The sequence below is a fragment of the Serratia sp. G204Y genome, from assembly GCF_051172435.1.
In the GTDB taxonomy this organism is placed as follows: Bacteria; Pseudomonadota; Gammaproteobacteria; order Enterobacterales; family Enterobacteriaceae; genus Serratia; species Serratia sarumanii.
The window spans coordinates 787,980-1,011,920 of sequence record NZ_JBPIZA010000001.1 but is presented as its reverse complement, the minus strand read 5'-3'; the positions used below and the strand labels follow the sequence as shown (position 1 = coordinate 1,011,920).

The window sequence follows — 223,941 nt, the reverse complement described above, 5'->3', positions numbered from 1 at the left end:
GAAGAACGGCGGATGACGAATATAGGTAGAATCCTCCTGCCACTGATAAGTCGCCGAGCCGGTCACCTGGATCGCCTGCCAGTTAGCGTCGCCGTCGAACACTTCGCCATATTCCTTGTGGAACATCTCGGTGCGCACTTCTTCCACCGCCTGAGCGATGTCCTGGCTGCTCGGCCAGATGTCCTTCAAATAGACCGGTTGACCGTCGTTGCCCTCGCCCAGCGGCTCTTTGGTCAGGTCAATCTTCATGCTGCCCGCCAGCGCATAAGCCACCACCAGCGGCGGTGAGGCCAGCCAGTTGGTTTTCACCAGCGGGTGGATGCGCCCTTCGAAGTTGCGGTTGCCCGACAGCACCGCGCCCACGGTCAGATCGCCCTCTTTTATCGCCTGCTCGATCGGATCCGGCAGCGGGCCGGAGTTACCGATGCAGGTGGTACAGCCATAGCCCACCAGATTGAACCCCAGCTCTTCCAGATAGGCGGTAAGTTTGGCGCTATCGAAGTAGTCGGTCACCACTTTGGAACCCGGCGCCAGCGAGGTTTTTACCCAGGGCTTGCTGCGCAGCCCTTTCTTGACGGCATTTTTCGCCAGCAGGCCGGCCGCCATCATCACGCTCGGGTTGGAGGTGTTGGTGCAGGAGGTGATCGCCGCGATCACCACCGCGCCGTCGCGCAGTTCGTGCTGCTGCCCGTCCAGCGTAAAGGTTTTGCTGTCGGCTTTGGCCTTTTGACCGCCGATATCCAGCTCGGTGGCGGCCTTGAACGCCTGCGGCACATTTGGCAGCGCAACGCGATCCTGCGGGCGTTTCGGCCCGGCGAGGCTGGCTTCCACCGTCGACATGTCCAGCGCCAGCGAGCTGGTGAAGACCGGTTCATCACCGGGGTTGCGCCACATGCCCTGCGCCTTGGCGTAAGCTTCCACCAGCGCGATTTGTTCTGCGCTGCGGCCGCTGAGCTTCATATAGCCGAGCGTAACGTCATCTACCGGGAAGAAGCCGCAGGTGGCGCCAAATTCCGGCGACATGTTGGCGATAGTTGCCCGGTCCGCCAGCGGCAGATCGGCCAGGCCATCGCCGTAAAACTCGACGAACTTGCCGACAACGCCGTGCTTGCGCAGCATTTGGGTGACGGTCAGCACCAGGTCGGTGGCGGTAATGCCCTCGCGGAGCTTGCCGGTCAGCTTGAAGCCGACCACGTCGGGGATCAACATCGACACCGGCTGGCCCAGCATAGCCGCTTCCGCTTCGATGCCGCCGACGCCCCAGCCGAGGATGCCGAGGCCGTTGATCATGGTGGTGTGGGAGTCGGTGCCCACCAGCGTATCGGGATAAGCCACGCGGCGGCCGCTTTCGTCGCTGTGCCAGACCGTTTGGCCGAGGTATTCGAGGTTGACCTGGTGACAGATGCCGGTGCCCGGCGGCACCACGCGGAAGCGGTTGAAGGCTTTCTGCCCCCAGCGCAGGAAGGTGTAGCGCTCGTGGTTGCGCTGCATTTCGATACGCACGTTGTCTTCAAAGGCGTTGTCATCGCCAAATTCATCGACGGTGACCGAGTGGTCAATCACCAGATCCACCGGCGACAGCGGGTTCACCTGATCGACGTTGCCCCCCAACCGCCGCACCGCTTCGCGCATCGCGGCCAGATCCACCACCGCCGGAACGCCGGTAAAATCCTGCATCAGCACGCGCGCCGGGCGGTAGGCTATCTCACGGTCGGCATGGCCGGTTTGCAGCCAGGCGACGATGGCCTTGAGGTCGTCAACCTGCACGGTATCGCCATCCACATGGCGCAGCAGGTTCTCCAACAGCACTTTCATTGATTTCGGCAACCGGTCGATATCACCCAGCTGCTTCGCCGCCAGCGGCAGACTGTAATAGTAATATTCGCTATTCAGCGCAACCAGCTTATCCATACTTGTTTCACGAAGATCGGACGACATAGCTCCTCCATTTCTTATTGTGATAAAACAGGGTAATCACTGAGGTCTTGTTTAAAGATACCACAAAGATAAGTTAACGTTTTGATAACAACACGATTTGATCACAACGATAGGCGGGAACAATCAGCGCAAAGGAAGTCCGAACGCCGCCAAGGGGTTAGGCGGTGCGCCAACGAAAACGCTGCAACGAGGCGGCGCTTTGGCGAGGAAGACCTCGCGGCTTTAGCGGGGGTTAGCTACGCCTTAGCAGCACATCCCGAAGGATATGAAAGTCAGATGCCTGATAGAGAGTGTTCCTGGAGGACGGCGACTTTTCAGGATGATCAACAAGCAAGGTGCGGATTTCCGGGCTAAAAAAACCCGGTTTGGCAGGCGCCTCTCCGGGTTTGATTTGATATCGTCAACGATTACTTAATCGGCAGCTTGATGTCCTTGAACATCGCCTCGATCTCTTCGTTGGAACGTAGCGCCACCGCGCTGTCGACCACGTCACGCGTCAGGTGCGGCGCGAATCGCTGAATGAAGTCGTACATGTAGCTGCGCAGGAAGGTGCTGCGGCGGAAGCCGATTTTAGTGGTGCTGTAGGTGAAGATATCACTTGCATCCACCGTCACCAGATCCGGATCCTGCACCGGATCCACCGCCATGCTGGCGATCACCCCCACCCCCAATCCCAGACGCACATAGGTTTTGATCACGTCGGCGTCGGTGGCGGTAAAGACGATGCGCGGCGTCAGGCCGGCGCGGTTGAAAGCGGTATCCAGCTCCGAACGCCCGGTAAAGCCGAAGGTGTAAGTGACGATCGGGTAAGCCGCCAGCTCTTCAATGCTGATGCTGCTTTTGCCCGCCAAAGGATGATCGGGCTTCACCACCACCGCGCGGTTCCAGTGGTAGCACGGCAGCATGATGAGATCGTCGTACAGGTGCAGCGCTTCGGTGGCGATGGCGAAATCGGCGGTGCCTTTGGAGACCGCTTCGGCGATCTGCGTCGGCGAGCCCTGGTGCATGTGCAGCGAGACACGCGGGTAACGCTCGATAAAGCCCTTGATGACGTTGGGCAAGGCGTAGCGAGCCTGGGTATGCGTGGTGGCGACGTACAGCGAGCCTTTGTCCGGGTAAGTATGTTCACCGGCGACGGCTTTGATGGCATCCACCTTGGACAGCACTTCACGCGCGATGCGAATGATTTCCTGGCCGGCCGGGGTGACCTGGGTCAGGTGTTTGCCGCTGCGGGCGAAGATCTGGATGCCCAGCTCATCTTCGAGCATGCGCACCTGCTTACTGATGCCGGGTTGCGAGGTATAGAGCCCTTCTGCCGTCGAGGAGACATTCAGGTTGTGGTTAACCACTTCCACAATGTAACGAAGCTGCTGCAATTTCATATCTTATACCATCCTAGGTTAAACACTGCGGCTTACCCGCAGCCAGGTATATCGGTGTCGCCCCGGTATGCTGAAACTCACAAGCCATAAACACCGTGTTTTACCCTGATGGTGAAGAAAACGCCGTTGTTAATAAGCTTTAATAATAAAAAAACTTTTTATATAACCACTATACCACGTTGCAGCTTCAAGTATAGATCCGCGTCACACTATGATAACGATTATTTTGCATTGTTATCAACGTGAAACGGCGGTGACGGAGGGGTAAAAACAGCAAAGGATAGATCCGTTTCCCCCTTTTCACCAATAAAAAACCAGCCGCCAGGGCTGGTTTTTCATCTTGCGGGCGGGACATTGGCCTTACTTCTTGCCTTCGACCCACTTGCCGTCCACGTAGAACGCGGACCAACCGGTCGCCTTGCCGTCTTTTTCAGAAGAGACGTACTGCTGTTTGGTTTTACGGCTGAAACGCACCAGCGTTTTATTGCCTTCGGCGTCCGCCACCGGCGCATCGGCCAGATAGCGCAGCTTCTCCGGCAGGCGATCCTTGAAGCGAGCCAGCTCTTCCACCAGCGGCGCGCGGGTCTCGCGCGATTTAGGGAAGGTGTTGGCCGCCAGGAACACGCCGGCAGCGCCGTCACGCAGCACGAAATAGGCGTCGGACTTCTCGCACGGTAGCTCCGGCAACGGCACCGGATCTTCCTTCGGCGGCGCGACGTCGCCGTTACGCAGGATCTTGCGGGTGTTTTTGCAGTTCTCGTTGGTGCAGCCCATGTACTTGCCGAAACGCCCCATTTTCAGGTGCATTTCCGAGCCGCACTTGTCGCACTCCACCACCGGGCCGTCGTAGCCTTTCAGACGGAACTCGCCCTCTTCGATCTCGTAACCGTCGCACGCCGGGTTGTTACCGCAGACATGCAGCTTGCGCTGGTTGTCGATCAGATAGCTGTCCATCGCCGTACCGCATTTCTTGCAGCGGCGGCGGGCGCGCAGCGCGTTGGTTTCCGCCTCGTCGCCTTCGAGGATGTTGAGCACTTCCGCTTCCGGCACCAGGTTGATGGTGGTTTTGCAGCGCTCCTTCGGCGGCAGCGCGTAGCCGGAACAGCCGAGGAACACGCCGGTGCTGGCAGTACGGATGCCCATCTTGCGGCCGCAGGTCGGGCAGTCGATGCTGGTCATCACCATCTGGTTAGGCCGCATGCCGCCTTCTTCCGGATCCTTCTCCGCCGTTTCCAGCTGTTCGCTGAAGTCGACGAAGAACTCGTCCAGCACCGCTTTCCACTCGGCCTGGTTGTTGGCGACCTCATCGAGGCCATCTTCCATGCGCGCGGTGAAGTCATAGTTCATCAGCTCGCGGAAGTTTTCTTCCAGGCGATCGGTGACGATCTCGCCCATTTTCTCAGCATAAAAGCGGCGGCTTTCCACCCGCACATAACCGCGATCCTGAATGGTCGAAATGATGGAGGCGTAGGTGGACGGGCGGCCGATGCCGCGTTTTTCCAGCTCTTTCACCAGCGAGGCTTCGCTGTAGCGCGCCGGCGGCTTGGTGAAGTGCTGGCTTGGGATCAGTTTCTGCAGATCCAGTTCGCTGCCGATTTCGACGTATGGCAGGGTGCGATCTTCATCGCCCTTGCGCAGCGCCGGCATGACCTTGGTCCAGCCATCAAAGCGCAGCGTACGGCCCTTGGCGCGCAGCTGATAATCGCCGGCTTTCACCGTCAGTGTGGTGGAATCGTATTGCGCCGGCGTCATCTGGCAGGCAACGAACTGGCGCCAGATCAGCTGATACAGCTTCTGCGCGTCCGCTTCCATGTCTTTCAACTGTTCGGCGAGCACGTTCACGTCCGAAGGACGGATCGCTTCGTGCGCTTCCTGCGAATTCTCTTTGCTGCTGTACTGATTCGGCGCCTTCGGCAGGTATTTGTCGCCGAAGTTGTCGCCGATGTAACCACGCACCATGTTGAGCGCATCCTGGCTCAGGTTGGTGGAATCGGTACGCATATAGGTGATGTGGCCGGCTTCATACAGCCGTTGCGCCATCATCATGGTTTTTTTCACGCCGAAGCTCAGGCGGGTACTGGCGGCCTGTTGCAGCGTGGAGGTAATGAAAGGCGCGCCCGGTTTGCTGCTGGTCGGTTTGTCTTCGCGATCGAGCACCGTGTAGCGGGCTTTTTCCAACAGCTTGACCGCGGCGTGAGTCTGCTCGCGGTTGACCGGTTTGAACGGCTTGTCGTGCGCGTGGGTCACTTCCATCTGCAGCGCGGTTTCACCCTTCGCCAGCAGATCGGCATGCAGCTCCCAATACTCTTCCGGCACGAAGGCCTTGATGTCGCGCTCGCGCTCAACCACCAGGCGCACCGCCACCGACTGCACGCGGCCGGCGGACAGGCCGCGGGCGATTTTCTTCCACAGCAGCGGCGAGACCATATAGCCCACCACGCGGTCCATGAACCGGCGCGCCTGCTGCGCGTTGACGCGGTCAATGTTCAGCTCGCCCGGCTGTTTGAACGCCTGCTGGATCGCGTTTTTGGTGATTTCGTTAAACACCACGCGGCTAAAGCGTTTGTCATCCCCACCGATCACTTCCCGCAGGTGCCAGGCGATGGCTTCCCCTTCGCGGTCAAGGTCGGTTGCGAGATAAATGTGGTCGGCGTTTTCCGCCAGCGATTTTAACTCGGCGACCACTTTTTCTTTACCCGGCAGGATTTCATAATGCGCTTTCCAGCCGTGGTAAGGGTCGACGCCCATGCGATTTACCAGCGCCGCCTTCTCATCTTTTTTAACTTTTTTCTTGGCTTTGTCTTCGGTTGAGTCAGCGCTCTTTTTGCTGGCTGAGCCACTGGTCGGCAAATCACGGATATGACCGACGCTGGACTTCACCACGTAGTCACTTCCTAAATATTTATTAATAGTTTTGGCTTTTGCCGGGGACTCAACTATTACGAGAGCTTTACCCATATTTACCTTTACCTAATTTATTTCTTCTAAAAAGAAGTCTTTTATCTCGCCGTGCCGCGGCAATTCGTGTCTCTTTTTTTATATTGCGGCAGTCTGGCAAGAGATCAACAGATTTTTTTCTTTTGGTTGCCCAACCGCTCAACCTGAACGCAAGTTGTTGATCCTGCCTGCTATTCACCCATGCCCCAGAAGTATGGCTGTGTGAGTTTTATTCATGGCGTAAACAAAACCTTCCACCCGACGCCGCAAAATCCCACACTGTACCTGATAAAAAGCGTCACGCAACCTAATTAGCACGGAAAGACCGATTTCGCCAACCGGCGGCCGCGCATGGCCATCCAGACGGCAAATAAACCTTAGTCGGTTTGCGGATAAAAGCGAACCGGCGTTAGAATATGCGCAGAGCTTTTAGTTTGGAGTCTAATAAATGCGCACAAATACTGCCCCTATCGGCCGCGAGGCCCTGCTGGCGGAAGCAAATAACATCATCCGCCAACACGAAGATTATCTGCACGGCATGATCGCCACCGACGTTGAACAAAAAAACGGCGTTTTAGTTTTCCGCGGCGAATACTTTTTGGATGCCGACGGATTGCCCACCGCCAAAACCACCGCGGTATTTAATATGTTTAAACATTTGGCCCATCTGCTTTCGGAAAAATACCACCTGGTCGATTGAGAAAAGAAAACGGGGGCGCCCGGCCCCCGCTGATTCACGCTATCGCCGCCGTTACAGCAGCGGCTTTTCCCCACGCTGCCACCAGCGCAACAGCAAGCGATCGACGCTTTCCGCCGCGCTGCCGGTAAAGCGATCCATCAGGCGTTTGCGGCGCGAATAGCGCACGGCGATCACTTCGTGGTTATCCAGCTCGGCGATCAGCAAGTCATCGCTGGTGCCGATAGCGTCAATCAGGCCCTTCTCTTTCGCCTGTGAACCGAACCAGTGCTCACCGGTGGCGACGCTGTCGATGTCGAGCGACGGGCGCTGCTCATGCACGAAGCGTTTGAACAGCTCGTGGGTTTCGTTCAGATCTTCGCGGAACTTCTCGCGCCCCTGTTCGGTGTTTTCACCGAACAGCGTCAGCGTGCGCTTGAACTGCCCGGCGGTGTGCAACTCCACGTCGATGTCGTTCTTCTTCAGCAGGCGGTGGAAGTTCGGGATCTGCGCCACCACGCCGATCGAGCCGATGATGGCGAACGGCGCCGCCACGATGCGATCCGCGACGCAGGCCATCATGTAGCCGCCGCTGGCCGCCACTTTATCCACCGCCACCGTCAGGCGAATGCCGCCTTTACGCAGGCGCTCCAGCTGCGAGGCCGCCAAGCCGTAGCCGTGCACCACTCCGCCAGGGCTTTCCAGCCGCAGCAGGACTTCATCCTGCGCCGACGCCACCGCCAACACCGCCGAGATCTCTTCGCGCAGCGAGGTCACCTCGTGCGCGTCCATGCTGCCCTTGAAATCCAGCACATACAGGCACGGCTTGGCCACCTCGACCGCGCCGGACTTGGCGCGCTGCTTTTTCAGCTTATCGTCGGCCTTGGTCTGTTTCTTGAACTGTTTCAGCCAAACCTTTTGCTCGGCGGCATCCATGCGCGCCAGGCGCATGTCACGCTGCATCTCGCGATACTGTTCACCGAGATCGGTCAGCTGCAGCTCCCCTTTCTGGCGGCTCTTGCGTTGCCCCAAACTGACAGCCAGGATGGCCAACGCGGCGATGGCGAGCACCACCGTGGCAACCTTGGCCAGAAACAGGCCATAAACAGATATAAACTCCACAGATTCCGCCTTTATTTACAGGTTGTTAGTATGATTCTTCCCATTTTAGCCAACCGCAGCGGCTGCTGTCGCGGCTAAATGAAAATTCATTGCGCACGGAGCATCACTATGGGGACGATTTGCGGCCGAACCAAGCCGTCGCCGCCGCGCTTTTGTTACAAAAGAATGCCATTTCAGCCTGCTACGCATTGAAAATGCCGGCGGATTAAGGCATATAACACCCATTATTCATCAATATGATGAGACGCATTCGCTGCGCGGCCCGCAGACGGTCGAGCCTTCGCTCCCGCCCCGGCCGCGCGTTTCACTCTTGCTCCCCGATATCTGCGGGAGAACGGCCACCCAGGCGAGGATTTATCGTGCATTACCAACCCAAACAAGATCTGCTCGAACAACGTATCATTCTGGTCACCGGCGCCGGCGACGGCATCGGCCGCGAAGCGGCGCTGACCTACGCGCGCTTCGGTGCCCGGCTGGTGCTGCTGGGGCGCACCGAGAGCAAGCTGCTGGCGGTACAACAAGAGATCGCGGCCCAGGGCGGCGCCCCGGCGTTGGTGGTGACGCTGGACTTGCTGCACGCCACGCCGGAGCAATGCCGGCAGATAGCCGACGATCTGGCGCGCCAGATCCCCCGCCTTGACGGCGTGCTGCACAACGCCGGCCTGCTCGGCGACATCGCGCCGATGGCCGACCTGTCGATGACCATGTGGCAAGAGGTGATGCAGGTTAACGTCAACGCCACCTTTATGCTGACTCAGGCGCTGCTGCCGCTGCTGCTGAAATCCCACGCCGGTTCGCTGGTGTTCACCAGTTCCAGCGTCGGGCGCACCGGCCGCGCAGACTGGGGCGCCTATGCGGTGTCGAAGTTCGCCACCGAGGGCATGATGCAGGTGTTGGCCGACGAGTATAAAAACCGCAATCTGCGGGTGAACTGCATCAATCCGGGCGGCACCCGCACCAAAATGCGCGCATCTGCCTTCCCACACGAAGACAAGAACAAGCTGAAAACCCCGGCCGATATCATGCCGCTGTATCTGTATCTGATGGGCGAAGACAGCCGCCGCAAAACCGGCATGAGCTTCGACGCCCAGCCGAACCGTAAACCCGGCGCGGCCGAATAAGGAGCGTTTTCATGGCGGAAGATCGTCATCAACAGCGCCAGCAGCGCCTGAAAGAACAGGTCGATGCGCGCATCGCGGCGGCGCAGGACACGCGCGGCCTGCTGCTGGTGTTTACCGGCAACGGCAAGGGTAAGACCACCGCCGCCTTCGGCACCGTCACCCGGGCGGTCGGCCACGGCATGCGCGCCGGGGTGATCCAGTTCATCAAGGGCGAATGGCCCAATGGCGAAAAGAATCTGCTGCAGCAACACGGCGTTGAATTTCAGGTGATGGCCACCGGCTTCACCTGGGAGACGCAGAACAAAGCCGGCGATACCGCCGCCTGCCAGGCGGTGTGGCAACACGGCAAACGCATGCTGGCCGACAGCAGCCTGGATCTGGTGCTGCTGGACGAAGTGACCTACATGCTGACCTACGGCTATCTGGAACTGGAAGAGCTGAAGGCCGCGTTGCTGGAGCGCCCTGCGCACCAAACGGTGATCCTGACCGGGCGCGGTTGCCATCGCGATCTGCTGGAACTGGCGGATACGGTCACGGAGATGCGGCCGGTGAAGCACGCGTTTGATGCGGGCGTGAAGGCGCAACAGGGGATCGATTGGTAACAAAAGTTCTGGCCCCGAACGGGGCCAGAATGAGAGATTAGCCGCGTTTGCTCGGCTTGCCCGGTTTACCCGGCTTGCTGCCTGGCGCACTGCGGCGGCCGCTGCCGGCCACCTGCGAATGGCGCTTGACCGCGCGGCGGATCTGGTTGGCCTTCACGCGGCGGCGCTCACGCTCCACCGGCATCTTGCTGACCGTTTCCGGCTTCAATTCCACCAGCTCGCGCAGGTAGTTGATCGCCGGCAGATCCAGCTCGGCCCAGCCGCCGCGCGGCAGGCCTTTCGGCAGATCGATGTCGCCATAACGCACGCGGATCAGGCGGCTCACCTGCACGCCCACCGCTTCCCACAGGCGACGCACTTCACGGTTGCGGCCTTCGGTCAGGGTCACATTGTACCACTGGTTGAGGCCTTCACCGCCCTGGAAGCTGATGGTGCGGAAGGCGGCCGGGCCGTCTTCCAACTGCACACCCTTGCTCAGCTGCTTCACTTTCGCATCGTCGACCTGGCCGAACACGCGTACCGCGTACTCGCGCTCCACTTCACGGCTCGGGTGCATCAGACGGTTGGCCAGTTCGCCATCGGTGGTGAACAGCAGCAGACCGGAGGTGTTGACGTCCAGGCGCCCTACCGCCACCCAGCGCGAACCGCGCAGCTTAGGCAGACGATCGAACACCGTCGGGCGGCCTTCAGGATCGCTGCGGGTACACAGCTCGCCTTCCGGTTTGTAGTAGGCCAGCACCCGGCAGACCACGTCTTCAGACTCTTTGATCGACAGGACATGACCGTCCAGGCGAATTTTCATCGCCGGCGTCACTTCAACGCGATCGCCCAGCTTGGCGACCTTGCCGTCGACGCTGACGCGCCCGGCTTCAATCATGGTTTCGATTTCACGACGCGAGCCATGCCCGGCGCGCGCTAAAACTTTCTGTAACTTTTCGCTCATTGAGCAACCTCTAATGTCGCCTTCACAGGCGTCGGGGGGATAACCGTCGCGGCCAACCGCCACAACGGTAACAATACATTTATCAGGATCGAACCGCGCATTATACAGGCTTTCTAAGGTGTTGAAACCCACTTTATCGGCGGCGACCTCCCTCGGGCGGCGTTTACGGCGCCAAAAAATCCTCCACCGCCCACAGCACCGCGTCGGGCCGTTCCAGAATGCCGAGGTGAGTGCGAGCCTCCCCCAAACGCACCACGGAGAAAAACGGCTGCTCGGCGGCAAATGCCTGCTGGCGCCGCAGATAGTCGTCGCGGCGATCCAGCGAGTAGATGTGGCGACACGGCGGCGGCGCGCTCATTCCCGCCAGACGTTGCAGCGGCGAGCCGAATTGCCGGTAGGCCTGTTCGATGGCCACGCCGGCGGCACGCCAGAGCCGGTAATCTTCTTGTGCCATCTCGACCTCCAGATGGCGTTTGACCCGTTCGTGGCGGATGCCGCCCTGCCAGAAGGCGAACAAGGCGTCGCGCGCCGCCAGCCACTGCTGCGGCTGCTGCATGCGGCTCACCGCCGTAAAGAACGCCGGTTCCGGCTGCGTCATGATCCAATCGAGAAACACCATGCCCCGCACCCGCTGCGGCAACGCTTCGGCCAACGCCACCGCCAGCCAGCTGGCGTGCGCCACCGACAGAGTCACCACGTTGTCCAAACGCAGCGCCGTCAGTAGCTGACGCACATCTTCCAGCAAATCGTCCGCCGCGAGCGACATCTCCGCCGTTTTTGACGACAGGCCGTGGCCGCGCCAGTCGATGCTGATCACCCGATAACGTTCTGCCGCCAGGGCGATGAAGGGATCGAACACGGTTTTCGGCTCGCACCAGCCGGGCAGCAGCACCAGCGTGAGCGGCCCTGAGCCGATATCCTGATAATCGAGAGCGATGTTGGCGCTGTGAAATGTGGTCATATAACCTCCTGCGCGTCTCTCCCCGACCCGTTCGGGGGATGCCGACGATGCTAAGGTGACAGCGCCGCGGAGATTGATCTATTGAAGTTCGTGCGGAAAGTATGAGAGCGCACCTTATGAAAAAATGCGCACTAAATGGAATGCAAATTTAATGGCGCACGCAGGGATAGGCGGCGCTTAACGCCAGCATGATCACCGAAGGCGCAGAGTAATGCAACTGCTCGGGATGCTCGTTCAAATAGCGCATCACCGCATCGGCGGCCGTGCCGATACTCATCCCGGCTTCCGGGCAAATATTGCGGTTGCCCTGCATCGAATAAGTATCGAATACGCCGGCGACGTATCCCATAAACATGCCGCCGTTAAGCGCTTCGGCAACGGTGGCCTCACCGTTTTTATTTTTTACGTAACCGCCGGATTCCGCCAGCAAGGAACTGCCCGAATAAAAACCCGCATTTGCCATCGAGGAAAATAATAAGGCCGCTAAAAAAGAAACCCGTTTAATCATTGGTGCGCATCCTGCCCATTATCAATTCTGAAGTAGCAAGAATAGCTGCTTTCACCCGAAATAGCGTCGCTTCAGCCGATTTTCAGACAATGGGCAAGTCGGCGACGGTTTACATCAGCGGAAAGGCGCCGCGTCGCCCGCCCCTTCACGCACCACTTCCGGCGAGGATTCGGTCAGATCGATAACCGTAGTCGGCTGTTGACCGAGGAAACCGCCGTGGATCACCAGATCGACCACCTTGCCCAGGTGATCGCTGATCTCTTCCGGATCCGATTCGGCAAAATCATTGCCCGGCAGCATCAGGGTGGTGGACATCATCGGTTCGTTCAGCGCCTCCAGCAGCGCCAGCGCGATCGGGTTCGACGGCACGCGCAGGCCGATGGTTTTACGCTTTTCATTCATCAGGCGGCGCGGCACTTCCTTGGTCGCTTTCAGAATGAAGGTGTAGTTACCCGGCGTATTGTTTTTAATCAGGCGAAACGCCGTATTATCGACGTGCGCATAGGTCGACAACTCGGACAAATCGCGGCACATCAGGGTAAAGTTGTGGTTGCCGTCCAGCTGACGGATGCGGCAAATGCGCTCCATCGCCGCCTTCTCTTCCAGCATGCAACCCAGCGCATAGCCGGAATCGGTGGGATAAACGATCACCCCGCCCTTGCGCAACACCTCGACCGCCTGGTTAATCAAACGCGGCTGCGGGTTGTCCGGGTGAATATAAAAAAGCTGACTCATGACTTGCTCCTAAAATGATGCCCGCGCGCGTTGCCACGCGCGTAAAATCAGACCGCCTCGCCAGGCTGCGGCCAATCGCGCCACACCGGCTCGACGCCGCCCGGCAGCCACAGTTTGCGGCCCAGTTCGATCCACGAACAAGGCTGATGAAAATCAGAGCCTTGCGAGGCCAACAGGCGGTAGTCCTGGGCGTATTTCGCCAATTGCGAGCGCTCATGCGGCGCCTGCTGACACTGCGCCACTTCCATGGCGTCGCCGCCGTGTTCGGCGAAATGCGCCAGCAAACGTTTCAACCACTTCGCGGTCAGATCGTAACGGCCGGGATGCGCCATCACCGCCTGGCCGCCCGATTGATGAATCGCATCAATGGCTTGTTCTATTGTACACCACTGCGGCGGCACGTAGCCGGTTTTGCCCTTGGCCAGGTATTTCTTGAACACCTGCGCCATGTTGCCCGCCACGCCAATCTCCACCAGATAACGGGCGAAATGACCGCGGGTCACCGCGCCGTCGCCCGCCAGCCGCTGGGCACCGGCATAGGCGTCGGGAATGCGCGCCTTACCCAGACGCACGCCGATCTCCTGCGCACGCCGATTGCGCCGTTCGGTTTGTTCCGCCAACAGCGCCACCAGCGCCGGGTGCGCGACGTCCATGCCCAATCCAACGATATGGATCTCATGATTTTCCCACAGCGTCGAGATTTCCACCCCGTTGACCAGCCACAGTGGTAACGCCTGCTCCGCAATGGCGGCGGCGGCCTCGGCCAGGCCTGCGGTGGTGTCGTGATCGGTGATCGCCAGCACGCCCACGCGCATCTCGACCGCCCGCTGCACCAGCTGCGTCGGCGTCAGGTAGCCATCGGAGGCGGTTGTGTGGCTGTGGAGGTCGTACAGAGTAAAGGCGGTGGATGGGGGGTTACTGTCTGTCAAAACGGCTATCCGGCAATGGCTTGGTTTTCTATCATACCCGCGATCGGCGGCCGGACGGAAATCTATTCTGCCCCGGCCGCGGACGCCAGGCGGAATGATGAATATAATTCACGCTGACCGCTAAAACATTGTGCAAAAAGAGGGTTGACTTTGCCCTCTCGAACCAGTTAACTAGTACACAAGTTCACGGCAATGGCCGTGTCGGATGAGCGTTAACAGAGAGAGTCTACAAATGAACAACTACATTTCTCTTCACGGTTGGTGGCGTACCTCCCTCTTGCGGGCGGTGTAATCGCGCATAGCTGTCATCTGACAATGCAGATTTCCTGAGCCCGCACCTGATGCGGGCTTTTTTATGGACAGAATTCACTGGAACCACCGATGATGAACATCAAACCACAAATGACATTGCTGAAGGCGCAAGCCAGCTACCGGGGCGACCCCACCACCATTTTCCACCAGCTGTGCGGCGCCCGTCCGGCCACCCTGCTGCTGGAATCGGCGGAAATCAACAGCAAACAGAATCTGCAGAGCCTGCTGGTGATCGACAGCGCGCTGCGCATTACCGCACTGGGCCACACCGTCAGCGTGCAGGCGCTGAGCGCCAACGGCGCGGCGCTGCTGCCGCTGCTGGACGAAGCGCTGCCGCCCGAGGTGCGCAATCAGGCGCGCCCCAACGGCCGCGAGCTGAGCTTCCCGGCGATCGACGCGGTGCAGGACGAAGACGCCCGCCTGCGTTCACTGTCGGTGTTCGACGCGCTGCGCACGCTGCTGACCCTGGTGGACTCCCCGGCGGACGAGCGCGAAGCCGTGATGCTGGGCGGCCTGTTCGCCTACGATTTGGTCGCCGGTTTCGAAGACCTGCCGGCGCTGCGCCAGGATCAGCGCTGCCCGGACTTCTGCTTCTATCTGGCGGAAACCCTGCTGGTGCTGGATCACCAACGAGGCTCGGCCCGTCTGCAGGCCAGCGTCTTCAGTGAGCAGGCGAGTGAAGCGCAGCGTTTGCAGCAACGCCTGGAACAGCTGCAGGCCGAATTGCAACAAACCCCGCAGCCGATCCCGCACCAAACGCTGGAAAACATGCAGCTGAGCTGTAACCAGAGCGACGAAGAGTACGGCGCGGTGGTCAGCGGGCTGCAGGAAGCGATCCGCCAGGGCGAGATTTTCCAGGTGGTGCCGTCGCGCCGCTTCTCCCTGCCGTGCCCGGCGCCGCTGGCAGCCTACCAGACCTTGAAAGACAACAACCCCAGCCCGTACATGTTCTTCATGCAGGATGATGACTTCACCCTGTTCGGCGCTTCGCCGGAGAGCGCGCTGAAATACGACGCGAGCAATCGGCAAATCGAAATCTACCCGATCGCCGGCACCCGCCCGCGCGGCCGGAGTAAGGACGGTTCGCTGGATCTGGATCTCGACAGCCGCATCGAGCTGGAAATGCGCACCGACCACAAAGAGTTGGCCGAGCACCTGATGCTGGTCGATCTGGCGCGCAACGATCTGGCGCGCATCTGCCAGGCCGGCAGCCGCTACGTCGCCGATCTGACCAAGGTGGACCGCTATTCGTTCGTCATGCACTTGGTTTCCCGGGTGGTGGGCACCCTGCGCGCCGATCTCGACGTGCTGCACGCCTACCAGGCTTGCATGAACATGGGCACCCTGAGCGGCGCGCCGAAGGTGCGGGCAATGCAGCTGATCGCCGCCTCCGAAGGCACGCGCCGCGGCAGCTACGGCGGCGCGGTAGGCTACTTCACCGCCACCGGCGATCTGGATACCTGCATCGTCATTCGTTCCGCCTACGTTGAAGACGGCATCGCCACCGTGCAGGCCGGCGCCGGCGTGGTGCTGGATTCCGTCCCGCAGGCGGAAGCCGACGAGACCCGCAACAAAGCCCGTGCCGTGCTGCGTGCCATCGCCACTGCGCACCATGCCAAGGAGGTGTTCTGATGGCCGATATTCTGCTGCTCGACAACGTCGATTCCTTTACCTACAACCTGGTCGATCAGCTGCGCGCCAGCGGCCACCAAGTGGTGATTTACCGTAACCAGATCGCCGCCGAGGTGATCATCGAACGCCTGGAGCACATGACCCAGCCGGTGCTGATGCTGTCGCCCGGCCCCGGCACCCCGTCCGAAGCGGGCTGCCTGCCGGAACTGCTGCAGCGCCTGCGCGGCCGGCTGCCGATCATCGGCATCTGCCTCGGCCACCAGGCGATCGTCGAAGCCTACGGCGGCCAGGTCGGCCAGGCGGGCGAGATCCTGCACGGCAAGGCCTCGGCGATCGTTCACGATGGCGAAGGTATGTTCGCCGGCATGGCCAACCCGCTGCCGGTAGCGCGCTACCACTCGCTGGTCGGCAGCAATATCCCGGCCGATCTCACCGTCAACGCCCTGTTCGGCGAGATGGTGATGGCGGTGCGCGACGATCATCGCCGCGTGTGCGGCTTCCAGTTCCACCCGGAATCGATTCTGACCACCCATGGCGCGCGTCTGCTTGAGCAGACCCTAGCCTGGGCGCTGGCGAAGTAATATAAGGAACACGACGATGCAACCTATTCTTGAGAAACTGTACCGCGCCGAGTCGATGAGCCAGCAGGAAAGCCAACAGCTGTTCAGCGCCATCGTGCGCGGCGAATTGGAGCCGAGCCAACTGGCGGCGGCGTTGATCAGCATGAAAGTCCGCGGCGAGCGCCCGGAAGAGATCGCCGGCGCCGCCAAAGCGCTGCTGGACGACGCTCAGCCGTTCCCGCGCCCTGACTACCCGTTCGCCGATATCGTCGGCACCGGCGGCGACGGCACCAACAGCATCAATATTTCCACCGCCAGCGCCTTCGTCGCGGCGGCGTGCGGCGCGAAGATCGCCAAACACGGCAACCGCAGCGTCTCCAGCCGCTCCGGCTCTTCGGATCTGCTGGCGGCGTTCGGCATCCGCCTGGATCTGCCGACGGAAGAAGCGCGCAAGGCGCTGGACGATCTCGGCGTGTGTTTCCTGTTCGCGCCGCAGTACCACACCGGTTTTCGTCACGCCATGCCGGTACGCCAGCAGCTGAAAACCCGCACGCTGTTCAACGTGCTGGGCCCGCTGATCAACCCGGCGCGTCCGCCGCTGGCGCTGATCGGCGTTTACAGCCCGGAACTGGTGCTGCCGATCGCCGAAACCCTGCGCGTGCTGGGTTATCAGCGTGCGGCGGTGGTTCACGGCGGCGGCATGGACGAGGTAGCGATCCACGCCACGACGCACGTAGCGGAATTGAACAACGGCGAAATCAGCAGCTACCAGCTCACGCCGCAGTCCTTCGGATTGGAAACCTATCCGCTGGAAGCCTTGCTGGGCGGCACGCCGGAAGAAAACCGTGACATTTTGGCGCGGCTGTTACAAGGTAAAGGCGAGCCGGCGCACGCCGCGGCCGTCGCGGCCAACGTCGCGTTGCTTCTGAAGTTATTCGGACATGAAGACCTGCGCCAAAATGCGCGGCAGGCACTGGATATGATCAACAGCGGGCAGGCCTATGAGCGTGTCATCGCACTGGCGGCAAGAGGATAAATGATGCAGGAAACCGTGCTACACAAGATTGTCCGCGACAAAGCGCAATGGATCGCGGCGCGACAACAGCAACAGCCCCTGGCCGGCTTTCAGAACGACATCGTACCGAGCGAACGCAGCTTCTATCACGCGCTGCAGGGCACCCGGACGGCTTTCATTCTCGAATGCAAGAAGGCCTCGCCTTCCAAGGGACTGATTCGCGAGAACTTTGATCCGGTAGAGATCGCCACGGTGTATAAAGATTTCGCCTCGGCGATCTCGGTGCTGACCGACGAGAAATACTTCCAGGGCAGCTTCGATTTCCTGCCGCTGGTCAGTAAAACCGTCAGCCAGCCGGTGTTGTGCAAAGACTTTATCATCGATCCGTATCAGATTTACCTGGCGCGCTACTATCAGGCCGACGCCATCCTGCTGATGCTGTCGGTGTTGACCGACGAGCAGTATCGCCAGCTGGCGGCGGTGGCCCACAGCCTGAATATGGGCGTGCTGACCGAAGTGATCAGCGAAGAAGAGCTGCAGCGCGCGATCGCGCTGGAAGCGCGCGTGGTCGGCATCAACAACCGCGATCTGCGCGATCTGAGCATCGATCTGAACCGCACCCGTCAGCTGGCGCCGCGCGTGCCGCACGGCGTGACGGTGATCAGCGAATCGGGCATCAACAACTACGGGCAGATCCGCGAGCTGAGCCATTACGCCAACGGCTTCCTGATCGGCAGCGCGCTGATGTCGGAACCCGATCTGCGCGCCGCCGTGCGCCGCGTGATCCTGGGCGACAACAAAGTGTGCGGCCTGACCCGTCCGCAGGACGCCGCCGCCGCCTATCAGGCCGGCGCCATCTACGGCGGGCTGATTTTCGTCGGCCGCTCGCCGCGCTATGTGGACATCACCCGCGCTCGCGAAGTGATCTCCGGCGCGCCGCTGAAGTACGTCGGCGTGTTCTGCGACGCCCAGGTCGATACCGTGGCGTTGACCGTTGAGCGCCTCGGTCTGCACGCGGTGCAATTGCACGGCGCGGAAGACCAGGCCTATATCAACGCCCTGCGCGCCCGCTTGCCGGCCGATTGCCGCATCTGGAAAGCGCTGAGCGTGAAAGATCGGGTGCCGGCGCGCGATCTGCAGCATGTCGATCGCTATCTGCTCGACAACGGCGCCGGCGGCACCGGCCAACGCTTCGACTGGTCGGTGTTGCAAGGCGAAGATCTGACTAACGTGATGCTGGCGGGCGGCCTGCGCGCCGACAACTGCGTCGAGGCGGCCAAGCTCGGCTGCGCCGGGCTGGATTTCAACTCCGGCGTGGAAAGCGAACCGGGCATCAAAGATCCCGCGCGCCTGGCCTCGGTCTTCCAGACCCTGCGCGCCTACTGAATACGGCTCAACATTAATAACGGATAATAACGGGAACTCTCATGACGCTGCTTAACCCCTACTTCGGCGAATTTGGTGGCCAATACGTGCCGCAAATTCTGATGCCGGCTCTGAAACAACTGGAAGAAGCCTTTGTCAGCGCCCAGCGCGATCCGGCATTCCAGGCGGAATTTATCGATCTGCTGAAGAACTACGCGGGCCGCCCGACGGCGCTGACGCTGTGTAAAAACCTCACCGCCGGCAGCAACACCAAGCTGTACCTGAAGCGTGAAGACCTGCTGCACGGCGGCGCGCACAAGACCAACCAGGTGCTGGGCCAGGCGTTGCTGGCCAAGCGCATGGGCAAAACCGAGATCATCGCGGAAACCGGCGCCGGCCAACACGGCGTCGCTTCGGCGTTGGCCTGCGCGCTGCTCGGCCTGAAATGCCGCATCTATATGGGCGCCAAAGACGTCGAGCGCCAGTCGCCTAACGTGTTCCGCATGCGGCTGATGGGCGCGGAAGTGATCCCGGTGCACAGCGGCTCCGCCACCCTAAAAGACGCCTGCAACGAAGCGCTGCGCGACTGGTCCGGCAGCTATGAAACCGCGCACTATATGCTCGGCACCGCCGCCGGTCCGCATCCGTACCCTACCATCGTGCGTGAATTCCAGCGCATGATCGGCGAAGAAACCAAAGCGCAGGTGCTGGAGCGCGAAGGCCGCCTGCCGGATGCGGTCATCGCCTGCGTCGGCGGCGGCTCCAACGCCATCGGCATGTTCGCCGATTTTATCGATGACGCCGACGTTGGGCTGATCGGCGTGGAACCTGCCGGCCTGGGCATCGAAACCGGCCAGCACGGCGCGCCGCTGAAGCACGGCCACGTCGGCATCTACTTCGGCATGAAGGCGCCGATGATGCAGACCGCCGAAGGCCAGATTGAAGAATCCTATTCAATTTCCGCCGGGCTGGACTTCCCGTCCGTCGGGCCGCAGCACGCCTACCTGAACAGCACCGGCCGCGCCGAATACGTGTCGATCACCGACGACGAAGCGCTGGAAGCGTTCAAGGCGCTGTCGCGCCATGAAGGCATCATCCCGGCGCTGGAATCCTCGCACGCCCTGGCGCACGCGCTGAAAATGATCCGTGAAACGCCGCAGAAAGAGCAGATCCTGGTGGTCAACCTGTCCGGCCGCGGCGACAAAGACATATTTACCGTTCACGACATTTTGAAAGCACGGGGAGAAATCTGATGGAACGTTATCAGCAACTGTTCACGCGTCTGGAAAGCAGCAAGGAAAGCGCCTTCGTCCCGTTCGTGACGCTGGGCGATCCTAATCCGGCGCTGTCGCTGCAGATTATCGACACCCTAATCGAAGCCGGCGCGGACGCGCTGGAGCTGGGCATCCCCTTCTCCGATCCGCTGGCGGATGGCCCCACCATCCAGAGCGCGACGCTGCGCGCCTTCGCCGCCGGCGTCACGCCGACCCAGTGCTTCGAGATGCTGGCGGCCATCCGCCAGAAGCACCCGACCATTCCCATCGGCCTGCTGATGTACGCCAACCTGGTGTTCCATAAAGGCATCGATGCGTTTTACCAACGCTGCGCCGAAGTGGGCGTGGACTCGGTACTGGTCGCCGACGTGCCGTTTGAAGAGTCTGCGCCGTTCCGCGCCGCCGCCGCGCGCCACGGCATCGCGCCGATCTTCATCTGCCCGCCGAACGCCGATGACGATCTGCTGCGGGAAATCGCGTCGCACGGCCGCGGCTACACCTATCTGCTGTCGCGTGCCGGCGTCACCGGTACCGAAAGCCGGGCGCAGCTGCCGTTGCATCACCTGGTGAACAAGCTGCGCGAGTACCACGCCGCGCCGCCGCTGCAAGGCTTCGGCATCTCCGAACCCGAGCAGGTGAAGGCCGCGCTGCAGGCCGGGGCCGCCGGCGCGATCTCCGGCTCGGCAATCGTCAAAATCATCGAACAGCACCATGCCAACCCGGCGGAGATGCTGACCAAGCTGGCGGCCTTCGTCAGCAATATGAAGCGCGCCACCCGGGCGTGATCCTCTTCAGCGAGCGCCCTGCCGGCGCTCGCTTTAACAGCTTGTTTCACCTCAAAGTTTGTTCCATTTATTTACAGCAAAAATTTGAACAAACCCAGGTCTTGTCTCACAATGAACTTTGTTCGCTATGCATTTCTTCGTTTGATTTGGGGAATGCGCCCGCTGCGGCGAAAAACCGTAGCGAATTTCAACCATAACATTGCATGGAGAGTAATTTATGAAGCTTTTTAAAACCCTTTCGGCCTTGTGCATGGCAGCCGTTGTGGCGGTCGCGGTGAGCGCTTGCGCGCCGACGGCAAAATCTGAGGGAACGGGTGGTTATATTGATGACACGGTGATCACCACCAAAGTGAAATCGGCACTGCTGGCGGATAAAAACATCAAGTCACGCGAAATCAGCGTGGAAACCTTTAAGGGACGCGTGCAGCTGAGCGGCTTCGTGACGTCCAGCGATGACGCCAACCGTGCGGTGCAGGTCACACGCGGCGTGGCCGGCGTGAAATCGGTTGAAAACGTAATGCAGATTAAATAATACCGACACAGGGAGGCGCAACGCCTCCCTGCTTGGAGCCTTCATCAGAAGCGGTACCCCGCCCCGAACATGAACACCCACGGATCCAAACGCGTATCGAAGCTGTGGTGCCCGCCATTCGCATCGTTGAAGCGAGTTTTGGTTTCGATATTCATCCACCACACCGACATGTTCAGCATCCAGTGCTCATCCAGGTTGTAATCCAGGCCGGCCTGCGCCGCCACACCCCAGGAATCTTTCAGATCGAGATTGCTCAACCCGGCGCTTTTGCCGTAGTCGTTGAACTTCTCATCGAAGAAAGTGGTGTAGTTAACGCCGACGCCCAGGTAAGGACGCAGTTTGTCCTGCTTATCGCCGAAGTAGTATTGCGCCATCAGCGTAGGCGGCAACTGGTGAACGGTCGCCAGATCGGTGCCGCCCAGCGTCACCTTGTGGCGGAATGGCGTTGCGGCCAACAACTCAACGCCGATGTTGTCCGTCACCATATAACCGAAGGTCAGACCGAGCTGGGTGTTGTTTTTCGCATCCAGCGAACCCAACCCCAGCACGTTGTCCGAACCCGCATTTGGACGCACCGTCGCGGTGCCCGCGCGGAACAGGAAATCACCGGCCTGATGCGCACTTGCCAACATAGGCGCCATCATCGTCGCCAATACCATCAGAGTTGTCTTTTTCATTATCCATTCCATTTGTGTGGTTAATCGCTCGAGGGGGAATATACCTACTTTCGGGTATTTGTGATCCCATCGAGATCACATCTTATGTGTAAAAATTTAAAATCCTACTAAAAACAAGGTTACCTAACCGCCTAATAAATCAAGGATTGATCTGCATCAAAAAATCGATTTTGTTGCAAATTATCTACATGTTCAAATTTCGGTTGCGGAGAAAATTGCGGCTGAGGTAATTTCATTTTCCGTGTTGGTTTTGGTTGGTGCCGTGAGGAGTCGGCGGGCAATCAAGATGAGCGAAATCCTTAATCCCTGTGTCAGCTGCGGCGCATGCTGCGGTTATTTTCGAGTGTCATTCTATTGGGCCGAAGCCGAAGACGGCGGCGGCACAGTCCCTCTTTCCCTGACGGAGCCTTTGACCCCGTTCCTGCGCTGCATGCAGGGGACCAACAGCAAGTCCCCCCGCTGCAACGCGCTGGACGGCGAGATCGGCAAAGCCGTGTCCTGCTCGATCTACCTCAATCGGCCCAGCCCGTGCAGAGAGTTCGATCAGTCCGGTGAAAACGGCCTGCGCAACGAAGCCTGCGATCGCGCCCGGGAACGTTACGGCCTGCCGCCCTTGCCGGTGCCCCTGCCGCTGTCGCTGCCTGAGACGACGATCGTTGAAGAAATAGGCGTAGTGCAATTCGCGGGGTGCCACAGCGGCGTGGAACAGGGTACAATCACCCACTGATTTATCTCTGTTTTCCCGACGCCAAGGAGTCTGCATGTCTATCACGGCCAACGCTTTGTACCGTGACAGTTTTAACTTTTTACGTAACCAACTGGCCAGCATCCTGATGCTGGCTTTGTTGACGGCGTTTATCTCCGTGCTGCTGAATCAGGCCTTCAGCCCCGATGCCGAACAGTTGGCGACGCTCGCTGCCACCACCAGCGATTTCGCTTCGTCTACCGGTATGGGCATTCAGGAAGTGATCCAGCAGATGACGCCGGAACAGCAGATGGTGTTGCTGAAAGTGTCGGCGGCCGCCACCTTCTCCGCGCTGGTCGGCAACGTGCTGCTGGTCGGCGGGATGTTGACGCTGATTCGTCTGGTGTCGCAAGGGCAACGCACCAGCGCCCTGCGCGCGCTCGGCGCCTCGGCGCCCGACTTGCCGCGCCTGCTGCTGCTGCTGTTTATCTGCACCCTGCTGATCCAGCTTGGCCTGACGCTGTTTGTGGTGCCGGGCGTGCTGATGGCGATCGCCTTCGCACTGGCGCCGGTGATCGCCTCGGTCGACAAGAAAGGCGTGTTCGCTTCGCTCAAGCTGAGCAGCAAACTGGCCTTCGCCAATGCGCGCGTGATCGTGCCGGCGATGATGCTGTGGCTGGCGGCCAAACTGCTGGTGCTGTTTTTGGTGAGCCATCTGTCGGTGCTGACGCCGAACGTCGCCAGCGTGGTGTTGACCGCGTTGAGCAACCTGGTGTCTGCCCTGCTGCTGATCTACCTGTTCCGCCTGTATATGCTGCTGCGCGGCTAACGCCGGCGTCAGCGAAAATCAAGGGGCACGCTTCGGCGCGCCCCTTTTTTGTTTACCCCATCACGGCGGCTTCCGCCTGCTCCTTACTCTGAATCAGCTTCAGCGCCAGATACAGATCCGGCACCAAAATCAGCTCTTTGTCGCGCCCTAAGCGGTTGATGCGGAACCAACGCGTCAGTTCGGTGCGACGCCCCGCCAGCACCAGCCTAACGTTACGCTGTAACAGATCGCGTTTCAGTTCGTCGATGGCCGCCAGCACGCTGATATCGGCATGGGTAAAACTGGCCACCGCGTCCACCACCACCCAACGCGGCTGGAACGGCGTGCCGTCGACCAAATTGAGAATACGGCGTTTGAAGTACGCCACGTTGAAATAGGTCAGCGGCGAATTGAAACGATACATCATGACGCCGGGCACCGCCTTCACCCCATTGTTGTTGCCCATGGAATGGATCATGCCTTCGTCGTTGACGCCCAGCAGCTGTTCCGTCGGCCGGAAGACAGTGCGCAGAAACTGCATCAGCCCCAGTAACACCGCCAGCCCGATGCCGCTGATCACCCCTACCAGCAGCACGCTGAGAAAGGTAAACAGCGCCAGGCGGAACGCCTGCGCGTTGCGGCGGCGCAAGATCCAGATGCCACGGATGTCCAGCAGCGACCAGGCCGCATACATCAGCACCACGCCCAATCCCGCCACCGGAATAAACTGCAGCGGCGCCATCAGGAACAGCAAGACGAAGGCGATGACCGCGGCGGCGATGATCGACACCAGCTGGCTCTTGCCGCCGTTGGCGTCATTCACTGCGGTGCGCGAGTCTGCGCCGCTGATGGCGAAACCTTGCGACAGCGCAGAGACGATATTCACCAGCCCCAGCGCGCGAAACTCGGCGTCGGCGTTCACCTCATAACCGTTTTTGGCGGCAAAGCTGCGGGCGGTGAGCATCATGCTGACAAAACTCACCACCGCCAGGTTAAGCGCCGGGATCACCATGTCGCGCAGCAAGCCGGGCTGGAAGTCCGGCCACTGGACGATCGGCAACACGCCGCTGAAACCGCCCACCGTCACCACGCCATGCTGCTGCAGGCCGCCGGCCCAAGTGACGAACGCCGCCAGCACGATGGCAAACAGCGGCGCCGGCCAGTTAGGCCGCCATTTTTTAAATCCGAGCAGCGTCACCAGCGTCAACAACGACACCGCCATCGTCAGCCAGTCGCTGTGCAGCAGGTTACCGGGCAGCGCGTAGATGCGCTCGATCAGCTGCGCCGGGCGCACCGTGAACCCCAACACCTTGCCGATCTGATCGACCATAATGGTGATCGCCACCCCGTTCAGCAACCCGCTGAGGATCGGCCGCGACAGCAGATCCGCCAGCGCCCCCAGCTTGAACCGGCTGGCCAGCAGGCACCAGCCGCCCATCATGGCGGTCATCATGATGGTCAGTTGCCAATGGCGCTCCATATTACCCGCCGCCAGCGGCGTCACCACCGCGGCGATCACCGCACAGGTGGCGGCGTCGGGCCCGACGATCAGCTGGCGCGACGAGCCGAACAGCGCATAGGCCACCATCGGCAAAATACAGGAATAGAGCCCCACCACCGGGCTGACCCCGGCCAGCTCGGCATAGGCGATGGCCACCGGCAAGGCGACGGCGGCGACGGAAAGGCCGGCGCGAATATCCGGCTTGAGCCAACTGCGTTGATAGCCCAATAAATGCGTCAAACCAGGCGTCAGGGCCTGGAGAGATTTCCACTGCATGCTGTTTTCCGCGGTAAATTATCTGGTTATTATGCTACTTACTATGCGGCCTGTGGCGCGCGCTGGCAATGCGCCCGCGCTTTCTCACGTAAGTTTATGCAAATTCCTGCTTTCGCGGCAGAAATCCGCCGGCCAAACGCCGATAATCGGCAGCGCCCGGCGGTACACAGAGCTCGCCGAATCCGGTATAGTCGGCCGATGAACAGATGATGGATTGATTTATGAAGCAGTTTCTTGATTTCCTCCCGTTAATTGTCTTTTTCGCTTTTTACAAGCTGTACGACATTTACGTCGCTTCCGGCGCGTTGATCGTCGCTACCGCACTGGCGCTGGTGTTCACCTGGGTTAAATACCGCAAGGTCGAGAAGATGACGCTGATCACCTTCCTGATGGTGCTGGTGTTCGGCACCCTGACGCTGGTGTTCCACAACGATTTGTTCATCAAATGGAAGGTCACGGTGATTTACGCGCTGTTCGCGCTGGCGCTGCTGATCAGCCAATGGGTGCTCAAAAAACCGCTGGTTCAGCGCATGCTGGGCAAAGAGTTGACGCTGCCGGACAAAGTGTGGAGCAACCTCAACCTGGCCTGGGCGGTCTTCTTCCTGGCCTGCGGCCTGGCGAACATCTATGTCGCCTTCTGGCTACCGCAAAACGTCTGGGTCAATTTCAAAGTCTTTGGCCTGACGGTGCTGACGCTGGTCTTCACCCTCCTCAGCGGTATCTATATTTACCGGCACATGCCGGAAGAACAGAAAAAATAGTTACAAAATTGTTAATGCCTGCGGCGCTTGCCGCGGGCAGTATGATGTTATTCCCTCCCTTTAAAAGCAGACTGCTATGACACAACAACGACCTTTACCCAGCGGCGAGCTGGTGCTGCGCACGCTGGCGATGCCGGCCGATACCAATGCCAACGGCGATATCTTCGGCGGCTGGCTGATGTCGCAAATGGATATCGGCGGCGCCATCCAGGCAAAAGAGATCGCCGAAGGGCGCGTGGTGACCGTGCGCGTGGACGGCATGACCTTCCTGAAACCGGTGGCGGTAGGCGACGTGGTTTGCTGCTATGCGCACTGCATCCGTACCGGGCGCAGCTCGATCACCATCAATATCGAAGTGTGGGTCAAGAAAGTCTCCTCCGCCCCGATCGGCCAGCGCTACCGGGCGACCGAAGCGGTGTTCACCTATGTGGCGGTCGATGCGGAAGGCAACTCGCGCGCGCTGCCTGAAGGCAAAATGAATTTCCGCGTCGGCTTCGAAGAATAAACTGACGCTACGCCGCAAATGCAAAAAGGGTCGCCGAGGCGACCCTTTCTTTTTGTGTTGACCGAACTCAGTTCAATTCAGTCGTGCCGTTCAGCTTGAAGCGGATAGTGACGGTGCGATCTTTCGCTTCTTTGGCTTCATAGCGCCACTTGCGCATCGCCTGCTTCACTTCACGCTCAAACATGTTGCGCGGCTCGGCCGACAAGATACGCACGTTGCTCACGCGCCCGTCGCTGTCGATATCGAACTGTACCCGCACGTTGCCTTCGATCTGCAAAGCCTGGGCCCGCGGCGGATAGAGCGGATTGGCGCGGCTGATCGGCCTTGGCCCGACCTCGCGCGAGTTGCCCTGCACCGGCGCAGCAGGCGCCTGTTTCACCGGCGCTTTATCGATCGGCTTGGCCGGCGAATCGTTGTTGAACGGCGACGGCTCGCGCGGCTCGACTTTCTTCGGCTCCGGTTTGACCTGTTTTTCGACCTTCGGCTTAGGCTTAGGCTTCGGTTTCGGCTTGACCGGCTCCGGCTTCACGATCGCCTTCGGCGGCGGCTCCACGATAGGTTCCGGCTCTGGCTCCGGCTCAGGTTCGACCTGCGGCGGCTCCGGCTCGGCCGGCGCCGGCGGTGGCGGTTCGGCCATCGCGGCGGTGTTGACCATCATGACGCTGATCGGCGCGTCCTCTGGCTTCGGCAGCTCCACCACTTCTTTTACCGAAGCGTAAAGCAATCCCGCCACCAGGGCGCTGTGCAGGCCTACGGACAAGACGAAAGGCACGGATATACGGCGATTAAGGAACATCTTTTTTAGCGGCATAATGATTCTGTTTCCTCTGGTTCGCCAAGTTTAAATGCAAATAGCAATCATATTCAATAACGAAAGGCAAACTATCGCTTTAATCGTCAGTATGCGCGGCTAAAACCAGCAAACTCATAAGGATATTAACCTGGCCGTTGCTTTTTTATCGCCGGAACACCACGCTTGATTAACGTTTCGCCTGGCGTCAAAAAGTAAAAAACCCGCCGTAGCGGGTTGATTGCGGTGATTAAGCGTTATTCTTCATCGCCATAGTAAAGCACGCCCAGCTTGATCAGCGGCCGCCCTTGCGCCTTGCGGTGCAGGTTGGTGTCGCGCAGCGAATAGACGCAGCCGCAGTATTCCTGCTGATAGAAGCGTTCGCGCTTGCTGATCTCTATCATGCGCGACGAACCGCCCTTCTTGCGCCAGTTGTAATCCCAGTACACCAGGTCAGGATACTTTTCCGCCGCGCGAATGCCGCAGTCGGTGATCTGCTGCATGTTCTTCCAGCGCGAAATGCCGAGCGAGCTGGAGATGGTGTCGTAACCGTGCTCATGCGCATACAGCGCCGTGCGCTCGAAACGCATGTCGAAACACATGGTGCAACGAATGCCGCGCTCCGGCTCATTCTCCATCCCCTTGGCGCGGGCGAACCAATTGTCGGTATCGTAATCGGCATCGATGATCGGCACCCCGTGCTTTTCGGCGAAGCGGATGTTCTCTTCCTTGCGCAACAAATACTCTTTTTGCGGATGAATATTGGGGTTATAGAAGAAAATGGCGTACTCGATCCCGGAGGCTTGGATCGCTTCCATTACCTCGCCGGAACAGGGCGCGCAGCACGAATGCAGCAGCAGTTTGCTTTTGCCCGCCGGCAAATCGAGTTTTTCCCTTACCAGTTCCGTCATGTCCTCACCTCAATGGCATATCAGTTTAAGCGCGCCGCACTATACGAATAAAAAGTAGCGGCTTCAAGGCATAAGCGCCAATCCGCCGGGAAATTCGCCCTACGCCGTTCCCCTGTCGCGCCTTTTGCGCTACCTTGGTAGCACCGTTTTATAGCCATGATTTTAAAGGTGAAACATGCTTTATCTGATCTACGCGCAAGACGTCCCCAACTCGCTGGAAAATCGTCTGGCGGTGCGTCCAGCACACCTGGCGCGCCTGCAGGCGCTGCGCGACGCCGGTCGCCTGGTGGTCGCCGGCCCTAACCCGGCCATCGACAGCAACGATCCCGGCGCCGCCGGCTTTACCGGTTCGACGGTGATCGCCGAATTCGAGTCGCTGGCGCAAGCCCAGGCCTGGGCGCAACAGGATCCCTATATCGCCGCCGGTGTCTATGCCGACGTGACGGTGAAACCGTTCAAGCAGGTGTTCTGATCTCCAGCCCCCCAATACCGGGAACGCCCGTTCGCGCGCCGTTCCCGGATCAATGCGTGCTCTCACCCTAACCCGTCGGTAGAAAAAATGCTCTCCCTTCAGGAGGCGTCGCGTCGCCTGCCTATACTCTCCTGAACCCGCGGCATCGCCGCGAACTCCGGAGATCGACCGATGCGACTCGACGTACACGCTCACCTGTGGAGCACAGAGTATCTGGATCTTTTGCAAGCGCATGGCGTGCACGACGTCGCCGCCTATCGGCAACTGGGCGCCGGCCGCACCGAGCGCGAACTCGACGCGCGCTTCGCCCTGCTGGACAGCGCCGGCATCGACATGCAAATCCTGTCGGCGACGCCGCTGTCGCCGCATCTGGAAGACGAACAGGCGGCCGTTGATGCCGCACGCCGGATCAATGATGAATATGCGGAACTGGTAGCGCGTTATCCCACCCGCTTTCGGGCTATCGCTTCTTTGCCGCTGCCGCATATCGACGCGGCGTTACGCGAGCTTGAAAGGGCCTTTACCCAGCTCAATATGCTGGGCGCCTGCATCACCACCTCGGTGCTCGGGCTGTCTATTGCCAACCCGCTGTTCGAGCCGCTCTATCAGGAACTCAATCGCCGCCAAAGCGTGCTGGCCATTCATCCCGCCGGCCGCGGCGCGCATTCGCCGCTGATCGCCGATTACGCTTTGACCTGGTCGATTGGCGCGCCGATCGAAGATACGGTCGCCGCCATGCACTTTATTCTCCACGGCATCCCCCAACGCTTTCCGGAGATGAAAATCATTGTGCCGCACCTGGGCGGCCTGCTGCCGATGACGCTGGAGCGTCTCGACCAAACCGTCGCGTGGGAAGCGCCGCATACGCCGGAACCGCCAAGCCGCGCCGCCCTGCGCATGTGGTACGACACGGTAGGCCACGATCAGGTGCCCGCATTGCAAGCGGCGGCGGCGACCTTCGGCGCAGAGCGGCTGCTGTTCGGCACCGATTTCCCGTTCCAGCCGGGCGACCTGTTTCAAACCACGGTGGACTACATCCGCCGTGCGGGATTGCCGGAGGCAGACGTGAACGCCATTTTGGATCGCAATGCGGCGGCGGTGTTTGGGCTATAGGATGTGAGGCGGCTCTCCCAGGTTTGGCCGCGCTTACTGCGCGATGCGTTCACCGGCCTGAAAATACTCGCCGATGACTTTCTCCAGCATCGTCGTCGCAGGCTCGCCGTCGGCGGCGAAAGAGCGCAGCAGCTGCACCTCATACGGCGCGACCGGTGGCAACTCTTCGAGTATCCGCATCGCGCCAGAGAGCCGCGCCCGATCGAGCAACGTGACGGCCAGCCCCGCCTCTACGCACGAGGCCACCACGCTGGCCGAGGGACTGCTTAAAATGACCCGCCATGGCCGCCCCGCGGCCGTCAACGCCTCGAGCATCGCTTCGCGATAAGGGCAGTCGGCGGCATGCAACGCCAGCGGCAACGGCCGGTTAGCCTGCAGCGCCAGCGAACGGCCTCCGGCCCACACCGGCGCAGTCACCGCAAGCGGTGTCTGGCACTGTCTCCCCGAGGGTTGAACCACCAGCGCAAGATGCAGCCGATTACGGCCAATTTGTTCCGCCAGCGCCTGGCTGGCGGCGGTAGAGACCTCCAGCTCCACTGCGGGAAAACTGTCGGCAAACCGCGGCAAAATATGGCGTATCACATGAGAAGCGTACTCATCGGGCAATCCCAATTTGATATGGCCGCTCAGCGGCGCGCCCTGCAGCTCCCGCAGAATATCGTCATGGGCGTTCAGCAGCACGAGCGTCGAGGCCAGCAGCCTGTTTCCCAGCGGCGTCAGCGCCACGGACTGATTGTCACGCTCCAGCAGGCGCCCGCCCGCCATCTGTTCCAGGCGCTGGATATGCACGCTCACGGCGGCGGGGCTGCGATTGACAAATGCCGCCGCTGCGCGAAATTGCCCCAAACGCGCAATGGCGTGAAAAGTGCGCAAGAGATCGATATCCAATGTCGGCCGCATGATTTAACTCCGTTAAACGACTAAACAAAAATTATTCGATTTATTAAATTATAGCCACTCACTACCATCGGGCGGAAAAGGAGGTGACCACCATGTCCCTGCCACAATTCCGCCCCTCTTCCCACTGCGGCAAAGCCGCCCTCTGGCTGGCTGCGGCCGAGGTGCTGCTGATCGTGGCCTGGAGCTCCGGTTTCGTCGGCATCCGCTTCGCCGCCGATTACGCGCCGGTGTTGCTGGTGGCGTTCTGGCGCAGCGTGGTGGTCGCGTTCGCGCTGCTGCCGTTTAGCCTGAGCGCCATAAGGCGCGCATCTCCGCTGACGGTAGCTGTTCACGCCGGGATCGGGTTGCTCGCCATGACCGGTTACCTGACCGGCGTCAGCAAAGGCATTGAATATGGCGTGCCGGCCGGGCTGGCCGCGCTCATCGCCGATTTGCTCCCTCTCGGCACGGCGCTGCTGAGCATGCTGTTGCAACGTCGCCTGCCCGATGGCCGCGTCGGGTTCGGGTTAACATTGGGGGTTAGCGGGGTAACGCTGGCGACCGGCAGCGCCATCTCATGGGGAAACGCCCCAATGTGGAGCTACTTGTTGCCGCTGGCGGGGATGCTGTCGCTGGCGCTGGCGACGCTGTGGCAGCAAAGGCTGCCGCAGACGCAGGCAATGAGTTTGCCGGCCGCGCTGGGGATACAAAGCGCGGTTTCAGCACTGGCTTTCGCCGCGATGGCAGGCGCTGAAGGCCCGTTGCTGCCAACCATGACGACGGGTTTTGTGATCGGCGTGCTTTGGACCGCGCTGCTGGCGACGCTGGGCGGCTACGGGCTGTACTGGTTTTGTCTAAGGCTCACCTCTGCGCTGCGCGTGACGAGCCTGCTGCTTCTCAGTCCCTTCGTCACTTTCTGCTGGGCATGGTTAATGTTCGATGAGCCCCTTTCCTGGCCGATGCTGCTGGGCGCGGCGGCCGCAGGAAGCGGTTTGTGGTTGCTAATCCGTCCCGCCGGGGGGATGAGCCGTAAACGGCGCAACGCGCTGAAAAATGACGGGTAAAGCGAACGGCGCCGCCGCTACGCGATGAGTTTTCCCCGCACCACCACCTTGCCCGGCTTGATATCGGGGTCAGCAATGCGCCGGATCGCCAGATTCAACGCTTGCCAGGCGATCTCTTGCAAATCATGCGACACGCAGGGGAAATGAAAACCGTAGATCTCAGCATGTGAAACCTCATCGATGCTGAACAGCGACACGTCCTGCATCAACGGCAGCCGGTGTTCAATGCAGGCCTTGATAATACCCAGGGAGATCTGGTTATTGCAGCCGACGAAAAAGTCCGGCGCGCGGTTATTGGCCAGCCATCGGCTCGTCTCTTGCCAGGCGACATCCATAAAGAAATCGGCATACAGCACTTCAAGCGACGCCACCTTGCCTTGTAATGCCGCTTGCAAGCCAGTGACCCTGTCACGCGCCACGTTGGAGTTTTCCGGCCCGGAGACCACCACCACCCGCTGCGCCTTCTGTTCCAGCAGCCAGCGCCCCGCCTGGAGGCCGCAGTCCAGGTTATCGATATACACCCCGCTGCAGTGGCGATTATCCAGCTCCCGGTCGATCAAAACCACCGGAATATTCAAGGTTTCCAACCGTTTTAGGTAGGAAGGCTGGTACAGATGATCGTTGGAAATGACCGAGAGAATGATCGCATCGACGTTGTAGCCAATCAGTTTGTCGATGATTCTGTCTTCGCTTTCCTGAGACTCATAGGAGTCGAACACCAGGGTGTCATACCCCATTTTTTGCGCTTCAAGCGTCATCAGCCGCGTCAGACCGCCAAAGAACGGGTTGGCCATATCAGGGTTGACGATACCGATGGTTCTGCTGCTTTTCGCCCGCAGGTTGCGCGCTGCGGCATTGACCACATAACCGAGTTCGGCAGCGGTCTCCCGAATGCGACGCAGCGTTTCCGGATGAACCTTGTCCGGCTGTGAAAATGCCCGCGACGCGGTGATTTTACTGACGTTTGCCTGTGCGGCCACGCTAGCCAGCGTCGCTTTCCGTCCTCGACCCACTGCCAAATGCAGCTCCTTAGCTTTGAGTATCATTTTGTACCATTAACAACATCATGACAGAACTTTCATCGTGGCGCTAATGGTTTACGCCCGCCAGGCGGTTAATCCGGGGATCGGTAAAGATATCCAGTTCGTCACGGCTCTCGGAAGAGAACTCGGACACCACCGCCCCCCGCTTTCCAGCCTGAAACCAGTGCCGGGTATTGGGCGCGATGGTGTATTGCTCGCCCGGCCGCAAGAGGATATAGCGATTGCAGGTATACCAAGGCTCCGCGCCCTCTGGCACCCGGCATACCGGTTCGCCGCCGGCGTCATTAAGCGTCAGGTTTTCATCATCGACAAACAGAAACACCTCGCCCCAACGGCAGCGAAACGTCTCTTGCTTACCCGGCGTGCCGGCGAAAGGAGGATGCAAATGTTCCGGGCAAGTCTGCTCTGGAAACAGCACCAACTCTTTCGCACAATAGCGAGGCGAGTTGACATAGGTCAGCAGTTGCAGCCCTGACACGGGATAGTCGGCCAGGCCAAATGTCGCAATTTCAATACGTTGCTGTTCTTCTTCGGTCAGAATAATGTCCGCCTTGCGCAAATATTCCAGCGTAGCGGCCATGGCGGTTTGTCGTTTGTTCATCATTTCCCCTGCAAAGTAACGGTATCGATATCAACACGCTGATATTAAAACCGTCATTGCATCGCCGATTTTGTGATCGTTATCCCCATATTGAATAACAACCCACCAGCAAAATTAACTCTCGTCGAGTAATTCCAACATCGATCACAGTTTACCCCCTCGCTTTGGCCCAATATCGCCGCATTGAAATGATACCGTTACCATAAAAATGATTCACCAGGAGGCAATATGAAAGCATTAGTGTTGGCCAAAGCGGGGGAAATCGCTATCGAGGACGTCCAGCTTGCCGAAACGCTGGGCCCCGATGATGTGCAGATAAAAATTCATTCCGTGGGCATCTGCGGCAGTGATGTGCACTATTACCAACATGGCCGCATTGGCCCGTTCGTGGTTAACGCCCCGATGGTGCTCGGCCATGAAGCCTCCGGCGTGGTACTCGCGACAGGTAAAAACGTCACTCACCTCAGCATCGGCGATCGCGTTTGCATGGAGCCCGGCATTCCCGGTCTCAACTCGGCGCAGACGCGCGCCGGCATTTACAACCTTGACCCGGCCGTTCGCTTCTGGGCGACGCCGCCGGTACACGGTTGCCTGCGCGAAACCGTCATCCACCCTGCCGCCTTCACGTTCAAATTGCCGGACAACGTCAGTTTCGCTGAAGGCGCCATGGTGGAACCCTTAGCCATCGGCATGCAAGCGGCCACCAAAGCCGGGATCAAACCCGGCGATATCGCGCTGGTGATCGGCGCCGGGCCGATCGGCGTGGTCACCGCCCTCGCGGCGCTGGCGGGCGGCTGCTCGGACGTCATTATTTGCGATCTGTTCGACGAAAAACTCGCCGTTGCGGCCAGTTACGAGGGGCTGCACGCCGTCAATATCAAAACCGGCGACCTGGCGGGGAAAGTAGCCGCCCTCACCAGCGGCAATGGCGCCGATGTCGTGTTTGAATGCAGCGGCGCGAAACCGGCTATCGCTACGCTGGCCGAACATGCGGCGCCCGGGGCGACCGCCGTGCTGGTCGGCATGCCGATCGATGCCGCGCCGCTGGATATCGTCGCCGCGCAGGCCAAGGAAATTACCTTCAAGACCATTTTCCGCTACGCCAACATGTACCCGCGCACGCTGCGGCTGTTGAGCAGCGGCAAGCTGCGCGTCCAGCCGTTGATAAGCCAAACCTACAAGTTCTCCGACAGCGTGGCGGCCTTCGAGCGCGCGGCGGCGGGACATGCCTCAGACATCAAAATCATGCTGGAGATGGAGTGATCCTATGGCGCTCTATGCTGGCATAGACTGCGGTACGCAAGGCACGAAAGTCGTGATTGTCGACAGCACACAGGGCGTGATCCTCGGTGAGGGCAATGCCCCTCACCGCCTCATCAGCCAAGCCAATGGCCGGCGCGAACAGGAGGCCGACTGGTGGATTGAGGCGCTAGTCATCGCTTTTCGCCAAGCCGTGACTCACGCCGGCGTTGATGCACGGGAGATTCACGCTCTGGGGGTCTCGGGCCAACAACATGGGTTTGTGCCGCTGGACGCAGATGGCAACGTGCTGCACAGCGTCAAGCTGTGGTGCGATACCGAAACCGCAGAGGAAAACGAACGGCTCCTGCAACAGCTCGGCGGAGCCAACGGCTCGCTGGAAACGCTTGGCCTGAGGATCGCCACCGGCTATACCGCGTCAAAAATCCTTTGGTTCAAGACGCACCATCCGGCGTTGTGGGCACAACTGCATACCGTGTTATTGCCCCATGACTACTTGAACTTCTGGCTGACCGGGGAGCGCGTAGCGGAATATGGCGACGCTTCCGGCACCGGGTTGTTCGATGTGCGCACCCGTCGCTGGAGCAAAACCGCCGTCGATCTCATCGACGACAGCGGCCGCCTGTGGCAAGCCCTGCCGCCGCTCAAAAGCGCGGAGTGCTGCATCGGCACGGTGCGCCCCGCCGCGGCGGAAAAACTCGGCCTCGGCCCGGCAGTGCGGGTCTCGACCGGCGGCGGCGACAACATGATGGCGGCCATCGGTTCCGGCAACATCGAGGCCGGCACCCTCACCCTGAGCCTGGGCACCTCCGGCACGCTGTTCGCCTGGTCCGGCGCCCCCGTCACGGCGGAATCGGACATGATTGCCGGCTTCTGCTCCAGCACCAACGGGTGGCTGCCATTGATTTGCACCATGAACGTCACCTCGGCCACCACCGCGGTACAAACGCTGCTGGACCAAGATCTTGCCGGCTTTAACGCTTTGCTGGCGCAGGCTTCGCCCGGCGCAGGCGGTGTCGAGATGCTGCCGTTCTTCAATGGCGAACGCGTTCCGCCATTGCCCCACGCGCGCGCCAGCCTGCATAACCTCGATAGCGACAACTTTACCCGCGCCAATCTCTGCCTGGCGGTGGTCGAAAGCGCCACGTATGGGTTGCGCTATGGCATCGAGCTATTTCGCCGTCAGGGCATCGAAGCGCGCGAAATCCGCCTCACCGGCGGCGGCGCCCGCAGCGCCGCCTGGCGACAAATCGTCGCGGACGTAATGGGATGCCCGGTGGTCTGTCTGAAAGCCAAAGAGACCGCGGCGCTGGGCGGCGCCATTCAGGCGATGTGGGCGACGATGTTGGCCGACGATCCGCGCCGGAACGCCGCCGCATTGCTGGCCGAACTGTGCCAACGCTTCGTTGCGCTGGATGAGGCCACGCGCACGCCGCCAAACGCCGGCAGGCAGGCGCAATACGAGACGCTTTATCAACGCTACCTGCAACGCTTGCAGCAGAACTACCCGGAGGTGCAACTGTGACGCGAGATCCCCATACGCCAGCGCCCGCCTACCTGCTGGAGGTCAGCGGCGTCAGGAAAGCCTTCGGCCCGGTCGTGGCGCTCAAGAATGCGGAGTTTTGCCTGCGGCGCGGATCCATCCATGCCCTGTGCGGCGGCAACGGCGCGGGTAAATCCACCTTTCTCAGCATTCTGATGGGCTTTATTCAACCCGATGGCGGCGACATTTTTATCAATGGCCAACGCTGCGAATTTCATCATCCTCGGGAAGCCCTCAATGCCGGCATCGCCATCGTGCAGCAGGAATTGAGCGCGATCCCGGATCTGACGGTGGCCGAAAACATTTGGCTGGGCCGCGAGCCGAGACGCCTGGGGTTCGTCGATTTCGCAACGCTCAACCAGCGCACGACCAGCCTGCTCAAAGAACTCGATTTCAAGATCGACGCCCGAGAAAAAATGCGCAACCTGAGCGTCGCCGAACAGCAGCTGGTCGAGATCGCCAAGGCGCTGTCGCATGCCAATGCCGACATCATCATCATGGATGAACCCACTTCGGCGATTGGCGAAGAGGATGCGCAGAAAATCTTTCAGACGCTTCAGCAACTGGCGGCAAAAGGTAAAGGCATTATTTACGTCTCTCACCGTTTGTCAGAGATATTCCAAATCGCGGACAGCTACACCATTTTCCGCGACGGCGCCTATATCCATGAAGGCTATATCGCCGACATTACCCGTGAACAGCTGATCGAACACATTATTGGCGGCGAGTACGACAGCGAGTTCGCCAAATTCAATCAGCCCGGCGAACAGGTCTTGCTGGCGGTCAATAACCTGTGTTGGCGCAGCAAGATAAAAGATATCAGCCTGCAGCTGAAGCACGGTGAGATCCTGGGCATCTATGGGCTGGTGGGATCGGGCCGCAGTGAATTTCTCGATCTTATCTTCGGCATTCAGCATGCCGACAGCGGCACGATTCGCCTGGGCGACAAGACGCTGAACCGCCACTCTCCGCGCGAGGCCATCGACAGCGGTATTGCCTACGTGACAGAAGATCGCAAGGAAACCGGCCTGGTGCTGTGCCGTTCCGTCAGTGAAAACATCAATATCGCCTCTTTTGCCGCCATCAGCCGGATGGGGTTTGTCAGCGAGAAACGGGAGCAGGCGCGAACCCGCGACATGATCCAGCGCTTCAACGTTAAAACCCACGACGGCGAACAGCCGGTGGGCAACCTGAGCGGCGGCAACCAGCAAAAAGTGGTGCTGGGCCGTTGGGCGCTGCTGGATCCGGAGGTTTTGCTGCTCGACGAGCCGACGCGCGGTATCGACGTCGGGGCCAAGAAAGAGATCTATCGATTTATGTCGGAGTTCGCCTTGCAAAACAAAGGAATCATTATGGTTTCCTCCGAGCTTTCGGAAATTATCGGCATGAGCGATCGCATATTGGTGTTTCGTGACGGGCAGTTGGCCGGCGAGCTTTCGGCAGCCGATGCGACCCAGGCAGCACTGATGAAACTTGCGGTTTAACAGAGAGAGAAAAAAAATGAGCAGCGCCCACTCCTTATCACCAGGAATTTCATTTTTCACCCGCAATAAGCGCCGTATGCACAAATACGGCATTATCATCGCCTTTTTCGCCCTGTGCCTGATCGTGGCGCTGATTGGCGAATATCAGGTCGCTCAGGGGGCCTGGAGCAGCAACTATTTTCTCAGCAATGAAAACACCCTGATCGTCCTGCGCCAGGTCTCGATCAACGGCATTCTGGCGATCGGCATGACCTTCGTCATTATCACGGCAGGCGTCGATCTCTCCGTGGGCTCGGTGCTGGCGTTAAGCGGGATCGTCGCCGCTCGCTTCGCCACCAACAACAGCGGATTGGCTATCGGCGACACCGCGACCGCCGTCATGGCGCCGCTGATTGTGGCGCTGGGCATCGGCATCGTCTGCGGCCTGATGAACGGCACCGTGTTAGCCCGTTATCGGCTGCAGCCGTTTATCGTCACCATGGGCATGCTCTCCGCGGCGCGCGGTTTAACCATGCTGACCACCAACGGCAATCCGGTATCGCAATTGAACAGCGATTTCCGCTGGTTAGGCAATGGCTATGTCGGCGGCGTTCCGGTGCCCGTCATCATCTTCATCGTGCTGTTCGCCCTCGCCTGGCTCGTGCTGAATAAAACCCTCTTCGGGCGTTACATCTACGCCGTCGGCGGCAACCCGAAGAGCGCGCGCACCTCGGGGATTAACGTGACCCGCATCAAAATACTGGTGTATACGCTGTGCGGCGCGCTGGCCGGCATCGCCGGCCTGATCCTCACGGCGCGCACCGGTTCGGCGCAGACCAATGCCGGCGCAGGGTATGAGCTGGACGCCATCGCGGCGGTGGTGATCGGCGGCACCAGCATGGCCGGCGGCGTCGGTACGCTGGTCGGCACCTTCTTCGGCGTGCTGATTATCGGGGTGATGAATAACGGCCTCGATCTGCTCGGCGTGCAGTCGTATTACCAACAAATTATCAAAGGCGCATTGATTGTCCTTGCCGTCTTGCTCGACCCCTCGCGTAAGCAACAGCGCGATTAATAACACCAGACCCAACTCTACCAGGAGAAAACCATGAATAAGACCAAGATAGCGTTGTTTGCCTCTGCCCTGATGCTGGGCAGCCTGTCGGCAGCCCAGGCCGCCCCGGTTAAAATCGCGGTATTGATGTACGGCAACAAAGCCGAGTTCGTGCAATTGATGGAAAGGTTCGGGAAGGAACACCCGGCGGTGAAAAGCGGCGAAGCCGTGCTGACCTTCTACGATGGGCGTTATGATGCATCGGTGCAAAACGATCAGGCCGCCACCGCTATCCAGACGCGCGCCGATGCCATTATCGTCAACCCTATGGATTTTGAGGCCAATATCGATATCGTCACCAATGCCAACGAGGCCAAAATCCCGGTGGTGGTCACCAATGCGCGCCTGAACACGGACGCGATGACGTCTGAAGTGGTGTCTAACGACGAGTTGGGGGGATATCTGGAAGCCAAAGCCGTACTGGACAAACTCGACTGCAAGAACCATAAGGTGAACGTGGTGATTATCGAAGGCCCGAAAGGCGGCAGCGGTGAGATCCAGCGCGGCAAGGGCAATGATAAAGCGATAGCCGAGTGCGGCGCCGGCCAGGTCACCGTGCTTGAACGCAAAACGGCCAACTGGTCACGCGCGGAAGCGCAGCCGCTGATGGAAAACTGGCTGCAGAAACATCGGGGCAAAATCAACGGCGTGATTGGCCAAAACGACGAGATGGCGCTGGGCGCTATCGAGGCGATTAAAGGCGCCGGCCTGAATGTGAAGGACTTCGCGATTGCCGGCGTTGACGGCGTTTCCGACGCGATTCATGCGGTGCAGGCCGGTGAAATGGTCTCTATCCTGCAAGATGCCAAAGGCCAGATGCAGGGGTCCATCGACGTCGCGCTGCGCGCCGTGAAAGGTGAAAGCTATCAGCCACAGTCGGATATCTGGAAACAGTACGCCAAGGATCTGAAATGGGAAGGCGGCACGCAGAAGCATTATTACATTCCGTGGACCGTCGTCACCGCAGAGAACGCCCAATCGCTGTTGGACGCCCGTAAATAATCCCCCCGCCCCCTGCCTCCAGGGGGCACCGCTTGGGCGCTTGCCTACAAACAAAAAAAAGCCAGCACGGAGTGGCTGGCTTAAAAGTTCTTCGAGGGAATATCTTGTTCGATAACCATACGCCCTTCACTGCGGGCTTTACTAGCTATCAGTGCGATAGGCATCCTCAGTTAAAATCAACGCCTGCATATCGGTGAACATCGTTTCCCATTCCGCCTGGTCGATATCCATCAAACCAAAATAACGCAGCATAAAGGCGCCTTCTGTGGCGAGAAACGCCAGGCGCGCGCGCTTGCCCTCTTCGGTGGTCAAATCGAGCCCGGCGATGCGGCTGCGATACCATTCGCGCGTGCTCGCCAGATGCTCCGGCGTTTGAATCAGCGTCGCCATCAGCCCGGCGGCCTTGGCGCTGGCGGTCTGATCCGAACTGTGGGTGGCCAGCATATGCGCCCGCACAGCGGTCTGCGGTGAAGGATCGTCGCCGGCGATAGCCGTGAACAGCGTTTCATAGGCACTGCCCCAGCGATCGAACATGGCATCAATCAGGGCGTCTTTGCTGCCAAAGCAATACTGCACCCCGCCCTTGGAGATCCCCATCGCTTTGGCGACGGCGTCGATGGTCAAGCCGGCGGCGCCCTGGGTGGCGACGATTTCTTCGGCGATGTCCAAAACCTTGTCGCGATCGATGCTGCGTTGACGTCCCATTAAGAAACCCCTCTTTTCAATACGAACGTATGGATATATATTATCACCAGTATACCACCCGGCATCGCCGGTGGGTTATCCGAATGGCGGCGCCTCCGCGCGGCCCACTTTAACTGGATTATGACTTATGTACGCCAAGAACCGCTGGTTGATCCTGACAATGGTCGCCAGCGCCCTGTTCCTGATCGTCATCGATATGACGGTGTTATATACCGCCCTGCCGCGCTTAACCCAGGCGCTGGACGCCAGCGCCTCGCAAAAACTCTGGATCGTCAACGCCTATCCGCTGGTGGTGGCCGGCCTGTTGCCCGGCGCCGGCATGCTGAGCGATCGCATCGGCCATAAACGGCTGTTTCTCGCCGGACTGCCGGTGTTTGCCGTCGCGTCACTGTGCGCCGCGTTCTCGCCCACCGCCGAGTGGCTGATCGCCGCCCGGGTGTTCCTCGCCGTTGGCGCGGCGATGATGATGCCCGCCACGCTGTCCATCGTGCGCCACGTCTTTACCGACGAACGCGAACGCGCGCTGGCGATCGGCATCTGGGCCTCGGTGGCCTCCGGCGGCGCGGCCATCGGCCCGGTGGTCGGCGGCCTGCTGCTGGAGTATTTCTGGTGGGGTTCGGTGTTCCTGATCAATGTGCCGGTCGTGCTGCTGGTCTGGCCGCTGGCGTGGAAACTGATCCCGCGCTGCGGTGGCGATAACCCGCGCCCTTCGGACATCGTCGGCTCGGTGCAGATTATGATTGGTCTGGTCGGCGCTATCTATGCGCTGAAGGAGCTGAGCAAGCCGACGCCTGATGTGAGTGCCTTGCTTGTGGCAGCCCTGATCGGCGTGTTGTTCCTGGCCCTGTTCGTGCGTCGTCAGCAGCGCAGCGCCCACCCGATGATCGATTTCTCTCTGTTCCGCAACCGGCTGTTCGCCGGCGGCATCGGCGTGGCGCTGTTGTCGATGGTAGCGCTGATCGGCATCGAACTGGTGCTCAGCCAACGCCTACAGCTGGTGCTCGGCCTCAGCCCGCTGCAGGCGGCGCTGTTTATTTTGCCGATCCCGCTGGCCTCGGCGCTGGCGGGGCCCGTAGCCGGCCTGCTGTTGCCGCGCTACGGCGAACGCAGCATCATCCTCGGCGGTTTTGTCCTGACCACTCTCGGCATCGCCGGTCTTGCCGCGTCATACCAGAGCGGCATGGCATTGCAATTGGTCAGCCTGGCGCTGGTGGGCTTTGGCCTCGGCGGCGTGATCACCGCCGCTTCCACCGCCATCATGCTGAACGCGCCGGAGGAAAAATCCGGCATGGCGGCGTCGATCGAGGACGTCTCCTACGAACTGGGCGGCGTGCTGGGCGTGACGCTGCTCGGCGGGTTGATGACGGCGGTTTACAGCCATAGCCTGGCGCTGCCGGCGGAGCTGCCGGTCAACCCGCTGGCATACGACAGCATCGACGAAGCCCTGCGCCTGGCGGCCGGGATGGCGGCCGATCGCGCGCAGCAGCTGACGCAGCTGGCGCGTCTGGCCTTTGATCGCGCGTTTATTACGGTACTGATCGCCGCCGCGCTGTTAATGGCGCTGGGCGCCGGGGCGGTAAAACTGGCGCTGCGCAAGTAACCGATAAAAGCGGCTTTTTTCGCCGGCGGAACCTGCGTAAACTGATTCGGCAATTTGCTCGACGGATTTGTCGTCATCGGTTTGAACGATGGCAATAATGCCTGTTATCGTGTTTAACCCTGCGATAAATCCGGTTACTGTATCCCCTATGGAAATTGATTCTGTCTACTATCGGAACAGATAATCAGGAGAAGATTATTATGGCAACGGCAAAGAAAGCAGCGAAAACCCATATCGGCCTCGACAGTAAACAATCGGCAAAACTCGCCGAAGCGCTGAACGCGCTGTTGGCGAACTATCAGGTGCTGTATATGAACGTGCGCGGCTATCATTGGAACATTACCGGCCCGCAGTTCTTTGAACTGCACGCGAAGTTCGAAGAGACATATAACGATCTGCTGACCAAGGTGGACGAGCTGGCGGAACGTATTCTGACGCTGGGCTCGCAGCCGCGTCACGCTTTCAGCGACTATCTGAAAACCGCCGACATCAAGGAACACACCAACGTGACCGATGATAAGGGCACGCTGCGCGGCCTGTTGGAAGGGTATTCAATCTTGCTGCAACAGCAGCGTGAACTGCTGACGGTGGCGGCGGACGCCGGTGACGAAGGCACCGCGTCGCTGATGAGCGATTACATCAAAGAGCAGGAAAAACAGGTCTGGATGCTCAACGCCTATCTGGGCAAATAACCCTGGCGCCATAACAAAACAGTCCCTTACGGGACTGTTTTCGTTTTACCACTCGCAGGATACCGCAAACAGCAGCGCGCGCCGATGCTGATCGTCCAGGCGGCGCCGCACCCGGATGATATGGCGATTGCTGCACGACTGGCGCTCCAGCCAGCGATGCCGGCGGCGTTGGCTCTGCCGCAACATGCGCCAGCGGCCCACTTCATTTCTACTGCGTCTCATAATTCCGTCACTCGTTCGTCTAATGCCAACCGCGGGCATTATAGCCCTTTCCGCCCGTGATCCAAGCCGCCGTTATCGGCGGCACAGCGGACGCCGCGCGGGCAAAAGCCGCCCTTTCATTTTCAGCAAGTGCCTTAACTTCATCATATTTATGTAACATAAGCGCCGATAAAAGGTTTCGCCTTGCCCGATCTGTGCGTACACTCATCATTGGTGGTTTGCGAACGGGATTTTTCGCCTTTATGACAACATTTTATACCGTAATCAGTTGGCTCATGGTGTTAGGCTACTGGCTGCTGATCGCCGGCGTGACGATGCGCATTTTGATGAAACGCCGTGCGGTTCCCTCTGCCATGGCCTGGCTGCTGGTTATCTATATTCTGCCGCTGTTCGGCATCGTGGCCTATTTATCGTTCGGCGAGCTGCATCTAGGCAAACGCCGGGCCGAGCGCGCCAAGGCCATGTGGCCGTCGACCGCCCGTTGGCTGAAGGAGCTGAAAGAGAGCCGCCGCATCTTCGCCACCGAATACAGCGAAGTCGCCGAACCGCTGTTCCAGCTGTGCAACCGCCGCCAGGGCATCGACGGCGTCAAGGGCAACCAGCTGCAGCTGCTCACCACCACCGACGACACGCTGAAAGCGCTGATCCGCGACATCGAGCTGGCGCGCCACAACATCGAAATGGTGTTCTATATCTGGCAGCCCGGCGGCCTGGTCGATCAGGTGGCCGAATCGTTGATGGCCGCCGCGCGGCGCGGCGTACACTGCCGCCTGATGCTCGACTCCGCCGGCAGCCTGCAATTTTTCCGCAGCCCCTACCCGGCGATGATGCGCAATGCCGGCATCGAAGTGGTGGAAGCGCTGAAGGTCAACCTGCTGCGCGTGTTCCTGCGCCGCATGGATCTGCGTCAGCACCGCAAGGTGGTGCTGATCGACAACTACATCGCCTATACCGGCAGCATGAACATGGTCGATCCGCGCTACTTCAAGCAGGATGCGGGCGTCGGCCAGTGGATCGACCTGATGGCGCGCATGGAAGGCCCGGTGGCCACCACCATGGGCATCGTCTATGCCTGTGACTGGGAGATTGAAACCGGCAAGCGCATTCTGCCGCCGCCGCCGGACGTCAACATCATGCCGTTCGAACAGGAGAGCGGCCACACCATTCAGGTGATCGCCTCCGGCCCCGGCTTCCCCGAGGAGATGATCCACCAGGCGCTGCTGACCGCGGTCTATTCTGCGCGCGAACAGCTGATCATGACCACGCCGTACTTCGTGCCGAGCGACGATCTGCTGCACGCCATCTGCACCGCCGCCCTGCGCGGCGTCGAGGTCAGCATCATCGTACCGCGCGACAACGATTCGATGATGGTGCGCTGGGCCAGCCGCGCGTTCTTCTCCGAGCTGCTGGAGGCCGGAGTAAAAATCTATCAGTTCGAAGGCGGCCTGCTGCATACCAAGAGCGTGCTGGTGGACGGGCAACTCAGCCTGGTCGGCACCGTCAATCTGGATATGCGCAGCCTGTGGCTGAATTTCGAGATCACGCTGGTGATCGATGATGACGGCTTCGGCAGCGATTTGGCCTGCGTGCAGGAAGATTACATCGCCCGTTCCAAACTGCTGAACGCCAAAGAGTGGCTGAAGCGGCCGTTCTGGCATCGCCTGGTCGAGCGCCTGTTCTACTTTTTCAGCCCGCTGCTGTAAAAGCCGCGACGAGCGTGCTTTAATAGCGCCAAATCATTTGTTATCAGGATTTTTTTATGGATTTGAATAACCGCCTTACCGAAGACGAAACGCTGGAACAGGCCTACGACATCTTCCTCGAATTGGCCGGCGACAATCTGGATCCGGCGGATATTCTGCTGTTCAACCTGCAGTTTGAAGAGCGCGGCGGCGCCGAACTGTACGACCCCTCCGAAGACTGGAGCGAGCACGTGGATTACGATCTGAACCCGGACTTCTTCGCCGAGGTGGTGATCGGTCTGGCGGACAGCGACGGCGAGCCGATCAACGACGTGTTCGCCCGCGTGCTGATCTGCCGCGAGAAAGACCACAAGCTGTGCCACATTCTGTGGAAAGAGTGATTCGCCGATAGCATATCGGATAAAAAAAGCCCCGCTCATTCAGCGGGGCTTTTTGTTGCCGGCTAGCGGCGCATTACAGCGGATCGACCTTCAGGCACGAAACCGCATGGCGGAAACTGCCCTCCAGCAGCGGGCGCGTCTTGGCGCACTCCGGCCCGGCGATCGGGCAGCGGGTGCGGAACACGCAGCCGGTCGGCGGGTTGATCGGCGAAGGCAGCTCCCCTTCCAACAGCTGGATCTGCTTTTCCTTCTCCTTGTCCGGATCCGGGATCGGCACCGCCGACATCAGCGCCTTGGTGTAAGGGTGCTGCGGATTGTGGTACACCTCGTCATAGGTGCCCAGCTCCACCGCATGGCCCAGATACATCACCAGCACGCGATCCGAAATGTGCTTCACCACCGCCAAGTCGTGGGCGATAAAGATCAGTGACAGCCCCATCTCGCGCTGCAGCTGCTGCAGCAGGTTCACCACCTGCGCCTGAATCGACACGTCCAGCGCGGAGACCGGCTCGTCGCATATCACCAGCTTCGGCTCGAGGATCAGCGCGCGCGCGATGCCGATACGCTGGCACTGGCCGCCGGAAAACTCGTGCGGGTAGCGGTTGATCAGGTTAGGCAGCAGGCCGACCTTCAGCATCATCGCCTTGACCTTGTCCTTCACTTCCTGACGCGGCATTTTCGGGTAGTAGGTGCGCAGCGGCTCGGCGATGATCTCGCCGATGGTCATGCGCGGGTTGAGCGAAGCCAGCGGATCCTGGAAGATCATCTGGATATCGCTGCGGGTTTTGCGCCAGTCGGCGTCGCTCATGCCCAGCAGATCTTTGCCCAGCCAGGCGACGCGCCCGCTGGTGGCTTTCACCAGGCCGATGATGGCGCGCGCGAAGGTGGACTTGCCGCAGCCGGACTCGCCGACCACGCCCAGGGTTTCCCCCTCGAACAGCCGCAGCGTGACGCCATCGACCGCTTTCAGGGTTTTCGGCGGCTGCCAGAACCACTGTTTGTCGTCATGAATGTCGAAGTGCACTTTCAAATCGGCCACTTCGAGCAGCACTTTCTTGTCGGTTACCGCTGTCATACCAACGCCTCCACCGGTTTAAAGCAGGCGCGCAGGCGCCCTTCCCCAAATTGCTCCAACGGCGGAGCGCTCGCACACTGTTCCATGGCGTACGGGCAGCGCGGCTGGAACGGGCAGCCTTTCGGCAACCGCAGCAGGTTCGGCGGGTTGCCGGGAATGGTCAGCAGCGCTTCGCCTTCGGCGTCGAGGCGCGGCACCGCGTTCAACAGGCCGATGGAGTACGGATGGCTCGGCTGGTAGAACACCTCGCGCGCGCTGCCGTATTCCATGGTGCGGCCGGCGTACATCACCAGCACCTTGTTGCAGATGCCGGCCACCACGCCCAGGTCGTGGGTGATCATGATGATCGCGGTGTTGAATTCGCGCTTCAGCTCGTTGAGCAGCGTCATGATCTGCGCCTGAACGGTCACGTCCAGCGCGGTGGTCGGTTCGTCGGCGATCAGCAGCTTCGGCCGGCACAGCAGCGCCATGGCGATCATCACGCGCTGGCGCATGCCGCCGGAAAACTCGTGCGGATACATGCGCATGCGCTTGCGCGCTTCCGGCATTTTCACCGCGTCGAGCATGCGTACCGACTCTTCGAAGGCTTCGCTTTTGCTCATTTTCTTATGCAGCATCAGCACTTCCATCAGCTGTTCGCCAACGCGCATATAAGGGTTGAGCGAGGTCATCGGGTCCTGGAAGATCATCGAGATCTCTTCGGCCCGCAGCTTGTTGAGCTGATTTTCCGGCAGGTTGAGAATTTCACGGCCGTTGAATTTGGCCGAACCGCCGATGCGGCCATTGCTGGCCAGCAACCCCATCAGGGCGAACGCGGTCTGCGATTTGCCGGAACCGGATTCACCGACGATGCCCAGCGTTTCGCCGGCGCGCAGGTCGAAGTTCAGATCGTTCACCGCCGTCACGTCGCCGTCCGGGGTGGAGAACGTGACGCGCAGGTCTTTCACGTCCAGCAGCGGCGACGTTTTGACCCCGGCGCCGGTTTGCAGTTGAGGATGTTCAATGGTGCTCATGATTGCACTCCTTAACGATCTTTCGGGTCGAGGGCGTCACGCAGGCCATCGCCGATAAAGTTGAAACAGAACAGAGTGACAACCAGGAAACCCGCCGGGAACAGCAGCAACCACGGTGAAACTTCCATTGAGTTGGCGCCGTCGCTGAGCAATGCGCCCCAGCTGCTGAGCGGCTCCTGCGTGCCCAGCCCCAGGAAGCTGAGGAAGGATTCGAACAGGATCATGCTCGGCACCAGCAGCGAGGCATACACCACCACCACGCCGAGCACGTTCGGCACGATATGCCGCAGCACGATATTGCGCGTGGAGACGCCGCACACCAGCGCCGCTTCGATGAACTCCTTGCGCTTCAGGCCGAGGGTTTGGCCGCGCACGATACGCGCCATATCCAGCCACGACACCATGCCGATCGCCACGAAGATAAGCAGGATGTTCTGGCCGAAAAAGGTCACCAGCAGGATCACGAAGAACATGAACGGGAAGGAGTTGAGGATCTCCAGCAGGCGCATCATCACCGAGTCGACCTTGCCGCCCAGATAGCCGGACATCGCGCCGTACAGGGTGCCGACGATCACTGCCACCAGCGCCGCCGCCACGCCGACCATCAGCGAGATGCGCCCGCCGATCGCCACGCGCACCAGCAGATCGCGCCCGGAGGAGTCGGTGCCGAAATAGTGCCCCGATTCCACGCTTGGCGCGGCGGACATCATCGCCCAATCGGTATCGTCGTAGGCAAATTGCGACAGCATCGGCGCCAGCACCACAAACAGCGTGATCAACACCAGAATGAACAGGCTGCTGACCGCCGCGCGGTTGTGCATAAAGCGCCGGCGCGCGTCTTGCCACAGGCTGCGTCCTTCCACTTCCAGCTTCTCGCTGAAGTGTTCCAGAGCTTCGCTGTTCTTTTTAGTCAACATCATTCGCGTGCTCCAGATTAATAACGGATTTTCGGATCGATGACCGCATACAGCACATCGACGATCGCGTTGAACAGAATGGTCAGTGCGCCCACCAGAATGGTCAGGCTCAATACCAGGGAGTAGTCGCGGTTCAGCGCGCCGTTAACGAACAGCTGGCCGATCCCCGGCAGACCGTAGATGGTTTCGATCACCATCGAACCGGTGATGATGCCGACGAACGCCGGCCCCATGTAGGACAGCACCGGCAGCAGCGCCGGCTTCAGCGCGTGGCGGAAAATGATGCGACGCATCGGCAAGCCTTTGGCGCGCGCGGTGCGGATGAAGTTGGAGTGCAGCACTTCAATCATCGAGCCGCGCGTGATACGGGCGATGCTGGCGATATAGGCAAGCGACAGCGCCACCATCGGCAGGATGATGAATTTAGGCGCGCCGCCGTTCCAGCCGCCGCCCGGCAGCCATTTCAGCGTGATGGCGAAGATCAGCACCAGCAGCGGCGCCACCACGAAACTGGGTATCACCACCCCGGTCATGGCGAACCCCATCACCGTGTAGTCCCATTTGGTGTTCTGATTCAGCGCGGCGACAACGCCGGCGCTCACCCCCAGCACCACCGCCAGCAGAAACGCGGCCAGGCCGAGTTTGGCGGACACCGGGAAAGAGCCGGCGACCAGATCGTTGACCGAATAGTCCTTGTATTTAAAGGACGGGCCGAAGTCTCCCTGCGCAAGCTGCGCCAGATAATGACCGTACTGTTTCCAGATCGGGTCGTTCAAATGATATTTGGCCTCGATATTCGCCATAACTTCTGGCGGCAATGCGCGCTCACCGGTAAATGGACTGCCGGGCGCCAGGCGCATCATGAAGAATGAGATGGTGATAAGGATAAATAGTGTCGGGATCGCTTCCAGCAAGCGACGAAGTATAAATTTAAGCATTGCCCTAACCCTGTGCGACAGCCTGATGACGGCTTATTATTCTCAACATGGGCCGGCGGCCTGCGCCGCCGGCTCTTACCGTATCAATGCTTGATGATGTACAGGTTTTTGTCGTACACGTTATCAAGCGGGTCTTTGCCGGTGTAGCCACCGACGTAAGGTTTCACCAAACGGGCGTTCACGTAGTAATACAGCGGAACGATGGCGGAATCCTTATCCAGCTGAACTTCCGCTTTCTGATACAGATCGGCGCGCTCGTCTTTGGTCTTCGCGGTCAGCACGTTGGCCATCAGCTTGTCGAACTCGGCGCTCTTGTAGTGCGGGGTGTTACTGCTGCTGTCGGACAACATCATGTTCAGGAACGAACTCGGTTCGTTGTAGTCGGCGCACCAGCCGGCGCGCGCCACGTCATAGGTGCCCTGATGGCGGGTATCCAGGAAGGTTTTCCACTCCTGGTTCACCAGCTTCACGTCCACGCCCAGGTTTTTCTTCCAGATGGAGGCGGCGGCGATCGCCAGCTTCTTGTGCAGGTCTGAAGTGTTGTACAGCAGGGAGAAGGTCAGCGGTTTGCCCGGGCCGTAGCCGGCTTCCGCCAGCAGTTTCTTCGCCGCTTCGTTGCGTTTTTCCTGCGTCCAGCCGAACCACTCCGGCGGGGTCAGCTTGGCGCCGTCGGTGTATGGCGGCGTAAAGCTGTAGGCCGGCAGATCGCCCTGGTTTTTCACCTTGTTGACGATGATGTCGCGATCCATGCCCAGCTTCAGCGCTTCACGTACGCGCGCATCGGTGAACGGCGCCTTCTGGTTGTTGATTTCGTAGTAATAGGTGCACAGGTAAGGATCGACATGCACCTCTTTCGGGATCTCTTTTTTCAGCTTCTGGAACAGTTCGATCGGCATGTTGTTGTAAGTCATGTCGATTTCGCCGGTGCGGTAGCGGTTAACGTCGGTCACTTCCGACGAAATAGGCAGGAACGTCACTTTATTGATGATGGTTTTGGCGTTATCCCAATATTCCGGGTTGCGTTCCAGTACGATGCGTTCGTTGACAATCCAGTCTTTCAGTTTGTAGGCGCCGTTGCTGACGTAGTTGGCCGGCAGCGTCCACTTCTCGCCAAACTTCTCCACCGCGTCTTTGTAAACCGGCTTCATGGCGTAGTGCGGGGTCATTTCAACCAGATAAGGCACCGGCTCGCTCAGGGTCACCTGGAAGGTGTGGTCGTCGATGGCCTTCACGCCCAGCGTCGACTTGTCTTTTTTACCGGCGATGATGTCATCGACGTTTTCCACGTGGGCGTATTGCAGGTAGCTGGCGTAAGGCGACGCGGTTTTCGGATCCACCACGCGCTGCCAGCTATAGACGAAATCTTGCGCCGTTACCGGCTTGCCGTTGGACCATTTGGCGTCTTTACGCAGGTGGAAGGTCCAGACTTTGAAATCCTTGTTATCCCAGCTTTCCGCGACGCCCGGCACGATGGAACCGTCCGGGCTGTTGTTCGCCAGGCCTTCCATCAGATCGCGGGTGACGTTGTTTTCCGGCACGCCCTCGATTTTGTGCGGATCCAGCGACTGCACTTCGGAACCGTTGTTTTTGACGATTTCTTGCTTGTCGGCCAGTTGCACGCCTGCAGGAACCTCGGCGGCAAAGGCGGAGGTGGTTGCTGTGATGCCCAGCGCGGCGATGACGCCGGCGGCAATGAGCGTTTTCTTCGTGATGTTGGTCATACTTATCGACTCCAGTTTTTTATTATCACAGGCTCTTCGTGGAGCCTGCGTTGCCCGTAAGCGGACTCTGTTTTCCCGCCGCCGCGGAACGAATGCGGCGGCCGGCCTTCCCTATATTCCTCCGCGAACTAGCGCCAGGAATACCCCTTTTACTGCTTGATAATGTACAGATTTTTAACGTCGGTATAGTCCAGCGGATCTTTGCCGGTGAACCCGCCCACCGTCGGCTTGATCAACCGCGCGCTGACGCGGTAATAAACCGGGACCAACGCGGAGTCTTTGTCCAGCTGCGCTTCCGCCTGCTGATAGAGCGCGGCGCGCGCGGCCTCATCCGGCGCCTTCAGCGTGGCGGCCATGATGGCGTCGAACGCCGGGCTTTTATAGAACACGGTATTGATGCTGCTGTTGGACAGCACCAGGTTCAGGAACGCGCTGGGCTCGTTGTAATCCCCGCACCAGGTGGCGCGCGCCACGTCGTATTGCCCCTGATGGCGGCTCTCCAGCGACGTTTTCCATTCCTGGTTGCGCAGCGTGACCTCGGCGCCCAGGTTCTTCTTCCACATCGACGCAGCGGCGATCGCCTGCTGTTTGTTTTGATCGGAGGTGTTGTACAGCAGCGAGAATTTCAGCGGCTTGGCGTCGCTGTAGCCCGCTTCCGCCAGCAGTTTCCTGGCTTCGGCGTTGCGCTGTTCCTGGCTCCAGCCGGCCCACGCGGGCGGCGTGAAGTTGGCGCCTTCCGTGAAGGTCGGCGTGAAGCTGTAGGCCGGGATCTGCCCCTGGCCCATAATCTTGTTGGCGATGATGTCACGATCCAGCGTCATCTTCACCGCCGTACGCACGCGCGCATCGGTGAACGGCGCCTGCTTGTTATTGAGCTCGTAATAGAAGGTGCACAGATAAGGGTTAACGTGCAGCTGTTCAGGCATTTCGCGCTTCATCTTGACGTACAGGTACGGCGGAATGGCGCTGTTGGTGATATCGATCTCGCCGCTGCGGAAGCGGTTAACGTCGCTGACTTCCGAGGTAATCGGCAGGAAGGTCGCCTGATTGATCACCGTCTGCTTGTTGTTCCAGTAGCTCGGGCTGCGCTCCAGCACGATGCGCTCGTTCACCACCCACTCTTTCAGGCGGTAAGCGCCATTACCGACGTAGTTGGCAGGCAGCGTCCATTTATCGCCGAATTTCTCTACCACCGCCCGTTTGACCGGTTTGAGCGACGTGTGGCTCAGCATGCTGATGAAATACGGCACCGGCTCGCTCAGCGTCACCTGCAGCGTCTGGTCGTCCAGCGCCTTGACGCCGAGGGTCTGCGGGCTCTTCTTACCGGTCAGGATGTCGTCGATATTCTCGACTTTGGTGTATTGCAGGTAGCTGGCGTAGGGCGAGGCGATTTTCGGATCGGCCAGACGCTGCCAGCTGTAGACGAAATCTTGCGCGGTCACCGGGCTGCCGTCGCTCCACACCGCGCCGGGACGCAGGTGGAAAGTCCATTGCTGATAATTCTGGTTTTCCCAGCTCGCCGCCGCCGCCGGCACCACATGCCCGTTGGCGTCGGTGCTCACCAGCCCTTCCAGCAGGTTAAGAATGATATTGCTTTCCGGTACGCCCTCGACCTTATGCGGATCCAATGAAGCCACTTCGCTGCCGTTGTTGATCACAATATTCTGCTGCTGCGCCAACTGAACGCCGGCCGGCACCTGCGCCGCCCAACCGCTATTTACGGCGCCGACGCTCAGCGCGCCGCTAATCAACAAGGTCAAAGAAGTACGCTTCAGGGTTTGCTGCATAATTGAGGCTCCTTTTCACCGACAAGCATCGCTTATCGAAGTTTGTGAAGTGTTTATAAGAATTCTAAATAAACGGATACCAGCAAAAATCATTCCCGTTTTTATGGCGCATTTCAGTTAATTGACCACGGGAAAGTTGCTCGGAAATTAGCAGAAGCCAAATTCCATAGCCAATAAATTTTACGAAAATGTTAAGCAATTCTCTTTTATCGCACGAAGCCCGATCCGTCCTCTGTGTTCAAGACCAAGAAAAACCAATGTTATTGATATGATTTTAAAGGTAAAAAAACCGAATTCATTTCAATTGAAACCGTCAGCACGATCTCATCGCCGCGAAAAGAAACATTCAGTTAACAATCCAATCATTCAAAGAACAAACACCTGTCTACGGGCGGTTAATCACTAATAACACCTGGATGAAAGTGAGACAAGCCCCACAGAATGATGTGATTAATTTAACAACAGCTTTACCGTTGAACGGGGGCAAAATGCGCGAAAAGGGGGGAGGAAAAGTGGTTGAAATAGCGCTCAGCGCTTTTTTTGAGCAGCAACATGAGATTTATGCAACATAAGAGTGCAACGGCATAATTTTTATTCACTCTGTGCACTATAATAATGCGAACCAATAAATAATTTAAACTTTAAAATTAATTTTAGCCACGCCGACGCGAAAGGTACGCGGCTAAACAAAGGGTATTACAACAGGCCGGGGAATATCGCCTTAATGCCGGTAACGATAAACTCGATGCCGAGCGCCATCAGCAGCAGACCCATGATACGGGTGATCACGTTGATGCCGGTCTGCCCCAGCAAACGCACCAACAGCGGCGCGGCGCGGAACAACAGCCAGCAACAAAAGGCGAACAAGGCGATCGCCACCGTAAAGCCGAGCAGGCTTTGCCAGTTGTGATAACGGGAACTCCACACGATGGTGGAACTGATCGCCCCCGGCCCCGCCATCAGCGGCAGCGCTAACGGCACCACGCCGATGCTTTCGCGGATCGCGCTCTCCGATTTCTCCTGTTTGTTTTGCTTGTCTTCCCCCAGCTTGCCGCTGATCATCGACATGGCGATGGTCACCACCAGAATACCGCCGGCGATGCGGAACGAATCGATAGAGATGCCGAACATCCGCAGGATCCCTTCGCCCAGGAAAAGCGACGTCCACAAAATGATGGCGACCGACAGGTTGGCGGTCAGGTTGGTTTTATTGCGCCCCGCTTCCGCCTGGTAGCTGGTCATGCTGATAAACACCGGCAAGATGCCCACCGGGTTGACCAGCGCAAACAGACCGACAAAGAACTTGATAAAGCCGGAAAGATCCAACAGAGATTGGCCCACAGATGCTCCGCATTAATCGCTATAAAAAAGGTGTGCTGCCTATGCGCGCTAATGTAATGGAATTGGCGCGGGTAATCCATCCGGCCCAAGCAGCATTTTTGACTGTCAGCAAGTTATGCAACGAAACAAATGCCCTTTGTTAAAGTGATGTTTGGCCTTTTGATTTTTTATGTTGAAAAAAGAGTCATCGCTCACAGTTATCAAGAATGATTCCCAACACCGGCAAGCTGAAAGGTGTCAGCTTGCACTTTTCATGATTTAGATCACAAATCGACTACCCAACAGTGGGTAAGCTCTTAGTCGTAGTCAGGGAGTAGAACAAAGTCGGCGGCAGCCCAGCCGGTTCCCTTCTCCTCACTGCCTGCCCCTCCGGTTGGCGTAGGGTGAAGCTCTTTAAGCAAATCAGCAGCATGCGAAGAAATAACGCGGGAAAGCCCCGGTATTCAAATCACCGTTTATTCCCGTTATGACTATACTAGTGGCTCGCACGGCTTATTTACTGAAAGAGTTTAACATTATCAGGAGAGCATTATGGCTGTAACGAATGTCGCTGAACTGAACGAGCTTGTCGCACGTGTCAAAAAAGCCCAGCGCGAATATGCCAACTTCACTCAAGAGCAAGTGGATAAAATTTTCCGCGCTGCCGCCCTCGCCGCTGCTGATGCCCGTATCCCGTTGGCCAAAATGGCCGTGGAAGAATCCGGAATGGGTATCGTCGAAGACAAAGTGATCAAAAACCACTTCGCTTCCGAGTACATCTACAACGCCTATAAAGATGAAAAAACCTGTGGCATCCTGTCTGAAGATGACACCTTCGGTACCATCACCATCGCCGAGCCTATCGGCCTGATTTGCGGTATCGTCCCTACCACCAACCCAACTTCTACCGCGATCTTCAAAGCGCTGATCAGCCTGAAAACCCGTAACGGCATCATCTTCTCGCCGCACCCGCGTGCGAAAAATGCCACCAACAAAGCCGCCGATATCGTGCTGCAAGCCGCTATCGCCGCCGGCGCGCCGAAAGACATCATCGGTTGGATCGACCAACCGACCGTCGAGCTGTCCAACCAGCTGATGCACCACCCGGACATCAACCTGATCCTGGCCACCGGTGGCCCGGGCATGGTGAAAGCCGCCTACAGCTCCGGCAAACCGGCCATCGGCGTCGGCGCCGGTAATACGCCGGTGGTGGTAGACGAAACCGCAGACATCAAGCGCGTGGTCGCGTCTATCCTGATGTCCAAAACCTTCGACAGCGGCGTTATCTGCGCTTCCGAACAGTCGGTCATCGTCGTCGACTCTATTTATGATGCGGTACGCGAACGCTTCGCTTCCCACGGCGGCTATCTGCTGCAGGGTAAAGAACTGAAAGCGGTGCAGGACATCATCCTGAAAAACGGCGGTCTGAACGCGGCCATCGTCGGGCAATCCGCACCGAAAATCGCCGAGATGGCAGGCATCAAAGTGCCGGCCAACACCAAAGTGCTGATCGGCGAAGTGAAGCTGGTCGACGAGTCCGAACCTTTCGCCCATGAAAAACTGTCGCCGACGCTGGCGATGTACCGGGCCAAAGACTTCGAAGACGCCGTCGCCAAAGCCGAAAAACTGGTCGCCATGGGCGGTATCGGCCACACTTCCTGCCTGTACACCGACCAGGATAACCAAACGGCTCGCATTGCCTACTTCGGCGATAAAATGAAAACGGCTCGCATCCTGATCAACACCCCGGCTTCTCAGGGCGGTATCGGCGACCTGTATAACTTCAAACTCGCGCCTTCGCTGACGCTGGGTTGCGGCTCCTGGGGTGGTAACTCCATCTCTGAAAACGTCGGACCTAAACACCTGATCAACAAGAAAACTGTAGCGAAGCGAGCAGAAAACATGTTGTGGCATAAACTTCCGAAATCGATCTACTTCCGCCGTGGCTCGCTGCCTATCGCGCTGGAAGAAGTGGCGACCGACGGGGCAAAACGCGCCTTCATCGTGACCGACCGTTTCCTGTTCAACAACGGCTATGCCGACCAGATCACCAAGGTTCTGAAGTCTCACGGCATCGAAACCGAAGTGTTCTTCGAAGTGGAAGCCGACCCGACACTGAGCATCGTGCGTAAAGGCGCCGAGCAGATGAACTCCTTCAAACCGGACGTCATCATCGCGCTGGGCGGCGGTTCGCCGATGGACGCTGCGAAAATCATGTGGGTGCTGTACGAACATCCTGAAACCCACTTCGAGGATCTGGCGCTGCGCTTCATGGACATTCGCAAGCGTATCTACAAGTTCCCGAAAATGGGCGTGAAAGCGAAGATGATCGCTATCACCACCACCTCAGGCACCGGTTCGGAAGTCACGCCATTCGCCGTCGTGACCGACGACACCACCGGGCAGAAATACCCGCTGGCCGACTATGCGCTGACCCCGGACATGGCGATTGTCGACGCCAACCTGGTGATGAACATGCCGAAATCCCTGTGTGCCTTCGGCGGTCTGGATGCGGTCACCCACGCGCTGGAAGCCTACGTCTCGGTGCTGGCGAACGAATACTCCGACGGCCAGGCGCTGCAGGCGCTGAAACTGTTGAAAGAGTATCTGCCGGCCAGCTATAAAGAAGGCGCGAAAAACCCGGTTGCTCGTGAACGCGTGCACAACGCCGCCACCATCGCCGGTATCGCTTTCGCCAACGCCTTCCTTGGGGTTTGTCACTCCATGGCGCACAAGCTGGGTTCGGAGTTCCACATTCCGCACGGCCTGGCCAACGCGATGCTGATTTCCAACGTTATTCGCTACAATGCGAACGACAACCCGACCAAGCAGACGGCCTTCAGCCAGTACGACCGCCCTCAGGCGCGCCGCCGCTACGCTGAAATCGCCGACCACCTCGGCCTGAGCGCCCCGGGCGACCGCACCGCGCAGAAGATTGAGAAACTGCTGGCCTGGCTGGACGAGCTGAAAACCGAGTTGGGCATCCCAACCTCCATCCGCGAAGCGGGTGTGCAGGAGGCGGACTTCCTGGCGAAAGTCGACAAGCTGTCGGAAGACGCGTTCGACGACCAATGCACCGGCGCCAACCCGCGCTATCCGCTGATTGCCGAACTGAAGCAAATCATGCTGGATACCTTCTACGGCCGCGAATTCAGCGAAGCGGTAGAAGAGGAAGCTGCCGCTCCGGCTGCCGCCAAAGCCGCGGTAAAGAAGCCCAAGAAATAACGGTTCCGTGAACCGATAAAAAAACCCGCCACACGGCGGGTTTTTTATTGCGCCCGAGGCGCTGCATTTCGACTCAGGTCACCAAAACGCTTCAGCGGGCTTTGGCGGCGTTTTCTCCCCTACTCCAGGGAGTGAATCGCTTCTTTATAATGCTTGCGGCAGACGGAGACATAGCTCTCGTTACCGCCAATCACCACCTGCTCACCGGCGTGCATCGCCTGGCCGTTTTCATCCAACCGCAACACCATATTGGCTTTGCGCCCGCAGTGGCAGATGGTTTTCAATTCCACCAGCTTATCAGCCCAGGCCAGCAAATATTGGCTGCCGATAAACAGCTCACCGAGAAAATCGGTACGCAGGCCGTAGCACAATACGGGAATGTCCAGTTGGTCCACCACATCGCACAATTGCTCAACCTGGGCCTTGGTCAGGAACTGGCTTTCATCCAGCAGCACGCAATGCACCGGCTGCTGTTGATGCTCCTGCTGAATCATGGCGTACAGCATCGAGTCGTTGTTATAGAGCTGGGCCTGCGAGGATAAACCGATGCGCGAGCTGACTTTGCCTACCCCAAAGCGGTGATCGATCTCCGCAGTGAACACCAGCGTGCGCATACCACGTTCTTGATAGTTATATGAAGACTGTAGCAGCGCGGTGGACTTGCCGGCATTCATCGCAGAGTAATAAAAATAAAGTTGAGCCATGGCCCCGCAACTCCGATGGTATAAGAAATATTCAAATGTTGATTAGGACGGTGAGTGTACCATAACCCGCCCCCCGGCTCAGCCCAAAGCGAGCGAATATTGCGTTCGCCGTAATAATGCGCTTTCAAGCGAAACATATCCTTCTGTCGGCCCGTTCTTTTTACCGCTATTTACAGGATAATGTATGCCTGTCATCACTATTAATTCTTGCTAATGGTTAAGCCGGTCATTTGCCGATTAATGCATAATCCCCCCTTTCACCTCGGCAGGCGCCGCGACCGCGGCGGAGTGCTTGCCTATTATACGTGAGGCCAATACAGGGCATTTAATCACCTTCGTTCTCCCCCGACGTTTCCTGACGCAATCTTTACCCAGATACCCCTATTGTTTACAATGTCTGCCTCGTCATGACGTGATTAAGCCCACAGAACCCATTGTAATATTGATATAAATTACAGCGATAACTTATCGATGAAAGCCTTGTGCCACGCGCATTTTAAAGCATGCCTGCTGAAATTTTGACTTAAGTGCGGTGAGGGTAATAGTTAACAGCCCTTCCTATATTAGTCGGACAGATCCGATTAACGGTTTTTTAAAAGGTAAATTTGAGTATTCAAGTCAATTTGGCTATTGCAGAAAGGAAAATAGCACTCTATTATTATCGAGACGCCCCCCACCAATATAATTTGAGACTAGGACAATGAGCGAAGCATTAAAGATTTTGAACAACATCCGCACTCTGCGCGCCCAGGCAAGAGAATGCACACTGGAAACGCTGGAAGAAATGCTCGAGAAACTGGAAGTTGTTGTGAACGAACGTCGCGAAGAAGACAGCCAGGCTCAAGCAGAAATCGAAGAACGCACCCGTAAACTGCAGCAATACCGCGAAATGCTGATTGCTGACGGTATCGATCCGAATGAACTGCTGCAAACCATGGCTGCCAACAAGGCTGCCGGCAAAGCAAAACGTGCAGCACGTCCTGCTAAATACCAATATAAAGACGAAAACGGCGAACTGAAAACCTGGACCGGCCAAGGCCGTACCCCTGCGGTGATTAAGAAAGCTATCGAAGAGCAAGGTAAATCTCTGGATGATTTCCTGCTGTAATAGCGATTCAGTCCGTATCTGAAAGGCTCCCTGCGGGGGGCCTTTTCATTTTAAAGCTTATAGCCGTGATCCCGCCTCATCCCTTTTCTTTTAGTAAATATCCTAATTCGCATTTTCCTCCTTGCACGAAATCCCAGTGAAAAAAAAGGGCCCTAAGGCCCCTTTATCGCATTTACCCTCGTTCAATTATTGAACCTGGTAGAATGCCTTATACCAATCAACAAAGCGCTTCACACCCTCTTCAACGCTGGTTTCCGGCTTAAAACCAATGTCACGATAAAGCTCTGCGGTATCCGCGCTGGTATCCATCACGTCGCCAGGTTGCATCGGCAGCATATTCTTGCGGGCCGTTACCCCCAAAGCCTGCTCCAATGCCGTGATATATTCCATCAGTTTAACGGGGGAGTTATTGCCGATATTATAAACATGATACGGCGCGGAACTGGTCGCCGGCGATCCCTGTTCAACGGTCCATGACGGATCTGCCTGCGGAATAACCGCCTGCAGCCTCACAATCGCCTCGGTGATATCATCAATGTAAGTAAAGTCACGGTGCATTTCACCGTGGTTATATACATCGATGCTCTCCCCCGCCAATATGGCCTTGGTAAACTTGAACAGCGCCATATCCGGACGCCCCCAGGGACCATATACGGTAAAGAAGCGCAGCCCCGTCGTCGGAAGACCGTATAAATGAGAGTAGCTGTGTGACATCAGCTCATTGGCTTTTTTGGTTGCCGCATACAGTGACACAGGGTGATCGACAGAATCTTCGGTAGCAAACGGCAGCTTGCGATTGAGGCCATAAACAGAGCTGGAGGACGCGTAAAGTAAATGCTCGACCTTATTATGCCGGCAGCCTTCCAGCACGTTCAAATGGCCGATCAGGTTGGCGTCCGCATAAGCCAACGGGTTGACCAGCGAATAACGCACGCCGGCTTGCGCGCCCAAATGAATGACGCGCTGAAACTGATGTTCGGCGAACAATGCCGCCATGCCTTCGCGATCGGCCAAATCCAGCTTGATAAAGCGGAATCCCGGCTTATCCGCCAGTCTGTCCAGACGGGCCGTTTTCAGGCCCACGTCATAATAGTCATTCAGGTTATCGATGCCGACAACCTGATGCCCGGCGGTCAACAAACGCTCTGCAACGTGATAACCAATAAACCCTGCGGCGCCTGTAACCAGGAATTTCATGGTCACTCCTTAAATAACCGGTTTAATCGATGCGCCGCGGCCAATCGCATAGTAGGTAAAGCCACGATTCGCCAAACGCTCCGGATCGTACAGGTTACGTCCATCGAAGATCACCGGCTGTTTCAACGCCCCCTTGATCACGTCGAAGTCCGGCGCGCGGAAATTCTGCCATTCGGTGCAAATCACCAGCGCATCGGCGCCGTGCAACGCAGCCTCTTTGGTGCCCATCAGTTTCAGATCGTCACGCTGGCCATAGATGCGCTGAACTTCGTTCATCGCTTCCGGATCGTAGGCTTGAACGGTGGCGCCGGCAGCCCACAGTTGCTCCATCAGCACGCGGCTGGAGGCTTCACGCATGTCATCGGTATTCGGCTTGAACGCCAGGCCCCACAGTGCGAAGGTTTTGCCCTTCAAATCGCTGCCGAAATAGTCTTTGATAAAGCTGCTCAGCTTGTCTTTCTGTTGGTAGTTGACCTGCTCTACCGCCTGCAACAGCTTCGGTTGGTAACCGATCTGCTCCGCCGTGCGGATCAAGGCCTGCACATCTTTCGGGAAGCAAGAGCCACCGTAGCCACAGCCAGGGTAGATGAAGTGATAGCCGATGCGTGAATCGGAACCGATGCCCTGACGCACTTTCTCGATGTCCGCGCCCAGCATTTCCGCCAGGTTGGACATTTCGTTCATAAAGCTGATTTTGGTCGCCAACATGCAGTTGGCGGCGTATTTGGTCAGCTCCGCGCTGCGGATATCCATCATGATCATACGATCGTGATTGCGGTTAAACGGCTCGTACAGCTCGCGAATAGGTTCGATCACCTCTTTATTATCGGTACCGATCACGATGCGCTCAGGGCGCATGCAGTCAGCCACCGCAGCGCCTTCCTTCAGGAATTCAGGGTTGGACACCACGTCGAACGGCACGTTGCTGCCGCGCTTAGCCAGCGTTTCCGCCATCACCTGACGCACCTTGTCCGCCGTGCCGACCGGCACAGTGGATTTGTCGATCACCACTTTGCGATCGGTCATGTGCTCGGCGATGGTGCGTGCCACCGCGGTGACATATTTCAGATCGGCGGAGCCGTCCTCATCCGGCGGCGTGCCGACGGCGATAAACTGGATATTCCCGTGCGCCACGCCCGCTTTGGCATCGGTGGTGAAATGCAGGCGCCCGGCCTCATAGTTTTGCTGCACCAGCGGCGCCAGGCCCGGCTCAAAAATCGGGATATTCCCTTTTTTCAGGTTTTCGACTTTTCGCTCATCAACATCGATGCACATAACGTCATGGCCAACTTCAGCCAGCACCGCGGCCTGTACCAGCCCCACATAACCAATACCAAAAACTGTTACTTTCATGTGAAAATCCTAGTTTTTCAAATTAAGACGAAAGATAAAATCACTTCTTGTCAGCGGCAACAACCTGTTGCAGCCACTGAGAAAATTCTTTGCCCAGGCTGGCATGACGCATGCTGTACTCTACAAAAGCCTGCATGTAACCCAGTTTATTACCGCAGTCATGGCTCACGCCTTTCAGGTGATACGCTTCCACCGTTTCCTGCTGCATCAGCATTTCGATGCTGTCAGTCAGCTGAATTTCATCGCCGGCGCCTGGAGGCGTTTTCGCCAACAGCGGCCAAATATCGGCGGACAACACGTAACGCCCGACAATCGCCAGGTTGGAAGGCGCTTTATCCGGCGACGGCTTCTCGACCACGCTGACCATCGGCGCGCTTTCGCCCGGTTGCAGATCGACGCCCTTGCAGTCGGCTACGCCGTAGTTTCCGACATCCTTATGCGGCACGGGTTCAACCATGATTTGGCTGACGCCGGTGGTTTCGAAGCGCTGCAGCATTTCGTGCAGGTTGTCTTTTTTCGGATCGGCGCTGTATTCATCGAGGATCACGTCAGGAAGCACCACCGCGACCGGCTCATCGCCCACCATCGGGTAGGCACACATAATTGCGTGCCCCAGGCCTTTGGCATTGCCCTGACGAACCTGCATCACGGTAACGCCTTTCGGGCAGATCGACTGCACTTCATCCAGCAATTGGCGCTTGACGCGTTTTTCCAGCATCGCTTCGAGTTCGAAACTGGTATCAAAATGGTTTTCGATCGAGTTCTTGGAGGAGTGGGTGACCAGCACAATCTCGTTAATCCCCGCCGCAATGCACTCATTGACGACGTATTGGATCAGCGGTTTATCAACCAGAGGCAGCATTTCTTTCGGAATGGCTTTGGTGGCCGGCAACATCCGCGTACCCAAGCCTGCAACCGGGATCACGGCTTTTCTGACTTTGCGATTTACAGCAGGCATTATTTCCTCTCTTAAAGCTAAGACGCTCATTTTATGAGCTTGGCTCGATATAAAAAAACCTTCGGAGTATACCAGCTTATACGCGCCGAGCATTAGCCGGAACACAAATAGAAAACATTTAGGACTATTACCCGTTCGGATAATCGGGAGAATAAATAAACGGTTTAATTACCGATAAGTGAATAGCTTAAGATCTCGCCGATCGCTGCCTGTTATTCAGCGCTGAGCATCAGCCGCAATCGGCCACCGCTGCCCCATACCTGACACTGCCAGGCGGCACAGCGCTGACTGATCTGATTCATGTAGGTAGCTCCCAGCGTCCCCAGCGGCACGCCGTTGTTCAGCTGGATTTGATTGTCACCGGTATTGACGTTGGCATGCAGCCCGGCGGAAACCAGGATCAGGTTTTTATTTTCGGCGTGATAATATCCCAACAACAGAGGGAATTGACCGTCTAATTTCCCCTGCCGCAATAATTGATTAACCTGCTTTAACAATGCCGACATTTGCGGCAGACGATGCTGTTGATTAGCCAGATGATCTTGCAGCAGCCCATTAAATAACGCGCGCAACAGCAAAGCCGCCAATACGCCATTATCGCCGGCGCGCGTGACGTCCAGACAATAGAATGCCAGATCCTTTTCTGACAAGGCGGCGATATCCAGCACCAGGCCGGGATTTTCGCCGGTGGTTAACTGCCGATAGTTGATCCGGCAATGCGCAATGGTCTGCTGTACCGGCGGCTGCAATTGTTTAAGCAGTTTGACGGCTTCGGAAGGATTCTTGCTCAGCGCGTCCCAATCCTGAAACAGTTCAACCTCTTCAATCGCCTGAGAGGTGAACATATTGGGGTATAAGCACGCCAGCACCGCTTCACGCAGGCGGTTGAGATCGGTCAGCGGCTTGAGCAGCACATCCTGCACGCCCAACCGCAGCACCTTGGCGATGTCAGCCATCTTGTCGGTGGCCGAGATCACCAGCACCGGGATCTGTACCCCCTGCAAACGCAGGTGTTCAACGAATTCGATACCGCCCATTTCCGGCATCGCGAGATCGCACAGAATCAGATCCGGCTTGAAGTCATCGACGGCACTCAACGCCTGTAAACCGTTGGTCGCCTCGCCGGTTTCAGCGCCCAGCGAGGCCAAATAACCGACCAGCACCGAACGAAAAACCTGTTCGTCCTCAACGATCAAGATGCGCTTGTGAGTAAGTGGTAATGCCATCAGCCGAGCCTCGTCCCTTTCCATAGTGTAATAGTGGCTCAAAAAGGTCACTTATGCTCGTCTGAAACAGACTGACCGCGCAATGCCAACCGAGAACCGAGAATTATCTATTTTTTATCAACGGCAACAACCGATCCAGTTGTTTTTCCACCGCCAGCAATCCCGCTTCGATCGCTTCATCGGCGCGGTGGAAATCCAGCGTCGAGATTTGCGGGCAAAAAGGTTGAATCAGCACATCCGGTGGATCGCTCGCCATCCGGTTGCGCTTCAGGCGATTTTCCAACATTTGAATCGAGGTGCCCATGACCTCCATCGCCGTGGGCGCCGTCGCCGGTTTGCGCTGCCGCATTCTGCCGATGCGCTCCCGCAGACGCCCGCGCCAGGTGGCCGCTGGCGCATCGTCCGGGCTTTCTTCCTCGATACGTATCGAGAACAGATCCTGCTGCATCAGGTGCGCGTCATGCTGCAGATCGACCGCGATGACGATATCGGCGCCCATGGCGCGGCAAAGCGACACCGGCACCGGATTGACCACCGCGCCATCCACCAGCCAATAGCCGTCGGCCCACACCGGTGCCAACAGGCCAGGCATGCTGCAGGAGGCGCGTATCGCCTGATGAATATCGCCTTCAGTCAGCCACAGCTCACGCCCGGTGCTGAGATTGGTCGTCACGGCGCCGAACTTCAGCGCACATTCGGCGATATCATTGATCTTCAACAACTGTCCGACGGCGTTAAACACCCGCTCGCCGCGCAACAGGCCGCCACGGTGCCAGGAAAAATCCATCAGGCGAATCACGTCCCAATAGCTGAACGATCGCACCCACTGCTCCATCGCCGGCAAACGGTGGCTGGCGAACGCCGCCCCCACCAACGCGCCGACGGAGCAACCGGCCACGATATCAACCTCAATCCCCAGTTTCTTTATCGCATTAATCACGCCGATGTGCGCCCAGCCTTTGGCCGAGCCCGCCCCCAGCGCCAGTCCGATCTTGATTTGCCGCATAGCGCCATCCTCGCGGTGAAAGGTGTTCTCTGCTTTCAGGGTAGATTGTCACTGACGAATATTGTTAGGTAACATATGCGCTAAATTCATTTTCTGCCTCGTGTTCTCAGGAGTTATTTTGCCCGAATCATGCCCATGCGGCAGCGGACAGGCGTATAACGCGTGCTGCGCCCCTTTTATCAGCGGTAATCAGCCGGCGCCCACGCCCGGTCAGCTGATGCGTTCACGCTTCACCGCCTACGTGAGTCATAACGTCGACTATCTGATCGCCACCTGGCACCCCGACTGCGGCGCCGAAGCGTGGCGCAATGCAATCGTCGACAGCTTTAAAAATACCGAATGGTTAGGCCTGACGATCGTGGAAGAGAAAGCCGGTCATGAGCCGGAAGAAGGCTTCGTCGAATTCATCGCCCGCTTTATCGATGGCGAAAGCGGCGAACCGCAGGCGATGCATGAGCGCTCGCGCTTCCTTCGTCGCGATCAACGTTGGTATTATATCGACGGCACCAAACCCCAGCCCGGCAGAAATGCGATGTGTCCCTGTGGCTCAGGGAAAAAATACAAGAAGTGCTGCGGGCGCTAGCCGGCCGGCGCTTCACGTTTACGCCTGCGCAGACAGGCCGTTCAGTATCAGACAGGATCCTCAAACCCATGCCACACCAAAATGTACAACGGAAAGTGTTACGCACCATCTGCCCGGACGCCAAAGGGCTGATCGCCAAGATCACCAACATCTGTTACAAGCACGAACTCAATATCGTGCAGAATAATGAGTTCGTCGATCACCGCACCGGGCGTTTCTTCATGCGCACCGAGCTGGAAGGCATTTTCAACGACAACACGCTGCTGGCCGATCTGGACAGCGCGCTGCCGGAAGGTTCGCTGCGTGAGCTGCACAGCACCGGGCGCCGGCGCATCGTGGTGCTGGTCACCAAAGAGGCCCACTGCCTGGGCGATCTGTTGATGAAAAGCGCCTATGGCGGCCTCGACGTTGAAATCGCCGCCGTGATCGGCAACCACGACACGCTGCAATCGCTGGTGGAGCGTTTCGATATTCCTTTCCATCTGGTGAGCCACGAAGGCCTGACGCGTGAACAGCATGACCGCGAAATGACGGCCAAGATCGATCAATATCAGCCGGATTACGTGGTGCTGGCCAAATATATGCGCGTGCTGACCCCGGCCTTCGTGCAACATTACCCGAATCAGGTGATCAACATTCACCATTCGTTCCTGCCGGCGTTTATCGGCGCGCGCCCTTATCACCAGGCCTATGAGCGCGGGGTAAAAATCATCGGCGCCACCGCCCACTACGTTAACGACAATCTCGACGAAGGCCCGATCATCATGCAGGACGTGATCCACGTCGATCACACCTATTCCACCGAGGATATGATGCGCGCCGGCCGCGACGTGGAGAAAAACGTGCTTAGCCGCGCGCTGTATCAGGTGCTGGCGCAGCGCGTCTTCGTCTACGGCAACCGCACCGTTATTCTTTAATCGCTCAATAAATCGGTGCATTTCGTTCAGGGATGCACCGCCAAGAATAAAAAAACGGCAAACGATTCATTTTCTGCATTTCAATGCTTTACACATCCGCTTCATTTGATATGATGCGCCCCGCTTACCGAGACAGCGCTCTCGCAAGCAAGGCCAGTTAAATAGCCATGTATATGGTGGGGTTCCCGAGCGGCCAAAGGGAGCAGACTGTAAATCTGCCGTCACTGACTTCGAAGGTTCGAATCCTTCCCCCACCACCATCTTCTCTCCGCCAGGAGCGAGGACGCAGTAAAGAAACCGGCCAGGTTTCTTCCGGATAAAACTGGAACGACAATTTGTAAATCCATGAATACCATGGTGGGGTTCCCGAGCGGCCAAAGGGAGCAGACTGTAAATCTGCCGTCACAGACTTCGAAGGTTCGAATCCTTCCCCCACCACCATCTCTTTATAGAAAACCCCAAATAAACTTAAAGCACATCGCACCCACAATGCTCCGCACTGGGGAAGGATGAGAAGCTTCGATAAGGTTCGAGTCTCACGCAGTGAGACAACGCGCTTCAGCGCGGCCCGCAGGGTGAGTCGCGCAGCGACGAATCATCCTTCCCCCACCACCATCTCTTTATAGAAAACCCCAAATAAACTTAAAGCACATCGCCCCCATAATGCTCCGCACTGGGGAAGGATGAGAAGCTTCGACAAGGTTCGAGTCTCACGCAGTGAGACAACGCGCTTCAGCGCGGCCCGCAGGGTGAGTCGCGCAGCGACGAATTATCCTTCCCCCACCACCATCTCTTGCAGAACATTTCCAAATCGACTCATTATCCTCGCACCAATAAAACTCAAGCTATCTTCCCTTATTCACCGCTTTCACCCAGCCGTTTTGTTTGCTCTCATCCAACCGTAACTTGAACTAAGACCGACAATTCGCTATACCACTGGCTTCTTTAGTGCAGTAAGGAACAGGTGGATGCGAAACAATATTTGCGTTTTTTGTGGCGCCAGCGAAGGCGTCAATCCCGCTTATGCCGAGCAGGCTCGTCAACTGGGGCAGCTGCTGGCCGCACAGGGGCGCCGTTTAATCTACGGCGGCGGCAAAAAAGGATTGATGGGGATCGTGGCGGACGCGGTGTTGGCGGCGGGCGGTGAAGCTGTCGGCATTATCCCCGAGCGCCTGGTTGAAGCGGAAACCGCGCATCGCGGCCTGACTGAATTGGAAGTGGTGCCGGATATGCACACGCGCAAAGCCCGTATGGCGGCGCTGGCGGACAGTTTTATCGCCCTGCCCGGCGGCATCGGCACGCTGGAAGAGCTGTTTGAAATCTGGACCTGGGGGCAAATCGGCTATCACAACAAACCGGTCGGCCTGCTCAACGTCAACGGGTTCTACCGCCCGCTGAGCCAGTTCCTCGAGCACGTCGCCGATCAGGGCTTTATGCGCCACGACTACCTCGGCACCCTGCACATCAGTGAATCGGCGCAAACGCTGCTGCAACAGTTTGACGACTATCAACCCAAAAATTACGACCGCTGGGCGAAATAAAGCCGCTGCGCAGCCAGCGGTCCCGCCGCTGTCTGCGTTACATTTCCCGCCAAACTCTGCTACTATCACAGCACATTTTTCTCGTGAAAACGGCACCGCTCATGAAGTTTGTCTCTTTTAATATCAATGGACTGCGCGCGCGTCCGCATCAGCTGGCGGCAATTATCGAACAGCACCAGCCCGACGTGATCGGCCTGCAAGAAACGAAAGTTCACGACGACATGTTCCCGCTGGAAGAAGTCAGCCAGCACGGCTATCACGTGTTCTATCACGGGCAAAAAGGCCATTACGGCGTAGCGCTGCTGACCAAAGCGGAGCCTCTGGCCGTGCGCCGCGGTTTCCCGACCGATGAAGAAGATGCGCAGCGTCGCATCATCATGGCCGATCTGGCTACGCCGCAGGGCACGCTGACGGTGATCAACGGCTACTTCCCGCAAGGTGAAAGCCGCGACCACCCGATCAAATTCCCGGCTAAAACACGCTTTTATCAGGATCTGCAAAACTACCTGGAGCAGCAGCTGTCGGCGGAATCCCCAGTGTTGATTATGGGTGACATGAACATCAGCCCAAGCGATTATGACATTGGCATCGGCGAAGACAGCCGCAAACGCTGGCTGCGCACCGGCAAGTGTTCCTTCCTGCCGGAAGAGCGCGAATGGATGGAGCGCCTGCTGAACTGGGGGCTGGTGGACACCTACCGCCACGCCAACCCGGGGCGCAGCGACGAATTCTCGTGGTTCGACTACCGCTCCAAAGGGTTCGACGACAACCGCGGCCTGCGTATCGATCTGCTGCTGGCCAGCACCCCGCTGGCTTCGCGCTGCATCGCCACCGGCATCGATTACCAAACCCGTGGGATGGAGAAACCTTCCGACCATGCGCCGGTGTGGGCGGAATTCACGCTGTAAACCCATCACCCCGGCGCTCGCCGGGGTTTTACTCTGTGAAGCCAATGAAAATTATCGACGTGGTAGCCGCCATTCTGGAACAGAACGGCCGCATTTTGCTGGCCCAGCGCGGCGCAGGCAGCGATCAGGCCGGTCTGTGGGAGTTTCCCGGCGGCAAGGTTGAAGCCGGCGAAAGCCAGCCAGAGGCGCTGGCGCGCGAGCTGGATGAAGAGTTGGGGATTTGCGCCCGTATCGGCGAGCATGTGGGCAGCAATCAGTGGCAGCAAGGCGAACGCCTCATCCGGCTGCATGCCTGGCGAGTCGCGGCGTTCTCCGGTGAATTGCAGCTGCATTGCCACTCGGCGCTGGTCTGGGTCACGCCGCAACAGGCGCAGGAATACGCCCTGGCGCCCGCCGACGTTCCACTGCTGGCGGACTATATCGCCGCGCAAGGCGATGCGCGCTGAGCGCGGCGATGGGTTACATCGTCACTTCTTCAATCGCACCCAAATCAAGGGGTTGGTGCCGATGGTGTTAGGCTCACGCACGCACTGCAGCACTTCCCCTTCGACTTTGAGCACCGCCCCTTCGGAATAATTCTGGTTCTGGTAGACGCAACAGCGGTTGCAGGGCTGCGCCGGCGGCGGGTTGACGCCGTTTTTGGCCGTGCCCCAAATCTCCGGCGAAACCGGCAACACCACGTCCACATCGCCGCGATTGGCGGCGGCCAGGCCGGAAAACGCCAAGACTGCGGCGACTAAAACCCCACTGAGTCCATGCTTCATTCACTCTTCTCCTGCGCCTTGCCGGCGCTTTTCCTGCGTTTTTTGCCCCCGCTGGAAGGCGGCGGCGGCAACCCACGAAACGCCATGCTCGCCCGGCTCTGCTTGGCCTGATAAATCAGCTCTTGCAGCGTGCCGACCAACGGCTGCATAAAGTCCTGATAGCGGCAGGATTTCTCGCTGATTTGCGTCAGCGTGGCTTCCCAGTTGGCCGTCATATCAGGACGCGCAGCAAGATCCGGCAGCGAGTGAATCAACGCGCGCCCGGTTTCGCTGGAGTGAATATAGCGCCCCTTCTTGTACAGAAACGCCCGTTTGAACAGCAATTCGATGATCCCCGCTCGCGTCGCTTCCGTACCTAAACCATCGGTCGCCCGCAGGATTTTCTTTAACGCTTTATCTTGTACGAACCGCGCGATGCCGGTCATGGCCGACAACAGGCTGGCGTCGGTAAACGGCCGCGGCGGCTGCGTCTGGCGCTCCACCACTTCACCGCGCTCGCACAGCAGCTCATCGTCCTTGGCCACCACCGGCAGCGGCGCGCCTTCGTTTTCCTCGTCGCGCTCCTTGCTGCCCAGCAGCGTACGCCAACCGGCCTCCGCCAGGAAACGCGCCTTGGCGATGAATTTGCCGCCGGCGATATCCAGCTCGATCACGCATTTGCGGAACACCGCATCCGGACAGAATTGCATCAAGTACTGGCGCGCCACCAGCCCATACACATTCCGTTCATCCTGCGTCAGATTCACCTTGCCGGCGCGGGCGGTGGGAATAATGGCGTGGTGCGCATCGACCTTTTTATCGTCCCAGCAGCGGTTGCGGCGATCGCTGTCGATCACCGGCTGCGGATACAACTCAGGCTGGTGCACGCTGATGGCGTTCAGCACCGCGTGGCGGCCGGCGAAATGTTCTTCCGGCAGATAGCGGCAGTCGGAACGCGGATAGGTGATCAATTTGTGGGTTTCGTACAGCCGCTGGCAAACGTCCAGCACCTGTTGCGCGCTGAGGTTATAGCGCCGGGCCGCCTCGATTTGCAGCGTAGAGAGCGAGAACGGCAGCGGCGCGGTATCTGATTCCCGTTTATCATTATAGGACGTGACCAGGGCAGGCTGCCCCTCGATGCGCTTGACCACGTGCTCCGCCAACGGCCGGTGCAGCAAACGCCCCTCTTCATCCTGATAAGGTTCACAGGAGTCGCTGGGTTGCCACAGCGCCACGAAGCGCTCTTCTTTCGGCGTGACGATGTGCGCCTTGACCTCAAAGAAGTCTTTTGGCACGAAGTTTTCGATCTCTTCATCGCGGCGCACCACCAATCCGAGCACCGGGGTCTGCACCCTGCCCACCGACAGCACGCCGTCGTAACCGGCGTTGCGGCCCAGCAGCGTATAGGCGCGGGTCATATTGATGCCGTACAGCCAGTCGGCGCGCGAACGCGCCAGCGCAGACACGCACAACGGAATGAAATCACGGTTGTCGCGCAGACGCTCGACAGCACGCTCCACCGCCTGCGGATTGAGATCGTTGATCAGACAGCGGCGCACGTTCTGGCGCTTCTCCGCCGTCAAATCCAGGTAGTCCAGCACCTCATCCACCAGCAGTTGCCCCTCGCGATCCGGGTCACCGGCGTGAACCACTTCATCGGCTTCGTGCAGCAGCTTTTTAATGGCGTTGAGCTGTTTGCTGACCGAAGGGCGTGGCTGCAAGCGCCATTTTTCGGGGATGATTGGCAGATCCGCCAACGACCAGCGCGCATAGCGGCTGTCATAGGCGTCAGGCTGGGCCTGCTCCAACAGATGGCCGACGCACCAGGTCACCACGTCGTTGTTGCCACAGGCGATATAGCCGTCGCCGCGGCGATGCGGCTTGGGCAAGACGTCGGCAATGGCGCGCGCCAAACTCGGTTTCTCGGCTATGAACAGTCGCATTAATCACCGTTTTTCTGGCTGAACGTCATCAAGAATTCTCTTACTTCTGCATAGTTCCCGCGGAAGACGATCCGCTGGGCTTTCTTTTCCAGCTGATAGCAATACATCGGATCGTAGTACTGCTGCAACAGAGGCGCCAACCACTCGCGGTGCGCGTCGCCCTCGCCGCTGAGGCGCTGCGCCCGCAGCGCCGCCTCCAGCCGCTGCGTCAACTGCTGGAAGCGCTCCAGGCCCAAACGGCGGCGAATGGCGAACAGGCCATGATGCAAATAGTCGTCGTACTGCCGCCAGCCCTCTTCCATGCCATAGGCCTGTTCGAACTGTTCGCGCATACCGTCGATATATTCGGCCTGCAGACGCGCCAGACGAATATCGAACGGATCGTCGATCACCGCCACCGGCGCCTGCTGCATGCCGTTGAACAACGGCAACGGCAGATTGTTGCTGCCGATGATCCGCCCTTCGTCTTCCAGCACCCAACGGCGGCTGCCACCATGCTGTTTTTTCAGCAATAACACAGCCAGACGATTCTCAAAATCTATCTGCGAGCTCTGCCCCGCCAGCGTTCGGCCAAAAGATGAACCGCGATGGCGCGCCGCGCCTTCCAGATCGACGCCGTCGGCCAGTTCGTTGACCAGCAGCGTCTTGCCGCTGCCGGTATTGCCGCCCACCAGGGCCATCGGCAATTGCGCGCTTTGCGTCAGTACACCGAGCAGATAATTGCGCAGCGCCTTATAACCGCCAGTGATACGCGGATAATCCACGCCGGCCTCGTGCAGCCATTGCTGCACCAGCTGCGAGCGCAGCCCGCCGCGGAAGCAGTAAATATAGCCTGCGGGCCGCGCTGCGCAGGCCGCCAGCAAGGCGGCGGTGCGCTGTTCGCGCAGTTTGCCGTTCACCAGGCTGTGGCCGAGCGCGATCGCCGCCTGCTGCCCATGCTGCTTATAGCAGGTGCCGACCGCCTGGCGTTCGCTGTCGATCATCAGCGGTAAATTCACCGCCTGTGCGAAGGCGCCCTGCTGAAATTCGATCGGTGCGCGCACGTCAATCAGCGGCACGTCCTGCAGGAAAATGCGTGGGTAATCGTCGCTGTCCGGCCTTCCTTGCATGTGGGACACTACACGACCTCGATCAGTGGCTGCCCGGTCTGTGCGGCATGCAATTCACCGATAGCGTTGAGGGTGATACCGTGCTGCCCGGCAATCGCCAGCACCTGCGCTTCCGCCTCTGGCAATACCGCCAACAGCAAGCCGCCGGAGGTTTGTGGATCGCACAGCAGCTGGCGCTGCAAATCGCTCATCTCGCCCACCAGATGGCCATAGCTGTCGAAGTTGCGCCCGGTGCCGCCCGGCACGCACCCTTCGGCGATATACGCCTCGACGTCCGGCAGCTTCGGCACCCGATCGAACCAGACCGTCGCCTGCAGACCGGAGCCCTGGCACACCTCGCTCAGGTGGCCCAGCAGGCCAAAACCGGTGATATCGGTCATCGCCGTGACGCCCGCCACCTCGGCAAAATCGGCGCCCGGCTTGTTCAGGCGGCACATCACTTCGGTCGCCAGGCCCTGATGCTCAGTGCGCAGTTTGCTTTGTTTCTCGGCGGTCGTGAGCACGCCGATGCCCAGCGGCTTGGTCAGATAGAGTTTCGCCCCGGCCTGTGCCGCGCTGTTTTTCTTCACCCGCTCGATATTGACCACGCCGGTGACCGCCAGGCCGAAAATAGGTTCCGGCGCATCGATGGAATGGCCGCCGGCCAGCGCGATCCCCGCCTGCTGGCAGGCGAAACGGCCGCCGTCGATCACCTGCTGCGCCACCTCCGGCGGCAGCTTGGCGATCGGCCAGCCGAGAATGGCGATCGCCATGATCGGTTTGCCGCCCATCGCATACACGTCGCTGATGGCGTTGGCTGCCGCAATGCGGCCGAAATCGAACGGATCGTCGACGATCGGCATGAAAAAGTCAGTGGTGCTGATGATGCCGACGCCGTTGCCGATGTCGTACACCGCCGCGTCGTCGCGGGTTTCATTGCCGACCAACAGGCGCGGATCGACAAACTTTTCTCGCTCGCTGTGCAAGATGGTTTCGAGAACTTTCGGTGAGATTTTGCAGCCGCAGCCAGCGCCATGGCTGTACTGGGTTAAACGGATCGCTGGCGATGTCATAGTCCACTCCCTTCGGTAACGGCACTCAAGATAACATAGGGTAGCGCTTGCCGAAGGGATTGATAAGAGCAGGTCGCCTATAAGCGAACGGCCTGCTCAGAAACCATGCGATTTTGCGGGGTTTGGCGCATTTTCGCCGCGCCCCGCGGGAGAAAACTCAGAAATAGCTGACGAAAGGCGTGCTGTCCGGCGGCGTCACCTTGGTGGCGGCCTTCAGCTGCGGCGTGCCCAGATAGAGGAAACCGACGATCTCGTCCTGCTCGCGGCAGCCGAAGGCTTCGCGCACCAGCGCATGCTCGGTCCAGGCGCCGGTGCGCCAGATGCCGTTAAAGCCCTGCGCCAGCGCCGCCATCTGCATCGCCTGCACCGCGCAACCGGCGGAAACCACCTGTTCCCAGCGCGGCACCTTGGTCTCTTCAGTGCAGTGCGCAATGACGGTGATGATCAGCGGCGCGCGGAACGGCGCCTTGGTGGCCTTTTCGATCGCCGCTTCGTCCAGCTGATCCTGTTTCGCCGCCGCCTGCAGCAGCTGGCTGAAGCGCTCCAGACCCTGATTTTCGATCATCACGAAACGCCACGGCTGCAGCGCGCCGTGATCGGGCGCACGCAGGCCCGCGTTGATGATATTTTGGCGCACTTCCCCCGCCGGCGCCGGTTCCGCCAGGCGCGAAGCCGAGCGGCGATTCAATAAAAGATCCAGAGCATCCATCGTAAACTCCTGATAACAATTTTCATTCCGGCCACGTTAACATAGCTAAACGACGAGTTACAGCCTCGGCGATAGCGTCTGTGTGCCACGATTTAAAGCTGACATTTCCCCGGCCGCTCATTAGGATAGCGGAACATTCTCGACTCTTGTTGGAGAGCACATGCGCACATTGTGGCAAATTATTGCCGGCATTTTCCGGTGGACATGGCGTCTGCTGAATTTTATCAGGGAACTGATCCTTAACCTGTTCCTGGTCTTGCTGATCCTGGTTGGGGTTGGCATCTATCTGTCCTTCCAAAGTTCCTCCACCACGACGGCCCCGGCGCGCGGCGCGCTGCTGGTCGATTTAAGCGGCGTGGTGGTCGATCAGCCCTCGGTAAACAACCGGGTGCGGCAATGGGGCCGCGAGCTGTTGGGCGCCTCCAGCAGCCGTCTGCAGGAAAACTCGCTGTTCGACGTGGTCGATAGCATCCGCAAGGCCAAAGACGATAAAAACATTACCGGCATGGTGTTGCAGCTGAATGACTTCGTCGGCGCCGATCAGCCGTCGCTGCGCTATATCGGCAAGGCGCTGCGCGAGTTCCGCGACAGCGGCAAACCGATCTTCGCCATCGGCGACAGCTACAACCAGACGCAATACTTCCTGGCCAGCTACGCCAACAAGGTCTATCTGTCGCCGCAGGGCGCGGTCGATCTGCACGGTTTCGCCACCAACAACCTGTATTACAAGTCGTTGCTGGACATGCTCAAGGTCACCACCAATATCTTCCGCGTCGGCACCTATAAATCGGCGGTCGAACCACTGATCCGCGACGATATGTCTCCGGCGGCGCGCGAAGCGGACAGCCGCTGGATTGGCGGCCTGTGGCAGAACTATCTGGAAACCGTCGCGGCCAACCGCCAGCTGACGCCACAGCAGCTGTTCCCGGGCGCCGCCGGCGTGCTGAGCGGCCTGCAGGCAGCCGGTGGCGACACCGCTCGCTATGCGCTGGACAATAAGCTGGTGGACGAGCTGGCCTCGCGCACCGCGATCGAAAATCAGCTGGTCAAGACCTTCGGCTGGGATAAACAGGCGAACGATTTCAACGCCATCAGCATCTACGACTATCAGCCGAAGCCGGACGCCAATCAGGGCGGCAAGATCGCCGTGGTCTTCGCCAATGGCGCCATCATGGACGGCCCGCAGACGCCGGGTAACGTCGGGGGTGATACCACCGCCGCCGAACTGCGTCAAGCCCGTCTGGATCCGGCCATCAAGGCCGTGGTGTTCCGCGTCAACAGCCCGGGCGGCAGCGTCAGCGCATCCGAAGTGATCCGTTCCGAACTGGCCGCCGTGCGCGCCGCCGGCAAACCGGTGGTGGTTTCGATGGGCGGCATGGCCGCGTCGGGCGGCTACTGGGTTTCGACGCCGGCCGACTACATCATCGCCAGCCCGAGCACCCTGACCGGTTCCATCGGCATTTTCGGCATCATCAACACCTACGAGAAAACCCTGGATACGCTGGGCGTGCACACCGATGGCGTGGCGACCTCGCCGCTGGCCGACATTGCGGTCACCAAGGCGCTGCCGCAGGAGTTCTCGCAGATGATGCAGCTGAACATCGAAAACGGGTATAAGAACTTCCTCGATTTGGTCGCCAAATCGCGCAAGATGACCCCGCAGCAGGTTGACCAAATCGCCCAGGGCCACGTCTGGCTCGGCAGCGACGCCAAGGCCAACGGCCTGGTCGATCAATTGGGCGATTTCGACGACGCGGTGAAAAAAGCCGCCGAGTTGGCGAAGCTGCAGCAGTGGCAGCTCAACTGGTTCGTCGATACCCCAAGCCTGAGCGATATGGTGCTCAGCCAGTTCGGCGTTTCCGTTCACGCCATGCTGCCGGCGGCGATTCAGGCCATGCTGCCCGCTCCGCTGGCCTCGGTCGCCAACGCGGTGAAAGAACAGCCGGGTTTGTTCAATAACCTGAACGATCCGCAAAACCGTTATGCGATCTGTCTCACCTGCGGAGAAGTCCGCTAACAAATAATTCTGCAGCCCGGCCATCGCCGGGCTTTTTTTCTGCCGCCATGCCCCTATAATTCAGCCCATCTTATCTTTGTTAAAATCATGACCATGCAAAAGAAATCCATTTACGTCGCCTACACCGGCGGCACCATCGGCATGCAGCGTTCCGATCACGGCTATATCCCGGTTTCCGGCCACCTGCAGCGCCAGCTGGCGCTGATGCCCGAATTCCATCGCCCGGAAATGCCGGATTTCACCATTCATGAATATGCGCCATTGATTGACTCTTCGGATATGACACCGGAAGACTGGCAGCACATCGCCGACGACATCAAGCAGAACTACGATCGCTACGACGGCTTCGTGATCCTGCACGGCACCGACACCATGGCGTTCACCGCGTCGGCACTCTCCTTCATGCTGGAAAACCTGGCTAAACCGGTGATCGTCACCGGCTCGCAGATTCCGCTGGCGGAGCTGCGCTCCGATGGCCAGACCAACCTGCTCAACGCGCTGTATCTGGCGGCCAACCATCCGGTGAATGAAGTCAGCCTGTTCTTCAACAACAAGCTGTTCCGCGGCAACCGCACCACCAAAGCGCACGCCGACGGCTTCGACGCCTTCGCCTCCCCGAATCTGCCGCCGCTGCTGGAAGCCGGTATTCACATTCGCCGCCAGCAAGGCATCGACAGCCCGCCATGCAACGGCGCGCTGCGGGTGCACGACATTACGCCGCAGCCGATCGGCGTGGTCACTATCTATCCGGGCATTTCCGGCGCGGTGGTGCGCAACTTCCTGCTGCAGCCGGTCAAAGCGCTGATCCTGCGTTCCTACGGCGTCGGCAACGCGCCGCAGAAGGCCGAGCTGATCGACGAGTTGCGCGCGGCCTCAGAACGCGGCATCGTGGTGGTGAACCTGACGCAGTGCATCTCCGGGCGCGTCAATATGGAAGGCTACGCCACCGGCAACGCGCTGGCGCACGCCGGGGTGATCAGCGGTTTCGACATGACGGTGGAAGCCGCCCTGACCAAGCTGCACTACCTGCTGAGCCAGCCGCTGACGCCGGAACAAATCCGCGCCCTGATGCAGCAAGACCTGCGCGGCGAGCTGAGCATCAACGGTTAACCTACTGAACTCTGGAGCGGAGATGAAAACGGCCCTGTTGTTGATCGATCTGCAAAACGATTTCTGCCCCGGCGGCGCGCTGGCGGTCACGGCGGGCGACGCCGTCATCCCGGTGGCCAATCAGGCGATCGCCGCCTGTCTGGCGCGTGGCGAACCGGTGGTAGCCAGCCAGGACTGGCATCCCGCCAATCACCGCAGTTTTGCGGTGAACTCCCATGCGCAGGTCGGCACCCTCGGCGAGCTGGAAGGCCTGCCGCAGGTGTGGTGGCCGGTGCACTGCGTGCAAGGGAGCCACGGCGCCGATTTTCACCCCCAGTTACAGCGGCAACATATCAATGCCGTTTTTCGCAAAGGGCAGGATACGGATATCGACAGCTACAGCGCATTCTTCGATAACGGCCACCGAGCGCAGACCGAACTGCACGGCTGGCTGCAATCGCAGGGCGTCCAGCGGCTGGCAATCATGGGCCTGGCGACCGACTACTGCGTCAAGTTCAGCGTGCTGGATGCGCTGGCCGCCGGCTATCCAACGCAGGTGATCGTCGACGGCTGCCGCGGCGTGAATCTGCAGCCGGACGACAGCGAGCGGGCGCTGCAGGACATGGCGTGCGCCGGTGCGCAACTGGTTACCCTGTCACAATTCCTCGCCAACTAAATCCTCCAGGGCGCCATCAGCGCCCTCTCTGCGCGGTGGCGAAAATTTCGACGCCGCTCACAATATCGCCCTTCTTCTTCCCCAACGGCTTGTGAGCAGCAGGCGCTTTTGCTGTTATGGCTGCGACGCTTTTGGCGTCAATCGGTTATACGCATCCGAGGCCCATTGAGCCCGGCTTTATTGTGACCGCCTCTGGCGGTACGGTCGGCCTTGCCGACCCAAGGAGAAAGACATGAAAATAACCCGAAAACTGCTGCCTTTGCTGGCGGCGGTGCAGTTGGCTATGGCCGGCGCAGGCACGGCCCAGGCGGCTTATCTCTCCGTCGGCTACTTCAACGGCGGCGGCGACGTCACCGCCGGCCCCGGTGGCGACATCGACAAGCTGGACGTCACGCAAATCACCCACCTCAACTATTCGTTCGGACTGATCTACAACGGCGAGAAAGACGAAACCAATGCGGTGTTGAAAGACCCCGCTCGCCGCCACCAGATCTACCTGTCGCCGAAGGTGATGGCCGATCTGCAACGGCTACCGACGCTGCGCAAGCAGAACCCCGAGCTGAAAGTGCTGCTGTCGGTCGGCGGCTGGGGCGCACGGGGTTTCTCCGCCGCCGCGGCAACTGCGGAAAACCGGGCGATATTCATCCGTTCCGCGCTGCAGGTGATCGCCCAGTATCAGCTGGATGGTATCGATCTGGACTGGGAATATCCGGTGAACGGCGCCTGGGGGCTGGTGGAAAGCCAACCGGCGGATCGCGACAACTTCACCCTGCTGCTGAAAGAGCTTCATCAGGCGCTGGGTAAAGGCAAGCTGTTAACCATCGCCGTCGGGGCCAACGTCAAAAGCCCGCAGGAATGGGTTGATGTGAAAAGCATTTCCCCTTACCTCGACTACATCAATCTGATGACCTACGACATGGCTTACGGCACGCAGTACTTCAATGCCAACCTGTACGATTCAAAGCGTTGGCCAACCGTGGCGGCCGCCGATCGCTACAGCGCCGATTTCGTGGTCAAGAATTATCTGGCTGCCGGCCTGAAACCGGCGCAGATGAACCTGGGCATCGGTTTCTACGGCCGGGTTCCGAAACGGGCGACCGAGGCGGGTATCGACTGGGACAAGCCGGACGCCGCCAAACATCCGGTGACGCAACCTTACTTCAGCGCGCGAGAAACCGCCCTGTTCAACGCGCTGGGGCTGGATCTCAGCAAAGACACTTACTTTAAATACCACGATATCGTCAGCAAATTGCTCAACGATCCGCAGCATCGTTTTCGCGAGCACTGGGATGACGACGCCAAAGTGCCTTACCTGACGCTGCAATCCGCCGAAGGCAAGCCGCTGTTCGCAATCTCCTACGAGAATCCGCGTTCGGTGGCCATCAAGGCCGAATACATCAAAAGTCAGGGATTGGGCGGTGCGATGTTCTGGGAATACGGCGCGGATGACAACAATCGGCTGGCGCAGCAGCTGGCGGAATCGCTGGGAATTAAGGGCGAAAAACGGTGAATCGACGGGGCGATGGCGACATCGCCCCGCTTTCATTAGGGAAGCCTTACTGCGGTTTGAGTTTGGCCAACGGCTCGGCAACGAACTGCTGTTTCAGCTCTTGCTTGCTCTTCATCACGATCTGCCCGTCGGTGCCGATGCTCATGTGCTGCGGATCGACGTTGTTCATCGACTGCCACAGCATCACCGCCTGCAGGCTGTTTTCTTTTTGCTCCGGCGTCAGCGCCACGCCGTCCGGCCATTTGCCCAGCTCAACCGCCTGTACCAGGCGCTGGTATATCTCGGGCGTCATCGCCGCAATCAGATCTTTCACGTCCATCAGAGCCCTTCTCGCTTACGGATGAATAATTAGCTGAATCGATTTTGTTGGTTAAATTACCACTTAACCAGCCGTTTGGTCGCCATTTTCGCCATCGGTAAAGCTCAGTGAAGCGGAATTGACGCAGTAGCGATCGCCGGTCGGCTGCGGGCCATCGGGGAAAACGTGCCCCAGGTGCGCGTCGCAATGGCCGCAGCGGATTTCAACACGATGCATATTATGTGAATTATCATCAAGATAACGGATAGCATCGGCGGAAACCGGCTCATAAAAGCTCGGCCAGCCGCAGCCGGAATCGTATTTGGTTTCGGAATAGAACAGCGGCTGGTTACAACACAGGCAATGGTACACGCCCTCGCGCTTGTTGTGCAGCAATTTGCCGCTGAACGGCGCTTCGGTGCCGCGCTGTTGCGTCACATAACGTTGGATTTCATTCAGTTCCGTGACCGGATGACCGGGGGTTGTCTCTTTAGCCATTTGTGCTTATCTCTGAATGTGGATAATGTCAACGAAAACAATGATTAATAATAACAAAAAATTAACACCGCTGCAGGGGTTTTTGGCCTAAACTGTAGCCCATAAAGGCCACGTCACGATGATATGTGATAGCGATCACACATCTTGCGTATGCTGACTTTATACTTGGCGGCTTGTCCCCATATAACGGATGAGGCCGAGCGCAAATGGACTGTGCAATAAGCGTGCAAAACCACCCTTCCGGTTTGACTTGCCGCAAGAATTGACACGATTCCGCTTGACGCTGGGTAAGGTTTTTGTAATTTTACAACCAACCTTTTATTCACTAACAAATAGCTGGTGGAATATATGACTATCAAAGTAGGTATCAACGGTTTTGGCCGTATCGGTCGCATTGTTTTCCGTGCTGCTCAAGAGCGTTCTGACATCGAGATCGTTGCAATCAACGACCTGTTGGACGCAGAGTACATGGCTTACATGCTGAAGTATGACTCTACTCACGGCCGTTTCAACGGTACGGTAGAAGTTAAAGACGGCCACCTGGTTGTTAACGGCAAAACCATCCGTGTTACCGCAGAGAAAGACCCGGCTAACCTGAAGTGGAACGAAGTGGGTGTTGACGTGGTTGCTGAAGCGACCGGTATCTTCCTGACCGACGAAACCGCACGTAAGCACATCACCGCCGGCGCCAAAAAAGTGGTTCTGACTGGCCCATCCAAAGATGCGACCCCAATGTTCGTGCGCGGCGCCAACTTTGATAAATATGCCGGCCAGGACATCGTGTCCAACGCCTCTTGCACCACCAACTGCCTGGCGCCACTGGCTAAAGTCATCAACGACAACTTCGGTATCGTTGAAGGCCTGATGACCACCGTTCACGCGACCACCGCCACTCAGAAAACCGTTGATGGCCCGTCCCACAAAGACTGGCGCGGCGGCCGCGGCGCATCCCAGAACATCATCCCTTCTTCTACCGGCGCAGCGAAAGCGGTTGGCGTTGTTCTGCCAGAGCTGAAAGGCAAACTGACCGGTATGGCGTTCCGCGTACCGACGCCAAACGTATCCGTTGTTGACCTGACCGTGCGTCTGGAAAAAGCGGCTACCTACGAAGAAATCAAGAAAGCCATCAAAGACGCCGCTGAAGGTTCTATGAAAGGCGTTCTGGGCTACGTTGAAGACGACGTGGTTTCCACCGATTTCAACGGCGAAGTGCTGACTTCCGTGTTCGATGCCAAAGCCGGTATCGCACTGAACGACAACTTCGTGAAACTGGTTTCCTGGTACGACAACGAAACCGGTTATTCCAACAAGGTTCTGGATCTGATCGCTCACATCTCCAAGTAATGGCATGATGTTAAGCTGATAATGAGGGCGACATTTTTGTCGCCCTTTTTTTACCCGTCATCTTTCGAGTCACCGCGTTGTTGGCTGCACACACTCATCCCAGTCACTTACTTAAGTAAGCTTCTGGGAGTTCCTGCGCTTGCCGCCTAGCTGTGACCCGAAAGCTATAGGGTTCATGTGTATCTCCGGCAAACAATAGGTCATGAAATGAACGAGAAAATTTTCACCCTGCCCGTTTCCGAACAGATTTCGCCATACATCAGCCAGCGGCAACTCGATGAGCTGGGCGTGGTTGTGGTGTCGCATCCGAAAGTGCGCGCGGCCGTCGCGCTGCAAGGCGCCCATTTGCTGGCCTGGCAGCCCAGCGGTGAGCAGCCGGTGATTTGGCTCAGCAACAATACCCCCTTCGCCAAAGGCAAGGCCATCCGCGGCGGCGTGCCGATCTGCTGGCCGTGGTTCGGCCCGGTGGCGCAACCCTCCCACGGTTTTGCCCGCAACCAGCCCTGGAGCCTGACGGCGCACGATGAAGATGACAACGGCGTCATCCTGACCTTTACGCTGAAGGACAATGAGCAGACCCGCAAACTGTGGCCGCACGCCTTCACGCTGATTGCCCGCTTCAAGCTGGGTGCGGAGTGCGAAATCGAACTGGAATCGCACGGCGATTATCAGGCCACGGCGGCGCTGCACAGTTACTTCCAGGTCGGCGACATCGATCGGGTCAGCGTGGCGGGTCTGGGCGAGCCTTATATCGACAAGGTGGCGGGCGGCGCAGAGGCGCTTCAGGAAGGCGAAGTGACCTTCGTCGGCCAAACCGACCGCGTCTATACCCGCCCGGAGGCCTTCAGCCAGATCCGCGATCCGGCGCTCGCGCGCACCATAGAGGTTCACCACCATCATATGAGCGACGTCATCGCCTGGAACCCCGGCGTGGAGCTCTCCTGCAGCATGGGGGATATGCCGAACGACGGTTACAAGACCATGGTCTGCATCGAGACCGGGCGCGTCAGCAAACCGCTGGTCGCCGCCGGCGAGCAGCCCGCCCGTTTGGGCGTGACCTTCCGCAGCCGTAAGAAGGCTTGAGGCGCCGCGCGCGACAGCGCACTGCAGATGTGCAAAAGGGGCGCCTGCGCCCCTTTTTGATGCACGCCACGCACGATAATCGTGCAATGCGTGATTAGAAGGTGTAGCTCACACCCGTCATCAACAAACCGGTGTAGGATTTATCCACCATCGGGCTGTCTTTCACTTCATCCGACAACTTCACATAGCGGCCGAGGAAGAAGGCGTTCCAGCTTTTATTGATCTGGTAATTGGCGCTCAGCTCAAGGTACGGCGCCCAGCTATCGCCTGGGGTATAGCTGTCCAGGCCGCTGCGGCGCGATTCATTGGCGCTGACGCCGTAGTAATATTTGTTCTGGTTTTTGCTGTTCCACATCACGCCTACGCCCGGGACCAGCGTCAGCGCGTCCAGATCAAACTTGTACAGATAAGCCACATCGCCCACCAGCCCGTTGCTGTAGTTCAACGTGTCGCCGGTGAAGGTGGTGCGGAGGGTGCCCCACTCCGCGTGGTGCGAATAAGCCAGGCCGGCCATCAGCGTGCCGCGGCGTTTGTCGAGACGCTTCATGCGATCGTCATCGCTGTCGCCAGGGCGGTAGCCCCATGGCGTGTAGTAACCCATGATGCTCAGCTGGTTTTCTTGATCTTTCCACAGGTAGTAACCGGCGGTCAGAGTACGGAAGTAGAAGTCGTCACCTTCATAGTCGATGACGGGCACCGGATATACGCGATCCTGATAACCGCGATACGCGTCCGGGCTAACCAGCGCGCCGGCGCCGAGTGACCAGGTTCCCGCCTGAGCACTTTGCGCACAAACCATTGCGGAAGCGATAATTGCTAGCGTTTTGAGTTTTGAAATCTTCACTGGTTCTTTTTCCATAAATTACAGGGTTAATAGCCGCAATAGTTTATGTGAAAATTTAGTTGCGCGCCTAATCTTTACAATAGAAAACGACCAAGATCGAATAACTTATAGCGGAATTATGAATTAATCATGGCGGAACGATGACGTTTCATCCTGCAGGCCGCGCCAGACAAGGCATTTGGCTTCCACTGTAATAACTGAGTCATTGATATGACTTAAAAAAAGCTTTTTCTGCGGCAGGAAATTTTCCGGCAAGCAAACTAAGCTTAAATCAGAAGGTGAATTTATCCTGAGCCCAGTGGCAAACAGCGCAACTCGCGATAATAAGCGCACCAAGTTGGCATACGGGTTGCTGTACTCAGGCGTATTCTCATCTTCCGGGGGCCAGAACACTATCACACGCTCTCTTTAACCTGTGCTAATAACGAAAGGACGGGCATCATGAACATATTTGACCACTATCGCCAGCGCTACGAAGCTGCCAAGGACGAAGAGTTCACACTGCAGGAATTTCTTACCATTTGCCGGCAAGATCGCAGTGCCTATGCCAACGCGGCCGAACGTCTGCTGATGGCTATCGGTGAACCTGTGATGGTCGACACTGCGCTAGAATCACGCCTGTCGCGCCTGTTCTCCAACCGCGTGATCGCACGCTATCCGGCCTTTGAAGAATTCTACGGCATGGAAGAGGCCATCGAACAGATCGTCTCTTACCTGAAACACGCCGCGCAGGGCCTGGAAGAGAAGAAACAGATCCTTTACCTGCTGGGCCCGGTGGGCGGCGGTAAATCCTCGCTGGCGGAGCGTCTTAAGGCGTTGATGCAGCGCGTGCCCATCTACACCCTCAGCGCCAACGGCGAACGCAGCCCGGTCAACGATCATCCGCTGTGCCTGTTCAACCCGCAGGAAGATGCCTCGATCCTGGAAAAAGAGTTCAACATCCCGAGTCGCTATCTCGGCACCATCATGTCGCCGTGGGCGGCGAAGCGCCTGCATGAGTTCGGCGGCGACATCACCAAGTTTAAAGTCGTGAAAGTGCGCCCTTCCATCCTGGAGCAGATCGCCATCGCCAAAACCGAACCGGGCGATGAGAACAACCAGGACATCTCGGCGCTGGTCGGTAAAGTGGACATCCGTAAGCTGGAGAACCATGCGCAGAACGATCCGGACGCCTACGGCTACTCCGGCGCCCTGTGCCGCGCCAACCAGGGGATTATGGAGTTCGTCGAGATGTTCAAAGCGCCGATCAAGGTGCTGCACCCGCTGCTGACGGCGACCCAGGAAGGCAACTACAACGGCACCGAGGGCATCTCCGCCCTGCCGTTCAACGGCATCATTCTGGCGCACTCCAACGAATCCGAGTGGGTGACCTTCCGTAACAACAAGAACAACGAAGCGTTCCTCGACCGCGTGTACATCGTCAAGGTGCCTTACTGCCTGCGCGTGTCGGAAGAGATCAAAATTTACGACAAGCTGCTGGATCACAGCGAGCTGACCCACGCGCCCTGCGCGCCGGGCACCCTGGAGACGCTGGCGCGCTTTAGCGTGCTGTCGCGGTTGAAAGAGCCGGAAAACTCGAGCATTTACTCGAAAATGCGCGTGTATGACGGCGAAAGCCTCAAGGATACCGATCCGAAAGCCAAGTCCTATCAGGAGTACCGCGACTACGCTGGGGTTGACGAAGGCATGAACGGCCTCTCCACCCGTTTCGCCTTTAAAATCCTCTCGCGGGTATTCAACTTCGATCACGCCGAGGTGGCGGCCAACCCGGTACACCTGTTCTATGTGCTGGAGCAGCAGATCGAACGCGAACAGTTCCCGCAGGATTTGGCCGAGAAATACCTGGAGCACCTGAAAGGCTATCTGATCCCGAAATACGCCGAGTTTATCGGCAAAGAGATCCAGACCGCCTATCTGGAATCCTACTCGGAATACGGGCAGAACATTTTTGACCGTTACGTGACCTACGCGGACTTCTGGATCCAGGATCAGGAGTATCGCGATCCCGACACCGGTCAGCTGTTCGACCGCGAGTCGTTGAACGCCGAACTGGAGAAAATCGAGAAGCCGGCCGGCATCAGCAACCCGAAAGATTTCCGTAACGAAATCGTGAACTTCGTGCTGCGCGCCCGCGCCAACAACAACGGCCGTAATCCGAACTGGACCAGCTACGAGAAGCTGCGCACCGTGATCGAGAAGAAAATGTTCTCCAATACCGAAGAGCTGTTGCCGGTCATTTCGTTTAACGCCAAAACATCGACGGACGAGCAGAAGAAACACGACGACTTCGTCGACCGCATGATGGAGAAAGGCTATACCCGCAAGCAGGTGCGCCTGCTGTGTGAATGGTATCTGCGGGTCAGAAAATCCTCATAACGCCTCAGGTAAGCGGCATTATCAGGGCCATGTCCACAGTCATGGACGTTGCAGCGCAGCCCAGGGAGGGGCTGGCATATTGCGCTGTCGCGGCCGGGACATGAAGAGTTGGCAACGTCGTTTGGGGGAAGTATGGCCTATTTCATTGACCGGCGGCTGAACGGCAAAAACAAGAGCATGGTGAACCGCCAGCGCTTCTTGCGCCGTTACAAGTCGCAAATCAAACAGTCGATTGCCGAAGCCATCAACAAGCGTTCGGTCACCGACGTAGACAGCGGGGAGTCTGTCTCCATCCCCACTGACGATATCAACGAACCGATGTTTCATCAGGGGCGCGGCGGCACTCGCCATCGCGTTCACCCGGGCAATGACCACTTCGTGCAGAACGATCGCGTTGAGCGGCCTCAGGGTGGCGCAGGCGGTGGCGGCGGCCAGGGCAACGCCAGCCAGGACGGTGAAGGCCAGGATGAATTCGTCTTCCAGATCTCCAAAGACGAGTACCTCGATCTGCTGTTCGAGGATCTCGCCCTGCCCAACCTGAAAAAGAATCAGTACAAGCAACTGACCGAGTTCAAAACCCATCGCGCCGGCTATACCGCCAACGGCGTGCCGGCCAACATCAGCGTCGTGCGTTCGCTGCAGAACTCGTTGGCGCGACGTACCGCCATGACCGCCGGTAAAAGACGCGCGTTGCACGAGCTGGAAGACGCGCTGACCCAGCTGGAAAACACCGAACCGGTGCAATTGCTGGAAGAGGAGCGGCTGCGCAAGGAAATTGCCGAACTGCGCAAGAAAATCGAAAGCGTACCGTTTATCGATACCTTCGACCTGCGCTACAAAAACTATGAGCGCCGGCCGGAGCCTTCCAGCCAGGCGGTGATGTTCTGCCTGATGGACGTGTCCGGTTCGATGGATCAGGCGACCAAAGACATGGCCAAGCGCTTTTACATTCTGCTTTATCTGTTCCTGAGCCGAACCTACAAGAACGTCGAGGTGGTCTATATTCGCCATCACACCCAGGCGAAAGAGGTGGACGAACAGGAGTTCTTCTATTCGCAGGAAACCGGCGGCACCATCGTCTCCAGCGCGCTGAAGTTGATGAACGACGTGGTCGAAGAGCGTTATGACCCGGCGCAATGGAATATTTACGCCGCGCAAGCGTCGGACGGCGACAACTGGGCCGACGATTCACCGTTGTGCCATGAGCTGTTGGCGAAGAAGATCCTGCCGATGGTGCGTTATTACAGCTACATAGAAATCACTCGCCGCGCTCATCAAACGCTGTGGCGCGAATATGAGGATCTGCAGGCGAGATTCGATAACTTCGCCATGCAGCATATCCGCGAACCAGACGATATCTATCCGGTATTCCGCGAACTGTTTCGCAAACAGACCGTGTGAATAACGTCGCGTGAATGTCACCACAGCCGGAAAACGCCGTTTTCCGGCTGTTTCTTTTTCGCATTATATATTTACATCATCTATGTTTGATTTTTAGGCAATGGCAATATCAATAATAAGTCAGATTCCCCAGAACGGCCGTCTCTATTATTTGTTCTTCTGAGGTTATTCCTAAACATTCGCCTCTGTGCCCACACGGCTTGATAGGAATATTCCCATTCAGTTATCGTTACCCCGTCGCTTAAGTCTCTTCCTAAGCGAAATTTGCCTCATTTTATTTTTCTATGGCTTCTCAGCCCGCTGCGGCGGGCATTTACCTGTCAGCAGGTTAGACATCATGATCGATTACACCCTCTATGGCCTCAACAAGCACGATGTTGATGAATACCATAAGCAAATATGCTGCCTGCTTGGCAAAAACGTGCTGCTGGTGCTGACCGCCAACAAGCCGATAACCAAACAGAACCTGCTAGCCAGCCTTATCCAGGAGATAGAAAAACAGCCCGATGATTATTTTCAGCGGTTGCATCGTGCAGCCATAGAAATGATCGGCGTTAACGGACGCTAAGGCGATATACGTAAGGCAGGCATCTACGCCATTATTGCCGCCGCCGTCGTGTCGATGATGCTGTTGATTATTAATATCGATAGCGATATCAGCGAAGGGATAGCCTGCCGCAGAATGTCATCTTTTAGTCCGAAAACCCTTTCTGCCCTTGCTGTATTTCGCGCCGGCCGCCTCATCAATCAAACCCGCCACCTCATCGGCGTGGAAACCAGCGAGGTCAACGCATTTCCACCGAATGAATCGTCGAATATCCCCTGCGCGACGCCGTCCCAGAATCAGCGTACCAGCACGATAATGGGTTGCGTGCTCATTGCCGACTCCTTCATCTCATAGACTGCGCCGTAGACAGATGAATGGCTCCCCTTAAGGGAGGCGCGTGGCTGCCTTCGGCGCCACGCAGTCCCCATTTTCTATAGTCAGCCTCAGGCGTTCAGCAATGGCAACGACGAGTTAGCGTTCCCGGTTTTCCGGCGTCGCCACGGCCTTATCGAAACGGCTTACGCCGCAAGGGTGGAGAAAAAAACGATTAAAACTAGGATTTTTACCCATGTCGATCTAAAATTTCGCGCAAAAACAAAGAGAAGTAAATTTAGCCCAACGGGAAAAGGAATGAAGTTGTGAAGGAAATGATCTCCATTGTTTTTATGGCATGCCTGCTGGCGCTGCTGTTTTCGTGGCTGTTCGTCTACGGTCTTAACATTCATTAAACCCGCAACGTCCACAATCCCCCTCCCTGGCCGGCTGGCGGCGCATCGTGACAGATGCGCTAAAACCGGCGCCTGAAGGGTTCACGTACCGCCAAACCCACGCCAGCTCACCTTAGCCGTCCGTCCGCCAATACATCATTAATTTTTATGAGTCATAACCCCCATCGCGTTCCCCCCTTCACCGGCTCTTTTACTACTTAGGGGAGTCACCTCCAGAAAGAGGGTTTGCCTGACGCGAAATGTTACCGGTAACTATACTGTTGATTTCTTTTGGTAATAAACGTAAGACCGTTAATAACCCTACGTTCTTTATAGAAATAAATTATGCATTCTTATGGATAAAGGTTTGAATAAACGGCCTTTGGTCATTGATTATCACCCGCCAAGCTCCTAGAATTCGCGCGTAAAAATACAACTGGGATCGGGTTTCATGTCGTCGCTGTGGGTTGCAACGCAATACTGTTATTTTATCGGCCTGTTAGTTTCTATGATTTTCACCTACCTGGTTAGCCGGGACACCGTCAAAATTCGCTGTATCAGCGCACTGACCATCGGGTTAACCTGGCCGTTAAGCCTGCCGGTGGTGTTGCTGTTTTCGCTGTTCTGACGCCCCCAATACCTCGCGTGGGTTTTTAAACAGGCATGCTAATGAAAAGAGGCCGACCACCGGCGCAGTGGATTTTTGGCACGGGATAAAAAAACGCCAGCGCAAGGCTGGCATGAAAATTGGAAGCAATGTGAGCAATGTCGTGCCGGATCGGGGGGCACAGAAGGAGACAACCCTTTTCCCCTCACCGGCGATTCAAATGATAATACGTCTCATTATTGAATGTAAAGTCATTTCCCTGCGTAACTCTTCCCCCCTGGAAAAATATCAGCCGCGCGGCGCACGCCAGCGTTGATACAGCCGCCCTGCGCTCCACACCAGCAGCCAGAGAAAAATATTCAACCCCAACCATAACATCAGCAAGTAGAAGAACGTCTGATAACCGGGTATGCCCCGATCGGCTGAAAACGGGTTAAAGTGGAAAAATTTAACGATCGCAAACGGGTTAAGATTGAAACGGTCAAACACGGCCGCCGTCAACAACGGCGGCAACAACGTATAAAACGCCAGGCTGAACAGCAGCAGGATTTTTGTGCCCGAGGTGTTTTTATAATCTTTCATATCAATGTATTACGTCTTCCATTGTGGTGCGAACACCGCCAGGCGTTCACACGCCAATCGACCCCGCAAGCGCAAAAGAGTTCCAGGCAAACGCGGAAATAAAGCCGATCCGGCGTTTAATTGTCATTTAGCGCTCGGGTGATATATACCCTGTGGATTTTAAATTACGATGTCGCCGCGCCGCCTTCAACCGCAGCGTTCGCATGGCATCATCAGGAGGCATTAATGAAACCGGACGCACTCTCTCTGCCGCCGAACCCGAAAAAGCTCAAGGTCATCTACGGCTGGTATATTTACGTGATCTATAGCCTGCTGGTTTTCAACATTTACATGGCGGTCTACAACGTCTGCGTTCGGCATCCGATCGAGGCCCCGCTGCTGTCGCTGTTTCACAGCCTGTTCCTCGCGCTGATGCTGCAGCAGGTGCTCAAGAAGAACGTCGTTTTCGCCTGGGTCTTGCTCAGCTATTTTATTCTGATGCGCCTGTATTACGCCAATGTGCTGCATGTTGAGTTCACGCTGGTGAGCCGTGGCCTGGTGCTGCTGATTCTGACGCTGCTGCTTACCGGCGGCGTGGCCGTCGGGCAACTGGCCACGCCGCCGCAGCGGCATGACTGGCTGGCGCGGCTGGGCTGGCGGCAATGGGGAGCGCTCACGGCGCTGGCGGCCATCCTGACGCCGCTGATTACCACCGACTATCTGGGATAAACAGGGGGCTATTAGGGGATGTGCGGTTCGGAAATGTCTACGATACGGCAGATTTTAGTGTAGTTACCCGCCTTCTCACAGATCTTGTCCGTGACGAACATGCCAAGGTAGCCCAGCAGCAGCAAGTAGCCGACCATGCACAGAATAAAGATAAGCGTTCTCACCGATAGCGACCAACCTGACAAGAGTATCCCGAATATCATAACCTGAACGCGGCGCTTTAAAAGGATTTCATGCGTACACAGCCCTCATCGGCGCACGTTCTGTAGTAACATTAAGCCACCACGCAACCGCCGGATACGCCGATGCACCATCTGATGTTAGACATTGAAACCCTGGATATAAAACCCAGCGCCGTCATTCTGGTGGTGGCGGCGGTGTTTTTCGATCCCCGAACCGGGGAGCTGGGCGCCGAATTCGAAGCCGCCGTCAGCAGCCAGAAAGACCAGCCGGGCCGTACCATTAGCCTGGATACGGTCGCCTGGTGGGCGAAACAGTCCGATGAGGCCCGCAAACAGGCCTTCAGCGGCACCGAGAGCCTGAAACGCGTGCTGAGCAGCCTCAGCCGCTTTATCCATATGAACAGCACCGACACGGTGAAAGTCTGGGGCAACGGCAAAGAGTTCGACTGCGCGATCCTCGAACACGCCTTCCAGCAATTTGAAATGCCCTGCCCGTGGAAATTCTGGGATACCCAGGACGTGCGCACGGTGATCACGCTGGCGGAACTGCACGGCTTTAACCCGAAAAAAGCCCGCCCGTTCGAAGGTATGCCGCATCGCGCGCTGGATGATGCTCGCCACCAGGCCCGTTATGTGGCCGATACCGTCTCGGCGCTCTATTACCGCCAAGGGGCGCAGCGCTGACCCGCTTTGCCCCTTTTCATTTGCCGCCAGAGTCTCTACTCTAGCCCTCTTTGTCACTTGGACGTGCCTTTCCTGTTATGCAAAAGTTTCTGTTTATGCTTCTCAGCCTGGTGCTGCTCGGCCCATTAGGCATCGATCTTTACCTGCCGACCATTCCCGCCATTGCCGTCGGCCTGGGCAGCAGCGAAGCGCTGATCCAATCCACCATTTCACTGTTTATTCTGGTGCTTGGCCTCGGCCAGGTCATCGCCGGGCCGCTGGTGGATAACTATGGCCGCAAGCCGGTGGCGCTGGCCGGCATTATCCTCTACATGATCGGCGCCGCGATGGCGGCGCTGGCCACCAGCCCGACGATTTTCATCGCTTCGCGTCTGCTGCAAGGGGTGGCGGTTTGCTGCACCGCTGTCGTCGCCTTCAGCGGCGTGCGCGATCGCCTGAATGGCGACGATGCCGCCCGCGCTTTCGGCTTTCTCAACGGCACGCTGAACATCATCCCTGCGCTGGCGCCGCTGCTCGGCGGCCTGCTCGCCGAAGCCTTCGGCTGGCGCGCCCCCTTCTGGTTCCTGGTCGGCTACGCGCTGCTGGTGTTGGTGCTGATCGCGCTGCGCCTGCCGGAAACTCGCCCTGCCGACACCGTGCCGGTCAAAGGGTTGCCGGTGCGCCAATACGCGCGCATCCTCAGCGATCGCCGTTTCCTCTCCTTTGCGGTGGTGAACTCCGGGGCGATGGGCATGGCGCTGACCTACGTTTCTCTGGCGCCGAACGTGCTGATGGGCACCGCCGGCCTGACCCCGCTGCAATTCTCGCTGGTGTTCGGCGCCAACGGTTTCTGGATCATGCTGGTCAGCTTCTTCGCCAACCGCATCATCCACAAGGTCGGCCGCCCGGTTTGTCTGGCGACCGGCGGCATGTTGATGGGGCTGGGCTGCCTGGGCCTGCTGCTGGGCGTCATGCTACTGCCCGCGACGGCGCAAGCGCACTGGCTGGCGTATATGTTGCCGGTCGCCAGCGCCTGCGCCGGGTTGGCATTCGTGATGGGCCCGGCCACCAGCTACGCGCTGGAGCCGTATTCCAATGAGGCCGGCGTCGCGTCCGCGCTGGTCGGTTTCGTGCAGATGGCGGGCGGTGCCGCGCTGGGTCTGGTGGCGATGGCGTTGCCGCTGCAACCGAAGCTGTCGCTGGCGCTGGTGATGCTGGCGGGCTGCCTGCTGGCGCTGCACGCGCGGCGGCTCAGCAAGCAGATTAAAGGGCAGATCAGAAAAGTCGCCTGAGCCGCGGCTCAGGCTTCAATGGCGACCGGCACCCGCGCCGCTAACGCCGACAGCAGCTCATAGCCCAACGTCCCTGCCGCCGTGGCCACCTCGTCCACCGGCAGGCGTTTCCCCCACAGCTCCACTTCGGCGCCCAGCTCGACTTGCGGACAGGGCGTCAGATCCACCGCCAGCATATCCATCGATACCGTTCCCAGGGTGCGCGTCAGCACGCCGTCAACCCATACCGGCGTGCCGGTCGGCGCATGACGCGGATAGCCGTCGGCGTAACCGCAGGCCACCACGCCAATACGCTGCGCGCCGGCGGCGCTGTAACGGCCGCCGTAACCCACGCGATCGCCAGACTTCAGCTGCTGAATGCCGATGATCTCGCTGCTCAGCGTCATCGCCGGCTGTAACCCCGTCGCCGCAACGTCATTCCAGCACCCACTCGGCGAAGCGCCATACAGAATGATCCCAGGGCGTACCCAACTGCCGTGGGTCGAAGAATGCCACAGCGTGGCGGCCGAGTTGGCCAGGCAGCGCGGCAGCGGGATATCGGCAGCGGCCGCCTCGATGGTAGCCATCTGCTGGGTCACGCCTTCCGGGCCGTCGGCGGTGGCGAAATGGCTCATCAGCGTAAGCTCGCCGATGTTGGCAATCGCCTGCGCCCTGCGCCACACCTCGTGCAGCCGCTCGGGTGCGAACCCCAGCCGATTCATGCCGCTGTTCACTTTCAGATAGACATTGAGCGGCGCGCTCAGCGTGGCATCGGCGATCGCCGCCAGCTGCCAGTCGCTGTGCACCGCCGTCGTCAGGCGATAACGATCGAGCAACGCCAAATCCTGCGGCTGGAAGAAACCTTCCAGCAGAAGAATCGGCCCTTGCCAACCCGACTCACGCAGCAGCACCGCTTCGGCCAGATCCAGCATGGCGAAGCCGTCGGTTTGCGCCATGCTGCGCCAAACGTGTTTGATGCCGTGGCCATAGGCGTTGGCCTTGACCACCGCCCAGACTTTGGCGCCGGGGGCGAAACGGCGCACCACCTGCAGGTTATTTTCAATTGCGCCAAGATGCATCGTGGCGGTTATCGGACGGGGCATCGCTTCTCCTTGGGGCAGCGTACAGCGGCCACGCGCGCCTGCGCGTGGCCGGGAAAGTCTATGACAGCGTCGACGATTAACGCGCGGGATGCACGTCGTTCAGCGGAACCGCGTGTTGCTGGCGAAACCCGGCGCTGTAACGCGCCACCGCCAGATCATCGGAAGGGATCGCCGGCGTAATGCCGGACATCAGATCGGACAACAACTGCCCGGAACCGCAGGCCATCGTCCAGCCCAACGTACCATGCCCGGTATTGAGATACAGGTTCTTCAGCGAAGTGCGGCCGACAATGGGCGTACCGTCCGGCGTCATCGGCCGCAGGCCGGTCCAGAACGTCGCGTCTTCCACTCTACCGCCGTTCGGGTAGAGATCGCGCACCACCATCTCCAGCGTTTCGCGCCGTTTTTGCTCCAGCTGCGTATTGAAACCGACGATCTCCGCCATGCCGCCGACGCGGATGCGCTGATCGAAACGGGTGATGGCGATTTTGTACGTCTCGTCCAACACCGTGGAGAACGGCGCCGCCGCTTCATCGGTGATAGGAATGGTCAGCGAATAGCCCTTCAGCGGATAAACCGGGATAGAAACCAGGCCGCGCAGGAGCGCCGTGGAATACGAACCGAACGCCACCACGTAGCTGTCGGCTTTAAACACGTCCTCGCCGCACTGCACGCCGGCGATCTTGTCGCCCTCCACCAGCAGGCGGTCAACGCTGCGGTTGAACAGGAAGGTTACGCCCGCCTGCTGCGCCATTTTCGCCAGCTGCTGCGTAAACAGCTGGCAATCGCCGGTTTCGTCGTTCGGCAGCTGCAGGCCGCCGGTCAGCTTGTGCGCCACCTGCGCCAGCGCTGGCTCGACGCTGCCGAGTTGGCCGGCTTCCAGCAATCTGTAAGGCACACCGGCATCTTCCAATACCGCAATGTCTTTCGCTGCGTTTTCGAACTGTTGTTGGGTGCGGAACAGCTGCAGCGTGCCGCCCTGGCGACCTTCGTACTGGATGCCGGTCTCCTGACGCAGCGCCTTGATACAGTCGCGGCTGTATTCCGCCAGGCGCACCATGCGGCCTTTGTTGGTCATGTAGTGTTCGGTGTTGCAGTTTTTCAACATCTGCCACATCCAGCTCAGCTGGAAGCTGCTGCCGTCGAGGCGGATCGCCAACGGCGCATGGCGCTGGAACATCCACTTGATGGCCTTCAGCGGCACGCCCGGTGCCGCCCAGGGTGCGGCATAACCCGGTGAAATCTGCCCGGCGTTCGCCGCGCTGGTTTCCAGTGCCGGACCTGGCTGACGATCGATCACCGTCACCTCATGCCCCGCCTTCGCCAAATACCAGGCACTGGCTACGCCCACCACTCCACTACCTAAAATTACCACTCGCATCGCTGACTCCAGCCCAAGGCCTCACAAAGCATAATCTTCTGCTCACAGGAAATTAACTCAGTGAAAAAATCCGTCCAACAACTTCGTCATCAAACGTGACAATATTCACAATTAATTTATCGTCGATGAGCCGAGCATTTGCAATAGCCGCTCGTAAATAGCGATAAGATGCGGTTTAGAAGGGATTATAGCGTCAGACCGCTGCTGAATCGATAGCAATGCTATCAATGACAGCAGTCAAAAAAGGCGTAATAAGCAACATTGATTTAACAGAATATAAAAACATCAGCCAACACATAGACAGAATAAAAAACCGATAAAATAAAAAATACCAACATAACAGACAAAATGAATCCCCTCTCCCCGCAGCAGAAAAAACGCGTAAAATTTCGGCAAAAAATTAACCTTGTTTTCACTACTGGATTAAAACAGCCGAGCCCTTAGCCCCGCCCGTTTAGGTTGAACGCGGCAGCACGATATGAACGTTGAAGCCAGAAGCAGATCCTAAAGTTCACATTGTCGCTTTTCTGGAGAACCCCTTATGTTCATCGCCATCTACCGGTTCTCAGTCAAAACCGGGCACGAACACGCCTTTCGCCTTGCCTGGCTTGAGTTGACCCAAGGGATCTATCTGCAGCGCGGCAGCCTCGGCTCGCGCCTGCATCGAGATATGAGCGGGAAGTTTATCGGCTATGCGCAATGGCCAAGCCGAGCTGCATGGGAAAACGCCGGTGATATTCAGTTGGATGAACGCTACCGGCAAGCCCGGGAGCGAATGCGGGCGACCCTGTTGGCGGATGAAACATTATTTGAAATGGCAGTGACGGACGATTACCTGCAAATCAGACCGTTTGACTGAGCACAAGCCCACATAAGCGGGCTTGTGGTGACGGGAGCGAGTGGCATCAATGATGCAGCATCTCGTCCACGACTTCTTTAGTCTGCAGTTGGAATGGGTAATAAGTCGGCCAGTTGTCCATTTCTTTCAGCAACGCTTCCTGCGACGTGTTGCCCATAAAGATATGGAAATGTGCCGATTTGCGCGGGCCGATAATATGATCGCTGAACTGCACGAATTTCGGCGCCAGGCTGCCGGCATCCTGGCATTCGAACAGATAACGCACGCCCTTCTTACCAGAGACATACGTCAGGATCTTATGCCCGGCGTACTTATACTGACAGGCGCTGGATTGGTCGCCGCGATGAAACTCCATGACGCCGTTTTCAATGCCGATGGTATCCACATCGGTAGCATACCCTTTTCGGTAATACGCTTTTACTTCCGCGAAGGTCTTGCTCTTATCCTTTGCCGCTTTCTTCTTGAACACCGGGTCAAGATCCCCATTGAGCAGATAAGGATACACGGATTGCCAGACGCCCTCCCAATCCGCCAGATTGCGATCTTTGACGTCCTTATCGTCGAACACGCCCGCCTCCGCTTTTTTTTCCACCTCCGTCAGCGGCTTGCCATGTGAATGATGCCCGTGGGCAAACGCCTGCCCGCTGATAAACAGTGCGGCCAGCGCCACCGCCAGTTTGCCAAAATGCCTCGCCAAAATGCGCTCCTTGTCCGTTATTGAGAAAAATTAAAAGTTACAATATAACATAACATTTTTCAATCCCTGTCGCGCAGCAGGCAGTGTGTTGCGCGCCCTTGCCGCAAGGCTATACTCGGAGAGGGAGCCAGGTGCTGAGGCGCTTTCTGCCGGGACGGGCGTCAAATTGACCGCCGCTCGCTCCCTTGCGTACCGGCATTTTTATTTCACTGATTTGCAATGGTTAATTATGACTTGAACTATGCTTGATACAGGGTCTGCCGTTTGAGCAAGACCCGTGAATAATGAGGGTGCGCTGATGACTACTTCAACACATGAAAAGGTCAAGGATGACAAACGTCTGAGCGATGGACCGGACTGGACGTTCGAACTGCTGCAGGTGTATTTGGAGCAGATTGACCGCGTCGCCAAGCATTACCGGCTCGACACCTACCCCCATCAGATCGAGGTGATCACCTCCGAGCAGATGATGGACGCCTATTCGAGCGTCGGCATGCCGATCAACTATACCCATTGGTCCTTCGGCAAGAAATTCATCGAAACCGAACAGCGCTACAAACAGGGCCAGCAAGGGCTGGCGTATGAAATCGTCATCAACTCCAATCCCTGCATCGCCTACCTGATGGAGGAGAACACCATCACCATGCAGGCGCTGGTGATGGCGCACGCCTGCTATGGCCACAACTCGTTCTTCAAGAATAACTATCTGTTCCGCAGTTGGACCGACGCCAGCTCCATCGTCGATTATCTGCTGTTCGCCCGCCACTACATCAGCCAGTGCGAAGAACGCTACGGCGTCGATGAAGTGGAGCGGCTGCTGGACTCCTGCCACGCGCTGATGAACTACGGGGTCGACAGGTACAAACGCCCGCAGAAAATCTCACTGGTGGAAGAGAAAGCACGCCAGAAAAGCCGCGAAGAGTATCTGCAAAGCCAGGTGAACACGCTGTGGAAGACCCTGCCACGCGTCGAACGTGAAGAGTCGCCGGAGCAGGCGCGCCGCTATCCGAGCGAGCCGCAGGAAAACATCCTCTATTTTATCGAGAAAAATGCGCCGCTGCTGGAACCCTGGCAGCGTGAGGTGCTGCGCATCGTGCGCAAAGTCAGCCAGTATTTTTATCCGCAAAAACAGACTCAGGTGATGAACGAGGGCTGGGCCACTTTCTGGCACTACACCATCCTCAACCATTTGTACGACGAGGGCCGTGTGACCGAGCGGTTTATGCTGGAGTTTTTGCACAGCCACACCAACGTGGTGTATCAGCCGCCGTACAACAGCCCGTACTATAACGGCATCAACCCTTATGCGCTGGGCTTCGCCATGTTCCAGGACATCAAGCGAATCTGCCAGTCGCCAACCGAAGAAGACCGCTACTGGTTCCCGGACATCGCCGGCAAAGACTGGCTGGACACCTTGCACTTCGCCATGCGCGACTTCAAGGACGAGAGCTTTATCAGCCAGTTCCTGTCGCCCAAAGTGATGCGCGATTTCCGGTTGTTCACCGTGCTGGACGACGATCGCAACAACTATCTGGAAATTGCCGCGATCCACAACGAGGCCGGTTACCGGGCGATCCGCCAGGAGCTGTCGGCGCAATACAACCTGAGCAATCACGAGCCGAACATTCAGATCTGGAACGTGGATCTGCGCGGCGACCGCTCGCTGACGCTGCGCTACATCCCACAGGAACGCGCACCGCTGGATAAGAGCCGCCGCGACGTGTTGAAGCACCTGCATCGCCTGTGGGGCTTCGACGTGATCCTCGAACAGCAAAACGAAGACGGCAGCGTGGAGTTGCTCGATCGCTGCCCGCCGCGGCCGACGCCGCTGTAACCGCCACAACGACGAAGGGCGCCGCATGGCGCCCTTCGTTATTTCATCGACACGCGATTAGCGACGCGCTTCGGTCAGATCGCTCGGCATGGTGCCCTGCATGCTCTGCCAAATCGCCCCGCTGTCTTTACCGTAGTTGCGCACGGTATCCATCACCTGGTCGTACAGCTTCTCATGGCACAGCGTGGACAGCTTGCTGTAGAAGGCCAGCGCCAGCTTGCGCGCTTCCGGGTTGGAGAAGTAGTAACGGCCCACGCGGGTATACAGCCCTTTCAGGCCGTTGAAAATCAGGCCGTAGATCGGGTTGCCGGAAGCGAACGCCAAACCGCGGAAGATCTCGTAATCGAGCAGATTGAAAGCGTCCGCCTGATCTTCCACCTCGGCGGCTTTCGCCAGCACTTCCTGCGCCTGCTCAGGATGATTGCGCACCGCGGCGCGAATAAAGATCGACGCGATATTGGTGCGCACGGACAGCAGGTTATCGATCAGCTGCGGGACGCTTTTGTGATCGAGACGGGCTACGGTCTCAAGGATATTGAGGCCGGACGTTTCCCAGAAATTGTTCACTTTGGTCGGTTTGCCATGCTGAATGGTCAACCAGCCATCGCGGGCCAGACGTTGCAACACTTCACGTAACGTGGTGCGCGTGACGCCAATCAACTCCGAAAGCTCACGCTCCGCGGGCAAAATAGAGCCAGGGGGGAAGCGATTATTCCAAATACTCTCAATAATGTACTCTTCCGCGAAACCGGCAGGACTCTGCGCCTTTATGACCATGTGTTTGACGTTCCGTTGCGACGATAAAATCAGTAAAAGTAATCAGCTCATCATACCAGATCGCGCTGACATGACATAGCGTGAGCGAAAAACAATAAACGAAAGTGTGCATAACGTGGCAAAAAACGAGCAAAAACACCGGCCGGCAGAAATTTGCCGCCGTAAAACAAGCTCCGGTTGCGCCCGCCCCCGCCGCATTGTTAGGGTACGTGCTACGACTGATTTAAGGATGCATAAAGGACAATGGAAACAACCTTGCGCAGCGCCCTGCTCAAAAATTTTCTGGGGCAATCTCCCGACTGGTACAAACTGACCATTCTCATTTTTCTGGCGATCAACCCCCTAGTGTTCTTTTTCGCCAGCCCGTTTATCGCGGGCTGGCTGCTGGTGGTCGAGTTCATCTTTACCCTGGCGATGGCGCTGAAATGCTATCCGCTGCTGCCGGGCGGCCTGCTGGCGCTGGAGGCGGTGGCCATCGGCATGACCAGCCCGGCGCAGGTTTCGCAGGAAATCGAACATAACCTGGAAGTGCTGCTGCTGCTGATCTTTATGGTGGCCGGCATCTACTTTATGAAGCAGCTGCTGCTGTTCGTGTTCACCAAGCTGCTGCTCAATATCCGTTCGAAAACGCTGCTGTCGCTGGCGTTCTGCCTGGCCGCCGCCTTACTTTCCGCCTTCCTCGACGCGCTGACGGTCGTGGCGGTAGTGATCAGCGTGGCCACCGGCTTTTATTCCATCTATCACAACGTGACCTCGAATCGCCCCGATGGCGACATCGGCGATGACAGCGATTTCGCCGGTGAAGAGCGTAAACAGACGCTGGAGCAATTCCGCGCCTTTCTGCGCAGCCTGCTGATGCACGCCGGCGTCGGCACCGCGCTCGGCGGGGTCATGACCATGGTGGGCGAGCCGCAGAACCTGATCATCGCCAAAAACGCGGGCTGGGGCTTTATCGATTTCTTCCTGCGTATGGCGCCGGTCACGCTGCCGGTGTTGGTGTGCGGCCTGCTGGTTTGTTGGCTGGTAGAACGTTTTCGCCTGTTTGGCTACGGCGCGCAGTTGCCGGAGGCGGTGCGCGACGTGCTGAAAGAGTATGACCGCAAGGCCACCGCGGGCCGCAGCAAGCAAGAACGGCTCAAACTGGTGATGCAGGCGCTGATCGGCGTTTGGCTGGTGCTGGCGCTGGCCTTCCACCTGGCGGAAGTGGGGCTGATCGGCCTGTCGGTGATCGTGCTCGCCACCTCCCTGTGCGGCGTGAACGATGAGCACGCCATCGGCAAAGCGTTCCAGGAAGCGCTGCCGTTCACCGCTCTGCTGACGGTGTTTTTCACCGTGGTCGCGGTGATCATCGAACAGCACCTGTTCAGCCCGGTGATCCAGTTCGTGCTGCGCGCCGAGCCCGCCTCTCAGCTTTCGCTGTTCTATCTGTTCAACGGCCTGCTGTCGTCGGTTTCCGACAACGTGTTCGTCGGCACGGTTTACATCAACGAGGCGCGCACCGCGCTGGAAACCGGCGCTATCGGGCTGAAGCAGTTCGAGCTGCTGGCGGTCGCCATCAATACCGGCACCAACCTGCCATCGGTTGCCACCCCTAACGGGCAGGCGGCGTTTCTGTTCCTGCTGACGTCGGCATTGGCGCCGCTGGTGCGTCTGTCGTATGGCCGCATGGTGTGGATGGCCCTGCCTTATACGGTGGTGCTTACGGTGGTTGGCTTGCTGTGCGTCCAGTTCACGCTGGAACCGGCGACCGAGCTGTTGACCCAGTGGCATTGGCTGACGCTGCCGCCCATCGACGCCGTCGGCCACTGAGACGGTGCCGGCAGGGTGAACCGACTATTTTTACGCTGAATCCAGCCCAGGAGGCTGGCAGCGAGGAGGAATTGGTTTACACTGCCGGTTCAATTGCTTACTGCATGGAAGAATCTAGATATGTTGCAATTCTTTAACCGCTGTTCACAAGGACGCGGCGCCTGGCTGCTAATGGCCCTGACAGCGTTGGTGTTGGAACTGGTCGCGCTCTATTTTCAGCACGTTATGCTGCTGCAGCCGTGCGTGATGTGCATTTATGAGCGTTGTGCGCTGTTCGGCATTCTCGGTGCATCTCTGGTGGGCGCCATCGCGCCGAAAACCCCGCTGCGCTACGCGGCGATCTTGCTGTGGATCTACAGCGCCTGGGAAGGCCTCCAGCTGGCGTGGAAGCACACCATGATCCAGTTGCACCCTTCGCCGTTCAATACCTGCGACTTCTTCGTGAGCTTCCCTTCGTGGCTGCCGCTGGACAAATGGCTGCCGGCGGTGTTCCACGCTTCCGGCGACTGCTCCGTGCGCCAATGGCAATTCCTGACGCTGGAAATGCCACAGTGGCTGGTCGGCATCTTCGGCGCCTATCTGCTGGTGGCGCTGATTGTGCTGATCGCACAATTTGTTCGCCCACGTCGCCGCGATCTGTTCGGCCGCTGATCGGCTGACAAACAACAACGGCGCCGAAAGGCGCCGTTTTTTTAGGTATTGCTGTCACATTCCGAGATAAAACCCTCTCAGGTATGTGTAAGGAAGTAAACGAGCACGATCAGCGCTCCAGCCACGGCAAACAGACGGACCATTTTCATTGTTATACTCTCGAACTTGCGGGAGAGCGGCCAAATTACCCAACTTATCGTTTGAAAAGAAGCATCCTGGCGCGGTTAAGCGCGTAATTTACATAACATTAAACTTCTGCGACGCCGGCGGGTAAAAACAGGCTGCGCCAGCGCGGCCCTCCCTACCTTCAGGCATCAATAAATTACCGTTACTTATGAACGACTGCACCTTTGTCACATTCAGAGCACAATATTTTGGTGAAGTTTACCCATAAAATCCTTATAGTATCGGCAAAGTGAGTACTACCGATTTCCCTGGTGTTGTTGTGTGTCTTGCCCCTCATCTTTGCAGGGGCTTTTTTCCCCCTACCTCCTATTACGCAAGCCCCTATCATCCTTGAATCAAATGTTGAAATTTCCCTCTGTCCGGCCTCGAGCGTCAACGCCATTCGCACGCCAATGATTAAAATCGTTAGCTCAATAATGCAAGAGGGCGGCATGTCTGAACACGCCGCCCTCTTGCATGAAGCCCCATTTTGCCCTGCAGGCGCCCGCCTTTATCTGGCCCAGTCCGGCTTGTTGAGGATATGGTCCTGCCAGTCCACCACTTCGCTCTCGCGCACCGCGATATGCCGCACCGTGATGCGCTCGCCGTGCATCGCCGCCTTGGAGCCGCTCAGCAGCGGATGCCAGGGGAACAGCGGCTTGCCTTCGCCGATCAGGCGATAGGCGCAGGTCGGCGGCAACCAATCGAAGGTGGTGAGGTTCTCGCGCGTCAGTTTGATGCAGTCTTCTTCCAGCTCGAAGCGCCGCTCGTAGTTGCGGCATTGGCAGGATTTGATGTTGAGCTGGTTGCAGGCTACGTTGGTAAAATAAATCTCGTCGGTATCTTCGTCGATCAGCTTATTCAAACAGCATTGCCCGCACCCGTCGCACAGCGATTCCCACTCTTGTTCTGACATTTCCGCCAGCGTTTTCTGTTGCCAAAAAGCGAGTTGTGACATGTTAGCGTCCGGTTTCGGTAAATGGATAAGTCACCTGCGCACAGGTTCGAGGGGGGACTATATAGACATTTTAGCCGCAAGATGCAAGCTTTGCCGCCGACGGCGCCGGCGGCGAGAGATCAGATCACGCGGGTACTGAGCATTTTGCCGTTCAGGCTGATTTTCAGCATGTCGCCGGAGGCCATCGGGCCTACGCCCTGCGGTGTGCCGGTCAGGATGATGTCGCCGGCGCGCAGCGTGAAGAAACGGCTCATGTAACTGATAAGCGGCAGGATCGGCGTGATCATGTCACGCGTATTGCCCTGCTGGCGCAGTTGATCGTTGACGGTCAATGACAGCTCGGCGTTTTGCGGATCGCCAAATTCCGCCACCGGGATAAACCCCGACATCGGGCAGGAACCGTCGAAAGCCTTGGCCTTCTCCCACGGCTGACCGGCCTTTTTAAAACCCGCCTGCAGATCGCGCAGCGTCAGATCGAGCGCCACGCCGTAGCCGGCGATCGCCCGCGCAACGCGGTCTTCGTTGGCCTGTTTCAACGGCGTGCCGATCAATACCGCCAGCTCCACCTCATGGTGCACCGCACCGAACTCTTTGGGGATAGCCACCGGCTGACGAATATCGCACAGCGCCGTTTCCGGTTTGATGAACACCACCGGCTCGACGGAAACCGCACTGCCCATTTCCTTGATGTGATCGGCGTAGTTGCTGCCGACACAAACCACCTTGTTCACCGGAAAATCGAGCAGCGAACCCTGCCAGTCTCTATGTTGATACATACCGCTTCTCCCAAACTGTGGAGGCTTGGCGCGCCAAGCCGATTATTGGTGTGCCGGATCAATGCCCGATCGCGTCCGCCATCATACCCACGGCGATGGCGAAATAGTAAGAGCGATTCCAGTGCATGAGGGTGCGGAAATTATCATAGACCAGGAACGTCCGCCCCTGGAGATCATCCGGCGCGATGATCCAACCGCGCTGGACGGCATGCGGCAATGCACTGCCATCCGCACGACGCACCCCGCGCTGTTGCCAGGCGTTGACGCTGCGCGCCTGCGCGTCTTTCAACCCCAGCTCGGATCGCTTGAAACCGGCGGGCAGTTTAACCTCGCGCCCCCAGCCGATACCGGGCTGCCAGCCCTCTTTGGACAAATAACTGGCCGTAGACGCAAAGACGTCATCAATGTTATTCCAGATATCGATGCGCCCGTCACCGTCGCCGTCCGCCGCGTAGCGCAAGAAAGAGCTCGGCATAAACTGGCATTGCCCCATCGCGCCGGCCCAGGAGCCTTTCAGCGGCGTATCGCCGACGTGCCCCTGCTCGACTATCTGCAACGCCGCCATCAGCTCCTGGCTGAAAAAGGCCTCGCGGCGCCCTTCAAACGCCAGCGTCGCCAGCGCGGACACCACGTCTTCCCGCCCCTGAATCTTGCCGTAGGCGCTCTCCATGCCCCACAGCGCAATGATATAGCGCCCCGGCACCCGGTAGCGCTCGCTGGCGCGCGCCCATTGCGCCTGGCGCTGCCGATACAGTTCGCGCCCTTGACGCATCTTGACGGGCGACATCACCCGCCGCAGGTAGTCGTCCAGGGTAATTTTCTGCTCCGGCTGATTGCGATCGGCCTTGATCACCCGATCGACGAAATGGATTTGCGCAAAAGCGCGGTCAAGGGTGCCCTGGCTGATGCCCTGTTCCCGCGCCCGGCGCTTGAGCTGCTCGACATACGCCGGGAACTGCGCCGGATCGCGGCCGCTCGCCGCCAGCGTCGTCTCCTGAGCCGCCTGCGGCGCGCCGGGCATCAGCACACCGCCCAGCGCCAGCCAAGCGGCCAATACGGTTCTTCTCGCCGAACGTGTCATCGCGCCTCCCTTGGCCGTGGCGACTGTTTCAGGCCTTGTCGCCCGCCAGATGCTGATTGAGCAGGTTTTCAACCGGCGGCGGGAACTGCAGGTAATAGCCTTCGTCTTTCAACGCCTGCTTCACCTTTTCGATATCCGCCGAGGCCAATTTCTTGCGCTCATCGAGCGAAAGCATCATGGCGAATTGCGGCACGCCGAAACTTTTCATCAGATCCTCTGGCACACGAGAGAAATCGTCTTTTTTTTCGACATAAAGATAAGTTTGATCGCGTTTCGGGCTTCTATAGATCACACAAAGCATTTTTTTAACTCTATTTAATTGAGGGAGCGTCTTGCCTGGATATAACTCTGACTATAACATGCTTATAGTACATCGGAATATCGCACCCCGAGTGGTATTCCGGGGATTTAAAGTTGCTGAGACTGAGTCAGGATAGATGTCACAATCGCCAATTGAGCTAAAAGGCAGCAGTTTTACCCTATCGGTTGTTCATTTGCATAATTCGCAGCCCGAGGTAATACGTCAGGCGTTACAGGAAAAAGTTGAGCAAGCGCCCGCTTTTCTGAAAAACGCCCCTGTTGTTATCAACGTCGCAACGCTGGAAGGCGATGCGAACTGGAAAGAACTTCAACAGGCTGTCGCGGCAGCAGGTCTGCGCGTTGTGGGTATCAGCGGTTGCAGAGATGAGCGTCAAAAGCGCGCGATAGCCCGCGCCGGGCTGCCGCTGCTGAGCGAAGGCAAAGGCCAGAAAATGGCGGCGCCGGAGCCTGCACCTGCGCCCGTGGTGGCGGATAACGCCCCCGCCAAAACGCGCATCATCAGCACGCCTGTCCGTTCCGGCCAACAGATTTACGCCCGCAACTGCGATCTTATCGTGACCAGCAGCGTCAGCGCCGGCGCCGAACTGATTGCCGACGGCAACATTCATGTCTACGGCATGATGCGCGGTCGCGCACTGGCAGGCGCGTCAGGCGACACGCAATGTCAGATTTTTTGCACCCACCTGGCGGCTGAGCTAGTCTCTATCGCAGGGCAGTACTGGTTGAGCGACCAAATCCCGTCCGATTACGTCGGGCAGGCCGTACGACTCAGCCTGTTGGATAACGCTTTAACCATACAACCTTTAAATTAAGCCCTTTTGACAAGGAATCCATTTCATGGCACGCATTATTGTTGTTACATCGGGTAAAGGGGGCGTTGGCAAGACCACTTCGAGCGCGGCCATCGCTACCGGCCTGGCCCAGAAAGGCAAGAAAACCGTCGTGATCGATTTCGATATCGGCCTGCGTAATCTTGACCTGATCATGGGCTGCGAACGTCGGGTAGTGTATGATTTCGTGAACGTGATTCAGGGCGATGCCACGCTGAATCAGGCGTTAATCAAAGACAAACGCACTGAAAACCTCTATATCCTGCCTGCTTCGCAGACACGCGACAAAGACGCGTTGACCCGCGAAGGCGTTGAAAAAATTCTCAACGATCTCGGCGAGATGGATTTTGACTTCGTGGTGTGCGATTCACCGGCCGGTATCGAAACCGGTGCGCTGATGGCGCTGTATTTCGCCGACGAAGCTATCATCACCACCAACCCGGAAGTATCTTCGGTACGCGACTCCGACCGTATCCTGGGCATCCTCTCCTCCAAGTCACGCCGCGCCGAGAAAGGCGAGTCACCCATCAAGGAACACCTGCTGCTGACCCGTTACAACCCGGGCCGCGTCAGCCGTGGCGACATGCTGAGCATGGAAGACGTGCTGGAAATCCTGCGCATTCCACTGGTGGGTGTAATCCCGGAAGACCAGTCCGTGCTGCGCGCTTCCAACCAGGGTGAGCCTGTCATTCTGGATGCCGAGTCAGACGCCGGTAAGGCGTACGACGATACCGTTTGCCGCTTGTTGGGGGAAGAACGCCCATTCCGCTTCATTGAAGAAGAGAAGAAGGGTTTCCTGAAACGCCTTTTTGGGGGATAAACCATGGCCTTATTAGACTTCTTTCTGTCCCGCAAAAAACAGACAGCCAATATAGCCAAGGAACGGCTGCAGATTATCGTCGCAGAGCGTCGTCGCGGGGACAGTGAGCCCCCGTATCTGCCTGATCTGAAACGCGATATTCTGGCGGTTATTTGCAAATACATTCAGATCGATCCTGAAATGCTGCACGTGCAGTTCGAGCAGAAAGGGGACGATATTTCGGTACTTGAACTTAACGTGACATTACCGGAATCGGAAGAAGCAGCTAAATGATTGCGACGCATTAATTACCCCCTGTATATTTTATGCAGGGGGTAACTGTATGTGCATCCAGTTATTAAGCTTTATCGGCAGCAAAAAAGCGATTTTTCCCTTTGGGACTATTCCCAATTAACTTTGCCGCCGCCTCGTTTAAAGTAAATTCTGGCCAGATTTACATTCAACGCATTATTTCCTGCCTATATTCACCCGAGCAGAGTTTCCCTACCCTGCCCTAGTGATAATCAGCGATTAATAATCTTTCAGGATGTCCTGCAGCGGTGCCATTAATAGATCGCCGCGCCAGCCGCTGATTAATTCAGGGCGACTTTCGCCGTCTTTCAGTTGCCAATGCCAGTTCAGCAATTGGTTAATTTGGCGACGGGATGCCAGCAGTTCGCTGCTCAACCCGCTTTGCTCGCTGACGGTAGCGATCGCCGCCTTGATGTCTTTGAACACCTTCTTGTAGCCCGGCTGATCGATCAGGTTTGCCAACGGCGCCGGCAGCTCGGATTCGTCCAGCGCTTCGGCCTCCGCCACCAGCGCCAGCAGCGTTTTACCGTGATAACGGATCTCCGGCCCGCTCAGGCCCAGCGAATCCAGTTCTCCCAGCGAAGACGGCATATAGCGCGCCACCTGCCACAGGTTTTCCTCACGCACCACGAAGTTCACCGCCAGATCGCGCTCGCGCGCCTGGCGCAGCCGCCATTCTGCCAACTTCTGCAAACAACCGAGCTGACGCGGGCGCAGCTGCCAGGCATTGCTGATTTCGCGATAGGCCAATTCCGGCGCCAGCGCCTCGCTGCGGCGCTGGCACAGCAGCAGGCACTCGTTGTTAGCCGCCGCGGTCCAACCGGCCTCTTCGGTCTCCTGCACCAGCTGTTTGGCCATCGGCAGCAGATAGAACACGTCGGCGGCTGCGTACACGCACTGCCTTTCGGTCAACGGACGCGCCAGCCAGTCGGTGCGCGACTCGCTCTTGTCCAGCTCAACCTTCATATACTCCGCCACCAGCGTCGCGAAACCGCAGGAGAGCGGCCGGCCGGTAAACGCCGCCAGGATCTGGGTATCGACCATTGGCGTCGGCAGCGTTTTAAAGGCGTTGAGAAACACTTCAAGATCTTCACTGCCGGCATGCAGGAACTTCACCACGGCGGTATCGGCCAGCAGGTCGACAAACGGCTGCCATTGCTTGATCGGCAGAGGATCGATAAGGGAGAGTTGTTCACCGTCGTAGAGCTGGATCAGGCCCAGCTGCGGATAGTAGGTGCGCGTTCTGACAAACTCGGTGTCCAGCGCAATCTGGGCATGCTTTCTCGCCTGCTCGCAGACCTGCTGCAATCCGGCATCGGTAGTGATCAACTGATAATTCAAAACATCATTCTCTTGTAGGATTCAAACACAACAACGCCGGCATTCACCGGCGTTGTCGATAGTCAGGCGCAAGAGCGAAACCTAGGCGGCATCGGCCGGTTTCGGCGTTTTTAGCTCATCGCGCAGTTCTCGCCGCAAAATCTTGCCGACGTTCGACTTCGGCAATTCATCGCGGAACTCAACAATTTTAGGCACTTTATACCCGGTCAGGTGCCGACGGCAATGGGTCAACAGCTCTTCCTTGGTCAGCGAGGCGTCTTTCTTCACCACGCAGATCTTCACCGTCTCGCCGGAGACCTCGCTGGGTACCCCGATCGCCGCACATTCCAGCACCTTCGGATGCTGGCTGACCACGTCCTCGATCTCGTTCGGGTAAACGTTGAAACCAGAGACCAGGATCATGTCTTTCTTACGGTCGACGATGCGCACAAACCCCTGCTCGTCCACGGTCACCACATCACCGGTCGCCAACCAGCCATCTTTCAGCACTTCGTCGGTAGCTTCCGGGCGTTGCCAATAGCCTAACATAACTTGCGGGCCTTTGACCCACAGTTCGCCCGGTTCTCCCGGCGGCACATCCTGGCCATTGTCGTCCAACAGCCGAATATCCGTCGACGGCACCGGCAAACCGATGCTGCCGCTGTAGTGTTTCAGATCGTAAGGGTTGCCGGCCACCAGCGGCGCGCACTCCGTCAGGCCATAGCCTTCCAGCAGGTGTTTGCCGGTGGTTTTCTCCCACTTCTCGGCCACCGCTTTTTGCACCGACATGCCGCCGCCGACCGAGAAACGCAGCGTGGAGAAGTCGAGTTTGTGGAACTCTTCGTTGTTCAGCAACGCGTTGAACAAGGTATTCACCCCGCTCATGGCGGTGAACGGGTATTTGCCCAGCTCCTTCACCAGCCCCGGAATATCGCGCGGGTTGGTGATCAGCAAATTGCGCCCGCCCAGATCGATAAACAGCAGGCAGTTCACCGTCAGCGCGAAAATGTGGTACAGCGGCAACGCCGTCACCACCAGTTCCTGCCCTTCACGGAACAGCGGCGAGTAGGCGGCTTTGGCCTGTTCGAGGTTGGCCTGCATGTTGCGGTGCGTCAGCATCGCGCCTTTCGCTACGCCGGTGGTGCCGCCGGTGTATTGCAGGAAGGCCAAATCGGTATTAATGATGTCCGGCTTTATATATTGCAGACGGCGTCCGCGCTGCAGCGCGCTGCGGAATGAAATGGCGTCCGGCAGGTTATATTTAGGCACCAGGCGCTTGATGTACTTGACCACAAAGTTGACCAGCGTGCCTTTGGCGGCCGAAAGCTGATCGCCCATGCGCGTGAGGATCACGTGCTTGACCTGAGTGTTGAACACCACTTTTTCCAACGTATGGGCAAAGTTGGAGACGATGACGATGGCGCTGGCGCCGCTGTCGTTCAACTGGTGTTCCAGCTCGCGCGGGGTATACAGCGGGTTGACGTTAACCACCACCATACCGGCGCGCAGAATGCCGAACAGGGCGATGGGGTATTGCAACAGGTTAGGCATCATCAGCGCGACGCGGTCGCCCTTCTTCAGGCCCAGTTCATTTTGCAGGTAAGCCGCGAAAGCCCGGCTGCGCTCTTCCAGTTTGCGGAAGGTCATCACCTCGCCCATGTTGATAAAGGCGGGCTGATCGGCATAGCGCTGCACGGCATGCTCAAACATTTCGATCAACGACGAATAGCGATCGGCATCAATCTCTGCGGGCACATCTGCCGGATACCGTTTTAACCAGACCTTATCCAAGGTATTACTCCTGAAATCATTACTAATTATCATCGCAGCCTCAAACTCGCAGCCTAACCATAACAATATTTTAACTCAGCAGACCAGTGCAGGTTTTAAACATTATTCAGGTTGCGATGTACGTCACTAATTGTCGGATATTCCTTATCCCAAAAAGCAAAAGGGCGGCCTGAGCCGCCCTGTCAAATGTGTTCACATCAAGCGTATGCTACTCGGTTACGATGGTTTGCACCTGTGCCGGGCCAGGATTGTACCAACCATAGCCTGCGCCCCAACCGGGTCCCCACGGGCCACCGCGCCAGCCCCAGGGGCCCATTGGCGCAGGCGGCATCACCACCTGCTGCACCAGGTGCCAGCGTTTGAAACCGGTCACGTTCATCGTCACGAAGCGATACGGCGTCATACCGATACGCCCCTCTTTCAGGCCGGTAATGGGGCCGACGACGGTCACCAACTGGCCTTTGAAATCAACAGGTTCGAGGAAGCCGTTTACCGTGGCCAGCAAGCGGCCGCGCGACGGTTCACCCAAAATCGGCCGCGCACCGCTGTCGAGCGGCACCGCCGCGATCTCCAGCACCGTGCGCCCTTGCTCGTTGGCGACGTTTACTACGGTGCCGCCGAAGCGGGCTTCCGCGCCGGTAAACAGATTAGGTGCATTTTGTACCGAGGAAAGCTGAGTCACCGGCGAAGGGGTGGAACCTTTGATCGCATCCGGTACGGTGACGCACCCGGACAGAACCAGCGCGCCGCAGGCGACGGCCAGCAGCGACAGCTTTTTACTTGCAGTGCGGATTAACATGGTCGCAATCTCCTGAAATGGCTGTAACTTTGACCGCGTTTCATCGTTCAAGTTGCAGGCTTTCATCGCCCGGCCTCAACAACAGCACAATAGGCCGCGCTTACTCGCGGCCCGGCAGTTTTTTCCAGGTGACTTCATTGCGCAGATAGGTCGGCTCGGCGTTTTCCACCGCCACCGCCAGCCCCTGTTGCCAGGCGTGCAGCGCCAGCGGCAGCATGTCTTGCGCCTGCGGCAACAGCATCTGCCCGTCACGCACGCTCAGCGTAGACCCCTTGACCAGATCGGGATAGGTTTGCCAGCCGGTGCCGACATGGGCCCATTCGCCCTGCAGGCGCTGCGCACGCTCCAGCGCCTGCGCCGGCGACAACACCGCCTCGCCTTCGCTTTCCAACCAGCTACCGTCCGCTTGGCGTTCGAACTGCCCCCAGTAGACTTCGCCCATGCGCGCATCTATCGCCGCCAGCACCCTCTCCGCGCCGCAGACGCGCCAGGCGCCCTGCGCCATGGTTTGCAGCGTGGAAATACCGAGCATCGGCAGATCGGCGCCCAGCGCCAGGCCCTGAGCGATACCAATGCCGATGCGCACCCCGGTAAAGCTGCCGGGGCCGCGGCCAAAGGCCAGCGCATCGAGCTGGTTGAGCGCCAGGCCGGATTCCGCCAGCACCTGCTGCACCATAGGTAAAATACGTTGCGTATGCTCGCGTGGGCACAGCTCAAACAGGGCGTGGATTTCGCCTTGATTCCAGACGGCGACGGAACAGGCTTCCGTCGCGGTATCGATCGCTAAAATTCGCGTGGACATGCCAACCTCTGGCGGGAATAAAACTGGGTTTTTCATACAGGGCGCGCATTGTAGCACAGCCCCGTAAGCCCTTCATCTTTCACGTGGCCGACGTGTCGGCGGCCTGCAGGAAGGCGATCGCCTGCTTCAAATCGCGGGTGCGCGGCGTAGGCGGCAGGCTATTGAGGAACACCTCGCCGTAGGGCCGCATGACCAGACGGTTATCGCAAATCACCAGCACGCCGCGATCGTCGGTGTCGCGGATCAAACGGCCGACGCCCTGTTTCAGGGTGATGACCGCATCCGGCAGCTGCACGTCATTGAACGGATCGCCGCCGCGCAGGCGGCAATCTTCAATGCGCGCCTTCAGCAGCGGATCGTCAGGTGAGGTAAACGGCAGTTTATCGATGATGACGCAGGACAGCGCATCGCCGCGCACGTCCACCCCCTCCCAGAAGCTGCTGGTCGCCACCAGCAGCGCGTTACCGGCGGCGACGAACTGCGCCAGCAGCTGCCCTTTGCTGGTTTCCCCTTGCAACAGCACCGGCAACGTCATCGTGGCGCGGAACTCTTCCGCCAGCTCGCGCATCATCTGGTGCGAGGTGCATAAAAAGAAGCAGCGGCCGTTGTTGGCTTCAATTAATGGCCGCAGCATGCGCGCCAGCTGGCGCGCCCCGCCGCGCTGATTCGGCGACGGCAAAAAGCGCGGCACGCACAGCAGCGCCTGCTTGGCATAGTCGAACGGGCTCGGCAACAGCAGCGTTTTGGCCTTGGTCAGCCCCAGCCGTTCGGTGAAGTGGCCCAACCGATCGTTGACCGACAGCGTGGCCGAGGTAAAGATCCAACTGCCCGGCTTCTCGTCCAGCATTTCGCGGAACCGATCGGCTACCGTCAGCGGCGTCAGCGCCAGCACGAAATGGCGCGAGTTGCATTCATACCAATAGCTGTAGCCAGGCTCCGTCACCGCCTTCAGCCGCTTGAGGCGCGCGCGGTACAGCGTGGCGCGCTCAAAGGCGGCGTCCAGCAGCGCCGAACGCCCCAGCGACAGTTTCATCACGTCATAACACAGCTCCAACGCGTCATCGAGCAGCAACAGAGCGCGCTGCACGTTCGGTTCGCCGAGCACGTCACGCAGATTGCCGCGAAAACCCGGCTCGCCCAGATTCAGACGGAAATCTTGCGTGCTCAGGCTGAGACGGTCGGCGCTTTTTTGCAGTTGAGCGGCGTCGCGCACCTCGGTGCGGTAGGCGATGGTGATGTCCTTCGCCAGATCCAACAGTTGGCGGCTGGTGAGCTGTTGGCCGAAATACTGGCTGGCGATGTCGGGGATTTGGTGCGCTTCGTCGAAAATCATCACCTCGGCTTCCGGGATCAGCTCGGCGAAACCGCCCTCTTTCACCACCATATCCGCCAGGAACAGGTGATGGTTTACCACCACCACATCCGCATCCATCGCGCGGCGGCGTGCCTTGACCACGAAGCAATCCTGATACAGCGGGCAATCGCTGCCCAGGCAGTTGTCATTGGTGCTGGTCACCAATGGCCAGACGAAGCTGTCTTCCGCCACTTCGCTGCAGGTGCTGATGTCGCCCTCTTTGGTCTGCGACGACCACTTGCGCAGCTGCACCAGATCGATCAGCGTCTGCCCCGCCAGCTCGCCGCCAGCCATCGACTGCTGCTCCAACCGCTCGAGACACAGATAATTGGAGCGCCCCTTCAGCAGCGCCAGCTTGCCTTTGTACTTCAACGCCTTGGCGACGGTGGGCAGATCGCGCGCATACAGCTGATCCTGCAACGCTTTCGAACCGGTAGAGATGATCACTTTGCGATCGGCGCGCAGCGCCGGCGCCAGATAAGCGAAGGTTTTGCCGGTGCCGGTGCCGGCTTCCACCACCAGCTCCTGCTTGAAATTGATTGCCTCGGTGACGGCTTGCGCCATCTGCCGCTGCGGCTCACGCGGTTTGAATCCCTTGATAGCCTGCGCCAATGCGCCGTCTGTTGCAAAATCGTCTGTCACGCTGTCTCTCTGCCGGTGTCATTCAGCGGTGATTATGCCAAGCCTGCCGCCCGGCTACCACCCACTTTATCGCCGCGCTTTTTCATTACCGGCTGTGCTACCCTTAGCGGGACTATGATATGGAGATAAGCAAATGAATATCGAAAGAATTGATCCCGATCAGCGCTGGTCCGAAGCCGTGGTGCACAACGAGACCGTTTACTACACCAGCGTGCCGGAGAACCTGGACGACGACGCGACCGCGCAGACCGCCAACGCCCTCGCCGCCATCGACGTGCTGCTGGCGCGCGTAGGTTCGGACAAAAGCCGCATTCTGGACGCCACCATCTTCCTGGCCAACAGCGCCGACTTCGCCGCGATGAACGCTGCCTGGGACGCCTGGGTGGTCGCCGGCAGCGCGCCGGTGCGCTGCACCGTGCAGGCGCAGCTGATGAATCCGAAGTACAAGGTGGAAATCAAAATCATCGCCGCGCTGTAAGCCTGAGCGCAGACGAAAAAAAACCGCAGACGGCAACGCCTGCGGTTTTTTATTGCCCGTTATCAGGACAGTTTAAGGATCACCATCCCCATCAGCAGCAGCGCCAGGCCAATCCAGCCTTTGGCGTTCAACCGCTGGCCGAACATGATCCAGCCTGCGGCGATGGTGGCGGCGATACCGAAACCGCCCCACAGCGCATAAGCGATCGACAGATCGATGCCCTTCACCGCCTGCGCCAGGGCGCTGAACGCGCCGAGCACCGACAGCAGCGACAACAGCCCCAGCCAAATTTTACGGAAGCCGTCCGACATCTTCAGGAAGATGTTGGCGATGATTTCCAGCACGATCGCCAGCCCCAGGAACCCAATGTGGTACAACTCAAACTGTTGCATGGTTGTTACCTCGCGGGCTGACCTGTTTTCGCTCTTTGCGGGTACCGGATTTCACCAGCATGATGCCGGCGATCAGCGTAGCCAGGCCCAGCACCTTCAGCGCCGAGATTGGCTCGTCGAACCACAGCACGCTGAACAGGGTAATGAACAGAATACCGATGCCTTCCCACAGCGCATAGGCCACGCCCAGCGCCACGCGTTTTACCGCTACGGACAGCAACACATAAGACGCGGTGATCATCACGTACATCACGATGTGCCCGATCATGCCGCCATTGACGCTGGCGTATTTCATCGACAAGGTGCCGATGATTTCGGTCATGATGGCCAAACCTAAAAAGATCCAATAAATCATAATTTTTCTCCCAAACGGCGAATAACGCGCGCCAAGGCATATTTATCCCGATTTATCTCGTCAAACGGCGCATTGCGGCGCGCAAGACGCAGAGATCCCTGGGGATAAACTGACCCAAACGCAAAAAAGAATGTTTGCCCGGCTGAACGGTAGAGCGAAGGCGAAAGCCCGCTACCGGCACCGGTTAAGGGAGAAAGACGCTATAGCTCGCTGCACCAGTGATGCTCACTGGCAAGGATCGCAGACAGGAAGAGTTGGCACGTAGAGGTTCTGAGGGTAATTCCGTTAATAGTCATCATAATCGTTCTCTATTATCAGCCGCACACCGTGCGATTTGCCCAATATCCTCATGAAAGTAAAATTTTCGACTGAGATATTTTTACCACAGCCAAAATAAGAAAGCAAACTGCCGTTTTCATAAAAATCGAAAAAAAACGGGTTAAAAATAAGAACGTTAATCACGATAAAAATTAAAAAAGGCTCAACGGAGCGTTGAGCCTTGCGATATTCGCGGGCGCGCAAATAAGCGCCAATCCCAGGCGCGGCGCGGGTTACAACGCGGCCCCGCTGACGGCGCTGCGCGCCAGTTCAGTGATGCGCGCGTAGTCGCCGCTTTCGAGCGCGTCCGCCGGCACCAGCCAGGAACCACCGATGCAAAGTACGCTGTTCAGCGCCAGATAATCGCGGTAGTTGTTCGGCGTAATGCCGCCGGTCGGGCAAAAACGCACCTGCGGGAACGGGCCGCCGATCGCCTGCAGTGCCTTCACGCCGCCGTTGGCTTCCGCCGGGAAGAATTTGAACTCGCGCAGGCCGTGATCCATGCCCTGCATCAGCTCGGAAACGGTGCTGATGCCCGGGATGAGCGGGATTGGCCCCGCCGTCGCCGCCTGCAGCAAGGCTTCGGTCAGCCCCGGGCTGATGGCGAACTGCGCTCCCGCCTCGGTCACCTCCCGCAGCTGCTGCGGATTGATCACCGTACCGGCGCCGATGATGGCCTCCGGCACCTCTTTGGCGATAGCGCGGATCGCCTCCAGCCCGCAGGCGGTGCGCAGCGTCACCTCCAATACCCGCACGCCGCCGGCAACCAGCGCTTTCGCCAGCGGCACCGCCTGCTCCAGCTTGTTGATCACGATAACAGGCACCACCGGCCCTGCCGTCAGGATCTGCTCGGCGCTGGTTTTCCAGTTTTTCATCGTTATTTCTCCATTACTCGCGGTTAACAATGGCACGCCCCTGCCACAGGGCTCCGCGCAAATGCGCGGACGTCCGGCCGTACCGTAAGTGATGTGGCCCACGCGCAGATCGCAGGCAAAAAAAAGCCGGCAGACAGGCTGCCGGCATTGCGCATTACTCGAACTCGTTCCAGGAACGGCCGTCGCGGGTGATCATCGCCACCGAGGCCACCGGCCCCCAGGTGCCCGCCTGATAAGGCTTCGGCGCCTCGTTGTCGGCTTTCCATGCGTCCATGATGGAGTCGACCCACTTCCAGGCCTCTTCCACTTCATCGCGGCGCACAAACAGCGCCTGAATGCCGCGCATGGTCTCCAGCAGCAGGCGCTCGTAGGCGTCCGCCACGTGCTCCTGGTTGAAGGTTTCCGAGAAGCTCAGATCCAGCTTGGTGGTCTGCAGACGGTGCTTGTGATCCAGCCCCGGCACCTTGTTCAGCACCTGAATTTCGATGCCTTCGTCCGGCTGCAGGCGGATGGTCAGCTTGTTCTGCGGCAGCTGTTGGTAAGAGTCGCTGAACAGGTTAAGCGGTGGGTTTTTGAAGTACACCACCACTTCCGAGCATTTGGTCGGCAGACGTTTACCGGTACGCAGGTAGAACGGCACCCCGGCCCACTGCCAGTTGTCGATATCCACGCGGATGGAGACGAAAGTTTCGGTGCTGCTGCTCTTGTTCGCCCCTTCCTCTTCCAGATAACCCGGCACTTTCTTGCCCTGGACGAAACCGGCGGTGTACTGACCGCGCACGGTGGTTTCCCGTACATTGGTCTGATCGATACGGCGCAGCGAACGCAGTACCTTCACCTTCTCGTCGCGGATACGGTCAGTGGTCAGATCCGCCGGCGGCGACATGGCGATCATGGTCAGGATCTGCAGCAGGTGGTTCTGGATCATGTCGCGCATCTGGCCGGCCTGGTCGAAGTAACCCCAACGCCCTTCGATGCCCACCTCTTCCGCCACGGTGATCTGCACCGAATCGATGGTGCGGTTATCCCAGTTGGATGCGAACAGCGAGTTGGCGAAACGCAGCGCCAACAGGTTCAGCACCGTCTCTTTACCGAGATAGTGGTCGATACGGTAAACCTGGGATTCGTTGAAGTACTCCGCCACCTGGTCGTTGATCACGCGGGAAGACGCCAGATCGGTGCCCAGCGGCTTCTCCATCACCACGCGCGCCGGCTCATGGTTCAGTTTGGCTTCGCCCAACCCTTTGCAGATGGCGCCGAAGGTGCTTGGCGGCATGGCGAAGTAGTTGATGGTGGTGCGGTGTTTCTGATCCAGCATTTTACCCAATTTGGTAAAGTTCTTGCTGTCGTTGACGTCCAGATTGCAGAAGTCCAGGCGTGCGCTCAGCGTGGCCCAGAGTTCATCATCCAGTTTTTCCTTCATGAAGGTGCCAAGCGCTTCCTTGACCACTTCGGTATAGGCTTTTTTATCCCACTCCGCGCGGCCGACGCCGATGATCCGCGTTTCCGGGTGGATGTGTCCGGCTTTCTCTAACTGGTACAGGGAAGGCAGCAGCTTACGGCGCGCCAAATCACCTTTCGCGCCGAAAATAACCAGGTCACACGCCTGGGCTGTAGAGGTTACCGCCATGTTCATCTCCTCGTTGCAGGATATTTGTAATTTTCTTACATTACTAATGTACTCTGTTTGACTACGGCCAGCAAACCCAGCGCAGAAGCAGAAAAAAAGACCTCAATATTCCAGTGGAAAGCGCCAATGTGCGCCAGCGCCCCAGTCCCGGGCAAAACTGTAATTTTTCGTCTTTTTTGACGCTCTGTTACCATTATGAAAGTTAGACACAGGTCATATTCTGGTGAAAAAAGCCTGCATACGCCCTGTCGAGACTGCCAACGGTTACCAGCACGTAGTATATTTTCACTAAACCGGCATTGATTTCTCCTTTGTTTGAAATCGTCATACCCTATCGATTCCAGGTTACAGCCGCTCGTTTGGCGTCTGCTTGCACGGCAAACACGGGCGAGATTCGACGCTGTTGCTTGAAAGCCACAGGGATAAAACCATGAGTGACTCTCGTTATATGAATACGCTGGACAAAATCCAGAGCCATCTGGAACTCCTGAGCAAATCTGAAAGGAAAGTCGCCGAGGTGATCCTGGCCTCCCCGCAGACCGCCATTCACTCCAGCATCGCCACGCTGGCGCGCATGGCCGACGTCAGCGAACCCACCGTCAACCGTTTTTGCCGCCGCCTTGATACCAAAGGCTTTCCCGACTTCAAACTGCATCTCGCCCAAAGCCTGGCTAACGGCACGCCCTACGTAAACCGTAATGTCGAGGAAGACGACAGCGTCGATGCCTATACCAGCAAGATCTTCGAATCGGTCATGGCCAGCCTGGATACAGTAAAGGCAAATTTGGATATTGCCGCAATCAATCGTGCGGTTGACCTACTCACCCAGGCAAAAAAGATCTCTTTCTTCGGCCTGGGCGCCTCCGCGGCGGTAGCGCACGATGCGATGAACAAATTTTTCCGCTTCAACATTCCGGTGGTCTACTTCGATGACATCGTCATGCAGCGCATGAGCTGCATGAACTCCGGCGAAGGCGACGTGGTGGTGCTGATCTCACACACCGGCCGCACCAAGAATCTGGTGGAGATGGCCCACCTGGCGCGAGAAAACGACGCCACGGTATTGGCTATCACCTCGCGCGACACCCCGCTCGCCCAGGCAGCGACCCTCGCTCTGCTGCTCGACGTGCCCGAAGACACCGACGTTTACATGCCGATGGTGTCACGGATCGCGCAATTAACGCTCATTGACGTGCTAGCCACCGGATTTACCTTGCGCCGAGGGGCTAAATTCAGAGATAACTTGAAGCGGGTCAAAGAAGCGCTCAAAGAATCGCGCTTTGATAAAGGCGTGGTCATTCCCAACAGTTTTGATTCGTGACCCGACGAAGAAAAAATCGCCGTTCAACAGACATTTGAATGACGGCATCAGAGGCGGTACCCTGTTAACATGCTCATGCGGGTAACCCGGGTGAAATATCAGTGTTGTAAAATTACATTTCACGCCTGGTTTCGTTATCCGACGTTATCGCAACACCAATATTTGCTTCACCAGTCAACGGAGTAATACATGTCCAGACGGCTCAGAAGAACCAAAATCGTTACCACCCTGGGTCCGGCTACTGACCGCGACAATAATCTGGAAAAGATCATTGCCGCCGGCGCCAACGTAGTTCGGCTTAACTTCTCCCACGGCAGCCCGGAAGATCACCAGGCTCGCGCTGACAAAGTGCGCGAAATCGCCGCAAAACTGGGACGTCACGTCGCTATACTCGGCGATCTGCAAGGGCCGAAAATCCGCGTCTCCACCTTCAAGGAAGGCAAAATCTTCCTCAACGTGGGCGATAAATTCCTGCTGGACGCCAACCTGTCAAAAGGCGAAGGCGATAAAGAAAAAGTCGGTATCGACTATAAAGGCCTGCCTGCCGACGTGGTGCCGGGCGATGTCCTGCTGCTCGACGACGGCCGCGTTCAGTTGAAAGTGCTCGAAGTTCAGGGCATGAAAGTGTTTACCGAAGTGACGGTCGGCGGCCCGCTGTCCAACAACAAGGGCATCAATAAGCTCGGCGGTGGCCTGTCGGCCGAAGCGCTGACCGAAAAAGACAAGGCGGACATCGTGACCGCCGCCAAGATTGGCGTCGACTATCTGGCGGTTTCCTTCCCGCGCACCGGTGAAGACCTGAACTATGCCCGCCGCCTGGCGCGCGACGCCGGCTGCAACGCCAAGATCGTGTCCAAGGTTGAGCGCGCCGAAGCGGTCTGCAGCGACGAAGCGATGGACGACATTATTCTGGCCTCCGACGTGGTGATGGTTGCCCGTGGCGATCTCGGCGTCGAAATCGGCGATCCGGAACTGGTCGGCATTCAGAAGAAACTGATCCGCCGCGCCCGTACCCTGAACCGCGCGGTGATCACCGCAACTCAGATGATGGAGTCGATGATCACCAACCCGATGCCGACCCGCGCCGAAGTCATGGACGTGGCCAACGCCGTGCTGGACGGCACCGACGCCGTTATGCTGTCGGCGGAAACCGCCGCCGGCCAATACCCGGCGGAAACCGTGGCGGCGATGGCGCGCGTTTGTCTGGGCGCCGAGAAGATCCCGAGCATCAATGTTTCCAAACACCGCCTGGACGTGCAGTTCGACAACATCGAAGAAGCGATTGCCATGTCTTCGATGTATGCTGCCAACCACCTGAAAGGCGTTACCGCGCTGATCGCCATGACCGAGTCCGGCCGCACCGCGCTGATGATGTCACGCATCAGCTCCGGCCTGCCGATCTTCGCCATGTCGCGTCATGAGCATACGCTGAACCTGACCGCGCTGTATCGCGGCGTGACGCCGGTGTATTTCGACAGCCACAAAGACGGCGTGATCGCCGCCAATGAAGCCGTCAATCGCCTGCGCGACAAGGGCTTCCTGGTCTCCGGCGATCTGGTGATCGTTACCCAGGGCGACGTGATGGAAACCGTCGGCACCACCAATACCAGCCGTATCCTGCGCGTCGAGTAATCCACGCCGCAGACGAAATGCCGGCCGGCTCACGTTGGCCGGCATTTTTTTTGCCCTGACACCGCCATAAAAGACGGAGAACGCCATGCTCCACCAACACACTCCCGCAGCGAGCGGTGATGAGCTCGATCTCGACGGCCACGGCCTGACGCAGCTCGACGAGTCGCCGTTAGCCGGCCACGCGCTGCGCAAGATTAGCCTGTACGACAATCAGCTGACGGCCCTCCCTGTCGCCCTCTTCCGGCACCGAAATCTGCGGGTGCTGAATATCTCCTGCAATCAGCTCGACCGCCTGCCGCCGGAGATTGGCCAGTTGCAACAGCTCGAGATGTTCGACTTTGGCCACAATCGCGCAAACGAACTCCCCGAAGAACTGGGGCAGCTGCATCGGTTGAAATACCTCTATCTGAGCGATAACGGCTTTAGCGATCTGCCGCGCTCGCTGGCGCAGCTGCAGCAGTTGGTTTACCTCAACGCGACCGACAACCATTTAACCGTTTTGCCACAGGCGATACCGAGGCTGGCGGCATTGCAGGAGCTGCGTTTATACAACAACCGCATCGGCAACCTGCCCGCCGAAATCGGGCAACTGCACGCGCTGCGCGAACTGCATATCATGAAAAATGCCCTGACCTCGCTGCCGGCGGAAATGGCTCAGCTCGGTGAGCTGGAGATACTCGACGCGGCTAACAATGCCATCGCCGAGCTGCCGCAGGCCTTCTGCCGGCTGCCGCGGCTGAGCGAGCTGAGCCTGCGTTTCAATCAGCTGACGCGTCTGCCGGATAATATCGGTGAGCTGACGGCGCTGAGAAGTCTGGATCTGCGCGCCAACCGCCTGAGTGACCTGCCGGAAAGCCTCGGCGAACTGAGCCGCCTGCGCAAGCTGGACCTGCGCTGGAATGATTTCACCCGCACGCCTAAAGTCGTCGACATCCTGCGGGCTCGCGGCTGTAGGGTGCATATATGAAGAGACGCCGGCCGGATTGCGGCCCGGCCGGCGTTAGCGGCAGAAAGGATTAACGATACAGATCGTCGCGCGAGTAAGGTTCAATCTCCCCTTCCTTGCGCGTCTTCAGCAGTTTGAGGATCCAGGTATACTGTTCCGGATTCGGGCCCACCAGATTTTCCACTTCTTCATTCATGCGGCGGGCAATGCGCGGATCGTCGGCTTCGGCCAGATCGTCCATCGGCTCGCGAATATAAATATCCAGCATGCTGGTTTTGCCGTCGTACACCGGGAACAAAGGCACGATCGCCGCGCGACACACCTTCATCAGCCGCCCCACCGCCGGCAGCGTCGCCTTATAGGTGGCGAAGAAATCGACGAACTCGCTGTGCTCGGCGCCGTGATCCTGATCGGGCAGATAGTAACCCCAATACCCCTGCCGCACCGAACTGATAAACGGTTTGATGCCGTCGTTGCGCGCGTGCATGCGGCCGCCGAATTTACGCCGCACGGCGTTCCACAGGTAGTCGATCAGCTGATTGCGCTGGTTGTGGAACATCGCCGCCATCGGTTGGCCGCGCGCGGCCATCAGCATCGCCGGCACATCCACCGCCCAGCCGTGAGGCACCAGGAAAATCACGTTGCGCCCTTCCGCCCGGATCTTGTCCAGCACCTCTTCACCGTGCCAACGCACGCGCTTGAGCACTTTCTCGGGCTTGGTGCAGGCCAGCTCAGCCATCAGCACCATCGACTGCGGCGCACAGGCGAACATCTGGTCGATAATGTGCTCGCGGTCGCTTTCCGGCAGCCCCGGCAAGCAATACAGCAGGTTGATGCGGGCACGGCGGCGCGCGCCCTTCGCCAGCTTGCCGGCCAGTTTGCCGACCGCACCCAGCACCGGATCGCGCAGGCGCGCGGGCACCAGCGAAATGCCGGCCATCAGGCCAGTTCCCAACCACACGCCCCAGTAGCGCGGATATAAAAAGGCTTTTTGAAACTGCGGGATGAACTCTACGTTCGATTTCTTCTCGTTTTGCATGCACATGCTCTTAGCTTAGCGATTCGGCTAATCATAATTGCCATCACCGATTTTGCAATTAACAACCGCGAACCGCCCAGATAAAACAGCATCGGCCCGCAATCAGGCCGATGAAATTAGCGGCGCCGAAGCGCCGGAAAAAGGGCGGGCGTTAATCCAACTGCAGTTGAGGAACCACTTCCTTCACCTGCGCCAGATAATCGCTGCGATCTTTGCCGCTCAGCCCTTCGGAACGCGGCAGCTTGGCCGTCAGCGGGTTCACCGCCTGTTGGCCGGTCCACAGTTCAAAGTGCAGGTGCGGCCCGGTGGAGCGGCCGGTGTTGCCGGAGAGCGCAATGCGATCGCCGCGTTTCACCTTCTGGCCCGGTTTCACCAGCAGCTTTTTCAGGTGCATATAACGCGTGGTGTACTGACGACCGTGGCGGATCGCCACATAGTTGCCCGCTGCGCCACTGCGTTTGGCGATCACCACTTCACCGTCGCCGACCGCCAGCACCGGCGTGCCGACCGGCATGGCAAAATCGACGCCTTTGTGCGGCGCCACGCGGCCGGTCACCGGGTTCACGCGGCGCGGGTTGAAGTTGGAGGAGATGCGGAACTGTTTCATGGTCGGGAAACGCATGAAGCCGCGCGCCAGGCCTGAGCCCTGGCGATCGTAGAATTTGCCGTCTTCGGCGCGGATCGCGTAGTAATCCTTGCCGCCGGTGCGCAAACGCACGCCCAGCAGCTGGCTTTGCGATTTCTTGCCGTCGAAATGCTCGCGCGACATCAGCACGGAGAACTGGTCGCCTTTGCGTAGCTTGCGGAAATCGAGCTGCCACTGCAGCGCCTTAATCACCGAGTTGATTTCGTTACGGCTCAGCCCGGCGTCGCCGGCGCTGCTGACAAAGCTGCCGTTGACCCGGCCGCTGATCACGTTGTTGCGCCATTCGCCCTGCTGTGCCTCTTTCGACTCTTTGAAGCTGTTGCCGACGCGGTCATAGGTGCGGGTTTCGCGGCGGGAAACTTCCCAGGTCAACTGCTGCAGATCGCCCGCATCGTTCACGGTCCACGACAGCTGTTGGCCAATCTTCAGATTACGCAGATCGCGGTTTTGCGAGGCCAGCAGCGTGACATCCGACATATCGATGCCATATTGCGTCAGAATGCTGCCGAGGGTGTCGCCGGTGGAAACCACATATTCATGCACGCCATCGTCGCCGGCGTCTTTCTGATCCAGCTCATCCTGCGGGATTTCGTCATCGGGGGTGGGTTGGTCGGCATCAATCGGCTCACTGGCTTCAGGGAGCAATGACCGCATCTGGCTGGATTCTAATTCGACGCTCTTGGCGATGGGATTGTGTTCTGGGTGGTAAACAAAAGGCCGCCAAACAGCGACGGCCAATGTGACGACTGTCAGCGACCCCAGCATGACGCGGTGGGGCCGTGGCAGGTTGTTATACGCCAGAGCGATAGTTCGGACTATCTGCTGCACTCGATATTATCCTCATAAGCTTTACTTCAGGCAGCTCACGTACTGGTTTGACAGCTGAGTCAGGAATTTCCCGTAGCTGTCCTTCCCCAGCGCGATGCCGATGCCCAGCGGGTCCAGCGTTCCGGAACGCACTTTGGTACCCTTGGCGACGGCATTGATTACGGCCGGCCTGAATTGTGGCTCAGCAAAAACGCATACCGCTTTCTGCTCAACCAACTGTGTTCGAATTTGGTGTAGGCGCTGTGCTCCAGGCTGAATTTCGGGATTGACGGTGAAATGGCCCAGCGGACTCAAACCGTAGTGTTTCTCAAAGTAGCCGTAAGCATCATGAAAAACAAAATAACCCTTACCTTGCACAGGCGTAAGCATGTTACCAACATTTTTGTCAGTTTGCGTCAGCAGATTCTCGAACTGGCGCAGGTTTGCGTCTAATTTGTCCTTATTTTGCGGCATAAGTTCCAACAATCTGTCGTGAATCGCGATCGCGGTCACTTTTGCTATCTCCGGCGACAGCCAAACGTGCATATTGTACTCGCCGTGATGATGCCCATGATCGTCATCGGCATGGTTATGCGCTTCGCCTGCATGATCATGATCGTCGTCCTCTTCGCCTTTCATCAGCAGCGGCTTCACCGCCGGCAGTTCGCTGATGGCCAGCTTTCGGGTCGCCGAGATCGGCACCAGCGCCTTGTTCAGGAACGCTTCCATGTCCGGCCCAACCCACAGCACCAGGTCCGCGGAACGCAAGCGCTGGATATCGGAAGGACGCAACGCAAAATCGTGCGGTGAAGCGCCATCCGGCAGCAACACTTCGGTCGGCGTCACGCCGTCGGCGATGGCCGAAGCGATAAAGCCCAACGGACGAATCGAGGTCACCACCGCCGCGGAAGCGCTGCTCAGCGGGCCGGCCATCAACAGTGCGCTGGCCAGCAGCGTGCGCTGCAGCCATTTATTTTTCTTTGCCATCATCAGTAATCCCATCGTTTTCATCAACAAGGCGTGATATTATAACATTCGCTTCGTTCTGCAACCTGTAATCTCGAGATGTCTACACTGATAACGCTAAAAAATATCTCCGTCGCCTTCGGCAGCCGCAAGGTGCTGTCGAACATTTCCCTCAGCCTGCAACCCGGCCGTATTCTCACGCTTCTGGGCCCGAACGGCGCAGGCAAGTCTACGTTGGTGCGCGTGGTGCTGGGATTGGTCAAACCGACCGACGGCACGCTGGAGCGTGAGCCCGATCTGCGCATCGGCTACGTGCCGCAAAAGTTGCACCTCGACGCCACCCTGCCGCTGACCGTCAGCCGCTTTATGCGCCTCAAGCCCGGCGTCAAGAAAGCCGACATTCTGCCGGCGCTCAAGCGCGTGCACGCCGCCCACCTGCTCGACCAGCCGATGCAAAAGCTCTCCGGCGGTGAAAACCAACGCGTGCTGCTGGCGCGAGCGCTGCTGAACAAACCGCAGCTGCTGGTGCTGGACGAACCCACGCAGGGAGTGGACGTCAACGGCCAGCTGGCGCTGTACGATCTGATCGATCAACTGCGTAAAGAGCTCGGCTGCGCCGTGCTGATGGTGTCGCACGATCTGCATCTGGTGATGGCGAAAACCGACGAGGTCTTGTGCCTCAATCAGCACATCTGCTGCTCAGGGGCGCCGGAAGTGGTGTCGATGCATCCCGAATTCATCGCCATGTTCGGCAACCGCGGCGCAGAGCAGCTGGCGGTATATCGCCACCATCACAATCACCGCCACGACCTGCAGGGAAGAATTGTCTTGAAGAAAACCGGGAGCCGCGAAGCATGATCGAACTGTTACTTCCCGGCTGGTTGGCCGGCGTGTTGTTGGCCGGCGCCGCCGGGCCGCTGGGCTCCTTCGTGGTCTGGCGCCGCATGTCCTACTTTGGCGATACCCTGGCGCACGCCTCGCTGCTCGGCGTCGCCTTTGGTCTGCTGCTCGACATCAATCCTTTCTATGCGGTGATCGCCATTACGCTGCTGCTGGCTCTGGCCCTGGTGTGGCTGGAACGCCGCCCGCAGCTTTCGGTGGATACCCTGCTCGGCATTCTGGCCCACAGCGCCCTGTCGCTGGGCCTGGTAGTGGTGGCGCTGATGTCCAACGTACGGGTCGATCTGATGGCCTATCTGTTCGGCGATCTGCTGTCGGTCACGCTGAGCGATATCATGATGATCGCCGGCGGCGTCGCCGTGGTGCTGTTGGTGCTGTGGTGGCAGTGGCGCGATCTGCTGTCGATGACCATCAGCCCGGAGCTGGCGCACGTCGACGGCGTCAATCTGGCGCGGGCGCGCACCGTGCTGATGCTGGTGACCGCGTTGACCATCGGCCTGGCGATGAAATTCGTCGGCGCGCTGATCATCACTTCGCTGCTGATCATTCCTGCAGCCACCGCTCGCCGCTTCGCGCGCACGCCTGAACAGATGGCCGGCGTCGCGGTACTGCTCGGCATGGTGGCCGTCACCGGCGGCCTGACTTTCTCGGCGTGTTACGATACGCCGGCCGGCCCTTCGGTAGTGCTCTGCGCCGCCGTGCTGTTCACGCTGAGCCTGTTCAAAAAACAGCAGGCTTGATTGAAGCCAGAACCAGAATATGACGAGGGCCGCAGATGCGGCCCTTTTGTATGGAGGATGGCAAACTTATGCTTCGCGTTCCAGCCCGAAATGCCGGTAGGCATGCTGGGTCGCCAAACGGCCGCGCGGCGTGCGCTGGATAAAGCCCTGCTGGATCAGGAACGGCTCGATCACGTCCTCGATGGTTTCGCGCTCTTCGCCGATCGCCGCCGCCAGGTTGTCCAGCCCGACCGGGCCGCCGGTAAACTTGTCGATAATCGCTAACAGCAGCTTGCGATCCATATAGTCGAAACCTTCGGCGTCAACGTTGAGCATATCGAGCGCCTGCGCCGCCACCGCGCCGCTGATCACGCCGTTGGCGCGCACCTCGGCAAAGTCGCGCACCCGGCGCAACAGGCGGTTGGCGATACGCGGCGTACCGCGCGCACGGCGGGCCACTTCATGGGCGCCCTCGTCGGACAGCTCCAGCCCCAGGCAGCCTGCGCTGCGCGAGACGATGTGCTGCAGATCCGCCACCTGATAAAACTCCAGCCGCTGGACAATGCCGAAGCGATCGCGCAGCGGCGAGGTCAGCGAGCCAGCGCGGGTGGTAGCGCCCACCAAGGTAAACGGCGGCAGATCGAGCTTAATCGAACGCGCCGCCGGCCCTTCGCCGATCATGATATCCAGCTGATAGTCTTCCATCGCCGGATACAGCACCTCTTCCACCACCGGAGATAAACGGTGGATTTCGTCGATGAACAACACGTCGTGCGGTTCGAGGTTGGTCAGCATCGCCGCCAAATCGCCCGCCTTCTCCAGCACCGGGCCGGAGGTGGTGCGCAGATTCACGCCCATTTCGTTGGCCACGATGTTGGCCAGGGTGGTTTTCCCCAGGCCCGGCGGGCCGAAGATCAGCAGATGGTCGAGCGCGTCGCCGCGCTGCTTGGCCGCCTGGATGAAGATCTCCATCTGCTCGCGCACGTGCGGCTGGCCAACGTATTCGGTCAACAGCTTGGGACGAATGGCGCGATCGAGGACTTCTTCCTCGTTGATCGGTTCGGCGGAGATCAGGCGATCGGCTTCAATCATTATCTACCTCTTAGCGGCCTTACAAAGCCGCGCGCAGCGCGTCGCGGATCAGGGTCTCGCAGTCGGCGCCCGGTTTGGCAATTTTGCTGATCATGCGGCTGGCTTCCTGCGGCTTATAGCCCAGTGCCACCAACGCCGAGACAGCTTCGGCTTCTGCGTCCGCTTCCGGCGCGTTGGCGGCGGCGGACGGCAGGCTGATCTCGCTGCTGCTGTTGAACAGATCGCCGTTCAGCCCTTTGAAACGGTCTTTCATCTCTACCACCAGGCGCTCGGCGGTTTTCTTGCCTACGCCCGGCAGCTTGACCAGCGCGGTGATCTCTTCTCGCTCCACCGCGCTGACAAACTGCTGCGCGGACATGCCCGACAGGATCGCCAACGCCAGTTTCGGCCCGACGCCGTTGACCTTGATCAGCTCGCGGAACAGCGCGCGTTCCTGCTTGTCGTTGAAACCATACAGCAGCTGCGCGTCTTCACGCACCACGAAGTGGGTAAACACGATGGCCTCTTGCCCCAGTTCCGGCAGCTCGTAAAAGCAGGTCATCGGCATGTGTACCTCATAGCCCACGCCGTTCGCCTCCAGTAACACCAGCGGCGGCTGCTTTTCCAGAATATTTCCTCTGAGACGACCTATCATTTACCCTCCTGCAGAATGACCGGGCATGGCGCCCTGCCATGCCGTTGCTGGTAAAGCTTATAACATAAAAAAGGCTGGATGAATATCCAGCCTGAGCAATCATCGCTTTGCGTCAGCGCAAACGCCCGCGCGCCAGGTTCAACCGCCCTTCGCTCATCCGCAGTACGTTCTGGCTGAGGTGGCAGTGGGTAATGGCGATGGCCAGGGCATCGGCGGCGTCCGCCTGCGGGTTGGCCGAAAGTTTGAGCAGCGAGCGCACCATGTGCTGTACCTGCGCCTTTTCGGCCGCGCCGGTGCCGACCACGGTCTGTTTGACCTGCCGCGCCGCATACTCGAACACTTCCAGATTCTGATTCACCGCCGCGACGATCGCGACGCCGCGCGCCTGGCCGAGCTTGAGCGCCGAGTCCGGGTTCTTGGCCATAAACACCTGTTCGACGGCGAAGAAGTCGGGCTGAAACTGGGTGATGATCTCGCTGACGCCGGCGTAAATCAGCTTCAGCCGCGTCGGCATGTCGTCCACCACCGTGCGGATGCAGCCGCTGGCAATATAGCTCAACTGACGCCCCTGCTGGCGGATAAGGCCATAGCCGGTGACGCGTGAGCCGGGATCGATACCGAGTATGATCGCCATATCTACATCCACCTTGCATGCACGGCGCCGCCGAACGGCGGCGCCCGTTTTACCGGATTACAGCGTCGCCGCCACTTCGTCGGAGATTTCACCGTTATGGTAAACTTCCTGCACGTCGTCGCAGTCTTCCAGCATGTCGATCAGGCGCAGCAGCTTAGGCGCGGTTTCCGCGTCCATGTCGGCCTTGGTCGATGGGATCATCGACACTTCCGCCGCTTCGGCTTCGAAGCCCGCCGCGGTCAGCGCGTCTTTCACCGCGCCCAGGCTTTCCCAGGCGGTGAACACATCGATGGCGCCGTCGTCATAGGTCACGATGTCTTCCGCACCGGCTTCCAGCGCCGCTTCCATCACGGTGTCTTCATCCAGGCCCGGTGCGTAGGTGATCACGCCCTTCTTGGTGAACAGGTAAGCCACGGAACCGTCGGTGCCGAGGTTGCCGCCGCATTTGGTGAAGGCGTGGCGCACTTCCGCCACGGTGCGGTTACGGTTGTCGCTCAGGCATTCGATCATCACGGCGGTGCCGCCAGGGCCGTAACCTTCATAGACGATGGTTTCCATATTGGTATCATCATCGCCGCCCACGCCGCGCGCGATTGCACGGTTCATGGTGTCGCGCGTCATGTTGTTCGACAGCGCCTTGTCCATCGCCGCGCGCAGACGCGGGTTGGAATCCGGATCGCCGCCGCCCAGCTTGGCGGCCGTGACCAGCTCACGAATAATCTTGGTGAAAATTTTACCGCGCTTGGCGTCCTGCGCCGCTTTACGGTGCTTTGTGTTGGCCCACTTACTATGACCTGCCATAAAAAATCTCCGAAAAAAACTACTGGACTGAATTGATCACGAACTCTTCAATCGCCTGCTGATTGCTCCACGACTTGGTCAACTTGACGGCCTCGGCCGCCTCAAGCCATTGGTAAGCGTGATGCTCGGTAATCACCGGATCGCGCTCCTCGGGCAACGCCAGGCAGAACCAGTGCTCTTTATTGCGCGTGGTTCCCGGCGCATAGCGATGCCGCAAATGGACAAAGAGTTCAAACTCCACGCAGCGCTGGCAATCGAACAACGGCAGATGCTCTGCTTCGATATCGATGCCGACCTCTTCCATGACTTCACGCCGCGCGGCATGCGGCGGCGACTCATCCTGTTCCAGGCTGCCGGTGACCGACTGCCAGAACTCGGTATCGTCGCGCCGCTGTAACATCAGCACCCGACCACTGGATTTCGCGTAAATCACTACCAGGATAGATTCAGGGCGCTTGTAACTCATCACTCGCTCTCTTGTTCCGCACCGGCTTTCTTTACCACGCTGATCGCCAGCTCCTGCAGCGCAGCCGGGTTGGCGAAGCTCGGCGCGTCGGTCATCAGACAGGCCGCCGCGGTGGTTTTCGGGAAGGCGATGACGTCGCGGATGTTGTCGGTGCCGGTCAACAGCATCACCAGACGATCCAGGCCGAAGGCCAGGCCGGCGTGCGGCGGCGTACCGTACTTCAGCGCGTCCAGCAGGAAGCCGAACTTCTCGCGCTGTTCGTGTTCGTTAATGCCCAGAATGCTGAACACCGTCTGCTGCATTTCGCTACGGTGGATACGCACCGAACCGCCGCCCACTTCGTAACCGTTGATCACCATGTCATAGGCGTTGGCGATGGCGTTGACCGGCGCTGCCGCCAGCTCTTCCGGGCTCATGTCGCGTGGCGAGGTGAACGGGTGGTGCATGGCCGCCAGGCCGCCCTCGTCGTCTTCTTCGAACATCGGGAAGTCAACCACCCACAGCGGTGCCCAGCTGTCGAGTTGGGTCAGCGCCAGATCGCGCCCCAGCTTCAGGCGCAGCGCGCCCATCGCATCGGTGACAATCTTGACGCTGTCGGCGCCGAAGAACAGGATATCGCCGGTCTGCGCATCGGTGCGCGCCAGGATGCCTTCCAGCACGTCTGCGCTGAGGAATTTGGCGATCGGGCTCTGCACGCCTTCCATGCCGGCGGCGCGGTCGTTGACCTTCAGCCACGCCAGGCCTTTGGCGCCGTAGATATTGACGAAAGCGCCGTACTCGTCGATCTGCTTGCGGGTCAGCTGCGCGCCGCCCGGTACGCGGATCGCCGCCACGCGGCCTTTGGCGTCGTTGGCTGGGCCGGAGAAGACTTTAAACTCGACGTCTTTGACCAGGTCGGCCACGTCCACCAGCTCCAGCGGGTTACGCAGGTCCGGCTTGTCGGAGCCAAAGCGACGCATCGCTTCGGCGAAGGTCATGACCGGGAAATCGCCCAGATCCACGCCCTTCACGTCCAGCCACAGTTCGCGCGCCAGTTTCTCCATCACTTCACGCACCTGATCGGCGGTCATGAAAGAGGTTTCGACGTCGATCTGGGTGAATTCAGGCTGACGGTCCGCACGCAGGTCTTCGTCGCGGAAGCATTTGACGATCTGGTAGTAACGATCGAAGCCGGACATCATCAGCAGCTGTTTGAACAGCTGCGGGGACTGCGGCAGCGCGTAGAATTTGCCCTTGTGTACGCGGCTCGGCACCAGGTAATCGCGGGCGCCTTCCGGCGTCGCCTTGGTCAGCATCGGCGTTTCGATATCGAGGAAGCCGTGGCTGTCCATGAAGCGGCGCACGAAGCTGGTGATTTTGGCGCGGGTCTTCAGACGCTCGGCCATTTCCGGGCGGCGCAGATCCAGGTAGCGGTATTTCAGGCGCGCTTCTTCGCTGTTGACCTGATTGGAGTCCAGCGGCAGCGGCTCGGAGCGGTTGATGATCTCCAGCGCGTGGGCGAACACTTCCACTTCGCCGGTAGCCATATCTTTATTGATCTGGCTGTCCGGACGCGCACGCACGGTGCCGACGATCTGGATGCAGAACTCATTGCGCAGGTCGTAGGCCTTATCGAACGCCACTTTCTGGTCCGGATCGAAGAACACCTGCACGATGCCTTCGCGGTCGCGCATATCAATAAAGATCAGGCCGCCGAGATCGCGACGACGATTGACCCAACCACACAGAGTGACTTCCTGGCCCACGTGGGACAGATTCAACTGCCCGCAATATTCAGTACGCATACGCTATCCTTTTACACAGCCGATGCCGCGCCGGGCTACTGCGCCCCTGTCGCGCGGCTGTTATCTGATAAATTCTACTTGTTACCCGGTTTAAAATCCGTCGCATACCAGCCGGTGCCCTTAAGCTGGAAACCGGAGGAAGAAATCAACTTGGTCAACGCGGGCTGCCCACACGCCGGGCAGTCTGCCAGCGGCGCATCGGAAAATTTTTGCAATTTCTCTAACCGATGGTTGCAAGCACCACATGCATATTCATAAATCGGCATAGGTCGTTGGATTAAAGAGTGTTGAAAAAAGGGAGTCATTATAAAGGAAATTCATCCGCCCGATAAGTGCGAACACAGCATTGTTACTGCACTAAATGGCGCGTTTTTGCTCGAATCAACACATCAGTTAACAAATTTCCCATTAACCTGCGACAGTTTTTTCACGTAGCCTGATTCTCCCCCGGTTTTGCGCCGAACGCAGCTCGCCCGGCGCGCCGAACAGTTTTTATCCACTTCGCAACGAGATGAAATCCATGCTGAAACTTGACGCCCAAACCACCGCTCTGGTGCTGATCGATTTGCAAAACGGCATTCTGCCCTACGCCGGCGGCCCGCACAGCGCCGACCAGGTGGTGGCGAACGCCGCCCTGCTGGCCGCTCGTTTTCGTCTGCTGGGCGCGCCGGTGCTGCTGGTGCGCGTCGGCTGGTCAGACTCCTTCGCCGAAGCGCTGAAACAGCCGGTGGACAAGCCGGCTCCCGCGCCCGCCGGCGGCTTGCCGGCCAGTTGGTGGGAATTCCCCGCGCCGCTGGCGGTCTGCGACAGCGATATTCTGGTCACCAAGCGCCAATGGGGCGCCTTCTACGGCACCGATCTGGATTTGCAGCTGCGCCGTCGCGGCATCAAATCCGTGGTATTGGGCGGCATATCCACCAATATCGGCGTGGAATCCACCGCCCGCGCCGCCTGGGAGCATGGCTATGAGCTGGTGATCGCCGAAGATGTCTGCAGCGCGCAGAACGCGGAAATGCACCGTTTCGCGTTCGAACACATCTTCCCGCGTTTGGCGCGGGTGCGCGACACCGGCGAAATTCTTGCCGCGCTCGAGCGGTAACGTTAAGTTGTAGCCTGATAAGCCAAGGACAAGTAAAGGAAGACGACGCCGTGATCTACATCGGACTGCCGCAATGGCAACATGCAGCCTGGAATCGCATCGGGCTGCGTGATTTGGCGGATTACAGCCGCTATTTCAACTGCGTGGAAGGCAACACTACCTTCTACGCGCTGCCGAAGCTGGAAATCGTGCAGCGCTGGCGCGACATGACCGGTGACGATTTTCGCTTCTGCTTCAAATTCCCGTCGGACATCAGCCACAAGGCCGCCCTGCGCAACTGCGCCGCCGAGCTGCAGGCGTTTTACCACTGCCTGAGCCCGGTGCATCAACGCATCGGCCAACTGTGGCTGCAGTTGCCCGCCGCCTTCGGCCCTGACGAGCTGCCGCGCATGTGGCAGTTCTTCGAAAACCTGCCGAAGGAATTCACCTACGGCGTAGAAGTGCGTCATCCGGCATTTTTCGCCAAGGGCGAGGAAGAGCGTGCGCTGAATCAGGGATTGCACCAGCGCGGCATCAATCGGGTGATCCTCGACAGCCGCCCGGTGCATCACGCCGCCCCCAACACCGCCGCCGTGCGCGATGCCCAGCAGAAAAAACCAAAGCTGCCGGTGCACGCTCTGGTCACCGCCGACCAACCGCTGGTACGCTTTATCGGCGGTGACCAATTGGCCGACAACCTGCGCTGGTTCGAGGCCTGGCAGCAAAAACTGCCGCTGTGGCAGCAACAGCATCAGCCCTATCTGTTTATTCATACGCCGGACAACGGCGATTCGCCCCAGCAGGCGCAAAAAATTTGGCAGCAGCTACGCCTGGCGATCCCCGATTTGCCTGCGCCGCCGGACTGGCCAGAACAAGATGCACTGTTTTGACCTATTAATCTGACCAATAACATCAAATATTTCCCCGCGACAGTGAATACAATGACGGCTATGATGCTGGCTGCCAGTTTTGGTTAGGGAACGGAGTTAAAAATGGTAAGCGCGCTTTATGTGGTGCTCGGCGCATTGTTGTTGATCAAACTCTCTTATGACGTAGTCAGATTAAGGATGCAGTACCGCGTAGCCTATGGCGACGGCGGTTTCTACGAATTGCAGACCGCCATCCGCGTGCATGGCAACGCCGTTGAATACATTCCGATTGCTGCCGTCTTGCTGGTGATTATGGAAATGAACGGCGCGGAAATCTGGATGATTCACCTTTGCGGCCTGATGCTGATGGCCGGGCGACTGGTGCATTACTACGGTTTACGCAACCGCGAGGTTCGCTGGCGCCGTTCGGGCATGGCCGCGACCTATATCTCTTTGTTGTTGATGGTTCTGGCAAATATCTTCTATCTGCCCTGGGATCTGATTTTCAGCCTGCACTGATCTCGTTTTATCATCAGGCGGCCGCGCCGCCTGCTTCCGCTCCGCTTTTTTGCGCTTTTCTGTTAGACTACGCAGCTTCGAATTCTGAACTGATTTGCCGCTATGCCAAACCGCGATACCCTTTTTTCCGCCCCCATCGCCAAACTGGGCGACTGGACCTTTGACGAACGCGTCGCCGAAGTGTTCCCCGACATGATCCAACGCTCCGTTCCCGGCTATTCCAACATCATCTCGATGATCGGCATGCTGGCCGAGCGCTTTGTGCAACCCGACAGCCGGGTGTATGACCTGGGCTGCTCGCTGGGTGCGGCGACGCTGTCGATGCGGCGGAATATCAAGGTGCCCGGCTGCAATATCGTCGCCGTCGACAATTCGCCGGCGATGGTGGAACGTTGCCGCCGCCATATCGACGCCTTCCGCGCCGACACGCCGGTCGATGTCATCGAAGCCGACATTCGCGACATCGAGATCGAGAACGCCTCGATGGTGGTACTGAACTTTACGCTGCAGTTCCTCGAACCGGCCGATCGCCTGCGTCTGCTGGAGAAAATCTATCGTGGCCTGCGCCCGGGCGGCGCACTGGTGCTGTCGGAGAAGTTCAGCTTTGAGGACGCTGAAGTCGGCGAGCTGCTGTTCAACATGCACCACGATTTCAAACGCGCCAACGGGTACAGCGAGCTGGAGATCAGCCAAAAACGCAGCATGCTGGAAAACGTGATGCTCACCGACTCGGTGGAAGCGCACAAGGCGCGCCTGCAACAGGCCGGGTTCGAGCATGCCGAAGTGTGGTTCCAATGCTTCAACTTCGGTTCGCTGATCGCCCTGAAAGCGGGGGATGCGCAATGATCGAGTTCGGTGATTTCTATCAACGCATCGCCAAAAGCCCCCTCAGCCATTGGCTGGACACGCTGCCTGCGCAGCTGAGCGCCTGGCAACGCGAATCGCTGCACGGCAAATTCAAACAGTGGTTCAACTCGGTCGAGCATTTGCCGACGCTGACCCCGACCCGTCTCGATCTGCTGCACGGCGTGCGCGCCGAGATGGAGCCGGGCCTGTCGCCGGGCCAGCTTGAAGGCATCGAGAAAATGCTGCGCACCCTGATGCCATGGCGTAAAGGGCCCTTCTCGCTGTATGGCATCGATATCGATACCGAATGGCATTCCGACTGGAAGTGGGATCGCGTGCTGCCGCACATTTCTCCACTGGCCGGCCGCACCATTCTCGACGTCGGCTGCGGCAGCGGTTATCACCTGTGGCGCATGATTGGCGCCGGCGCACACCTCGCCGTCGGCATCGATCCGATGCAGCTGTTCCTGTGTCAGTTCGAAGCGGTGCGCAAGCTATTAGGCGGCGATCAGCGCGCCCACCTGCTGCCGCTCGGCATCGAGCAATTGCCGGAATTGGCGGCATTCGACACCGTGTTCTCGATGGGGGTGCTGTATCACCGCCGCTCGCCGCTCGATCATCTGTATCAGCTGAAAAACCAGCTGGTGGCTGAAGGTGAACTGGTGCTGGAAACGCTGGTGGTGGAAGGCGATCGCCACCAGGTGCTGGTGCCGGGCGATCGTTATGCTCAGATGCGTAACGTGTATTTCATCCCTTCCGCCGAGGCGCTGAAATGCTGGTTGGAGAAGTGCGGCTTCGTCGACGTGAAGATCGCCGATATGTGCGTCACCAGCCTCGAAGAGCAGCGCCGCACCGGCTGGATGACCAGCGAATCACTGGCTGAATTCCTCGATCCGAACGATCGCAGCAAAACGATCGAAGGCTATCCGGCGCCTCTGCGCGCCGTGCTGACCGCCAAAAAGCCCTAGCGCTCGCTAATCGGGCCGGCCTGGGCCGGCCCGACGTTACCCGTTGTTGACATCGACAATCCGCAGCTCATACACCATGGTCGCGTTCGGCGGGATCTGCGGCGCATAGCCCGTTTCACCGTACGCCAACGCCGGCGGCACCACCATCGTCAGCGAACCATGATTTTTCAGATGGCCGATCGCCTCGCGGAACAACGGCGGATAGGCAGAGAGCGGCTGTGACATCACCTTCCCACTGCGATCCATATCCTGAATCACGCTGCCGTCGGTTAAACTTTCCTTCACCACGATGTCCACCCGCGCGTTTTCCTTAATGGCTTCATCACCCGCATAATCGATGCGATACCAGAAACCGGAAGGCGACTTCTGCGTGCCCTTTTTCTTTTTAAACTCGGTGACGAACGCCTCGCCCTTGCTGGTTTGCACCTTCGCAGCCTGGTTCCGGGCGTCGTTCACCGCTTTTTCCGACTCCGCCAGCGCACGGGTCAACTGCGCATCGCTTAGCTGGTAATGGCCGTTGAAGGTATCGATCACGCCCGCCAGCAGCACGGTTTTATCGGGATTGATGCCCCAATTTTTACGCTCCGCAAGCATCGTTTGAATATCGCGCCCCAAAGCGACACCGGCAGCATAGCTCTGTTGCGCCGGCTTTTTCTCGAGCGCCTGCGCATCCGGCAGCCATTTGGCGCGAGAGCGCAGCCCATCCAGCTCCTCACGCAATGCCTGCTGCGTTTGGTTGGCGTCCGCTAGCGCCAATGCGTTTTTTTTCGCCTGCTCCGTCGTTCTCGCCAGTTGCAGCGTTGATTTTTCGCTTTCCGCCACCGCCGTTGCCAGCCGCTGCGCCAATGCCTTCGCCTGCTCGGTTTGCGTCTTGTTTTTTTCCTGTAGCTGCGCCAGCTGTTGCTGAAGTTCGCCCGTCGCCCTGGCGGCTTCGGCCTTTTGCTGTTCCAGCGCCGTTTTCAGGCTTTTCTCTTGCCGCTCGGCCTGTTGGCGTTGTTCATCCAGCTCTTTCTGCCGCAGTGCCAGCTGCTGCTGAAGTTCTCCCGTCGCCTTGGCGGCTTCCGCCTTCTGTTGCGCCAGCTCAGCGGCGGCCGCTTGTTTGTCCTGCTCATAACGCTGGCGCGCTTTATCGTTGGCGGTCTGCGCCGCCGTCAGTTTCTCCTGCCAGGCGTTATCCGCCTGTTCAGGCAACGCCGCCAGCCGTTGTTCCAGCAAGGCGATACGCCGATCGCGCTCCTCGGTTTGTTGTTTTTCCTGCGCTAACGCTGCCTGCGCCTCGGCGATCTGCGCCTGAGCCTTGCGCTCCTGCGGCGTCAGGTTCAGCGCCCGTCGCACGCCGCTGGCGAAGTCGCTCAACGCGCTCAGATCGGGAGCAGCTGTCGGTTTATCGGCAGCCGTCAGGGACGACGCAACCCGCAACGCGGTCAGCTCCTGCTGCAGTGATTGAATAGCGGTTTGCTGTTGCTCCAATCGAGCCTCTTTCTCGCGCAGCGTCTTTTGCAACTGCGCCAGTTGCTTTCGCTGCGAGCTCGTTTCACGCGGTTGAACCGGCCGGGGCGCCGGCTTTTGGGTTTCCCGGGAGGGAGTAACCGCGGCGTCAGCTGCCGGGGCGTCCTGCCGCTGGTAGCGCTCGGCGAACTGCAGTAATGCCGGCACATCGTCATCCGCTGCGGCCATCGCTGGCGCAAACGCCAGCGGTATCATCAGGCTCAGCAACGCCTTTCTCGCACGAGGGGTCATTGGGCGCGCTCTCCGCGCTCAGCCAGGCCGGTCATCATGGCAGAACTGATGTCCGCGCACAGACGGCTGGTGCGATAACGATACAGGGCGTCGACGGTTTCCTGCGTGCCCGTGTTGACCCGCTGGCGCACCCCGGCATACTGCGCGGCGCCGCCCATCAAGGTATCGAATTCGCGTTTGAATTTTTGGTATTTTTCGTTATCCATGCCGCGCATGGCATCCAACTCGCGCTGGCACTGCTGTATACGCTCGGCTTCACGCTGCCGCTTGTCTTGTTCCGCAATGTCTTCTGCACTGGGCGGCTTACTTAATGCAGAAACAGGCCGCTTGGCGGTCTGACAGCCGCTCAGGGTCAAGGTCAGCAAAAGCGCAGCGGTCAAACAGTGTGCCGTTCGGGTCATTATCGTTATCTCCTTGTTAAGTCCGCCGCCAACGCGCTCCGCGGCTGCATCGACGGCTCTCCTCATTAATGCTGTGATGTTCCGACCATAGGCCGGAGATGAACGGGTATGAAAATGCAGACGTGGCGATGAGCGGCAGAGCGCAAATCATTCACCACGAAAATGCATACCAAAAAATCATTTAATATTATGATATTTAAAGGATTTTAACTCACAAACTTATCAGCAGGGCATGATGAGCGCAAGAAGAGATGGGGGGCAGTGCGACAGAGAAACAGCGTGAAACGGGCACTGCGTCTTCGCAAGACATAAAAAAAGCCCCGGCAAAACGCCGGGGCCTGGTACTTGCGCGATCGCCGAGGGCTCAGTGACACGCAAAGGGGTCTTACGGCCCGGAAACCGGTTTTCAAACGCGGTTAGCTGCGTGTTTATGCGCTTTGCGCCAGGGGATCAACCAAGGCCAGCGCGTTTTTCATCGCCTCCACCATTTCGCCATCCACGCAATAATGGCTAAATTCGTCAAACTCGTTATCGGAGCACATGGTGACGCCCGCCTTGCGGTAACGCATGGTCGACGGTACCAGATGGCCGGAAGAGCTGTGCAGTTCATGCAGACCGATGTCGACAAACTTGTGCAGATTGCTGAGGCGCACACCGGCACCCGCCATGATCACCGGGCCGTGACTGGCCTGGCGCAAATCTCGCAGCAGCGGCAGGCCCAGTTCGGCGCTCTGCTGTTGGCCGGAGGTTAGAATGCGCGCTACGCCCAGCTCGGTCAGTTGTTCCAACGCCACCATCGGGTTTTGGCACATGTCGAACGCGCGATGGAACGTCACCGCCATGCCCTCGCACAGCTTCATCACTTCGCGCATGCGCGGCAGATCGATGTGCCCTTCTTCGTCCAGCATGCCGACCACTACGCCGGGGAACCCCATCTCGCGGATCTGGCGGAGATCCTGTTTGATCACCTCGAAATCCACCGCGCCGTAGCAGAAATCGCCACCGCGAGGACGAACGATCGGATGCACCGGGATCGCCACCCGCTCGCGCGCCAGACGCAGCGTGCCATAACTCGGCGTCAATCCCCCCTCGCTCTGGCTGGCGCACAACTCGATACGATCGGCGCCTGCCCGTTCGGCCGTCAGCGCGCAGTCGACGCTAAAGCAACAAACTTCCAGTTTTATCATTGTCACCCCCAGATAACGGCCAACATACGGCGGCAATTGTTCATTTCTTCATTTCTCACGTAGGCTCATGCTTAGGCATAAACCGGCTCAGGGTTGTAACTATGGCATTCAATTTTGATCAATGGGTAGACCGCAGTCACAGTGACAGCGTTAAGTGGGATAAATATCGCGACCGCGACATCATTCCGCTTTGGGTCGCCGACAGCGATTTCACCTCACCGCCGGCGGTGATCGAAGCCTTGCAGCGTCGCGTGGCGCACGGCGTATTCGGCTACACTCACCCATCCCCTGATCTTATTGAGGTTTTTACCCGCCGCATGGTAGAGCGCTACGGCTGGCACATCAAGCCTGAATGGATCATTTTCCTGCCTGGGCTGGTGTGCGGCCTGAACCTGTGCGTGCGAGCCTGCACCGAAGAACACCAGAGCACGCTGGCCCCCTCGCCCATTTATCCGCCGTTCCGCAAAGCGGCCAAATTCGCCGGGCGTAAGCACCTCTCGGTGCCGCTAACGGCGGTAGGCCAACGCTGGGTGTTGGACTTCCCCGCGATGCGTGATCGGCTTAGCGGCAACGAGAAGCTTCTGTTGCTGTGCAACCCGCAGAATCCCGGTGGCACCGTTTATCGCCGGGATGAGCTGTTGCAGCACCATCAGTTCGCTCGCGAGCACGATTTAATCGTCTGTTCCGATGAAATCCACTGCGAGCTGCTGCTTGAACCCGGCGTGCGGCATACCCCTTTCGCTACCCTGAATGACGATGCGGCCCAACGCAGCGTGACGCTGATGTCGCCGTCAAAAACGTTTAATCTTGCCGGGCTGGGCGCTTCACTGGCGATCGTTCCCAACGAAGCGCTGCGACAAAGGCTGAAACGCGCGCGCAGCGGCATCGTGCCGGAGGTCAATCTGCTGGCGCTGGTGGCAGCGCAGGCGGCTTATCAATACGGGCAGCCCTGGCTGGACGAGCAGCTGATTTATCTACGTGCCAATCGCGATCGGCTGATCGAGCGCATCAACGCCATGCCGGGGTTGACGGTTTTGCCAATCGAAGCCACCTACCTGGCGTGGATAGATTGCAGCGCTTTACCGGTGGACAACCCGCATCAGTTCTTCGAACGCGCGGGCGTAGGATTAAGCGCCGGTTTGGATTTCGGCGATCGGCGCTTTGTGCGGCTTAACTTTGGTTGCCGGTGGGCCCTGCTCGATGAAGCGCTCGATCGCATGGCGCGAGCCTGTGCGGCACTGCCCGGCTAACCTTGTTCGCTGGCGACGATATCTCGAATGGAATAAGGATGAAACTTTATCGTCACCGTTCCGTCGGTGATGGCCAGCGTCGGGTTCGGTAGTCGTTCGCCCTCGCCTTTTGGCGAGCTTTGCTTCAGTTTGATCCCCGGCGCCAGCAGCGCTTCATCGGCAAGGTGGCTCAACGCCCGGGCGTGCAGCGTCTGCGGATCGCCACTGAGCACTAATTCGACGTGTTCCCAACCTTCGTGCAGATAGCGTTTCTCCCCGGGATACGGCAGCTCGACGCAGTCTATCTGCCACGGCCCCACGGCCAGCGGCTGCGACAAATCGAACAGACAGATAGGTCGCCCGTTGATCATCGACTCGGACAGCAGTGTCCCACACTGCATCAGCCCCTGGCGCCAGCGTTCGGCAGTGGCATTCTGATGACAGCGCAGAGAGATGTGATCGGCGGTAAACGCGGCCAGATCAAGCCGCAATTTGGCGGCAAATTGATGCAATGCCTGCTCGAAACGCGGCAGGTCAAGCACCAGGTCGTCCAGCTCGGCAATGGCCTGCAAGGGGGTGCTCATAGAAACCTCAAAACAACGGAACGCATGTGAAACGCCGTAATTTACACGGTGGCGACAGCGCTCGCCAGCATTGCGAGGTTTTTCGGCGGCAGTTCAACATGATTTTTGGTTGCGAACAGGGAGAATAAAAGCCGGATTTTTATTAAGGTGACAGCTTATTAAATCAACGGAAAAATAAAAAATAAGATTTTTCGCAAGACATTATACCTTTTCTTTATGACGCTATGATTTAAGTTATTTTGCACAAAATCCTCTGCAGGCCATTGGTCAAGCCGATTGAATCGCTGGGTTTAATCAAAACGACTCACTTATCAATGTCGCACAAATCCGCAATCACAACCCATTGTAAAAAAAGAAAATAAAACGCATTAATTGATTAAAAGCTAAGGATTATCTTAATTTAACCCCAGACAATTGATTCACCAAGACAACTCGGCTACTTTGGAGGAAATTTAAATTCGAGATGATCATTATGTTATTGCTGACGATATCCTTGGTGTTGATAATTATCGCCGTATACGCCATCTACCGTCATTTCAAATCACGCAGCGTCAACACGCTGGATGCCGGTCGCCGCAATAAAAAGCGCTAGCTTCGCAACTCTCCCCTCCGTACATTCTGTTCAGCTCATTCCGCTTTTCACCTTCCGGCAATCAACGCGCCGCACCCAACAACTGTTTCATCGCAGCGGCCGCGCCAACTGCTGACGGACTCCGTCAGATCGGTTACAATTGCAGGCTGTTTTGTGGCGGTCGCCCATCGCGCCCGCCACCGTTGAATCCCACAGGGGCTGGCTTCAGCCCCTCGTTCGTCATTAAGGTAACCCGGTGAATATTCAGGTTCTTCTTTCAGATAAAGTCAGCCAGGCGCTGATCGCCGCTGGCGCGCCAGCCGATTGCGAAGCGCAGGTCCGCCCTTCCGCCAAGGCGCAGTTTGGTGATTACCAGGCCAACGGCGTGATGTCCGTCGCCAAAAAGCTGGGCATGCCGCCCCGACAGCTGGCGGAAAAAGTGGTGCAACTGCTGGATCTCGGCGACGTCGCCGGTAAAGTGGAAATCGCCGGTCCCGGCTTTATCAACATTTTCCTGAACAGCGACTGGGTCGCCCGCCAGGCCGACCAGGTGCTGCACGCACCGAAACTGGGCATTGCGCCGGTTGAGCCGCAAACCATCGTTATCGACTACTCCGCGCCGAACGTGGCGAAAGAGATGCACGTCGGCCATCTGCGCTCCACCATCATCGGCGACGCCGCGGCGCGTACCCAGGAGTTTCTGGGCCATAAAGTGATCCGCGCCAACCACGTCGGCGACTGGGGCACCCAGTTCGGCATGCTGATTGCCTACCTGGAAAAAATGCAGAACGAAAACGCCAGCGATATGGGCCTGTCCGATTTGGAACAGTTCTATCGCGAAGCCAAGAAGCATTACGACGAAGACGCCGAGTTCGCCGAGCGCGCGCGCGCTTACGTCGTCAAGCTGCAGGGCGGCGATCAGTACTGCCTGAAAATGTGGCGCAAGCTGGTCGACATCACCATGGCGCAAAACCAGCTGACTTATAACCGCCTGAACGTCACGCTGACCGAAGACGACGTGATGGGCGAAAGCCTGTATAACGCGATGCTGCCGGGCATCGTCGCCGATCTGAAAGCCAAAGGGCTGGCGGTGGAAAGCGAAGGCGCCACCGTGGTGTTCCTCGACGAATACCAGAACAAGGACGGCGATCCGATGGGCGTCATCATCCAGAAAAAGGATGGCGGCTATCTCTACACCACCACCGATATCGCCTGCGCCAAGTACCGCTACGAAACCCTGGGCGCCAATCGCGTGCTGTATTACATCGACTCCCGTCAGCATCAGCACCTGATGCAGGCCTGGACCATCGTGCGCAAGGCCGGTTACGTGCCGGAGTCCGTCTCGCTGGAACACCACATGTTCGGCATGATGCTGGGCAAAGACGGCAAGCCGTTCAAAACCCGCTCGGGCGGTACGGTGAAGCTCTCCGATCTGCTGGATGAGGCCATCGAACGCGCCGAACAGCTGATCGCCGGCAAAAACCCGGACATGCCGCAAGACGAAATGAAGACCGTGGCTCGCGTGGTCGGCATCGGCGCGGTGAAATACGCCGATCTGTCGAAAAGCCGCACCACCGACTATGTCTTCGACTGGGATAACATGCTGGCCTTCGAAGGCAATACCGCGCCTTATATGCAATACGCCTATACCCGCGTGGCATCGGTATTCAAGCGCGCCGGGATCGACGAAAGCAGCCTGACGCTGCCGCTGACGCTGACCGAAGAGCGTGAAATTGCGCTGGCTACCCGCCTGCTGCAGTTCGAAGAGGTGCTCACCACCGTCGCGCGTGAAGGCACGCCTCACGTCATGTGCAGCTACCTGTACGATCTGGCCGGCCTGTTCTCCGGTTTCTACGAGCACTGCCAGATCCTGAACGCCGACAGCGAAGAAGCGCGTCAGAGCCGCCTGAAGCTGGCGCTGCTGACCTCGAAAACGCTGAAAACCGGTCTGGATACGCTGGGCATCGAAACCGTCGAACGCATGTAAACCGCACCGCGCGGAAAGCAAAAAGGTCGCCTGGGCGACCTTTTTTTGTTCTTGCTTTCGGCTCAGGCGGCGCGGCGCGCAAAGTCGCGCGGGCGGAAGCCCAACCCTACCAGCACGCCAAAGTAGGCCACCACACCGGCCACCACCACCGCAGCCAAACGCAGCAAACGTTCCAGCATATTGCCCTGATCCCAGGCCGGCATCAGCCACATCACGCCAATCAGCACCGCCGACATCACCAGCACGGCGATCACCAGCTTGGTGAGGAACAGCGCCCAACCCGGCTGCGGCTGGAAGATCTTCTGCTTGCGCAGCTGCCAATACAGCAGCGAGGCGTTCAGGCAGGCCGCCAAACCGATCGACAGCGCCAGGCCGGCATGCTTCAGCGGGCCAATAAACGCCAGGTTCATCACCTGCGTCATAATCAGCGTGATGATGGCGATCTTGACCGGCGTTTTAATGTCCTGCCGCGAATAGAAGCCCGGCGCCAGCACTTTAACCACGATCAACCCCATCAGCCCAACCGAGTAAGCCACCAGCGCGCGTTGCGTCATCGCCGCGTCAAAGGCGCTGAACTTGCCGTACTGGAACAGAGAAACGGTCAATGGCTTGGCCAAAATGCCGAGCGCGATGGCGCTCGGCAACGCCAGCAGGAAGCACAGACGCAGCCCCCAATCCATCAGGCGCGAATACTCGTCGTGGTTGCCGCTCGAGAAGCTTTTGGCCAGCGACGGCAGCAGGATGGTGCCCAGCGCCACGCCCAGCACGCCGGAGGGAAACTCCATCAGGCGGTCGGCGTAGTACATCCAGGACACCGAGCCGGACACCAGGAACGAAGCGAAAATGGTGTTGATGATCAGCGAGATTTGGCTGACCGACACCCCGAGGATCGCCGGCCCCATCTGGCGCATCACTCGCCAGACCCCGGCATCGCCCAGCTTGAGGCGCGGCAGCACCAGCATGCCTATCTTGCGCAGATGCGGCAGCTGATAACCCAGCTGCAGCACGCCGCCCACCACCACCGCCCAGGCCAGCGCCAGCACCGGCGGGTTGAAATACGGGGCGGCGAACAGCGCGAAACCGATCATGCTGACGTTAAGCAGCGTTGGCGCAAAAGCCGGGATCGAGAAGCGGTTCCAGGTATTGAGGATCGCCCCCACCAGCGACGCCAGTGAGATCAACAAAATATAGGGGAAGGTGATGCGCAGCAGCGCCGACGTCAGGGCAAACTTGTCGGGCGTATCGGTAAAGCCCGGCGCAGTAATGTAAATAACCCAGGGCGCGGCCAGCATCCCCAGCACCGTCACCACCGCCAGCACCAGCGTCAGCAGCCCGGAGACATAGGCAATAAAAGTGCGCGTCGCCTCTTCACCCTGCTGGCTCTTGTATTCGGCCAGGATCGGCACGAAGGCCTGCGAAAACGCCCCTTCGGCAAAGATACGGCGTAACAGATTCGGGAGTTTGAACGCCACGAAAAAGGCGTCCGTTGCCATGCCGGCCCCGAACACGCGCGCGACGATCGCATCGCGGGCAAAGCCCAACACCCGCGAAAACATCGTCATCGAGCTGACGGCAGCCAAGGATTTGAGTAGGTTCATGTGGTTGTCTGATAGGTACCGTAAATATCAACGCCTGCAACAGCAGGCGTCAGTGAAACAATCGGCTCAGTTTACGCATCCGGAAAAGAATAGCTACCGCCATATGTTACATAGAGTTATCCCGCAGCAAACGCTCGACCACCCGCTGGGCGGCCAGCGCCTGTTCGCCGCCGGTTTCCGGCGCGCTCTGATTGGCGACGGCATCAAGGAAATGCCGCACCGCCCCGTCGAAGCCGCGTTGCACCAGCGTGCTTTGCCAGCCCGGCACCGGCTGCTCCAACTCGCCCTGCGCATCTTCACGCAGCCAGTGGCGCATATCGGTCAACTGATACAGCGCGCCGTCGGTCACCGCCTGCACGCTTTCGCGCTGGCTGCCGCCGCGGCGATGCATACTGGTCGTCACATGCGTGTCGCCGCAGGCGAAGTGATGCTCGGCGTACAGCATTTCACCGGCGGCGTTGGCGCGCAGGCTGCCGCTCAGCAGTTGCTCCCGCCCGCCCGCCAGCCACAGCGCAGTGTCCACCACGTGCAGGTAATCATCCAACAGGGTAAAACGCAGATCGTGCGGGCCGACGCTGTCCGCCCGATGTTTATCCATGCGAATAGAGGCCGGCTGATTCATTCGCTGTTTGAGCTGCCGGTAAAGCGGCGCGAAACGGCGGTTGAACCCCACCATCAGCGTTTTGCCTCGCCGCTCGGCCTGCTCAAGCAGCTGCTCGCCCTGCTCCAGCGTCTCCGCCAGCGGTTTATCGACGTAAACGTGCACGCCGCGGTTCAGCAGCTCGCCTATCACCGAAAAATGGCTGGCGGTGCTGCTGTGAACAAAGACCGCATCGCACTGTTCGGCCAGGCTGTCCAGACGGGAGAAACAGGCCATACGGTAGCTGTCGCACAGCGGCTGGGCTTTTTGCTGATTGGGCGAAAAACCGCCCACCAGCGTCCAATCCGCCGCCTGGCCGAGGATTGGCAGATACGCCTTCTGCGCGATACTGCCCAACCCCACCACGCCTACACGCAATTTAGTCATTCGCATCCCTCGTCAACAGCTGTTGCAACTGCCGTTTCAGCTCCGCCACTTCGCTTTCCAATGCGCTGACTCTGGCGCTCAGTTCGCCGTCGTCCTCAGCGTCGAACGCCGCCGGCGGCGCTTCATCAATCTGGCCGCTGAACAGATGCATGAACCGGCTTTCGCGCTTGCCCGGCTCACGCGCCAGGCGCACCACGAACGGGCCATCTTCGCGCGTGGCCAGTTGCTGCAGCACCTGTTCGACCTCGCTGACATCGCTGAACTCGTGCATCCGATTGGTGCGGGTGCGCAACTCGCCCGGCGTTTGCGCGCCGCGCAACAGCAAGGTGGCGATCACCGCCAGTTCGGCAGGCGAGAGTTTCAGCTGGCCGAACTCGGAGTTGCAAAACCGCTGTTCGTACTTCACCACCCGATTGCCGAACCCGCTGAGGGTGCGCAGGAAATGTTTGCGCAGCAACAGATCGAGCAGTTGCTGCACTTCGCTTTCGCTCAGGTCCATCACCGGTTCGCGGTTGGTTTTTTGGTTGCATGCCAGCGTAATGGCATTCAGCGAAAGCGGGTATTGATCCGGTGTCGTGACCTGTTTTTCCAACAGGCAGCCGATAACCCGAGCCTCTCTGGCGTTCAATTCATATTTCATCGTTTGGCCTCAACGTGGGGGGAGCCACTCTTTATTGGTGTATGCCGTCAAAACGTGGTCTTGCCACTGGCCGTCGATCAGCAGGTAATCCTTGGCGTAACCTTCGCGTTCGAATCCCAGACGCGTCAGCAATGCGCCGCTGCGCTGGTTGTGTGGCATATAGTTGGCCATGATGCGGTGCATGCGCTGTTGGCGCAGCATATAGCGGATGGCGGACTGCAAGGCTTCGAACATCAGCCCTTGCCCCTGCCACTTTTCCCCCAGCGAATAGCCGAGGAAACAGGCATGAAACGAACCGCGCAGCACGTTGCTGAAGTTCGCCACGCCGCGCACTTCCTGCTCTTCTGGATCGAGCAGGATAAAATAGTAGGCGTTGCCCTGCTTTTGCATTTCGGTGATCATGCCCAGACGCGCCTGCCAGCCGGAAGGATAACAGTGGCTTTCGTCGCGCACCGGCTCCCAGGGTTTGAGAAAGGCTCGGTTCTCGGCATAATAATCCGCCAGGCGATAGGCATCCCGTTCATGCACTAAACGGACCACCATCCGGTCGGTTGTAAGACGTACTTTTGGCGATGCAGAGCGATAGCCGAACATCATTTCCCCCGCAGTCAAAACGGTTCGATAAGAAGTATTTATTAGGAAGCCGAGCGGATCATTATCCTGTGCCGATCTTTTGCCATGGTTTTATTTTGCCAATAGCACCGCAGAACTGCACTTCCCTGCATTCAATATAACCGTAGCCCGCCCCCGAGGTAAAATACCGGCCGCTCAGTAAATCGCCGAATACGCGTTTTACGGCGTTTTTCCGCCAATTTTGCTGCTCAGGTAACACCTTGACGATAAAAAAATATTATCTATGCATCCCCTGTCGCCGTACGGGAATTGGGTAGAGAATGGAAGCGTTGTTCCCCCCTCTTTCTTTAATTGCTCATGGTGAAGCATGTCTCTGGTGTCGCAAGCGCGCAGCTTGGGTAAATATTTTCTGTTGCTCGATAATCTGCTGGTGGTTTTAGGCTTCTTTGTCGTTTTTCCGCTTATTTCGATCCGCTTTGTCGATCAATTAGGATGGGCGGCGCTGATCGTCGGCATCGCACTGGGTTTGCGCCAGCTGTTGCAACAAGGGCTCGGCATCTTTGGCGGCGCCATCGCCGATCGCTTCGGCGCCAAGCCGATGATCGTCACCGGCATGTTGCTGCGCGCCGCCGGTTTCGCCACCATGGCGATGGCCGATGAACCCTGGATCCTGTGGTTCTCTTGTGCCCTGTCCGCCCTCGGCGGCACGTTATTCGATCCGCCGCGCACCGCTTTGGTGATCAAACTGACCCGTCCGCACGAGCGCGGCCGTTTTTTCTCGCTGCTGATGATGCAGGACAGCGCCGGAGCGGTGGTCGGCGCGCTGATCGGCAGTTGGCTGCTGCAGTACGATTTCCACTTTGTCTGCTGGGTCGGGGCGGCGATCTTCGTGCTGGCCGCCGGCTGGAACGCCTGGCTACTGCCGGCTTACCGCATCTCTACCGTGCGTATACCGATGAAGGAAGGCATGCTGCGGGTCCTGCGCGATCGCCGTTTCCTCACCTATGTCCTGACGCTGACCGGTTATTACATGTTAGCGGTACAGGTGATGCTGATGATGCCGATCGTGGTCAACGAAATCGCCGGTTCACCGGCGGCGGTGAAATGGATGTATGCGATTGAAGCAGCGCTGTCGCTATCGCTGCTCTATCCGCTGGCGCGTTGGGGAGAAAAACACTTCCGGCTTGAGCAGCGCCTGATGGCGGGTCTGTTGCTGATGACGCTCAGCCTGCTGCCGATCGGTCTCGCCACCAGTTTGCAGGGCGTGTTCACGCTGATCTGTTGCTTCTATCTGGGATCGATCATCGCCGAACCGGCGCGCGAAACGCTGAGCGCTTCGCTGGCCGATCCGCGTGCGCGCGGCAGCTATATGGGCTTTAGCCGCCTGGGCCTGGCGCTGGGCGGCGCGTTGGGTTATACCGGCGGCGGTTGGATGTACGATACCGGGCGGACGATGAACATGCCGGAGCTACCCTGGTTGCTGCTGGGGGCAGTGGGCTTCGCTACGCTGCTGGCGCTGTACTGGCAGTTCAGCCCGCGGCGCAGCGCGTCGATGATGCTGCACCGCGGTTGACGCCATAGAAATCCGGCCGAATCGGCAACAGCTGCTATCCTGTTAGTAAAAACACCCACAGGAGCCCGTCGGCATGAGCGAAGAAGCAAAATTACCGCAACTACTCGAACATATGATACTGAACTTGCGCATGATTTATGCGCGTTCCACCTTGGTGGAAAAGGCACTGGCCCATATCCTCGCCAGCGACGCCGGCCTGAAAAACGATATTATCAAACAGCTGCAGGTCGTCACCGCCACCAACGAACGTGACAGAATCGACCTCGAAGAAGCTCGCAATCACCTGATCGATGTGCTCAACTCAGTACCGGCCAAGAAATAACGCCTCCTAGCCCGCGCTGGCGCGCGGGCAATATCGCAATAACGCACCATCCAACACACGCACGTCAAGACAGCCTCGATAAGCTGTGGTAACTATTGCTGTTAAAACCTGACAACCCGGAGCAAGCATGAAACTGTTCATTTACGATCATTGCCCATTCTGCGTGAAAGCCCGCATGATTTTTGGCCTGAAACGTCTGCCGATTCGCTTGGTCACATTGCTCAACGACGATGAGACGACCCCGTTCAACCTGATCGGCCAAAAAATGGTGCCTATCCTGGTCAAAGACAACGGCGATGCGATGCCGGAAAGCCTGGATATCGTGCGCTATGTCGACAACCTTGACGACAAACCGGTGCTGACCGGCCGCACCAACCCGGCCATTGCCGAGTGGCTGCAGCGGGTCGGCGGTTACAGCGCAAAATTGCTGTTGCCGCGAATTGCGCATGCCGATTTCGAAGAGTTTGCCACCGACAGCGCCCGCCGTTACTTTATCGATAAAAAGCAGGCGTCTATCGGCGATTTTGCCGAGCATCTCGCCAACAGTGCCGATCTGATCGCCCAGTTGGAAGCCGACCTGCAAACGCTGTCGCCGCTGATCGCCTCCGCCGACGCGGTGAACGGCGAACTGTCCGAGGACGATATCCACCTGTTCCCGCTGCTGCGCTCATTGTCGATCGTCGCCGGCGTTGCGCTGCCGGATAACGTGGAAGCCTACCGCAACCGCATGGCGCAGCGCAGCGAGGTGCCGTTGCTGCTGGATATGGAACAATAACGTTCAAGAATGACAAATAAGGATATGGCGTACTGATGTTGAAAATGGTGCTCGCCACCGCTCGCGATCGGGCGCGGCTGAAGGAAATTACCTCCGTTCTGATTCGTTATGGCCTGCAAGACGTTCTGCGTCTGCTGGGCCTGGGGGCTTTGCTGCGCGGCGCCCGCGCTGAATCCGCCCAACAGGACGCACAAACCCTGCCTGAGCGGCTGCGCGAAGCGCTCGAGGCACTGGGCCCTACCTTCGTCAAATTCGGTCAGATCCTGGCCACGCGTTCCGACCTGCTGGATCCGGCCTGGACCGACGAACTGGATCGTCTGCACAGCCAGGCAGCGGTGTTGCCATGGGAAACGCTGGCGCCGCAGATCGTTGCCGACCTGGGCGGCGAACCCGAGCGGCTGTTCGCCGAATTCGATCGTACGCCGCTGGCGGCGGCGTCGATGGCGCAAATCTACCGCGCACGCCTGCACAGCGGCGAACAGGTCGTGGTCAAAGTGCTGCGGCCCGGCCTGGCGAAAACCATCCACGCCGATCTGCGGCTGCTGGCCTCGCTGGCGGAAACCGTGGAGCAGCAGAGCCCCGCGCTGGCGCGCTATCGGCCGCGGCAGATGGTCAGAGCGCTGGCGACGGCGCTCAATCATGAACTGGATTTGACCCACGAAGGGCATAACTGCGACCGCGTCGCCGGGATGTTTGCGCGTCAACCTGACGTCGTCGTGCCGAAAATCTATTGGCAATGGTCTTCCCCGCGCCTGTTAGTGCAGGAATACTTGCCCGGCACCGCGCCGGAAAACCCTCAGCAGCTGGCGGCAGCGGGCTTTGACGGCCCACTGCTGGCGCAACGCGGCGCCCGCGCCTTTATGAGCATGGTACTGGAGCATCGGCTGTATCACGCCGATCCCCACCCCGGCAACGTCATGGCGCTGAGCGGTGACCGCGTCGGCTTTATCGACTTCGGCATGGTGGGCCAGCTGTCCGAGCGGCGACGCAATCAGTTGCTCCTGCTGCTGCAGGCCATCGCCGATCGTCAGTCCGAAGGCATCGTCAACACGCTGATCGCCTGGTCGGACAGCGAACCGCTGGATCTGATGGATCTGGAGCTGGCGGCGCAAAACTTCCTCGACAAACAGGCCGCCGCCACCCTGACCTTGGGCAAGGCCCTGACCGATCTGCTGGTGATGGCGCGTGAACACCAGCTGGCGCTGCCGCCCGATCTGGTGCTGCTGTTCAAGGCGTTAATCACCGCCGACGGCGTGCTGCACCGATTGGATCCGGCCTTTGACATCGTGGCCACGCTCAAACCGATGCTGCAACAAACCGTGCTGCAACGCTATGCACCCGCTGCCGTGCGCCAGCGGTTGTTGGCCCTGGGCGGGGAAGCGCTCGACGCCGGAGAGGAGCTGCCGCAAACCCTGCGGCTATTGGTTCGCCGCCTAAAACGCGGGCGGCTCAATGCCGATATCAACGTCAGTAATCTTGGCCAGTTGAGCAAAGCGCTGGAACGCGCCGCCGTTACCCTGGCTATCGCCATCGTCACCGCCGCTTTTGCCCTGGGGCTGGCGCCTTATCTGATGCATTCGTCGCTGCGGCTGTGGGGCATTCCGCTGTTCCCGCTGTTGGGGGGCGCAGCCTGCCTGGCCGGCGTGGTGCTCTTGGCGCTGCGATTGCGGCGCTGACGCTTTCGGCGTTATCCGATAGGTGTCGCCCGCTTTTGCGCGCACTATCCTCTGCACATCGCCTTCTGCCGTTTTCACGCGCAGGTGGAACGTTTATAATGATTAATCAATTATCTGCAGCACTTTTCGCCAGCAGTCGCAATGAGGCATTAATGAAGAAGATCCTGATGGGCGCAGCCGCCCTGCTGTTCGCCGGCGTATTGGCCGGTTGCAATCAACTGACCCAGTACACTCTGAGCGAGCAGGAAGTGAATGATTACCTGCAAAAACACAACGACTATCAGAAGCAGATCGGCGTGCCCGGCCTGGTGGACGCCAACATCGTGCTGACGCAGCTGCAAAGCCAGATCGGCCGCAGCGAGCCGGGTAAAGTCACCCTTTCCGGCGACGCCAAGGTCAACATCACGTCGATTCTCGGCCCGCAGGCGGCGGATCTGAAACTGACGCTGAAAGCGCAGCCGGTGTACGACCGTGCACAGGGCGCCATTTATCTGAAAGACATGGAACTGACCGATTACAGCGTGCAGCCGGAAAAAATGCAGACGGTGATGAAAGCGCTGACGCCATATCTGAACCAGTCGCTGAAGTCTTATTTCGACCAAAAGCCGGCTTATGTGCTGAATCCTGACAACAGCAAAACCGAAGCGCTGGCGAAAAAACTGGCGAAGGGATTGGAAGTGAAACCGGGTGAGTTGGTGATACCGTTTAGCGACTGACCGCGTCTTGATGCATCAAGCCCGCCGCCAGGCGGGCTTTTTATTGCGGAAAACGATTACTGCGGCGCGCTGTAGGCGATCTCGCCGGTGTTGCAGTTGAGCGTCACGTTGTAGGTTTTATCCACTTTGGTGCCACGCACCGTCAGCGGCACCTGCCATACCTGCTCCTTGCCGGTGATGGCATCCGGGCTGACCCAGGCGATCGGGGTAGCGGTGCCCAGCAGTTTTTTGTCCGCCTCCCAGCGCGTAATGCGATTCTGCAAGAAATCACGCTTGACCTGGGCGGCGATATCCGCCGGCTGCAGACCGGCACACTGCCCCACCTTGGCGGTGCGTTGCTCTTGATCCTGCGCCCACACCGCAGTCGATGCTCCCATCATGGCCAACAAGGCGATAGCCAAACCCGTTTTTTTCATATGTCCTCCCGTTGTGATTAGCGCTATCCGGGCGCCCATCCCTGGCTCACAACAGGGTTTCGGCAAAGAGTTACCGTTTGACGAACTCGATGACAAACAGCGCATCCAGGCCCGGATAGATTTCCTTGATCACCTGCTTCAGTTCGCCGAGCGACATGTTCTCCTGCTGTGCATGGCGTTCGGTCAGCGCATCCAGGCGCACCGGCGTTACCGACAGCACTTCGATAAAGCAGAAAAATACGCCGTCTTCATTGCGGCTTACGCGCAATACCTCGCCCGGTTCGAAGTGCGACTCACTGGCATCCCGAATGGTGATGGTTTTGCGCCCCGCCAGAATGTCTTGCTCAAAGCGGCTGAAGAAAGTTATTTCACGGCTCATTTTAGATCCTTTTTCATCACAACACCGCAACATAAGCCATTATGCCGCTTGCTTTTCTGACGCAGATCCCTCTTTTGAGTTAGAGACCGTTTTTTTCGCTTTCGCTTCCGTCGGTTTTTTGCCGGTTTCCGCCGGTGATGCGCCGCGCAGGATCAGCCCCAGCGCATCCTTATTCTCCGCCAGGAAGAAGCTCAGCCCTTCGCGCTGTTCGTCGTCCAGCTTCAGCGGCGCCTGTTGCAACCACTCTCCGAGGTTATCCGCCAAATCCAGCATTTTGTCGTAGGCGTCGGCTTCTTTCTTGCTCGCGAAAGTCATTTTTTCCTCACCGTTTCTCACCACCACATATTTAACTTCAACCGCCATGCGTGCGTCCTCAAATGCTCAAACAACTGTAAATACATACAGCATAAATGAATGGCGGCGGGAAGGCAAACCGCCGCCCGCCTTCGGCTTATTTCAGCAGCCGCACCTTGCAGCTCTTGCCTTTGATTTTGCCCTGTTGCAGCTGTTGCAGCGCCTTGCGCGCGCTGGCTTTACGGATCGCGACGTAGGCATGCACCGGGAACATGTCGATCTTGCCCACTTCCGCCGCCGTCAGCCCGGCATCGCCGGTCAGCGCGCCGAGGATATCGCCGGGGCGGATCTTCGCCTTGCGGCCGCCGTCGATGCACAGCGTCACCATCTCCGCCTCCAGCGAGCCGTTGGCGGCCCCGCTCAGCTCGGACACCGGCGCCCAATCGACGGTCATCTGCAGGTAGTCTTCAATCGCATGCGCCCGCGCCATTTCCTGCGGCGTGCACAGGCTGATCGCCAGCCCGCTCATGCCGGCACGGCCGGTACGGCCAATACGGTGCACGTGCACTTCGGGATCGAACGCCAGTTCGTAGTTAACCACCAGCTCCAGCTCTTTGATGTCCAGCCCGCGAGCGGCGACGTCGGTCGCCACCAGCACCCGGCAACTGCGGTTGGCGAAGCGCACCAACACCTGGTCGCGATCGCGCTGCTCCAGATCGCCATGCAGCGCCAATGCGCTGATGCCGCGGGCCTCCAGGGCCTCAAACACCGTCTGACAATCGCGTTTGGTATTGCAGAACACCACGCAGGACGCAGGTTGATGATAACGAATGGCCGACACCAGCAGCGCCGGGCGCTGATCGCGCGTGGTCTCATAGAAGCGTTGTTCGATGGCGGTCTGCGCTTCGTCATCGCCCACTTCGACGCTCAGCGGCTGGCGCTGAACGCGTTCGCTGATGCATTCGATACCCGCCGGATAGGTGGCGGAAAACAGCAGCGTCTGACGCTGCGGCGGCGTGTAGCTGATCACATCGTCGATATCGTCGGCGAAGCCCATGTCCAGCATGCGGTCGGCCTCATCCAGCACCAGCACCTTCAGTTCGTCCAGCAGCAGCGTTTTCTTGCGCAGGTGCTCCTGAATGCGCCCCGGCGTCCCCACCACGATGTGCGGCGCGTGCACCAGCGAATCGAGCTGCGGCCCCATCGGTTGGCCACCGCACAGCGTCAGGATTTTGATGTTTTGCGTGAAACGCGCCAGGCGACGCAACTCTTTGCTCACCTGATCGGCCAATTCGCGGGTGGGGCAGAGCACCAGCGCCTGCGTGGCGACCTGAGCGACGACGATATTATTCAGCAGACCAATGCCGAACGCCGCCGTTTTGCCGCTGCCGGTTTTCGCCTTGGCGCGCACGTCCCGCCCTTGCAGAATGGCGGGCAACGCGGCGGCCTGCACCGGCGTCATTTTGGCGTACCCCAGTTCGTTGAGGTTGGCCAACTGTTCGGCTGGCAGCGGCAGGGAAGAAAAAGAAACTGTGCTCACGGCGATAACTCTTATATGACGAATGGAATGGCGGCGCGCCCGCAGGTTGGCGCCGAATCAGCGGCAAATGATAACAGAGATGGGCGGCGTTACGGGCAGCGGGCATAAAAAAACCCGCCGGCGGCGGGTTTCTTGGCGGCTCCGTCGTTAAATGGCGACGACGTTGGCTGCGGCAGGGCCACGTTGGCTGTCCTGGATGGAGAACTCAACCTGCTGGCCTTCAGCCAGGGTCTTGAAACCATCGCTAACGATAGCGGAAAAATGAACGAAAACGTCTTTAGAACCGTCGGCAGGCGTGATGAAGCCGAAACCTTTGCTTTCGTTGAACCATTTAACGTGACCAGTGATCTTGCTCATTTGTGTTTCCTTTACTTGATAAACCTGCCTTGACGGCACGAGACGCGAAAACCATGCTATATGTAGGTCTTCTTTCGTCGTCGGTTATTAACGCATAATCGCCCATGCAGGGCAAATATTTCTGCTTGTTATAAAAACAGCAAGTTAGCAACAAACTTAGCGCAGCGGCTGCGCACGCAATCGTTTTCGTATATACTGCCCGCCGATCATCAATCCGCTTACTTTCACCGATCCAGGTACGAAACTATGTTAACGATTGGAACCGCCCTGCGCCCTTCCGCCACCCGCGTTATGTTGCTCGGCTCCGGGGAGCTGGGCAAAGAAGTCGCCATTGAATGCCAGCGCCTCGGCCTGGAAGTGATCGCCGTCGATCGCTATCCCGACGCCCCCGCCATGCACGTGGCGCACCGCAGCCACGTCATCAATATGCTGGACGGTGACGCGCTGAAAGCCGTTATCGAACAAGAGCGGCCGGACTATATCGTTCCCGAAATCGAAGCGATCGCCACCGCCATGCTGGTCGAGCTTGAACGCCAGGGCCACCGCGTGGTGCCCTGCGCCGAAGCCACGCGCCTGACCATGAACCGTGAAGGCATCCGCCGCCTGGCGGCGGAAGAGCTTGGCCTGCCCACCTCCAGCTACCGCTTTGCCGACAGCAAGGCGACTTTCCGGCAGGCGGTCGAGCACATCGGCTACCCGTGCATCGTCAAACCGGTGATGAGTTCTTCCGGCAAAGGACAAAGCCTGATCCGCACGCCTGAGCAACTGCAAAGCGCCTGGGATTACGCCCAACAGGGCGGCCGCGCCGGCGGCGGCCGGGTGATCGTCGAAGGGCTGGTAAGATTTGATTTTGAAATTACCTTGTTGACCATCAGCGCCGTGGACGGCGTACATTTCTGCGCGCCGATCGGCCATCGTCAGGAGGATGGGGACTATCGCGAATCCTGGCAGCCGCAGCGCATGTCAGCCGCGGCGTTAAGCCGCGCTCAGGCTATCGCGGAGAAGGTGGTGAAGGCCCTGGGCGGTTTCGGCCTGTTCGGCGTGGAGCTGTTCGTCTGTGGTGACGACGTGATCTTCAGCGAGGTGTCTCCGCGGCCGCACGATACCGGCATGGTCACGTTGATCTCACAGGATCTGTCCGAGTTCGCCCTGCACGTTCGCGCATTTCTCGGGTTGCCGATTGGCGCCATCCGCCAGTTCGGCCCTTCCGCTTCGGCGGTGATCCTGCCCCAGCTGACCAGCAGCGATGTGCGCTTCAGCGGCCTGGAAAACGCGCTGCGCGGGCACAGCCAGCTGCGCCTGTTCGGCAAACCGGAGATCGCCGGGCAGCGTCGCCTGGGCGTGGCGCTGGCGACGGCGGACACGACGGAACAGGCGGTGGAGCAAGCGAAACAAGCCGCTGCCGCCGTGGCGGTCAACGGCTGATACTCACGGGGCCGCTTGCGCGGCCCCGATAACGTCAATAGTCTTCGTCTTCTTCAACATCGTCATTCCGCGACGCCTCCGGGGCGGCCTCATGCTGCTCGTCTTCATCATCGTCATCGAACAGTACCGCAACCTGAGCGCCCTGATGCTTCTCGCGAATTTCCTGCGCAACGCGAGCAATGGCTTCACCGCTGCTCATGCCCTGCTCCATCAGTTGATGGATGCGATCCGCCGCTTCCTGCTGCTCCGCGTGACTCAGTAATGGCATACCTGCATGCATGTGTCGTTTTCTCCGGCAAAAGGGAGAAGGAGTATACGCGCTAACGCGGCGGATCCCAACGTCTTGTGGCTCAGGCCGGTTGCGAGCAGCCGTTATCGCTGCGCCACTGCTTCAGCCGATGCAGCCACAGCATGACATGCCACCCCTGTTTCAGACCGCGCGCATTGGCGAACATCGCTCTGTCGATGCCGCGCTGATAGAACTCTTCGGTGATCTGACTCTGGGCAGCCGGATCCGGCTCACGACGAATGCTGTGGCAAATGCCCAGCGCTTCGCGGGTGATTTGCCAATGGAAAGCCGGGCGAATGGCGACAGTGCCGGCATAGCGCCGGTTGAGCCGCTCCAGCATCTCGACGATTTTCATATAGTGGCGTTGATAATCCACGTTCGCCTGACCGGTGCGACGGCGGTTGCTGATCGATTTGTCGTGCACCCGTTGACGGTACAGCGGCGTGCTTAAATATTTGACCCGTTTGGCATTAAACATGACTTCCGTTGTCCAGGGAATATCCTGGTGATGCAATCCCGGCTCGAAATAAAGGCGATGCTGGCGAATAAAGTCGAGGCGATATATTGCCAGCCATACAACGTGAATAAACTTTCGCGATTTCAACGCACGTTCAAACCACTGTACGCCGGTGATAACGTCGGTGGTGCGCAAACGCGCCTCGGGAAAAATCGGCTGCAATTCATCCTGGCTGGTGAAATAGCGTTCGCCATTGCATTGCATCACGTCTAATTGGTGTTGTTCCGCCTGTTCCAGCAGCGTGGAATACATGTCCGGCGCCAGCACATCGTCGGCATCGGGAAACGCCACATATTTGCCTCGGGCAACGGCGAGCCCGGCATTGCGCGCGTTAGAAACACCGGCATTGGCTTGATCGATCACACGAATATGCGGATGCGCCGCCGCGTAACGGTGTGCGATCTCCCCCGAACCGTCGGTGGAACCATCGTTGACGATGATCACCTCCAACCGCTGCTCACGCTGGGCCAGCAGCGAGGCCAGGAAAGGCTCCAATAATTCCCCCGCATTGTGCATCGGGACGATCACGCTCAGCATTAACGACATAGGCAGCTCTTTAATGATAATGTAACAAAATAATAATTTTACTTTTCTAAAAGACGCATAGGGTTCAGCGCACGCTGAAATAGCGTGACGCCTGCAAATTCCCGCAGCGGCTAATGGAACCGAACCTGTTTTTCTTTATTTAAACCAGCGCCAGAAAGCGCTGAGTAATTAACCCATTAATTCCAAAGGGCGGCGACGCTGGCTAAAATCAGGCAAAAACACGCCGCTCCGCATCTAATAACAAGCAGAAATAATAAATTTATGAAATTAACGAATCTTTTTTTATATTTTTCGAGCCTTGCGCCCGCGGCAAATAGGCTTCCAGTGCATTTGACGTTAAATTTTTAACATATCGAAGTATAATCAATGGCGCAAAAAATGCCTTATTTCAGGTTTATTGAACTGCCGTTTATGTGAACTGTGCTGCATGCCGCGCATGGCAAAACATGCATGACGTGACCGTCTATGGCACACTAGCCGCCAGATATCTATCGCCGTCCTCACAGCCAGGTTTATTGACGTTCATGAGCGTAACCGCCCCAAACATAAAATCGTTGCCCTACAGCCGCAGTGCCCTGATGACGCTTTTCGCCCCGCTTTCAGCACAGCCCTGGGCGATGTTGCTGCATTCGGGCTTTGCCGATCACTCGCATAACCGCTTCGATATCCTGGTCGCACAGCCGCGCGTTACGCTCACCACCCAGGGCGCCGGCACGACAATCGAAAGTGACGGCGTCACCATTGAGTCTCAGGAGGATCCGTTCTCCCTGCTGCACCAGCAGCTGGCGGCGCAAGGCTGGCAGCCGGCGTTTAACCCGGAGCTGCCGTTTCAGGGCGGCGCCCTGGGGCTGTTCGGCTACGATCTCGGGCGCCGAGTGGAAACCTTGCCGCAGTTGGCTGAAGCCGACCTCGCTCTGCCGGACATGGCGGTGGGCATTTATGACTGGGCATTGATCGCCGACCACCAATTGCAAACCCTGACGCTGCTCAGCTATGGCGATGTGGAGCAGCGCTGGCGCTGGCTTATTAGCCAAACCGCGCCGACGGAGCGCCCCTTCACGCTGCTGAGCGGCTGGCGTGCCAATATGAGCCGCCGGCAATACGGCGAGAAGTTCCAACGTATTCAACACTACCTGCGCAGCGGCGACTGTTACCAGATTAATCTGGCGCAGCGGTTCTCCGCCGACTATCAGGGGGATGAATGGCAGGCGTTTTGCCGACTGAGCGCCTGCAACCGCGCGCCGTTTTCCGCTTTCCTGCGGCTGCCGCACAACAGCGTGCTGAGCGTCTCTCCCGAGCGCTTCCTGTGGCTGGCGCAGCAGCGCATCCAAACCCGCCCGATCAAGGGTACGCTGCCGCGGCTGGCGGACGCGGAACAGGACGCCGCACAGGCGCGCCGCTTAGCCGATTCGCCCAAGGATCGCGCTGAAAATCTGATGATCGTCGATCTGCTGCGCAACGATATCGGCCGCGTCGCCCAGCCCGGCAGCGTACGGGTGCCGGAACTGTTCGTCGTGGAGCCGTTCCCCGCCGTGCACCACCTGGTGAGCACCATTACCGCCACCCTGCCGGAGCAGGCCTCGGCCACCGAGCTGCTGCGCGCCTGCTTCCCCGGCGGTTCGATCACCGGCGCGCCCAAGGTGCGCGCGATGGAAATCATCGAAGAGCTGGAGCCGCAGCGGCGCAACGCCTATTGCGGCAGCATCGGTTACCTGAGCGCCTGCGGCACCATGGACACCAACATCACCATCCGCACGCTCGTCACCGAAAACGGCCGCATCCACTGCTCCGCCGGCGGCGGCATCGTGGCAGACAGCCAGGAGCAGGCGGAATACCAGGAGACCTTCGACAAGGTTGGCCGTATTCTGCCGCAGCTTGGGGAGTATGCCCCGTCGTGATCCCATCGAACTCACCGGCCTCGCTGCACGCCTTTATCAGCCGTTTTCAACTGCAGCTGCCGCAGGCGGCGCAGATCTCGCACAATGTGCGCCCGGCGGCGGTGCTTATCCCGATCGTCTGCCGCGCCGAGCCGACGCTGCTGTTGACCCGCCGCGCTGACTCGCTGCGCAAACATGCCGGCCAGGTGGCCTTCCCCGGCGGCAAGACCGACGCCGAAGACGGATCGGCGATCGTCACGGCGCTGCGGGAAGCGCAGGAAGAAGTGGCGATACCGCCGCACGCGGTGACCGTCCTCGGCCAAATGGCGCCGCTCGACAGCAGCACCGGATTTCAGGTCACGCCTATCGTCGGCCTGATCCCGCCGGACGTGCAGTTCCGCGCCAACGAGGGCGAAGTGGCGGACGTGTTCGAGATGCCCCTGCGGGAAGCATTGACCCTGTCGCGTTACTACCCGCTGGATATTCACCGCGCCGGCCGCACGCACCGCATTTATCTCTCCTGGTATCACAGCCAGTTTATCTGGGGGCTGACCGCCGCCATCATTCGCCGCCTGGCGCAACAGGTCAGTATTTAGCCCGCATTGCGTGATCTGACTCGCAATCTGGCATGGCCGTCGGCGTCAGCTGCAGGTAAAGCGATCGAAATCACTTCATTTGATCGCTTTTTCAACTACCGTTCCGGTTGAATGGTTTTAAAAAAACTGTAAACCCTCTCTTAAACCTTACGAAATACCTGTAAAATACCACCGTCCGAGATAAACCACTGTAGAAACAGGGATTAAGCCGGCGGCGTTCAGCACGGAAGGCTGGCGCGATTACCGCTAATGGAGCTTGGGCGAAAGCGGATACCCCGCTTAAGGGTTCGCCCCGGGTAATCAGGAAAAAAAGCGACACCACGGATTATTTAATTTCATGCGAAAAAGGCAGCCGAACCCGCACGGCCCTTTTACAATATCGCTGTTCCCTGCGCGGTTTTTAACCGCCGCAGCCATAACAATACGTCTCTTTAAGGAGTTTTAGCGTGATTAGCGTTTTCGACATGTTTAAGATCGGCATCGGCCCGTCCAGCTCTCATACGGTTGGACCGATGAAAGCCGGCAAACAGTTTGTCGACGATCTGGTAAATAAAGGCCTGATGCCTTCTATCACGCGTGTTGCCGTAGACGTTTACGGCTCACTCTCATTGACCGGCAAAGGTCACCATACCGATATCGCCATCATTCTCGGCCTGGCCGGCAACATGCCGGACACCGTCGATATCGATAGCATTCCAGGTTTTATTCGCGATGTAGAACAACGTCAACGCCTGATGCTGGCCAACGGCCTGCATGAAGTCGATTTCCCGCGCGACGGCGGCATGGTCTTCCGCAGCGACAACCTGCCGCTGCATGAAAACGGCATGCAGATCCACGCCTTCGCCGGCGATAAAGAAGTGTACAGCAAGACCTATTACTCTATCGGCGGCGGTTTCATCGTCGACGAGGAGAACTTCGGTAAGGACGCCGAGCAAGAGCTGCAAATGCCCTATCCGTTCAACTCCGCGCGCGAAATGCTCGATCACTGCCGCGAGACCGGGCTGTCGCTGTCCGGCATGGTGATGCAGAACGAACTGGCGCTGCACAGCAAGCAAGAGATCGAGACCTACTTCGGCAACGTCTGGCAAACCATGCGCGCCTGTATCGATCGCGGTCTGAACACCGAAGGCGTACTGCCGGGGCCGCTGCGCGTGCCGCGCCGTGCCTCAGCGCTGCGCCGCATGCTGGTGGCGTCGGACAAACTGTCCAGCGATCCGATGAACGTGATCGACTGGGTCAACATGTTCGCGCTGGCGGTTAACGAAGAAAACGCCGCCGGCGGCCGCGTGGTTACCGCGCCGACCAACGGCGCCTGCGGCATCGTGCCTGCGGTACTGGCTTACTACGATCACTTCATCGAGTCCGTCAGCCCGGACATCTATATCCGCTACTTTATGGCGGCGGGCGCCATCGGCGCGTTGTACAAGATGAACGCCTCCATTTCCGGCGCCGAAGTCGGCTGCCAGGGTGAAGTCGGCGTAGCCTGCTCCATGGCGGCCGCCGGCCTGGCCGAACTGCTGGGCGGCAGCCCTGAACAGGTGTGCGTGGCGGCGGAGATCGGCATGGAACACAACCTGGGTCTGACCTGTGACCCGGTCGCCGGCCAGGTGCAGGTGCCGTGCATCGAGCGCAACGCCATCGCTTCGGTCAAGGCGATCAACGCCGCCCGCATGGCCCTGCGCCGCACCAGCGAGCCGCGCGTTTCGCTGGATAAGGTGATCGAGACCATGTACGAAACCGGCAAAGACATGAACGCCAAGTACCGCGAAACGTCACGCGGCGGCCTGGCAATCAAGGTGCAATGCGACTGACAGATAACCCCGCCGCCCGGCGGGTTTTCTTTATGGGTAATCAATTCATTGAACGTTTTAGTGACAATGTCACCAGAAAAAATCCTGCATTTTTCTCATCGATCCGGCGGTTAGCCTGCAAATTGGCCTTCTGTTTTACCAAACTGAAATAATTTACTGAGTTACCATCAATCTTGTATAACCTCAGGCTAGAATTAGCCGAGCGCAACTTAAGGATCAATCGCCTGACTGTGACTCGGAGCTGGATTACCGAACAAGGATTTACCGGATGTTGATGACCCACCTCGCCGCGTCCCGATATCGTTACTACCGTTGGCTGCTGGCCGGAGCGGTGGGCGCGGCTATTCTGTTGGTATCGCTGTATACCCGTTACTATCAAGAGGTCAAAAGCATCGAGTTGAGCCAACACACGTTGGCCACCCGCACCGTCGGCAAGCTCAACCAGTTGCTGACGCCGGCGCAGCTGCAGGCGGAACGCAGCATGGACATGCTGAACCAGTCCTGCGAGAACGTGTCATCTACCCTGCGCTTTCGCGCCGCGCAAAATCAGGCGCTGCGCGCCATGTTGCTGGTGAAGAACGGCATTATTTACTGCTCCAGCCTGTTTGGCGCCCGTCATTATCAGCTGGCCGCGGTGATGCCCTCCTTCGTCAACAGCGACGCCAGGCTGGCGCTGCGCCCCTCGCTGGCGGTGAGCAAAGGTCTGCCCACGCTGGTGCTGTGGACGCCATCGCCCCGCGATAAAACCAGCGGCGTGCTGCACGTATTCAATATCGAGCTGCTGTCCAACTTTTTACTCGAGCCGCAGGAGCCTTACGTTCAGCGCGTGGTGCTGAACGTGGCCGACAGCAGCCTGGAATACGGCCGCCGCGAAATCCTGAGCCGCGATACCCTGACCAACGATCTGCGCTACACCGCCGGCTCCGCGCTGTATCCGTTCTCGATTTCGCTGTTCGGCCCGCAGATCGGCATGCTGGCGCTTTCCGCCCTGCCGCGCCATATTCCGCTGGCGCTGCTGATCAGCCTGTTGGCCGCCTATGTGGTCTATCTGCTCACCGCCAACCGCATGAGCCTGTCTTATCACATCGGCCATGCCATCACCCATCGCGAGTTCCGCGTCTACTGCCAGCCGATCATCCACAGCGATACCGGGCGCTGCGCCGGCGTCGAGATGCTGCTGCGTTGGAAAAAGAAACGGCAAGGGTGGATCTCGCCCGACGTGTTTATTCCGCTGGCCGAGCAGCATGAGCTGATCATTCCGCTCACCCGCTATCTGATGAGCACCGTGACGGAAAATCTGCAGCTGTTCCCGCCCCGGCCGTCGTTCTACATCAGCATCAACGTCGCCGCCGAGCATTTTAAAACGCTCAATATCATCGACGATATCCGCCAGATCTGGCTGCCGGCGCACCCGATGCCCTCGCTGATGCTGGAGCTGACCGAACGCACCGCGCTGTCGGCAATTCAGTATGACCAGATTCGCACGCTGAAAGACATGGGGATCATGCTGGCCATCGACGATTTCGGCACCGGCCACAGCTCGCTGAGCTACCTGAAGAACCTCAGCCCGGACGTCTTGAAGATCGATCGCGGGTTTACCGCCGCCATCGGCACCGACGCGGTCAACGCCACGGTGACCGACACCATCATTACGCTGGCGCAGCGCCTGAAGCTGAAACTGGTGGCAGAGGGGGTGGAAACGGAGGAACAGGCCGACTATCTGCGCTCACGCGAGGTCAATGCCCTGCAGGGATATTATTTCGCCAAGCCGATGCCGATCCACGTTTTCCCGCTGTGGTTGCAGCAGTACGAATCGCGCGTCAGGAAAGCGGAAGAGGATCCGCCGGAGGCCTGAGCCCCCGGCGGGAGGGTTACGCGTGCGCCGTCTCGTCCAGGACGACGCGGGTAACGCGCACCAGTTCGATACGGTATTCGGACACCTCAACGATATCGAACCGCAGGTGGTTCAGCTCAATGCTATCTCCCGCCACCGGCATCTGCCCGTAGTGGGCCAACAGCAGCCCCGCCAGGGTGGCATAGTCGGCGGTGGGGCTGACCAGGTCATCGCAGGCCAGCGCCTGTTCCAGCGAGTGCAGATCGGTTCCGCCCTTCACCAGCCAGCCGTCGCCTTCCGCCACGATGTCCGGCGTTTCGTCCTCGTCCGGGAATTCACCGGCAATCGCTTCCAGCACGTCCAGCGGCGTCACCAGCCCCTGCACCACGCCGAACTCGTTGGTGACCACCACCAGCCGCCCTTTGGCGCGGCGCAGCACCGCCAGCAGCTTGATGACGTCCATGGTTTCCGGCACCACGATCGGCGGCGTGCGGGCGGCGAACTCGGCGATATCTTCCCCTTGCTCCAGCGCCACCAGCAGATCCTTGGCGCGTACCACGCCCACGATCTCATCCACCGAATCGCGGCACACCGGGAACAGGCTGTGCGGCGTATCCAGCAGCTGTGCGCGCACCTCCTCGCGGGAGCGCTCGCAGTCGACCCAGGAAATGTCGGTGCGCGGCGTCATCACGCTGCGCAATGAACGCGAGGCCAGCGTCAACACGCCGCTGATCATATAGCGCTCTTCCGCCGCAAAGGTTTCATCCCTCGGCAAGGCGACCGCATCGTCCGTCTGCTGCGCACGCTGCTGCCCCATCAGGCGCATGATCGCTTCCGCGGTGCGCTCGCGCATCGGACGGCGCGCTTGATGCTTGATAAAGTTGCGGCGCGCGATCTGGTTGAACAATTCAATCAGGATCGAGAAGCCGATAGCGGCATACAGGTAGCCTTTAGGAATGTGCAAACCGAAGCCTTCGGCGATCAGGCTCAGGCGATCATCAACAGGAAGCTCAGGCACAGCACCACGATGGTCGGGTGCGCGTTGACGAAGTTGGTCAACGGCTTCGACGCCAACAGCATCACCGCCATCGCGATCACCACCGCCGCCATCATCACCGGCAGATCGTTCACCATGCCCACGGCGGTAATCACCGCGTCGAGCGAAAATACCGCGTCGAGGATCACGATTTGCACCACCACCGCCCAGAACTTGGCGTAACCGCGGTTAGCGCCGTCTTGATGCGTCTGCCCTTCCAGCCGTTCATGCAGCTCCATGGTGGCCTTGAACAGCAGGAACACCCCGCCGAACAGCAGGATCAAATCGCGGCCGGAGAAGCTGAAATCGCCGACGCTGAACAGCGGCGTGGTCAGGGTTACCATCCAGGAGATCACCGACAGCAGGCCCAAACGCATCAGCAATGCCAGCGACAGGCCGATAATGCGCGCCTTATCGCGCTGCTTCGGCGGCAGCTTGTCGGCCAAAATGGCGATGAACACCAGGTTGTCGATGCCCAGCACGATTTCCAGCACCACCAGCGTCAGCAACCCCGCCCAAATAGAGGGGTCCATTAAAAATTCCATATCAGACTCCAGAGAAAAGTGGGAATGAGCGCATGCCGCTCAGACGTGACGATGCCGCCGCTGCATGGGTGCAGTCGACAATAGCAAGGTGACGGGATGGGATTGCCGGGAGATGGCCGAAGGGCCGAACAGCATATGCAACGCCAGCGGGTGGCGGGTGAAACCTGGAAAAACAGTAACTTCGGTGACAGTCCATAGGGAGGGCTGAGGCCCTTCACTCCTTAGTGATGAAAGAAGGAATTACTGTATCAGGATTTTTCTGGGGGACAAAGCGGCTTTTTCAACGGCGGTTTAGGGTGACGTCCCCGCCATGTCATCTGCGACAGCTAAGATTTCTCCGAGCATTCAATAGCGGAGCAGCGTCACAAAAAATATTTTTTCACTCACTAAAATAAATGTCGCGTTCGTGAAGTATTGCGCACAGGCATTTGAAACTGCGTGAGAAATGTTAGGCGTGCGTTTCTTTTTTTCTACCATAATGTATCTGAACCGCGGAAGTGACTGCCAAGACGGCGCGGAGAAACGACACAAACCGCGCCTGGAGTTCAACGAGGAGGTAGCGAGTGGCAATAGCTATTATCATCGGCACACACGGGGCTGCAGCGGAACAACTGCTGAAAACGGCGGAGATGCTATTGGGCGAGCAGGACAACGTCGCCTTTATAGACTTCGTTCCCGGTGAGAATGCCGAGACGTTAATCGTCAAGTACAACGAAAAAATCAGTGGGTTGGATACCAGTGGCGGCGTGCTGTTCCTGGTGGATACCTGGGGCGGCAGCCCGTTCAACGCCGCCAGCCGCATTGCGGTCGACAAGGAAAACTATGAGGTCGTCACCGGGGTCAACATTCCGATGCTGGTGGAAACCTTCATGGCGCGGGACGACAACCCCGCCTTCGATGAACTGGTGGCGCTGGCGTTGGAAACCGGCCGCGAAGGCGTGAAAGCGCTGAAAAAACCGCAGGAAGAACCCGCAAAACCCGCAGCACCCGTCGCCAAAGCCGCTGCCCCTCAGGCGCCGCTGGGGCCGAATGACCACATGAAAATCGGCCTGGCGCGCATCGATGACCGCTTGATTCACGGCCAGGTCGCTACCCGCTGGACCAAAGAGACCAACGTCAGCCGCATTATCGTCGTCAGCGATGAAGTCGCCGCCGACCATGTGCGCAAAACCCTGCTGACCCAGGTCGCCCCGCCGGGCGTCACCGCCCACGTGGTGGACGTGGCGAAGGCCATCCGCGTCTGGAACAACCCGAAATACGCCAACGACCGCGTGATGCTGTTGTTTACCAACCCGACCGACGTCTTGCGTCTGGTGGAGGGCGGCGTGGATATTCAATCCGTCAATATCGGCGGCATGGCGTTCCGTCAGGGGAAAACCCAGGTGAACAACGCCGTTTCCGTCGATGAAAAAGATATCGAAGCGTTTAAGAAACTGAACGATCGCGGTATCGAGCTGGAGGTACGCAAGGTCTCGTCCGACAGCCGGCTAAAAATGATGGACCTGATTAACAAACTCAATTAGTGGCGCCAGCCGCTGATTATTTTACTCAGAGCTTTTTTGGTCATAGGAGAAGTGCAATGGAGATCACCACTCTTCAGATTGTGCTGATATTTATCGTTGCCTGTATCGCCGGGATGGGTTCCGTCCTCGACGAGTTTCAGTTCCACCGTCCGCTGGTCGCCTGTACTCTGATCGGCTTCATTCTCGGCGATATGAAAACCGGCATCATTATCGGCGGTACGCTGGAAATGATCGCCCTGGGCTGGATGAACATCGGTGCGGCAGTCGCGCCGGATGCCGCCCTGGCGTCCATCATCTCGACCATTCTGGTCATCGCCGGCGGGCAAAGCGTCGGCGCCGGTATCGCCCTGGCCATTCCGCTGGCGGCGGCCGGCCAGGTGTTGACCATCATCGTGCGCACCCTCACCGTGGCCTTCCAGCACGCGGCGGACAGCGCGGCGGAGCGCGGCAGCCTGCGGGCCATCACCTGGATCCACATCGGCGCCCTGCTGCTGCAGGCGATGCGTATCGCCATCCCGGCGGTCATCGTCGCCATCTCGGTCGGTACCGCCGGGGTACACGCCCTGCTCAACTCGATCCCGGAAGTGGTCACCAGCGGCCTGAACATCGCCGGCGGCATGATCGTGGTGGTCGGTTACGCGATGGTGATTAACATGATGCGCGCCGGCTACCTGATGCCGTTCTTCTACCTGGGTTTCGTGACCGCCGCCTTCACCAACTTCAACCTGGTGGCGCTCGGCGTCATCGGCGTGGTGATGGCCGTGCTGTATATCCAGCTCAGCCCGAAATACAACAAGTCTCAGGTTGTCCAGGCCGGCCCGGCTAACGCGAACGATCTCGATAACGAACTCGACTAGGAATAGGTGAGAGAAATGGTTGATACAACTGCTCAAAAGAAACTCACGCCGGCCGATATTCGCGGCGTATTCCTGCGCTCGAACCTGTTCCAGGGTTCGTGGAACTTCGAACGCATGCAGGCGCTGGGTTTTTGCTTCTCGATGGTACCGGTGATCCGTCGCCTGTATCCGGAAAACAATGACGATCGCAAACAGGCGATCAAGCGCCACCTCGAGTTCTTCAACACCCACCCTTACGTGGCGGCGCCGGTGCTCGGCGTAACCATGGCGATGGAAGAGCAACGCGCGAACGGCGCGCCGATCGACGACGGCGCGATCAACGGCATCAAGGTCGGCCTGATGGGGCCGTTGGCCGGTGTCGGTGACCCGATTTTCTGGGGCACCGTGCGGCCAGTATTCGCCGCGCTCGGCGCGGGCATCGCCATGAGCGGCAGCCTGCTCGGGCCAATCCTGTTCTTCGTGCTGTTCAACCTGGTGCGCCTGCTGACCCGCTACTACGGCGTGGCCTACGGTTACCGTAAAGGGGTGGATATCGTCAACGACATGGGCGGCGGCTTCTTGCAGAAACTGACGGAAGGGGCGTCCATTCTCGGCCTGTTTGTCATGGGGGCGCTGGTCAACAAGTGGACGCACGTGAATATCCCGCTGGTGGTGTCCAAGATCACCGACCAGACCGGGCATACCAACGTGACCACGGTGCAGACCATCCTCGACCAACTGATGCCGGGCCTGGTGCCGTTGCTGCTGACCTTCGCCTGTATGTGGCTGCTGCGCAAGAAAGTCAACGCGCTGTGGATAATCATCGGCTTCTTCGTCATCGGTATCTTTGGCTATTGGATTGGCCTGCTGGGCCTGTAATCGTTCGAAACGGCCGGGGGGCAACCCCCGGCTTTTTTATGTGTGGAGCAAGAGATGTCACTGACCGACGCCGTACTGATGCTGTTTATCACCCTGCTGTTGCTGTACTCGCTGTATGACGAATTCGGCATGGATCTGCTTAAAGGCAAAACGCGCCTCAAGGTGCTGCTCAAACGCCGTCACCGCCTCGACAGCCTGATTTTCGTCGGCCTGATCGCCATTCTGATTTACCGCAATGTCACCGACAATGGTGCGGTATTAACCACCTACCTGCTTATTTCCTTGGCGCTGCTCGCTATCTATGTTTCTTATATTCGCGCTCCAAAGATGGTGTTTAAAGCGCAGGGTTTTTTCTTCGCCAATGTGTTTGTTGAATATAACCGCATTAAAGCCATGAATTTATCGGAGGACGGTATCCTGGCCATCGACCTGGAACAGCGCCGGCTGTTGGTTCAGGTGACACACCTGGACGACCTGGAGAAAATTTATCAATTTTTCGTTGATAATCAATAGATAAATAAATAACCGCTTTGTTACCGCTCAAACCTTGCGCGGCCTGTGGGTAATTAATAGGCTGCGTCACTTTCACTCTGACTATTATTTCCGCAACATTGTTACCCACGTCTACATTATATTCCCGCATGAAATTAGATTAATGAAAACGAGTCTCAATTAAGTGCGAACATCACGCCAGAATAAAGTTGTCGGTGGCGGAAATAATATGGTATGGTTGCGCCGTCATTGGGGAGTAGCCGGTTTCTGGAGAATAAAACGCCAGAAACGCCCGTATCAACATACTCGTTTCGCCGTATGAAACGTGGTGCGGGCAGCCAGGTAAGGTTGGCGAGACCATAGACACGTAACTCCGTCGTTTGGTTGGGGGTGGGTTACGTGTATATGGAGCCACCCGGCCGAGGCTATTTCACATGAACCTTTCAGCAACACTCATTCTCGCTTTCGGCATGTCCATGGATGCTTTCGCCGCTTCGATCGGCAAAGGCGCCAGCCTGCATCAACCCCGTTTCCGCGAAGCGATCCGCACCGGCCTGATCTTCGGCGTGGTCGAAGCGATCACCCCGCTCATCGGTTGGGCCATCGGCCTGTTCGCCAGCCAATACATCATGGAATGGGATCACTGGGTCGCCTTCTCGCTGCTGTTCATTCTCGGCATGCGCATGATTGTCGAAGGGGTGCGCAACAAGCCCGATGAAGAAGAGAAGGTCAAACGCCACGGCTTCTGGATCTTGGTGGCTACCGCTATCGCCACCAGCCTCGACGCCATGGCTATCGGCGTCGGCCTGGCCTTCCTGCAGGTCAATATCGTGCACACCGCCATGGCCATCGGTTGCGCCACCATGATCATGGCGACGCTGGGCATGATGATCGGCCGCTTTATCGGCCCGCTGCTGGGCAAACGCGCCGAGATCCTCGGCGGCGTGGTGCTGATCGGTATCGGCGTCAACATTCTGCTGGAGCATCTTGGCTACCTGGCCTGAGGCGCTCGCGCTACAAAAAAAACCTGCCGCGGCAGGTTTTTTTGTTTCTGGGCTCACTGCGCCTGTTAAGCACGGCGCCGGTACAACGCCAGCACGAAATCCGTTTCGCACTCAAACTCGCCGCCGTGCGCCAGCCGCAGCTGCACCTCCGGCGTAGCACGCCAGGCGAACGGCGTCATCTGCAGCAGGTTAGCAGCCTGTGCGCCCGGCAGGGCCATCGTATAGGCCAATGCCTCTTTACGCTCACACTCGAATCCATCGAACTGTTCGTCCTGTTCGGCATGCAGCTGCGCCTGCTGGTACACCTGCTCTTTCAGCTGGTACAGATGACGCGGGCCCGGCGAAACCGTCACCACCACGCCGCCCGGCTTCACCACTCGCGCCAGCTCCGCCGCCTTGCAGGGCGCATAGATGCGCAACACCGCATCCAGCGCCGCGTCGGCGAACGGCAGGCGATGGCTGGAGGCGACGCAGAACGAGACCGCGGGATAACGCTTGGCAGCGTAGCGGATCGCTACCTTGGCGACGTCCAGCCCATAGACCGCCATATTGCGCGCCTGCGCCAGCCGTGCGGCCACGGCGGCGGTGTAATACCCTTCCCCACAGCCTATATCCAATAACGCGCCTGCATCGGCCGCCAGCGCCAAATCCAGCCACTCTGCCACCTGCTGCTGCAGCGGCTGATAAAAACCGCCGTCGAGAAACGCGCGCCGCGCCTGCATCATTTCCGCGCTGTCTCCCGGCTGCTTCGATCGCTTGTGCTGTACCGGCAGCAGATTGACGTAACCTTCTTTGGCTTGATCGAACTGATGATTGCCGTCGCAACGCCAGCGTTGCGATGAGAAATGCAGCGGTTGATGACACAGAGGGCATTGATAGGACATGAATGGGCTTCCAGAAAGACAGGGCGCGGCTAGTCTAAAGAAGGCGTCGGCTCGATGCAAGGCGCATCCCCGCTCGCTTTCGCCGCCAACAACACCTGGTCAAGCGGGGAAAAAGCTGGCTACACTGTGAGTCTGTTTTCTCACGCAGGTGAAAATAACTTATGAGCGATCGTTCCGCGCTGCTCGATGCGGTGCCCCACATTCAGCACGGCTTCGGCAGCAAACTCGCGCTGCTGCCGGGGCATCTGCTGCCCTACAGCGCCACGCTGCCGGAAAAGAAGCAGGTGCACGGCACCCGTATCGTCGAGGTGCTGCAACCGGCGCAGGCGTGCGGTGAAGCCGACGGCTTCTACACCCGCCAGCCCGGCATTCTGCTCGGCGTGCTGACGGCGGACTGTCTGCCGGTGCTGTTCAGCCGCCGCGACGGCGGCGCCATCGCCGCGGTTCATGCCGGCTGGCGCGGGTTGCTGGACGGCATTCTGGAACAGATGGCAGCGCGCATTCGCCAGGACGGCGACACCGCCGACTGGGTGGTCTCTATCGGCCCCGCCGCCGGCGCATGCTGCTACGAAGTCGACGAAGCGCTGGTGGAGAATTTTAAACAGCGCCTGCCGCTGCCCGCCACGCTGATCAGCCCGCATTACCGGCATCTGGATTTGGCCGCGATTGCCGAACACAAGCTGGCGGCGCTGGGCTTCGCCGCCGTTGACCGCGCCGGCAGTTGCACCATCTGCACGCCGGACGTCGACCCGCAGCGGCCGCAGCGCTTCAAGTACACCAGCTATCGCCGCAACAGCCATCGGCGCGCGCAGGATCCGACGCATCCGGGGATCAAAGGCCGCAACCAGTATGCCGGCATCATCATCGCCGCCGGATGACGGAAACGAAAAAGCCCGCGCGGAGGCGGGCTTTTTGTACAGCTGACGCTGATTAGATAGCAGTAACGTTTACTGCAGATGGGCCTTTCTGGCCATCTTGGATTTCGAACTCAACGTTCTGGCCTTCAGCCAGGGTTTTGAAGCCGTTACCCTGGATTGCAGAGAAGTGTACGAACACGTCTTTGCTGCCGTCAGCCGGGGTGATGAAACCGAAACCTTTAGACTCGTTGAACCACTTAACTTGACCTTTGATCTTTGCCATCTTGAGTATTTCCTTTGGATTGTTTAAACCGCCCGTGGGCGTTACATAGACAAACTAGAGTCGTTACTGCTTGAGGCACTAAGATAAGGATCGGCAGAGAAGCGGTATTCAACGCTAACGTCTTTACTCAGAACTTCTTTACTGAAAATGCCACACATATACAGAACTGTACCTCGTTTTACCCAGATGCGTTATCACATACTCTGTATGCGATGGCAAGCCATTTTTAATCACTGAACGACATGTCGCACATATTTGAAACGGTCGAGCGCCGCATTTGCTTAAATAGCCCAAAAGATGTTGAAGCATCGGCTATTTTCTGCTTGCCAAAATCACTGCGCCAGACCCCGCATTCTGATAGCGTTTTAACAAAACTTTCATCGTTTTGACGCCTCTCCTTCTCGGCACTTTCGCTTTTTTGCCGCTTATAGCGTTAAAAAATTTGAATCTTTATGGAATGTCATATGCAACATTTGAATATCGATGAACGGGGGCCAATTTATTCAATGCTCCTCCGACCCTTTAGCACCGGAAAGCGCATTCATCGTCGGTCTTCAACCCTGCCGCCACAGGGTGAGAACCCCATCGCGTCGGAAGGCGCAAGTGAAGCGGGTACCGCGGGCAACGGTTGCATAAGCATGCAACCTCCAGACGCCTCTCCCGCTGGCCGGTTGTTTCATCCTAAATAATCCGAAAGCCACGAGTCTGAATAACCGGAATAATCTTATGAATAGCGAAAGTGTGGCATGGAATTAAATCTTGAAGATCGGGTGGTTATTTGAATCACCACCCGTGCTTATCGATTCTGCTAATTACCGCCACGCTTTCAAACCGTTGATCTTATTCTTTCCCCGGTACCGCAGGGTGAAGAGAGAACGCTTGCTGCGAGTCCTGCAACGCGATGCGCTCGCCAATCTTCAACGGGTGGAATTGATGCTGATCCAGCCCCGCCTCGCTCAGCGCCAGGTTCAACTGCTGCGGCGGCTCGTCGAGCGATTCGTCCGCCAATTCGAATACCCCCCAATGGATGGGAATGGCGCGCGGCTGATTCAGCTCGCGATACAACGTCACCGACTGCTGCGGATCCATATGCTGCTCCTGCATGAACCAGCGCGGCGCATAGGCGCCAATCGGCAGCGCCGCCACGTCGAACGGCCCCAGCCGTTGACCGATCTCCGCCAGCCGTTCCGAATAGCCGCTGTCGCCGGAAAAATAAAACCGCAGCGCCGGATGGTGGATCACCCAGCCGCACCACAACGAGCGATTGCGATCCCACAGCGTGCGCATGCTCCAATGCCGCGCCGGCGTGGCGTAGACCGTCAGTTCGCCCAGCGACAGGCTCTGCCACCAGTCCAGTTCATGCACCTTCAGCCGATAGCGGCGAAACCAGCGCTTCAATCCGAGCGGCACGATAAACTCGGCCTGTGGAAAGCGCCGCGCCAGCTGCCGCACCGTGCGCCTGTCGAGATGATCATAATGATTATGGGAGATCAGCACCGCATCCACCGCCGGCAGTTGCCCCACCGTCAGCGGCGTCGGCGTTCTGCGCTTCGGGCCGTAGAAGCTCAGCGGCGATGCGCGTTCAGACAACACCGGGTCGATCAGGATATAGCGCCCGCCCAGCCGCAGCAGCATTGACGCATGTCCAAGCCACCAAATGCTGTCATCGCCGCCGCTGAGATCGGCGGGTTGCCACCAACGCTCGGTAAATTGCGCGTAGCCCTGCTGCGGCGGCCTGGGCAGCCCCTGCCGCTTGCGTTCATCCTGCCAACGCTGCAGGTCGCCCTCCTGGCGCTGCGAGGGTTCCGGGTTGCGAAATCCCTCCGGCGTGTGATGCGCCTTGGCCGCGTCGTAATAACGGTTGATTCTCTTCATCCTGCCTTTTCTCCCGACCACTGCGCCCTGCACGGGCATGACTTTCAGTGTAACAAACCCGATGAAGCTCGCACTTTGTCAGCCGTGCGCTGCATCTCGGGACCTTTTGCCGTATGCTGTTGTCTCACTCCGGTGAGACAGCCAGGGCCGCCAAGAGCTCGTTAAGACTCTCTTAAGATCTTTGTGATTGACTTGTAGGGCATACAGAAAAGGAGAAGTTATGAGTCGTTCTACATCCCGCAAATCAGGCATCGGCCTGGGGCGCCGTATTCGCAGCGCGCTGCTGGCGCAGAAGCAATACTGGAAAATGTATTTCGCCATGAAGCTGCGCCGTCTGCGCGTACCTGCCCCGCTGGTGGTGCTGGGCGGTTCGCTGCTCGGATTCTTCATGCTGACCCTGCTGATGCTCAGCGTGGTCGCCATCGACGTGATCAGCACCCTGCTGCTGCTGTGTCGGAAACTGCTGGGGCGGGGGCATAGTGAGGGGCGCGCCTTTATGCCGCGCGGCTAACGAGAAAAGAAGCGGAGGCGCGCAATACGCCTCCGCAGCATACCGATTAACGCTTTGCGCCTTTACGGCGCGTCAGCATAAACCCGCACCACAGCACCGCAATCCACACCGGCATCAGCAACACCGAAATGCGGATCCCTTCGCTGAAATACATAATCACCAGAATCAAGCTGAGGAACGCCAGGCACAGGTAGTTGCCGAACGGGTACCACAGCGCCTTAAAGCTGGGAATGACGCCCTGGCGGTTCTTGGCGGCGCGGAATTTCAGGTGCGCCAGGCAGATCATCACCCAGTTGATCACCAACGTTGAAACCACCAGCGCCATCAGCAGCTCAAACGCCTTGCCGGGCATCAGGTAGTTAATCAGCACGCCGATCGAGGTAATCAACGCCGATAGCGCAATGGACAGCACCGGCACGCCGCGCTTGTTAACCCGCGTCAGCGCCTGCGGCGCATTGCCCTGGCTGGCCAGCCCGAACAACATGCGGCTGTTGGCATAAACGCCGCTGTTGTAGACCGACAGCGCGGCGGTCAGCACCACCACATTGAGCACGGTCGCCACCAGATTGCTGTTCAGCGCATGGAAAATCAGCACGAACGGGCTGCCCCCCTCCACCACTTGCCCCCACGGATAGAGCGACAGCAGCACGGTCAGCGAGCCGATATAGAAGATCAGAATGCGGTACACCACCTGATTGGTGGCTTTGGGAATGCTGCGGCGCGGATCGGCGGCTTCCGCCGCGGTGATGCCGACCATTTCCAGGCCGCCGAACGAGAACATGATCACCGCCATCGCCATCACCAGCCCGGAGAAGCCGTGCGGCATAAAGCCGCCCTGCTGCCACAGGTTGGTGATGCTGGCCTGCGGGCCGCCGTTGCCGCTGACCAACAGCCAGGCGCCGAACACGATCATGCCGACAATCGCCACCACTTTGATGATGGCGAACCAGAATTCGGTTTCGCCGTACAGGCGCACGTTCACCAGGTTAATCAGGTTGATCAGCACGAAAAACAGCGCGGCGGAGGCCCAGGTGGGGATCTCCGGCCACCAGTACTGAATGTAGATGCCGACAGCGGTCAGTTCCGCCATGCCGACCAGAATGAACATCGCCCAATAGTTCCAGCCGGAAAGAAAGCCGGCGAAGTCGCCCCAATATTTATAGGCAAAGTGGCTGAACGATCCGGCGACCGGCTCCTCCACCACCATTTCGCCCAGCTGGCGCATGATTAAAAACGCGATAAAACCACCGATGGCGTAACCCAACAGCACGGCGGGGCCGGCCATTTTAATGGTTTGCGCAATGCCGAGAAATAAACCGGTACCGATGGCGCCCCCGAGGGCAATAAGCTGTATATGTCTGTTTTTTAAGCCGCGTTTTAGCGGAGTATCCTGATGCTGACCGCCCATCTTATCCTCATATGGCGTACACCCTTGCCGCTATCGGCCAAGATTTCACCAATCAATAAATGTATCTGCGGGCGGCTTTTTAACACTTAACCCCGTGAGCATCAAGGAGAAGCGCCCCGAGACGGCGGGCCGGAGCGCGATTTTTTTACCGTGAGAAAGCGGATAAGAGCGGCGTTTAGCCCGGCATTCCGCACAGTTTGGTCAGGTTGCGCGCGCCGATCATCAGCGTGGCGACATAGGATTGGCTACGCGTGACCACTTCCACCGCCACGCGATCGTTTTGATATTTTATCAGGTAGGTCGAGGGCCAGCCCTGACGGCGCTGGCCGAAGCTTTCGGCATGACGATCGATCGCCGCATGGGCAATCACCAGATGAGACAAGTTTTTATCACCTTTGATAATGCGCTTCATAAACAGCCTCCGCCAACGACAGCTCTGTTATTAGAAAAAGGAGAAACTCTTACCAATCACCGGTATTGTTCGACTCAGTTAGCCTGTCGGCTCATCAGGAAGCAGATCATCGCCGCGCGCAGCGGGCTGGCGCTGTCCGCCTGCCATTCACCGCCCTGGGTGCTCATGCGCGCCTGCCATTGCGGGCTGTCGCTTTGGTTATCGGGGTTCAGACTGATTTTGTTGGCGCAAATGATCGGCCAGGCATCGGAGGGATTCTTGCAGTAATCTTTACCTTTCACACCACCGTAGGGATACCACTTGTCCGGGTTCTCTCCGGTCAGCAGCGCGATGCTGCGGTTCACTTCGGCATCGCTTTCTTCGTACCATTTAATCATCGGCTTCATCCATCTTTCGTAAGGTTCGCGCTACATTACGATGTCTGTACGACAGTTTTATGACAGCGCCGCCGGTTTTCACATTATCTCTACTAATGCTTTGCCCCCTTTATCTTTCCTGAGCGCCTGCGTACACTTTTCTCTCTGTTCTGCGCCCAGGAAACGCATGCATGTTGACCGGCCTCAACCATCTGACGCTTGCCGTCAGCGATCTCGATCGCAGCTTCGATTTTTATCGTCATCTATTGGGTTTTACCCCGCACGCCCGCTGGCAAGGCGGCGCCTATCTTTCATTGGGGTCATTGTGGCTATGCCTGTCGCTGGATGAAAGGCGCACGCAACAACACGAGCGCGATTACACCCATTACGCCTTCAGCGTAGCGCCGGAACACATTGAACAGGCCAGCCAGCAGTTGCGCCAGGCCGGCGTCGAAGAGTGGAAAAGCAATCGCAGCGAAGGCGAATCACTTTATTTTCTCGATCCTGATGGGCATCAATTGGAGATCCATGCCGGCGATTTGGCCAGCCGCCTGGCGGCATGCCGGGAAAAACCTTATCAGGGCATGGTGTTTTACTGAGGCGCCCCGGCGGCAGCGCCAGCCGGAGCATCATGCTCAACGTTCGGGGATAAAACCTTTGAAATCCAGCGCGGGGCTGAGATCGTCGTCGTCAGCAGCAGCGCCGTCAGTGCCAGCGCGGTGCGCCATACGCTTCAACAGCGCCGTTTGCTGACGCTGTTGCTCGGCAATCTCTTGCAGCAGGCGAATCTGCTCGTTGGCGCGCACGCTGGCGCGGTTCACCAGGAACCAAACCCACAGCCCGGCCAGCAACGCCACGGCGGCGAGGGCCAGCGACAACAGGCCGTTCTGGCCAAAACCTAAATCGTACATGAAAAACCCTATCTACTGCGACATTCAGGCCGCCATCTTAACACTCGCGGCGGCCGTGCGAACATCCCTGCCGAAAATTGCTTACCAGGGCACGAAGCGGGTCACCGAACAGATGCCCAACGCAAAATTTCCACCATCGTCGCAATAGCTGTCCAGCGCCAGCAGGTAGAAAAACAGGCAGGCAGCGACGGCCGTCATTATCACGAGGATTTTTTTTCGCAACAAATTTAGCAGCCTCATTGTTATCTGGGTAATCTATCGCGCATGTTATCACAGCGAAGTTAAACGAAGTTTAACTTTTCGTTTAGATTTCTGGCTATCGCCCGGTTTTCAGACTGTTACCCTTGCCCTCGCATGCGCGCCGTGGCTAGATGCTCTCTCAGGGACAACGAGGAAATGCGATGAGTAAATTGATTAAGTGGGTACTGGTGTTGGCGGTCATTTACGGCGGCTTTTTGATCTCGGGTTACGGCGTGCTGATCGGCAGCAACAAAAACGTTGGCGGGTTGGGATTGCAGTGCAAATACCTGACGGCGCGTAACGTGGCGATCGCCCAGTACGTGAATGGCGACAACGGTTTCATCGGCGTAGCCGACTGCCCGCTGTTCAAGAAAATCGAAACGGTGGTGGATTAACCGCCACCGCCCGACGCCGTCGCTCTGCGGCGGCCCCGCCTCAGTTGCGGGTAAACTTCATCTCGATCAGCGCAATCGCCTTGTCAATCGCTCGGCGGGTCACCGGATCGGCGCCAGCAGGGTGCGTGGAGAAATCGATGCTTTTGAGCTGACCCGCCATCTTGTCGCGCACTTCGGTCGGCGCAATCACGTCGATAACGTCCAGAATCTGTTTGATGACCAGTTGGCAAGCGACCAGATCGGAAGCCAATTCCTGCTCGTTGCTCAGCATGTCAGACATAATAACTTTCCTTCTTGATTCAAACGCCGCACAGAATAGCATGGCGTCCGCGCCATTGCCCGCTCTCCCCGTCTTTTTCCCCCTTCTGCGCACCGCCGGGCAAAAGCCCGCGGCGGATTAGCCTATACTTGCAGCATGACGGTGGCAAAAACCACCCCCAAGCCACAACCAACAGGAGAAAGTTATGGCGAATCACAATGTGAAATCCTGGGCGACAGTGCGTGAAACTTCGGTGGAGATCGCCGAAGCCATTTTTGAACTGGCAGGGAACGACGAAGTGTTGGCGCAGAAAATCTGGGAAGAAGGCAGCGACGAAGCGCTGGAGAAAGCCTTTGCCAAAACCACCTCCGACCAGCTTTATTGGGGAGAGGAAACCGTCGAGCGGAAAAACGTTTGAGCGCCTGCGCAACAAAAAGCCCGGGTTTCTGACCCAGGCTTTCCCGATTGGCGTTCGCCCCGCTCAGCGGCGTGCAATATCTCTTGCTCTCACGGTTCTTCACCTCCCACACCTTCCGCGTTTTTCATGCTCATCACCGGCATCGCCATAAAAGCGCCGACGCCCACGATTACAACCAGAGTAATAATCACTGTCATTAACATGCGATCACCCCATCAACGTTGAGTTGTTACGGCTGACTCTGTTTTGGCGGTTACTTGCTGCGGCCTTCTTTGCGTCCCCCACCGAGGCGGTGACCGTCTCAGATTAGCCGTTTTTCCTTTCGGCTGACAAGCGGCGGTTACGCGGTTTTTCCGAATAATTGCCACCCGACACCGGCGGCGTTTTTGTCCACGGCGGCAAGTTGTGTATACTTCACCGCTATGTAGGTCTCACACTGACGCACTGATGATACAAGAACACCACCTCTCATTGGTCTGCGCCCTCAGCAAATGGGTCGAAACTCACCTCGGACGAGTGATCCATCTCGAAGAGCTGGCCGAGTACTCCGGCTACTCGCTGTGGCACATGCAGAAGCTGTTCAAAGAAGCGACGGGGATTTCGCTCGGCAAATACATTCGCGAACGCCGTCTGGCCGGCGCGGTCTACCAACTGCGCAGCAGTGAAGCGTCGATCTTCGATATTGCCCTGGACTTTGGCTTCGGTTCACAGTCTCACTTCACGTACATGTTCAGAAAGCGTTTTAATATCACGCCCTATGATTTCCGCCAGGATTTGAGCGTCGATCTGCATATCGATCCGCCGCTGCACGTCATTCACCAAAAATCCGCCTGAAGCCCGCCGCAAACCGGCGGGTTAACGCGCCGCCCATGCCGCCAGTATCGCGATCGCGGCCGGCAGCGCCTGCACCCACAGAATTTTGCGGCTGGCGGTCAGCCCGCCGAACACGCCGGCCGCCAACACGCACCCGAGAAAGAACAGTTGCAGCGCCATATCCCCACGCCAGTAGCTCCATGCCAACCCCACCGCCAGAAAGCCGTTGTACAACCCCTGATTGGCGGCCAGCACCCGGGTGGCGGCGGCGAACTCCGCCGTCGTGCCGAATGCGCGCCTGCCGAGTGGCGTACGCCACAGGAACATTTCCAGCACCAGGATATAAAGATGGAGCGCTGCGATGAGCAGCAGCAAAATATCGGCAAAGAGCTTCATGAGGATCCCGGTCGTTTATTGAAGATGTCATCAATTATAAACTCCGCCTCTCATCTTCCCACCGGCGGAGATAAAAAAACCCGCCGAGGCGGGTTTATGCAGGAGTCATTTTCTGAGGTTAGTTTAATACGGCGACCAACAATGCCGCGACAGAGGCCCAAAACAGCGCCGTGGCAACCACGACATGGGACAGTCTTGCACGATAGAGTACCTGGCTCATAATGACCTCACTGACATCTGACTAACGGGAGACAACCTTACTTCCTGAGGATTATCCTAAACTTCTTCTCGCTGTCATTATATGCGCCAGATCACTTTTCCGCCGATAAACCTTATATTGTCGTAAAGCTGGAGCCGCGATCACATTAATTGCGCCTTATTAGAGCGAAATAAGCCGAATAATCGCGGCGATTATATCCTAACGCTATCAAACATCGCTCCAGGGCAGGCGTGGCGCGGTCATGCGCTCACCAGAATAACCGCTAACCGCCGGGAAGCGCGGCGCCCCTTGTTCCCAATCATGCTGAGCCCGAGTAATTTCAGCCTTGCTATGGCCAACGAAATTCCACCAGATAAGGATCTCTTCGTTTAATGGTGCCCCACCGATTAATAATCCCCGGCTGCCCTTTTGCGCATTTAACCCAATAGAGTTATTCTTCATGCCCAAATAGGCGAACTCATCAGGTGAAAAAGTTTCACCATTAAGTTCAAACGCACCAATAAGGGGCAAAAAGCCGATTTCATAATCATCGCGCAGCGGCAATTCGATCCTCGCCGCTTCCTGCCATTCCAGATCAATGGCGATTAATGGCGAAAGCGTAAACACCGGTGAACGGTAAGCGCCAAATTCCCCAACCAGCAAACGGTGATTCACGCCGTTATTCTGCCATTGCGGCAAGTCAGGATAATGATCGAAGCGTGGCGCCATGTCGGCATGTTCGGCCGGCAACGCGATCCATAATTGTGCGGCATGCAATCGCCGTTGCTCACCCACCGACTGTTCGGTATGCGCAATGCCGCGCCCTGCGGTCATCAGATTAACCTGGCCCGGGCGAATCACCTGCTCACTGCCGAGGCTGTCTCGGTGCAGCACCTCCCCCTCTATCATCCAGGTGAACGTTTGCAGCCCGATGTGCGGATGCGGCCCCACATCCATGCCGGGCGAGGTGCCGTTGAAGACCGTCGGCCCGGCGTGATCGAGAAAACACCAGGCGCCGACGGTGCGCCGCTCCCGGGTTGGTAACGCACGGTTGATCGGGATGCCCCCCACTTCTGCGTTACGCACGGCAATACGTTGTATCTGGCGCACGCCGTCAACGACAGGGCATTCGCGTGCAGGTGAAGAGAGCGTAGGACGTGACTGACTCATCGCAAAGACCTCCTGAATGGCGCAGATTCGCCAAGGGTAACCGCCCAAGCTTAACACAGGACCGCTTCCCCACAGAGCGGCGACGCTCAGGCGCAGTTGCGCGGTTCAGGACGCTTTGATATAGCAGCTCATGATGTCTATATCGTCCTGCGCGTGCCTGAGATCGGAGAAATAGGTCACGCCAAAGAGAATTGATACCACCAGCAGCACGGACACCAACAGGCCGATAATCGCCAGCAGTTTGGTCTCATCATGGAGATTAGGCTCCATTTTATCTCCCCTAGTTAATCGCGTCAGGTCACCCACAGCGTGACCGCCAGCGTAAAGATAATCAGTGAGCAGGACGCCACCGCCAACACGACGATCGCAAATTGCGCATCACCCAAGGTTTCTCGATAGTTTTTATCCGTTGAGGCGTTACGCTGTTGTTTCACTAAATCGGTTTCACTCGTTCAACTGCTGCATTGCTGTTTGATGGGGCAAAACATCCCCTCAGAATAAGGCGCCAACGTTGTCGCCTTGGTCGTTCCGGCTCAACCGGGGGATGACGCTATCAATTTTCCCCATCAGGGTCAACACCGCGGCTGCCGGCAAGCGAGCGGGTACACAGGGGAAATGTAACCGGCATCAAGATCGCAGGGAAATAAGAGACACCTATTGCAGAGGACAAAAAAAAGCCCGGTACACAACCGGGCTATGGCAGACCGACGCGTTATTGCGGGATACGCAACACCTGCCCAGGATAAATCTTGTCCGGGCTCGACAGCATCGGCTTGTTGGCTTCGAAAATCTTGTTGTACTGATTGGCGTTGCCGTACATCTCTTTAGAGATGGCGCTCAGCGTATCGCCCTTCTTCACGGTATAGAAGCGGCTCTCGGCGTCGGGTTGCGTCACCGCCACCTTATCCTCCACGCCGCTGATGCCCGCCACGTTGCCGACAGCCACCAGGATCTTCTCTTTTAACTCCTGGCTGACGGCGTCGCCGGTCACTACGGCTTTACCATCGATCACCTGCACATTGACTTTGTCGGTGTCCGGCAAGCCGCTCTTATTGAGATGCTCCTTGAGTTTGGCGCCTTGATCTTCGGCGGAGGCATTACCGGTGACTGTGTCCCACAGTTTTTCACCCGCTTCTTTGACGAAGTTAAACAAGCCCATATTCACTCCTTTTGATGGTTTCACTAATGCGTTTAAGTAAGGCTAGTTAAGCTTAGCATCGACAAAAGGATATGCCATCCGCTCACGGCGTCAGAAACGGTTAGAGTATTCCGAAAGTGTCGTCAACGGCGTTTCGGTGGCGATTAATCGCGCAATGATGCTGAAAAATCGCGCTTTTTTACCTACACTGTTGCAGACAGAGCAACTCGACGAAGGAGGCGTGCAACGATGTACGCATTGGTGATGTTTGTCTGTTATCTGGATGGTGGCTGCAGTGAAATGGTGGTCGACATATTGCGCGACGAGCCGCAATGCCTGGTCGCGATGAAGGAACAGAACTTGCGACACGCCGGCTGTTATCCCATGGAAGAGTTTATCGACGGCTTCTGGTTGCCAGCCAGCGAATATTCGGATTTTTAACGCCCTCCCCGCGCGACGCTGAGGAATTTCTGATTTCATCGGAAACTGCGTCTTCCTCCGAGGCATAAGGCCGCTGTTTTGCTAAATTGCGGCTCCCGAAGAAGAAAGAGACAGAGAAAGGTCATGCCAGCATCGGCTCACTCCAACGAGCAATATGAAACTCTGCTGCACGACGTCAGCCTGGCGTTAGGCGACGCAGTGTTGCAGTTAATCCAAAACCATAAAAAGGTCTCCGGCGGCAACATTCTTTCACAGCTGGTGAACGAAATAGAGCGTGAGCAGGATCAGCAACGTTTCGCCGCGCTGCGTTCCGCCATTGAGCTGGTCGGGCTGGCGCCCAAAGGCTGAGATCCCGATAAAACGAAGGCCGGGCTTGCGCCCCGCCTGAGGTTAATGACAAGCCTGGTGACATTGCCAGGTTTACCGAAAACAGCATTTAAAATAAGGGAAATCAATTCATTGATTTTCGGTTGCTCACCACAAAGAAGGAAAAACCACGCTTTTTCCGCCTTTGTCAACGAGCTAAGGCGGGGCTTGCGCCCCGCCTGATTACCAATCCCGACACAGGATGAAGGTAAGGGAATTGCAGATTAGAAGCGATACGTCAGGCTGACGGCAACAATATCATCGTTGGCCAGTTTCAGTTTGTTATCGTCGCTCAGCTGGTTGATTTGGTAATCAACGTAGGTGTACATATTTTTGTTGAAGTAGTAAGTCGCCCCCACTTCCACGTACTTCACCAGGTCGGCATCACCGATCCCTTCGATATCCTTGCCTTTGGACTGCACGTAAGCCACGGAAGGACGCAGACCGTTCTCGAATTGATACTGGGCCACAACTTCGAAGTTTTGCGTTTTATTGGCGAAACCGGAAGTGCCGTTGACGCTGATCGGCGTCATGTTGCGGGTTTCGGCATACATCGCAGCCAGGTAAACCTGGTTGGCATCGTATTTCACCGCAGTGGTCCATGCGGTGGCGCTGTCGCCTTTACCGTACTGCAGCGCTTTTTGAGCGCTGGTGCGGTTGGAGTCGGAGAACGCCGCCGCTACGCCGATGCCGGAACCGCCGATGTCCTGATAGTCCAGAGACAGGCCGTAACCGTCGCCGTTTTGCTTGGTCACGCTGCGGCCGTCGCCATCGTTTTTACCCTGGTACTGCACCGCCAGATTCAGGCCGTCCACCAAACCGAAGAAATCACGGTTGCGGTAGGTGGCCAAACCGTTGGAACGGGCGGTCATAAAGTTATCGGTATAGCTGTAGGAGTCGCCGCCGAACTCCGGCAGCATGTCGGTGTAAGCCTCGGCGTCATAGACCACACCATAGTTGCGGCCGTAGTCGAAAGAACCGTAGTTGCCGAATTTCAGCCCCGCGAAGCCCAGACGCGTTTTGGTGCCGGTAGTGCCCTGCGCTTCGTCATGATTGGCCTGGACGTTGTATTCCCACTGGCCGTACCCGGTCAACTGATCATTGATTTGCGTTTCGCCTTTGAAGCCCAGGCGAACATAGGTCATATCACCGTCGTTGGATTTACTGTCGCTGAAATAATGCTTGGCGTTAACACGGCCGTACAGGTCGAGTTTATTGCCATCCTTATTGTAGATTTCAGCCGCGTTGGCGAAGGAGGTGATCGCCCCGAGGGCGACAGCTAAGGCTAATACACTGCGTTTCATCATTTATTTTCCTAGATATTATAATTAGAACCCTGCCCGTCACGCCCATTTATAATTTGGGCTGTGATTTTATCTTTTGGTATTTTATGAGCACCCCTAATACGGGGGTGATGTGACATTAGCATCATGAATCAAAACTTAAAATCAAAAAGTTCATGAAACAACGAGGAGAAAGCATGTTTATTTGTAACCAAACATTACAAAGCAAGCATCACGCAACCAATTGAATATATGAATATTTTGCCACATAAGTTATAACCAAAATGGTGCAACGCACCAATATGGTGCATTTAGGTTTCGTTTTGCGTGCTTTCTGCACGATTCAAAAGTAACAATAAAATTAGCATGGTTATTAAAAACGTTACTTATTTCACATTTTTGTCTTAACATATTCACCAGGCAATTAAGACTTTCAGCTAATCATCTGACACCGCCTTTTATTCATTCACATAAGGGAATCTCTTCAGAACGAATAAAATTCGCCTTACGGCAATTAAAATAGCGAGAAATAGCAGACTAAAATAATGAAGGGAATAACGGCGGCGCGCTGAGGGCGCCGCCGTGGATAAATCAATACAGCGTAGAACGGGAAACTTCGCTCAACAACATACCGGCACGCAGGCCCAACGCCACACCGGGGTTAGGGAACAGTATCCACGCCCCCTCCTGGCCCACGCGATACTCCTCCTGCGGCTGCTCGCACAGCAACATCCCCGGTTTCAGCTCGGTGAAGTTGGCCGTGTCATCGTCCAGGTGCAGCTTGAAATCTTCGCTGTGCTTGATCAACGAGTGCATCACACGGAAAACCCGAATCTCGGCGCCCGCACGCACCGGCGGCGGCCCTTCGCTGACCGCCGCCCGCAGCGCGCGATCGATGGCGGCGAATTGCTGCAGATCGTTACTGCCGAACGGCCGCGCCTTGCCCAACTCGAGCGTACAGCTCGCCGCATTGAGATGTTCGCTGGAGTAGTGGCTAAAGGTACCGCCCGGCGCGCTGTGCACCACCAGCGCATCCAGATCGGCGGCATCCAGCAGCTGCAACATCGGCTCGCTGTACGGGCGTTTCTGGAAGGGCAGAATGCCGAAGCGCGGCAAACGCGATTCACGGATGGCGGTGTGCAAATCGTAGTGGAAACGCGCCGCCTGCTCGCCATCGAAAAAGGCGGCGAGCGCACGCTCCAACTGCTGCGCGCGCACGGTTTCGCCGCTGGCGGCGAAGTTGCGGTAGCGGCCGCCGAACATGCGGTTCATATCGCTGTGCAGATAACGCTTGCCGGCCCGCATCGCCGCCGGGTTACCCAGCACCACCAACAGCCGCACCTTCAGCGGCAACCGGCCAGCCAGCAGATCGCCGACCAGCTGATTGAGCAGTTCAATCGGCGCGGTTTCGTTGCCGTGCACGCCCGCCGACATCACCATCGCCTGGCGGTGAGGCTGCCGCGGCGTGAGCTCCAGCACCCCTTCCCCCTGCCAGCGCCAGCGCAGCTGCGGTGTTTCACCCTGCCATTCGACGGGTTCGTTCCCTTCCAGCGTCAGGGGCAGTAGATCGATCATGCCGCCTCCCTTAGCGTTGGAATGGATAGATGGAGCCGAGGCCGAGGATCGACGTCAGCGCATCCAGCGCCTCGCGCCCTTCGCGCAGCAGCAGCGGATCGGCCAGGTCATCCTGCGTCAGGCGATCGCGGTAATGACGATCCACCCATTCGTTCAGCGTCGCAAACAACCGCTCGTTCATCATCACGCGCGGATTGACCGCTCTCAACTCTTGTTCGTTGAGCGCCACCCGCAACCGCAGGCAGGCCGGGCCGCCGCCGTTGCGCATGCTTTCGCGCAGGTCGAACACGCGGATTTCATCGATCGGGCCGCCGCTGCCGATCATGTCGTTCAGATAACGCCACACGCCGGCGTGCTGACGCGACTCTTCCGGCACCACGATCATCATCCTGCCGTTCGGTTTGGTAAGAATTTGGCTATTGAACAGGTAGGTCGCCACCGCGTCCGCCACCGAAACGCGCTCGGTCGGCACCTCGATCGCCACCAGCTCGCTGTCCAGCGTCGCCATCTTGCGGCGCACTTCATCCAGCGCCTGCTGCTGGCGGTGAAACGCCTGCTGGTGGTGGAAAAGTACGTTTTGGTTGCTGACCGCAATCACGTCGTTATGGAACACGCCCTGATCGATCACCGCCGGGTTTTGCTGCACGAAGACCGTATGCTGCTCGTCCAACTGATGTAGGCGAGCGATCGCCTCACCGGCTTCGCGCGTCTGGCGCGCCGGATAACGCGCCGGCGCCGTTTCGCCGCCGAACTCCTGCCGACCGTAGACGAACACCTGCACGCTGCGCTTGGCGTAGTCGCCGCCCAAACGGTTGTGGTTGGCGGCCCCTTCGTCGCCGAACAACGCCACCTGCGGCAGCGCCTCATGGTGGGCGAAATGCCGATCGTCGCTGAACATCGCCCGCAATACGGCGGTGGTGGTTTCCGCTTCGATGGCGCGGTGGAATTTGTTGTTCAGGTTGGCGGCGGTGAAATGCACCTTGCCGTCGGCGCTGTCCGCCGAAGGCGACACCGTAGCCGCATTGGCGGTCCACATGCACGACGCCGAGCTGAGCGCCGACAGCAGGCGCGGCGACTGACGCATCGCCTGCGCCAGCACCGCCTCATCGCTGCCGCTGAACCCCAGGCGCCGCAGCATCGGCAAGTGCGGCCGCTCCTGCGGCGGCAATACCCCTTGCTGGAAACCGAGATCGGCCAGCGCCTTCATTTTCAGCAAACCTTGTTTCGCCGCCAGCTTCGGGTTAGATACGCTGTTTTGGTGCTGCGTCGAGGCCTCATTGCCGAACGACAGCCCGGCATAGTGGTGCGTCGGCCCCACCAAACCGTCGAAATTGACTTCATATCCTGACATGGCTATCCCCTGGGGATGGCCTGCGGCGGCGCCATCGCGCCGCCGCAGACGATTAACGGAACAACAAGCCCGGCGAGAGCGTCGCCGGCAGCGACAGGCTTTCGCTTTCCAGCGAAGCCATCGGCCAGGCGCAATAGTCCGCCGCATAGAAGGCGCTTGGGCGATGGTTGCCGGAGGCCCCCACGCCACCGAATGGCGCCGCGCTGGACGCCCCGGTCAGCGGCTTGTTCCAGTTGACGATGCCGGCGCGCGCTTCCAGCAGCAAGCGCTCGAACAGCGCGCGCTGCGGCGATACCAGCCCCACCGACAGGCCGTAGCGCGTCCGGTTGGCGAGCTGTAGCGCTTCGTCGAAATCGCGGTAACGCACGATGGTGGTCAAGGGGCCGAAATACTCTTCGTCCGGTACGCCGGCCACGCCGGTCAGATCGACGATGCCCGGGCTGAGCAGCGAACTGCCCGGTTCCAGCAGGCGCATGCTCAGCAGCGATTTGCCGCCCAGCGCCAGCAAGCGCTGCTGCGCGTTCAGCATGTTTTCCGCCGCGGCTGCCGACACCACCCCGCCCATGAACGGCTGCGGTTCGGCATCCCAGCGGCCGACGCGCAGTTCGCCCGCCACCTGGACCAAACGTTCGATAAAGGCGTCGCCTTCCGCCCCCTGCTTCACCAGAATACGGCGTGAACAGGTGCAGCGTTGGCCGGCGGAGATAAACGCCGATTGGATAGCCAGGTTGACCGCCGCATCGCGATCGTCAAAACCGTCGACGATCAGCGCGTTGTTGCCGCCCATCTCCAACGCCAGGATCTTCTCCGGCTGCCCCGCCAATTGGCGATGCAGGTGATAGCCGGTGCCGGCGCTGCCGGTGAACAGCAGGCCGTCGATATCCGCACTGGCCGCCAGCGCTTCGCCGGTCTCGCGGCCGCCTTGCACCAGGTTGATCACCCCGTCCGGCAGGCCGGCCTGCAGCCACAGCTTCAGGGTCTCCTCGGCGGTCAGCGGCGTCAGCTCGCTCGGTTTGAATACCACGCAGTTGCCGGCCAACAGCGCCGGCACGATATGGCCGTTCGGCAGATGGCCGGGGAAGTTATAAGGCCCGAACACCGCCAGCACGCCGTGCGGACGATGGCGCAGCACCGAAGCGCCGTCGGCCATCGCCGTCTGGCTAAAGCCGGTACGCGTCTGATAGGCCTGCAGCGAAATGCCCACCTTGCCGATCATCGCCTGAATTTCGGTCAGCGTTTCCCAGCGCGGTTTGCCGGTCTCGCGGCTGATGGTTTCCGCCAGCGACTGCTTGTGTTCTTCCAGCAAGGCGGCGAAGCGTTTTACCAGCTGTTCGCGCTGCTCGAACGGCGTACGCGCCCAGGCCGGGAACGCGGCGCGCGCGGCTTCGCAGGCGGCGGCGACGTCGTCGGTATCGGCGGCGTTGGCGCGCCACAGCGGCTGGTTGCCGACCGGATCGGCCTTGCCGAACTCGGCACCGCGGCCCTGCCGCCAGACGCCGTTAATCAACAGTGCAGGATGAGACATCATGCTTTCTCCTGTGCAATAAGGGGGAGCACCCGCACCGGGCTGCCCTGTTCGACGCCCAGCGCCGCGGCGGTGGCGGCGTTGATATGCAGGCGGTCGTCATACAGATCGGCATTGACCAACAGTGCGCGGTAGTGCTGATAGTTGTCGTTGGCCACCAGATGCACCGGCGCATCGGCGCGCATCGGCGTGTCATCCAGCACCACTTTCACCAGGCGGCTCTGCTTCACCGCGCGGATGTGGTCGATCTCGGCTTCCAGCGTCGGGCCGCCGTCGAAGATATCGACGTATCCCTGATAGCTCAGGCCTTCCGCCTCCAGCAATCGGCGCGCCGGCAGGGTTTGCGGATGCACTTCGCCGATCACTTTCTGCGCGTCTTCGGCCAGGAAATCGACATACAACGGGTGTTTCGGCATCAGTTCGGCGATAAACGCCTTTTGCCCGGTGCCGCTCAGATAGTCCGCCTTGGCGAACTCGATGGAGAAGAAATGGCGCCCGACGCTCTCCCAGAACGGCGATCGGCCATTTTCATCGGAGAAACCGCGCATCTCGGCGATCAGGCGCCGGGAGAAACGTTCGCGGAACGCGGCAATAAACAGGAAACGCACCTTCGACAGCAGCTTGCCGTTCTCGCCGTGACGATAATCCGGATCGAGGAACAGCGTGCACAGCTCCGAATGGCCGGTATGATCGTTGCTGAGGAACAGCGTCGGCACCGATTTATAGACGTTCAGCTGTTTGGAAGCGTGCACCTGCGTGCCGACGCGGAAGCTGTACCAGGGTTCCGCCAGGCCGACGGCCACTTCGATCGCGCAGACCCCGACCACCTGACGGCGCTCGCTGTCTTCCAACACGAACAGATAACACTGGTCACTTTGCGGAAGTTCGCCTTGCCAGGTTTTTAACGCCCGCTCAATGCGTGCCGACAGGGTATCCTCATTTTGCGGCAGTGAAGTGAGACCGATGCCGGATTTACCGGCCAGCGTCAATAAATCCGCCAGATCGCGACGCTCTATAGGGCGAATAATCATCATAATGCGAACCTCTTCTGAATCAGGCTGCGCCGGTGAAGGCGCAGCCCGCTGATTAGCTGCAAATGCGCGCCACGGCGCGCGCGAATCGCGCCAGCCCCTCTTTCACATCCTGCTCAGGGATGATCAGCGACGGCGTGAAACGCACCACGTCCGGGCCGGCGATCAGCGCGATAACGCCTTCTTCGTTGGCCAGTTGGGTGATCTGCTTCGCTTTGCCGGCATAGTCTTTCGTCAATTGGCAGCCGATCAGCAAACCGCCGCCGCGAATGTCGGCGAAGATCGGGTACTGACGGTTGATGTCGTTCAACCCGTCGATAAACCACTGGTGACGCTGTTTGACGCCCTCCAGCACTTCCGGGGTGTTGATGATGGAGAACACCGTCCCCGCCACCGCCGTCGCCAGCGGGTTGCCGCCGTAGGTGGTGCCGTGGGTGCCGACGCCCAGTGTTTTCGCCAGCGCATCGGTGGTCAGCATGGCGCCGATAGGGAAACCGCCGCCCAGCGCTTTGGCAGTGGTCAGCACGTCCGGCACCACGCCGTACTGCATGTAGGCATACAGGTGGCCGGTGCGGCCGACGCCGGTCTGCACTTCGTCGAAGATCAGCAGCGCATTATGGCGATCGCACAGCTCACGCAGCCCCTGCAGGAAACTGGCTTCCGCCGGCAGCACGCCGCCCTCGCCCTGGATCGGCTCGACGATCACCGCGCAGGTGCGATCGTTGATAAGCTCGGCCGCCGCGGCCAGATCGTTGTACGGCGTATGGGTGATGCCGCCCGGCAGCGGCGCAAAGTCCTGCGAGTATTTTGGCTGGCCGCCGGCGGACACGGTAAACAGCGTGCGGCCGTGGAACGCGTTGTTGAACGCCACAATCTGATCTTTACCGGCGCCGTGCTGGTCGTGCGCATGCTTGCGCGCCAGTTTCAGCGCCGCTTCGTTGGCTTCGGCGCCCGAGTTGCAGAAGAACACCTTGTCGGCGAAGGTGGCGTCGATCAATTTTTTGGCCAGGCGCAGCACCGGTTCGTTGGTATAGCCATTGCCCAGATGCCACAGTTTGCCCGCCTGTTCCACCAGCGCCGCCTTGACCGCCGGGTGCGCATGCCCCAACGCGTTAACCGCGATGCCGCCGGCGAAGTCGATGTAAGACTTACCCTGCTGATCCCACACCTGCGAGCCTTCTCCCCGCACCAGAATAAAATCGGCAGGGGCATAAACCGGGACCATCCAGTCATCGAAAGACTGGCGGGTAACTGCGATTGGCTGTTCCATAGTGACCTCATAATCTCAGCAAAGGCTGAATTTTGACTGTAAGGGCCGCTCAGGCCCGGCTAGGCCGCCACATTGCAAAAAAACCGTTGTTCAAAACCGACTTTCACGGCGGAGAAAATGCTGCCCCTTACCGCTGATTTAGAAACAAATCTGTTACATAAAATCGGTTTTTCACTATTTATGGCGTATATCCGGTCCCTGAGCGGGGAGTAAATGTTAACGAGCAGTTAAAATACATGTCGTTTGATAAAGAGTGTAGAGCAGCTATCGTGCCAAAACGGGATTTTTACCGGATTTTGCTATTTTTGACGTTAAAACAACGGCTTATATTGCATAATTATTCATTTTCTATGCATTGGTAATGCATAAATTAAAAAATAAGGCCTAAAATCATCATTGCGCGCGAAATCCTATTCAATTGCGAAAAACTTCAGGATTTCTGATCGGGCTCGCAAAAATAATTTCGCCCGATTTGCTCGCTATCACACTTTTTGCCCCCAGCGGGTGCAGCGGTGCGCCAGAATGGTGCATCGCGGCAGCGACGCGAGCCCCCACCGGCCAAAAAGGGCCACGCTGGCCGCGGCTCCTGCTTTGTGCGCCAGCGACTACACTGTGATCCTGACCGCCCCTTCTCTTCTGCGCACAAGGAGTCCCCATGCCCAAGAAAACCGTCGATCTCAGCCAGCCGCACGCCCAACACGACATCCGCGCGTTTCTCGACGCGCTGAATGCCGGCGGCGGTAAACCTATGGAACAGATGAAGCCCAAAGAGGCGCGCAGGGTGTTGGAGGACGCGCAACGCAGCGTCGAGGTGCCGCTGCGCGAGGTCGAGATCAGCGAGAAAACCATTCACGTAGAAGGTCAGGATATTCTGCTGCAGCTGGTGCGGCCGGCCAGGGTCAAAGAGGCGCTGCCGGTATTCATGTTCTTCCACGGCGGTGGCTGGGTGCTGGGCGATTTTCCCACCCATGAACGGCTGGTGCGCGATCTGGTGCACAGCTCAGGTGCGGCGGCGGTGTTCGTCAATTATCCCCGCTCACCGGAGGTGCGCTACCCTGAGGCGATCAACCTGGCTTACGCCGCCACCGAATGGGTGGCCGAGTACGGCGAGAAGATCAACGTCGACGGCTCGCGGCTGGCGGTGGTCGGCAACAGCGCCGGCGGCAATATGGCGGCGGTGGTCAGCCTGATGGCCAAACAGAAAGGCATACCGGCGCTGCGTTGCCAGATCCTGCTGTGGCCCGTCACCCGCGCCCAGTTTGATACCGATTCCTATCATCAGTTTGCCGAAGGCCATTTCCTGACCCGCAACATGATGAAGTGGTTTTGGGACAGCTACGCGCCCGATAAGGCGCAGCGCAAAGACATCTACGCCTCGCCGCTCAACGCCACGCCGGACCAGCTGCGGGGGTTGCCGCCGGCGCTGGTGCAAACCGCCGAGCTGGACGTGCTGCGCGATGAGGGCGAAGCCTACGCGCGTCTGCTCGATGCCGCCGGCGTCGAGGTCACCTCCACCCGCTATAACGGGCTGATCCACGACTACGGCCTGTTGAATCCGCTCGCCCACGTCCCGGCGGTGCATTCGGCGATCCACCAGGCCGGGCGCGCGTTGAAGCACTATCTGTCCTGACGCCAGGTGTGCCGTTCAGCCTGCCGCCGCCAGCCCCCGGATAAGCTTGGCTAAGGTTTTGATCGCCTCTTCAAAGCGGTCGTTCCATTCAAAAGAGGCGTTGAGACGGAAGCAGTGGTTGAAATGGTCGCCGGTGGTAAACATGCGCCCCGGCGCGATGCTGATGCCGCGGGAAAGCGCGCGCCGGTATAGCTCCATCGACGACAGCGCCGGATCAAGCTCCAGCCACAGGAAGTAGCCGCCGTCGGGCTGGCTGACCTTCACCGTCGGCGGGAAATGGTGGGCGATCGCCTGACGCATCGCGCTTTGGCGCTGGGCCAGCAGGCGCCGCAGCCGCCGCAGATGGGTATCGTAGCCGCCGTGCAGCAGATAATCCGCCAGCGCCATCTGGGTCGGCACGCTGGTGGAAACGGTGCTCATCAGCTGCAAACGCTGGATCTGCTGCGCATAACGCCCCGCCGCCACCCAGCCGACGCGAAAGCCCGGCGCCAGGCATTTGGAAAACGACGAGCAGTGCAGGATCTGGCCGCCGCTGTCGAGCGCCTTGGCCGGCAGCGGCCGTTCCGCGCTGAAGTACAGTTCGCCGTAGACGTCGTCTTCTATCAGCGAGATCTGCCGTTCGCGCAGCAGCGTCACCAGCCGTTGCTTGTTGGCCTCCGGCAGGGTGGCGCCCTGCGGGTTCTGGAAATGGGTCATCAGCCAGCAGGCTTTGATCGGATACTGGTCCACCGCCTGCTGCAGCGCGTCCAGATCGATGCCGTCCTGCGGATGCGTAGCGATCGCCACCGCCTTTAACCGCAGCCGTTCCAGCGCCTGCAGCGCGCCGTAAAACGCCGGCGATTCGATCGCCACATAGTCGCCCGGTTGGGTCACCGCCTGCAGGCTGAGACTGAGCGACTCCATCGCCCCGGCGGTGATGACGATTTCGTCCGGCGCGACCTGCATGCCGCTCAGCGCATAGCGTTGGGCGATGTGCCGCCGCAGCGCGTCGTTGCCCGGCGGCAGGTTGGCCAGCGAACTGTGCGGCGTGAACTTGCGCGCCACGCTGCTCAGCGCGCGCGCCAGCTTCGGCTGGGCGAACAGCGTGGCGTCGGGAAAGGCCGAACCGAAAGGAACGATATCCGGATCCTTGCAGGCCTGCAGCACGTCGAAAATAAAGGCGTTGATGTCCACCTGCTCGCTCAGCAACAGCTTCTCGCCGCGCGAAGGCTGGGGCAGCGGCTGCGGGCGCGCCGCCACGTAGTAGCCCGACTGCGGGCGGGCGACGATCCACCCCTGGCTCTCCAGCAGTTGGTAAGACTGCACCACCGTCATCAGGCTCAATCCGGCGCGTTTGCCGCTCTCGCGCAGCGAAGGCAGCTTGTCGCCCGCCCGCCACACCCGGTTCTGGATCTGTTCTCTAATCTGCTGCGCAAGCTGCTCGTATCGGGTCATAACCATTAACTGTTATATGAAAAAGTAAAATAACTGTCACTATTATAGTCACTGTACTCCGTGCTTAACTTAACGCCAAGTATTTCACATAAAAATGACAGCTATACTCAAGAGGTTAATTTATGTTCAACCCTAGGAGGCGCCATGCTGGGTCTTGATGCACTGGAACTCGCCAGAATACAGTTCGCCTTCACCGTGTCTTTCCATATCATCTTCCCCGCCATCACCATCGGTTTAGCCAGCTATCTGGCGGTGCTGGAAGGATTATGGTTGAAAACGCACAATGAAGCCTACCGTGAGCTTTACCATTTCTGGTCAAAGATTTTCGCCGTCAACTTCGGCATGGGCGTGGTGTCCGGGCTGGTGATGGCCTATCAGTTCGGCACCAACTGGAGCTTCTTCTCCGAGTTCGCCGGCAGCATTACCGGGCCGCTGCTGACCTATGAAGTGCTGACCGCCTTCTTCCTCGAAGCCGGTTTCCTCGGCGTAATGCTGTTCGGCTGGAACCGCGTCGGCCCCGGCCTGCACTTCTTCGCCACCTGCATGGTGGCGCTCGGCACGCTGATCTCCACCTTCTGGATCCTGGCTTCCAACAGCTGGATGCAGACGCCACAGGGGCATGAAATCATCAACGGCCAGGTGGTACCGGTCGACTGGCTGAAGGTGATCTTCAACCCGTCCTTCCCGTACCGCCTGCTGCACATGTCCACCGCCGCCTTCCTCTCCTCGGCGTTCTTCGTCGGCGCCTCCGCCGCCTGGCATCTGCTGCGCGGCCGCGATACCCCGGCGATGCGCAAAATGCTGTCGATGGCGATGTGGATGGCGCTGATCGTCGCGCCGGTGCAGGCGCTGATCGGCGATGCGCATGGCCTGAATACGCTGAAACACCAGCCGGCGAAGATCGCCGCCATCGAAGGCCATTGGGAAAACCCGCCGGGCGAAGCCACGCCGCTGATCCTGGTCGGCTGGCCGGACATGGAGCGCGAAGAGACCCGCTTCAAGCTGGAAGTACCGTACCTCGGCAGCCTGATCCTGACCCACAGCCTGACCGAACAGGTGCCGGCGCTCAAATCCTTCCCGCCGGAAGATCGCCCCAACTCCACCGTGGTGTTCTGGTCGTTCCGCATCATGGTCGGGCTGGGCATGCTGATGATCCTGGCCGGGGTGTGGAGCCTGTGGCTGCGCTGGCGCGGCGGGCTGTATCAGTCGCGTCCGTTCCTGTACTTCATCCTGTGGATGGGCCCTTCCGGGCTGCTGGCGCTGCTGGCGGGCTGGTTCACCACCGAGATCGGCCGCCAGCCGTGGGTGGTGTACGGCCTGCTGCGCACCAAGGACGCGGTCTCCGCGCACGGCGATCTGCACATGAGCATCAGCCTGCTGGCGTTCATCATCGTCTACTGCTCGGTGTTCGGCGTGGGCTATTCCTACATGATGCGCCTGATCCGCAAAGGGCCGCAGCCGCATGAACACCAAGAAGACAATACCGAGGGCCGGCCGGCGCGTCCGCTGTCCGCGGTCAACGACACTCTGGACGACAGGAGCTGAACATGGGCATCGATCTTCCGCTGATTTGGTTTGTGATCATCGTGTTCAGCACCATGATGTACGTGGTGATGGACGGTTTCGACCTGGGCATCGGCATCCTGTTTCCGTGGGTGAAAGAGAGCGGCGACCGCGATCTGATGATGAACACCGTCGCCCCGGTGTGGGACGGCAATGAGACCTGGCTGGTGCTGGGCGGTGCGGCGCTGTTCGGCGCTTTCCCGCTGGCCTACTCGGTGATCCTCGACGCGCTGGCGATCCCGCTGACGCTGATGCTGATCGGGCTGATTTTCCGCGGCGTGGCCTTCGAGTTTCGCTTCAAGGCGACGCCGGAGAAACGCCATATCTGGGACAAGGCGTTCATCTGGGGCTCAATCTTCGCCACCTTCAGCCAGGGGGTGGTGGTGGGCGCCGTGATCAACGGCTTCCCGGTCGAAGGCCGCACCTACGCCGGCGGCGCACTGGACTGGCTGACGCCGTTCGCGCTGTTCTGCGGGCTGGGACTGGTGGTGACCTACGCCCTGCTAGGCTGCACCTGGCTGGTGATGAAAACCGCCGGTGACCTGCAGGCGCGCATGTATCATCTGGCGACGCCGCTGCTGGCGATCCTGTTGCTGGTGCTGGCCGCGGTCAGTATCTGGACGCCGATCGCGCATCCGGAAATCGCCGCCCGCTGGTTTACGCTGCCGAATTTGTTCTGGCTGCTGCCGGTGCCGGTGCTGGTGCTGCTCAGCGCCTGGGGAATTCAACGCGGGGTGAAACGCGGCGCGCACTACTCGCCGTTCATGCTGACGCTGCTGCTGGTGTTCCTCGGCCTGAGCGGGCTTGGCATCAGCATCTGGCCGCACCTGATCCCGCCGGCCATCAGCCTTTGGGACGCCGCCGCCCCGCCGCAGAGCCTCGGCTTTATGCTGGTGGGCGCGCTGTTCATCATCCCGATCATTCTGGTCTACACCTTCTGGAGCTACTACGTGTTCCGCGGCAAGATCAGCCATGAACACGGCTATCACTGAGAAGGGAGGACGCTATGCAAGATAAAACGGCAACCGCCGCGCCGGCGCCCTGGTGGAAACGCATCGGCTGGCTGGTGATCATCTGGAGCGCCAGCGTGCTGGGGCTGTTCGTGGTCGCCTCGCTGTTCCGCCTGCTGATGACCGCGGCGGGCATGAAGTCGCATTGACGCGGCGCCTTATCTGGCCGCGCTGGTGGGAAAGTAGAAGGAAACCACCAGCGTGACCAGCGGCAAGGCGCCGATCTTCACCAGTTCGAACGTTTGTCCGAGCGCTTCATTTTTGTCCCAGTACGCGTGGGCGGCGAATACGCCCACGCTGACCGCGAATATCCCGCACAATACCTGGCGCGCCAAGCGCAGCCACTCCATTTCGTCGAAGACCAACACCTGTTCCAGATAAACCTGGCTGGCCTCATCGCGCAGATTACGGCTTTCGATGTTCATGGGAAGATCTCCACGACCCGGCCCACCGCTTCAAGCTGTTCACCCTTCTCCCGTACAATGCCAAGAGAAGTACCATCCTGTTTCATCCAGTACTTATCGGCAAGGGTAATCAGTGCAAACGCCATTTTGATTACCTCGGTTTTTTCCATCCCATGACGCCGGGCAATATCGTTCAGATCATCATCAATTTTGTTCGATAACCGAATCGGCAAGCTGCGCATAGTCCACCTCCTGTGGCCGTTGATTCACAGGAGGAAAGTCTACTGGAAGGGCAACTATCGTTCAATTAGTGAACTGCGTAACGCCTCGCACAATCCGCATGCAACGCTAATGCGGTTTGCGCCCCATCGCGCTGAGGAAGCGCTGCTGCAGGCGCAACAGCTCCTCCAACTCCAGCAGGCGGTAGTCGATGCCGAAACGCGGCGCTACCTCGCCGATGATGCGGCTCAGCGCCGGGTAATGGCGGTGGCTGCAGTGCGGGAACAGATGATGCGTCAAATGCAGGTTCGCCCCGCCGAGCCAGTATCCCAGCCAACGCGGCCGGGTCAGCCAGTCGAAGGTGGTGGCGAACACATGGTGATACCAGCCGTGCGGCATCGCGCCCTGCGCCGGCGCCTGGTAAAAATTGGCCTTGGCCCAGTGGGTGCCGATGATCAACATCACGAACAGCAATGAAGAAAGCATCTGGCTCAGCAAATAGACCAGCAGAATTTGCCCGATGCCGATGGCCGGCGGCAGCAGCCAGCACGGGATCGCCAGCGCCAGCAGCAGGTGCGCCGCCTTGCCCGCCAGAAACTCGCACCAGCCGCGCACGCCCTGCTGTGCCATGCGCGCCGCCACCCGGGTGCGTCCCGCCCGATCCAGCCAGTCGAACAGCCAGATGTAGTACGGGAACGTCAGCGCCGCCACCAGCGGCCAATAGTAACGCTGGGCGCGCATAAAGGGCCGCCAGCGCTGGAACGGCGTTTGCCGCAGCACGCCGTTGGCGTCGATGTCGGGGTCGTAATGTTCGATATTGTTATGGGCATGGTGGAACAGCACGTGCCGCACGCGCCAACAGTCGGGATCCAGCCCCAACGGGACGCTCACCAGGGCGTTCAGCCAGCGGTTGGCCCAGGGCCGACGGAAAAACGCGTTATGCGAGGCATCGTGCACCACGTTCACCGTCAGGAACATGCCGATAAAGATAAAACCGAAGTAGCAAGCGAAAAACGCCCAGCCGTTTTGCTGCTGCAGGCTCAGCCCGTAACACAGGCCGCACAGCGCCAGCAGCAGCGCCACCTTTGCCAGCATGCCGCCGTCGGCGAAGCGGTGATCGCCGTTGGCCGCCAGATAATGCTGGGCGGCCTGCATCAGCGCGCGATGCAGGCCGCCGTCGTCGCGCCGATAGGCTAACGGACGCAGCGCTTTCATGGCTGCCCCATAAGGCGCAAGAAGCGCTGTTGCTGCGCCAGCAGTTCGCGATAGCCGATGCAGCGATATGCCATGCCGTGCCGCTGCGCCACTTCCGCCAGCGCGGCGGCCAGCGCCGGATAGTGGCGGTGATTCCAGCCGGGAAACAGGTGGTGGGTCAGGTGATAGTTCAGCCCGCCGGTCAGGTGCTCCAGCCAGCGCGGCTCGGGCTGCCAGTCGCAGGCGGTGGCGAAATTGTGCCGGTACCAACCGTGCGGCATGCTGTCGCCCGCCGGCGCCGGGTAAAACTCGGCCTGCGCCCAGTGGGTGCCCAGCAGCAGGAACACCACCAGCAGCGAGGCAAACATCTGGCTGAGCGCGTAAGCCAACAGCACCCAGCCCCAACCGATGCCGTGCAGGTGGCACAGGATCAGCGGCACCACCAGCACCAACGCCACATGAAGCAATTTGCACAGCACGAACAGCGTCCAACCGCCGCGCCCCGCCAGCACGCGTTTTTCCCGCAGCGGCGTTTTATCGAGCCGATCGGACCAATCGAAAATCCACGCGATGTAGGGCAGCGAGAGCGCGGCGATCAGCGGCCAGTACAGATGCTGATAGCGCATATGCGGCCGCCAGCGCTGGAACGGCGTCTGGCGGAAAAAGCCGTTCTCTTCGGTGTCCAGATCGTAGTGTTCGACGTTGGCGTAAACGTGGTGGTAATCCACGTGCCGCGTGCGCCAATAGTCCGGATCGACGCCCAGCGGCAGCGTCACCAGCCGCCCCACCAGGCGATTGGCCCAGGGCGCGCGCAAGAAGGCGTTATGCGAAGCATCGTGGTTGACGTTGACGTTGAGCAGCATGCCCATGGCCACGAACAGGAAATAGCAGAGGAAAAACGCCCAGGGCTGATGCTGCAGCAGGCTCAGGGCATAAAACCCGACGCACAGCGCCAGCAACAGTGCGGCCTTGGCCAATCGCGCGGCATCGGCATAGCGATGATCGCCCGCCAGGCAGGCGTGCGCCGCGCGCTTGAGATCGCGGTGAAACGCCTGCTCGCCATCGGCGGGAAAACGCAGCGGCGGCAATAAGTCAGCCATGCGGTTCCTCCACGGCGGCCGGCGCGGCCACTCGCCCCCAGCCCAGCGCCACGCACAGGGCATGCAGCGCCACGGCGGCCATGGCGATATGCCAATAGCGCTGCGGCCAGCCAAGATAGCCGATAAACAGCAGCGGCATACCCAGCGCGATCAGCAGCCAGACGGCGCTCGCCCACGGCCGCCCTTCCGTCATGCCACCCAGCGCTACCGAGCCCAACGCCAGCAGCACCAGCAGCGCCATTTGCGGCCAGCTGATGTCGCCGTAGCCGTAACCGTATTGGTAGACGTAACCGACCACCAACGAGAACAGCAGCATGGCGCCGCTGAAGACGCTGAGCGCCGAACGGCGGTCGCGCGGCCGGCCCGGCGCCGGGCGCCATGCCAGGCGCAAATAGCGCAGAAACGGCAGATTGCTCGCCCAGAACGGGTTGGCGGACGGCCGATCGCCGCTGACGCCGTAGCTGAACGGTGTGGTCGGCAACGCCGGGCAGAACGTGCCGAACAGCTTGTCCCAGAAGATAAAGCTGCCGCCGAAGTTCTTATTGGAATACGCCATGTCCTTGACGTGGTGCACCCGGTGGTGCGCCGGCGTGACCAGGATTTTTTCCAGCACGCCCAGCTTCGGCGTCAGCGCATTGTGGTTGAACAGCTGAATGCTGTAGTGAAAAATCGACACCGTGACGAACACCGACAGCGGCACGCCCGCCAGCGCCAGCAGCAAAAAGAACGGGATCGATGTCAACGACGAATACCAGGAGTTGCGCACCCCCAGCGACAGGTTGAAGTGCTCCCCCTGGTGGTGCACCACGTGTACCGCCCACAGCACGCGGAAGCGGTGGTGCAGGCGATGCAGCCAGTAGAAACCGAAGTCCCACGCCAGCAGGGCGAACAGCCACATCAGCAGCGGCGGCCAGGCGTCCAGCAGCCCCAGACTGAAATGCGCGGCCACGTAGCCGTAGCAGGTGATCTCCAGCCCGCGGAACAGCCACAGCATGATATGGCCGGAGTTCAGGTTAAACACCAGATCGTGCCAGTTGACCGGCTCACGGCGCCCCCACTGCAGCGCCACCGCCTCGGCCACCACGATGAACAGCATGAACACTATCGGCAACGCCAGTTCGCTCATCCCATTTCTCCTTTAACCACGCGCCGGCGCAGGGTCTTGATGCGCAGGGCCAACCACCCGGCGCACAGCGCCAGCAGCGCGCCGCCGGCCAGATCGACAAACAAATGGCGGCGCAGCTGCAGAATGGAGAACGCGATCGCCACGCCCCACAGCATCCACAGCGCCGTCCGCACTTTGCGCTCGCCGTCGCTCAACGCCCACACCGCCAGCACCGTCAGCGCCATATGCAACGAAGGCAGGCAGTTTTGCAGCGAATCCACCTGGGTTAACGCCGCCAGCAGCTGCGCGCTGATCCCAACGCCATCGTTCTGCGGATAGGCCATGGTGGTCGGCCACAGCAGGTAAACAGCCCCGGCGCCCAGCGCCGTCAGCTGCATCGCCAGCGTCAGCCATTTGATTCGCTGCAGCGGCGCCAGCAAATAGCCCGCCGGGACGATGAGGAAGAACGACAGGTAAAGCCAAATGGCCGCCGGGCTGAACGGGATCGCCCGATCAAGCGCCGACGGCGGCAACAAAGTTCCCGCCCCCTGCAGGCGATCGGTCAGGCTATACACCACCCCGACCGTCCCCCAGCCGAGTAACATGTGCCCTAGCCTGAACAGCGTATTTTTCATGCTTCCTCCGCCTGGCGCACGATGCGCCGCCGCTTGCGATCGAACTGCGGCAGCACCGCCTGCGCCGTCAACCGCCATTCGAGCCGATCGGTGGCGATGCCCTGGCGAGCGAACAGCGCGATCAGCTGCGCCTGGCAGTGCGCCAACGCCGCCGGGCTGCAATCGGCGATCAGCTCCAGCCGCTGCTCGCCGCGCTGGATCAGGCGGTAATCGCTGGTCAGCGGCAGCGCATTGGCGATCGTCCGGCTGCAGGCATCGGCGAATACCGCCTGCGGTTGCCGCTGTGCATCGGGCAGCATCAGCTGATCGTCGCGCCGCCCTTCGATACGCGCGATCGCGCGCGTCGGCTGCCCGCACGGGCAGGGTTCCTTGCGCAGCACCAGCACATCGTCCAGCCGATAACGCACGATCGGCTGCGTGCTGCGGGTGAAATCAGTGATCAGCGGCGTGAAACGCAGTTCGTCGATCCACTGCGGTTCAATATGCAAAAACTCTTCGTTCAGATGCAGGGTGCCGTGCGCGCAGGTCGCGGCCAGAAACCCCTCGGTAGCCTGATACACTTCGCCGACCGCCGGAAACACCTGCATCAGCAGGCGGCGATCCTGTTCTTCCAATACCTCGGCGACCGAGATCGCTTTTTTGACCGGCAGCTTCACCTGCCCGGCCAGCACCGCCAGCGCCAGGGCGCGCAGCACCTGCGCCGGCGCCACGATGATGCTGGGCGCCTGCCGTTCCAGCGCGGGCAGATGCTCGCTGAACGGCGCCAGCAAATCGTAAAACGCCAGGCTCAGCCAACGGTTGTTTACGCTGTGATAGAGATTATTGTCCGCCCGCAGAAACAGGGCGACGCGCTCGCCGGCCAACAGCCCGTCCGGCAGCATCTTCGCCAGCATGCCACCGGCCCACACCTGCTGTTCGCGCGGGCTGACGACAAACACGCCGCGCTGCCCGGAGGTGCCGGACGACAACCCGACGCTGTAGCGGCCGATCTTTGGCGTGAAATCGCGATCCGCCTCGCTGCGCTGCGCGCAGGCTAGCACCGCCTCCCGGCTCAGCCCGGCGGTATTCATCCGGTCGAACTGCGCCATCATCAGCGCCTTGTCCATCTGCGGCCATTCGGCGAACGGCCGGCGGCTGAAGCGCTGAAAATAGGGGCTCTTGCTCAGCACCCGGCGGGCAAAGCCCGCGAGCTGCCGAGCCTGATGCGCCTCCAGCGCCGCACGATCGCCAAAGCGCAGGCGCCGGGCGCGGAAGTAGTGCCACAGGGTCATGAAAGGGATCACAGGTCCCCCTCGTGGCACAGCAAAATGTTGACCTGGCCGCCCGCCCACAGTTGGTTAAGCCGTTCCAGCGTGCGGGTGTACGCCACCGCGTCGTCCATCACCAGATTGGCCAGGCGCGAAGGCCCGCGCAGCGTCTGGTAGCTCTGCGGCGACCAGGCGGCGTCGCTGGCCAACAGCGTCCAGCCGGCGTCGGTGAGAATAAAGGCACCGATATGGCCGGCCGCATGCCCCGGCAGCGGCACCAGCACGATCTGCCCTTCGCTGCCCGGCAGCGCGTAACCGCGATCGAACGGCGCCAGCAGCGCGGGCAACGCCACCGAGGGAAAAGCTTCCATAAACTGCAGGCGGCTCTCGAAATCCGCCGGGATCAGGCCGGGAATAAAGGCGCGTTTCAGCGCCGCGAAACCGCGCAGCCCACGGGTTTGCTGCCAGCCTTCGCCGCAGCAAATAAAATCGAGGCGGCTGAAATCCTGCAGCCCGGCGATGTGATCCGCGTGAAAGTGCGAGACGATCAGCGCCTGGATGTCGCCTTCGGCGTAACCGGCTTCGCGCAGCTGATGCGCCAACGACTCGGCGGGGTCGAAGTAGACCGGCGTCATGCGGCGGTAAAGGCTGAACACCCCCGACTGCGTGTGCTGCTGAAAATAATGCGCATAGCCGGTATCCCACAGCCAGCGGCGCTCTCCCACCTCCAGCAGATAGGCGCGTGCCGGAAATTTACATACCCGGAACCCGGCGCCGCGCAGCGCCATACAGCCGATATGCGTGCAATAGCCCACTTCAAAAACGGTGACCTTAGCCATGCTGTATGCCTCCTTGCTGCCGCAGCCACTCGCCGGTCAGGCGGATCCCCTCTTCCATCGAGTAACGCGGCCGATAGCCCAGCTCTTCGATCGCGCGGGTCTGGCTCAGGGTCATGTCAAAATGCACCGCCGCCACGCTGTAGCGCGTCAGCAGCGGTTCCTTGCCGCTCAGGCTTGCCCACAGCTCCATGCCGCCGGCCAGCGCCTGCAGCAGCGGATACGGCACGGCCTGCAGCTGGTAACGCAGCCCCAGCTCCCGGCGCAGCAGTGCATCCAGCATCTCCGCCAGCCGCTGTGGTTGATGGTTGGTGATGTTATACACGGCGCCGGACGGCAATCCGCGCTGCCGGCTGGCCAGCTCCATGGCGTGCACCACGTTGGGAGCAAAGGTCAGATCCAGCAGCGCTTGCCCGCCGCCGGGCAGCCGCAGCACGCCGCGATCGCGTTCGAGCTGCTGCAACAGCCGCGGCACGATCACCCGATCGTGCGGGCCAAACAGGCCGCGCGGCCGCAGCATAATATAGGTGGTTTGCGGGTAGATTTTCGCCTGCGCCAACAGCCGCTGCTCGGCGGCGTGCTTGCTGGCGGCATAGTGATTGGCGAAGCGCCGGGCGCGATAACCCTCATCAAGATCGTAATGCGGCTGAAAATCGAAGTAGATTGCCGGCGTGGAGATATGCACGAAGCGCCGCACGCCGCAGCGCCCGGCCGCCTCCGCCAGTTTCTCCGTCGCCGCGGCGTTGATGCGGTGAAATTCCGCTTTGCTGCCCCAGGGGGAAGACTTGGCCGCACAGTGCCACACCCACTCGCAGTCGGTCACCAGCTCCCGGCACTGCTGCGGCGTGGCCTGCGCCAGATCGCGCGAGTAAAATTCGGCGCCCAGTTGACGCAACGCTTCGCCGGCCCGCTCATCGCGGCCGGTGGCGCGCACCTGATGCCCGGCCTCCAGCAACCACTGCGCCGCGTTGCGCCCCAGCCCGCTGGTCGCCCCGGTCACCAGCACCCTCATGGCAGCAACACCATGCCGGCCAGCGCCAGCCCGGCGGCAGTGCCGATCAGCATCACCGGCTGGCCGGGGTTGAAGCGCCCGCTGGTCACGGCGGCATGCAGCGCGGTCGGGATAGAGGCCGCCACCTGGTTGCCATGATGGCGGTAGATGTCCACCAGCGCCTCGCTGGAGACGTGCAGCCGTTTGCGCATATGTTCGAGCGACAAATGGCTGGCCTGGTGCGGCACCACGGTGGCGATCTGCCCCAGGGTCAAGCCGCTGGCGCTCAGCAGCCGGTCGAGGTAGTCCTCAATCAGCGCCGATGCCTGACGGAACAGCGGCTTGCCCTGCATATGAAACAGGAAGTCTTGCTCGCACATCCCGGCACGCGGGTTGCGGCGCGTGCCACCGGCGCGGATCTCGCACAGTTCGCTGCCGGCGGGATGGGTTTCCACCAGGCTGGCGAGGATACCGCCGGTGCCGTCGCCGCGCTCCACGATGGCGCAGGCGGCGCCGTCGCCGAAAATCAGCGACGACTCTTCGTGCTGCCAGTCGATGCCGCGCGAAGCGAGATCCGCCGAGACGATGGCGATACGCCGATACGTCCCGGCGTTCAACAGCCCCGCCGCCACCTGCAGTGCAGAGATAAAGCTGACGCAGCTGCTGTTGATGTCGAAGCCCGGCGTACCCGGCGCCAATCCGGCGATCTTGAGAATATGCGCGGCAGAGCACGGCAGCGCCTGTACCGCTATCGCCGAAGCGGAGATCAGCAGGTCAATCGAAGCGGCCGGAATAGTGCTGCGGGCCAGCGCGTCTTGCAGTGCGGCGGCAGCGAGCTCGGCCTGGCTGGCGTCGTCGGCGGCGTGATAGCGGTAAACGATGCCCGAGCGCTTTTCAACGTAGCCGGCCGGTTTCCCCAGGCGGGCATCGAGCGTAGAGGAGGCCACGCGGTTGGGCGGCAACGCGGCCCCGGTGGCGATGATTTTCAGAGGCAACAGCTCGGGTGAGCGACATTGTGTGGTCATTATTGTTATTGATTAACCTGACTATCCATAAAGCGATTCTCCCGCGCGGCGCGAAGGCCATGCGGATCATCCCCGGTTTTTATGTCCCAAAAGGCCTTTCATCAAGGCGCTATCTCTTGTTATCGGCTACCACGGGCCGACCTCCGTCGGCGCAAGCATAAGCGTAACATGACTGAGATAGTTAGTTTACGACAAGGCGGCGAGAATGGGCAGACGGCAGGGGAATTATCGGAATAGCGCCGCCGCTGGCGATCGGCGGCGGCGGCGGGGTCAGGCTCAGCGGCGGTTGCGCACCAGCTGGTAACGGCGGGTCAGATACTCTACCGGCGCACTCCAGATATGCACCAGGCGGCAGAACGGGAACAGCACGAACAGCGTCATGCCCAGCACCATGTGCAGTTTGAAGATAATCGCCACGCCTTCCAGGTGCGCAGAGGCGCCGGCGTGGAAGGTCACCACCGCCTGCGCCCAGGCCACCAGCTTCATCATTTCGCTGCCGTCCATATGCTGGGCGGAGAACGGAATGGTCAGCAGGCCGAGGCACACTTGCACCACCAGCAACGTCAGGATCATGATGTCGGCGAAGCTGCTGGTGGCGCGCACCCGCGGGTTGGTCAACCGGCGCTTCAGCAACAGCGCGCCGCCGATCAGCGTCATCAGGCCGCAGGCGCCGCCGGCGATCATCGCCAGCTTCTGCTTCACGTCGATCGGCAGGAAGGCCTCATACATCCAGTGCGGCGTCAGCATGCCGAGGAAGTGGCCCGCGAAGATGCCGATAATGCCGATGTGAAACAGGTTGGACGCCAGCCGCATGCCCTTTTTATCCAGCATCTGGCTGGAGCCGGCGCGCCAGCTGTACTGCCCGTAGTCGTAACGCAACCAGCTGCCAATCAGGAATACCGCGCCGGCCAGATAAGGGTAAATATCGAAGAAGAACTGATTCAAAAATTGCATGATTAGCGTCCTTTGGTTCCGGTTAACGCATCCGTCAGATCCAGATACTGTGGCGCCACCGCGCCGGCGAAGCGCCGCTGGTGCGCCGTCTGCTGGGCGGAGGCGCAGCCCTGTTCGCCGAGAAACTTGACCTGCTCCTCTTCCCACACCGCATCCAGCGCCTGCGGCGTATCGTCGCGCGCCTCTTGCGCCACCTGGGTTTCCAGCGTCTGGGCCTGCACCTCGCTGCCGGACAGCAATAGCAGCAGATCGAACAGCACCGCGTACGGGCTTTCTCGCTGTTGCAGGCGCGCGCCCAGCAGCGCCAGGATCGGCGCGATGTCCTGCAGCCCTTCCCGCGCCTGCGCCGCGCTGCGGCTGGCCAGATACTCCAGATACAGCGGCAGGAAATCCGGCAGCTCGCGGCTGTCGATCTCCAGCCCGGCGGCACGGTACTGCGCCATCAGATCGACCATCGCCTGGCCGCGATCGCGCGACTCGCCGTGCACGTGCTCAAACAGCAGCAGCGAGGTGGCGCGGCCGCGATCGAACAGCTCGCAATAGTCGGCCTGCGCGTCCAGCAGCGGGCGGGCGCACAGGCGGCGGATAAACAGAATCAGCTGCGCGCTGTGGTGCAGATCCAGCTCGCTGGCCGGCTCCAGCGCCTCAATCAGCGCTTGCTGATGGTCAAACAGGACCTGCTCCGGGTAATCCAGCAGGCGGGCGATCACTTTCAGGCTGATCATGAGGCGTCCTCCGGCCGCGCGGTTTTCGCGGTCACGTCGATGGCGTCGATGCGGCGGCTGTTGAACAGATTGAACTTGCCGTCGCTGCCGTGGCAGCCGTCGCCGAAGCTGAAACCGCAGCCTTTGCTTTCCGGGAAGGCTTCGCGCGCCAGCTCGCGGTGGCTCGACGGCACCACGAAGCGATCTTCATAGTTGGCGATCGCCAGGTAGCGATACATCTCCTGCGCCTGCGCTTCGCTCAACCCGACCTGCTCCAGCGCGCTGGTGTCCACCACGCCGTCGACGGTTTCCGCCCGCTTGTAGTGGCGCATCGCCAGCATGCGCTTCAGCGCCAGCAGCACCGGTTCGGTATCGCCGGCGGTCAGCAGGTTCGCCAGATACTGCACCGGAATGCGCAGGCTCTCGACGTCCGGCAGCACGCCGCTGTGCGCCAGCTCGCCGGCGTCGGCGGCGGACTGAATCGGCGACAACGGCGGCACGTACCAGACCATCGGCAGCGTGCGGTATTCCGGGTGCAGCGGCAGCGCCAGCTTCCAGTCCATCGCCATTTTGTACACCGGCGACTGCTGGGCGGCTTCAATGACGCCCTGCGGCACGCCGTCCGCCAGCGCCTGAGCAATCACCTTCGGGTCATGCGGATCGAGGAAGATGTCGAGCTGGCTCTGATACAGATCCTTGTCGTTCTCCACCGCCGCCGCCTGCTCGATGCGGTCGGCATCGTACAGCAGCACGCCGAGGTAGCGAATGCGGCCCACGCAGGTCTCCGAACACACCGTCGGCTGCCCGGCTTCGATGCGCGGGTAGCAGAAGATGCACTTCTCGGACTTGCCGCTCTTCCAGTTGAAGTAGATTTTCTTGTACGGACAGCCGGTCAGGCACATGCGCCAGCCGCGGCACTTGTCCTGGTCGATCAGCACGATGCCGTCTTCGCCGCGCTTGTAGATCGCCCCGCTCGGGCAGGTGGCGACGCAGGCCGGGTTGAGGCAGTGCTCGCACAGGCGCGGCAGGTACATCATGAAGGTGTTTTCGAACTGGCCGTACATCGCCTTCTGCAGGTTGTCGAAATTCTTGTCCTGCGAGCGTTTTTCGAATTCCCCGCCGAGGATCTCCTCCCAGTTCGGGCCGCTTTCGATCTTGTTCATGCGCTGGCCGGTGATCAGCGAGCGCGGGCGGGCCACCGGCTGGTGCTTGCCCTGTTTGGCGGTGTGCAGATGCTGGTAGTCGTAATCGAACGGCTCGTAGTAGTCGTCCAGCGCCGGCACGTCCGGGTTGGCGAAGATTTTCGCCAGCACGCCGACGCGGTTGCCCATGCGCGGTTCCAGCTTGCCGTTGATTTTACGGATCCAGCCGCCCTTCCATTTTTCCTGATCTTCCCAGGCGTGCGGATACCCGACGCCGGGCTTGCTTTCCACGTTATTGAACCAGGCGTATTCCATACCTTCACGGCTGGTCCAGACGTTCTTGCAGGTGACCGAACAGGTGTGGCAACCGATGCACTTGTCCAGATTCAGCACCATGCCGACTTGCGAACGAATTTTCATTTGCTGTTCTCCTGCTGACTGCCCTGCGCGTAGTCGTTGCCTTCGTCGTCCAACCAATCAATGCGGTTCATCTTGCGCACCACCACGAACTCGTCGCGGTTGGAGCCGACGGTGCCGTAGTAGTTGAAGCCGTAGGCCAGCTGCGCATAGCCGCCGATCATGTGGGTCGGCTTCGGACAGGCGCGGGTCACCGAGTTGTGGATGCCGCCGCGCTGGCTGGTGATCTCCGAGCCCGGCAGGTTCACGATGCGCTCCTGCGCGTGGTACATCATGGTCATGCCGGCCGGGATACGCTGGCTGACCACCGCGCGCGCCGTCAGCGCGCCGTTGGCGTTGAAGGCCTCGATCCAGTCGTTGTCCGCGATGCCCAGATCTTTGGCGTCGTCTTCGCTCAACCAGACGATCGGGCCGCCGCGCGACAGCGTCAGCATCAACAGGTTGTCGCTGTAGGTGGAGTGAATGCCCCACTTCTGGTGCGGCGTCAGGAAGTTCAGCGCCTTCTCCTTGTTGCCGTTCGGTTTGCTGTTGAGCAACGGCTGCGCGGCGCGGGTGTCGATCGGCGGCCGATATACCAGCAGGCTTTCACCGAAGGCGCGCATCCACTCGTGATCCTGATACAGCTGTTGACGGCCGCTGAGGGTGCGCCACGGGATCAGTTCGTGCACGTTGGTGTAGCAGGCGTTGTAGGAAACGTGTTCGTCTTCCAGACCGGACCAGGTCGGGCTTGAGATGATTTTGCGCGGCTGCGCCTGAATGTCGCGGAAGCGAATTTTCTCGTCTTCCTTGTTCAGCGCCAGATGGCGGTGATCGCGGCCGGTGACGTTGCTCAGGGCCTCCCAGGCTTTTACCGCCACCTGGCCGTTGGTTTCCGGCGCCAGCGACAGGATCACTTCCGCCGCGTCTATCGCGCTCTCGATCTTCGGCCGCCCCGCCGCCGGGCCGTCGGCCTTGATGTAGTTAAGCTGCTTGAGGAAGTCGACCTCGGTTTGGGTGTTCCAGCTGATGCCCTTGCCGCCGTTGCCCAATTTGTCCAGCAGCGGCCCCAGCGAGGTGAAGCGCTCGTAGGTGGCCGGGTAATCGCGCTCCACCGCGATGATGTGCGGCGCGGTTTTGCCGGGGATCAGATCGCATTCGCCTTTCTTCCAGTCCTGCACGCCGTAAGGCTGCGCCAGTTCGGCGGCGGAGTCGTGCTGGATAGGCAGGGTCACCACGTCGGTTTCCTGGCCCAGATGGCCAATGCACACCTCGGAGAAGGCCTTGGCGATGCCCTTGTAGATCTCCCAGTCGCTCTTCGAATCCCAGGCCGGATCGACCGCCGCCGACAGCGGATGAATGAACGGGTGCATGTCGGAGGTGTTCATGTCGTCTTTTTCATACCAGGTGGCGGTCGGCAGCACCACGTCGGAGTACAGGCAGGTGCTCGACATGCGGAAATCGAGCGTCACCACCAGATCCAGCTTGCCTTCGCCGCCCTGCTCGCGCCATTCCACTTCCTGCGGCATCACGCCGCCCTGCTGGCCGAGATCTTTCCCCTGAATGCCGTTTTCGGTGCCCAATAGGTATTTGAGCATGTACTCATGGCCCTTGCCGGAGGAGCCCAACAGGTTGGAGCGCCAGACGAACAGGTTGCGCGGGAAGTTCTGCGGATTGTCCGGCTGCTCGGCGGCGAAGCCCAGCGAGCCGTTTTTCAGGCTGTCGACGGTGAACTCGACCGGCGACTGACCGGCCGCGCGGGCCTGCTCCGCCAGGCGCAGCGGGTTGGTGCCCAGCTGCGGCGCCGACGGCAGCCAGCCCATGCGCTCGGCGCGCACGTTGAAGTCGATCAGGCTGCCGCCGAAGCGCGATTTGTCCGCCAGCGGCGACAGCAGCTCGTCGGTGCCGACGGTTTCATAGCGCCATTGGCTGGAATGGTTGTAGAAGAACGAGGTGCTGTTCATGTGGCGCGGCGGGCGCTGCCAGTCGAGGCCGAACGCCAGCGGCAGCCAGCCGGTTTGCGGCCGCAGTTTTTCCTGGCCGACGTAGTGCGCCCAGCCGCCGCCGCTCTGGCCGACGCAACCGCAGAAGATCAGCATATTGATCAGGCCGCGGTAGGTCATGTCCATGTGGTACCAGTGGTTGACGCCGGCGCCGACGATGATCATCGAACGGCCGTGGGTCTTCTCGGCGTTTTCCGCGAACTCGCGGGCAATGCGGATGATGTTGTGGCGCGACACGCCGGTGATCTGTTCGGCCCAGGCCGGGCTGTAGGCCTTGACCTCGTCATAGTCGGCGGCGCAGTTGGCGTCGCCCAGCCCGCGCTCGAGGCCGTAGTTGGCAAGCGTCAGGTCGTACACGCTGGTCACCAGCGCTTCGCTGCCGTCCGCCAGCTGCAGGCGTTTCACCGGCAGTTTGTGCAGCAGGATCTCGTCCAGCGCCACGCTGTTGAAATGCTCGCTGTCGGCGCCGCCGAAGTACGGGAAGCCCACCTCGGCAACGTCGTCATGCATGCCCAACAGGCTGAGCTGCAGCTCGACTTCCTGTTGCGACTTGCCCTCGCGCTGTTCCAGGTTCCACTTGCCCTTCTCGCCCCAGCGGAAGCCGATGGAGCCCTGCGGCGCCACCAGATCGCCGCTGCGGCTGTCGATAGCGACGGTTTTCCACTCGGGGTTGTTTTCCTGGCCCAGTCCGTCCACCAAATCGGCGGCGCGCAGCAGGCGGCCGGCGGCGTAATGGCCGCCTTCACGCGCTTCCAGCAGCACCAGCATCGGCATGTCGGTATAGCGGCGCACGTAGTCGCGGAAGTAGCCGACTTCGCGATCGAGATGGAACTCTTTCAGCATTACGTGGCCCATCGCCAGCGCCATCGCGCTGTCGGTGCCCTGCTTCGGATTCAGCCAGTGGTCGCACAGCTTGGCGACTTCGGCATAGTCCGGCGTCACCGCCACGGTTTTGGTGCCCTTGTAACGCACTTCGGTAAAGAAGTGGGCGTCCGGGGTGCGCGTCTGCGGCACGTTGGAGCCCCAGGCGATAATGTAGGAGGAGTTGTACCAGTCGGCGGATTCCGGCACGTCGGTCTGCTCGCCCCAGGTCATCGGCGAGGCCGGCGGCAGATCGCAATACCAGTCGTAGAAGCTCAGGCAGGCGCCGCCGATCAGCGACAGGTAGCGGGCGCCGGCGGCGTAGGACACCATCGACATCGCCGGGATCGGCGAGAAGCCGATGATACGGTCCGGGCCGAAGGTTTTGGCGGTATAGACGTTGGCGGCGGCGATCAGTTCATTGACCTCCTGCCAGCTGGAGCGGACGAAACCGCCGCGGCCGCGCGCCACCTTGTAGCTTTTGGCTTTTTCCGCATCGCCGACGATAGAGCCCCAGGCCGCGACCGGATCGCTGTGCTGCGCTTTCGCCTCGCGCCACAGCTTGAGCAGACGCTTGCGCATCAGCGGGTATTTCAGCCGGTTGGCGCTGTACAGGTACCAGGAGTAGCTGGCGCCGCGCGGGCAGCCGCGCGGTTCATGGTTGGGCAGATCGGGACGGGTGCGCGGGTAGTCGGTTTGCTGGGTTTCCCAGGTCACCAGGCCATTCTTCACGTAGATCTTCCAACTGCAGGAACCGGTGCAGTTCACGCCGTGGGTGGAACGCACCACTTTGTCGTGCTGCCAACGGCTGCGGTAGCCGTCTTCCCAGTCGCGGTTGGTGTTCAAGGTCTGGCCGTGATCGCCAGAAAAAGGCTCCGCCAACTGCTTGAAATAGCGGAAACGGTCTAAAAATTTGCTCATCCGGAATGCTCCTGAAGGCTCTTGTCGTTATAAGAAGACATGCTCAATCTGCCGCCAGCCTACTGACGGCCAACCGGCGGCAAATTGATTGCGATCAAGAGAAAGCGGGAGGCGATACACGCGCCGAGTGAGAAATACCACCAAAGTATAGGTGCGATAAACGAGATTAATATGTTGAATTTAAATGAATAAATCAGGAGTGGAAGACAGAGACTGACGGGCGAGAGGCAAGATGGGGTATTTGGGGGTAGGACGCGGGAGAAACCTCCCGCGTAACGCTAACTCGACGCTTTCAGCGTTGGAGCCACAGCGTCGCGGTGCCCACGGCGGGCAACGCCAGCGTGATCTCCGCCCCCCCTTCCCGCTGCCGCCAGCCCGCCGGAAGGCGCAATCGGGTGCTTTCCTCTCGATAGTAAGGGTTGGCTACCAGCAGCAAGGCGCGATCGCCCAGAACAAACATCCGCGCCGGCATTTGAGGGTTGCTTCCCGCCAGCGGCGTCGATTTTCCCGTCAGCAGATAAGGGGTGAAGGCGGCGATTTGCTGCGACACGGCGGCCACACCGCGCCAGGTGGCGTCAAACTCCCGTTGGTCGAAGCGGCCGGTTTTGCGCTTGTAAAACAGATCGGTATAAGAATAAAACAACAGCCCCTTGGCGCCGCCGATCAGCGCCTGCCAGGCCTGATTGCGGATTTCCGCCTCTGACGGCGGATGTGGCTTGCGGCGGGCGTCATAAGCGGCATGATCCATGATTTGCATCACCACCCAGGCCCCGCGCGCCTGGCGGGCGGCCTGCACCGTCAGTTCGGTATAACGCGTGGTGCGCGTCAGATCGCGATCGTTCCCCACCGGGTAAGGGTCGGTCGCCAAAATGTCGCTGCTGTTGAAGTGAGCGTCCAACTCCCCGGTTTTGTTCAACACCTGGAAGGTAGGATGATCGCCGTCAAGCCGCTTTATTTGCAGGTTTTTTTCCTCGATCTTATCGAGATATTCCGGCCCCAGCTCATCGTTGATGTACCAGGCGAGCAGGTTGGGCTGAGAGCGCAAGCGCTGCACGTACCAGGCCGTCATCGCCGCATAATCGCCGCCGCGCACGGCCGGAGCGAAACGGCTGCCGCGGTACTGATCTTTGACGGAGTAAATGACCAGCAGCCCGCGCTGGCGTGCGTTGCGGAAAAAGGCATAAGGGTCTTTCTTCTCCCCATAATCATAATTCAGCACCGTGTTGAATCCCGCCGATGCGATGCGCGCCAAATGCTCATCGGTAGCCACGTTGGCGTAAATACCCAACGGGAAAAGCCGTTGACCGTCGCGCAGGGTAAAGCCTTCGCTGTCGATCGCCACTTTGGCCGCAGGCTGCCCGACGCGAAAAGACAGCTCGCTGTCCGGTGCCGACCGGGATTGCTGCCCGGTGACCTGCTGACGCAGGCGGTATTCGCCCTGGGCCAGGCCGGTCGGCGGTTGGTATTCGATACGGCGCTGCCCTTCAACCTGATAACGGTCGCGGCTACGGTGAACAACCTGCCCCTCGGCATTGAGCAATTCGCTGTCGACCTGCAAACGCTGCGGCTGCGAAGTGACGACCAGCGTGTCAACCTTCCCCTGCGCCGACGCGCCGAGCTGATACAACGCCGGCGTAGGCGCTCGAGCACACGCATAGGCGTCGTCAAACCAGGCGGTACCGGTGCTCCCCTTGCGCAGATAAACGCCAAACGTGATTCGCGCCGCCTGCGGCGGCACGGTATAGCTGGCGTTCACCTGCCGCCAGCCGCTGTCGCCGGTCACCCCAGCCGGATAGCTGCCCTCCAGAAAGCGCCCCTGCGCATCAAAGCTCTGCAGATAAACCCCGGCGCCGCCGTCGCGGCTTTGCCCGCGTACGCCGCGAGTCTTGAGCCAGACGCCAAAATCGATCGTCTGTCCGGGCGCAACCTGCAGCGCCTGGTTGAAGGTGCGGTACTGCGCGGCATCTGCATTGTCATAGCGCAAACTGCCATTGCCGCTGCGCGTATCGCCGTCGGCCTGCGCGCCCTGCGCTCGCCAGCCGCCGAGACCCTGCTCAAAGCCGGGGTTGGCCAACAGATTGGGTTGGCAGCTCTGCGCCAGAGCCGAAGCGCCCCACAAGGCGCAACAGCCCAGAACCACCCTCTGATACATCCCCCTCATGGTCATTTCCTTTTCACCACGGCATTGAACAGATAGGTGGCGAACAGATAGCAGGATTTCTGGTAAGACAGCCCCAAATGCTGACGGTAAATCCGCCATTGCCAGTCAGCGGCGCGGATTTTGTTGCCCGACAGCGAATGGGTAGACAATCGATAACAGGCCAGCGGTTCGGGAATGCAGTAGGCCAGGCCGTTACGCGCCTTCTGCAGCACCGCCAGCCACATCAAATAGTCCTCATGACCCACTTTTTGCTGATACACCTTGCCGATGCGCTTTTGGTTGTAGATGCCGGTGAGATTGCCGATCCAGTTGCTTTTCAACATGTCCTGATAGCCGATAAGCTCTTCCGCGCCACGGGTGTTTTTGATCAATTTCAGGTCGTCTTCGAAGGTGTAGTAATGGGAACACACCACGTCGTAGCGGCGGGTTTGCAAAATGCTCGCCTGGCGCGACAGCTTGTTGGGGAGCCATACGTCATCGCTGTCGCAGAAGGCGATATAGTCGCCGTTCGCCGCCTCAATGCCGATGTTGCGCGTTTCCGCCACGCCCTGATTATGCTCATTGCGTATATAGGTGAGGCGATCGTGGATAAACGGCCGCACCACCTCGGCAGTATCGTCGGTGGACGCATCATCGATCACATACAGGTGATAATCGGTAAATCGCTGGTTCAGCACGCCTAGAATCGACTCTTTGATAGAGTTCGCGGCATTGTAGGCCGGCATGATTACGGATATCTTTTCCATTTTGTCCTCACTCGGTGAGCTGTTGCCACTGGGGATAAATACGTTCGGGAGAAAAACGGCGAGACTTCTCTAACGCGGCGACAGAAAAGCGCTCGCGCAAACCCGGATCGAGCATCAGTTTGATCACCCCTTCGCTGAAGGCGGCGGCGTCGTCATCGGGCACCAGATAGCCGTTGACGCCGTCGTCTATCAACTCGGCCGGGCCGGTCTTGCAGTCGTAGGCCACCAGCGGCAGGCCGAAACTCATGGCTTCGATCAGCACCATCGGCAATCCCTCATAGCGAGAGGTCATCAAATACAGGCTGGCCTGGCGATAATAGTCCGCCACGTCGGCAGTGGCCGGCAGCAGACTCACCTGCCGCGCCAGCCCGGCGTCTTCAATCTGCCGCCGCAGCGCATCGCGCTCCGGGCCGTCGCCAATAATCAGCAGCCGCCAATCCGGCACCTGCGCCGCCACCCCTCGCCACAGCGCGATCAGACGATCGAAGCCCTTCTGATTGCTCAAGCGCCCCACCGCCAGCGCCACCTTTTGCTGCAGCGCCGGCGTTGGCGCCTGTGCGCGGAACGGCGAAACGTTCTCGATCACCCGACATTTCCCAGCCCCCACCCAGCGAGCGATGGCGTCGCTATCTTGCCGCGTCAGGAAAATCACGCGATCGCTCAGCCGGTAAACCAGCAACTTCAGCCACTTAAATACGCGCGGATACTGGTGAAAGCTGACGTGCTCACTCAACAGCAGCCGGCTGCGGGCACAGAACAAACGCAGGAAAGGCGTCATCACCACCGACAGTTTCCCCATGGAAACGGTAATGATCACGTCCGCGCGTTCACGCCGCAGCGCGAACGCCAGCCGCCACGGCCAGAACAGTGAATCGCCACCGCCGCAGCGCAACCGGACGTCGCTCGCCAGCGGAAAGAAGCTCCGCTCGCCAAACAGCGAAAACACCGCGACCTCGTAACCCGGCAAACGCGCCAGCGCATTGGCCAAACCGCTGGCGACCCGTTCAGTACCGCCCTTGCCCGCCATATTTTCGATAACGATGATTATCTTGCGTGGTTGCATGTCATCTCCTGAATCCCTGGCGCACGTTGCGCAGCAGCCGGCCGCCAACCGAGAACAACCCCAACCGCGCCAGACAATCGCCATACCATTTGATCATCTTGAACTTGCCGCTCAGGCTGTGCCGCACGATGCGCGACGAGTAATAATTGAACGCCTGGGCGTTTTCCGAATACAGCGAGGCCAGCAGATGCTTACAGGCGAATCCGCTGATATGGCGATCGCTGGGGCTGAGGAAGGTATTGATAAAGCGGTCGCTGGCCTCCAGATTAAGCTTCGCCGTCATGCGCCCGTAGCGCCCCACGTCGAGAAACACCCCGCCGCCGGCGTCATGCGCCACTTGCGCGCCCAAATTGGTGGCGTTGACCAGAAAACCCCAATCCTGATGTTTGTTGAGAAACTCGGGAAATAAAAAGCGGCGATCGCTTTTTTTACGCATGCTGATGGTGGATGACCGAATATCGCCCATTTCCAGAAAAAGAAAATCTTCGCCGGAAGAACCGGATTTGTAGTGGAAGTTGAAGTCGCGTACCGAATCGCCGCTCACCTCTGCATAGTTGCCGAAGATAATGTCAATATGGCGATCTTCATGCTTCTTCATGCGGCGAATAATATAGTTGGTCGTGAAGTAATCATCGGAGTCGAGGAAAAACACGATCTCCGATTGCGCTAACTTGGTGCCTAAGTTGCGCGATACCGCCGCATTGCTCTTCTGTTTTTTCTCATGCAGCATCACATTGCTATTGGTCGCCGCTATCTGGCGGATAGATTTGATGTCATCCTCGTCAGAGCAATCATCAACCAAAATCACCTGATAGTCGAACCCTTGGCAAGCGTTGAAAATTCGCTTCAGCGTTTTAGGCAGGTAGCGCGAACTATTATAAATAGGGATCACGATAGAGAAATCCATTTCTTAACCCTCCAGCTTAGAATTTATTATTTCTTTTCCACGGCACAGCAACAATAACGACACGTTAAATACCGGGACCAAAAAATAGGTTTCCGTCAAGGTTGTTAACAGGAAAACCACCACCACCCAGCGCATGAATCGACTCAGCCTGCGCATATTGCCCAACAAGTGAAAATAACAAAAAAGCATGACGACAGAGGCGATGCCACCGGCCGAATAAAACATGGCGATGAAGAAGAAATCGACTGGCTTATACGGCTCTATATTCATGCCGAACAGCGGATTGGGTAGCCCCACCGCCTGAAACATCTGCCAGGAGAACCAGATCCGGCCGGTCAGCGCCTGGTTCAAGAGCACGTCCAATGCCGGATTGTTCCCCCAGCGTATAACGCTGGCGAATTGAAAGCCTACAATGACCAACGTCAGCGCGATGCAGACTTTTCTGTTGGGGGCGACACGCAGCAGCGGCGCCAGCCAAAACAGCAGCAGCATCAACAACGCCAGCATAAAACAGGTGCGAGAATAGGAATACATCAGCACCGGGAGAATTAACGCCGATACCGCCAACGAAGCGATATTTTTCATTCCACGCGTTAATTTCGCATGGTCGATCAGGCACAGCAGTGTGGCGAACAAGGCAAAAGAATAATACGCCAGGGTATTCGGGTTATCGAACCCCAGCGTTAATCTGTTGCCATAACGTTCATCAAGGTAAACAAACCCATCAGTGTAAAAGGTATAGGGAATAACCACCAGCAACCCTGCCACCACAAAGGTGATGGCAAACATTTCAGCGCCACGCCCCATTTCGATACGACGAAATAAAATTATCACCGCCGTGCTGAATACCGCACCAAACAGATAATCACCATGCCCGGTGGCAATATTCATAAGAAACAGCAGAACCAAAAAACCCGCAACCGCCTTTTCCGCCAGCGTAGCGATAAAAAATGCATAGCCGACATAGAGCAACATCAGGCCATTCAGCCCCAGCACGGCTTTATTAATCAGCTCGCTGTTGAACGATCCCGAGGTCAGGAAGGTTTTCACGAAAAACATCAGCAGGAAGGTCAATACGATGGATTGATTGATCAAATCCCGCGACTGATTATAACCGGCATTGGCATGCATTTGAAAATTGGAGGCGACTCTTTGCATAAGCGTTTACTCAGTAAAATAACTGCCCCATTCCTGCTCAATGTTTTTCGGCATCAGCTTGCTTAGCCCCGCACCAGGCGTAAACGTCAACTCACCGAAATACACCTTCTCGCCGACCTGGTAGAAATCCACGCGCACATAAGAGAACTGCTGCGCCGTCTGGCGAGCCAAACGTATCATTTCATCCAGCCGCGTAGGGCGCGGCATCGGTTCGTCGGCATTGGGCAAGCTGATGCGGATTTCGGTGCGGTTCCAGTCGATATCAAAAATATCGCGCCGATGGGTGCCGAAACGCTGATAATCCACCTGGATGAACATGCGAATTTCATGATTGTCGTTGAAACAATGAAACTTGATATCGTTCGGCACCTGTTCGCCATCCAGCAACATGCGCTCCACCATGATGCAGGGTTCGATATCCAGATAATGTTTTTCGCGACTCTGCTCATAAAAGTTGCTGCGCATCCACGCGTTGCTGAGATCGTACAACTCTGCGTAGCTAACCTGCCGCTTGTCGAACACCAACCGGTTATAACCGCTGCCGTGGTTGGCCTTCAGCACAAAGGCGTTGGGCAATTGCCTGAACATGTCGTAGCTGAGTTCAGTGCCATGCGCATACAGCTCCACCAGATACTCCTCGCCCCACAGACCGGCGATAAATTCACGTACCTTGAACTTGTCCGACAAGGTGGTGTAGATGCTGCGCGGGTAAATTTTGCGGCGCATGATCTTTTCGCTGAAGCCGGTCGGCTTTGACAGGTGCGGCAGCTTCTTGAAATAGAGCGCGTATTTAACCTGATGGTGCCAGGCATCGGGCAGGCGCTTGGAAATGTTTTTAACCAGGATGTTTAACATGCTCTCTCCTTAATTTGCTGACAAGACGCGGCAGGCAGTAAAAACAGGTCAGCTGCAGTCGGGTAATTTTTCCGCCACGGAATAAACTGTTCAGCACAAAGAACGAAATGAATTCCGCCAGCAGCGTAGACACCGCCGCACCGATCAGGCCGTAGCGCGGGATCAGCAGCAGATTCATCACCACGTTCGCCACAGCCACCAACGGCATCTTGATGGCGATAAAGCGATAGCCGGCGAACAGCACGATGCTGCGGTACGAAACCGTCCCCATGACCGAAAACAGCGAGGTCAGCGTACAAATGGCCAGGATGCTGGCGGCCGGTTGGAAAGCGGCGCCGTACAGCAGCGCAATGGCCGGGTGGGCGAACCACCACAGGCCCAGCAACACCGGCAACGACAGGCCCAGGACCACCAGATAAAGCACCCGGATACGGTACTCCTGCTCCAACGGATCGCGGCAGCTGGCAATGCCCGGCATCAACGAGGTTATCAGCGCCATCGGCACGAAAACCCAGCCTTGGCTAAGGGTGGTGGCGGCGCTGAACCAGCCTACCGCCTGCTCGCCGACCAGATTGCCCAGCATGATTTGATCGATGCGGGTATAGATCACTATTGACAGGCTGGAGATGGCCAACGGCAGCCCCACCTTTAGCAAGTAACGGCCGTAGCGCCTGGCCTGGCGCGGCGTAACCCGCGGCGAGGCCGCAGCTTCCCCACGGAATAACCAGAGGCGCACCAGGTAAGGCACGGCGCTGCTGAGGATGTAGGGTACCGCGAACCACACCAGCGGCAGCGCGGCGCTCACCAGCGCCAGCCGCAGCCCGATCGACAGCAGCAGCGCCAGGTTGTTGATCAGCGTATTGCGTTTCGACTGCAGGCGGGCATCGTAATAAATCTTGTACACGTCCTGAATCGAGAAATAGGCGCTGACAAGCAGCAACAGCGTCATCAGTTGGCTGGCGGGCGTTTGGCTGAAATAGCTCCATATCAGTATCGGCAGCGCCACCACCAGGAACAGCCGGCGGCGCAGGCGTATTGACGCCAGCATCAGGCGAATGCCGCTCGGCTGTCGGCGGGCGACGCGGTTGAAAATGATGCTGTCGGCGCCCAACTGCACCAGTGGCACCACGATGGCGATCGTCGCCAACAGATAGTTGAGCGCGCCAAACTGCGCGGGCCCCAGATAGCGCGCAACGTAAATGGAGACGAAGATGCCGGACAGGCTGAGCGAAACGCGTTCGAGCATCAGCCACAGGGCATTGGTGATAATGGCCTTCACCCGCTTACTCCCCTGCCTGCGGGCGTTCTTCACGATGGCTTGGGTAGGCGAAGTTGTAATAGCTCATGTCGGTTGCCGCCTTCTTCACCATGCCGTTGAGGATCACGCCCTTGATCGTCACCCCATTCTGTTCGAAGCGGCGCATGCTGGTTTCGATCTGCTTGACGGTATTCACCTCAAAGCGCACCACCAGCAGCGAGGTGCCCGCGTGATTGCCGACGATCGCCGCGTCCGTCACCGCCAGAATCGGCGGCGTGTCGATCAGCACCAGATCGTAGTTTTGCCCGGCCCAGCGTAGAAAATCGGCGAAACGGCGGTGCATCAGCAGTTCGGACGGGTTCGGCGGCACCTGGCCGCGCGGCACGAAGTCCAGGTTGGCGATGGCGGTTTTCCGCACCGCCTGTTCCGCCGTCACGTTGCCCACCAGCATGTCGGACAGGCCCTGATGCCCATCATCCGCCAACCAGCGGTGCAGGAAGCCTTTGCGCATATCGGCGTCGATCAACAGCACCCGCTGCCCGGCCTGAGCCACCACCACCGCCAGGTTGGTGCTGGTAAAGCTCTTGCCGCTTTCCGGGCTGGCGCCGGAGACCATCAGAATGTTGTTTTTGGCCTCCATCATGGCGAAATGCAGGCTGGTGCGCAGGCTGCGGATCGCTTCCACCGACAGATCCGTCGGTTCGGCCACCGCCAGGATCGGCAAGCGCCGGCCGCCGGATTTGGGCAGCAAATGGCGCTGCTCGCGGTTGCGCTTGACCTGCCACGGCGACAGCGGCACCGTAGCGTAGACGTTGATGCCCCGCTTCTCCAGGGTATCGATATCATTGATGCCGCGATGGAAAGCCGCGCGCAGCAGCACCACCGAGGCGGCGCCTCCCGCCCCCAGCAGCAGCGCCAACAAGACGATCAGCATCTTCTGCGGCTTAATCGGCCGGATAGCGGTTTCCGCTTCGTCGATGATGCGAACGTTGCCCACCGTGCCGGCCTTGCTGATGCTCAGCTCCTGCTGCTTGTTCATCAGCTGCATGTAAACCTGCTGATCCACCTGCACGTCGCGGGTGAGGCGCAGGATCTCCTGCTGCATTTTCGGTAGCGTCTGCACCTGTTTACCCAGCCGCGCCTTTTCCGCCTCCAGCGTGGCGCGCTTTTCCAGCAGCGCCCGGTAAGCCGGGTGCGCGCGGGTATAGAGTTTGGAGATCTCCGCTTCCTTGAAGGTCAGCTCATTGAGCTGGGCTTCGAGCTGCACCTGAGTATCCAGCACCGATTTGGCTTCCAGCGACAGATCCACCGAGTCGTTTTGCTGGCGGAACTGATTGAGCTGGGTTTCGGCATTGTTCAACGAGGTTTGCGTTTGCGGCAATTGCTCTTGCAGGAACGCCAGCATGCGCTGCGCCTCTTCCGTTTTGCGGTCCACGTTCTGTTGCAGGTAGTTGTCGGTGATGTTCTTCAGCATCGCCTCGGCGCTCTGCGGATCTTCGCTCGGCAGCGTAAAGGCCATGATGCCGCTGTCCTTGCCGCCCGGCACCACGTCCAGGTATTTGCGCAGATCGTCCACCGCTTCTTGACGCGCGACTTTGACCACGGTAAAGCTGGCGCCCGGCGCCGCGTCCAGCGCCGAGACGGTCATGTTCCAACCGCCCTGCGCCACCGGCTGCCCGACTACGCCGCTGAACAGTTTGTCGCCGTCATGGCTCAATTCGTAATGCTGCCCGTCGCGCACCGTCAGCGTCAGCGCTTCGCCCTGCATGTCCGCCGGCGTCGTCAGCGTGGTGATGTTCAGCACCGGCGGCTTTTCACCGCTCAACCGGGCAAGGCCTTTGCCGAACACCGGGAAATAGTCCGGGCTGACGCGCACCGTCAGGCCGAGGGCGTCCACCGTTTTGCCGAGCACGTAGCGTGACTTGGCCA

The 223,941-nt window shown here is 58.9% G+C and carries 220 protein-coding genes, 2 tRNA genes, 2 other RNA genes, 2 pseudogenes, 1 riboswitch and 1 other annotated feature (2 of these 228 running past the window's edge); of the genes and pseudogenes, 97 read left to right on the top strand and 129 right to left on the bottom strand.

Annotated features, from left to right (window positions below):
• From acnA to topA, 3 genes are all read right to left on the bottom strand, one after another.
• Positions 1–1,938, bottom strand: partial view of an aconitate hydratase AcnA gene (gene acnA / locus ACSBQQ_RS04995; protein ID WP_033634746.1) — the 5' portion only. Its footprint begins 735 nt before the window's first position; only the first 1,938 of its 2,673 coding nucleotides appear in the window; its start codon is at positions 1,936–1,938; its stop codon lies off the left edge, out of view.
• Positions 1,939–2,345: 407 nt separating this feature from the next.
• Positions 2,346–3,320 (bottom strand): HTH-type transcriptional regulator CysB, encoded by a 975-nt coding sequence (gene cysB, locus ACSBQQ_RS04990; RefSeq protein WP_033634747.1) that lies wholly within the window; start codon positions 3,318–3,320, stop codon positions 2,346–2,348.
• 360 nt (positions 3,321–3,680) lie between these two features.
• Positions 3,681–6,278: a type I DNA topoisomerase gene (gene topA / locus ACSBQQ_RS04985; RefSeq protein ID WP_033647571.1), complete on the bottom strand. Its 2,598-nt coding sequence runs from the start codon at positions 6,276–6,278 to the stop codon at positions 3,681–3,683.
• A gap of 427 nt (positions 6,279–6,705) precedes the next feature.
• Here topA and ACSBQQ_RS04980 point away from each other — a divergent pair, with 427 nt between their 5' ends.
• Positions 6,706–6,957, top strand: a complete 252-nt coding sequence (locus tag ACSBQQ_RS04980) for a YciN family protein (protein WP_033634749.1) — start codon at positions 6,706–6,708, stop codon at positions 6,955–6,957.
• A 51-nt stretch (positions 6,958–7,008) separates the two neighbouring features.
• On the opposite strand, the gene sohB is transcribed toward ACSBQQ_RS04980, so the two are convergent.
• Complete coding sequence (sohB, locus tag ACSBQQ_RS04975) at positions 7,009–8,055, bottom strand: protease SohB (protein ID WP_033634750.1); 1,047 nt, start codon at positions 8,053–8,055, stop codon at positions 7,009–7,011.
• Between the two features lie 359 nt (positions 8,056–8,414).
• Between sohB and ACSBQQ_RS04970 the strand changes: the two genes are divergently transcribed.
• Positions 8,415–9,176 carry a YciK family oxidoreductase gene (locus ACSBQQ_RS04970; RefSeq protein ID WP_033634751.1) on the top strand — a complete coding sequence of 254 codons (762 nt, stop codon included), beginning with the start codon at positions 8,415–8,417 and terminating at the stop codon, positions 9,174–9,176.
• Between the two features lie 11 nt (positions 9,177–9,187).
• Positions 9,188–9,778: a cob(I)yrinic acid a,c-diamide adenosyltransferase gene (gene cobO / locus ACSBQQ_RS04965; protein WP_033647573.1), complete on the top strand. Its 591-nt coding sequence runs from the start codon at positions 9,188–9,190 to the stop codon at positions 9,776–9,778.
• Positions 9,779–9,815: 37 nt separating this feature from the next.
• On the opposite strand, the gene rluB is transcribed toward cobO, so the two are convergent.
• The 5 genes from rluB to rnm all read right to left on the bottom strand — a co-directional run bounded on the left by rluB (position 9,816) and on the right by rnm (position 13,854).
• Entirely contained in the window at positions 9,816–10,721 is a 906-nt protein-coding gene (rluB, locus tag ACSBQQ_RS04960) for a 23S rRNA pseudouridine(2605) synthase RluB (RefSeq protein ID WP_033647574.1), read from the bottom strand.
• Between the two features lie 163 nt (positions 10,722–10,884).
• Positions 10,885–11,682, bottom strand: a complete 798-nt coding sequence (locus ACSBQQ_RS04955; protein ID WP_033634754.1) for an alpha/beta fold hydrolase — start codon at positions 11,680–11,682, stop codon at positions 10,885–10,887.
• Between the two features lie 148 nt (positions 11,683–11,830).
• On the bottom strand, positions 11,831–12,190 hold the full coding sequence (locus tag ACSBQQ_RS04950; protein WP_033634755.1) for a Rap1a/Tai family immunity protein: 360 nt from the start codon (positions 12,188–12,190) through the stop codon (positions 11,831–11,833).
• A gap of 114 nt (positions 12,191–12,304) precedes the next feature.
• Positions 12,305–12,925, bottom strand: a complete 621-nt coding sequence (locus tag ACSBQQ_RS04945; RefSeq protein ID WP_033643268.1) for an L-threonylcarbamoyladenylate synthase — start codon at positions 12,923–12,925, stop codon at positions 12,305–12,307.
• A 47-nt stretch (positions 12,926–12,972) separates the two neighbouring features.
• Positions 12,973–13,854 carry an RNase RNM gene (gene rnm / locus ACSBQQ_RS04940; protein WP_033647575.1) on the bottom strand — a complete coding sequence of 294 codons (882 nt, stop codon included), beginning with the start codon at positions 13,852–13,854 and terminating at the stop codon, positions 12,973–12,975.
• A gap of 253 nt (positions 13,855–14,107) precedes the next feature.
• Positions 14,108–14,211: a sequence feature (Trp leader region), on the top strand.
• Between the two features lie 24 nt (positions 14,212–14,235).
• Here rnm and ACSBQQ_RS04935 point away from each other — a divergent pair.
• From ACSBQQ_RS04935 to ACSBQQ_RS04910, 6 genes and pseudogenes are all read left to right on the top strand, one after another.
• Positions 14,236–15,798 (top strand): anthranilate synthase component 1, encoded by a 1,563-nt coding sequence (locus tag ACSBQQ_RS04935; RefSeq protein WP_033647576.1) that lies wholly within the window; start codon positions 14,236–14,238, stop codon positions 15,796–15,798.
• Positions 15,798–17,394, top strand: a pseudogene (trpD, locus tag ACSBQQ_RS04930) (bifunctional anthranilate synthase glutamate amidotransferase component TrpG/anthranilate phosphoribosyltransferase TrpD). Before ACSBQQ_RS04935 ends, trpD begins: the two are co-directional and overlap by 1 nt.
• Positions 17,395–17,397: 3 nt before the next feature.
• On the top strand, positions 17,398–18,759 hold the full coding sequence (trpCF, locus tag ACSBQQ_RS04925) for a bifunctional indole-3-glycerol-phosphate synthase TrpC/phosphoribosylanthranilate isomerase TrpF (RefSeq protein ID WP_079656981.1): 1,362 nt from the start codon (positions 17,398–17,400) through the stop codon (positions 18,757–18,759).
• Between the two features lie 41 nt (positions 18,760–18,800).
• Positions 18,801–19,991 carry a tryptophan synthase subunit beta gene (gene trpB, locus ACSBQQ_RS04920; protein ID WP_033634762.1) on the top strand — a complete coding sequence of 397 codons (1,191 nt, stop codon included), beginning with the start codon at positions 18,801–18,803 and terminating at the stop codon, positions 19,989–19,991.
• Positions 19,991–20,797 carry a tryptophan synthase subunit alpha gene (trpA, locus tag ACSBQQ_RS04915; RefSeq protein WP_033647582.1) on the top strand — a complete coding sequence of 269 codons (807 nt, stop codon included), beginning with the start codon at positions 19,991–19,993 and terminating at the stop codon, positions 20,795–20,797. The genes trpB and trpA overlap by 1 nt, the downstream gene beginning before the upstream one ends.
• A 217-nt stretch (positions 20,798–21,014) precedes the next feature.
• Positions 21,015–21,329 (top strand): BON domain-containing protein, encoded by a 315-nt coding sequence (locus tag ACSBQQ_RS04910; protein WP_033634764.1) that lies wholly within the window; start codon positions 21,015–21,017, stop codon positions 21,327–21,329.
• A gap of 44 nt (positions 21,330–21,373) precedes the next feature.
• Here ACSBQQ_RS04910 and ompW read toward each other — a convergent pair whose 3' ends face one another.
• The gene (gene ompW / locus ACSBQQ_RS04905; protein ID WP_004932076.1) at positions 21,374–22,006 is read right to left on the bottom strand and encodes an outer membrane protein OmpW; all 633 of its coding nucleotides are present in this window, start codon (positions 22,004–22,006) and stop codon (positions 21,374–21,376) included.
• 286 nt (positions 22,007–22,292) lie between these two features.
• Between ompW and ACSBQQ_RS04900 the strand changes: the two genes are divergently transcribed.
• Both ACSBQQ_RS04900 and ACSBQQ_RS04895 read left to right on the top strand, forming a co-directional pair.
• On the top strand, positions 22,293–22,733 hold the full coding sequence (locus ACSBQQ_RS04900; RefSeq protein WP_033634766.1) for a YkgJ family cysteine cluster protein: 441 nt from the start codon (positions 22,293–22,295) through the stop codon (positions 22,731–22,733).
• 34 nt (positions 22,734–22,767) lie between these two features.
• On the top strand, positions 22,768–23,520 hold the full coding sequence (locus ACSBQQ_RS04895) for a YciC family protein (protein ID WP_033647584.1): 753 nt from the start codon (positions 22,768–22,770) through the stop codon (positions 23,518–23,520).
• A 52-nt stretch (positions 23,521–23,572) separates the two neighbouring features.
• Here the strand turns inward: ACSBQQ_RS04895 and ACSBQQ_RS04890 are convergent, their stop codons facing one another.
• Entirely contained in the window at positions 23,573–25,276 is a 1,704-nt protein-coding gene (locus ACSBQQ_RS04890; protein ID WP_033647585.1) for a SulP family inorganic anion transporter, read from the bottom strand.
• A 221-nt stretch (positions 25,277–25,497) separates the two neighbouring features.
• Between ACSBQQ_RS04890 and ACSBQQ_RS04885 the strand changes: the two genes are divergently transcribed.
• Positions 25,498–26,037: a septation protein A gene (locus ACSBQQ_RS04885; RefSeq protein ID WP_033647586.1), complete on the top strand. Its 540-nt coding sequence runs from the start codon at positions 25,498–25,500 to the stop codon at positions 26,035–26,037.
• A 76-nt stretch (positions 26,038–26,113) separates the two neighbouring features.
• Complete coding sequence (gene yciA, locus ACSBQQ_RS04880; protein ID WP_004932085.1) at positions 26,114–26,542, top strand: acyl-CoA thioester hydrolase YciA; 429 nt, start codon at positions 26,114–26,116, stop codon at positions 26,540–26,542.
• Between the two features lie 67 nt (positions 26,543–26,609).
• Here the strand turns inward: yciA and tonB are convergent, their stop codons facing one another.
• Complete coding sequence (tonB, locus tag ACSBQQ_RS04875; protein ID WP_016927510.1) at positions 26,610–27,353, bottom strand: TonB system transport protein TonB; 744 nt, start codon at positions 27,351–27,353, stop codon at positions 26,610–26,612.
• Between the two features lie 236 nt (positions 27,354–27,589).
• On the bottom strand, positions 27,590–28,243 hold the full coding sequence (locus tag ACSBQQ_RS04870) for an epoxyqueuosine reductase QueH (RefSeq protein WP_033634769.1): 654 nt from the start codon (positions 28,241–28,243) through the stop codon (positions 27,590–27,592).
• A gap of 175 nt (positions 28,244–28,418) precedes the next feature.
• On the opposite strand from ACSBQQ_RS04870, the gene ACSBQQ_RS04865 reads away from it, so the two are divergent.
• Both ACSBQQ_RS04865 and ACSBQQ_RS04860 read left to right on the top strand, forming a co-directional pair.
• A complete protein-coding gene (locus ACSBQQ_RS04865) occupies positions 28,419–28,715 on the top strand; it encodes a YciI family protein (protein WP_033634770.1) in 297 nt (98 codons plus the stop codon).
• A gap of 171 nt (positions 28,716–28,886) precedes the next feature.
• A complete protein-coding gene (locus ACSBQQ_RS04860; RefSeq protein ID WP_033647587.1) occupies positions 28,887–29,828 on the top strand; it encodes an amidohydrolase family protein in 942 nt (313 codons plus the stop codon).
• A gap of 33 nt (positions 29,829–29,861) precedes the next feature.
• Here the strand turns inward: ACSBQQ_RS04860 and ACSBQQ_RS04855 are convergent, their stop codons facing one another.
• Positions 29,862–30,728, bottom strand: a complete 867-nt coding sequence (locus ACSBQQ_RS04855) for a LysR substrate-binding domain-containing protein (protein ID WP_060427974.1) — start codon at positions 30,726–30,728, stop codon at positions 29,862–29,864.
• A 92-nt stretch (positions 30,729–30,820) separates the two neighbouring features.
• Between ACSBQQ_RS04855 and ACSBQQ_RS04850 the strand changes: the two genes are divergently transcribed.
• Positions 30,821–31,771 (top strand): DMT family transporter, encoded by a 951-nt coding sequence (locus ACSBQQ_RS04850; RefSeq protein ID WP_060427972.1) that lies wholly within the window; start codon positions 30,821–30,823, stop codon positions 31,769–31,771.
• A gap of 17 nt (positions 31,772–31,788) precedes the next feature.
• Here the strand turns inward: ACSBQQ_RS04850 and ACSBQQ_RS04845 are convergent, their stop codons facing one another.
• Together ACSBQQ_RS04845 and ACSBQQ_RS04840 are read right to left on the bottom strand one after the other, a co-directional pair.
• On the bottom strand, positions 31,789–32,790 hold the full coding sequence (locus tag ACSBQQ_RS04845) for a LacI family DNA-binding transcriptional regulator (protein ID WP_039565832.1): 1,002 nt from the start codon (positions 32,788–32,790) through the stop codon (positions 31,789–31,791).
• Positions 32,791–32,860: 70 nt separating this feature from the next.
• Complete coding sequence (locus ACSBQQ_RS04840) at positions 32,861–33,415, bottom strand: D-lyxose/D-mannose family sugar isomerase (RefSeq protein ID WP_033648124.1); 555 nt, start codon at positions 33,413–33,415, stop codon at positions 32,861–32,863.
• Positions 33,416–33,643: 228 nt separating this feature from the next.
• Between ACSBQQ_RS04840 and ACSBQQ_RS04835 the strand changes: the two genes are divergently transcribed.
• From ACSBQQ_RS04835 to ACSBQQ_RS04815, 5 genes are all read left to right on the top strand, one after another.
• Positions 33,644–34,678, top strand: a complete 1,035-nt coding sequence (locus ACSBQQ_RS04835) for an NAD(P)-dependent alcohol dehydrogenase (RefSeq protein ID WP_060427970.1) — start codon at positions 33,644–33,646, stop codon at positions 34,676–34,678.
• A gap of 4 nt (positions 34,679–34,682) precedes the next feature.
• Positions 34,683–36,200: a xylulokinase gene (xylB, locus tag ACSBQQ_RS04830; RefSeq protein WP_060387853.1), complete on the top strand. Its 1,518-nt coding sequence runs from the start codon at positions 34,683–34,685 to the stop codon at positions 36,198–36,200.
• The gene (locus ACSBQQ_RS04825) at positions 36,197–37,702 is read left to right on the top strand and encodes a sugar ABC transporter ATP-binding protein (protein ID WP_049195458.1); all 1,506 of its coding nucleotides are present in this window, start codon (positions 36,197–36,199) and stop codon (positions 37,700–37,702) included. The genes xylB and ACSBQQ_RS04825 overlap by 4 nt, the downstream gene beginning before the upstream one ends.
• A gap of 76 nt (positions 37,703–37,778) precedes the next feature.
• The gene (locus ACSBQQ_RS04820) at positions 37,779–38,756 is read left to right on the top strand and encodes an ABC transporter permease (protein WP_369783701.1); all 978 of its coding nucleotides are present in this window, start codon (positions 37,779–37,781) and stop codon (positions 38,754–38,756) included.
• Between the two features lie 33 nt (positions 38,757–38,789).
• The gene (locus ACSBQQ_RS04815) at positions 38,790–39,797 is read left to right on the top strand and encodes a substrate-binding domain-containing protein (protein WP_033634778.1); all 1,008 of its coding nucleotides are present in this window, start codon (positions 38,790–38,792) and stop codon (positions 39,795–39,797) included.
• Between the two features lie 141 nt (positions 39,798–39,938).
• Here the strand turns inward: ACSBQQ_RS04815 and ACSBQQ_RS04810 are convergent, their stop codons facing one another.
• Positions 39,939–40,502, bottom strand: a complete 564-nt coding sequence (locus tag ACSBQQ_RS04810) for a TetR/AcrR family transcriptional regulator (protein WP_039565828.1) — start codon at positions 40,500–40,502, stop codon at positions 39,939–39,941.
• Between the two features lie 127 nt (positions 40,503–40,629).
• Between ACSBQQ_RS04810 and smfY the strand changes: the two genes are divergently transcribed.
• On the top strand, positions 40,630–42,102 hold the full coding sequence (smfY, locus tag ACSBQQ_RS04805; protein WP_043147562.1) for a multidrug efflux MFS transporter SmfY: 1,473 nt from the start codon (positions 40,630–40,632) through the stop codon (positions 42,100–42,102).
• A 200-nt stretch (positions 42,103–42,302) separates the two neighbouring features.
• Positions 42,303–42,794, top strand: coding sequence for a Dps family protein (locus ACSBQQ_RS04800; protein ID WP_004932132.1), 492 nt, complete (start codon positions 42,303–42,305; stop codon positions 42,792–42,794).
• Between the two features lie 45 nt (positions 42,795–42,839).
• Here ACSBQQ_RS04800 and ACSBQQ_RS04795 read toward each other — a convergent pair whose 3' ends face one another.
• The gene (locus tag ACSBQQ_RS04795) at positions 42,840–43,016 is read right to left on the bottom strand and encodes a YciY family protein (RefSeq protein ID WP_025159792.1); all 177 of its coding nucleotides are present in this window, start codon (positions 43,014–43,016) and stop codon (positions 42,840–42,842) included.
• A 242-nt stretch (positions 43,017–43,258) separates the two neighbouring features.
• Here ACSBQQ_RS04795 and cls point away from each other — a divergent pair, with 242 nt between their 5' ends.
• Positions 43,259–44,719, top strand: coding sequence for a cardiolipin synthase (gene cls / locus ACSBQQ_RS04790; RefSeq protein ID WP_060427968.1), 1,461 nt, complete (start codon positions 43,259–43,261; stop codon positions 44,717–44,719).
• Positions 44,720–44,775: 56 nt separating this feature from the next.
• Positions 44,776–45,099: an HI1450 family dsDNA-mimic protein gene (locus tag ACSBQQ_RS04785; protein ID WP_004932139.1), complete on the top strand. Its 324-nt coding sequence runs from the start codon at positions 44,776–44,778 to the stop codon at positions 45,097–45,099.
• A gap of 73 nt (positions 45,100–45,172) precedes the next feature.
• On the opposite strand, the gene oppF is transcribed toward ACSBQQ_RS04785, so the two are convergent.
• The 7 genes from oppF to ACSBQQ_RS04750 all read right to left on the bottom strand — a co-directional run bounded on the left by oppF (position 45,173) and on the right by ACSBQQ_RS04750 (position 53,891).
• The gene (gene oppF, locus ACSBQQ_RS04780; RefSeq protein ID WP_025303071.1) at positions 45,173–46,174 is read right to left on the bottom strand and encodes a murein tripeptide/oligopeptide ABC transporter ATP binding protein OppF; all 1,002 of its coding nucleotides are present in this window, start codon (positions 46,172–46,174) and stop codon (positions 45,173–45,175) included.
• Entirely contained in the window at positions 46,171–47,187 is a 1,017-nt protein-coding gene (locus tag ACSBQQ_RS04775) for an ABC transporter ATP-binding protein (RefSeq protein WP_033634782.1), read from the bottom strand. Before ACSBQQ_RS04775 ends, oppF begins: the two co-directional genes overlap by 4 nt.
• Before the next feature lie 11 nt (positions 47,188–47,198).
• The gene (gene oppC / locus ACSBQQ_RS04770) at positions 47,199–48,107 is read right to left on the bottom strand and encodes an oligopeptide ABC transporter permease OppC (RefSeq protein ID WP_033634783.1); all 909 of its coding nucleotides are present in this window, start codon (positions 48,105–48,107) and stop codon (positions 47,199–47,201) included.
• A gap of 14 nt (positions 48,108–48,121) precedes the next feature.
• Entirely contained in the window at positions 48,122–49,042 is a 921-nt protein-coding gene (gene oppB, locus ACSBQQ_RS04765; RefSeq protein WP_033634784.1) for an oligopeptide ABC transporter permease OppB, read from the bottom strand.
• An 83-nt stretch (positions 49,043–49,125) separates the two neighbouring features.
• Positions 49,126–50,763 (bottom strand): oligopeptide ABC transporter substrate-binding protein OppA, encoded by a 1,638-nt coding sequence (oppA, locus tag ACSBQQ_RS04760; protein WP_033634785.1) that lies wholly within the window; start codon positions 50,761–50,763, stop codon positions 49,126–49,128.
• Between the two features lie 149 nt (positions 50,764–50,912).
• Complete coding sequence (locus tag ACSBQQ_RS04755; protein WP_033634786.1) at positions 50,913–52,550, bottom strand: ABC transporter substrate-binding protein; 1,638 nt, start codon at positions 52,548–52,550, stop codon at positions 50,913–50,915.
• A gap of 696 nt (positions 52,551–53,246) precedes the next feature.
• Positions 53,247–53,891 carry a YchE family NAAT transporter gene (locus tag ACSBQQ_RS04750; protein WP_015378089.1) on the bottom strand — a complete coding sequence of 215 codons (645 nt, stop codon included), beginning with the start codon at positions 53,889–53,891 and terminating at the stop codon, positions 53,247–53,249.
• Between the two features lie 531 nt (positions 53,892–54,422).
• Here ACSBQQ_RS04750 and adhE point away from each other — a divergent pair.
• Complete coding sequence (gene adhE / locus ACSBQQ_RS04745; protein ID WP_033634787.1) at positions 54,423–57,095, top strand: bifunctional acetaldehyde-CoA/alcohol dehydrogenase; 2,673 nt, start codon at positions 54,423–54,425, stop codon at positions 57,093–57,095.
• Positions 57,096–57,214: 119 nt separating this feature from the next.
• Here adhE and ACSBQQ_RS04740 read toward each other — a convergent pair whose 3' ends face one another.
• Positions 57,215–57,799, bottom strand: coding sequence for a thymidine kinase (locus tag ACSBQQ_RS04740; protein WP_033634789.1), 585 nt, complete (start codon positions 57,797–57,799; stop codon positions 57,215–57,217).
• 700 nt (positions 57,800–58,499) lie between these two features.
• Between ACSBQQ_RS04740 and hns the strand changes: the two genes are divergently transcribed.
• Positions 58,500–58,907: a histone-like nucleoid-structuring protein H-NS gene (hns, locus tag ACSBQQ_RS04735; RefSeq protein WP_004932170.1), complete on the top strand. Its 408-nt coding sequence runs from the start codon at positions 58,500–58,502 to the stop codon at positions 58,905–58,907.
• 186 nt (positions 58,908–59,093) lie between these two features.
• On the opposite strand, the gene ACSBQQ_RS04730 is transcribed toward hns, so the two are convergent.
• From ACSBQQ_RS04730 to rssA, 5 genes are all read right to left on the bottom strand, one after another.
• Complete coding sequence (locus ACSBQQ_RS04730; protein ID WP_033634790.1) at positions 59,094–60,104, bottom strand: NAD-dependent epimerase; 1,011 nt, start codon at positions 60,102–60,104, stop codon at positions 59,094–59,096.
• A 9-nt stretch (positions 60,105–60,113) separates the two neighbouring features.
• The gene (locus ACSBQQ_RS04725; protein ID WP_033634791.1) at positions 60,114–61,457 is read right to left on the bottom strand and encodes a UDP-glucose dehydrogenase family protein; all 1,344 of its coding nucleotides are present in this window, start codon (positions 61,455–61,457) and stop codon (positions 60,114–60,116) included.
• A gap of 40 nt (positions 61,458–61,497) precedes the next feature.
• Entirely contained in the window at positions 61,498–62,415 is a 918-nt protein-coding gene (galU, locus tag ACSBQQ_RS04720; protein WP_033647598.1) for a UTP--glucose-1-phosphate uridylyltransferase GalU, read from the bottom strand.
• Positions 62,416–62,627: 212 nt separating this feature from the next.
• Positions 62,628–63,641 carry a two-component system response regulator RssB gene (gene rssB, locus ACSBQQ_RS04715; RefSeq protein ID WP_033634794.1) on the bottom strand — a complete coding sequence of 338 codons (1,014 nt, stop codon included), beginning with the start codon at positions 63,639–63,641 and terminating at the stop codon, positions 62,628–62,630.
• A gap of 103 nt (positions 63,642–63,744) precedes the next feature.
• Positions 63,745–64,647, bottom strand: coding sequence for a patatin-like phospholipase RssA (gene rssA / locus ACSBQQ_RS04710; protein ID WP_060421082.1), 903 nt, complete (start codon positions 64,645–64,647; stop codon positions 63,745–63,747).
• Between the two features lie 118 nt (positions 64,648–64,765).
• Here rssA and ACSBQQ_RS04705 point away from each other — a divergent pair, with 118 nt between their 5' ends.
• The 9 genes from ACSBQQ_RS04705 to ACSBQQ_RS04665 all read left to right on the top strand — a co-directional run bounded on the left by ACSBQQ_RS04705 (position 64,766) and on the right by ACSBQQ_RS04665 (position 69,042).
• The gene (locus ACSBQQ_RS04705) at positions 64,766–65,230 is read left to right on the top strand and encodes a YchJ family protein (RefSeq protein WP_039565804.1); all 465 of its coding nucleotides are present in this window, start codon (positions 64,766–64,768) and stop codon (positions 65,228–65,230) included.
• Positions 65,231–65,298: 68 nt separating this feature from the next.
• Positions 65,299–66,147: a formyltetrahydrofolate deformylase gene (purU, locus tag ACSBQQ_RS04700; RefSeq protein ID WP_060427964.1), complete on the top strand. Its 849-nt coding sequence runs from the start codon at positions 65,299–65,301 to the stop codon at positions 66,145–66,147.
• A gap of 175 nt (positions 66,148–66,322) precedes the next feature.
• Positions 66,323–66,407, top strand: a tRNA-Tyr gene (locus ACSBQQ_RS04695).
• 96 nt (positions 66,408–66,503) lie between these two features.
• A tRNA-Tyr gene (locus ACSBQQ_RS04690) sits at positions 66,504–66,588 on the top strand.
• Positions 66,589–66,635: 47 nt separating this feature from the next.
• Positions 66,636–66,762: non-coding RNA, RtT sRNA (locus ACSBQQ_RS04685), on the top strand.
• Between the two features lie 47 nt (positions 66,763–66,809).
• Positions 66,810–66,936: non-coding RNA, RtT sRNA (locus ACSBQQ_RS04680), on the top strand.
• A gap of 179 nt (positions 66,937–67,115) precedes the next feature.
• Positions 67,116–67,688: a TIGR00730 family Rossman fold protein gene (locus tag ACSBQQ_RS04675; RefSeq protein ID WP_004932190.1), complete on the top strand. Its 573-nt coding sequence runs from the start codon at positions 67,116–67,118 to the stop codon at positions 67,686–67,688.
• 101 nt (positions 67,689–67,789) lie between these two features.
• Positions 67,790–68,596: an exodeoxyribonuclease III gene (gene xthA / locus ACSBQQ_RS04670; RefSeq protein WP_033647602.1), complete on the top strand. Its 807-nt coding sequence runs from the start codon at positions 67,790–67,792 to the stop codon at positions 68,594–68,596.
• A gap of 44 nt (positions 68,597–68,640) precedes the next feature.
• A complete protein-coding gene (locus tag ACSBQQ_RS04665) occupies positions 68,641–69,042 on the top strand; it encodes a pyrimidine (deoxy)nucleoside triphosphate diphosphatase (RefSeq protein WP_033647603.1) in 402 nt (133 codons plus the stop codon).
• A gap of 21 nt (positions 69,043–69,063) precedes the next feature.
• On the opposite strand, the gene ACSBQQ_RS04660 is transcribed toward ACSBQQ_RS04665, so the two are convergent.
• The 5 genes from ACSBQQ_RS04660 to ACSBQQ_RS04640 all read right to left on the bottom strand — a co-directional run bounded on the left by ACSBQQ_RS04660 (position 69,064) and on the right by ACSBQQ_RS04640 (position 74,152).
• A complete protein-coding gene (locus ACSBQQ_RS04660; RefSeq protein WP_033647604.1) occupies positions 69,064–69,360 on the bottom strand; it encodes a YnjH family protein in 297 nt (98 codons plus the stop codon).
• Complete coding sequence (locus ACSBQQ_RS04655) at positions 69,357–71,282, bottom strand: DNA topoisomerase III (protein ID WP_060427962.1); 1,926 nt, start codon at positions 71,280–71,282, stop codon at positions 69,357–69,359. The genes ACSBQQ_RS04660 and ACSBQQ_RS04655 overlap by 4 nt, the downstream gene beginning before the upstream one ends.
• The gene (gene mnmH, locus ACSBQQ_RS04650; RefSeq protein ID WP_060427960.1) at positions 71,282–72,391 is read right to left on the bottom strand and encodes a tRNA 2-selenouridine(34) synthase MnmH; all 1,110 of its coding nucleotides are present in this window, start codon (positions 72,389–72,391) and stop codon (positions 71,282–71,284) included. Before mnmH ends, ACSBQQ_RS04655 begins: the two co-directional genes overlap by 1 nt.
• Before the next feature lie 8 nt (positions 72,392–72,399).
• Positions 72,400–73,443 carry a selenide, water dikinase SelD gene (selD, locus tag ACSBQQ_RS04645; RefSeq protein ID WP_033647609.1) on the bottom strand — a complete coding sequence of 348 codons (1,044 nt, stop codon included), beginning with the start codon at positions 73,441–73,443 and terminating at the stop codon, positions 72,400–72,402.
• A 157-nt stretch (positions 73,444–73,600) separates the two neighbouring features.
• Positions 73,601–74,152, bottom strand: a complete 552-nt coding sequence (locus ACSBQQ_RS04640) for an NAD(P)H nitroreductase (RefSeq protein ID WP_004932204.1) — start codon at positions 74,150–74,152, stop codon at positions 73,601–73,603.
• A 160-nt stretch (positions 74,153–74,312) separates the two neighbouring features.
• Between ACSBQQ_RS04640 and sppA the strand changes: the two genes are divergently transcribed.
• The 4 genes from sppA (at position 74,313) to ACSBQQ_RS04620 (ending at position 79,444) form a co-directional block, all read left to right on the top strand.
• The gene (gene sppA, locus ACSBQQ_RS04635; protein ID WP_033634806.1) at positions 74,313–76,169 is read left to right on the top strand and encodes a signal peptide peptidase SppA; all 1,857 of its coding nucleotides are present in this window, start codon (positions 74,313–74,315) and stop codon (positions 76,167–76,169) included.
• 93 nt (positions 76,170–76,262) lie between these two features.
• Complete coding sequence (gene ansA / locus ACSBQQ_RS04630; protein WP_033638505.1) at positions 76,263–77,279, top strand: asparaginase; 1,017 nt, start codon at positions 76,263–76,265, stop codon at positions 77,277–77,279.
• A 22-nt stretch (positions 77,280–77,301) separates the two neighbouring features.
• Entirely contained in the window at positions 77,302–77,934 is a 633-nt protein-coding gene (pncA, locus tag ACSBQQ_RS04625) for a bifunctional nicotinamidase/pyrazinamidase (protein ID WP_033647610.1), read from the top strand.
• A 232-nt stretch (positions 77,935–78,166) separates the two neighbouring features.
• Entirely contained in the window at positions 78,167–79,444 is a 1,278-nt protein-coding gene (locus ACSBQQ_RS04620; protein ID WP_033647611.1) for a glycoside hydrolase family 18 protein, read from the top strand.
• 46 nt (positions 79,445–79,490) lie between these two features.
• Here ACSBQQ_RS04620 and ACSBQQ_RS04615 read toward each other — a convergent pair whose 3' ends face one another.
• The gene (locus ACSBQQ_RS04615) at positions 79,491–79,763 is read right to left on the bottom strand and encodes a YeaC family protein (protein WP_033634809.1); all 273 of its coding nucleotides are present in this window, start codon (positions 79,761–79,763) and stop codon (positions 79,491–79,493) included.
• Between the two features lie 63 nt (positions 79,764–79,826).
• Entirely contained in the window at positions 79,827–80,240 is a 414-nt protein-coding gene (msrB, locus tag ACSBQQ_RS04610; RefSeq protein ID WP_004932219.1) for a peptide-methionine (R)-S-oxide reductase MsrB, read from the bottom strand.
• A 348-nt stretch (positions 80,241–80,588) separates the two neighbouring features.
• On the opposite strand from msrB, the gene gapA reads away from it, so the two are divergent.
• Both gapA and ACSBQQ_RS04600 read left to right on the top strand, forming a co-directional pair.
• Positions 80,589–81,584: a glyceraldehyde-3-phosphate dehydrogenase gene (gene gapA, locus ACSBQQ_RS04605; RefSeq protein WP_004932222.1), complete on the top strand. Its 996-nt coding sequence runs from the start codon at positions 80,589–80,591 to the stop codon at positions 81,582–81,584.
• 207 nt (positions 81,585–81,791) lie between these two features.
• Positions 81,792–82,667 carry a D-hexose-6-phosphate mutarotase gene (locus ACSBQQ_RS04600; protein ID WP_033634810.1) on the top strand — a complete coding sequence of 292 codons (876 nt, stop codon included), beginning with the start codon at positions 81,792–81,794 and terminating at the stop codon, positions 82,665–82,667.
• A gap of 94 nt (positions 82,668–82,761) precedes the next feature.
• Here the strand turns inward: ACSBQQ_RS04600 and ACSBQQ_RS04595 are convergent, their stop codons facing one another.
• Together ACSBQQ_RS04595 and ACSBQQ_RS04590 are read right to left on the bottom strand one after the other, a co-directional pair.
• Entirely contained in the window at positions 82,762–83,526 is a 765-nt protein-coding gene (locus ACSBQQ_RS04595; RefSeq protein WP_033647613.1) for a MipA/OmpV family protein, read from the bottom strand.
• A gap of 108 nt (positions 83,527–83,634) precedes the next feature.
• Positions 83,635–83,910, bottom strand: coding sequence for a hypothetical protein (locus tag ACSBQQ_RS04590; protein WP_154067234.1), 276 nt, complete (start codon positions 83,908–83,910; stop codon positions 83,635–83,637).
• 42 nt (positions 83,911–83,952) lie between these two features.
• Here ACSBQQ_RS04590 and yeaG point away from each other — a divergent pair, with 42 nt between their 5' ends.
• The 5 genes from yeaG (at position 83,953) to ACSBQQ_RS04565 (ending at position 89,170) form a co-directional block, all read left to right on the top strand.
• Positions 83,953–85,887 carry a protein kinase YeaG gene (yeaG, locus tag ACSBQQ_RS04585; protein ID WP_004932230.1) on the top strand — a complete coding sequence of 645 codons (1,935 nt, stop codon included), beginning with the start codon at positions 83,953–83,955 and terminating at the stop codon, positions 85,885–85,887.
• A gap of 132 nt (positions 85,888–86,019) precedes the next feature.
• Positions 86,020–87,288, top strand: coding sequence for a YeaH/YhbH family protein (locus tag ACSBQQ_RS04580; RefSeq protein WP_033634813.1), 1,269 nt, complete (start codon positions 86,020–86,022; stop codon positions 87,286–87,288).
• A 337-nt stretch (positions 87,289–87,625) separates the two neighbouring features.
• Positions 87,626–87,856, top strand: a complete 231-nt coding sequence (locus ACSBQQ_RS04575) for a hypothetical protein (RefSeq protein WP_004932237.1) — start codon at positions 87,626–87,628, stop codon at positions 87,854–87,856.
• A 54-nt stretch (positions 87,857–87,910) separates the two neighbouring features.
• The gene (locus tag ACSBQQ_RS04570) at positions 87,911–88,189 is read left to right on the top strand and encodes a hypothetical protein (protein ID WP_049196095.1); all 279 of its coding nucleotides are present in this window, start codon (positions 87,911–87,913) and stop codon (positions 88,187–88,189) included.
• A gap of 804 nt (positions 88,190–88,993) precedes the next feature.
• Positions 88,994–89,170: a GhoT/OrtT family toxin gene (locus ACSBQQ_RS04565; RefSeq protein WP_033634815.1), complete on the top strand. Its 177-nt coding sequence runs from the start codon at positions 88,994–88,996 to the stop codon at positions 89,168–89,170.
• 267 nt (positions 89,171–89,437) lie between these two features.
• On the opposite strand, the gene ACSBQQ_RS04560 is transcribed toward ACSBQQ_RS04565, so the two are convergent.
• Positions 89,438–89,731, bottom strand: a complete 294-nt coding sequence (locus tag ACSBQQ_RS04560; protein ID WP_060427957.1) for a hypothetical protein — start codon at positions 89,729–89,731, stop codon at positions 89,438–89,440.
• Positions 89,732–89,956: 225 nt separating this feature from the next.
• On the opposite strand from ACSBQQ_RS04560, the gene ACSBQQ_RS04555 reads away from it, so the two are divergent.
• Positions 89,957–90,439 (top strand): hypothetical protein, encoded by a 483-nt coding sequence (locus ACSBQQ_RS04555; RefSeq protein WP_033647616.1) that lies wholly within the window; start codon positions 89,957–89,959, stop codon positions 90,437–90,439.
• 11 nt (positions 90,440–90,450) lie between these two features.
• Here ACSBQQ_RS04555 and ACSBQQ_RS04550 read toward each other — a convergent pair whose 3' ends face one another.
• Complete coding sequence (locus ACSBQQ_RS04550) at positions 90,451–90,603, bottom strand: hypothetical protein (protein WP_223479875.1); 153 nt, start codon at positions 90,601–90,603, stop codon at positions 90,451–90,453.
• Positions 90,604–90,744: 141 nt separating this feature from the next.
• On the opposite strand from ACSBQQ_RS04550, the gene ACSBQQ_RS04545 reads away from it, so the two are divergent.
• The gene (locus tag ACSBQQ_RS04545; protein ID WP_060421360.1) at positions 90,745–91,305 is read left to right on the top strand and encodes a 3'-5' exonuclease; all 561 of its coding nucleotides are present in this window, start codon (positions 90,745–90,747) and stop codon (positions 91,303–91,305) included.
• Between the two features lie 77 nt (positions 91,306–91,382).
• Positions 91,383–92,576 carry a multidrug effflux MFS transporter gene (locus tag ACSBQQ_RS04540; protein ID WP_033647617.1) on the top strand — a complete coding sequence of 398 codons (1,194 nt, stop codon included), beginning with the start codon at positions 91,383–91,385 and terminating at the stop codon, positions 92,574–92,576.
• Between the two features lie 8 nt (positions 92,577–92,584).
• Here the strand turns inward: ACSBQQ_RS04540 and dadX are convergent, their stop codons facing one another.
• Positions 92,585–93,658 carry a catabolic alanine racemase DadX gene (gene dadX / locus ACSBQQ_RS04535; RefSeq protein ID WP_033647619.1) on the bottom strand — a complete coding sequence of 358 codons (1,074 nt, stop codon included), beginning with the start codon at positions 93,656–93,658 and terminating at the stop codon, positions 92,585–92,587.
• A gap of 76 nt (positions 93,659–93,734) precedes the next feature.
• Positions 93,735–95,039, bottom strand: a complete 1,305-nt coding sequence (locus tag ACSBQQ_RS04530; RefSeq protein WP_033647620.1) for a D-amino acid dehydrogenase — start codon at positions 95,037–95,039, stop codon at positions 93,735–93,737.
• Positions 95,040–95,580: 541 nt separating this feature from the next.
• On the opposite strand from ACSBQQ_RS04530, the gene ACSBQQ_RS04525 reads away from it, so the two are divergent.
• The gene (locus tag ACSBQQ_RS04525) at positions 95,581–95,898 is read left to right on the top strand and encodes an antibiotic biosynthesis monooxygenase family protein (protein WP_060418882.1); all 318 of its coding nucleotides are present in this window, start codon (positions 95,581–95,583) and stop codon (positions 95,896–95,898) included.
• Between the two features lie 46 nt (positions 95,899–95,944).
• On the opposite strand, the gene zinT is transcribed toward ACSBQQ_RS04525, so the two are convergent.
• On the bottom strand, positions 95,945–96,595 hold the full coding sequence (zinT, locus tag ACSBQQ_RS04520) for a metal-binding protein ZinT (RefSeq protein ID WP_033647622.1): 651 nt from the start codon (positions 96,593–96,595) through the stop codon (positions 95,945–95,947).
• 298 nt (positions 96,596–96,893) lie between these two features.
• On the opposite strand from zinT, the gene ACSBQQ_RS04515 reads away from it, so the two are divergent.
• Positions 96,894–98,429: a SpoVR family protein gene (locus ACSBQQ_RS04515; RefSeq protein WP_004932268.1), complete on the top strand. Its 1,536-nt coding sequence runs from the start codon at positions 96,894–96,896 to the stop codon at positions 98,427–98,429.
• A 57-nt stretch (positions 98,430–98,486) separates the two neighbouring features.
• Here the strand turns inward: ACSBQQ_RS04515 and fadR are convergent, their stop codons facing one another.
• Positions 98,487–99,206, bottom strand: coding sequence for a fatty acid metabolism transcriptional regulator FadR (fadR, locus tag ACSBQQ_RS04510; RefSeq protein ID WP_033634827.1), 720 nt, complete (start codon positions 99,204–99,206; stop codon positions 98,487–98,489).
• Between the two features lie 243 nt (positions 99,207–99,449).
• Here fadR and nhaB point away from each other — a divergent pair, with 243 nt between their 5' ends.
• Both nhaB and dsbB read left to right on the top strand, forming a co-directional pair.
• A complete protein-coding gene (gene nhaB / locus ACSBQQ_RS04505; RefSeq protein WP_033634828.1) occupies positions 99,450–101,015 on the top strand; it encodes a sodium/proton antiporter NhaB in 1,566 nt (521 codons plus the stop codon).
• Between the two features lie 120 nt (positions 101,016–101,135).
• Positions 101,136–101,666 (top strand): disulfide bond formation protein DsbB, encoded by a 531-nt coding sequence (dsbB, locus tag ACSBQQ_RS04500; protein WP_033634829.1) that lies wholly within the window; start codon positions 101,136–101,138, stop codon positions 101,664–101,666.
• A 676-nt stretch (positions 101,667–102,342) separates the two neighbouring features.
• On the opposite strand, the gene ACSBQQ_RS04495 is transcribed toward dsbB, so the two are convergent.
• The 4 genes from ACSBQQ_RS04495 to ACSBQQ_RS04480 all read right to left on the bottom strand — a co-directional run bounded on the left by ACSBQQ_RS04495 (position 102,343) and on the right by ACSBQQ_RS04480 (position 104,947).
• The gene (locus ACSBQQ_RS04495) at positions 102,343–102,789 is read right to left on the bottom strand and encodes a YcgN family cysteine cluster protein (protein WP_025159803.1); all 447 of its coding nucleotides are present in this window, start codon (positions 102,787–102,789) and stop codon (positions 102,343–102,345) included.
• A gap of 119 nt (positions 102,790–102,908) precedes the next feature.
• Positions 102,909–103,565 carry a fumarylacetoacetate hydrolase family protein gene (locus ACSBQQ_RS04490; protein WP_033634830.1) on the bottom strand — a complete coding sequence of 219 codons (657 nt, stop codon included), beginning with the start codon at positions 103,563–103,565 and terminating at the stop codon, positions 102,909–102,911.
• A 58-nt stretch (positions 103,566–103,623) separates the two neighbouring features.
• Positions 103,624–104,646 (bottom strand): lytic murein transglycosylase, encoded by a 1,023-nt coding sequence (locus ACSBQQ_RS04485; RefSeq protein ID WP_039565772.1) that lies wholly within the window; start codon positions 104,644–104,646, stop codon positions 103,624–103,626.
• A gap of 28 nt (positions 104,647–104,674) precedes the next feature.
• Complete coding sequence (locus tag ACSBQQ_RS04480) at positions 104,675–104,947, bottom strand: YcgL domain-containing protein (RefSeq protein WP_033634832.1); 273 nt, start codon at positions 104,945–104,947, stop codon at positions 104,675–104,677.
• Positions 104,948–105,083: 136 nt separating this feature from the next.
• Here ACSBQQ_RS04480 and minC point away from each other — a divergent pair, with 136 nt between their 5' ends.
• Genes minC through minE form a run of 3 tightly spaced genes read left to right on the top strand, consistent with a single transcriptional unit; the run spans position 105,084 to position 106,890 of the window.
• Positions 105,084–105,779, top strand: coding sequence for a septum site-determining protein MinC (gene minC / locus ACSBQQ_RS04475; protein ID WP_025303113.1), 696 nt, complete (start codon positions 105,084–105,086; stop codon positions 105,777–105,779).
• Between the two features lie 25 nt (positions 105,780–105,804).
• A complete protein-coding gene (minD, locus tag ACSBQQ_RS04470; protein ID WP_016927452.1) occupies positions 105,805–106,617 on the top strand; it encodes a septum site-determining protein MinD in 813 nt (270 codons plus the stop codon).
• Between the two features lie 3 nt (positions 106,618–106,620).
• Complete coding sequence (gene minE, locus ACSBQQ_RS04465) at positions 106,621–106,890, top strand: cell division topological specificity factor MinE (RefSeq protein ID WP_004932303.1); 270 nt, start codon at positions 106,621–106,623, stop codon at positions 106,888–106,890.
• A gap of 237 nt (positions 106,891–107,127) precedes the next feature.
• Here minE and rnd read toward each other — a convergent pair whose 3' ends face one another.
• From rnd to ACSBQQ_RS04440, 5 genes are all read right to left on the bottom strand, one after another.
• Entirely contained in the window at positions 107,128–108,249 is a 1,122-nt protein-coding gene (gene rnd, locus ACSBQQ_RS04460; protein ID WP_033634833.1) for a ribonuclease D, read from the bottom strand.
• Between the two features lie 81 nt (positions 108,250–108,330).
• Entirely contained in the window at positions 108,331–110,019 is a 1,689-nt protein-coding gene (gene fadD, locus ACSBQQ_RS04455) for a long-chain-fatty-acid--CoA ligase FadD (protein ID WP_033634834.1), read from the bottom strand.
• 208 nt (positions 110,020–110,227) lie between these two features.
• Entirely contained in the window at positions 110,228–110,818 is a 591-nt protein-coding gene (locus tag ACSBQQ_RS04450) for a Slp family lipoprotein (RefSeq protein WP_033638506.1), read from the bottom strand.
• Positions 110,819–110,918: 100 nt separating this feature from the next.
• Positions 110,919–111,620, bottom strand: coding sequence for a tRNA (adenosine(37)-N6)-threonylcarbamoyltransferase complex dimerization subunit type 1 TsaB (tsaB, locus tag ACSBQQ_RS04445; protein WP_033647628.1), 702 nt, complete (start codon positions 111,618–111,620; stop codon positions 110,919–110,921).
• A gap of 79 nt (positions 111,621–111,699) precedes the next feature.
• Positions 111,700–113,616 (bottom strand): ATP-dependent DNA helicase, encoded by a 1,917-nt coding sequence (locus ACSBQQ_RS04440; protein ID WP_033647629.1) that lies wholly within the window; start codon positions 113,614–113,616, stop codon positions 111,700–111,702.
• Positions 113,617–113,749: 133 nt separating this feature from the next.
• Here ACSBQQ_RS04440 and ACSBQQ_RS04435 point away from each other — a divergent pair, with 133 nt between their 5' ends.
• On the top strand, positions 113,750–114,094 hold the full coding sequence (locus tag ACSBQQ_RS04435; protein WP_033634838.1) for a RidA family protein: 345 nt from the start codon (positions 113,750–113,752) through the stop codon (positions 114,092–114,094).
• 62 nt (positions 114,095–114,156) lie between these two features.
• On the opposite strand, the gene mdtI is transcribed toward ACSBQQ_RS04435, so the two are convergent.
• From mdtI to zwf, 4 genes are all read right to left on the bottom strand, one after another.
• Entirely contained in the window at positions 114,157–114,486 is a 330-nt protein-coding gene (mdtI, locus tag ACSBQQ_RS04430; RefSeq protein ID WP_033634839.1) for a multidrug/spermidine efflux SMR transporter subunit MdtI, read from the bottom strand.
• Complete coding sequence (mdtJ, locus tag ACSBQQ_RS04425) at positions 114,473–114,841, bottom strand: multidrug/spermidine efflux SMR transporter subunit MdtJ (RefSeq protein WP_033634840.1); 369 nt, start codon at positions 114,839–114,841, stop codon at positions 114,473–114,475. Before mdtJ ends, mdtI begins: the two co-directional genes overlap by 14 nt.
• 551 nt (positions 114,842–115,392) lie before the next feature.
• Complete coding sequence (locus ACSBQQ_RS04420; protein WP_033634842.1) at positions 115,393–116,034, bottom strand: bifunctional 4-hydroxy-2-oxoglutarate aldolase/2-dehydro-3-deoxy-phosphogluconate aldolase; 642 nt, start codon at positions 116,032–116,034, stop codon at positions 115,393–115,395.
• A gap of 154 nt (positions 116,035–116,188) precedes the next feature.
• Complete coding sequence (gene zwf, locus ACSBQQ_RS04415; protein WP_033634844.1) at positions 116,189–117,664, bottom strand: glucose-6-phosphate dehydrogenase; 1,476 nt, start codon at positions 117,662–117,664, stop codon at positions 116,189–116,191.
• A gap of 448 nt (positions 117,665–118,112) precedes the next feature.
• Between zwf and ACSBQQ_RS04410 the strand changes: the two genes are divergently transcribed.
• The 3 genes from ACSBQQ_RS04410 to ACSBQQ_RS04400 all read left to right on the top strand — a co-directional run bounded on the left by ACSBQQ_RS04410 (position 118,113) and on the right by ACSBQQ_RS04400 (position 121,584).
• A complete protein-coding gene (locus ACSBQQ_RS04410) occupies positions 118,113–118,985 on the top strand; it encodes a MurR/RpiR family transcriptional regulator (RefSeq protein ID WP_033634845.1) in 873 nt (290 codons plus the stop codon).
• 189 nt (positions 118,986–119,174) lie between these two features.
• On the top strand, positions 119,175–120,617 hold the full coding sequence (gene pyk / locus ACSBQQ_RS04405; RefSeq protein WP_019452801.1) for a pyruvate kinase: 1,443 nt from the start codon (positions 119,175–119,177) through the stop codon (positions 120,615–120,617).
• An 85-nt stretch (positions 120,618–120,702) separates the two neighbouring features.
• Positions 120,703–121,584 (top strand): leucine-rich repeat domain-containing protein, encoded by an 882-nt coding sequence (locus ACSBQQ_RS04400; RefSeq protein WP_039565766.1) that lies wholly within the window; start codon positions 120,703–120,705, stop codon positions 121,582–121,584.
• Between the two features lie 49 nt (positions 121,585–121,633).
• Here the strand turns inward: ACSBQQ_RS04400 and lpxM are convergent, their stop codons facing one another.
• The 3 genes from lpxM to znuA form a co-directional block, all read right to left on the bottom strand.
• The gene (gene lpxM, locus ACSBQQ_RS04395; protein ID WP_033638507.1) at positions 121,634–122,602 is read right to left on the bottom strand and encodes a lauroyl-Kdo(2)-lipid IV(A) myristoyltransferase; all 969 of its coding nucleotides are present in this window, start codon (positions 122,600–122,602) and stop codon (positions 121,634–121,636) included.
• A gap of 151 nt (positions 122,603–122,753) precedes the next feature.
• Positions 122,754–124,076, bottom strand: coding sequence for a murein DD-endopeptidase MepM (mepM, locus tag ACSBQQ_RS04390; RefSeq protein ID WP_033634847.1), 1,323 nt, complete (start codon positions 124,074–124,076; stop codon positions 122,754–122,756).
• A gap of 21 nt (positions 124,077–124,097) precedes the next feature.
• Positions 124,098–125,042, bottom strand: a complete 945-nt coding sequence (gene znuA / locus ACSBQQ_RS04385) for a zinc ABC transporter substrate-binding protein ZnuA (protein ID WP_039567087.1) — start codon at positions 125,040–125,042, stop codon at positions 124,098–124,100.
• 78 nt (positions 125,043–125,120) lie between these two features.
• Between znuA and znuC the strand changes: the two genes are divergently transcribed.
• Positions 125,121–125,879 (top strand): zinc ABC transporter ATP-binding protein ZnuC, encoded by a 759-nt coding sequence (gene znuC / locus ACSBQQ_RS04380; protein WP_033647636.1) that lies wholly within the window; start codon positions 125,121–125,123, stop codon positions 125,877–125,879.
• Positions 125,876–126,661 carry a zinc ABC transporter permease subunit ZnuB gene (gene znuB / locus ACSBQQ_RS04375; RefSeq protein ID WP_033647637.1) on the top strand — a complete coding sequence of 262 codons (786 nt, stop codon included), beginning with the start codon at positions 125,876–125,878 and terminating at the stop codon, positions 126,659–126,661. The genes znuC and znuB overlap by 4 nt, the downstream gene beginning before the upstream one ends.
• Positions 126,662–126,727: 66 nt before the next feature.
• On the opposite strand, the gene ruvB is transcribed toward znuB, so the two are convergent.
• The 7 genes from ruvB to ACSBQQ_RS04340 form a co-directional block, all read right to left on the bottom strand.
• Positions 126,728–127,732, bottom strand: a complete 1,005-nt coding sequence (ruvB, locus tag ACSBQQ_RS04370) for a Holliday junction branch migration DNA helicase RuvB (protein WP_025303125.1) — start codon at positions 127,730–127,732, stop codon at positions 126,728–126,730.
• 19 nt (positions 127,733–127,751) lie between these two features.
• Positions 127,752–128,366 (bottom strand): Holliday junction branch migration protein RuvA, encoded by a 615-nt coding sequence (gene ruvA / locus ACSBQQ_RS04365; RefSeq protein WP_033634852.1) that lies wholly within the window; start codon positions 128,364–128,366, stop codon positions 127,752–127,754.
• A gap of 112 nt (positions 128,367–128,478) precedes the next feature.
• Positions 128,479–129,000: a crossover junction endodeoxyribonuclease RuvC gene (gene ruvC, locus ACSBQQ_RS04360; RefSeq protein WP_033634853.1), complete on the bottom strand. Its 522-nt coding sequence runs from the start codon at positions 128,998–129,000 to the stop codon at positions 128,479–128,481.
• Positions 129,001–129,057: 57 nt separating this feature from the next.
• The gene (locus tag ACSBQQ_RS04355) at positions 129,058–129,801 is read right to left on the bottom strand and encodes a YebC/PmpR family DNA-binding transcriptional regulator (RefSeq protein ID WP_043147579.1); all 744 of its coding nucleotides are present in this window, start codon (positions 129,799–129,801) and stop codon (positions 129,058–129,060) included.
• A gap of 19 nt (positions 129,802–129,820) precedes the next feature.
• Complete coding sequence (gene nudB / locus ACSBQQ_RS04350) at positions 129,821–130,267, bottom strand: dihydroneopterin triphosphate diphosphatase (RefSeq protein ID WP_004932373.1); 447 nt, start codon at positions 130,265–130,267, stop codon at positions 129,821–129,823.
• On the bottom strand, positions 130,267–132,051 hold the full coding sequence (gene aspS, locus ACSBQQ_RS04345; RefSeq protein WP_033647641.1) for an aspartate--tRNA ligase: 1,785 nt from the start codon (positions 132,049–132,051) through the stop codon (positions 130,267–130,269). Before aspS ends, nudB begins: the two co-directional genes overlap by 1 nt.
• Before the next feature lie 74 nt (positions 132,052–132,125).
• The gene (locus ACSBQQ_RS04340; protein ID WP_033632845.1) at positions 132,126–132,317 is read right to left on the bottom strand and encodes an FmdB family zinc ribbon protein; all 192 of its coding nucleotides are present in this window, start codon (positions 132,315–132,317) and stop codon (positions 132,126–132,128) included.
• A 254-nt stretch (positions 132,318–132,571) separates the two neighbouring features.
• On the opposite strand from ACSBQQ_RS04340, the gene ACSBQQ_RS04335 reads away from it, so the two are divergent.
• The 5 genes from ACSBQQ_RS04335 (at position 132,572) to cmoB (ending at position 136,331) form a co-directional block, all read left to right on the top strand.
• A complete protein-coding gene (locus tag ACSBQQ_RS04335) occupies positions 132,572–133,150 on the top strand; it encodes a hydrolase (protein ID WP_033648128.1) in 579 nt (192 codons plus the stop codon).
• A 53-nt stretch (positions 133,151–133,203) separates the two neighbouring features.
• Positions 133,204–134,019, top strand: a complete 816-nt coding sequence (locus ACSBQQ_RS04330; RefSeq protein WP_086557007.1) for a DUF72 domain-containing protein — start codon at positions 133,204–133,206, stop codon at positions 134,017–134,019.
• A gap of 102 nt (positions 134,020–134,121) precedes the next feature.
• Positions 134,122–134,517 carry an MAPEG family protein gene (locus ACSBQQ_RS04325; RefSeq protein WP_004932387.1) on the top strand — a complete coding sequence of 132 codons (396 nt, stop codon included), beginning with the start codon at positions 134,122–134,124 and terminating at the stop codon, positions 134,515–134,517.
• A 102-nt stretch (positions 134,518–134,619) separates the two neighbouring features.
• Positions 134,620–135,363, top strand: a complete 744-nt coding sequence (gene cmoA / locus ACSBQQ_RS04320; protein ID WP_033634856.1) for a carboxy-S-adenosyl-L-methionine synthase CmoA — start codon at positions 134,620–134,622, stop codon at positions 135,361–135,363.
• Complete coding sequence (gene cmoB / locus ACSBQQ_RS04315; protein WP_033634857.1) at positions 135,360–136,331, top strand: tRNA 5-methoxyuridine(34)/uridine 5-oxyacetic acid(34) synthase CmoB; 972 nt, start codon at positions 135,360–135,362, stop codon at positions 136,329–136,331. Before cmoA ends, cmoB begins: the two co-directional genes overlap by 4 nt.
• A 36-nt stretch (positions 136,332–136,367) precedes the next feature.
• On the opposite strand, the gene ACSBQQ_RS04310 is transcribed toward cmoB, so the two are convergent.
• The 3 genes from ACSBQQ_RS04310 to cutC all read right to left on the bottom strand — a co-directional run bounded on the left by ACSBQQ_RS04310 (position 136,368) and on the right by cutC (position 139,659).
• A complete protein-coding gene (locus tag ACSBQQ_RS04310; protein ID WP_060427953.1) occupies positions 136,368–138,071 on the bottom strand; it encodes an FKBP-type peptidyl-prolyl cis-trans isomerase N-terminal domain-containing protein in 1,704 nt (567 codons plus the stop codon).
• Positions 138,068–138,472: a hypothetical protein gene (locus ACSBQQ_RS04305; RefSeq protein WP_033634859.1), complete on the bottom strand. Its 405-nt coding sequence runs from the start codon at positions 138,470–138,472 to the stop codon at positions 138,068–138,070. The genes ACSBQQ_RS04310 and ACSBQQ_RS04305 overlap by 4 nt, the downstream gene beginning before the upstream one ends.
• Positions 138,473–138,900: 428 nt before the next feature.
• Positions 138,901–139,659 carry a copper homeostasis protein CutC gene (gene cutC / locus ACSBQQ_RS04300; RefSeq protein ID WP_038877351.1) on the bottom strand — a complete coding sequence of 253 codons (759 nt, stop codon included), beginning with the start codon at positions 139,657–139,659 and terminating at the stop codon, positions 138,901–138,903.
• A 101-nt stretch (positions 139,660–139,760) separates the two neighbouring features.
• On the opposite strand from cutC, the gene ACSBQQ_RS04295 reads away from it, so the two are divergent.
• On the top strand, positions 139,761–140,909 hold the full coding sequence (locus tag ACSBQQ_RS04295) for a MalY/PatB family protein (RefSeq protein ID WP_060423937.1): 1,149 nt from the start codon (positions 139,761–139,763) through the stop codon (positions 140,907–140,909).
• Here the strand turns inward: ACSBQQ_RS04295 and ACSBQQ_RS04290 are convergent.
• Positions 140,906–141,472, bottom strand: a complete 567-nt coding sequence (locus tag ACSBQQ_RS04290; RefSeq protein WP_435012625.1) for a VOC family protein — start codon at positions 141,470–141,472, stop codon at positions 140,906–140,908. The two genes, ACSBQQ_RS04295 and ACSBQQ_RS04290, sit on opposite strands and share 4 nt — an antisense overlap.
• An 827-nt stretch (positions 141,473–142,299) precedes the next feature.
• Between ACSBQQ_RS04290 and argS the strand changes: the two genes are divergently transcribed.
• Complete coding sequence (gene argS, locus ACSBQQ_RS04285; RefSeq protein WP_060425847.1) at positions 142,300–144,030, top strand: arginine--tRNA ligase; 1,731 nt, start codon at positions 142,300–142,302, stop codon at positions 144,028–144,030.
• 62 nt (positions 144,031–144,092) lie between these two features.
• Here the strand turns inward: argS and murJ are convergent, their stop codons facing one another.
• The 4 genes from murJ to rimJ form a co-directional block, all read right to left on the bottom strand.
• On the bottom strand, positions 144,093–145,628 hold the full coding sequence (gene murJ / locus ACSBQQ_RS04280; protein ID WP_033654412.1) for a murein biosynthesis integral membrane protein MurJ: 1,536 nt from the start codon (positions 145,626–145,628) through the stop codon (positions 144,093–144,095).
• Between the two features lie 106 nt (positions 145,629–145,734).
• Complete coding sequence (locus ACSBQQ_RS04275; RefSeq protein WP_060425849.1) at positions 145,735–146,655, bottom strand: Gfo/Idh/MocA family protein; 921 nt, start codon at positions 146,653–146,655, stop codon at positions 145,735–145,737.
• Positions 146,648–147,295, bottom strand: coding sequence for a YceH family protein (locus tag ACSBQQ_RS04270; protein WP_060426077.1), 648 nt, complete (start codon positions 147,293–147,295; stop codon positions 146,648–146,650). The genes ACSBQQ_RS04275 and ACSBQQ_RS04270 overlap by 8 nt, the downstream gene beginning before the upstream one ends.
• Before the next feature lie 9 nt (positions 147,296–147,304).
• Positions 147,305–147,889: a ribosomal protein S5-alanine N-acetyltransferase gene (rimJ, locus tag ACSBQQ_RS04265; protein WP_033648129.1), complete on the bottom strand. Its 585-nt coding sequence runs from the start codon at positions 147,887–147,889 to the stop codon at positions 147,305–147,307.
• A 346-nt stretch (positions 147,890–148,235) separates the two neighbouring features.
• On the opposite strand from rimJ, the gene mdtH reads away from it, so the two are divergent.
• The 5 genes from mdtH (at position 148,236) to ACSBQQ_RS04240 (ending at position 152,930) form a co-directional block, all read left to right on the top strand.
• Positions 148,236–149,441 (top strand): multidrug efflux MFS transporter MdtH, encoded by a 1,206-nt coding sequence (gene mdtH / locus ACSBQQ_RS04260; protein ID WP_033647663.1) that lies wholly within the window; start codon positions 148,236–148,238, stop codon positions 149,439–149,441.
• Positions 149,442–149,514: 73 nt separating this feature from the next.
• On the top strand, positions 149,515–149,763 hold the full coding sequence (locus tag ACSBQQ_RS04255; RefSeq protein ID WP_033647664.1) for a hypothetical protein: 249 nt from the start codon (positions 149,515–149,517) through the stop codon (positions 149,761–149,763).
• A 127-nt stretch (positions 149,764–149,890) separates the two neighbouring features.
• Entirely contained in the window at positions 149,891–150,538 is a 648-nt protein-coding gene (gene grxB, locus ACSBQQ_RS04250; RefSeq protein WP_060427950.1) for a glutaredoxin 2, read from the top strand.
• A 35-nt stretch (positions 150,539–150,573) separates the two neighbouring features.
• Positions 150,574–152,214 (top strand): ABC1 kinase family protein, encoded by a 1,641-nt coding sequence (locus ACSBQQ_RS04245; protein WP_033647669.1) that lies wholly within the window; start codon positions 150,574–150,576, stop codon positions 152,212–152,214.
• Between the two features lie 152 nt (positions 152,215–152,366).
• Positions 152,367–152,930, top strand: a complete 564-nt coding sequence (locus tag ACSBQQ_RS04240) for a lipoprotein (RefSeq protein ID WP_004927555.1) — start codon at positions 152,367–152,369, stop codon at positions 152,928–152,930.
• Positions 152,931–152,986: 56 nt separating this feature from the next.
• On the opposite strand, the gene yebF is transcribed toward ACSBQQ_RS04240, so the two are convergent.
• The 5 genes from yebF to cspE (ACSBQQ_RS04215) all read right to left on the bottom strand — a co-directional run bounded on the left by yebF (position 152,987) and on the right by cspE (ACSBQQ_RS04215) (position 155,916).
• Entirely contained in the window at positions 152,987–153,346 is a 360-nt protein-coding gene (gene yebF / locus ACSBQQ_RS04235) for a protein YebF (RefSeq protein ID WP_043147583.1), read from the bottom strand.
• A gap of 70 nt (positions 153,347–153,416) precedes the next feature.
• Complete coding sequence (gene yqfB, locus ACSBQQ_RS04230) at positions 153,417–153,725, bottom strand: N(4)-acetylcytidine aminohydrolase (RefSeq protein ID WP_004927562.1); 309 nt, start codon at positions 153,723–153,725, stop codon at positions 153,417–153,419.
• A 39-nt stretch (positions 153,726–153,764) separates the two neighbouring features.
• A complete protein-coding gene (locus tag ACSBQQ_RS04225) occupies positions 153,765–154,088 on the bottom strand; it encodes a YebG family protein (protein WP_033654419.1) in 324 nt (107 codons plus the stop codon).
• 88 nt (positions 154,089–154,176) lie between these two features.
• Positions 154,177–155,559 (bottom strand): ATP-dependent RNA helicase DbpA, encoded by a 1,383-nt coding sequence (dbpA, locus tag ACSBQQ_RS04220; protein WP_049211964.1) that lies wholly within the window; start codon positions 155,557–155,559, stop codon positions 154,177–154,179.
• Positions 155,560–155,706: 147 nt separating this feature from the next.
• Entirely contained in the window at positions 155,707–155,916 is a 210-nt protein-coding gene (gene cspE, locus ACSBQQ_RS04215) for a transcription antiterminator/RNA stability regulator CspE (protein ID WP_004927572.1), read from the bottom strand.
• Between the two features lie 246 nt (positions 155,917–156,162).
• Here cspE (ACSBQQ_RS04215) and purT point away from each other — a divergent pair, with 246 nt between their 5' ends.
• Positions 156,163–157,341 carry a formate-dependent phosphoribosylglycinamide formyltransferase gene (gene purT / locus ACSBQQ_RS04210; protein WP_060427948.1) on the top strand — a complete coding sequence of 393 codons (1,179 nt, stop codon included), beginning with the start codon at positions 156,163–156,165 and terminating at the stop codon, positions 157,339–157,341.
• Positions 157,342–157,375: 34 nt separating this feature from the next.
• On the opposite strand, the gene ACSBQQ_RS04205 is transcribed toward purT, so the two are convergent.
• Positions 157,376–157,621, bottom strand: a complete 246-nt coding sequence (locus ACSBQQ_RS04205) for a YoaH family protein (RefSeq protein WP_049211962.1) — start codon at positions 157,619–157,621, stop codon at positions 157,376–157,378.
• 70 nt (positions 157,622–157,691) lie between these two features.
• A complete protein-coding gene (locus ACSBQQ_RS04200; protein WP_049211961.1) occupies positions 157,692–158,693 on the bottom strand; it encodes a glycosyltransferase in 1,002 nt (333 codons plus the stop codon).
• Between the two features lie 524 nt (positions 158,694–159,217).
• On the opposite strand from ACSBQQ_RS04200, the gene pabB reads away from it, so the two are divergent.
• The 4 genes from pabB to ACSBQQ_RS04180 all read left to right on the top strand — a co-directional run bounded on the left by pabB (position 159,218) and on the right by ACSBQQ_RS04180 (position 164,832).
• Complete coding sequence (pabB, locus tag ACSBQQ_RS04195) at positions 159,218–160,591, top strand: aminodeoxychorismate synthase component 1 (protein ID WP_060428225.1); 1,374 nt, start codon at positions 159,218–159,220, stop codon at positions 160,589–160,591.
• A complete protein-coding gene (locus ACSBQQ_RS04190; protein ID WP_033654422.1) occupies positions 160,588–161,166 on the top strand; it encodes a CoA pyrophosphatase in 579 nt (192 codons plus the stop codon). Before pabB ends, ACSBQQ_RS04190 begins: the two co-directional genes overlap by 4 nt.
• A gap of 446 nt (positions 161,167–161,612) precedes the next feature.
• Positions 161,613–162,977: an L-serine ammonia-lyase gene (gene sdaA / locus ACSBQQ_RS04185; protein WP_033634884.1), complete on the top strand. Its 1,365-nt coding sequence runs from the start codon at positions 161,613–161,615 to the stop codon at positions 162,975–162,977.
• Between the two features lie 268 nt (positions 162,978–163,245).
• Positions 163,246–164,832 carry an EAL domain-containing protein gene (locus tag ACSBQQ_RS04180; protein ID WP_039565702.1) on the top strand — a complete coding sequence of 529 codons (1,587 nt, stop codon included), beginning with the start codon at positions 163,246–163,248 and terminating at the stop codon, positions 164,830–164,832.
• Positions 164,833–164,848: 16 nt separating this feature from the next.
• Here ACSBQQ_RS04180 and ACSBQQ_RS04175 read toward each other — a convergent pair.
• Positions 164,849–166,392, bottom strand: a pseudogene (locus tag ACSBQQ_RS04175) (TerC family protein).
• Positions 166,393–166,955: 563 nt separating this feature from the next.
• Here ACSBQQ_RS04175 and manX point away from each other — a divergent pair.
• The 5 genes from manX to mntP all read left to right on the top strand — a co-directional run bounded on the left by manX (position 166,956) and on the right by mntP (position 171,126).
• Positions 166,956–167,915, top strand: coding sequence for a PTS mannose transporter subunit IIAB (gene manX / locus ACSBQQ_RS04170; protein WP_033654424.1), 960 nt, complete (start codon positions 166,956–166,958; stop codon positions 167,913–167,915).
• 56 nt (positions 167,916–167,971) lie between these two features.
• Entirely contained in the window at positions 167,972–168,772 is an 801-nt protein-coding gene (locus ACSBQQ_RS04165; RefSeq protein ID WP_033634888.1) for a PTS mannose/fructose/sorbose transporter subunit IIC, read from the top strand.
• A gap of 15 nt (positions 168,773–168,787) precedes the next feature.
• Complete coding sequence (locus ACSBQQ_RS04160; RefSeq protein ID WP_033634889.1) at positions 168,788–169,630, top strand: PTS mannose transporter subunit IID; 843 nt, start codon at positions 168,788–168,790, stop codon at positions 169,628–169,630.
• Positions 169,631–169,684: 54 nt separating this feature from the next.
• Positions 169,685–170,143, top strand: a complete 459-nt coding sequence (locus tag ACSBQQ_RS04155) for a DUF986 family protein (RefSeq protein ID WP_033647681.1) — start codon at positions 169,685–169,687, stop codon at positions 170,141–170,143.
• A 218-nt stretch (positions 170,144–170,361) separates the two neighbouring features.
• A riboswitch (yybP-ykoY riboswitch) is annotated at positions 170,362–170,545 on the top strand.
• Between the two features lie 11 nt (positions 170,546–170,556).
• Complete coding sequence (gene mntP, locus ACSBQQ_RS04150) at positions 170,557–171,126, top strand: manganese efflux pump MntP (protein WP_033647683.1); 570 nt, start codon at positions 170,557–170,559, stop codon at positions 171,124–171,126.
• Between the two features lie 65 nt (positions 171,127–171,191).
• Here mntP and rlmA read toward each other — a convergent pair whose 3' ends face one another.
• Positions 171,192–172,010 carry a 23S rRNA (guanine(745)-N(1))-methyltransferase gene (gene rlmA / locus ACSBQQ_RS04145; protein WP_033647686.1) on the bottom strand — a complete coding sequence of 273 codons (819 nt, stop codon included), beginning with the start codon at positions 172,008–172,010 and terminating at the stop codon, positions 171,192–171,194.
• A gap of 161 nt (positions 172,011–172,171) precedes the next feature.
• Here rlmA and pgeF point away from each other — a divergent pair, with 161 nt between their 5' ends.
• On the top strand, positions 172,172–172,888 hold the full coding sequence (gene pgeF / locus ACSBQQ_RS04140) for a peptidoglycan editing factor PgeF (RefSeq protein WP_033634893.1): 717 nt from the start codon (positions 172,172–172,174) through the stop codon (positions 172,886–172,888).
• Between the two features lie 52 nt (positions 172,889–172,940).
• Here pgeF and cspE (ACSBQQ_RS04135) read toward each other — a convergent pair whose 3' ends face one another.
• From cspE (ACSBQQ_RS04135) to ACSBQQ_RS04125, 3 genes are all read right to left on the bottom strand, one after another.
• Positions 172,941–173,150 (bottom strand): transcription antiterminator/RNA stability regulator CspE, encoded by a 210-nt coding sequence (gene cspE, locus ACSBQQ_RS04135; RefSeq protein ID WP_002221949.1) that lies wholly within the window; start codon positions 173,148–173,150, stop codon positions 172,941–172,943.
• A 41-nt stretch (positions 173,151–173,191) separates the two neighbouring features.
• A complete protein-coding gene (locus ACSBQQ_RS04130; RefSeq protein WP_002211058.1) occupies positions 173,192–173,308 on the bottom strand; it encodes a DUF2627 domain-containing protein in 117 nt (38 codons plus the stop codon).
• A gap of 682 nt (positions 173,309–173,990) precedes the next feature.
• Positions 173,991–175,025: an MBL fold metallo-hydrolase gene (locus ACSBQQ_RS04125; protein ID WP_033654428.1), complete on the bottom strand. Its 1,035-nt coding sequence runs from the start codon at positions 175,023–175,025 to the stop codon at positions 173,991–173,993.
• A gap of 220 nt (positions 175,026–175,245) precedes the next feature.
• Here ACSBQQ_RS04125 and ACSBQQ_RS04120 point away from each other — a divergent pair, with 220 nt between their 5' ends.
• On the top strand, positions 175,246–175,536 hold the full coding sequence (locus tag ACSBQQ_RS04120) for a hypothetical protein (protein ID WP_033647690.1): 291 nt from the start codon (positions 175,246–175,248) through the stop codon (positions 175,534–175,536).
• 46 nt (positions 175,537–175,582) lie between these two features.
• Here ACSBQQ_RS04120 and ACSBQQ_RS04115 read toward each other — a convergent pair whose 3' ends face one another.
• The 3 genes from ACSBQQ_RS04115 to ACSBQQ_RS04105 all read right to left on the bottom strand — a co-directional run bounded on the left by ACSBQQ_RS04115 (position 175,583) and on the right by ACSBQQ_RS04105 (position 177,733).
• Entirely contained in the window at positions 175,583–176,944 is a 1,362-nt protein-coding gene (locus ACSBQQ_RS04115; RefSeq protein ID WP_033634896.1) for an amino acid permease, read from the bottom strand.
• Positions 176,945–177,119: 175 nt separating this feature from the next.
• A complete protein-coding gene (locus tag ACSBQQ_RS04110) occupies positions 177,120–177,356 on the bottom strand; it encodes a DUF4060 family protein (protein ID WP_004927680.1) in 237 nt (78 codons plus the stop codon).
• Between the two features lie 74 nt (positions 177,357–177,430).
• Positions 177,431–177,733 (bottom strand): phage protein NinX family protein, encoded by a 303-nt coding sequence (locus ACSBQQ_RS04105; protein ID WP_004927682.1) that lies wholly within the window; start codon positions 177,731–177,733, stop codon positions 177,431–177,433.
• 170 nt (positions 177,734–177,903) lie between these two features.
• Here ACSBQQ_RS04105 and fos point away from each other — a divergent pair, with 170 nt between their 5' ends.
• Complete coding sequence (gene fos, locus ACSBQQ_RS04100; RefSeq protein WP_060425860.1) at positions 177,904–178,311, top strand: fosfomycin resistance glutathione transferase; 408 nt, start codon at positions 177,904–177,906, stop codon at positions 178,309–178,311.
• A 36-nt stretch (positions 178,312–178,347) separates the two neighbouring features.
• Here the strand turns inward: fos and ACSBQQ_RS04095 are convergent, their stop codons facing one another.
• Positions 178,348–178,623, bottom strand: coding sequence for a YebO family protein (locus ACSBQQ_RS04095; RefSeq protein WP_033647694.1), 276 nt, complete (start codon positions 178,621–178,623; stop codon positions 178,348–178,350).
• Between the two features lie 81 nt (positions 178,624–178,704).
• On the bottom strand, positions 178,705–178,863 hold the full coding sequence (locus tag ACSBQQ_RS04090; protein ID WP_004927688.1) for a PhoP/PhoQ regulator MgrB: 159 nt from the start codon (positions 178,861–178,863) through the stop codon (positions 178,705–178,707).
• Positions 178,864–179,024: 161 nt separating this feature from the next.
• On the opposite strand from ACSBQQ_RS04090, the gene ACSBQQ_RS04085 reads away from it, so the two are divergent.
• A complete protein-coding gene (locus ACSBQQ_RS04085) occupies positions 179,025–179,258 on the top strand; it encodes a YobH family protein (RefSeq protein ID WP_004927690.1) in 234 nt (77 codons plus the stop codon).
• Positions 179,259–179,298: 40 nt separating this feature from the next.
• Here ACSBQQ_RS04085 and ACSBQQ_RS04080 read toward each other — a convergent pair whose 3' ends face one another.
• Entirely contained in the window at positions 179,299–179,538 is a 240-nt protein-coding gene (locus ACSBQQ_RS04080) for a DUF2766 family protein (RefSeq protein ID WP_004927692.1), read from the bottom strand.
• 184 nt (positions 179,539–179,722) lie between these two features.
• On the opposite strand from ACSBQQ_RS04080, the gene ACSBQQ_RS04075 reads away from it, so the two are divergent.
• Both ACSBQQ_RS04075 and ACSBQQ_RS04070 read left to right on the top strand, forming a co-directional pair.
• A complete protein-coding gene (locus tag ACSBQQ_RS04075) occupies positions 179,723–179,935 on the top strand; it encodes a YccJ family protein (protein ID WP_060427946.1) in 213 nt (70 codons plus the stop codon).
• 447 nt (positions 179,936–180,382) lie between these two features.
• Positions 180,383–180,769: a helix-turn-helix domain-containing protein gene (locus ACSBQQ_RS04070; RefSeq protein WP_004927697.1), complete on the top strand. Its 387-nt coding sequence runs from the start codon at positions 180,383–180,385 to the stop codon at positions 180,767–180,769.
• A 21-nt stretch (positions 180,770–180,790) separates the two neighbouring features.
• On the opposite strand, the gene ACSBQQ_RS04065 is transcribed toward ACSBQQ_RS04070, so the two are convergent.
• From ACSBQQ_RS04065 to lysM, 5 genes are all read right to left on the bottom strand, one after another.
• Positions 180,791–181,144, bottom strand: coding sequence for a DUF1304 domain-containing protein (locus ACSBQQ_RS04065; protein WP_033654431.1), 354 nt, complete (start codon positions 181,142–181,144; stop codon positions 180,791–180,793).
• Between the two features lie 427 nt (positions 181,145–181,571).
• Entirely contained in the window at positions 181,572–182,513 is a 942-nt protein-coding gene (locus ACSBQQ_RS04060; protein WP_033634901.1) for a pirin family protein, read from the bottom strand.
• 105 nt (positions 182,514–182,618) lie between these two features.
• Positions 182,619–182,783 carry a hypothetical protein gene (locus ACSBQQ_RS04055; RefSeq protein ID WP_162846224.1) on the bottom strand — a complete coding sequence of 55 codons (165 nt, stop codon included), beginning with the start codon at positions 182,781–182,783 and terminating at the stop codon, positions 182,619–182,621.
• Between the two features lie 23 nt (positions 182,784–182,806).
• A complete protein-coding gene (locus tag ACSBQQ_RS04050; protein ID WP_162846225.1) occupies positions 182,807–182,947 on the bottom strand; it encodes a hypothetical protein in 141 nt (46 codons plus the stop codon).
• A 278-nt stretch (positions 182,948–183,225) separates the two neighbouring features.
• Positions 183,226–183,672, bottom strand: coding sequence for a peptidoglycan-binding protein LysM (lysM, locus tag ACSBQQ_RS04045; protein WP_048321675.1), 447 nt, complete (start codon positions 183,670–183,672; stop codon positions 183,226–183,228).
• 228 nt (positions 183,673–183,900) lie between these two features.
• Between lysM and ACSBQQ_RS04040 the strand changes: the two genes are divergently transcribed.
• Complete coding sequence (locus ACSBQQ_RS04040) at positions 183,901–184,092, top strand: YebW family protein (protein ID WP_004934567.1); 192 nt, start codon at positions 183,901–183,903, stop codon at positions 184,090–184,092.
• A 123-nt stretch (positions 184,093–184,215) separates the two neighbouring features.
• The gene (locus ACSBQQ_RS04035) at positions 184,216–184,440 is read left to right on the top strand and encodes a biofilm development regulator YmgB/AriR family protein (protein ID WP_033634903.1); all 225 of its coding nucleotides are present in this window, start codon (positions 184,216–184,218) and stop codon (positions 184,438–184,440) included.
• A gap of 242 nt (positions 184,441–184,682) precedes the next feature.
• Here the strand turns inward: ACSBQQ_RS04035 and ompC are convergent, their stop codons facing one another.
• The 6 genes from ompC to ACSBQQ_RS04005 form a co-directional block, all read right to left on the bottom strand.
• Entirely contained in the window at positions 184,683–185,765 is a 1,083-nt protein-coding gene (gene ompC / locus ACSBQQ_RS04030) for a porin OmpC (RefSeq protein ID WP_033634904.1), read from the bottom strand.
• Between the two features lie 567 nt (positions 185,766–186,332).
• Positions 186,333–187,316, bottom strand: a complete 984-nt coding sequence (gene astE / locus ACSBQQ_RS04025) for a succinylglutamate desuccinylase (RefSeq protein WP_043147588.1) — start codon at positions 187,314–187,316, stop codon at positions 186,333–186,335.
• A gap of 10 nt (positions 187,317–187,326) precedes the next feature.
• A complete protein-coding gene (astB, locus tag ACSBQQ_RS04020; RefSeq protein WP_033647699.1) occupies positions 187,327–188,667 on the bottom strand; it encodes an N-succinylarginine dihydrolase in 1,341 nt (446 codons plus the stop codon).
• A gap of 52 nt (positions 188,668–188,719) precedes the next feature.
• Positions 188,720–190,192 (bottom strand): succinylglutamate-semialdehyde dehydrogenase, encoded by a 1,473-nt coding sequence (gene astD, locus ACSBQQ_RS04015; protein ID WP_033648131.1) that lies wholly within the window; start codon positions 190,190–190,192, stop codon positions 188,720–188,722.
• Positions 190,192–191,226 carry an arginine N-succinyltransferase gene (gene astA / locus ACSBQQ_RS04010; RefSeq protein WP_033647701.1) on the bottom strand — a complete coding sequence of 345 codons (1,035 nt, stop codon included), beginning with the start codon at positions 191,224–191,226 and terminating at the stop codon, positions 190,192–190,194. Before astA ends, astD begins: the two co-directional genes overlap by 1 nt.
• A gap of 52 nt (positions 191,227–191,278) precedes the next feature.
• Entirely contained in the window at positions 191,279–192,493 is a 1,215-nt protein-coding gene (locus ACSBQQ_RS04005; RefSeq protein ID WP_033647702.1) for an aspartate aminotransferase family protein, read from the bottom strand.
• 655 nt (positions 192,494–193,148) lie between these two features.
• Here ACSBQQ_RS04005 and ACSBQQ_RS04000 point away from each other — a divergent pair.
• A complete protein-coding gene (locus ACSBQQ_RS04000) occupies positions 193,149–194,123 on the top strand; it encodes an alpha/beta hydrolase (RefSeq protein WP_043147591.1) in 975 nt (324 codons plus the stop codon).
• A gap of 15 nt (positions 194,124–194,138) precedes the next feature.
• Here the strand turns inward: ACSBQQ_RS04000 and ACSBQQ_RS03995 are convergent, their stop codons facing one another.
• Positions 194,139–195,557 (bottom strand): PLP-dependent aminotransferase family protein, encoded by a 1,419-nt coding sequence (locus ACSBQQ_RS03995; RefSeq protein WP_033647705.1) that lies wholly within the window; start codon positions 195,555–195,557, stop codon positions 194,139–194,141.
• Between the two features lie 144 nt (positions 195,558–195,701).
• On the opposite strand from ACSBQQ_RS03995, the gene ACSBQQ_RS03990 reads away from it, so the two are divergent.
• The 3 genes from ACSBQQ_RS03990 to ACSBQQ_RS03980 are packed head-to-tail and all read left to right on the top strand — an operon-like array spanning position 195,702 to position 198,279.
• Positions 195,702–197,102: a cytochrome ubiquinol oxidase subunit I gene (locus tag ACSBQQ_RS03990; RefSeq protein WP_033647706.1), complete on the top strand. Its 1,401-nt coding sequence runs from the start codon at positions 195,702–195,704 to the stop codon at positions 197,100–197,102.
• A gap of 2 nt (positions 197,103–197,104) precedes the next feature.
• Positions 197,105–198,112 carry a cytochrome d ubiquinol oxidase subunit II gene (gene cydB / locus ACSBQQ_RS03985; RefSeq protein WP_033634913.1) on the top strand — a complete coding sequence of 336 codons (1,008 nt, stop codon included), beginning with the start codon at positions 197,105–197,107 and terminating at the stop codon, positions 198,110–198,112.
• A 14-nt stretch (positions 198,113–198,126) separates the two neighbouring features.
• The gene (locus tag ACSBQQ_RS03980) at positions 198,127–198,279 is read left to right on the top strand and encodes a DUF2474 domain-containing protein (protein WP_071605360.1); all 153 of its coding nucleotides are present in this window, start codon (positions 198,127–198,129) and stop codon (positions 198,277–198,279) included.
• A gap of 9 nt (positions 198,280–198,288) precedes the next feature.
• Here ACSBQQ_RS03980 and ACSBQQ_RS03975 read toward each other — a convergent pair whose 3' ends face one another.
• From ACSBQQ_RS03975 to ACSBQQ_RS03870, 22 genes are all read right to left on the bottom strand, one after another.
• Positions 198,289–198,555, bottom strand: a complete 267-nt coding sequence (locus ACSBQQ_RS03975; protein WP_060427944.1) for a hypothetical protein — start codon at positions 198,553–198,555, stop codon at positions 198,289–198,291.
• Entirely contained in the window at positions 198,552–198,776 is a 225-nt protein-coding gene (locus tag ACSBQQ_RS03970) for a hypothetical protein (protein WP_025303190.1), read from the bottom strand. The genes ACSBQQ_RS03975 and ACSBQQ_RS03970 overlap by 4 nt, the downstream gene beginning before the upstream one ends.
• Before the next feature lie 106 nt (positions 198,777–198,882).
• A complete protein-coding gene (locus tag ACSBQQ_RS03965; protein WP_060427941.1) occupies positions 198,883–199,968 on the bottom strand; it encodes an acyl-CoA desaturase in 1,086 nt (361 codons plus the stop codon).
• The gene (locus ACSBQQ_RS03960; RefSeq protein ID WP_043147592.1) at positions 199,965–201,047 is read right to left on the bottom strand and encodes a fatty acid desaturase family protein; all 1,083 of its coding nucleotides are present in this window, start codon (positions 201,045–201,047) and stop codon (positions 199,965–199,967) included. The genes ACSBQQ_RS03965 and ACSBQQ_RS03960 overlap by 4 nt, the downstream gene beginning before the upstream one ends.
• The gene (locus ACSBQQ_RS03955) at positions 201,040–202,173 is read right to left on the bottom strand and encodes a sterol desaturase family protein (protein WP_060427940.1); all 1,134 of its coding nucleotides are present in this window, start codon (positions 202,171–202,173) and stop codon (positions 201,040–201,042) included. The genes ACSBQQ_RS03960 and ACSBQQ_RS03955 overlap by 8 nt, the downstream gene beginning before the upstream one ends.
• Positions 202,170–202,787, bottom strand: a complete 618-nt coding sequence (locus ACSBQQ_RS03950; RefSeq protein WP_060427938.1) for a phosphatase PAP2 family protein — start codon at positions 202,785–202,787, stop codon at positions 202,170–202,172. Before ACSBQQ_RS03950 ends, ACSBQQ_RS03955 begins: the two co-directional genes overlap by 4 nt.
• Positions 202,784–204,070, bottom strand: coding sequence for a F390 synthetase-related protein (locus ACSBQQ_RS03945; RefSeq protein ID WP_060427936.1), 1,287 nt, complete (start codon positions 204,068–204,070; stop codon positions 202,784–202,786). Before ACSBQQ_RS03945 ends, ACSBQQ_RS03950 begins: the two co-directional genes overlap by 4 nt.
• Positions 204,067–204,873, bottom strand: coding sequence for an MBL fold metallo-hydrolase (locus ACSBQQ_RS03940; RefSeq protein WP_033653677.1), 807 nt, complete (start codon positions 204,871–204,873; stop codon positions 204,067–204,069). Before ACSBQQ_RS03940 ends, ACSBQQ_RS03945 begins: the two co-directional genes overlap by 4 nt.
• Positions 204,866–205,882, bottom strand: coding sequence for an NAD-dependent epimerase/dehydratase family protein (locus ACSBQQ_RS03935; RefSeq protein WP_060427934.1), 1,017 nt, complete (start codon positions 205,880–205,882; stop codon positions 204,866–204,868). The genes ACSBQQ_RS03940 and ACSBQQ_RS03935 overlap by 8 nt, the downstream gene beginning before the upstream one ends.
• Entirely contained in the window at positions 205,879–206,886 is a 1,008-nt protein-coding gene (locus ACSBQQ_RS03930) for a 3-oxoacyl-[acyl-carrier-protein] synthase III C-terminal domain-containing protein (RefSeq protein WP_043147594.1), read from the bottom strand. Before ACSBQQ_RS03930 ends, ACSBQQ_RS03935 begins: the two co-directional genes overlap by 4 nt.
• A gap of 276 nt (positions 206,887–207,162) precedes the next feature.
• The gene (narI, locus tag ACSBQQ_RS03925; protein ID WP_025303199.1) at positions 207,163–207,840 is read right to left on the bottom strand and encodes a respiratory nitrate reductase subunit gamma; all 678 of its coding nucleotides are present in this window, start codon (positions 207,838–207,840) and stop codon (positions 207,163–207,165) included.
• Positions 207,841–207,842: 2 nt separating this feature from the next.
• Positions 207,843–208,565, bottom strand: a complete 723-nt coding sequence (gene narJ / locus ACSBQQ_RS03920; RefSeq protein WP_033647718.1) for a nitrate reductase molybdenum cofactor assembly chaperone — start codon at positions 208,563–208,565, stop codon at positions 207,843–207,845.
• The gene (gene narH / locus ACSBQQ_RS03915) at positions 208,562–210,106 is read right to left on the bottom strand and encodes a nitrate reductase subunit beta (protein WP_033634924.1); all 1,545 of its coding nucleotides are present in this window, start codon (positions 210,104–210,106) and stop codon (positions 208,562–208,564) included. Before narH ends, narJ begins: the two co-directional genes overlap by 4 nt.
• Positions 210,103–213,864 carry a nitrate reductase subunit alpha gene (locus ACSBQQ_RS03910; RefSeq protein WP_060427931.1) on the bottom strand — a complete coding sequence of 1,254 codons (3,762 nt, stop codon included), beginning with the start codon at positions 213,862–213,864 and terminating at the stop codon, positions 210,103–210,105. The genes narH and ACSBQQ_RS03910 overlap by 4 nt, the downstream gene beginning before the upstream one ends.
• A 292-nt stretch (positions 213,865–214,156) precedes the next feature.
• Positions 214,157–216,016 carry a carbohydrate-binding protein CenC gene (locus ACSBQQ_RS03905; RefSeq protein ID WP_060427929.1) on the bottom strand — a complete coding sequence of 620 codons (1,860 nt, stop codon included), beginning with the start codon at positions 216,014–216,016 and terminating at the stop codon, positions 214,157–214,159.
• An 11-nt stretch (positions 216,017–216,027) separates the two neighbouring features.
• Complete coding sequence (locus tag ACSBQQ_RS03900) at positions 216,028–216,771, bottom strand: glycosyltransferase family 2 protein (protein WP_033634927.1); 744 nt, start codon at positions 216,769–216,771, stop codon at positions 216,028–216,030.
• Between the two features lie 7 nt (positions 216,772–216,778).
• Positions 216,779–217,834 (bottom strand): glycosyltransferase family 4 protein, encoded by a 1,056-nt coding sequence (locus ACSBQQ_RS03895; protein ID WP_033634928.1) that lies wholly within the window; start codon positions 217,832–217,834, stop codon positions 216,779–216,781.
• A 1-nt stretch (position 217,835) separates the two neighbouring features.
• Positions 217,836–218,741 (bottom strand): glycosyltransferase family 2 protein, encoded by a 906-nt coding sequence (locus ACSBQQ_RS03890; protein ID WP_049194694.1) that lies wholly within the window; start codon positions 218,739–218,741, stop codon positions 217,836–217,838.
• Between the two features lie 3 nt (positions 218,742–218,744).
• The gene (locus ACSBQQ_RS03885; protein WP_033647724.1) at positions 218,745–219,899 is read right to left on the bottom strand and encodes a hypothetical protein; all 1,155 of its coding nucleotides are present in this window, start codon (positions 219,897–219,899) and stop codon (positions 218,745–218,747) included.
• 6 nt (positions 219,900–219,905) lie between these two features.
• Positions 219,906–220,754 (bottom strand): ATP-grasp fold amidoligase family protein, encoded by an 849-nt coding sequence (locus tag ACSBQQ_RS03880; protein ID WP_033634931.1) that lies wholly within the window; start codon positions 220,752–220,754, stop codon positions 219,906–219,908.
• On the bottom strand, positions 220,735–222,033 hold the full coding sequence (locus ACSBQQ_RS03875) for a flippase (protein WP_039565578.1): 1,299 nt from the start codon (positions 222,031–222,033) through the stop codon (positions 220,735–220,737). Before ACSBQQ_RS03875 ends, ACSBQQ_RS03880 begins: the two co-directional genes overlap by 20 nt.
• Before the next feature lie 4 nt (positions 222,034–222,037).
• A protein-coding gene (locus ACSBQQ_RS03870) for a polysaccharide biosynthesis tyrosine autokinase (protein ID WP_033647729.1) crosses the window boundary here: on the bottom strand, positions 222,038–223,941 show its 3' portion. It continues 277 nt past the right edge of the window; 1,904 of the gene's 2,181 nt are visible here — the last part of the coding sequence; the start codon falls outside the window, past its right edge; the stop codon is at positions 222,038–222,040.

Bases quoted from the DNA above. Each gene is read 5' to 3' on its own strand.
- cysB (WP_033634747.1), bottom strand. From the start codon at position 3,320: ATGAAATTGCAGCAGCTTCGTTACATTGTGGAAGTGGTTAACCACAAC.
- topA (WP_033647571.1), bottom strand. From the start codon at position 6,278: ATGGGTAAAGCTCTCGTAATAGTTGAGTCCCCGGCAAAAGCCAAAACT.
- ACSBQQ_RS04980 (WP_033634749.1), top strand. From the start codon at position 6,706: ATGCGCACAAATACTGCCCCTATCGGCCGCGAGGCCCTGCTGGCGGAA.
- cobO (WP_033647573.1), top strand. From the start codon at position 9,188: ATGGCGGAAGATCGTCATCAACAGCGCCAGCAGCGCCTGAAAGAACAG.
- rluB (WP_033647574.1), bottom strand. From the start codon at position 10,721: ATGAGCGAAAAGTTACAGAAAGTTTTAGCGCGCGCCGGGCATGGCTCG.
- ACSBQQ_RS04955 (WP_033634754.1), bottom strand. From the start codon at position 11,682: ATGACCACATTTCACAGCGCCAACATCGCTCTCGATTATCAGGATATC.
- ACSBQQ_RS04950 (WP_033634755.1), bottom strand. From the start codon at position 12,190: ATGATTAAACGGGTTTCTTTTTTAGCGGCCTTATTATTTTCCTCGATG.
- ACSBQQ_RS04945 (WP_033643268.1), bottom strand. From the start codon at position 12,925: ATGAGTCAGCTTTTTTATATTCACCCGGACAACCCGCAGCCGCGTTTG.
- ACSBQQ_RS04935 (WP_033647576.1), top strand. From the start codon at position 14,236: ATGATGAACATCAAACCACAAATGACATTGCTGAAGGCGCAAGCCAGC.
- trpCF (WP_079656981.1), top strand. From the start codon at position 17,398: ATGCAGGAAACCGTGCTACACAAGATTGTCCGCGACAAAGCGCAATGG.
- trpB (WP_033634762.1), top strand. From the start codon at position 18,801: ATGACGCTGCTTAACCCCTACTTCGGCGAATTTGGTGGCCAATACGTG.
- trpA (WP_033647582.1), top strand. From the start codon at position 19,991: ATGGAACGTTATCAGCAACTGTTCACGCGTCTGGAAAGCAGCAAGGAA.
- ACSBQQ_RS04910 (WP_033634764.1), top strand. From the start codon at position 21,015: ATGAAGCTTTTTAAAACCCTTTCGGCCTTGTGCATGGCAGCCGTTGTG.
- ompW (WP_004932076.1), bottom strand. From the start codon at position 22,006: ATGAAAAAGACAACTCTGATGGTATTGGCGACGATGATGGCGCCTATG.
- ACSBQQ_RS04900 (WP_033634766.1), top strand. From the start codon at position 22,293: ATGAGCGAAATCCTTAATCCCTGTGTCAGCTGCGGCGCATGCTGCGGT.
- ACSBQQ_RS04895 (WP_033647584.1), top strand. From the start codon at position 22,768: ATGTCTATCACGGCCAACGCTTTGTACCGTGACAGTTTTAACTTTTTA.
- ACSBQQ_RS04890 (WP_033647585.1), bottom strand. From the start codon at position 25,276: ATGCAGTGGAAATCTCTCCAGGCCCTGACGCCTGGTTTGACGCATTTA.
- ACSBQQ_RS04885 (WP_033647586.1), top strand. From the start codon at position 25,498: ATGAAGCAGTTTCTTGATTTCCTCCCGTTAATTGTCTTTTTCGCTTTT.
- yciA (WP_004932085.1), top strand. From the start codon at position 26,114: ATGACACAACAACGACCTTTACCCAGCGGCGAGCTGGTGCTGCGCACG.
- tonB (WP_016927510.1), bottom strand. From the start codon at position 27,353: ATGCCGCTAAAAAAGATGTTCCTTAATCGCCGTATATCCGTGCCTTTC.
- ACSBQQ_RS04870 (WP_033634769.1), bottom strand. From the start codon at position 28,243: ATGACGGAACTGGTAAGGGAAAAACTCGATTTGCCGGCGGGCAAAAGC.
- ACSBQQ_RS04865 (WP_033634770.1), top strand. From the start codon at position 28,419: ATGCTTTATCTGATCTACGCGCAAGACGTCCCCAACTCGCTGGAAAAT.
- ACSBQQ_RS04860 (WP_033647587.1), top strand. From the start codon at position 28,887: ATGCGACTCGACGTACACGCTCACCTGTGGAGCACAGAGTATCTGGAT.
- ACSBQQ_RS04855 (WP_060427974.1), bottom strand. From the start codon at position 30,728: ATGCGGCCGACATTGGATATCGATCTCTTGCGCACTTTTCACGCCATT.
- ACSBQQ_RS04850 (WP_060427972.1), top strand. From the start codon at position 30,821: ATGTCCCTGCCACAATTCCGCCCCTCTTCCCACTGCGGCAAAGCCGCC.
- ACSBQQ_RS04840 (WP_033648124.1), bottom strand. From the start codon at position 33,415: ATGAACAAACGACAAACCGCCATGGCCGCTACGCTGGAATATTTGCGC.
- ACSBQQ_RS04835 (WP_060427970.1), top strand. From the start codon at position 33,644: ATGAAAGCATTAGTGTTGGCCAAAGCGGGGGAAATCGCTATCGAGGAC.
- xylB (WP_060387853.1), top strand. From the start codon at position 34,683: ATGGCGCTCTATGCTGGCATAGACTGCGGTACGCAAGGCACGAAAGTC.
- ACSBQQ_RS04820 (WP_369783701.1), top strand. From the start codon at position 37,779: ATGCACAAATACGGCATTATCATCGCCTTTTTCGCCCTGTGCCTGATC.
- ACSBQQ_RS04815 (WP_033634778.1), top strand. From the start codon at position 38,790: ATGAATAAGACCAAGATAGCGTTGTTTGCCTCTGCCCTGATGCTGGGC.
- ACSBQQ_RS04810 (WP_039565828.1), bottom strand. From the start codon at position 40,502: ATGGGACGTCAACGCAGCATCGATCGCGACAAGGTTTTGGACATCGCC.
- smfY (WP_043147562.1), top strand. From the start codon at position 40,630: ATGTACGCCAAGAACCGCTGGTTGATCCTGACAATGGTCGCCAGCGCC.
- ACSBQQ_RS04800 (WP_004932132.1), top strand. From the start codon at position 42,303: ATGGCAACGGCAAAGAAAGCAGCGAAAACCCATATCGGCCTCGACAGT.
- ACSBQQ_RS04795 (WP_025159792.1), bottom strand. From the start codon at position 43,016: ATGAGACGCAGTAGAAATGAAGTGGGCCGCTGGCGCATGTTGCGGCAG.
- cls (WP_060427968.1), top strand. From the start codon at position 43,259: ATGACAACATTTTATACCGTAATCAGTTGGCTCATGGTGTTAGGCTAC.
- ACSBQQ_RS04785 (WP_004932139.1), top strand. From the start codon at position 44,776: ATGGATTTGAATAACCGCCTTACCGAAGACGAAACGCTGGAACAGGCC.
- oppF (WP_025303071.1), bottom strand. From the start codon at position 46,174: ATGACAGCGGTAACCGACAAGAAAGTGCTGCTCGAAGTGGCCGATTTG.
- ACSBQQ_RS04775 (WP_033634782.1), bottom strand. From the start codon at position 47,187: ATGAGCACCATTGAACATCCTCAACTGCAAACCGGCGCCGGGGTCAAA.
- oppC (WP_033634783.1), bottom strand. From the start codon at position 48,107: ATGATGTTGACTAAAAAGAACAGCGAAGCTCTGGAACACTTCAGCGAG.
- oppB (WP_033634784.1), bottom strand. From the start codon at position 49,042: ATGCTTAAATTTATACTTCGTCGCTTGCTGGAAGCGATCCCGACACTA.
- oppA (WP_033634785.1), bottom strand. From the start codon at position 50,763: ATGACCAACATCACGAAGAAAACGCTCATTGCCGCCGGCGTCATCGCC.
- ACSBQQ_RS04755 (WP_033634786.1), bottom strand. From the start codon at position 52,550: ATGCAGCAAACCCTGAAGCGTACTTCTTTGACCTTGTTGATTAGCGGC.
- adhE (WP_033634787.1), top strand. From the start codon at position 54,423: ATGGCTGTAACGAATGTCGCTGAACTGAACGAGCTTGTCGCACGTGTC.
- ACSBQQ_RS04740 (WP_033634789.1), bottom strand. From the start codon at position 57,799: ATGGCTCAACTTTATTTTTATTACTCTGCGATGAATGCCGGCAAGTCC.
- hns (WP_004932170.1), top strand. From the start codon at position 58,500: ATGAGCGAAGCATTAAAGATTTTGAACAACATCCGCACTCTGCGCGCC.
- ACSBQQ_RS04730 (WP_033634790.1), bottom strand. From the start codon at position 60,104: ATGAAATTCCTGGTTACAGGCGCCGCAGGGTTTATTGGTTATCACGTT.
- ACSBQQ_RS04725 (WP_033634791.1), bottom strand. From the start codon at position 61,457: ATGAAAGTAACAGTTTTTGGTATTGGTTATGTGGGGCTGGTACAGGCC.
- galU (WP_033647598.1), bottom strand. From the start codon at position 62,415: ATGCCTGCTGTAAATCGCAAAGTCAGAAAAGCCGTGATCCCGGTTGCA.
- rssB (WP_033634794.1), bottom strand. From the start codon at position 63,641: ATGGCATTACCACTTACTCACAAGCGCATCTTGATCGTTGAGGACGAA.
- rssA (WP_060421082.1), bottom strand. From the start codon at position 64,647: ATGCGGCAAATCAAGATCGGACTGGCGCTGGGGGCGGGCTCGGCCAAA.
- purU (WP_060427964.1), top strand. From the start codon at position 65,299: ATGCCACACCAAAATGTACAACGGAAAGTGTTACGCACCATCTGCCCG.
- ACSBQQ_RS04675 (WP_004932190.1), top strand. From the start codon at position 67,116: ATGCGAAACAATATTTGCGTTTTTTGTGGCGCCAGCGAAGGCGTCAAT.
- xthA (WP_033647602.1), top strand. From the start codon at position 67,790: ATGAAGTTTGTCTCTTTTAATATCAATGGACTGCGCGCGCGTCCGCAT.
- ACSBQQ_RS04665 (WP_033647603.1), top strand. From the start codon at position 68,641: ATGAAAATTATCGACGTGGTAGCCGCCATTCTGGAACAGAACGGCCGC.
- ACSBQQ_RS04660 (WP_033647604.1), bottom strand. From the start codon at position 69,360: ATGAAGCATGGACTCAGTGGGGTTTTAGTCGCCGCAGTCTTGGCGTTT.
- ACSBQQ_RS04655 (WP_060427962.1), bottom strand. From the start codon at position 71,282: ATGCGACTGTTCATAGCCGAGAAACCGAGTTTGGCGCGCGCCATTGCC.
- mnmH (WP_060427960.1), bottom strand. From the start codon at position 72,391: ATGCAAGGAAGGCCGGACAGCGACGATTACCCACGCATTTTCCTGCAG.
- selD (WP_033647609.1), bottom strand. From the start codon at position 73,443: ATGACATCGCCAGCGATCCGTTTAACCCAGTACAGCCATGGCGCTGGC.
- ACSBQQ_RS04640 (WP_004932204.1), bottom strand. From the start codon at position 74,152: ATGGATGCTCTGGATCTTTTATTGAATCGCCGCTCGGCTTCGCGCCTG.
- sppA (WP_033634806.1), top strand. From the start codon at position 74,313: ATGCGCACATTGTGGCAAATTATTGCCGGCATTTTCCGGTGGACATGG.
- ansA (WP_033638505.1), top strand. From the start codon at position 76,263: ATGCAAAAGAAATCCATTTACGTCGCCTACACCGGCGGCACCATCGGC.
- pncA (WP_033647610.1), top strand. From the start codon at position 77,302: ATGAAAACGGCCCTGTTGTTGATCGATCTGCAAAACGATTTCTGCCCC.
- ACSBQQ_RS04620 (WP_033647611.1), top strand. From the start codon at position 78,167: ATGAAAATAACCCGAAAACTGCTGCCTTTGCTGGCGGCGGTGCAGTTG.
- ACSBQQ_RS04615 (WP_033634809.1), bottom strand. From the start codon at position 79,763: ATGGACGTGAAAGATCTGATTGCGGCGATGACGCCCGAGATATACCAG.
- msrB (WP_004932219.1), bottom strand. From the start codon at position 80,240: ATGGCTAAAGAGACAACCCCCGGTCATCCGGTCACGGAACTGAATGAA.
- gapA (WP_004932222.1), top strand. From the start codon at position 80,589: ATGACTATCAAAGTAGGTATCAACGGTTTTGGCCGTATCGGTCGCATT.
- ACSBQQ_RS04600 (WP_033634810.1), top strand. From the start codon at position 81,792: ATGAACGAGAAAATTTTCACCCTGCCCGTTTCCGAACAGATTTCGCCA.
- ACSBQQ_RS04595 (WP_033647613.1), bottom strand. From the start codon at position 83,526: ATGGAAAAAGAACCAGTGAAGATTTCAAAACTCAAAACGCTAGCAATT.
- yeaG (WP_004932230.1), top strand. From the start codon at position 83,953: ATGAACATATTTGACCACTATCGCCAGCGCTACGAAGCTGCCAAGGAC.
- ACSBQQ_RS04580 (WP_033634813.1), top strand. From the start codon at position 86,020: ATGGCCTATTTCATTGACCGGCGGCTGAACGGCAAAAACAAGAGCATG.
- ACSBQQ_RS04575 (WP_004932237.1), top strand. From the start codon at position 87,626: ATGATCGATTACACCCTCTATGGCCTCAACAAGCACGATGTTGATGAA.
- ACSBQQ_RS04570 (WP_049196095.1), top strand. From the start codon at position 87,911: ATGATGCTGTTGATTATTAATATCGATAGCGATATCAGCGAAGGGATA.
- ACSBQQ_RS04565 (WP_033634815.1), top strand. From the start codon at position 88,994: ATGTCGTCGCTGTGGGTTGCAACGCAATACTGTTATTTTATCGGCCTG.
- ACSBQQ_RS04560 (WP_060427957.1), bottom strand. From the start codon at position 89,731: ATGAAAGATTATAAAAACACCTCGGGCACAAAAATCCTGCTGCTGTTC.
- ACSBQQ_RS04555 (WP_033647616.1), top strand. From the start codon at position 89,957: ATGAAACCGGACGCACTCTCTCTGCCGCCGAACCCGAAAAAGCTCAAG.
- ACSBQQ_RS04545 (WP_060421360.1), top strand. From the start codon at position 90,745: ATGCACCATCTGATGTTAGACATTGAAACCCTGGATATAAAACCCAGC.
- ACSBQQ_RS04540 (WP_033647617.1), top strand. From the start codon at position 91,383: ATGCAAAAGTTTCTGTTTATGCTTCTCAGCCTGGTGCTGCTCGGCCCA.
- dadX (WP_033647619.1), bottom strand. From the start codon at position 93,658: ATGCCCCGTCCGATAACCGCCACGATGCATCTTGGCGCAATTGAAAAT.
- ACSBQQ_RS04530 (WP_033647620.1), bottom strand. From the start codon at position 95,039: ATGCGAGTGGTAATTTTAGGTAGTGGAGTGGTGGGCGTAGCCAGTGCC.
- ACSBQQ_RS04525 (WP_060418882.1), top strand. From the start codon at position 95,581: ATGTTCATCGCCATCTACCGGTTCTCAGTCAAAACCGGGCACGAACAC.
- ACSBQQ_RS04515 (WP_004932268.1), top strand. From the start codon at position 96,894: ATGACTACTTCAACACATGAAAAGGTCAAGGATGACAAACGTCTGAGC.
- fadR (WP_033634827.1), bottom strand. From the start codon at position 99,206: ATGGTCATAAAGGCGCAGAGTCCTGCCGGTTTCGCGGAAGAGTACATT.
- nhaB (WP_033634828.1), top strand. From the start codon at position 99,450: ATGGAAACAACCTTGCGCAGCGCCCTGCTCAAAAATTTTCTGGGGCAA.
- dsbB (WP_033634829.1), top strand. From the start codon at position 101,136: ATGTTGCAATTCTTTAACCGCTGTTCACAAGGACGCGGCGCCTGGCTG.
- ACSBQQ_RS04495 (WP_025159803.1), bottom strand. From the start codon at position 102,789: ATGTCACAACTCGCTTTTTGGCAACAGAAAACGCTGGCGGAAATGTCA.
- ACSBQQ_RS04490 (WP_033634830.1), bottom strand. From the start codon at position 103,565: ATGTATCAACATAGAGACTGGCAGGGTTCGCTGCTCGATTTTCCGGTG.
- ACSBQQ_RS04485 (WP_039565772.1), bottom strand. From the start codon at position 104,646: ATGACACGTTCGGCGAGAAGAACCGTATTGGCCGCTTGGCTGGCGCTG.
- ACSBQQ_RS04480 (WP_033634832.1), bottom strand. From the start codon at position 104,947: ATGCTTTGTGTGATCTATAGAAGCCCGAAACGCGATCAAACTTATCTT.
- minC (WP_025303113.1), top strand. From the start codon at position 105,084: ATGTCACAATCGCCAATTGAGCTAAAAGGCAGCAGTTTTACCCTATCG.
- minD (WP_016927452.1), top strand. From the start codon at position 105,805: ATGGCACGCATTATTGTTGTTACATCGGGTAAAGGGGGCGTTGGCAAG.
- minE (WP_004932303.1), top strand. From the start codon at position 106,621: ATGGCCTTATTAGACTTCTTTCTGTCCCGCAAAAAACAGACAGCCAAT.
- ACSBQQ_RS04450 (WP_033638506.1), bottom strand. From the start codon at position 110,818: ATGTTAATCCGCACTGCAAGTAAAAAGCTGTCGCTGCTGGCCGTCGCC.
- tsaB (WP_033647628.1), bottom strand. From the start codon at position 111,620: ATGTCCACGCGAATTTTAGCGATCGATACCGCGACGGAAGCCTGTTCC.
- ACSBQQ_RS04435 (WP_033634838.1), top strand. From the start codon at position 113,750: ATGAATATCGAAAGAATTGATCCCGATCAGCGCTGGTCCGAAGCCGTG.
- mdtI (WP_033634839.1), bottom strand. From the start codon at position 114,486: ATGCAACAGTTTGAGTTGTACCACATTGGGTTCCTGGGGCTGGCGATC.
- mdtJ (WP_033634840.1), bottom strand. From the start codon at position 114,841: ATGATTTATTGGATCTTTTTAGGTTTGGCCATCATGACCGAAATCATC.
- ACSBQQ_RS04420 (WP_033634842.1), bottom strand. From the start codon at position 116,034: ATGAAAAACTGGAAAACCAGCGCCGAGCAGATCCTGACGGCAGGGCCG.
- zwf (WP_033634844.1), bottom strand. From the start codon at position 117,664: ATGGCGGTAACCTCTACAGCCCAGGCGTGTGACCTGGTTATTTTCGGC.
- ACSBQQ_RS04410 (WP_033634845.1), top strand. From the start codon at position 118,113: ATGAATACGCTGGACAAAATCCAGAGCCATCTGGAACTCCTGAGCAAA.
- pyk (WP_019452801.1), top strand. From the start codon at position 119,175: ATGTCCAGACGGCTCAGAAGAACCAAAATCGTTACCACCCTGGGTCCG.
- ACSBQQ_RS04400 (WP_039565766.1), top strand. From the start codon at position 120,703: ATGCTCCACCAACACACTCCCGCAGCGAGCGGTGATGAGCTCGATCTC.
- lpxM (WP_033638507.1), bottom strand. From the start codon at position 122,602: ATGCAAAACGAGAAGAAATCGAACGTAGAGTTCATCCCGCAGTTTCAA.
- znuA (WP_039567087.1), bottom strand. From the start codon at position 125,042: ATGGCAAAGAAAAATAAATGGCTGCAGCGCACGCTGCTGGCCAGCGCA.
- znuC (WP_033647636.1), top strand. From the start codon at position 125,121: ATGTCTACACTGATAACGCTAAAAAATATCTCCGTCGCCTTCGGCAGC.
- znuB (WP_033647637.1), top strand. From the start codon at position 125,876: ATGATCGAACTGTTACTTCCCGGCTGGTTGGCCGGCGTGTTGTTGGCC.
- ruvB (WP_025303125.1), bottom strand. From the start codon at position 127,732: ATGATTGAAGCCGATCGCCTGATCTCCGCCGAACCGATCAACGAGGAA.
- ruvA (WP_033634852.1), bottom strand. From the start codon at position 128,366: ATGATAGGTCGTCTCAGAGGAAATATTCTGGAAAAGCAGCCGCCGCTG.
- ruvC (WP_033634853.1), bottom strand. From the start codon at position 129,000: ATGGCGATCATACTCGGTATCGATCCCGGCTCACGCGTCACCGGCTAT.
- ACSBQQ_RS04355 (WP_043147579.1), bottom strand. From the start codon at position 129,801: ATGGCAGGTCATAGTAAGTGGGCCAACACAAAGCACCGTAAAGCGGCG.
- nudB (WP_004932373.1), bottom strand. From the start codon at position 130,267: ATGAGTTACAAGCGCCCTGAATCTATCCTGGTAGTGATTTACGCGAAA.
- aspS (WP_033647641.1), bottom strand. From the start codon at position 132,051: ATGCGTACTGAATATTGCGGGCAGTTGAATCTGTCCCACGTGGGCCAG.
- ACSBQQ_RS04340 (WP_033632845.1), bottom strand. From the start codon at position 132,317: ATGCCGATTTATGAATATGCATGTGGTGCTTGCAACCATCGGTTAGAG.
- ACSBQQ_RS04335 (WP_033648128.1), top strand. From the start codon at position 132,572: ATGCTGAAACTTGACGCCCAAACCACCGCTCTGGTGCTGATCGATTTG.
- ACSBQQ_RS04325 (WP_004932387.1), top strand. From the start codon at position 134,122: ATGGTAAGCGCGCTTTATGTGGTGCTCGGCGCATTGTTGTTGATCAAA.
- cmoA (WP_033634856.1), top strand. From the start codon at position 134,620: ATGCCAAACCGCGATACCCTTTTTTCCGCCCCCATCGCCAAACTGGGC.
- cmoB (WP_033634857.1), top strand. From the start codon at position 135,360: ATGATCGAGTTCGGTGATTTCTATCAACGCATCGCCAAAAGCCCCCTC.
- ACSBQQ_RS04310 (WP_060427953.1), bottom strand. From the start codon at position 138,071: ATGACCCCTCGTGCGAGAAAGGCGTTGCTGAGCCTGATGATACCGCTG.
- ACSBQQ_RS04305 (WP_033634859.1), bottom strand. From the start codon at position 138,472: ATGACCCGAACGGCACACTGTTTGACCGCTGCGCTTTTGCTGACCTTG.
- cutC (WP_038877351.1), bottom strand. From the start codon at position 139,659: ATGATAAAACTGGAAGTTTGTTGCTTTAGCGTCGACTGCGCGCTGACG.
- ACSBQQ_RS04295 (WP_060423937.1), top strand. From the start codon at position 139,761: ATGGCATTCAATTTTGATCAATGGGTAGACCGCAGTCACAGTGACAGC.
- ACSBQQ_RS04290 (WP_435012625.1), bottom strand. From the start codon at position 141,472: ATGAGCACCCCCTTGCAGGCCATTGCCGAGCTGGACGACCTGGTGCTT.
- murJ (WP_033654412.1), bottom strand. From the start codon at position 145,628: ATGAACCTACTCAAATCCTTGGCTGCCGTCAGCTCGATGACGATGTTT.
- ACSBQQ_RS04275 (WP_060425849.1), bottom strand. From the start codon at position 146,655: ATGACTAAATTGCGTGTAGGCGTGGTGGGGTTGGGCAGTATCGCGCAG.
- ACSBQQ_RS04270 (WP_060426077.1), bottom strand. From the start codon at position 147,295: ATGAAATATGAATTGAACGCCAGAGAGGCTCGGGTTATCGGCTGCCTG.
- rimJ (WP_033648129.1), bottom strand. From the start codon at position 147,889: ATGTTCGGCTATCGCTCTGCATCGCCAAAAGTACGTCTTACAACCGAC.
- mdtH (WP_033647663.1), top strand. From the start codon at position 148,236: ATGTCTCTGGTGTCGCAAGCGCGCAGCTTGGGTAAATATTTTCTGTTG.
- ACSBQQ_RS04255 (WP_033647664.1), top strand. From the start codon at position 149,515: ATGAGCGAAGAAGCAAAATTACCGCAACTACTCGAACATATGATACTG.
- grxB (WP_060427950.1), top strand. From the start codon at position 149,891: ATGAAACTGTTCATTTACGATCATTGCCCATTCTGCGTGAAAGCCCGC.
- ACSBQQ_RS04245 (WP_033647669.1), top strand. From the start codon at position 150,574: ATGTTGAAAATGGTGCTCGCCACCGCTCGCGATCGGGCGCGGCTGAAG.
- ACSBQQ_RS04240 (WP_004927555.1), top strand. From the start codon at position 152,367: ATGAAGAAGATCCTGATGGGCGCAGCCGCCCTGCTGTTCGCCGGCGTA.
- yebF (WP_043147583.1), bottom strand. From the start codon at position 153,346: ATGAAAAAAACGGGTTTGGCTATCGCCTTGTTGGCCATGATGGGAGCA.
- yqfB (WP_004927562.1), bottom strand. From the start codon at position 153,725: ATGAGCCGTGAAATAACTTTCTTCAGCCGCTTTGAGCAAGACATTCTG.
- ACSBQQ_RS04225 (WP_033654419.1), bottom strand. From the start codon at position 154,088: ATGGCGGTTGAAGTTAAATATGTGGTGGTGAGAAACGGTGAGGAAAAA.
- cspE (WP_004927572.1), bottom strand. From the start codon at position 155,916: ATGAGCAAGATCACTGGTCACGTTAAATGGTTCAACGAAAGCAAAGGT.
- purT (WP_060427948.1), top strand. From the start codon at position 156,163: ATGTTAACGATTGGAACCGCCCTGCGCCCTTCCGCCACCCGCGTTATG.
- ACSBQQ_RS04205 (WP_049211962.1), bottom strand. From the start codon at position 157,621: ATGCATGCAGGTATGCCATTACTGAGTCACGCGGAGCAGCAGGAAGCG.
- ACSBQQ_RS04200 (WP_049211961.1), bottom strand. From the start codon at position 158,693: ATGTCGTTAATGCTGAGCGTGATCGTCCCGATGCACAATGCGGGGGAA.
- pabB (WP_060428225.1), top strand. From the start codon at position 159,218: ATGAGCGTAACCGCCCCAAACATAAAATCGTTGCCCTACAGCCGCAGT.
- ACSBQQ_RS04180 (WP_039565702.1), top strand. From the start codon at position 163,246: ATGTTGATGACCCACCTCGCCGCGTCCCGATATCGTTACTACCGTTGG.
- ACSBQQ_RS04165 (WP_033634888.1), top strand. From the start codon at position 167,972: ATGGAGATCACCACTCTTCAGATTGTGCTGATATTTATCGTTGCCTGT.
- ACSBQQ_RS04160 (WP_033634889.1), top strand. From the start codon at position 168,788: ATGGTTGATACAACTGCTCAAAAGAAACTCACGCCGGCCGATATTCGC.
- ACSBQQ_RS04155 (WP_033647681.1), top strand. From the start codon at position 169,685: ATGTCACTGACCGACGCCGTACTGATGCTGTTTATCACCCTGCTGTTG.
- mntP (WP_033647683.1), top strand. From the start codon at position 170,557: ATGAACCTTTCAGCAACACTCATTCTCGCTTTCGGCATGTCCATGGAT.
- rlmA (WP_033647686.1), bottom strand. From the start codon at position 172,010: ATGTCCTATCAATGCCCTCTGTGTCATCAACCGCTGCATTTCTCATCG.
- pgeF (WP_033634893.1), top strand. From the start codon at position 172,172: ATGAGCGATCGTTCCGCGCTGCTCGATGCGGTGCCCCACATTCAGCAC.
- cspE (WP_002221949.1), bottom strand. From the start codon at position 173,150: ATGGCAAAGATCAAAGGTCAAGTTAAGTGGTTCAACGAGTCTAAAGGT.
- ACSBQQ_RS04130 (WP_002211058.1), bottom strand. From the start codon at position 173,308: ATGTGTGGCATTTTCAGTAAAGAAGTTCTGAGTAAAGACGTTAGCGTT.
- ACSBQQ_RS04125 (WP_033654428.1), bottom strand. From the start codon at position 175,025: ATGAAGAGAATCAACCGTTATTACGACGCGGCCAAGGCGCATCACACG.
- ACSBQQ_RS04120 (WP_033647690.1), top strand. From the start codon at position 175,246: ATGAGTCGTTCTACATCCCGCAAATCAGGCATCGGCCTGGGGCGCCGT.
- ACSBQQ_RS04115 (WP_033634896.1), bottom strand. From the start codon at position 176,944: ATGGGCGGTCAGCATCAGGATACTCCGCTAAAACGCGGCTTAAAAAAC.
- ACSBQQ_RS04110 (WP_004927680.1), bottom strand. From the start codon at position 177,356: ATGAAGCGCATTATCAAAGGTGATAAAAACTTGTCTCATCTGGTGATT.
- ACSBQQ_RS04105 (WP_004927682.1), bottom strand. From the start codon at position 177,733: ATGATTAAATGGTACGAAGAAAGCGATGCCGAAGTGAACCGCAGCATC.
- fos (WP_060425860.1), top strand. From the start codon at position 177,904: ATGTTGACCGGCCTCAACCATCTGACGCTTGCCGTCAGCGATCTCGAT.
- ACSBQQ_RS04095 (WP_033647694.1), bottom strand. From the start codon at position 178,623: ATGTACGATTTAGGTTTTGGCCAGAACGGCCTGTTGTCGCTGGCCCTC.
- ACSBQQ_RS04090 (WP_004927688.1), bottom strand. From the start codon at position 178,863: ATGAGGCTGCTAAATTTGTTGCGAAAAAAAATCCTCGTGATAATGACG.
- ACSBQQ_RS04085 (WP_004927690.1), top strand. From the start codon at position 179,025: ATGAGTAAATTGATTAAGTGGGTACTGGTGTTGGCGGTCATTTACGGC.
- ACSBQQ_RS04080 (WP_004927692.1), bottom strand. From the start codon at position 179,538: ATGTCTGACATGCTGAGCAACGAGCAGGAATTGGCTTCCGATCTGGTC.
- ACSBQQ_RS04075 (WP_060427946.1), top strand. From the start codon at position 179,723: ATGGCGAATCACAATGTGAAATCCTGGGCGACAGTGCGTGAAACTTCG.
- ACSBQQ_RS04070 (WP_004927697.1), top strand. From the start codon at position 180,383: ATGATACAAGAACACCACCTCTCATTGGTCTGCGCCCTCAGCAAATGG.
- ACSBQQ_RS04065 (WP_033654431.1), bottom strand. From the start codon at position 181,144: ATGAAGCTCTTTGCCGATATTTTGCTGCTGCTCATCGCAGCGCTCCAT.
- ACSBQQ_RS04060 (WP_033634901.1), bottom strand. From the start codon at position 182,513: ATGAGTCAGTCACGTCCTACGCTCTCTTCACCTGCACGCGAATGCCCT.
- ACSBQQ_RS04055 (WP_162846224.1), bottom strand. From the start codon at position 182,783: ATGGAGCCTAATCTCCATGATGAGACCAAACTGCTGGCGATTATCGGC.
- lysM (WP_048321675.1), bottom strand. From the start codon at position 183,672: ATGGGCTTGTTTAACTTCGTCAAAGAAGCGGGTGAAAAACTGTGGGAC.
- ACSBQQ_RS04040 (WP_004934567.1), top strand. From the start codon at position 183,901: ATGTACGCATTGGTGATGTTTGTCTGTTATCTGGATGGTGGCTGCAGT.
- ACSBQQ_RS04035 (WP_033634903.1), top strand. From the start codon at position 184,216: ATGCCAGCATCGGCTCACTCCAACGAGCAATATGAAACTCTGCTGCAC.
- ompC (WP_033634904.1), bottom strand. From the start codon at position 185,765: ATGATGAAACGCAGTGTATTAGCCTTAGCTGTCGCCCTCGGGGCGATC.
- astE (WP_043147588.1), bottom strand. From the start codon at position 187,316: ATGATCGATCTACTGCCCCTGACGCTGGAAGGGAACGAACCCGTCGAA.
- astB (WP_033647699.1), bottom strand. From the start codon at position 188,667: ATGTCAGGATATGAAGTCAATTTCGACGGTTTGGTGGGGCCGACGCAC.
- astD (WP_033648131.1), bottom strand. From the start codon at position 190,192: ATGTCTCATCCTGCACTGTTGATTAACGGCGTCTGGCGGCAGGGCCGC.
- astA (WP_033647701.1), bottom strand. From the start codon at position 191,226: ATGATGATTATTCGCCCTATAGAGCGTCGCGATCTGGCGGATTTATTG.
- ACSBQQ_RS04005 (WP_033647702.1), bottom strand. From the start codon at position 192,493: ATGGAACAGCCAATCGCAGTTACCCGCCAGTCTTTCGATGACTGGATG.
- ACSBQQ_RS04000 (WP_043147591.1), top strand. From the start codon at position 193,149: ATGCCCAAGAAAACCGTCGATCTCAGCCAGCCGCACGCCCAACACGAC.
- ACSBQQ_RS03995 (WP_033647705.1), bottom strand. From the start codon at position 195,557: ATGACCCGATACGAGCAGCTTGCGCAGCAGATTAGAGAACAGATCCAG.
- ACSBQQ_RS03990 (WP_033647706.1), top strand. From the start codon at position 195,702: ATGCTGGGTCTTGATGCACTGGAACTCGCCAGAATACAGTTCGCCTTC.
- cydB (WP_033634913.1), top strand. From the start codon at position 197,105: ATGGGCATCGATCTTCCGCTGATTTGGTTTGTGATCATCGTGTTCAGC.
- ACSBQQ_RS03980 (WP_071605360.1), top strand. From the start codon at position 198,127: ATGCAAGATAAAACGGCAACCGCCGCGCCGGCGCCCTGGTGGAAACGC.
- ACSBQQ_RS03975 (WP_060427944.1), bottom strand. From the start codon at position 198,555: ATGAACATCGAAAGCCGTAATCTGCGCGATGAGGCCAGCCAGGTTTAT.
- ACSBQQ_RS03970 (WP_025303190.1), bottom strand. From the start codon at position 198,776: ATGCGCAGCTTGCCGATTCGGTTATCGAACAAAATTGATGATGATCTG.
- ACSBQQ_RS03965 (WP_060427941.1), bottom strand. From the start codon at position 199,968: ATGAAAGCGCTGCGTCCGTTAGCCTATCGGCGCGACGACGGCGGCCTG.
- ACSBQQ_RS03960 (WP_043147592.1), bottom strand. From the start codon at position 201,047: ATGGCTGACTTATTGCCGCCGCTGCGTTTTCCCGCCGATGGCGAGCAG.
- ACSBQQ_RS03955 (WP_060427940.1), bottom strand. From the start codon at position 202,173: ATGAGCGAACTGGCGTTGCCGATAGTGTTCATGCTGTTCATCGTGGTG.
- ACSBQQ_RS03950 (WP_060427938.1), bottom strand. From the start codon at position 202,787: ATGAAAAATACGCTGTTCAGGCTAGGGCACATGTTACTCGGCTGGGGG.
- ACSBQQ_RS03940 (WP_033653677.1), bottom strand. From the start codon at position 204,873: ATGGCTAAGGTCACCGTTTTTGAAGTGGGCTATTGCACGCATATCGGC.
- ACSBQQ_RS03935 (WP_060427934.1), bottom strand. From the start codon at position 205,882: ATGAGGGTGCTGGTGACCGGGGCGACCAGCGGGCTGGGGCGCAACGCG.
- ACSBQQ_RS03930 (WP_043147594.1), bottom strand. From the start codon at position 206,886: ATGACCACACAATGTCGCTCACCCGAGCTGTTGCCTCTGAAAATCATC.
- narI (WP_025303199.1), bottom strand. From the start codon at position 207,840: ATGCAATTTTTGAATCAGTTCTTCTTCGATATTTACCCTTATCTGGCC.
- narJ (WP_033647718.1), bottom strand. From the start codon at position 208,565: ATGATCAGCCTGAAAGTGATCGCCCGCCTGCTGGATTACCCGGAGCAG.
- narH (WP_033634924.1), bottom strand. From the start codon at position 210,106: ATGAAAATTCGTTCGCAAGTCGGCATGGTGCTGAATCTGGACAAGTGC.
- ACSBQQ_RS03910 (WP_060427931.1), bottom strand. From the start codon at position 213,864: ATGAGCAAATTTTTAGACCGTTTCCGCTATTTCAAGCAGTTGGCGGAG.
- ACSBQQ_RS03905 (WP_060427929.1), bottom strand. From the start codon at position 216,016: ATGTATCAGAGGGTGGTTCTGGGCTGTTGCGCCTTGTGGGGCGCTTCG.
- ACSBQQ_RS03900 (WP_033634927.1), bottom strand. From the start codon at position 216,771: ATGGAAAAGATATCCGTAATCATGCCGGCCTACAATGCCGCGAACTCT.
- ACSBQQ_RS03895 (WP_033634928.1), bottom strand. From the start codon at position 217,834: ATGCAACCACGCAAGATAATCATCGTTATCGAAAATATGGCGGGCAAG.
- ACSBQQ_RS03890 (WP_049194694.1), bottom strand. From the start codon at position 218,741: ATGGATTTCTCTATCGTGATCCCTATTTATAATAGTTCGCGCTACCTG.
- ACSBQQ_RS03885 (WP_033647724.1), bottom strand. From the start codon at position 219,899: ATGCAAAGAGTCGCCTCCAATTTTCAAATGCATGCCAATGCCGGTTAT.
- ACSBQQ_RS03880 (WP_033634931.1), bottom strand. From the start codon at position 220,754: ATGTTAAACATCCTGGTTAAAAACATTTCCAAGCGCCTGCCCGATGCC.